Source organism: Hydrogenophaga sp. (assembly GCF_965657535.1).
Classification (GTDB): Bacteria; Pseudomonadota; Gammaproteobacteria; order Burkholderiales; family Burkholderiaceae_C; genus Hydrogenophaga.
This window is the reverse complement of record NZ_CBFHOP010000001.1, coordinates 275901-502008: the sequence shown is the minus strand read 5'-3', so window position 1 is coordinate 502008 and position 226108 is coordinate 275901. Positions and strand designations below refer to the sequence as shown.

The 226108-nt window shown below is 65.1% G+C and carries 200 protein-coding genes, 1 tRNA gene, 1 pseudogene and 1 riboswitch (2 of these 203 only partly in view); of the genes and pseudogenes, 90 read left to right on the top strand and 112 right to left on the bottom strand.

Annotated features, from left to right (window positions below):
* The 6 genes from ACTG4K_RS02440 to ACTG4K_RS02415 form a co-directional block, all read right to left on the bottom strand.
* Nucleotides 1-1402, bottom strand: partial view of a nitrate reductase subunit alpha gene (locus ACTG4K_RS02440; RefSeq protein ID WP_439112606.1) — the start only. 2426 nt of this gene lie to the left of the window's left edge; 1402 of the gene's 3828 nt are visible here — the first part of the coding sequence; it begins with the start codon at nucleotides 1400-1402; its stop codon lies off the left edge, out of view.
* Between the two features lie 45 nt (nucleotides 1403-1447).
* Complete coding sequence (locus ACTG4K_RS02435) at nucleotides 1448-3076, bottom strand: MFS transporter (RefSeq protein WP_439112605.1); 1629 nt, start codon at nucleotides 3074-3076, stop codon at nucleotides 1448-1450.
* A 24-nt stretch (nucleotides 3077-3100) separates the two neighbouring features.
* Nucleotides 3101-4369 carry an MFS transporter gene (locus ACTG4K_RS02430; protein ID WP_439112604.1) on the bottom strand — a complete coding sequence of 423 codons (1269 nt, stop codon included), beginning with the start codon at nucleotides 4367-4369 and terminating at the stop codon, nucleotides 3101-3103.
* A 298-nt stretch (nucleotides 4370-4667) separates the two neighbouring features.
* Nucleotides 4668-5354 (bottom strand): response regulator, encoded by a 687-nt coding sequence (locus ACTG4K_RS02425; protein WP_439112603.1) that lies wholly within the window; start codon nucleotides 5352-5354, stop codon nucleotides 4668-4670.
* Nucleotides 5351-7276 (bottom strand): type IV pili methyl-accepting chemotaxis transducer N-terminal domain-containing protein, encoded by a 1926-nt coding sequence (locus ACTG4K_RS02420; RefSeq protein WP_439112602.1) that lies wholly within the window; start codon nucleotides 7274-7276, stop codon nucleotides 5351-5353. Before ACTG4K_RS02420 ends, ACTG4K_RS02425 begins: the two co-directional genes overlap by 4 nt.
* A 3-nt stretch (nucleotides 7277-7279) precedes the next feature.
* Nucleotides 7280-7777 (bottom strand): RrF2 family transcriptional regulator, encoded by a 498-nt coding sequence (locus tag ACTG4K_RS02415; protein WP_439112601.1) that lies wholly within the window; start codon nucleotides 7775-7777, stop codon nucleotides 7280-7282.
* A 110-nt stretch (nucleotides 7778-7887) separates the two neighbouring features.
* On the opposite strand from ACTG4K_RS02415, the gene ytfE reads away from it, so the two are divergent.
* The 11 genes from ytfE to ACTG4K_RS02360 all read left to right on the top strand — a co-directional run bounded on the left by ytfE (nucleotide 7888) and on the right by ACTG4K_RS02360 (nucleotide 16715).
* On the top strand, nucleotides 7888-8595 hold the full coding sequence (ytfE, locus tag ACTG4K_RS02410) for an iron-sulfur cluster repair protein YtfE (RefSeq protein ID WP_439112600.1): 708 nt from the start codon (nucleotides 7888-7890) through the stop codon (nucleotides 8593-8595).
* Nucleotides 8596-8715: 120 nt separating this feature from the next.
* Entirely contained in the window at nucleotides 8716-9735 is a 1020-nt protein-coding gene (ubiU, locus tag ACTG4K_RS02405; RefSeq protein WP_439112599.1) for a ubiquinone anaerobic biosynthesis protein UbiU, read from the top strand.
* A gap of 203 nt (nucleotides 9736-9938) precedes the next feature.
* Nucleotides 9939-10847: a ubiquinone anaerobic biosynthesis protein UbiV gene (gene ubiV, locus ACTG4K_RS02400; RefSeq protein ID WP_439112598.1), complete on the top strand. Its 909-nt coding sequence runs from the start codon at nucleotides 9939-9941 to the stop codon at nucleotides 10845-10847.
* A 5-nt stretch (nucleotides 10848-10852) separates the two neighbouring features.
* A complete protein-coding gene (gene trhA, locus ACTG4K_RS02395) occupies nucleotides 10853-11470 on the top strand; it encodes a PAQR family membrane homeostasis protein TrhA (protein ID WP_439112597.1) in 618 nt (205 codons plus the stop codon).
* A 25-nt stretch (nucleotides 11471-11495) separates the two neighbouring features.
* The gene (gene ubiT / locus ACTG4K_RS02390) at nucleotides 11496-12011 is read left to right on the top strand and encodes a ubiquinone anaerobic biosynthesis accessory factor UbiT (RefSeq protein ID WP_439112596.1); all 516 of its coding nucleotides are present in this window, start codon (nucleotides 11496-11498) and stop codon (nucleotides 12009-12011) included.
* Complete coding sequence (locus ACTG4K_RS02385) at nucleotides 11998-12396, top strand: putative zinc-binding protein (protein ID WP_439112595.1); 399 nt, start codon at nucleotides 11998-12000, stop codon at nucleotides 12394-12396. Before ubiT ends, ACTG4K_RS02385 begins: the two co-directional genes overlap by 14 nt.
* Complete coding sequence (locus tag ACTG4K_RS02380) at nucleotides 12389-12988, top strand: UbiX family flavin prenyltransferase (RefSeq protein ID WP_439112594.1); 600 nt, start codon at nucleotides 12389-12391, stop codon at nucleotides 12986-12988. Before ACTG4K_RS02385 ends, ACTG4K_RS02380 begins: the two co-directional genes overlap by 8 nt.
* Nucleotides 12985-14469 carry a UbiD family decarboxylase gene (locus ACTG4K_RS02375; RefSeq protein WP_439112593.1) on the top strand — a complete coding sequence of 495 codons (1485 nt, stop codon included), beginning with the start codon at nucleotides 12985-12987 and terminating at the stop codon, nucleotides 14467-14469. Before ACTG4K_RS02380 ends, ACTG4K_RS02375 begins: the two co-directional genes overlap by 4 nt.
* Nucleotides 14470-14527: 58 nt before the next feature.
* A complete protein-coding gene (locus ACTG4K_RS02370) occupies nucleotides 14528-15826 on the top strand; it encodes an acyl-CoA dehydrogenase family protein (RefSeq protein WP_439112592.1) in 1299 nt (432 codons plus the stop codon).
* A gap of 77 nt (nucleotides 15827-15903) precedes the next feature.
* Nucleotides 15904-16311 (top strand): SirB2 family protein, encoded by a 408-nt coding sequence (locus tag ACTG4K_RS02365; RefSeq protein WP_439112591.1) that lies wholly within the window; start codon nucleotides 15904-15906, stop codon nucleotides 16309-16311.
* 8 nt (nucleotides 16312-16319) lie between these two features.
* Nucleotides 16320-16715 carry a YbaN family protein gene (locus tag ACTG4K_RS02360; RefSeq protein WP_439112590.1) on the top strand — a complete coding sequence of 132 codons (396 nt, stop codon included), beginning with the start codon at nucleotides 16320-16322 and terminating at the stop codon, nucleotides 16713-16715.
* Nucleotides 16716-16745: 30 nt separating this feature from the next.
* Here the strand turns inward: ACTG4K_RS02360 and ACTG4K_RS02355 are convergent, their stop codons facing one another.
* The 4 genes from ACTG4K_RS02355 to ACTG4K_RS02340 all read right to left on the bottom strand — a co-directional run bounded on the left by ACTG4K_RS02355 (nucleotide 16746) and on the right by ACTG4K_RS02340 (nucleotide 19768).
* A complete protein-coding gene (locus tag ACTG4K_RS02355; protein WP_439112589.1) occupies nucleotides 16746-17936 on the bottom strand; it encodes a phosphoglycerate kinase in 1191 nt (396 codons plus the stop codon).
* 97 nt (nucleotides 17937-18033) lie between these two features.
* Nucleotides 18034-18792: a cytochrome b/b6 domain-containing protein gene (locus ACTG4K_RS02350; RefSeq protein ID WP_439112588.1), complete on the bottom strand. Its 759-nt coding sequence runs from the start codon at nucleotides 18790-18792 to the stop codon at nucleotides 18034-18036.
* Between the two features lie 15 nt (nucleotides 18793-18807).
* On the bottom strand, nucleotides 18808-19323 hold the full coding sequence (locus ACTG4K_RS02345) for a diheme cytochrome c (protein WP_439112587.1): 516 nt from the start codon (nucleotides 19321-19323) through the stop codon (nucleotides 18808-18810).
* A 37-nt stretch (nucleotides 19324-19360) separates the two neighbouring features.
* Complete coding sequence (locus tag ACTG4K_RS02340; protein ID WP_439112586.1) at nucleotides 19361-19768, bottom strand: DUF1924 domain-containing protein; 408 nt, start codon at nucleotides 19766-19768, stop codon at nucleotides 19361-19363.
* 122 nt (nucleotides 19769-19890) lie between these two features.
* Here ACTG4K_RS02340 and ACTG4K_RS02335 point away from each other — a divergent pair, with 122 nt between their 5' ends.
* Genes ACTG4K_RS02335 through ACTG4K_RS02325 form a run of 3 tightly spaced genes read left to right on the top strand, consistent with a single transcriptional unit; the run spans nucleotide 19891 to nucleotide 22328 of the window.
* A complete protein-coding gene (locus tag ACTG4K_RS02335; protein ID WP_439112585.1) occupies nucleotides 19891-20232 on the top strand; it encodes a PepSY domain-containing protein in 342 nt (113 codons plus the stop codon).
* Nucleotides 20233-20243: 11 nt separating this feature from the next.
* A complete protein-coding gene (locus ACTG4K_RS02330; protein ID WP_439112584.1) occupies nucleotides 20244-20918 on the top strand; it encodes a response regulator transcription factor in 675 nt (224 codons plus the stop codon).
* 9 nt (nucleotides 20919-20927) lie between these two features.
* The gene (locus ACTG4K_RS02325; protein WP_439112583.1) at nucleotides 20928-22328 is read left to right on the top strand and encodes a sensor histidine kinase; all 1401 of its coding nucleotides are present in this window, start codon (nucleotides 20928-20930) and stop codon (nucleotides 22326-22328) included.
* Here ACTG4K_RS02325 and ACTG4K_RS02320 read toward each other — a convergent pair whose 3' ends face one another.
* From ACTG4K_RS02320 to ACTG4K_RS02310, 3 genes are all read right to left on the bottom strand, one after another.
* Nucleotides 22329-24044 carry a phosphoethanolamine transferase gene (locus ACTG4K_RS02320; RefSeq protein WP_439112582.1) on the bottom strand — a complete coding sequence of 572 codons (1716 nt, stop codon included), beginning with the start codon at nucleotides 24042-24044 and terminating at the stop codon, nucleotides 22329-22331.
* A 115-nt stretch (nucleotides 24045-24159) separates the two neighbouring features.
* Entirely contained in the window at nucleotides 24160-25548 is a 1389-nt protein-coding gene (locus ACTG4K_RS02315; RefSeq protein ID WP_439112581.1) for a sensor histidine kinase, read from the bottom strand.
* Nucleotides 25545-26261 carry a response regulator gene (locus ACTG4K_RS02310; RefSeq protein WP_439112580.1) on the bottom strand — a complete coding sequence of 239 codons (717 nt, stop codon included), beginning with the start codon at nucleotides 26259-26261 and terminating at the stop codon, nucleotides 25545-25547. Before ACTG4K_RS02310 ends, ACTG4K_RS02315 begins: the two co-directional genes overlap by 4 nt.
* A gap of 96 nt (nucleotides 26262-26357) precedes the next feature.
* On the opposite strand from ACTG4K_RS02310, the gene ACTG4K_RS02305 reads away from it, so the two are divergent.
* Nucleotides 26358-27095, top strand: a complete 738-nt coding sequence (locus ACTG4K_RS02305) for a phosphatase PAP2 family protein (RefSeq protein ID WP_439112579.1) — start codon at nucleotides 26358-26360, stop codon at nucleotides 27093-27095.
* Nucleotides 27096-27150: 55 nt separating this feature from the next.
* Here ACTG4K_RS02305 and ACTG4K_RS02300 read toward each other — a convergent pair whose 3' ends face one another.
* From ACTG4K_RS02300 to def, 4 genes are all read right to left on the bottom strand, one after another.
* Nucleotides 27151-27486, bottom strand: coding sequence for an AzlD domain-containing protein (locus tag ACTG4K_RS02300; RefSeq protein ID WP_439112578.1), 336 nt, complete (start codon nucleotides 27484-27486; stop codon nucleotides 27151-27153).
* A complete protein-coding gene (locus ACTG4K_RS02295) occupies nucleotides 27479-28222 on the bottom strand; it encodes an AzlC family ABC transporter permease (protein ID WP_439112577.1) in 744 nt (247 codons plus the stop codon). Before ACTG4K_RS02295 ends, ACTG4K_RS02300 begins: the two co-directional genes overlap by 8 nt.
* Complete coding sequence (fmt, locus tag ACTG4K_RS02290) at nucleotides 28222-29211, bottom strand: methionyl-tRNA formyltransferase (protein ID WP_439112576.1); 990 nt, start codon at nucleotides 29209-29211, stop codon at nucleotides 28222-28224. Before fmt ends, ACTG4K_RS02295 begins: the two co-directional genes overlap by 1 nt.
* A gap of 226 nt (nucleotides 29212-29437) precedes the next feature.
* The gene (gene def, locus ACTG4K_RS02285) at nucleotides 29438-29959 is read right to left on the bottom strand and encodes a peptide deformylase (protein ID WP_439112575.1); all 522 of its coding nucleotides are present in this window, start codon (nucleotides 29957-29959) and stop codon (nucleotides 29438-29440) included.
* A 270-nt stretch (nucleotides 29960-30229) separates the two neighbouring features.
* On the opposite strand from def, the gene ACTG4K_RS02280 reads away from it, so the two are divergent.
* Both ACTG4K_RS02280 and dprA read left to right on the top strand, forming a co-directional pair.
* Complete coding sequence (locus ACTG4K_RS02280) at nucleotides 30230-31468, top strand: LysM peptidoglycan-binding domain-containing protein (protein WP_439112574.1); 1239 nt, start codon at nucleotides 30230-30232, stop codon at nucleotides 31466-31468.
* A 21-nt stretch (nucleotides 31469-31489) separates the two neighbouring features.
* Complete coding sequence (gene dprA / locus ACTG4K_RS02275) at nucleotides 31490-32608, top strand: DNA-processing protein DprA (protein WP_439112573.1); 1119 nt, start codon at nucleotides 31490-31492, stop codon at nucleotides 32606-32608.
* A gap of 122 nt (nucleotides 32609-32730) precedes the next feature.
* Here dprA and ACTG4K_RS02270 read toward each other — a convergent pair whose 3' ends face one another.
* From ACTG4K_RS02270 to ACTG4K_RS02250, 5 genes are all read right to left on the bottom strand, one after another.
* A complete protein-coding gene (locus ACTG4K_RS02270; protein ID WP_439112572.1) occupies nucleotides 32731-35076 on the bottom strand; it encodes a DUF1631 family protein in 2346 nt (781 codons plus the stop codon).
* A gap of 83 nt (nucleotides 35077-35159) precedes the next feature.
* On the bottom strand, nucleotides 35160-36116 hold the full coding sequence (secF, locus tag ACTG4K_RS02265) for a protein translocase subunit SecF (RefSeq protein ID WP_439112571.1): 957 nt from the start codon (nucleotides 36114-36116) through the stop codon (nucleotides 35160-35162).
* Nucleotides 36117-36131: 15 nt separating this feature from the next.
* Nucleotides 36132-38015 carry a protein translocase subunit SecD gene (gene secD, locus ACTG4K_RS02260; RefSeq protein ID WP_439112570.1) on the bottom strand — a complete coding sequence of 628 codons (1884 nt, stop codon included), beginning with the start codon at nucleotides 38013-38015 and terminating at the stop codon, nucleotides 36132-36134.
* A gap of 123 nt (nucleotides 38016-38138) precedes the next feature.
* The gene (yajC, locus tag ACTG4K_RS02255; RefSeq protein ID WP_439112569.1) at nucleotides 38139-38459 is read right to left on the bottom strand and encodes a preprotein translocase subunit YajC; all 321 of its coding nucleotides are present in this window, start codon (nucleotides 38457-38459) and stop codon (nucleotides 38139-38141) included.
* Between the two features lie 146 nt (nucleotides 38460-38605).
* Nucleotides 38606-42202, bottom strand: a complete 3597-nt coding sequence (locus ACTG4K_RS02250) for an indolepyruvate ferredoxin oxidoreductase family protein (protein WP_439112568.1) — start codon at nucleotides 42200-42202, stop codon at nucleotides 38606-38608.
* 177 nt (nucleotides 42203-42379) lie between these two features.
* Here ACTG4K_RS02250 and ACTG4K_RS02245 point away from each other — a divergent pair, with 177 nt between their 5' ends.
* Entirely contained in the window at nucleotides 42380-42889 is a 510-nt protein-coding gene (locus tag ACTG4K_RS02245) for an Lrp/AsnC family transcriptional regulator (protein WP_439112567.1), read from the top strand.
* Nucleotides 42890-42995: 106 nt separating this feature from the next.
* Here ACTG4K_RS02245 and mltA read toward each other — a convergent pair whose 3' ends face one another.
* Nucleotides 42996-44297, bottom strand: coding sequence for a murein transglycosylase A (mltA, locus tag ACTG4K_RS02240; RefSeq protein WP_439112566.1), 1302 nt, complete (start codon nucleotides 44295-44297; stop codon nucleotides 42996-42998).
* Here mltA and ACTG4K_RS02235 point away from each other — a divergent pair.
* On the top strand, nucleotides 44230-44403 hold the full coding sequence (locus tag ACTG4K_RS02235; protein ID WP_439112565.1) for a hypothetical protein: 174 nt from the start codon (nucleotides 44230-44232) through the stop codon (nucleotides 44401-44403). The genes mltA and ACTG4K_RS02235 overlap by 68 nt on opposite strands.
* Before the next feature lie 12 nt (nucleotides 44404-44415).
* Here the strand turns inward: ACTG4K_RS02235 and ACTG4K_RS02230 are convergent, their stop codons facing one another.
* Nucleotides 44416-45057: a response regulator transcription factor gene (locus ACTG4K_RS02230; RefSeq protein WP_439112564.1), complete on the bottom strand. Its 642-nt coding sequence runs from the start codon at nucleotides 45055-45057 to the stop codon at nucleotides 44416-44418.
* Nucleotides 45058-45124: 67 nt separating this feature from the next.
* Here ACTG4K_RS02230 and ACTG4K_RS02225 point away from each other — a divergent pair, with 67 nt between their 5' ends.
* Entirely contained in the window at nucleotides 45125-46717 is a 1593-nt protein-coding gene (locus ACTG4K_RS02225; protein WP_439112563.1) for a class I adenylate-forming enzyme family protein, read from the top strand.
* Here the strand turns inward: ACTG4K_RS02225 and ACTG4K_RS02220 are convergent.
* Nucleotides 46687-48129, bottom strand: coding sequence for an AmpG family muropeptide MFS transporter (locus tag ACTG4K_RS02220; RefSeq protein WP_439112562.1), 1443 nt, complete (start codon nucleotides 48127-48129; stop codon nucleotides 46687-46689). The two genes, ACTG4K_RS02225 and ACTG4K_RS02220, sit on opposite strands and share 31 nt — an antisense overlap.
* A gap of 59 nt (nucleotides 48130-48188) precedes the next feature.
* Between ACTG4K_RS02220 and ACTG4K_RS02215 the strand changes: the two genes are divergently transcribed.
* Entirely contained in the window at nucleotides 48189-49067 is an 879-nt protein-coding gene (locus ACTG4K_RS02215) for a M48 family metallopeptidase (protein WP_439112561.1), read from the top strand.
* A gap of 31 nt (nucleotides 49068-49098) precedes the next feature.
* Here ACTG4K_RS02215 and ACTG4K_RS02210 read toward each other — a convergent pair whose 3' ends face one another.
* The gene (locus tag ACTG4K_RS02210; protein WP_439112560.1) at nucleotides 49099-49737 is read right to left on the bottom strand and encodes an MBL fold metallo-hydrolase; all 639 of its coding nucleotides are present in this window, start codon (nucleotides 49735-49737) and stop codon (nucleotides 49099-49101) included.
* Between the two features lie 7 nt (nucleotides 49738-49744).
* Complete coding sequence (locus ACTG4K_RS02205; protein ID WP_439112559.1) at nucleotides 49745-50536, bottom strand: exodeoxyribonuclease III; 792 nt, start codon at nucleotides 50534-50536, stop codon at nucleotides 49745-49747.
* A 10-nt stretch (nucleotides 50537-50546) separates the two neighbouring features.
* Here ACTG4K_RS02205 and pyrE point away from each other — a divergent pair, with 10 nt between their 5' ends.
* Entirely contained in the window at nucleotides 50547-51266 is a 720-nt protein-coding gene (gene pyrE / locus ACTG4K_RS02200) for an orotate phosphoribosyltransferase (RefSeq protein ID WP_439112558.1), read from the top strand.
* 9 nt (nucleotides 51267-51275) lie between these two features.
* On the top strand, nucleotides 51276-51932 hold the full coding sequence (locus ACTG4K_RS02195; RefSeq protein WP_439112557.1) for a DUF4124 domain-containing protein: 657 nt from the start codon (nucleotides 51276-51278) through the stop codon (nucleotides 51930-51932).
* Nucleotides 51933-52061: 129 nt separating this feature from the next.
* On the opposite strand, the gene gatB is transcribed toward ACTG4K_RS02195, so the two are convergent.
* The 3 genes from gatB to gatC are packed head-to-tail and all read right to left on the bottom strand — an operon-like array spanning nucleotide 52062 to nucleotide 55317.
* Complete coding sequence (gene gatB / locus ACTG4K_RS02190; RefSeq protein ID WP_439112556.1) at nucleotides 52062-53522, bottom strand: Asp-tRNA(Asn)/Glu-tRNA(Gln) amidotransferase subunit GatB; 1461 nt, start codon at nucleotides 53520-53522, stop codon at nucleotides 52062-52064.
* Nucleotides 53523-53524: 2 nt separating this feature from the next.
* The gene (gene gatA, locus ACTG4K_RS02185) at nucleotides 53525-55021 is read right to left on the bottom strand and encodes an Asp-tRNA(Asn)/Glu-tRNA(Gln) amidotransferase subunit GatA (RefSeq protein WP_439112555.1); all 1497 of its coding nucleotides are present in this window, start codon (nucleotides 55019-55021) and stop codon (nucleotides 53525-53527) included.
* Nucleotides 55018-55317 carry an Asp-tRNA(Asn)/Glu-tRNA(Gln) amidotransferase subunit GatC gene (gene gatC / locus ACTG4K_RS02180; RefSeq protein ID WP_439112554.1) on the bottom strand — a complete coding sequence of 100 codons (300 nt, stop codon included), beginning with the start codon at nucleotides 55315-55317 and terminating at the stop codon, nucleotides 55018-55020. Before gatC ends, gatA begins: the two co-directional genes overlap by 4 nt.
* A gap of 272 nt (nucleotides 55318-55589) precedes the next feature.
* Here gatC and ACTG4K_RS02175 point away from each other — a divergent pair, with 272 nt between their 5' ends.
* From ACTG4K_RS02175 to mrdA, 4 genes are all read left to right on the top strand, one after another.
* Nucleotides 55590-56633: a rod shape-determining protein gene (locus ACTG4K_RS02175; RefSeq protein WP_439112553.1), complete on the top strand. Its 1044-nt coding sequence runs from the start codon at nucleotides 55590-55592 to the stop codon at nucleotides 56631-56633.
* 45 nt (nucleotides 56634-56678) lie between these two features.
* On the top strand, nucleotides 56679-57626 hold the full coding sequence (gene mreC, locus ACTG4K_RS02170; RefSeq protein ID WP_439112552.1) for a rod shape-determining protein MreC: 948 nt from the start codon (nucleotides 56679-56681) through the stop codon (nucleotides 57624-57626).
* Complete coding sequence (gene mreD / locus ACTG4K_RS02165; RefSeq protein ID WP_439112551.1) at nucleotides 57623-58153, top strand: rod shape-determining protein MreD; 531 nt, start codon at nucleotides 57623-57625, stop codon at nucleotides 58151-58153. The genes mreC and mreD overlap by 4 nt, the downstream gene beginning before the upstream one ends.
* 257 nt (nucleotides 58154-58410) lie before the next feature.
* Complete coding sequence (mrdA, locus tag ACTG4K_RS02160; protein ID WP_439112550.1) at nucleotides 58411-60396, top strand: penicillin-binding protein 2; 1986 nt, start codon at nucleotides 58411-58413, stop codon at nucleotides 60394-60396.
* 29 nt (nucleotides 60397-60425) lie between these two features.
* Here the strand turns inward: mrdA and ACTG4K_RS02155 are convergent, their stop codons facing one another.
* The 3 genes from ACTG4K_RS02155 to ACTG4K_RS02145 form a co-directional block, all read right to left on the bottom strand.
* The gene (locus ACTG4K_RS02155) at nucleotides 60426-62471 is read right to left on the bottom strand and encodes a two-component system sensor histidine kinase NtrB (RefSeq protein ID WP_439112549.1); all 2046 of its coding nucleotides are present in this window, start codon (nucleotides 62469-62471) and stop codon (nucleotides 60426-60428) included.
* Between the two features lie 91 nt (nucleotides 62472-62562).
* Nucleotides 62563-63369 (bottom strand): carbon-nitrogen hydrolase family protein, encoded by an 807-nt coding sequence (locus ACTG4K_RS02150; RefSeq protein ID WP_439112548.1) that lies wholly within the window; start codon nucleotides 63367-63369, stop codon nucleotides 62563-62565.
* A gap of 59 nt (nucleotides 63370-63428) precedes the next feature.
* Nucleotides 63429-67631: a YhdP family protein gene (locus ACTG4K_RS02145; protein ID WP_439112547.1), complete on the bottom strand. Its 4203-nt coding sequence runs from the start codon at nucleotides 67629-67631 to the stop codon at nucleotides 63429-63431.
* Nucleotides 67632-67645: 14 nt separating this feature from the next.
* On the opposite strand from ACTG4K_RS02145, the gene glnE reads away from it, so the two are divergent.
* Nucleotides 67646-70573: a bifunctional [glutamate--ammonia ligase]-adenylyl-L-tyrosine phosphorylase/[glutamate--ammonia-ligase] adenylyltransferase gene (gene glnE, locus ACTG4K_RS02140; protein ID WP_439112546.1), complete on the top strand. Its 2928-nt coding sequence runs from the start codon at nucleotides 67646-67648 to the stop codon at nucleotides 70571-70573.
* Nucleotides 70570-71202 carry a rhomboid family intramembrane serine protease gene (locus ACTG4K_RS02135; RefSeq protein WP_439112545.1) on the top strand — a complete coding sequence of 211 codons (633 nt, stop codon included), beginning with the start codon at nucleotides 70570-70572 and terminating at the stop codon, nucleotides 71200-71202. Before glnE ends, ACTG4K_RS02135 begins: the two co-directional genes overlap by 4 nt.
* Nucleotides 71203-71280: 78 nt before the next feature.
* On the opposite strand, the gene ACTG4K_RS02130 is transcribed toward ACTG4K_RS02135, so the two are convergent.
* From ACTG4K_RS02130 to ACTG4K_RS02115, 4 genes are all read right to left on the bottom strand, one after another.
* Nucleotides 71281-72132: a ferritin-like domain-containing protein gene (locus ACTG4K_RS02130; protein WP_439112544.1), complete on the bottom strand. Its 852-nt coding sequence runs from the start codon at nucleotides 72130-72132 to the stop codon at nucleotides 71281-71283.
* Nucleotides 72133-72194: 62 nt separating this feature from the next.
* Nucleotides 72195-73760, bottom strand: a complete 1566-nt coding sequence (locus ACTG4K_RS02125; protein WP_439112543.1) for a cryptochrome/photolyase family protein — start codon at nucleotides 73758-73760, stop codon at nucleotides 72195-72197.
* On the bottom strand, nucleotides 73757-73849 hold the full coding sequence (locus tag ACTG4K_RS02120) for a DUF2256 domain-containing protein (protein ID WP_439112653.1): 93 nt from the start codon (nucleotides 73847-73849) through the stop codon (nucleotides 73757-73759). Before ACTG4K_RS02120 ends, ACTG4K_RS02125 begins: the two co-directional genes overlap by 4 nt.
* A gap of 62 nt (nucleotides 73850-73911) precedes the next feature.
* Nucleotides 73912-74964 carry a MerR family transcriptional regulator gene (locus ACTG4K_RS02115; RefSeq protein WP_439112542.1) on the bottom strand — a complete coding sequence of 351 codons (1053 nt, stop codon included), beginning with the start codon at nucleotides 74962-74964 and terminating at the stop codon, nucleotides 73912-73914.
* Nucleotides 74965-75007: 43 nt separating this feature from the next.
* Between ACTG4K_RS02115 and ACTG4K_RS02110 the strand changes: the two genes are divergently transcribed.
* The 9 genes from ACTG4K_RS02110 to ACTG4K_RS02070 all read left to right on the top strand — a co-directional run bounded on the left by ACTG4K_RS02110 (nucleotide 75008) and on the right by ACTG4K_RS02070 (nucleotide 83555).
* Nucleotides 75008-75658: a glutathione peroxidase gene (locus ACTG4K_RS02110; protein WP_439112541.1), complete on the top strand. Its 651-nt coding sequence runs from the start codon at nucleotides 75008-75010 to the stop codon at nucleotides 75656-75658.
* A 346-nt stretch (nucleotides 75659-76004) separates the two neighbouring features.
* Nucleotides 76005-77426 carry an NAD(P)/FAD-dependent oxidoreductase gene (locus ACTG4K_RS02105; protein WP_439112540.1) on the top strand — a complete coding sequence of 474 codons (1422 nt, stop codon included), beginning with the start codon at nucleotides 76005-76007 and terminating at the stop codon, nucleotides 77424-77426.
* Nucleotides 77423-78286 (top strand): DUF1365 domain-containing protein, encoded by an 864-nt coding sequence (locus ACTG4K_RS02100; RefSeq protein ID WP_439112539.1) that lies wholly within the window; start codon nucleotides 77423-77425, stop codon nucleotides 78284-78286. Before ACTG4K_RS02105 ends, ACTG4K_RS02100 begins: the two co-directional genes overlap by 4 nt.
* Before the next feature lie 14 nt (nucleotides 78287-78300).
* Nucleotides 78301-79530, top strand: coding sequence for a class I SAM-dependent methyltransferase (locus tag ACTG4K_RS02095; protein ID WP_439112538.1), 1230 nt, complete (start codon nucleotides 78301-78303; stop codon nucleotides 79528-79530).
* Between the two features lie 34 nt (nucleotides 79531-79564).
* Nucleotides 79565-80164 carry a chalcone isomerase family protein gene (locus ACTG4K_RS02090; protein WP_439112537.1) on the top strand — a complete coding sequence of 200 codons (600 nt, stop codon included), beginning with the start codon at nucleotides 79565-79567 and terminating at the stop codon, nucleotides 80162-80164.
* Nucleotides 80161-81516, top strand: a complete 1356-nt coding sequence (locus ACTG4K_RS02085) for an MFS transporter (RefSeq protein ID WP_439112536.1) — start codon at nucleotides 80161-80163, stop codon at nucleotides 81514-81516. Before ACTG4K_RS02090 ends, ACTG4K_RS02085 begins: the two co-directional genes overlap by 4 nt.
* A gap of 12 nt (nucleotides 81517-81528) precedes the next feature.
* Entirely contained in the window at nucleotides 81529-82062 is a 534-nt protein-coding gene (locus ACTG4K_RS02080) for a DUF3833 domain-containing protein (RefSeq protein WP_439112535.1), read from the top strand.
* Between the two features lie 155 nt (nucleotides 82063-82217).
* Nucleotides 82218-83093, top strand: coding sequence for an SDR family NAD(P)-dependent oxidoreductase (locus ACTG4K_RS02075; protein ID WP_439112534.1), 876 nt, complete (start codon nucleotides 82218-82220; stop codon nucleotides 83091-83093).
* 18 nt (nucleotides 83094-83111) lie between these two features.
* Nucleotides 83112-83555, top strand: a complete 444-nt coding sequence (locus ACTG4K_RS02070) for a nuclear transport factor 2 family protein (RefSeq protein WP_439112533.1) — start codon at nucleotides 83112-83114, stop codon at nucleotides 83553-83555.
* 10 nt (nucleotides 83556-83565) lie between these two features.
* Here the strand turns inward: ACTG4K_RS02070 and ACTG4K_RS02065 are convergent, their stop codons facing one another.
* Nucleotides 83566-84756 (bottom strand): Crp/Fnr family transcriptional regulator, encoded by a 1191-nt coding sequence (locus tag ACTG4K_RS02065; RefSeq protein ID WP_439112532.1) that lies wholly within the window; start codon nucleotides 84754-84756, stop codon nucleotides 83566-83568.
* Nucleotides 84757-84958: 202 nt separating this feature from the next.
* On the bottom strand, nucleotides 84959-85573 hold the full coding sequence (locus tag ACTG4K_RS02060) for a glutathione S-transferase N-terminal domain-containing protein (protein WP_439112531.1): 615 nt from the start codon (nucleotides 85571-85573) through the stop codon (nucleotides 84959-84961).
* A 146-nt stretch (nucleotides 85574-85719) separates the two neighbouring features.
* On the opposite strand from ACTG4K_RS02060, the gene purB reads away from it, so the two are divergent.
* Together purB and ACTG4K_RS02050 are read left to right on the top strand one after the other, a co-directional pair.
* Complete coding sequence (gene purB, locus ACTG4K_RS02055) at nucleotides 85720-87147, top strand: adenylosuccinate lyase (protein ID WP_439112530.1); 1428 nt, start codon at nucleotides 85720-85722, stop codon at nucleotides 87145-87147.
* Nucleotides 87148-87358: 211 nt separating this feature from the next.
* A complete protein-coding gene (locus ACTG4K_RS02050; protein ID WP_439112529.1) occupies nucleotides 87359-88126 on the top strand; it encodes an MBL fold metallo-hydrolase in 768 nt (255 codons plus the stop codon).
* 37 nt (nucleotides 88127-88163) lie between these two features.
* On the opposite strand, the gene ACTG4K_RS02045 is transcribed toward ACTG4K_RS02050, so the two are convergent.
* Nucleotides 88164-88565 (bottom strand): DUF3717 domain-containing protein, encoded by a 402-nt coding sequence (locus tag ACTG4K_RS02045; RefSeq protein WP_439112528.1) that lies wholly within the window; start codon nucleotides 88563-88565, stop codon nucleotides 88164-88166.
* Between the two features lie 139 nt (nucleotides 88566-88704).
* On the opposite strand from ACTG4K_RS02045, the gene ACTG4K_RS02040 reads away from it, so the two are divergent.
* Nucleotides 88705-89424 (top strand): TerC family protein, encoded by a 720-nt coding sequence (locus tag ACTG4K_RS02040; protein ID WP_439112527.1) that lies wholly within the window; start codon nucleotides 88705-88707, stop codon nucleotides 89422-89424.
* 834 nt (nucleotides 89425-90258) lie between these two features.
* Here the strand turns inward: ACTG4K_RS02040 and ACTG4K_RS02035 are convergent.
* The 3 genes from ACTG4K_RS02035 to ACTG4K_RS02025 form a co-directional block, all read right to left on the bottom strand.
* Nucleotides 90259-91224: a D-2-hydroxyacid dehydrogenase gene (locus tag ACTG4K_RS02035; RefSeq protein ID WP_439112526.1), complete on the bottom strand. Its 966-nt coding sequence runs from the start codon at nucleotides 91222-91224 to the stop codon at nucleotides 90259-90261.
* 21 nt (nucleotides 91225-91245) lie between these two features.
* A complete protein-coding gene (tkt, locus tag ACTG4K_RS02030) occupies nucleotides 91246-93228 on the bottom strand; it encodes a transketolase (protein ID WP_439112525.1) in 1983 nt (660 codons plus the stop codon).
* A 154-nt stretch (nucleotides 93229-93382) separates the two neighbouring features.
* Nucleotides 93383-94270: a LysR substrate-binding domain-containing protein gene (locus ACTG4K_RS02025; protein WP_439112524.1), complete on the bottom strand. Its 888-nt coding sequence runs from the start codon at nucleotides 94268-94270 to the stop codon at nucleotides 93383-93385.
* 144 nt (nucleotides 94271-94414) lie between these two features.
* Here ACTG4K_RS02025 and ACTG4K_RS02020 point away from each other — a divergent pair, with 144 nt between their 5' ends.
* The 9 genes from ACTG4K_RS02020 to ACTG4K_RS01980 all read left to right on the top strand — a co-directional run bounded on the left by ACTG4K_RS02020 (nucleotide 94415) and on the right by ACTG4K_RS01980 (nucleotide 102972).
* A complete protein-coding gene (locus ACTG4K_RS02020; RefSeq protein WP_439112523.1) occupies nucleotides 94415-95164 on the top strand; it encodes an SDR family NAD(P)-dependent oxidoreductase in 750 nt (249 codons plus the stop codon).
* An 82-nt stretch (nucleotides 95165-95246) separates the two neighbouring features.
* Nucleotides 95247-96245 (top strand): TRAP transporter substrate-binding protein, encoded by a 999-nt coding sequence (locus ACTG4K_RS02015; RefSeq protein ID WP_439112522.1) that lies wholly within the window; start codon nucleotides 95247-95249, stop codon nucleotides 96243-96245.
* A gap of 61 nt (nucleotides 96246-96306) precedes the next feature.
* The gene (locus ACTG4K_RS02010; RefSeq protein WP_439112521.1) at nucleotides 96307-96831 is read left to right on the top strand and encodes a TRAP transporter small permease; all 525 of its coding nucleotides are present in this window, start codon (nucleotides 96307-96309) and stop codon (nucleotides 96829-96831) included.
* A 28-nt stretch (nucleotides 96832-96859) separates the two neighbouring features.
* Nucleotides 96860-98119, top strand: a complete 1260-nt coding sequence (locus tag ACTG4K_RS02005) for a TRAP transporter large permease (protein WP_439112520.1) — start codon at nucleotides 96860-96862, stop codon at nucleotides 98117-98119.
* A gap of 32 nt (nucleotides 98120-98151) precedes the next feature.
* The gene (locus ACTG4K_RS02000) at nucleotides 98152-98982 is read left to right on the top strand and encodes a transketolase (RefSeq protein WP_439112519.1); all 831 of its coding nucleotides are present in this window, start codon (nucleotides 98152-98154) and stop codon (nucleotides 98980-98982) included.
* A gap of 18 nt (nucleotides 98983-99000) precedes the next feature.
* Nucleotides 99001-100005 (top strand): transketolase family protein, encoded by a 1005-nt coding sequence (locus ACTG4K_RS01995; RefSeq protein WP_439112518.1) that lies wholly within the window; start codon nucleotides 99001-99003, stop codon nucleotides 100003-100005.
* Between the two features lie 4 nt (nucleotides 100006-100009).
* On the top strand, nucleotides 100010-101383 hold the full coding sequence (locus tag ACTG4K_RS01990) for a glycerate kinase type-2 family protein (protein ID WP_439112517.1): 1374 nt from the start codon (nucleotides 100010-100012) through the stop codon (nucleotides 101381-101383).
* Between the two features lie 88 nt (nucleotides 101384-101471).
* Nucleotides 101472-101548, top strand: a tRNA-Arg gene (locus ACTG4K_RS01985).
* A 167-nt stretch (nucleotides 101549-101715) separates the two neighbouring features.
* A complete protein-coding gene (locus tag ACTG4K_RS01980; RefSeq protein WP_439112516.1) occupies nucleotides 101716-102972 on the top strand; it encodes an Hsp70 family protein in 1257 nt (418 codons plus the stop codon).
* 18 nt (nucleotides 102973-102990) lie between these two features.
* Here ACTG4K_RS01980 and ACTG4K_RS01975 read toward each other — a convergent pair whose 3' ends face one another.
* Entirely contained in the window at nucleotides 102991-105489 is a 2499-nt protein-coding gene (locus ACTG4K_RS01975; protein ID WP_439112515.1) for an AAA family ATPase, read from the bottom strand.
* Between the two features lie 197 nt (nucleotides 105490-105686).
* On the opposite strand from ACTG4K_RS01975, the gene ACTG4K_RS01970 reads away from it, so the two are divergent.
* A complete protein-coding gene (locus ACTG4K_RS01970) occupies nucleotides 105687-106406 on the top strand; it encodes a dienelactone hydrolase family protein (RefSeq protein ID WP_439112514.1) in 720 nt (239 codons plus the stop codon).
* A gap of 19 nt (nucleotides 106407-106425) precedes the next feature.
* Here ACTG4K_RS01970 and ACTG4K_RS01965 read toward each other — a convergent pair whose 3' ends face one another.
* From ACTG4K_RS01965 to ACTG4K_RS01955, 3 genes are read right to left on the bottom strand one after another with little or no spacing between them, the layout of a single operon-like run.
* Complete coding sequence (locus ACTG4K_RS01965; protein WP_439112513.1) at nucleotides 106426-107115, bottom strand: response regulator; 690 nt, start codon at nucleotides 107113-107115, stop codon at nucleotides 106426-106428.
* A complete protein-coding gene (locus ACTG4K_RS01960) occupies nucleotides 107112-108296 on the bottom strand; it encodes a PAS domain-containing sensor histidine kinase (RefSeq protein WP_439112512.1) in 1185 nt (394 codons plus the stop codon). The genes ACTG4K_RS01965 and ACTG4K_RS01960 overlap by 4 nt, the downstream gene beginning before the upstream one ends.
* Before the next feature lie 3 nt (nucleotides 108297-108299).
* Nucleotides 108300-109856, bottom strand: coding sequence for a PAS domain-containing sensor histidine kinase (locus ACTG4K_RS01955; protein WP_439112511.1), 1557 nt, complete (start codon nucleotides 109854-109856; stop codon nucleotides 108300-108302).
* Between the two features lie 349 nt (nucleotides 109857-110205).
* On the opposite strand from ACTG4K_RS01955, the gene ACTG4K_RS01950 reads away from it, so the two are divergent.
* Entirely contained in the window at nucleotides 110206-111060 is an 855-nt protein-coding gene (locus ACTG4K_RS01950; protein ID WP_439112510.1) for a Crp/Fnr family transcriptional regulator, read from the top strand.
* 37 nt (nucleotides 111061-111097) lie between these two features.
* Here ACTG4K_RS01950 and ACTG4K_RS01945 read toward each other — a convergent pair whose 3' ends face one another.
* From ACTG4K_RS01945 to ACTG4K_RS01930, 4 genes are all read right to left on the bottom strand, one after another.
* Nucleotides 111098-112792, bottom strand: a complete 1695-nt coding sequence (locus tag ACTG4K_RS01945) for a SulP family inorganic anion transporter (protein WP_439112509.1) — start codon at nucleotides 112790-112792, stop codon at nucleotides 111098-111100.
* A 38-nt stretch (nucleotides 112793-112830) separates the two neighbouring features.
* A complete protein-coding gene (locus ACTG4K_RS01940; RefSeq protein ID WP_439112508.1) occupies nucleotides 112831-114174 on the bottom strand; it encodes a sulfatase family protein in 1344 nt (447 codons plus the stop codon).
* A gap of 14 nt (nucleotides 114175-114188) precedes the next feature.
* Nucleotides 114189-115166 carry a Bug family tripartite tricarboxylate transporter substrate binding protein gene (locus ACTG4K_RS01935; RefSeq protein WP_439112507.1) on the bottom strand — a complete coding sequence of 326 codons (978 nt, stop codon included), beginning with the start codon at nucleotides 115164-115166 and terminating at the stop codon, nucleotides 114189-114191.
* Nucleotides 115167-115242: 76 nt separating this feature from the next.
* A complete protein-coding gene (locus ACTG4K_RS01930; RefSeq protein ID WP_439112506.1) occupies nucleotides 115243-116205 on the bottom strand; it encodes a Bug family tripartite tricarboxylate transporter substrate binding protein in 963 nt (320 codons plus the stop codon).
* A gap of 98 nt (nucleotides 116206-116303) precedes the next feature.
* Between ACTG4K_RS01930 and ACTG4K_RS01925 the strand changes: the two genes are divergently transcribed.
* The 3 genes from ACTG4K_RS01925 (at nucleotide 116304) to ACTG4K_RS01915 (ending at nucleotide 120741) form a co-directional block, all read left to right on the top strand.
* Nucleotides 116304-116852 carry a MarR family winged helix-turn-helix transcriptional regulator gene (locus ACTG4K_RS01925; RefSeq protein WP_439112505.1) on the top strand — a complete coding sequence of 183 codons (549 nt, stop codon included), beginning with the start codon at nucleotides 116304-116306 and terminating at the stop codon, nucleotides 116850-116852.
* Between the two features lie 325 nt (nucleotides 116853-117177).
* Nucleotides 117178-118725: a BCCT family transporter gene (locus tag ACTG4K_RS01920; RefSeq protein ID WP_439112504.1), complete on the top strand. Its 1548-nt coding sequence runs from the start codon at nucleotides 117178-117180 to the stop codon at nucleotides 118723-118725.
* Between the two features lie 114 nt (nucleotides 118726-118839).
* Nucleotides 118840-120741 (top strand): SLC13 family permease, encoded by a 1902-nt coding sequence (locus ACTG4K_RS01915; protein ID WP_439112503.1) that lies wholly within the window; start codon nucleotides 118840-118842, stop codon nucleotides 120739-120741.
* A 29-nt stretch (nucleotides 120742-120770) separates the two neighbouring features.
* Here ACTG4K_RS01915 and ACTG4K_RS01910 read toward each other — a convergent pair whose 3' ends face one another.
* A complete protein-coding gene (locus ACTG4K_RS01910) occupies nucleotides 120771-121709 on the bottom strand; it encodes an ornithine cyclodeaminase family protein (RefSeq protein WP_439112502.1) in 939 nt (312 codons plus the stop codon).
* A 313-nt stretch (nucleotides 121710-122022) separates the two neighbouring features.
* Between ACTG4K_RS01910 and ACTG4K_RS01905 the strand changes: the two genes are divergently transcribed.
* Both ACTG4K_RS01905 and ACTG4K_RS01900 read left to right on the top strand, forming a co-directional pair.
* On the top strand, nucleotides 122023-122382 hold the full coding sequence (locus ACTG4K_RS01905) for a BLUF domain-containing protein (RefSeq protein WP_439112501.1): 360 nt from the start codon (nucleotides 122023-122025) through the stop codon (nucleotides 122380-122382).
* A 331-nt stretch (nucleotides 122383-122713) separates the two neighbouring features.
* On the top strand, nucleotides 122714-125206 hold the full coding sequence (locus ACTG4K_RS01900) for an ATP-binding protein (RefSeq protein WP_439112500.1): 2493 nt from the start codon (nucleotides 122714-122716) through the stop codon (nucleotides 125204-125206).
* A gap of 12 nt (nucleotides 125207-125218) precedes the next feature.
* On the opposite strand, the gene ACTG4K_RS01895 is transcribed toward ACTG4K_RS01900, so the two are convergent.
* The 7 genes from ACTG4K_RS01895 to ACTG4K_RS01865 all read right to left on the bottom strand — a co-directional run bounded on the left by ACTG4K_RS01895 (nucleotide 125219) and on the right by ACTG4K_RS01865 (nucleotide 132080).
* Nucleotides 125219-126664, bottom strand: a complete 1446-nt coding sequence (locus tag ACTG4K_RS01895) for a GntP family permease (protein WP_439112499.1) — start codon at nucleotides 126662-126664, stop codon at nucleotides 125219-125221.
* Entirely contained in the window at nucleotides 126661-127761 is a 1101-nt protein-coding gene (locus ACTG4K_RS01890; RefSeq protein ID WP_439112498.1) for a patatin-like phospholipase family protein, read from the bottom strand. The genes ACTG4K_RS01895 and ACTG4K_RS01890 overlap by 4 nt, the downstream gene beginning before the upstream one ends.
* 173 nt (nucleotides 127762-127934) lie before the next feature.
* Nucleotides 127935-128315, bottom strand: coding sequence for a hypothetical protein (locus ACTG4K_RS01885; RefSeq protein ID WP_439112497.1), 381 nt, complete (start codon nucleotides 128313-128315; stop codon nucleotides 127935-127937).
* Between the two features lie 33 nt (nucleotides 128316-128348).
* Nucleotides 128349-129077, bottom strand: a complete 729-nt coding sequence (locus tag ACTG4K_RS01880) for an ABC transporter ATP-binding protein (protein ID WP_439112496.1) — start codon at nucleotides 129075-129077, stop codon at nucleotides 128349-128351.
* Nucleotides 129074-130264, bottom strand: a complete 1191-nt coding sequence (locus ACTG4K_RS01875) for an ABC transporter permease (protein WP_439112495.1) — start codon at nucleotides 130262-130264, stop codon at nucleotides 129074-129076. The genes ACTG4K_RS01880 and ACTG4K_RS01875 overlap by 4 nt, the downstream gene beginning before the upstream one ends.
* Nucleotides 130261-131457: an efflux RND transporter periplasmic adaptor subunit gene (locus ACTG4K_RS01870; RefSeq protein WP_439112494.1), complete on the bottom strand. Its 1197-nt coding sequence runs from the start codon at nucleotides 131455-131457 to the stop codon at nucleotides 130261-130263. Before ACTG4K_RS01870 ends, ACTG4K_RS01875 begins: the two co-directional genes overlap by 4 nt.
* Nucleotides 131454-132080, bottom strand: a complete 627-nt coding sequence (locus tag ACTG4K_RS01865) for a TetR/AcrR family transcriptional regulator (RefSeq protein WP_439112493.1) — start codon at nucleotides 132078-132080, stop codon at nucleotides 131454-131456. The genes ACTG4K_RS01870 and ACTG4K_RS01865 overlap by 4 nt, the downstream gene beginning before the upstream one ends.
* Nucleotides 132081-132439: 359 nt before the next feature.
* Between ACTG4K_RS01865 and ACTG4K_RS01860 the strand changes: the two genes are divergently transcribed.
* From ACTG4K_RS01860 to ACTG4K_RS01850, 3 genes are all read left to right on the top strand, one after another.
* Nucleotides 132440-133009, top strand: a complete 570-nt coding sequence (locus ACTG4K_RS01860; RefSeq protein WP_439112492.1) for an energy transducer TonB — start codon at nucleotides 132440-132442, stop codon at nucleotides 133007-133009.
* 53 nt (nucleotides 133010-133062) lie between these two features.
* A complete protein-coding gene (locus ACTG4K_RS01855) occupies nucleotides 133063-133281 on the top strand; it encodes an antitoxin (protein WP_439112491.1) in 219 nt (72 codons plus the stop codon).
* A gap of 133 nt (nucleotides 133282-133414) precedes the next feature.
* Complete coding sequence (locus ACTG4K_RS01850) at nucleotides 133415-133630, top strand: phage holin family protein (protein ID WP_439112490.1); 216 nt, start codon at nucleotides 133415-133417, stop codon at nucleotides 133628-133630.
* 16 nt (nucleotides 133631-133646) lie between these two features.
* Here the strand turns inward: ACTG4K_RS01850 and ACTG4K_RS01845 are convergent, their stop codons facing one another.
* Nucleotides 133647-135347 (bottom strand): M48 family metalloprotease, encoded by a 1701-nt coding sequence (locus tag ACTG4K_RS01845; protein ID WP_439112489.1) that lies wholly within the window; start codon nucleotides 135345-135347, stop codon nucleotides 133647-133649.
* A gap of 59 nt (nucleotides 135348-135406) precedes the next feature.
* Here ACTG4K_RS01845 and moaC point away from each other — a divergent pair, with 59 nt between their 5' ends.
* The 3 genes from moaC to ACTG4K_RS01830 all read left to right on the top strand — a co-directional run bounded on the left by moaC (nucleotide 135407) and on the right by ACTG4K_RS01830 (nucleotide 136500).
* Entirely contained in the window at nucleotides 135407-135937 is a 531-nt protein-coding gene (gene moaC, locus ACTG4K_RS01840) for a cyclic pyranopterin monophosphate synthase MoaC (protein WP_439112488.1), read from the top strand.
* 28 nt (nucleotides 135938-135965) lie between these two features.
* Nucleotides 135966-136136 (top strand): nucleotidyltransferase family protein, encoded by a 171-nt coding sequence (locus ACTG4K_RS01835; RefSeq protein WP_439112487.1) that lies wholly within the window; start codon nucleotides 135966-135968, stop codon nucleotides 136134-136136.
* Nucleotides 136137-136365: 229 nt separating this feature from the next.
* Complete coding sequence (locus ACTG4K_RS01830) at nucleotides 136366-136500, top strand: HepT-like ribonuclease domain-containing protein (RefSeq protein WP_439112486.1); 135 nt, start codon at nucleotides 136366-136368, stop codon at nucleotides 136498-136500.
* Nucleotides 136501-136890: 390 nt separating this feature from the next.
* Here the strand turns inward: ACTG4K_RS01830 and ACTG4K_RS01825 are convergent, their stop codons facing one another.
* The 12 genes from ACTG4K_RS01825 to sucC form a co-directional block, all read right to left on the bottom strand.
* A complete protein-coding gene (locus ACTG4K_RS01825) occupies nucleotides 136891-137703 on the bottom strand; it encodes a pilus assembly protein (protein ID WP_439112485.1) in 813 nt (270 codons plus the stop codon).
* 8 nt (nucleotides 137704-137711) lie between these two features.
* Nucleotides 137712-138278, bottom strand: a complete 567-nt coding sequence (locus tag ACTG4K_RS01820; RefSeq protein WP_439112484.1) for a pilin — start codon at nucleotides 138276-138278, stop codon at nucleotides 137712-137714.
* Between the two features lie 112 nt (nucleotides 138279-138390).
* Nucleotides 138391-138966, bottom strand: a complete 576-nt coding sequence (locus ACTG4K_RS01815; protein ID WP_439112483.1) for a pilin — start codon at nucleotides 138964-138966, stop codon at nucleotides 138391-138393.
* A 1007-nt stretch (nucleotides 138967-139973) separates the two neighbouring features.
* Nucleotides 139974-140549 (bottom strand): pilin, encoded by a 576-nt coding sequence (locus ACTG4K_RS01810; RefSeq protein WP_439112483.1) that lies wholly within the window; start codon nucleotides 140547-140549, stop codon nucleotides 139974-139976.
* A 435-nt stretch (nucleotides 140550-140984) separates the two neighbouring features.
* Nucleotides 140985-141464 (bottom strand): Fic family protein, encoded by a 480-nt coding sequence (locus ACTG4K_RS01805; protein ID WP_439112482.1) that lies wholly within the window; start codon nucleotides 141462-141464, stop codon nucleotides 140985-140987.
* A 314-nt stretch (nucleotides 141465-141778) separates the two neighbouring features.
* The gene (locus ACTG4K_RS01800; protein WP_439112481.1) at nucleotides 141779-142591 is read right to left on the bottom strand and encodes a 3',5'-cyclic-nucleotide phosphodiesterase; all 813 of its coding nucleotides are present in this window, start codon (nucleotides 142589-142591) and stop codon (nucleotides 141779-141781) included.
* Between the two features lie 37 nt (nucleotides 142592-142628).
* Nucleotides 142629-144890 carry a CHASE2 domain-containing protein gene (locus tag ACTG4K_RS01795; RefSeq protein ID WP_439112480.1) on the bottom strand — a complete coding sequence of 754 codons (2262 nt, stop codon included), beginning with the start codon at nucleotides 144888-144890 and terminating at the stop codon, nucleotides 142629-142631.
* A gap of 67 nt (nucleotides 144891-144957) precedes the next feature.
* On the bottom strand, nucleotides 144958-145590 hold the full coding sequence (locus ACTG4K_RS01790) for an FHA domain-containing protein (protein ID WP_439112479.1): 633 nt from the start codon (nucleotides 145588-145590) through the stop codon (nucleotides 144958-144960).
* A 44-nt stretch (nucleotides 145591-145634) separates the two neighbouring features.
* Nucleotides 145635-146420: a Stp1/IreP family PP2C-type Ser/Thr phosphatase gene (locus tag ACTG4K_RS01785; RefSeq protein WP_439112478.1), complete on the bottom strand. Its 786-nt coding sequence runs from the start codon at nucleotides 146418-146420 to the stop codon at nucleotides 145635-145637.
* Nucleotides 146417-149182 (bottom strand): CHASE2 domain-containing serine/threonine-protein kinase, encoded by a 2766-nt coding sequence (locus ACTG4K_RS01780; protein ID WP_439112477.1) that lies wholly within the window; start codon nucleotides 149180-149182, stop codon nucleotides 146417-146419. The genes ACTG4K_RS01785 and ACTG4K_RS01780 overlap by 4 nt, the downstream gene beginning before the upstream one ends.
* Nucleotides 149183-149420: 238 nt before the next feature.
* Nucleotides 149421-150314: a succinate--CoA ligase subunit alpha gene (sucD, locus tag ACTG4K_RS01775; protein ID WP_439112476.1), complete on the bottom strand. Its 894-nt coding sequence runs from the start codon at nucleotides 150312-150314 to the stop codon at nucleotides 149421-149423.
* A 33-nt stretch (nucleotides 150315-150347) separates the two neighbouring features.
* The gene (sucC, locus tag ACTG4K_RS01770; protein WP_439112475.1) at nucleotides 150348-151511 is read right to left on the bottom strand and encodes an ADP-forming succinate--CoA ligase subunit beta; all 1164 of its coding nucleotides are present in this window, start codon (nucleotides 151509-151511) and stop codon (nucleotides 150348-150350) included.
* A 189-nt stretch (nucleotides 151512-151700) separates the two neighbouring features.
* Between sucC and argC the strand changes: the two genes are divergently transcribed.
* On the top strand, nucleotides 151701-152624 hold the full coding sequence (argC, locus tag ACTG4K_RS01765; protein WP_439112474.1) for an N-acetyl-gamma-glutamyl-phosphate reductase: 924 nt from the start codon (nucleotides 151701-151703) through the stop codon (nucleotides 152622-152624).
* Between the two features lie 99 nt (nucleotides 152625-152723).
* On the opposite strand, the gene recX is transcribed toward argC, so the two are convergent.
* Nucleotides 152724-153173, bottom strand: coding sequence for a recombination regulator RecX (gene recX / locus ACTG4K_RS01760; RefSeq protein WP_439112473.1), 450 nt, complete (start codon nucleotides 153171-153173; stop codon nucleotides 152724-152726).
* Nucleotides 153174-153228: 55 nt separating this feature from the next.
* Nucleotides 153229-154392 (bottom strand): recombinase RecA, encoded by a 1164-nt coding sequence (gene recA, locus ACTG4K_RS01755; protein ID WP_439112472.1) that lies wholly within the window; start codon nucleotides 154390-154392, stop codon nucleotides 153229-153231.
* A 152-nt stretch (nucleotides 154393-154544) separates the two neighbouring features.
* On the opposite strand from recA, the gene ACTG4K_RS01750 reads away from it, so the two are divergent.
* The 3 genes from ACTG4K_RS01750 to ACTG4K_RS01740 all read left to right on the top strand — a co-directional run bounded on the left by ACTG4K_RS01750 (nucleotide 154545) and on the right by ACTG4K_RS01740 (nucleotide 157518).
* A complete protein-coding gene (locus ACTG4K_RS01750) occupies nucleotides 154545-155078 on the top strand; it encodes a MarR family winged helix-turn-helix transcriptional regulator (protein ID WP_439112471.1) in 534 nt (177 codons plus the stop codon).
* Nucleotides 155079-155230: 152 nt separating this feature from the next.
* Nucleotides 155231-155905: a response regulator gene (locus ACTG4K_RS01745; protein WP_439112470.1), complete on the top strand. Its 675-nt coding sequence runs from the start codon at nucleotides 155231-155233 to the stop codon at nucleotides 155903-155905.
* Between the two features lie 137 nt (nucleotides 155906-156042).
* Nucleotides 156043-157518 carry a sensor histidine kinase N-terminal domain-containing protein gene (locus ACTG4K_RS01740; protein ID WP_439112469.1) on the top strand — a complete coding sequence of 492 codons (1476 nt, stop codon included), beginning with the start codon at nucleotides 156043-156045 and terminating at the stop codon, nucleotides 157516-157518.
* Nucleotides 157519-157719: 201 nt separating this feature from the next.
* On the opposite strand, the gene ACTG4K_RS01735 is transcribed toward ACTG4K_RS01740, so the two are convergent.
* Nucleotides 157720-158364 (bottom strand): glutathione S-transferase family protein, encoded by a 645-nt coding sequence (locus ACTG4K_RS01735; RefSeq protein WP_439112468.1) that lies wholly within the window; start codon nucleotides 158362-158364, stop codon nucleotides 157720-157722.
* 38 nt (nucleotides 158365-158402) lie between these two features.
* The gene (locus tag ACTG4K_RS01730) at nucleotides 158403-161405 is read right to left on the bottom strand and encodes a DNA topoisomerase III (protein WP_439112467.1); all 3003 of its coding nucleotides are present in this window, start codon (nucleotides 161403-161405) and stop codon (nucleotides 158403-158405) included.
* 96 nt (nucleotides 161406-161501) lie between these two features.
* Between ACTG4K_RS01730 and ACTG4K_RS01725 the strand changes: the two genes are divergently transcribed.
* From ACTG4K_RS01725 to ACTG4K_RS01715, 3 genes are all read left to right on the top strand, one after another.
* A complete protein-coding gene (locus ACTG4K_RS01725) occupies nucleotides 161502-162014 on the top strand; it encodes an SET domain-containing protein (RefSeq protein WP_439112466.1) in 513 nt (170 codons plus the stop codon).
* Between the two features lie 135 nt (nucleotides 162015-162149).
* Complete coding sequence (locus ACTG4K_RS01720; RefSeq protein WP_439112465.1) at nucleotides 162150-162950, top strand: biotin--[acetyl-CoA-carboxylase] ligase; 801 nt, start codon at nucleotides 162150-162152, stop codon at nucleotides 162948-162950.
* Complete coding sequence (locus tag ACTG4K_RS01715; RefSeq protein ID WP_439112464.1) at nucleotides 162944-163792, top strand: SPOR domain-containing protein; 849 nt, start codon at nucleotides 162944-162946, stop codon at nucleotides 163790-163792. The genes ACTG4K_RS01720 and ACTG4K_RS01715 overlap by 7 nt, the downstream gene beginning before the upstream one ends.
* 24 nt (nucleotides 163793-163816) lie before the next feature.
* Here the strand turns inward: ACTG4K_RS01715 and ACTG4K_RS01710 are convergent, their stop codons facing one another.
* From ACTG4K_RS01710 to tkt (ACTG4K_RS01700), 3 genes are all read right to left on the bottom strand, one after another.
* Nucleotides 163817-165760 (bottom strand): S8 family serine peptidase, encoded by a 1944-nt coding sequence (locus ACTG4K_RS01710; RefSeq protein ID WP_439112463.1) that lies wholly within the window; start codon nucleotides 165758-165760, stop codon nucleotides 163817-163819.
* Between the two features lie 187 nt (nucleotides 165761-165947).
* The gene (gene gap, locus ACTG4K_RS01705; RefSeq protein ID WP_439112462.1) at nucleotides 165948-166946 is read right to left on the bottom strand and encodes a type I glyceraldehyde-3-phosphate dehydrogenase; all 999 of its coding nucleotides are present in this window, start codon (nucleotides 166944-166946) and stop codon (nucleotides 165948-165950) included.
* Nucleotides 166947-167094: 148 nt separating this feature from the next.
* Nucleotides 167095-169209, bottom strand: a complete 2115-nt coding sequence (tkt, locus tag ACTG4K_RS01700) for a transketolase (protein WP_439112461.1) — start codon at nucleotides 169207-169209, stop codon at nucleotides 167095-167097.
* Between the two features lie 172 nt (nucleotides 169210-169381).
* Between tkt (ACTG4K_RS01700) and ACTG4K_RS01695 the strand changes: the two genes are divergently transcribed.
* The 7 genes and pseudogenes from ACTG4K_RS01695 to ACTG4K_RS01665 all read left to right on the top strand — a co-directional run.
* Nucleotides 169382-170110, top strand: coding sequence for a nucleotidyltransferase family protein (locus tag ACTG4K_RS01695; protein WP_439112460.1), 729 nt, complete (start codon nucleotides 169382-169384; stop codon nucleotides 170108-170110).
* 113 nt (nucleotides 170111-170223) lie between these two features.
* Complete coding sequence (locus ACTG4K_RS01690) at nucleotides 170224-171630, top strand: aminopeptidase P N-terminal domain-containing protein (protein WP_439112459.1); 1407 nt, start codon at nucleotides 170224-170226, stop codon at nucleotides 171628-171630.
* Between the two features lie 4 nt (nucleotides 171631-171634).
* The gene (locus ACTG4K_RS01685; RefSeq protein ID WP_439112458.1) at nucleotides 171635-172210 is read left to right on the top strand and encodes an MOSC domain-containing protein; all 576 of its coding nucleotides are present in this window, start codon (nucleotides 171635-171637) and stop codon (nucleotides 172208-172210) included.
* A 40-nt stretch (nucleotides 172211-172250) separates the two neighbouring features.
* On the top strand, nucleotides 172251-173207 hold the full coding sequence (locus ACTG4K_RS01680) for a 1-phosphofructokinase family hexose kinase (RefSeq protein WP_439112457.1): 957 nt from the start codon (nucleotides 172251-172253) through the stop codon (nucleotides 173205-173207).
* Between the two features lie 170 nt (nucleotides 173208-173377).
* Entirely contained in the window at nucleotides 173378-175678 is a 2301-nt protein-coding gene (locus ACTG4K_RS01675) for an NADP-dependent malic enzyme (RefSeq protein ID WP_439112456.1), read from the top strand.
* A 220-nt stretch (nucleotides 175679-175898) separates the two neighbouring features.
* Nucleotides 175899-176333 carry a ribonuclease domain-containing protein gene (locus ACTG4K_RS01670; protein WP_439112455.1) on the top strand — a complete coding sequence of 145 codons (435 nt, stop codon included), beginning with the start codon at nucleotides 175899-175901 and terminating at the stop codon, nucleotides 176331-176333.
* Between the two features lie 51 nt (nucleotides 176334-176384).
* A pseudogene (locus ACTG4K_RS01665) lies at nucleotides 176385-176780 on the top strand (barstar family protein); the annotation flags it as partial.
* Between the two features lie 269 nt (nucleotides 176781-177049).
* On the opposite strand, the gene rsmA reads toward ACTG4K_RS01665, so the two are convergent.
* Genes rsmA through ACTG4K_RS01650 form a run of 3 tightly spaced genes read right to left on the bottom strand, consistent with a single transcriptional unit; the run spans nucleotide 177050 to nucleotide 181746 of the window.
* Nucleotides 177050-177844: a 16S rRNA (adenine(1518)-N(6)/adenine(1519)-N(6))-dimethyltransferase RsmA gene (gene rsmA / locus ACTG4K_RS01660; RefSeq protein ID WP_439112454.1), complete on the bottom strand. Its 795-nt coding sequence runs from the start codon at nucleotides 177842-177844 to the stop codon at nucleotides 177050-177052.
* 31 nt (nucleotides 177845-177875) lie between these two features.
* The gene (locus ACTG4K_RS01655) at nucleotides 177876-179261 is read right to left on the bottom strand and encodes a peptidylprolyl isomerase (protein ID WP_439112453.1); all 1386 of its coding nucleotides are present in this window, start codon (nucleotides 179259-179261) and stop codon (nucleotides 177876-177878) included.
* Nucleotides 179254-181746, bottom strand: a complete 2493-nt coding sequence (locus ACTG4K_RS01650; protein ID WP_439112452.1) for an LPS-assembly protein LptD — start codon at nucleotides 181744-181746, stop codon at nucleotides 179254-179256. Before ACTG4K_RS01650 ends, ACTG4K_RS01655 begins: the two co-directional genes overlap by 8 nt.
* A 213-nt stretch (nucleotides 181747-181959) precedes the next feature.
* Between ACTG4K_RS01650 and ACTG4K_RS01645 the strand changes: the two genes are divergently transcribed.
* The 4 genes from ACTG4K_RS01645 to ACTG4K_RS01630 all read left to right on the top strand — a co-directional run bounded on the left by ACTG4K_RS01645 (nucleotide 181960) and on the right by ACTG4K_RS01630 (nucleotide 185614).
* On the top strand, nucleotides 181960-183051 hold the full coding sequence (locus ACTG4K_RS01645; RefSeq protein WP_439112451.1) for an aminoglycoside phosphotransferase family protein: 1092 nt from the start codon (nucleotides 181960-181962) through the stop codon (nucleotides 183049-183051).
* Nucleotides 183052-183061: 10 nt separating this feature from the next.
* Entirely contained in the window at nucleotides 183062-183796 is a 735-nt protein-coding gene (locus ACTG4K_RS01640) for a 16S rRNA (uracil(1498)-N(3))-methyltransferase (protein ID WP_439112450.1), read from the top strand.
* A gap of 70 nt (nucleotides 183797-183866) precedes the next feature.
* On the top strand, nucleotides 183867-185042 hold the full coding sequence (locus ACTG4K_RS01635; RefSeq protein WP_439112449.1) for an MFS transporter: 1176 nt from the start codon (nucleotides 183867-183869) through the stop codon (nucleotides 185040-185042).
* A 71-nt stretch (nucleotides 185043-185113) separates the two neighbouring features.
* The gene (locus tag ACTG4K_RS01630; RefSeq protein WP_439112448.1) at nucleotides 185114-185614 is read left to right on the top strand and encodes a YidB family protein; all 501 of its coding nucleotides are present in this window, start codon (nucleotides 185114-185116) and stop codon (nucleotides 185612-185614) included.
* Nucleotides 185615-185714: 100 nt separating this feature from the next.
* On the opposite strand, the gene ACTG4K_RS01625 is transcribed toward ACTG4K_RS01630, so the two are convergent.
* From ACTG4K_RS01625 to ACTG4K_RS01565, 13 genes are all read right to left on the bottom strand, one after another.
* Nucleotides 185715-186566, bottom strand: coding sequence for an alpha/beta hydrolase (locus ACTG4K_RS01625; RefSeq protein ID WP_439112447.1), 852 nt, complete (start codon nucleotides 186564-186566; stop codon nucleotides 185715-185717).
* Nucleotides 186567-186627: 61 nt separating this feature from the next.
* Nucleotides 186628-188127 (bottom strand): M20 family metallopeptidase, encoded by a 1500-nt coding sequence (locus tag ACTG4K_RS01620; protein ID WP_439112446.1) that lies wholly within the window; start codon nucleotides 188125-188127, stop codon nucleotides 186628-186630.
* A 199-nt stretch (nucleotides 188128-188326) separates the two neighbouring features.
* A complete protein-coding gene (locus tag ACTG4K_RS01615; RefSeq protein ID WP_439112445.1) occupies nucleotides 188327-189913 on the bottom strand; it encodes a methyl-accepting chemotaxis protein in 1587 nt (528 codons plus the stop codon).
* Between the two features lie 62 nt (nucleotides 189914-189975).
* Nucleotides 189976-190383 carry a hypothetical protein gene (locus ACTG4K_RS01610; RefSeq protein ID WP_439112444.1) on the bottom strand — a complete coding sequence of 136 codons (408 nt, stop codon included), beginning with the start codon at nucleotides 190381-190383 and terminating at the stop codon, nucleotides 189976-189978.
* Nucleotides 190384-190449: 66 nt separating this feature from the next.
* Nucleotides 190450-192252: a methyl-accepting chemotaxis protein gene (locus ACTG4K_RS01605; protein ID WP_439112443.1), complete on the bottom strand. Its 1803-nt coding sequence runs from the start codon at nucleotides 192250-192252 to the stop codon at nucleotides 190450-190452.
* A gap of 45 nt (nucleotides 192253-192297) precedes the next feature.
* On the bottom strand, nucleotides 192298-192756 hold the full coding sequence (locus ACTG4K_RS01600; RefSeq protein ID WP_439112442.1) for a cache domain-containing protein: 459 nt from the start codon (nucleotides 192754-192756) through the stop codon (nucleotides 192298-192300).
* Nucleotides 192757-192815: 59 nt separating this feature from the next.
* Nucleotides 192816-194618 (bottom strand): methyl-accepting chemotaxis protein, encoded by a 1803-nt coding sequence (locus ACTG4K_RS01595; protein ID WP_439112441.1) that lies wholly within the window; start codon nucleotides 194616-194618, stop codon nucleotides 192816-192818.
* 221 nt (nucleotides 194619-194839) lie between these two features.
* Nucleotides 194840-195361, bottom strand: coding sequence for a chemotaxis protein CheW (locus ACTG4K_RS01590; RefSeq protein ID WP_439112440.1), 522 nt, complete (start codon nucleotides 195359-195361; stop codon nucleotides 194840-194842).
* 230 nt (nucleotides 195362-195591) lie between these two features.
* Entirely contained in the window at nucleotides 195592-197160 is a 1569-nt protein-coding gene (locus tag ACTG4K_RS01585; RefSeq protein WP_439112439.1) for a methyl-accepting chemotaxis protein, read from the bottom strand.
* Nucleotides 197161-197233: 73 nt separating this feature from the next.
* Complete coding sequence (locus ACTG4K_RS01580) at nucleotides 197234-197767, bottom strand: chemotaxis protein CheW (RefSeq protein ID WP_439112438.1); 534 nt, start codon at nucleotides 197765-197767, stop codon at nucleotides 197234-197236.
* Between the two features lie 142 nt (nucleotides 197768-197909).
* A complete protein-coding gene (locus ACTG4K_RS01575; RefSeq protein ID WP_439112437.1) occupies nucleotides 197910-199844 on the bottom strand; it encodes a methyl-accepting chemotaxis protein in 1935 nt (644 codons plus the stop codon).
* A gap of 20 nt (nucleotides 199845-199864) precedes the next feature.
* A complete protein-coding gene (locus ACTG4K_RS01570; protein ID WP_439112436.1) occupies nucleotides 199865-200389 on the bottom strand; it encodes a chemotaxis protein CheW in 525 nt (174 codons plus the stop codon).
* 21 nt (nucleotides 200390-200410) lie between these two features.
* The gene (locus ACTG4K_RS01565) at nucleotides 200411-202147 is read right to left on the bottom strand and encodes a methyl-accepting chemotaxis protein (protein ID WP_439112435.1); all 1737 of its coding nucleotides are present in this window, start codon (nucleotides 202145-202147) and stop codon (nucleotides 200411-200413) included.
* On the opposite strand from ACTG4K_RS01565, the gene ACTG4K_RS01560 reads away from it, so the two are divergent.
* Together ACTG4K_RS01560 and ACTG4K_RS01555 are read left to right on the top strand one after the other, a co-directional pair.
* Entirely contained in the window at nucleotides 202146-202298 is a 153-nt protein-coding gene (locus ACTG4K_RS01560) for a hypothetical protein (RefSeq protein WP_439112434.1), read from the top strand. The genes ACTG4K_RS01565 and ACTG4K_RS01560 overlap by 2 nt on opposite strands.
* 171 nt (nucleotides 202299-202469) lie before the next feature.
* Nucleotides 202470-203165 (top strand): transglutaminase domain-containing protein, encoded by a 696-nt coding sequence (locus ACTG4K_RS01555; RefSeq protein ID WP_439112433.1) that lies wholly within the window; start codon nucleotides 202470-202472, stop codon nucleotides 203163-203165.
* On the opposite strand, the gene metW is transcribed toward ACTG4K_RS01555, so the two are convergent.
* The gene (metW, locus tag ACTG4K_RS01550; RefSeq protein ID WP_439112432.1) at nucleotides 203157-203738 is read right to left on the bottom strand and encodes a methionine biosynthesis protein MetW; all 582 of its coding nucleotides are present in this window, start codon (nucleotides 203736-203738) and stop codon (nucleotides 203157-203159) included. The two genes, ACTG4K_RS01555 and metW, sit on opposite strands and share 9 nt — an antisense overlap.
* A 2-nt stretch (nucleotides 203739-203740) precedes the next feature.
* Entirely contained in the window at nucleotides 203741-204916 is a 1176-nt protein-coding gene (gene metX, locus ACTG4K_RS01545) for a homoserine O-succinyltransferase MetX (protein WP_439112652.1), read from the bottom strand.
* A gap of 72 nt (nucleotides 204917-204988) precedes the next feature.
* Nucleotides 204989-205061: riboswitch (SAM riboswitch) on the bottom strand.
* 831 nt (nucleotides 205062-205892) lie between these two features.
* Between metX and ACTG4K_RS01540 the strand changes: the two genes are divergently transcribed.
* Nucleotides 205893-206330, top strand: a complete 438-nt coding sequence (locus ACTG4K_RS01540; RefSeq protein ID WP_439112431.1) for an RNA recognition motif domain-containing protein — start codon at nucleotides 205893-205895, stop codon at nucleotides 206328-206330.
* A 164-nt stretch (nucleotides 206331-206494) separates the two neighbouring features.
* On the opposite strand, the gene ACTG4K_RS01535 is transcribed toward ACTG4K_RS01540, so the two are convergent.
* The 8 genes from ACTG4K_RS01535 to ACTG4K_RS01500 form a co-directional block, all read right to left on the bottom strand.
* The gene (locus tag ACTG4K_RS01535; protein ID WP_439112430.1) at nucleotides 206495-207757 is read right to left on the bottom strand and encodes an FCSD flavin-binding domain-containing protein; all 1263 of its coding nucleotides are present in this window, start codon (nucleotides 207755-207757) and stop codon (nucleotides 206495-206497) included.
* 7 nt (nucleotides 207758-207764) lie between these two features.
* On the bottom strand, nucleotides 207765-208058 hold the full coding sequence (locus ACTG4K_RS01530) for a c-type cytochrome (RefSeq protein ID WP_439112429.1): 294 nt from the start codon (nucleotides 208056-208058) through the stop codon (nucleotides 207765-207767).
* Nucleotides 208059-208255: 197 nt separating this feature from the next.
* A complete protein-coding gene (locus tag ACTG4K_RS01525) occupies nucleotides 208256-208558 on the bottom strand; it encodes a P-II family nitrogen regulator (RefSeq protein WP_439112428.1) in 303 nt (100 codons plus the stop codon).
* 14 nt (nucleotides 208559-208572) lie between these two features.
* Entirely contained in the window at nucleotides 208573-209535 is a 963-nt protein-coding gene (locus ACTG4K_RS01520) for a sodium-dependent bicarbonate transport family permease (RefSeq protein ID WP_439112427.1), read from the bottom strand.
* Nucleotides 209536-209660: 125 nt separating this feature from the next.
* Entirely contained in the window at nucleotides 209661-210470 is an 810-nt protein-coding gene (locus ACTG4K_RS01515) for an SDR family oxidoreductase (protein WP_439112426.1), read from the bottom strand.
* Nucleotides 210471-210499: 29 nt separating this feature from the next.
* Nucleotides 210500-211162, bottom strand: coding sequence for an LPS export ABC transporter periplasmic protein LptC (gene lptC, locus ACTG4K_RS01510; RefSeq protein WP_439112425.1), 663 nt, complete (start codon nucleotides 211160-211162; stop codon nucleotides 210500-210502).
* Nucleotides 211159-211725 carry a KdsC family phosphatase gene (locus ACTG4K_RS01505; RefSeq protein WP_439112424.1) on the bottom strand — a complete coding sequence of 189 codons (567 nt, stop codon included), beginning with the start codon at nucleotides 211723-211725 and terminating at the stop codon, nucleotides 211159-211161. Before ACTG4K_RS01505 ends, lptC begins: the two co-directional genes overlap by 4 nt.
* Before the next feature lie 106 nt (nucleotides 211726-211831).
* The gene (locus tag ACTG4K_RS01500) at nucleotides 211832-212830 is read right to left on the bottom strand and encodes a KpsF/GutQ family sugar-phosphate isomerase (RefSeq protein WP_439112423.1); all 999 of its coding nucleotides are present in this window, start codon (nucleotides 212828-212830) and stop codon (nucleotides 211832-211834) included.
* Between the two features lie 81 nt (nucleotides 212831-212911).
* Between ACTG4K_RS01500 and ACTG4K_RS01495 the strand changes: the two genes are divergently transcribed.
* From ACTG4K_RS01495 to ACTG4K_RS01485, 3 genes are all read left to right on the top strand, one after another.
* Nucleotides 212912-214897 (top strand): cation:proton antiporter domain-containing protein, encoded by a 1986-nt coding sequence (locus tag ACTG4K_RS01495; RefSeq protein ID WP_439112422.1) that lies wholly within the window; start codon nucleotides 212912-212914, stop codon nucleotides 214895-214897.
* 137 nt (nucleotides 214898-215034) lie between these two features.
* A complete protein-coding gene (locus ACTG4K_RS01490) occupies nucleotides 215035-215997 on the top strand; it encodes an MBL fold metallo-hydrolase (RefSeq protein ID WP_439112421.1) in 963 nt (320 codons plus the stop codon).
* Nucleotides 215998-216086: 89 nt separating this feature from the next.
* Nucleotides 216087-216632, top strand: coding sequence for an adenine phosphoribosyltransferase (locus ACTG4K_RS01485; RefSeq protein ID WP_439112420.1), 546 nt, complete (start codon nucleotides 216087-216089; stop codon nucleotides 216630-216632).
* 60 nt (nucleotides 216633-216692) lie between these two features.
* Here the strand turns inward: ACTG4K_RS01485 and ACTG4K_RS01480 are convergent, their stop codons facing one another.
* The 7 genes from ACTG4K_RS01480 to rpmH form a co-directional block, all read right to left on the bottom strand.
* Entirely contained in the window at nucleotides 216693-217358 is a 666-nt protein-coding gene (locus ACTG4K_RS01480) for a hypothetical protein (protein WP_439112419.1), read from the bottom strand.
* 90 nt (nucleotides 217359-217448) lie between these two features.
* Nucleotides 217449-217940, bottom strand: coding sequence for a Crp/Fnr family transcriptional regulator (locus ACTG4K_RS01475; RefSeq protein WP_439112418.1), 492 nt, complete (start codon nucleotides 217938-217940; stop codon nucleotides 217449-217451).
* 105 nt (nucleotides 217941-218045) lie between these two features.
* On the bottom strand, nucleotides 218046-219479 hold the full coding sequence (mnmE, locus tag ACTG4K_RS01470; protein ID WP_439112417.1) for a tRNA uridine-5-carboxymethylaminomethyl(34) synthesis GTPase MnmE: 1434 nt from the start codon (nucleotides 219477-219479) through the stop codon (nucleotides 218046-218048).
* 75 nt (nucleotides 219480-219554) lie between these two features.
* Nucleotides 219555-221264, bottom strand: a complete 1710-nt coding sequence (gene yidC, locus ACTG4K_RS01465) for a membrane protein insertase YidC (RefSeq protein WP_439112416.1) — start codon at nucleotides 221262-221264, stop codon at nucleotides 219555-219557.
* Nucleotides 221261-221548, bottom strand: coding sequence for a membrane protein insertion efficiency factor YidD (gene yidD / locus ACTG4K_RS01460; protein ID WP_439112415.1), 288 nt, complete (start codon nucleotides 221546-221548; stop codon nucleotides 221261-221263). The genes yidC and yidD overlap by 4 nt, the downstream gene beginning before the upstream one ends.
* The gene (gene rnpA, locus ACTG4K_RS01455; protein WP_439112651.1) at nucleotides 221538-221993 is read right to left on the bottom strand and encodes a ribonuclease P protein component; all 456 of its coding nucleotides are present in this window, start codon (nucleotides 221991-221993) and stop codon (nucleotides 221538-221540) included. Before rnpA ends, yidD begins: the two co-directional genes overlap by 11 nt.
* Before the next feature lie 70 nt (nucleotides 221994-222063).
* Nucleotides 222064-222198 carry a 50S ribosomal protein L34 gene (gene rpmH / locus ACTG4K_RS01450; protein ID WP_066096666.1) on the bottom strand — a complete coding sequence of 45 codons (135 nt, stop codon included), beginning with the start codon at nucleotides 222196-222198 and terminating at the stop codon, nucleotides 222064-222066.
* A 219-nt stretch (nucleotides 222199-222417) separates the two neighbouring features.
* On the opposite strand from rpmH, the gene dnaA reads away from it, so the two are divergent.
* From dnaA to gyrB, 3 genes are all read left to right on the top strand, one after another.
* On the top strand, nucleotides 222418-223824 hold the full coding sequence (gene dnaA, locus ACTG4K_RS01445) for a chromosomal replication initiator protein DnaA (protein WP_439112414.1): 1407 nt from the start codon (nucleotides 222418-222420) through the stop codon (nucleotides 223822-223824).
* A 184-nt stretch (nucleotides 223825-224008) separates the two neighbouring features.
* On the top strand, nucleotides 224009-225115 hold the full coding sequence (gene dnaN / locus ACTG4K_RS01440; RefSeq protein WP_439112413.1) for a DNA polymerase III subunit beta: 1107 nt from the start codon (nucleotides 224009-224011) through the stop codon (nucleotides 225113-225115).
* Nucleotides 225116-225287: 172 nt separating this feature from the next.
* A protein-coding gene (gene gyrB, locus ACTG4K_RS01435; protein WP_439112412.1) for a DNA topoisomerase (ATP-hydrolyzing) subunit B crosses the window boundary here: on the top strand, nucleotides 225288-226108 show its start. It continues 1807 nt past the right edge of the window; the window shows 821 of its 2628 coding nt (coding positions 1-821); its start codon is at nucleotides 225288-225290; its stop codon lies beyond the right edge, outside the window.

Below are 226108 nucleotides of genomic sequence, written 5' to 3'. Positions count from 1 at the left end.
CGCCGTTCTGTGCGTTGGCGGTGAAGTTGGGGGTGTCGCGGCCACCGAAGTAGGGGAAGCCGACGTCCACCACCTGGTGTTCCTGCTCGCCGTCCTCGATCACCGAGAGCTTGAGTTTCACGTCGGTATTGCCGCGTGCCTCTTTCGCCTCCAGGTTCCACTTGCCTTCGTCTTCCCGGCCGGGCTCACCCCAGCGGAAGCCAATGGAACCGTTGGGCAGCACCGCTTTGCCGGCCGTGTCGAAGGCCACCGTCTTCCACTCGGGGTTGCTCTTCTGGCCCATCTGGCCGTTGAAGTCGCTGGCGCGCAGGTAGCGGTCGGGCACCATGGTCACCGTGCCGTCGGGCAGGGTGTGTTCTTTCAACATCACCAGCAGCGGCAGGTCGGTGTAACGGCGGGCGTAGTCGTCGAAGTAGCTGGAACGCTGCTTGCCGCCACCGGGGAAGTAGAACTCCTTCAGCGCGACGTGACCCATGGCCATGGCGACGGCGGCATCGGTGCCCTGCTTGGGGTGCATCCAGATGTCGGACAGCTTGGCCACTTCCGAGTAGTCGGGCGTCACGGCCACGGTCTTCGCACCCTTGTAGCGCACCTCGGTGAAGAAGTGGGCGTCGGGCGTGCGGGTCTGGGGCACGTTGGAGCCCCAGGCAATGATGAACGAGCTGTTGTACCAGTCGGCCGACTCGGGCACGTCGGTCTGCTCACCCCACACCTGCGGGCTGGCCGGGGGCAGGTCGCAGTACCAGTCGTAAAAGCTCATGCACACGCCGCCGATGAGCGACAGGTAACGCGAGCCCGCAGCGTAGCTCACCATGGACATGGCGGGAATGGGCGAGAAGCCGATGATGCGGTCGGCGCCGTGCTGCTTGATGGTGTAGACGTTGGCCGCGGCGATCAGCTGGTTCACTTCGTCCCAGCTGCTGCGCACGAAGCCGCCCATGCCGCGCACCTGCTGGTAGTCGCGGCGGGCTTCGGGGTCTTGCTGAATCAGCGCCCAGGCGTCCACCGGGCTCTTGCTCACGGTGAGGGCGGTGCGCCAGCGTTCCAGCAGGCGGCCGCGCACCATGGGGTATTTCACGCGGTTGGCGGAATACAGGTACCAGCTGTACGAAGCCCCACGGGCGCAACCGCGCGGCTCGTGGTTGGGCATGTCCCAGCGGGTACGGGGGTAGTCGGTCTGCTGGGTTTCCCAGGTGACGATACCGCCCTTGACGTAGATCTTCCACGAGCAGGAACCCGTGCAGTTCACGCCGTGGGTGGAGCGCACGATCTTGTCGTGGGCCCAGCGGTTGCGGTAGCTGTCTTCCCAGGTGCGGTCTTCGTTCGTGGTCAGGCCGTGGTTGCCCGAGAAGGCTTCCTTGGGCAAGGTGAAGTGGGTGAGGCGGTCGAGAAAGTGACTCATGAAGGTCTCCGAAAAATAGGGGCTTGGCTTCTTGGATGCACGTGTTTAAGGGTTGCGGATTTCGGCACCTGCGCGCAGGTAGAACCACCAGTTCAGCACCAGACACAGGGCGTAGAAGATCGCGAAGCCGTACATGGCGTACTGCGGGGTGCCGGCCTTGATCTGTGCCCCGATCACCACCGGCGCAATGAAGGCGCCGTAGGCGGCGACGGCCGATGTCCAGCCGAGCACGGGGCCAGCCTGCTGGCGGTCGAAGATCACGCCGATGGTGCGGAAGGTGGAGCCGTTGCCCACGCCACTGGCGAAGAACAGCACGATGAACAAGCCGATGAAGGCCGGGAAGTACTGCTCGGGCGTGGCTGAGCTGTAGGCCTGCATCATCACGTAGCCCACCGCGCCAGACGCGGCCACCATCACCACCGAAATGATTTGGGTCACGATGGAGCCACCGACCTTGTCGGAGATCCAGCCGCCGAGGGGACGTACCGCGGCACCGACGAAGGGGCCGATCCAGGCGTAGGTCAGAGCCGAGGGCGCATTGGGATTCTTCAGCGTATGCGTCATGACGCCGGCGGCGTCGGGGATGTGCTGGAAGCCAAAGATCACCGTGATGGCCAGCGGCAACACCATCGAGAAGCCGATGAAGGAACCGAAGGTGACGATGTAGAGCGCCGTGAGCGACCAGGTGTGCTTGTTGCGGAAGATGGCGAACTGCTTGCTCACGCCCTCTTTCATGGGGCCGAAGGCTGCGAGCTTCATCATCAGCAACGCGAGGATGATGTCCAGCGGGATCGCGACCCACATGTTCAGGATACCCAGACCGGTGGGTGCCGGCAGGTACAGGTAGAGCATGAAGACGGCCGGGATGAAAGCCAGGGTGTAGAGGTAGGTGACCTTGGCGAACGCGACGATGGGGTTGCCCGCATCGGGCGACACGGTCTTCAGGTTGTTCATGCCGAACCAAGCCAGGATGGACAAGGGCACCAGCGAGATCACCCAGGCAAAACCGGCGTTCTGGATCCAGGTGGGTGTGCCAGCGGCGATCTTGCCGAAGATCCAGCCGCTGTCTTTCACCAGCGTCATGGACTCACCGCCGAAGGCCCCGAGCAGGGGCAGCGTCATGACCAGCGGAATGACGATCTGCATGGTGGTCACGCCGAAGTTGCCCAGGCCCGCGTTGAGGCCCAGCGCCGTGCCCTGCAGCCGCTTCGGGAAGAAGGTGCTGATGTTGGACATGGAGCTGGCGAAGTTGCCGCCGCCCACGCCCGACCACAGCGCCAGCAGCTGGAACACCCACAGCGGCCACTCGGGGTGCTGCAGCGCGAAGCCGGTGCCGATGGCCGGGGCCAGCAGCATGGCGGTGGTGAGGAAGATGGTGTTGCGGCCACCAGCCAGGCGCACCAGGAAGGAGGCCGGGATACGCATGGTGGCGCCAGCGATGCCCGAGATGGCGGTGAGCGTGAACAGCTCGGCCTGGGTGAAGGGAAAACCCAGGTTGAGCATCTGCACCGTGATGATGCCCCACATGCCCCAGACCGCGAAGCCGCAGAGCAGCGCGGGCACTGATATCCAGAGGTTGCGGTAGGCGATCTTTTTGCCGGTCTGCTCCCAGAACCGTTCGTCCTCGGGGCGCCAGTCGGCAATATCCGCCCCGGTGTTTTGTGTGTGTTTCATGGTGTGTGTCTGGCCGGATGGGGCTCAGTTCTGAAGGGAAAACGGTTTGGCGTCGGGGCCCATGATTTCGGTCTTGCGCACCTCGGTCCAATACATCCAGATCAGCGAGACCCAGACCACGCCGTACATCAGCATGAAGGCGCTGGAGCGAATGCCGGTGAGATCCATCAGCACGCCGAAGAGGATGGGCAGCACGAAGCCGCCGAGGCCACCGGCCAGGCCCACGATGCCGCTGATAGCACCGATGTTCTTCGGGTAGTCGTCGCTGATGTACTTGAAGACGCTGGCCTTGCCGAAGGCCCAGGCGATGCCCAGGATGAACATCAGGCCGGTGAACAGATAAACGTTGAGTCCAATGTGAAAGGTCTTCGGTCCGTCCACCGTGGCCACGGTGAAGTCGGTCTGCGGATACGACAACAGGAACAAGCAGATCCAGCTCACCCACAGCACCCACCAGGTGACCTTGTGTGCGCCGAACTTGTCGGACATGACGCCACCCATGGCGCGCAGCACACCGCCCGGCAGCGAGAAGCACGCCGCCAGCAGAGCAGCCACCCGGATGTCCAGGCCGAACTCGCCCACGTAGTACTGCACCATCCAGAGCGAGAGCGCCACGTAGCCACCGAACACGATGCTGTAGTACTGGCAGTACTTGAGCACCTTGGGATCTTTCAGCGCCTTGAGCTGGTCCATGAAGGACACATTGCTCGGCACCAGGTGGTCGGGGTTGGTGTAGGTGAACAGCCAGAACAGCACCAGCGTGCCCAGCATGATCGCGGCGTAGACCTGCGGCACCATGGTCCAGCCAAAGGCCACCAGCAGCACCGGCGCCACAAACTTGTTGACTGCGGCTCCCGAGTTGCCGGCGCCGTAAATGCCCATCGCCGTGCCCTGGCGGTTCTTCGGGAACCAACGCGCCACATAGGGCGTGCCGACCGAGAACGAACCGCCTGCCAGGCCAACGAACAGGCCGATGGTCAGGAAGTGCCAGTACGCGGTGGCGTAGCTCATCATCCAGATCGCAGGCACGGTGATCGCCATCAGGATGGCCATGACGATGCGGCCGCCGTAGCGGTCGGTCCAGATGCCCAGCGGCACGCGCACCAGCGAACCGGTGAGCACCGGGGTGGCCATCAGCAGACCAAATTGGGTGGAATTGAGGTCGAGCGCTTTTTTGATCGGGATGCCGATGACGCCAAACATCATCCACACCATGAAGCACACGGTGAAGGCCAGCGTGCTGACGATCAGCACGGACCATGCTTTCTTGTCGTTCTTGATTTCAGAGGCCATGTTCTTTCTCCAGAGACATGGCATGACTGTCCGTTTTTCGGGTGGTGCTGAACATCCACCGATGGGGCGCTTCGGCGCCACAGAAGAACGATGGGCCGACACCCTGGCATCGTTCCGAAGAACTACGCCAGCGCCAGAGTTACCTGCGCTTGATTTGTATCAATTGAATTTTTACCGCGCCCGGAGCGTGGTCTGCTGGCCGGTGGGTGGGTGGCACCGCCGGGCTGGCTTTGCCGGACGGCTGGTGCCGCCCACTTGAGGGGGTAGCGCCGAAGGCGGCGCGGCGGCGGGCCTTCTTCTAAACCAGCCCACGGCTGGTGGCGTACACCGCCGCCTGCACCCGCGAACTCAGGCCCAGTTTGCGCAAGATGTGCTGCACATGGATCTTGACCGTGGTCTCGGCGATGTCGAGCGCTCTGGCGATCAGCTTGTTGCTGTCGCCACGAGCGATGAGCAGCAAAATCTCGCGCTCGCGCGGCGAAAGCAGATCGGGAGACGGCCCAGTGGCGGGCTCCAGCGGCGCCGGGGCGGTCTCGGCCGGGCGGCTGCGAAACACAGAGACCAGCTTGGTCAGCATCTCTGGGCTGATCACCGATTCGCCCTGCAGTACCTTCACCAGGGTTTCGGCCAGTTGCTCGGATTCCACCGTTTTGAGCAGATAGCCATCGGCCCCAGCACGTAAAGCCGCCGCCAAGTCTTCTTCGTTTTCGCTCACGGTCAGCATCAGGATGCGGGCATTGCTTGCCGCGTCTTTCAGTGCGGGAATAGCCTCCACACCGCGCACGCCGGGCAGGTGGTTGTCAAGCAAGATCACATCGGGCTTCGGCGTCTGGGCCAGGCAACGCAAGGCCTCGCCCGCATCGCCGGCCTCGCCGATCACCTCGAAGCGGTCGTCTTGCGACAACAGGGCGCGCAGACCCCGGCGAAACAGGTGGTGATCGTCAACCAGCAGCAGGCGGATACGGGGAGTGGCACTGGAGGTCATGGGAGTGGTTGGATGTCGGTCAGGTTCAAACCCAGCGTGCCCACGCCCTGGGCACTCACCGGGTAGGGTGGCAGGGTCAGGGTCACGGTGGTGCCATCGCCAAGTCGGGACGCGAGCTCCACGCTGGCGCCAATGCGTTCGGCGCGTTCGCGCATGATCTTCATGCCCACGTGGTTCTCGCTGCGCTGCTGACCAGCGTCGAAACCGGCGCCGTTGTCGCGCACCTCAAAGCGCCAGCGCGCGGCCTTGTGCACCTCCAGGCTGACGTGGCTGGCGCCCGCATGTTTGCGCACATTGGACAAGGCTTCCTGCAGCACATGCAGCACCTGCACCTGCACGTCGGGCGGCAAGGGCAAACCGTCGCCATCCACTTGCAGCCGCGTCGGCAGGCCGGTCTGGTGCCGGAACTTCTGCAGGGTTTCTTGCAGCGCGGCTTCAATGTCGTCGGTGTTGGTGCGGGTGCGAAAGTGCACCAGCAACTCGCGCACATCGTTGATGCTTTCGCGCAGGCCCACATCGAGCTCGTCGAGTGTGGTCTGCACCTGTGCGGGCTGTTCTTTCTGGATGGCCGAGCGCAGCAGCTGCACCTGAATCTTGAGAAACGCCAGCGACTGGGCAATCGAGTCGTGCAGCTCGCGGGCGATCAGGGCGCGCTCTTCACCCACCGCCGCTTCGCGCTCCAGCGCTGCAGCGCGCAGGCCTTCCAGCGCGCTGGCGAGGTGGCTGGCCAGGGCGTCCAGCAGTTCGGTCTCGTCGGCGTTGAGCGCGATCTCACCGCGAAAAAACAAATCAATTTCACCAATGAGACGCTGCTGCAACCGCACCGGCACGCTCACCACATTCTGGTAGCCCGCCTTGGCGCAATGGCGCATGGGCGCCGCGTCGTGGCTGTGGATCGGAATCACGCGGGTGCGCGCGTCGGCCTTCAGGTTGCCGCAGGCGCAGGCTCCGGCCAGCAGGCTGCGCTCTTCGTCCATCATTTCTTGCGGAAAGCAGTCAGAAGCCAGCATCAGGTAGCGCTGGTTGGCTTCGTCGGACCAGCGCACCGCCACCGCGTCGGCCTTCATCACCTGCCGCACGCGCTGCGAGAACCCACGTGAAAGCTCTTCGATGGTGTTGGCGCTGGCCAGAAAGGCGCTCACCTCGTACAAGGCTTCGAGCCGGGCGCGCTGCGCTTCGATGCGGCGGGTTTTCAGCTCGACCTGGCTCTCCAGACCTCCGTACAGCGACTGCAGCGTGGCGGCCATGCGGTTGAAACCCGCCGCCACCTGGCCAAACTCATCGTTCGTGTTTGCCGCCACACGCACCGAAAAGTCGCCCGCTTCCAGCTGGCGCAAGCCCTGGCGCATGTTGCCCAGCGGGTTGATCACAAACCGATAGCCGGAGTAGAGCATGACCACCGCACCGCCGGTGGCCAGCGCCATCATGAGGAACTGAAACAGGTTGAGGATGGCGGTCAGCCCCGAGAGCTCTTCTTCGATCGCATGCACCAGGCGGTCAACGGCCGCGACAAAAACCTCTACCTCTTGCAGCGACGCCTGCGTCGAGACATTGCCCTGGAGCCACAGGCTGCGTTGCGCCTGCCAGAGCGTTTCAACCGCAGCAAACTCGCGGCTGACGCTCTCGTCCCAAGGCACAAACAGGGGTCGGGTCGGGTCGCCGCTGCGCAGCAGGCCCAGGCTTTCGTCGAATTGCGCCACCAGCGTGGCCACTTCGGGCGGCGGCCGCTGGGCCTGCACCGCGCTGGTGAGACGCCAGGTTTGCATGCGCATGCGCCCGGCCTCGTTGACGGCGGCCGCGCCGCCTTCGAGCTGCCAGGTGACCCAGAGCGTGAGCCCGATCGAAGCCAGCGCCACGATCAACAAACCAGCGCCAATACGGACCAGCTTGGTGGACAGGGAAGCGGTGGATGACATGCTCATAGGTTAGCGGCTTTCACCCTGCGCCGAAAGCAGTCGGGGCAACCCCGGCACCAGGCGCATGCGCTGGCTCGCGCGGGCGCCGGCGGGCATGGCCGCGGGCGCCACCAGGTCGGCCAACGTCACACCGTCGAGCACCTGCAGGTAGCTCGCCATGGCCTGCTGCAGCGCGCCCTTGAGCCGGCAATGGCCGTCAAGGCGGCAGCTGTTGTGGTCGGCGTCAAAGCATTCCACCAGCGTGAAGTCGGTTTCGGTCTGGCGCACCACGTCGCCCAGCACGATGTCTTGCGCGGGCTTGAGCAAACGCAGGCCACCGCCCCGCCCACGCGTAGTTTCCAGCAGGCCCATGCCCGAGAGCGTCATCACGATCTTGGTGAGATGGCTGCGCGAGATGCCATGGGCCTCGGCAATTTCACCAATGGTGGCTGGCTGCTCGCGCTGCGCGCAGGCGGCGCAATACATCAGCACGCGCAGGCTGTAGTCGGTCCAGTTCGTCAGGCGCATCGCGCATCCTCCCATTGACCGATGGTCTTTTGGTTGTTTTGAATATTCATGTTGTGTGAATTTTATGGGCTAATATATTCATACCAAATGAACATTTAAGGACCCAGACCATGAGCCACGCCACCGCCACCCTTGACCACCCCACCGACGACCGCGCCCAGCAAGCCATTGGCCAGATCGCCGTCAACCTGCCCGGCTCCACCGCCGTGTTTCGCCGCCTGAAGCTCGACTTTTGCTGCGGCGGCCAGGTGGCGCTGCAAACGGCCTGCGAAGCCAAGGGTCTGCCGCTGGACGCGGTGCTGGCCGAACTCGCCCAGCTCGACCGCCCGGCGGCACAAGCGGCCCCACAGGCACCCGGCGAAATGATCGATCACATTTTGGAGCGCTACCACGCGGTGCACCGCGAGCAACTGCCGGAGCTGATCCGCATGGCCCGCCGGGTGGAAGCCGTGCACCGAGACAGCCCCGACGTGCCGGTGGGCCTCGCCGCCCACCTGGAAGCCATGGAAGCCGAGTTGCTGGAACACATGGAAAAAGAAGAAACCGTGCTGTTCCCCATGCTCAAGGCCGGCGGCACGCCCATGGTGCGCCACCCGATTGGCGTGATGCGCGACGAGCACACCAGCCACGGTGAACAGCTGGAGCGCTTGATGGCCCTGAGCCACGACGCCACACCGCCCGCAGGCGCCTGCAACACCTGGCGCGCGCTCTACGCCGGCATTGCCCAGCTCTCAGACGACCTGATCAGCCACATCCACCTGGAAAACAACCTGCTGTTCCCGCAGTTTGAGCCCCAAGCGGCCGCTTGCTGCCCTTGACCGCAGGCTGTTTGTGCCAGGTCAAGCCATGAGCGGTTTGACCTGGGTCAACGGTTGCAGGCGGTTGCGCTGCTAACGTCGCGCCCGCTTCACATCCGAACCACCAAGGCTTCCCTACCGATGACGCCACCGACCGCCACCCTGGACCTCGTCTGCCCCGCCGGCAGTCTGCCCGCGCTCAAGACGGCGGTGGACAACGGCGCCAACTGCGTCTACCTCGGCCTGCGGGATGCGACCAACGCGCGCAATTTCGCTGGCTTAAATTTTGACGACGCAGCCATCGCCACGGGGGTGGCCTACGCCCACGCGCGCGGTTGCCAGGTGTTCATGGCGCTCAACACCTATCCCCAGGCAGCCCACCCGGAGCGGTGGCGCCAGGCGATGGACAAGGCGGTGCATCTGGGTGTGGACGCCGTGATCCTGGCCGACCCCGGCCTGATGCGATACGCCAACGAGCAGCACCCCAAGCTGCGCCTGCACCTGTCGGTGCAGGGCTCAGCCACCAACGCCGATGCCATCAACTTCTACCACCAGCAGTTTGGTATCTCGCGTGCGGTGCTGCCGCGCGTGCTGTCGCTAGAGCAGGTGCGCCAGGTGGTGCAAAAGACGCCGGTGGAGATCGAGGTGTTCGGCTTTGGCAGCCTGTGCGTGATGGTGGAAGGGCGCTGCGCGCTCTCGTCTTACGTCACCGGCGAATCACCCAACACGCACGGCGTGTGCTCGCCCGCCAAAGCGGTGCGCTGGCAAGAAACGCCGCAGGGGCTGGAGTCGCGGCTCAACGGCGTGCTGATCGACCGCTACACCCCGGGCGAAAGCGCGGGCTACCCCACCCTGTGCAAGGGCCGCTTTGACGTGGAAGCCGACACGAGCTACTACGCGATCGAAGAACCGACCAGCCTCAACACGCTTGCGCTGCTGCCGCAACTGCTGCAAATGGGCGTGCGCGCCATCAAGATCGAAGGGCGCCAGCGCAGCCCGGCCTATGTCGGGCAGGTCACCAAGGTCTGGCGCGAAGCGATCAACGATTGCCTGGCCCAGCCCCAGCACTACACGCCCAAGGGCAGCTGGATGGCCTCGCTCGACCAGGTGGCCGAGGGCCAGCAACACACGCTCGGGGCGTATCACCGCAAATGGAAGTAGCTGGTGGTTCCCCCCTGCGCCGCTGCGCGGCTTCCCCCCAGGGGGACGCACCCTGTGGTCCGGCGAAGCCGGTTCCACGGGTGCGCTGGGTTATCCGCGCGCTTCGGAGAGGGACGGGATCGCCGCTCCCCGGCTGTGACTCCCTCGCCCGGCTGTGGAGCGGGCTGGGGTGAGGGGCCGCCCCACACATGGACACCACTGAAATGAAACTGTCTCTCGGACCTTTGCAGTATTACTGGCCGCGCCAGACCGTGTTTGATTTCTATGAGGCCATGGCCGCGACGCCGGTGGACACGGTCTACCTCGGCGAGGTCACCTGTTCGCGGCGCCACGAGCTGCGTCTGTCCGACTGGCTGGACGTGGCGCAGCTGCTGGGCGATGCCGGCAAAACCGTGGTGCTGTCGACCATGGTGTTGTTGGAGTCGGGCTCCGACGCGAGCGCGATGCAGAAGATCGCAGCGAACACCGATTTCGGCATCGAAGCCAACGACATGGGCGCGGTGAGCGCCGTGGCGGGCCAGCGCCCGTTTGTGGCGGGCCCGCACCTCAACATCTACAACAGCCCCTCCCTCGTGTGGATGGCCTCGCTGGGTGCGGCGCGCTGGGTGGCACCGCTGGAAATGCCCCGCCAGGACCTCGCGCTTCTGCAGCACGACCGCCCGGCCGGCCTGCAGACCGAGGTGTTTGTGCACGGCCGCTTGCCGCTGGCTTTTTCGGCCCGCTGCTTCACGGCGCGCCACCGCAACCTGCCCAAGGACGACTGCCAGTTCAGCTGCCTCGACCACCCCGACGGTCTGATGCTCAAGACCCGTGAGCAGGCGGCGTTCCTGGTGCTCAACGGCATCCAGACGCAGTCGGCCCGGGTGCACAGCCTGATCGACGCCTGGGACGACCTGCTGGCCCTCGGCGTAGACATGGCGCGCATCAGCCCACAGTCGCAGCACACGGCAGCGGTGATCGGCCTGTACGACGCCGTTCGGCAGGGCGCGCTCTCGGGGCTTGAAGCCCGTGCTGCGTTGCTGCCCATGCTGCCGGACGCCGACTGCAACGGCTACTGGCACGGCCAGCCCGGCCAGGACCGCGTGGAACCCGCCGTGCGGGTGGCCGCCTGACACCCATGCACAGCGGCGAACGTTTCAACAGCATCACCCACCTGGTGGGTGCCGTGCTGGCCGTGGCCGGCGCTGCCACGCTCATCACCAGCGCCTCGCTCAAGGGCGACCCCTGGCGCATCGTCGGCTTCAGCGTCTACGGCGCCATGCTGGTGGCGCTCTACCTCGCCTCCACGCTGTACCACGCGCTGCGCGGGCGGGCCAAGAACGTATTTCAGAAGCTGGACCATTGCAGCATCTACCTGCTGATCGCCGGCAGCTACACGCCGTTTGCGCTGGTGTCGCTGCAAGGCGCGTGGGGCTGGTCGCTGCTGGGCGTGGTGTGGGCACTGGCCACGCTGGGCATCGTGCAAGAAATCTGGCTGGCGCGCGGGGACCGCGTGCTGTCGTTGGTGATCTACGTGCTCATGGGCTGGCTGGCGCTGGTGGCTGTGGTACCGCTGTGGCAGGCCCTGGGCCCGACCGGCTTTGCCTGGCTGGCCGCCGGTGGCGCGCTCTACACCCTGGGCATCGCCTTCTATGCCAACGACCACCGGCTGCGCCATGCCCACGGCATCTGGCACCTGTTCGTGCTGGGCGGCAGCGCCTGCCATTTCTTCACCTTGCTGATCTATGTGGCCTGAACGCCACCCCATTCATCTGATCCCCATGCCCGACACCACTGCCCAGGCCGAGCGCCGCACCCTTGCACCTCCGGTGGCCGCCGTGCTGTCGCGCCTGCCTGCTTACCCCGGCTCGCTGCTGCTGGTCGCCGGGCTCAACGGGGTGCTGGTGCGGCAACTACCGGGTGACGTGTGCGAACGCTTGCAAGGCCAGCGCATCCGCATCCATGTGCGCGACGCTGGACTGCGCTTCGACTTTGCGTGGCAGGGCGGCATGTTCCGCGCCCGCACACCACAGGCCAGCACCGAGCTCACCCTGAGCGCCAACGCCCACGACTTCCTGCGCCTGGCCCAGCGGCTGGACGACCCCGACACCTTGTTCTTCAACCGGCGCCTTTCGATGGAGGGCGACACCGAGCTGGGTCTGGTGGTGAAGAACGCGCTCGACGCGCTGGAGTTGCCGGTGTTTGAGCGGGGCTGGTGGACGCCCTCGGCGCTGCTGGCGCGACTGCAGCGGCTGCGCCCATCGGGCATGCCCGGGAGCCACCATGGCAGCCACTGACCACGCCCGCCCCTTGGTCTACGCCTGCTCGGGCTGCTCCAGCGCCGCGCAGCTGGCCAACTTTGTGGCCGTGCGGCTGGACCGCAGCGGCCTGGCCGAGATGTCGTGCATCGCCGGCGTGGGTGGCGACGTGCCCTCGCTGCTGAAGACGGCGCACTCGGGCAGGCCCATCGTGGCGCTCGACGGCTGCCCACTGGTGTGCGTGAAAAGCAGCCTGGCGCGCCACGGCATCACACCCACGCAGCACCACCAGCTGCAAACCTATGGCGTGCGCAAGCGCCAGCACGAAGACTTTGACCCCGCACAGGCCCAGCAGGTACTGCAGGCCGTGAGTGCCGCCCTGCCCCGCGCGCGCACCGCCGAAAAGGCCACGGCCGATGCCTGACGGTCCTCCCGCTCCACGGCGCCTGCTGGTGGCCATCTCCGGGGCCAGCGGGGCGGTGTATGGCTGGCGCCTGCTGCAGGTGATGGCCTCTGTGCCCGGCGTGCAGTTGCACGCGGTGGTGTCCGACGCGGGCTGGCTCACGCTGAAGCACGAACTCGACCTGGCGCCCAACGCGTTGCGCCCGCTGGTGCACACCCTGCACGATGCGGCCAACCTGGGCGCTGGCCCGGCCAGTGGTTCGTTCCGTTGCGATGGCATGGTGGTCGCGCCCTGCTCCATGCGCACGCTCGCGGCCATCGCCCACGGCCTCTCAGACAACCTGATCACCCGCGCCGCCGATGTGATGCTCAAGGAGCGCCGCCGCCTGGTGCTGATGGCGCGCGAAACACCGCTGCACCTGGGCCACCTGCGCAACATGTGCACCGTGACCGAAATGGGCGCCATCGTCTGCCCACCCATGCCCGCCTTTTACCTGCGCCCCCGGAGCATCGACGATCTGGTGGACGCCAGCGTGGCGCGTGTGCTCGATCTGCTGGACGTGCCGCACACCCTGAGCGAACGCTGGCAGGGCCTGGACATGGTGCGCGAATGACCTACAAAGACCTGCGCGATTTCATGGCGCAGCTGGAAGCCGCCGGTGAGCTTCGGCGCGTGGGCGAGCCGGTTTCGCCCCACCTGGAGATGACCGCGCTGTGCGACCGCGTGCTGCGCGCCGGCGGCCCGGCCCTGCTGTTCGAGCGGCCCACCGGCCACAGCATGCCTGTGCTGGGCAACCTGTTTGGTACCACCGACCGCGTGGCGCGCGCCATGGGCGTGGTCGGCCTGGGCGAGCTGCGTCAGTTTGGCGAAGTGCTCGCCGCGCTCAAAGAGCCGCAGGCGCCGGGCGGGCTGAAAGACATGGTCGGCCTGAGCGGTCTGCTCAAGACGCTGTGGCACATGAGCCCCAAAGAGCGCAGCTCGGCGCCCTGCCAGGACCGGGTGTTGGAAGGCGCCGACGTGGACCTGGGGCGCCTGCCGATCCAGCACTGCTGGCCCGACGACGTGGCACCGCTCATCACCTGGGGCCTGGTGATCACGCGCGGGCCACACAAGACGCGGCAAAACCTGGGCATCTACCGCCAGCAGGTGCTCTCGCGCAACCAGCTCATCGTGCGCTGGCTCGCGCACCGGGGCGGCGCGCTCGATTTCCGCGACCACGGCCGACAGCAACCGGGCCAGCCCTACCCGGTGGCGGTAGCGCTGGGTGCCGACCCAGCCACCATCCTGGGCGCGGTGACGCCGGTGCCCGACAGCCTGAGTGAATATCAGTTTGCCGGCCTGCTGCGCGGCGCGCGCACCGAGGTCGTGCGGGCGCTGGGCGTGCCGCTGCAGGTACCGGCCTCGGCCGAGATCGTGCTCGAAGGCCATATCCTCCCAGACGCATCGCACCCCAGCGGCTTTCAGCACGCGCTGGAAGGCCCCTACGGAGACCACACCGGCTACTACAACGAACGCGCCGAGTTCCCGGTGTTCACCGTTGAACGCATCACGATGCGGCGCGACCCCATCTACCACTCCACCTACACCGGCAAGCCGCCAGACGAACCCGCCATGCTGGCGCTGGCGATGAACGAGTTGTTCATCCCGTTGCTGCAACGCCAGTTCCCCGAGATCACCGACTTCCACCTGCCGTCCGAGGCCTGCAGCTATCGGCTAGCGGTGGTGCAGATCCGCAAGGCCTACGCCGGCCACGCACGGCGCGTGATGATGGGCGTGTGGAGCCACCTGCGCCAGTTCACGTACACCAAGTTCATCGTGGTCGTGGACGAGGACATCGACGTGCGCAACTGGGGCGAAGTCCTCTGGGCCATGAGCACGCGCATGGACCCGGCACGCGACAGCTTCACCATCGAGCACACCCCCATCGACTACCTCGACTTCGCATCGCCCGTGAGCGGCCTGGGCAGCAAGATGGGCCTGGACGCGACCAACAAATGGCCCGGCGAAACGCAGCGCGAATGGGGCCGGGTGATGCACATGGACCCGGCGGTGCGCGAGCGCATGGACCAGCTGTGCGCACAGCTGGGGCTGTGATCGGCACACTGTCGCCGGTGCGCTGACAAAGCCCCTTGAGCGACCCACAATGGACCGCATGGACTTTCAGCACAGCCCCCGGGCGCAGGCACTCCAGCAACAGCTGGAAGTTTTCATGCAACGCTACCTGCTGCCGTACAACGCCGCCTGGCACCAGGCGGTACAGCAAGGCGACTACCCGCCCCCATTCCTGGACGACCTCAAGACCCTCGCGCTTGAGGAAGGGCTGTGGAACCTGTTCCTGCCGAGCCTGCGCGACGGCGAGCCCGGCACCCGTCTGGACAACCTTGACTACGCGCCGCTGGCCGAGGCGATGGGAAAATTGCACTGGGCGGCCGAAGTGTTCAACTGCAGCGCACCCGACACCGGCAATATGGAGTTGCTGCACCGCTTCGCCTCAGCGGCACAGCGCGCGCAGTGGCTCACGCCGCTGCTGGAAGGCCGCATCCGCTCGGCCTTCGCCATGTCCGAGCCCGATGTGGCTTCATCCGACCCGACCAACCTGCAGACGACGGTGCGGCGCGAAGGCAATGAACTGGCGCTCAACGGTCGCAAGTGGTTCATCACCGGCGTGGCACATCCGGCCTGCAAGCTGCTGATCGTGATGGCACGCAACGCGGCCGACGAAGGTGCCGCGCCGGACACCAAACACCAGCAGCACAGCATGGTGCTGGTGCCGCTCGACTCGCCCGGCGTGGATGTGGTGCGCAACATCAGCGTGGTGCACCACCACGCACCCGAAGGGCATTGCGAGATCGTTTTCCGCAACGTACGGGTGCGATCGGATCAGTTGCTCGGCGGCTGGGGCGAAGGCTTTGCGATGGCGCAGGCGCGGCTGGGTCCGGGCCGCGTGCACCACTGCATGCGCACCATCGGCCAGTGCGAACTGGCGCTGTCGCTCGCCACCGAACGCGCGCTGGAGCGCCAGACCTTCGGCAAATACCTCGCGGACTTCGCCAACGTGCAGGAATGGATCGCGCTGTCGCGCATTGAGATTGACCAGGCGCGCCTGCTGGTACTGCGCTGCGCCTGGCTGCTCGACCACCCTGAACAGACCACACCTGCGGCCCTGCGCGCCCAGGTAGCGGCCATCAAGGTGGTGGCTGCGGGCTTGCAAACACGCGTGGTGGACCGCGCCATGCAGATCTTCGGCGCCATGGGCCTCTCGCCCGACACGCCCTTGGCGCAGTTCTGGACCTGGGGCCGCGCCCTGCACCTGCTGGACGGACCCGACGAGGTACACCTGCGCAGCGTGGCGCGGCACGAACTTGAGCGTGCGCGCGACCGCATGGGCGCTTCGTCGGCCTACTTCACCACGCCCGAACAGATGCGCGCAACGCCCCACATCGCAGCCTGATCCCTGGCACGCCAATGAGCGGTCCAAGGGGTGACGCACAATGCCGAGTCGCCAACATCCCAAGCCCCAAGCCGCCCATGCAAGCCTCCCTCATCGGCACGCTGTACCCCGCGCTGCTCCACACCCACATAGGTCTGGTCACGCTGAGCGCGGGCCTGTTTGTGTTGCGCTGGCTGGGTGTGCTGGGGGGTCTGCGCTGGCCCATGCAGCGCCTGTGGCGCACGCTGAGCGTGGTGATCGACACCGCGCTGCTGAGCGCGGGTGCCACGCTGTGGTGGCTGCTGCAATTGCACCCGCTGCACCAGCCCTGGCTGGGCACCAAGCTGGCCTTGTTGGTGGTGTACATCGTGCTCGGGTCGTTGGCCCTCAAGCGCGGGCGCACGTGGCGGCACAAGCTCGGTTTTGGTCTGCTGGCACTGGCGGTGCTGGCCTTCATGGTGTCGGTGGCGCTGACGCGGCACCCGCTGGGGTGGTGGCGCCTGTGAGCCAGCATGTGGCCGAAGCCCGCCAGCACCGCTCGCGCTGGGTGCGCGGCCTGCTGTGGCTAGGGGGTACGGTGTCGCTGGCGCTGGCAGCGCTGGGTGTGGTGTTGCCGGGCTTGCCCACCACGCCGTTCGTGTTGCTGGCCGCCGCCTGCTACGCCCAGGCCTCGCCGCGCTTGCACCAGTGGATGCTGAACCACCGCTGGATCGGACCGATGCTGCGCGACTGGGAGCGCGACCGCAGCCTGACCCGGCGCAGCAAGACGGTGGCCGTGCTGTCCATGGCGGTGATGGTCAGCTTGTCCATATGGAGTTTTCGCGGCCGCGTGGCGGTGCAGCTGGTGCTGCTGGCCACGGCCGCTGTGGGAGCCTGGGTGGTGCTGCGGCTACCCACCCGAAAGCGGTAGCCCCCAGCGCCCCGCCTGGCACGCTGCGTTTTACTCCGCGCGGCGCGCCAGCACCTCAAACGCCGGCAGCGTCTTGCCTTCCAGCACTTCCAGAAACGCGCCGCCGCCGGTGGAGATGTAGCCTACGTCCTTTTCAACGCCGTACTTGGCAATGGCGGCCAGGGTGTCGCCACCGCCAGCGATGCTGAACGCACTGCTGTCGGCAATGGCCTGCGCAATGACCTTGGTGCCGTTCTCAAAAGCCGCGAACTCGAACACGCCCACCGGACCGTTCCACACAATGGTGCCGGCCTTCTTCAGTTGCTCGGCCAGCAGCGCTGCGGTCTGTGGGCCAATGTCCAGAATCAGGTCGTCGTCGTCCACGTCGGTGGCGGCTTTCACCGTGGCCACGGCGTCGGGGCTGAAGGTCTTGGCGGTCACCACGTCGGTGGGGATCGGTACCGCAGCGCCACGCGCTTGCATGGCGTCGATCACGGCTTTGGCTTCACCCACCAGGTCGGGCTCGGCCAGGCTTTTGCCGATCTTCAAGCCGGCAGCGAGCATGAAGGTGTTGGCGATGCCGCCGCCGACGATGAGGCCGTCCACATTCTTGGCCAGCGCTTGCAGAATAGTGAGCTTGGTGCTGACCTTGCTGCCGGCGACGATGGCGATGAGTGGGCGGGCCGGTGCGGCCAGGGCTTTGCCGATGGCGTCCATTTCAGCCGCCAGCAGCGGGCCGGCGCAGGCAATGGGCGCGGTTTCGGCGATGCCGTAGGTGCTGCCTTCGGCGCGGTGCGCGGTGCCGAAGGCGTCGTGCACGAAGATGTCGCACAGCTGGCCCAGCTTGGCAGCCAGCTCGGGCTTGTTCTTCTTTTCGCCCACGTTCAGGCGGCAGTTTTCCAGCATGACGAGCTGGCCGGGTTCGACGCTGACGCCATCAACCCAGTTGGCCACCACGGGAATGCTGCGGCCCATGAGTTCGCCCATGCGTGCGGCCACGGGGGCCAGCGAGTCTTCGGGTTTGAATTCGCCCTCGGTCGGGCGGCCCAGGTGCGAGGTCACCATGACGGCGGCACCCGCGTCCAGCGCCATCTGGATGGCGGGGATGGACGCACGGATGCGGGTGTCTTCGGTGATGTGGCCGGCGTCGTCTTGCGGCACGTTCAGGTCGGCGCGGATGAACACACGTTGGCCAGCGGCTTGGCCGTTGGCGCAGAGGTCGGAAAAGCGGATGAATTGCATGGCGGTGGAATGTGTCGAAGTCAATGGAAGGGCAAACCCAACCATTGTAGGAAATGGCCACCCCCCGCCCTTCGGCGGCCCGGCGCGTGTCGGTGCGTCAGTCGTCGTGGTCGTGGTCGCCACCTGCGGTGAGGCTGCTCAGCGCCTGGGCCGTCACCAGCCCGTTGGGCGACTGCTGCCATTCCCACGCGCCATAGGCCAACACCGCCAGCAGCAGCCCGGCGGCGAGCCAGGCGCGGTTGTTTTGCACCAGGCTCGGCCCGGGGCCCGCCACGCGGCCGGTGAGCATCGGCAGCGCCTGGTTCTTGCGGCGCAGCAGGCTCAGGCCCGCAATCAGCGCCAGGTGCGCCAGCACCACAAACAGGAAGGCTTCGCCAATGAACTCGTGTACATCCTCCAGCCAGTCGCCACCCAGAAAGTCGCCCCAGTCGTTGTAAGTGCCGTAGCCACTCAAGGTGAGCGGCAACACCATGGCCAGCAGGGCTACCACGGCCAGTGCCATGAGCAGGTTTTGCGCCTGCCGCCAGTTGATGGACGAGAGCGATGGCGCGCTGCGCACCGACCGCAGCCAGGCCGGTGCGCCACTGAGTTTGCGCCACAGCAAGCCCAGCCCTGCCTGGCGCGGGCCAAACAGGCCATACAGCACGCGAAACACCAGCAGCCCGGCCATGGTGTAGCCCAGCGTGACGTGCAGCAGGCGGAAATGCTCGCCGTCGGCGCTGAGGTAAGCGCCCAGAAAACTCAGGGCAAACAGCGCGTGGAACATGCGCGTGGGCGCATCGGTAACGAGGCGGCGGGGGGCCGCAGCGTCGCGGGGTGCGTCCCCCGTGGAACAGCGGGTGGGTTGTGCGTTCATGGTGTGCTCCAAGGGTCAGTCGTTCCAGGCGCGGCGGTAGCGGGCGTCCAGCCCGGCCGGAAACTTCAGGTCATCGTCGTCGTAGTTGCCTTGGTCCGCGCCGGTGTGGCAGGCAGCGCAGTTGGCAGCGCTTTTCACGCTGGCGTGTTTCCAAACCGGGGGCTCGATGTCGCGGTGTTTGCGCTCAAACCACACCGAGCGGGTGATGCGGTCTTGCGGGGGCACCTCGGCCACGCGCTTGTAGGTGGCGGCATTGGCCTGCAGCCAGGTGCCGAGCTGCTGCACGGTCGCGGCGTCCAGCGCGGCGTCGGTGCCGTAATGCTGGTCCAGCCCGGTCATGATGCGTTGCCACGAGCGCGCGGGCAGCATGCCCGGTGGGTAGGCGGTGTGGCAGGCGGCGCATTCGGCGGTGTAGGCCGCGGGCATGTCGCGTGGCAGCAGGCGGGCGCTGTCGGCGTGGGCCACCGAGAGCGTAGCAAAGCCCAGACCAAAGGCGAGCAAAAGCGAACTGAAATGGCGCGTGTGTTGCATGGCGGACTGCGTAACGTTGGAGGTGGCTGGGGGCGCCTTATTTCAGGCTGTTCAGGTAGGCGAGCACGTCGGCCTTTTCGGTGGCGCTGCAGACGCGGCTGAGCACGTCGCTGCAGTTGCGCTTGAACCATTTATCCACCTTGGCGGTGTCGGTAAAAGCCTTGGGATTGAAGGCTGGGGCCAGCGGCGCAATGCGCTTGCCGGTGTTGGCGTGCTGGCCCTGGGCCGTGGGCGGTGTGCCGTGGCACGAGGCACACGACCATTCGCCGCCGTGTTTGGCGTTGAAAAAGGTCTGGCCCTTGGCGGCGTTGCCGGGGCTGCCAGCCTGGGCGCTCCAGTGTTGCAACTGGGCGGCGGGGTTGGTGTCGGCGGCGTGGGCCGCAGCGCACCCGAGCGAGGCCAGCAGCAGGCTGGACACCGCAAAAATGGAACGGATCGGTTGCATGGTGAAGGGCATTTGCGTGTGCTGAAAAAGGAGGGTTGGATGCAGTGTGCAAACCCGTGCTTGAACGGCACCTGAAGCCCGCGTTCATCGGGCGTTCAGCATCGGTACCCGACAATCGCGCCATGCCCAAGTTGTTCCCCCGCGTTTCAACCGCCGTGCTGATGGCTGGGGCGCTGCTGTGTGCGTTGGCCTGGCCCGTGGCCCAGGCTGGCGACGACCACGAGCAGGCGCACCGGGCGGTGCAGGCGGGCGAGGTGATGCCGCTGCGCGGCGTGCTGGAGCGGCTGGAACGCGAGCACCCCGGCCAGGTGCTGGACGTGGAACTGGAGCGCGACGGCGGCCGCTGGGTCTACGAGATCAAGCTGCTGCAGGCGGGTGGACAGCGGGTCAAGCTGAAGCTGGACGCACGCACCGCCGAGCTGATTCAGCGCAAAGAACGCCACCCCAAGCGCGGGGAGCGCTGAGACACGGCCCCATGCGCGTCCTACTGGTTGAAGACGAACCCACGCTGCGCGCGCAGTTGCGCTCGACGCTGGTCAATGCGGGCTACGCGGTGGACGAGACCGACAACGGCCGGGACGCGCACTTTCTGGGCGACACGGAAGCGTTTGACGCCGTGGTGCTCGACCTGGGTCTGCCGGTGCTCGACGGACTCTCGGTGCTCAAGCGCTGGCGCGGCGCTGGGCGCAACATGCCCGTGCTGATACTGACCGCGCGCGACAACTGGAGCGAAAAGGTGGCCGGCATTGACGCTGGCGCCGACGATTACCTGACCAAGCCTTTCCACGTTGAGGAACTGCTGGCGCGCCTGCGCGCGCTGATCCGCCGGGCCAACGGGCAGGCCTCGGCGGTGCTGCAGTGCGGCGCGCTGGCGCTGGACACGCGCAGTGGCCGCGTCACGCTGAACGGCCAGGCGGTGGCGCTCACCAGCCACGAACACAAGGTGCTGGACTACCTGATGCACCGGCCCGGCGCTGTGGTGTCGCGCACCGAACTCACCGAGCACATCTACGCCCAGGACTTTGACCGCGACTCCAACACCATTGAGGTGTTTGTGGGCCGCCTGCGCAAGAAACTGCCACCCGCGCTGATTGAAACCGTGCGCGGCATGGGTTACCGGCTGGCGCCACCGGGCGACTTGTCCGGTTAAGCTGGGCCCATGAACTGGTTTCCATGGCGCCACTCTTTGCGCTGGCGCTTGCTGGGCGCAACGCTGGCCGGGTTGGTGCTGGCACTGCTGCTGGCGGGCGTATGGCTCAGCGGCCTGTTTCGCACCCATGTGCTGCACCAATTTGAAGCCACGTTGACGCAACAACTGGAGCAGCTGACCGCGCAACTGGACATCGACGCCACCGGGCAACCGGTGATCGATGCACGCGCGCTGTCCGATCCTCGCTGGCAAAAGCCGTACTCCGGCCTCTACTGGCAGCTGGATCGGGTGAGCGCCGACGGCCAGACGCGCGTTGGCGCATTGCGCTCACGTTCGCTATGGGACAGCAGCCTGGCGCTGCAAGCCGATGCGCTGGCCGATGGTGCTTTGCACACGCACGAAGGCAGGGGCCCGCAAGGCGAGCTGCTGCTGATACGGGAGCGCACCGTTGGCCTGGGTGAGCCTGCCGGAGCACGCTGGCGGCTGATGGTGGCCGCCGACACCCGCGACACCCTGCTGGCAGTAGCTGAATTCCGGGGCATTCTCACCGCATCACTGCTGGTGCTGGGCACGTTGCTGGTGCTGGCGGCGCTGGCGCAAGTGGCCGTGGGGCTGGCGCCCTTGCGCGCGTTGCAGCGTGCCCTGGGCCGTGTGCGCGAGGGCCAGGAGGCTCGACTCCAGGGTCGGTTCCCCGCCGAAGTGCAGCCGCTCATTGACGACTTCAATGGTGTGCTCGACCGCAACGCAGAGGTTGTTGCGCGCGCCCGAACACAGGCCGGCAACCTGGCACACGCCATCAAAACACCACTGGCGGTGCTGGGGCAGGCCGCGGCGCAGTCGCTGCGGCAACCCCAAAGCGATCATCAATTGGCAGGGCTGGTGCAAGAGCAAGTCGACACCGCACGGCGCCAGGTGGACTGGCACCTGGCCCGCTCGCGCGCTGCGGCCGCGCACCGTCTGCCGGGCCAACGCACAGCGGTAGCGCCGGTGGCCACGGGCTTGGTGCGGGTGATGCAACGGGTGCATGCTGCGCGCTCAATCGATATGGACACCACCAACCTGCCTGAAGCGCTGGCGTTTGCAGGCGAAACGCAAGACCTGCAAGACATGCTGGGCAACCTGATCGACAACGCCTGCAAATGGGCCCTCAGCGCGGTGCGCGTGAGCGCCTCAGGCGCAGCCGGCGTGCTGAACGTGTGGGTGGAAGACGATGGGCCCGGCATCGACGACACAGCCCGCGCCACCGCACTGGCCCGCGGCACACGGCTGGACGAATCCGTGCCGGGCTCGGGCCTGGGGCTGGCCATCGTGGACGAACTGGCCCATTTGTATGGGGGGAAGCTGCGCCTGGGCACCTCGGCGCTGGGCGGGCTGCGGGCCGAACTCAGCTTGCCTGCACCGCAAGCTTGACTACCTGCGCGGGACTGCGCAGGGTTCAAACAGGTCCAAAGCGGGCTGGTAAGCCTGGGTGCGCACGTCCAGCAAGCCCAGCACAGAATGGAACAGATGGTCGTGCGACAGTGCTTGGTCGGCGCGTGCACGCAGGCAGTCCGAACGCAGCCCGGTGCGCTGCTGCAGCCCGGGCGATAACCAAGTGACCATGGGCACATGGGTTTGCTGCTGCGGCGCAAAAGCATACGGCACGCCGTGCAGGTACAGACCGTTTTCGCCCAGCGACTCGCCGTGGTCGGACAGGTAGATCAGGCCGGTGTCGTGCGTGCCGCTGGACGCGCGTTGCTGCAGCCAGTTCAGCGTCTGGTCCAGAAAGTGGTCGGTGTAGGCGACGGTGTTGTCGTAGGCGTTGACCAGCTGGTCGGGCGCGCAGTCCGACAGCGTGTTGCTGGCGCATTCGGGCATGAACGGTTTTCGGTTAGCGGGCGTGCGCTTGAAATACGCCGGGCCGTGGCTGCCCATCTGGTGCAGCACCAGCACCACGCCGCGCACGCGGCGTTGCGGGTCAAGGGCAGCGATGCGTTCGTCCAGTCCGTGCAGCATGGCTTCGTCATAGCACTCGCCACCTTCGCACAGGCCGGGCAGTTGCCGTTCGCGTGTGCTGGCGCTGGGCACGCGGTCACACACACCTTTGCAGCCCGACTGGTTGTCCAGCCAGAGTACGGCCAGGCCAGCGCGCTGCAACACATCGAGCAAGCTTTCGTGTTCGGCCGGTTTGTCGCCACCCTGGGCGCGCGTGAGCGGTGAAAACAGGCAAGGTACCGACACCTGGGTATTGGTGCCACACGAACGAACCTGGCTGAAGTTCACCAGATCGCCCTGCGCCTGCCAGCGCGCGAGCGCGGGTGTGGTGGGCCGCTCATAGCCGCTGAGCCCCCAGTTTTGCGCGCGCGCCGTTTCGCCCACCACCAGCAACAGCAGTGGGGGTTTTGCCTGCTGCGCATAGGTGGCACCGAGCTGCGCGTCTTCACCCACGGGCTGCAGGGCCCGCACCTGATGGGGCAGCTGGTCGGCCGCCAGGCGGGTGGCGGCGTACACGCTGTTGAGCGGGTTGATCATGTAGCGCAGGTCTTTGTGGTTGCGCATGAGCGAGGCCAGGCTTTGGTAGGTGAGCAGCGTGGCCACCAGCACCAGCAGCAAGCCCAACACAGCGCCACCGGCGTTGTGCCCCGTTTGCTTCAGCCAGCGGCGCGTGCGCAGGGGTCGGCGCCAGATCCACCACAGGGGCACACCCGCCACCAGCAGCACCGTAAACAACAACGCGGGCGACAGCAGGTCGCGCACTTCGCGGGCATCGGTTTGCAGCACGTTGGCCAGCATGGTGGGGTCGATCACGGCGCCGTACTGCAGCATGAAGTGGGTGTTGAAGGCCGTTACCACCACCAGTGCCGAGGCCAGCAGCCGGTAGGCAAAAGGCCAGACAATCAGGGACAGCAGGGCTACCGTGGCGCCCCCCACCAGCAGACCCAGACCGCTCAGCAACACCCACGCCTGCCCCTGCGAACCAGCAAGCGCAACCACCCGCTGCCACAGCGGCACGTTGCCTGCCAGCGCGAGCCACAGCGCCAGCGGCCACACCGCGCGCCATGGGGTTTGGACAGCGGCCGCAGGAGCGCGCGACACGCCGCCAACGCCCAAGCGCCGTGAGAAAAAAGCAGAAGAAAACCACCACACGCCAGCACCTCGCAGGCCAGAACAGCCTGGCCCCACCAGCGTAAAAAGCCCAGGTTAAGCCTGCCTTAAGAGCGGGTGGCCCATCGCACCGACACAGCGTTTGTGTGGGTGGCCTTCAGCGCGGCCAGCGCAGCGTGAAGCGCGTGGTCATGGGCTTTGTTCCGTCATCGCGCAAAAACCGGGCGCCCATCTGCTCGGCAATGCGTTCCACCAGGCGCAGCCCCAGACCCAGGCCCGCGGTATCGGCGGGCGCCACGGGCGCGCTGGCGGTGGTGCTCGGCTGGCGGGCGGCATCCCGCTGGCCATCGTCGCTCACCGACAGGCCCATGGCCTGCGGCGTTTGCCAGACCTCCACGCACACCTGCGTGCCAGCGGGCGTGTGGCGCAAGGCGTTTTCGATCAGGTTGCGCAGAGCCAGCTCCAGCAGCATGGGCTGGGCACGCACGCGCACGCCCCCGTCGGGTTGCAGCAGCGAAAGTTCATGGCCGGTCTCGTAGGCCTGTTGTGCATGGCGTGAGATCAACTCCGCAGCCAGCCCACCGAGCTCCAGGGTGGGCCAGGCCTCGCCAGGCGGGGCAGCCGCGTCGGTGCGCTGGGCACGTGCCAGGTCCAGCAGCTGGGTCAGAATGCGCCCGGCGCGCAACGCCTCATGCTCCAGCTGGGCCAGGTGTTCGGGCGAGGGTTCGCGCTGAGCGGCACCCGCCTGCAGGGCAATGGCCGACAGCGGTGTGCGCAACTCATGGGCCACGTCGGAGGCAAACGCGCGCTCGCGCTGTGCCCGCGTCTGCAGAGTGTCGACCAGTGTGTTGATGGCCTGCACCGTGCTGGAAAATTCGCGAAAACGGTGCGGGTTGCTCAACCGCTGGCCCGCAAACGTATCGAGTTCGGCCACTTCTTTGGACAAGCGGTCCAGCGGGCGCAAACCGCGCCGAATGGTCCACCACAGGCCCAGCGCCACCAAGGGCAACACCAGCAGCGCCGGGCGCGCCACATGCTCCGCCACATCGCGGCCCAGGTCCACCCGCTGGGCCATGTTCATGAGCACCGCCACACGGCGGCGGGGCTGCGTGGGCTCAGCAGTGGCCCCTGCCTCGGCCACCACCATGCGCCAAGGGCCGCTGCCCATCACGCCCTGGTAGTGCCGGGTGGATGCACCCGGTGCCGGCGCGGCGCCCAGACCCAGCCCGGCCACCAGGCGGTGCGTGTCGTTCACCACCTGGTCGCCGTGCCATTCGATCACCGCCACGTCCTGCACGTAGCTGCGCAAGCCTTGGCGCGCCAGCGGCTCGCTCAGCGCGCCCACATCGGCCGGCGACACGGCCAGCCACAAACGGGCCACGCCCATCATGTGGCCATCGCTCATTTCTTCGGTTTCGTGGTGCCCGGTGTACCAAGCCACCACCATCAGGGTGATCCAGACCAGCGTGAGCGCACCCAGCGTCAAGCCCCAGAGGTGACGCCACAGCAGCTTCTGGCGTGCACGGGTGGCGGTGGCGGGCGTCATGGCAAGGGCGCCGGCTTATCGGCTTCGCGCGGTATGAAGTACCCCACGCCCCGCACCGTCCTGATCAGCGATTCGCCAAGCTTGCGGCGCAGGTGGTGCACATGCACTTCAATGGCGTTGCTGTCCAACGCATCGCCAAACCCATACAGCGCCGACTCCAGCCGCGACTTGGACAACACCTGGGGCCGCGCCTGCAGCAGCGTGAGCAACAGCGCAAATTCTTTGGCGCCCAGCGCCACCGACACGCCGGCGCGCTGCACCGTGTGCGCGGCCGGGTCCAGCACCAGGTCACCGTGCTCAATCACCGGCTTGCTGCGCCCACTCGCGCGGCGCAGCATGGCGCGCAGGCGCGCCAGCAGCTCGTTGGCGTCAAACGGCTTGACGATGTAATCGTCGGCCCCGCCGTCGAGCCCGCTGATGCGGTCGCTCACGCCATCGCGGGCGGTCATGATCAGCACCGGCATATCGGCATGCGGCAAGCGCTCGCGCCCAGCCGGGCGCTCAGTCTGGCGGCGCAGCCGCGCCAGCAGGTCAAGCCCGTCGCCATCGGGCAGCCCCAGGTCGAGCAGCATCACGTCAAACGGCTCCACCGACAACGCAGCCCAGCCCGCCTGCAAGCTGGCACACACATCCACCGCGTAACCCGCCTGGCGCAGCGACGCCGCCAGCCCGCTGGCAATACCGGGATCGTCTTCCACCACCAAAGCGCGCATGTCAGAAACGGACGCAAGGCCCGCAAAAACAAAGAACTTTCATTATCCGGCGCCTTCTTAAGCGGCCCTTAACCCGGCCGCCGCACAGTGCGAACGATGCACAGCCCCAGCCTTCCTGCACACGGCACCCAAGCAAACCCCTGGCCACCGGTGGTCATTGGCCTTGCGCTGATCACCATGCTCACCGTGCTGTGGGATGTGGGCGCTGGCGACCTGGCCATCATGCAGTGGATCGGTACGCCGCAGGGTTTCCCGCTGCGCAGCGCCTGGCTGCTTGAATCCGTGTTGCACGACGGGCTCAGACAAGCCGGCACGCTGCTGTGGGTGCTGCTGGCCGCGTGGGCTTTGTGGCCCGCCCGTGGGCGGTCGCACCATGCACGGGTCTTTGCCATTTCGCGCAGCGAGCGCTTGTGGGTGCTGGCGCTGGTAAGCCTTTCGCTGCTGCTGGTGGGTCTCATCAAACTGGGCAGCAGCACCAGCTGCCCCTGGGATCTGGCGCTGTTTGGCGGCCAGGCGCGTTACGTGTCGCACTGGAGCCTTGCGCTGGCAGACGGCGGGCCGGGGCGCTGCTTTCCGGGCGGGCATGCGTCCAGCGGTTTTGGGTTTGTCGCCTTGTGCCTGCCGTGGCTGCTGCCACCCGCGGGCTCGGTGCGTGCACACGCACCAGGCTGGCGCTGGCTGGCCTTGATCGTCAGCACCGGCCTGATCGCGGGCTCCGTGCAAACCCTGCGCGGCGCCCACTACCCCAGCCACACGCTGTGGACGCTGGTGATCTGCAGCACGGTGTCCATCACCGGTTGGCGGTTGGCGCAGCGCTGGTGGCTCAGAGGCTGAGAGGCTGAAAAAACGCCGGCACAGAAACAAAGGGCTGTGGCTGCACGCACAGCCTTCACCAACCCAGCCCAATTTTCAAAGGCAGGTACACCACCATACCGGCCACGATGGTGCCCAGCACGCCGCGCTGCCAGGCAAACCAGCACAGCCCGGCCGCCACGGCAAACAAGCGGGCGTCTTGCCAGGTCTGGATCAGCTCGCCCTGCGTCATCACGATTTCGGGTACCACCACCGCTGACAGTGCCGCGATCGGCGCGTACTGCAGGCCGCGCTGGGCCCAGCCGGGCAGCGTCCAGGGCTTGCTGGACATGAAGAAAAACCCGCGGGTGACCACGGTGATGACGCCCAGCGCCAGGATGGTGAGCAAGGTCCAGGGATCGACGTCAAACATGGCGGACTCCGCCCGGCGGCGGGTTGCGGGGCATTTTTTCCAACACCAGGCAAATCGCCACAGCGCTGGCAATGGCCACCAGAATGTTGAGCTTGAGCGGCAGCGCAAACGCCACCACCGCCGCAGCGCCCGCCACGCCCGCCGACACCATGCGCAGCTGGGAACTGGCCAGCGAGCTCAGCACACCCAGCAGCGCCAGAATGCCCGCAAACCCCAGGCCCCACTCGGTGGGGATGGCGTTGGCCAGGGCAATACCCACCAGGCTGGCCAGCATCCAGGCGATGTAGTTCACCGCGCAATTGCCCATTAGGTAGGCCTGTTGGCGGGCCAGCTCGTCCGGCGTTTGGCCGGGCTTGGGGTAGCGGCGGGCAAAAAACACGTAGCTCAGGTCGCCGGTGACGTAGCCCGACACCATGCGCTGCCAGCGCGGCAGGTGCATCATGTAAGGGCGCAGGTGGGCCGAAAACACCACAAACCGCAGGTTGACGCAAAACGCGGCCGCCAAGATCACCCACAGCGGCGCGCCTGCGGCGATCATGGGCACGGCAGCGAGCTGCGCGCTACCGGCGTAGACGATCAGCGTCATCAGCACCGCCTCCAGCACCGACAAACCCGACTTCACCATGGCCACACCGGTCATCAACCCCCAGGCGCCAATGCCCATGGCCACGGTAGCCTGGTCGCGCACGCCTTCCCAAAACTCGGGCCGGCGGCGGTTTTCGGTCAGAAAAAACATCAGCTTGCCGCCTTCTGCGCGGGCGCGCTGTCCAGCACCTGGCCCGGCGCGAGCGCAAAGCCACGCAGAAAATCGGCCGCCGCCAGGCGCTTGCCGCCCGCACGCTGCAGCTCGGTCAGCACCAGCACGCCGTCTCCGGTCTGCACCCGAATGCCATCGGCCGCCACAGAAAGCACCTGACCGGGGACCGCCCCGGACGGGGCAGCACCGGAGGATTCGGCCTCGGCCATCCACAACTTGACCGCCTCGCCCGCCAGCGCCGTGGCAGCGCCTGGAAACGGGTTGAACGCGCGCACCCGCCGGGCCATCACCTGAGCGGGCAGTTGCCAGTCCATAGCGGCCTCGGCCTTCTCAATCTTGTGCGCGTAGGTCACGCCTTGAGAGGGCTGCTTCACCGGCTTGAGGCCGCCGCAGGCCGCCAGCTCCAGCGCCTCCACCATCAGGCGCCCGCCCAAGGTGGCCAGGCGATCATGCAGGTGGCCGGTGGTGTCGGTAGCGGCTATCGACAGACGCTCCACCAGCAGCATGTCGCCGGTGTCCAGCCCAGCGTCCATCTGCATGATGGTGACGCCAGTCTCCGCGTCACCGGCCTCGATGGCGCGGTGAATGGGCGCCGCACCCCGCCAGCGCGGCAACAGCGACGCATGGATGTTGAAGCACCCCAGCCGTGGTGCGTCCAGCACCCACTGCGGCAAGATCAGCCCGTAGGCGGCGACCACCATGGCATCGGCCTGGGCTGCGGCAATGGCGTCTCGTGCAGCAGCCGCTTCGTCGGGATATTTGCCGTCCAGGCGCAGGCTCTGGGGCTGCGCCACCGGTATCTGGTGGTCCAGCGCAAACTGCTTCACCGGCGAGGCCTGCAGCTTCATGCCCCGCCCAGCTGGCCGGTCGGGCTGCGTCAGCACCAGGGGTATGTCAAAACCGGCCGCTTGCAAACGCTCCAGGGCCACGCGGGCAAATTCTGGCGTACCGGCAAAAATAATTTTCATGGGTCTTCTTGAAGGGAAACGCCGGTGGCGATGGTGCAGGCAGCACCATGAGCCTCGGTCAATGTTCCAGGTCTGCGAAATCGTCGGGCAAGGGTTCGTCGGCACACATCACACGCCGCACCACGCCTGCCGGGTCTAGGAGCCTGGCAAATTCAGCCGTTTTTCAGGAAGCGGTAGGTTCACATGTCGCCATCAAAAAGGACCGCCCGTTCCACCAGGCCAGGCTTCACGAGCGCATCGCCTCGCGCTGGGCTTTCACCAGCTTGGACTTGATGCGTCCTTGTTTCAGTGAAGACAGGTATTCCACAAACACCTTGCCCATCAGGTGGTCCATTTCGTGTTGAATGCACACGGCCAACATGCCCTCGGCCTCGATCACCCGTGACCTTCCTTCAGCATCCAGCGCACGTACGCGAACCGCCAGCGAGCGCTCAACGCCGTCGTAAATACCCGGCACCGACAGACAACCCTCTTCGCCTTTTCGCTTTTCCGGGCTGGCCCATTCAATGTCCGGGTTGATCAACACCATCGGCTGGTTGCGCTCTTCGCTCACGTCAATCACCACCAGACGCTCATGCACATTCACCTGCGTGGCAGCCAGGCCAATGCCGCTGGCGTCGTACATGGTGGCAAACATGCGGTCGATCAGACCGCGAATCCGGTCGTCTACCGCCGCCACAGGGCGGGCCACGGTGTGCAGGCGGGGGTCCGGGTAACACAAGATATCGAGCAAGGTAGACGTATTCATGGTCAAGGTAGCCGCAGAAAAAACAATTGAATTGGGGGCAACTGGACGGTCCTAATGAGGCGCCGCAGTGACAAGCTTGCCCGTTTGTCGCTATTTTCGCCACTTTTGTCCACGGCCGTGCTTGCGCCTCCCCGTATACATTGCCTAATCAATGGCTTGGGCGCAAAATCAAATGCAAATTATCAAGAAAAAGCAGCGCTGCAATCCCGCCTCCGACCGCTGCGGTCAGGGGCTCCCGAAACCAGCCATGCCTGCCCCAGGGGCCCCTACATGCCATTGAAGACCTACAAGCCCACCGCTTCCTTCCCGCTGCGCCCACTGGCTTGTGCCGGTGCCATGCTCGCTGTGCTGATGGTCGGCAACGCCAGCGCGCAAAACTTTCCCATCACGCCAGAACAACGCGCCACGGCAGGCCAAGTGGCGCAGGCCGGCGTGGCCTTGTCCGAGCTGGCGCCCAACGCGCCTGACAGCTACACCGTGAAACGCGGCGACACACTGTGGGCCATTTCGGGGCTGTTCCTGAAAAGCCCGTGGCGCTGGCCCGAGCTGTGGGGCATGAACCTGCAAGACATCCGTAACCCACACCTGATCTTTCCCGGCCAGGTGCTCTACCTGGACAAATCGAACGGCCGCGCCCGCCTGAGCACGCGCGCGCCCGGCGCCCAAGGCGACGATCCCACCACCGTGCGGGTTTCACCGCGTACCCGCTTTGAAAGCCTGGGCGATTCCGGCATACCGCCCATTTCCCTACAGGCCATTGAAGCGTTTCTGACCGAACCCATGATCGTGGACGAAGCCACCTTTGAGCGGGCTCCGCGCATTGTGGCCACACAGGAAACCCGCGTACTTCTCAGCCGCGGTGACCGCGCCTACGCGCGCGGCCAGTACAGCTCGGGTGCAGCCGGTGAGGCGCTCTCCGAAGGCCCGGGCAAGTCGCGTGATTTCCGCGTGTTCCGCAACGCCGTGCCGCTGAAAGACCCCACCACCGGTGAGATCCTTGGTTTCGAAGCGCAGTACGTCGGCAAGGCGCTGCTGGAGCGCGGCGAAAGCACCCGCGAAGTCACCGATGCGAAAGGCAAGGTCCAGAGCGAACTGGTACCGGCCACCATCGACATCGTCGTGGCCAAAGAAGAAATGCGTGTGGGTGACCGCTTGCTACCCGAGCCGCCACGCGAGCTGCCCAACTACGTGCCCAGCGCGCCCAACAGCACCCAGGGCGGACAAATCGTTTCGGTGTACGGCAACGCCGTGAGCTTTGCGGCACAAAACCAGGTCGTGGCCATCAACCGGGGCACTGTTCACGGTGTGGAGCGCGGTCATGTGCTGGCGCTGCAGCGCGAGAGCCACCTCGTGACCGACAAAACAGACACTGCGCGCCCCCAGCTGCGCCTGCCCGGCGAGCGCAACGGCCTGATGATGGTGTTCCGCACCTTCGACAAAGTGTCTTACGCACTGGTGCTACAGATCACCGACAGCGTCAAGGTCGGTGACCGTTTCACCAACCCCTGACCGCTGCGGCCTCTTTTGCTGATGGCCAGCGACGAACTTGCCAGCTGGCTCAGGCTGCTGCTCACGCCCGGCGTGGGCAACGAGTCAGCCCGCAAATTGCTGGCTACTTTTGGCCTGCCCGAAGACGTTTTCAGGCAAAGTCCACCCGCACTGAGGGCGGTGGTGGGTCCCAAACCGGCGTTGGCACTGCTCACGCCACCTGACGACCTGGACGCATCGCTAGACAGGCTGCTGTCCTGGTTAGCCGAAGCGCCTGACCGCCATGTGCTCACCTTGGGTGATGCCCGCTTTCCTCCGGAGCTGCTGCAAATGGCCGACCCGCCCCTGATGCTCTATGTCATGGGGCAGCTACAGGTGCTGCACCACCCCCGCAGGCTGGCCATCGTGGGCAGCCGCAACCCCACCCCGCAAGGCGAGGCCAATGCCCGGCAATTTGCCCGCGCGCTCGGCCAAGCCGGCGTTTGCGTGGTCTCCGGGCTGGCGCTCGGGGTGGACGGCGCAGCCCACGAGGGCGCCTTGGATGCCGACGCGCCCACCATCGCGGTGGTGGGCACTGGTCTGGACCGTGTGTACCCCAAACGCCACCTGTCACTGGCCCACCGCATCGTGGTGCGCGGAGCCATCGTGAGCGAATACGCCTTGGGTACGCCTCCGCTGCCAGCCAATTTTCCACAACGCAACCGCATCATTGCCGGGCTGTCGCAGGGCACGCTGGTGGTAGAAGCTGCCGTGCAATCCGGCTCACTGATCACGGCGCGGCTTGCAGCCGAACAAGGTCGCGACGTATTCGCCATTCCGGGTTCCATTCACGCGCCGCAGTCCCGCGGCTGCCACGCCCTGATTCGGCAGGGCGCCAAGCTGGTGGAGTCGGCGCAAGACATTCTGGAAGAATTGCGTACCACGGCTGCACCGGCGTGCGCGAGCGCAGCGGCTGCATCATCAAAAGCCGCGTCAGGCCCACTTTCCGAACCCGACCACCTACTCGACGCCATGGGTTTCGACCCCGTGAGCCTGGACACCTTGCAAGCGCGCACCGGGCTGGACACCGCCCATTTGCAGGCCCGCCTGCTAGAGCTGGAGCTCAACGGCCAGGTGAGCCGCATGCCCGGCGGCTTGCTGCAACGACTCGGCCAAGGCTGAGCGAGATCAGGCGATAAGCGGGGCATCCGGAGCGAAGGGCCCATCCAGGGTGCGGTGGAACCGGCTTGGCCGGGCCACTCGCATCGCCCCTTTTCAAGGAGCCGCGCGGCGCGAGGCGGGGGTCACCCCAACAATCTCTCGGGGTTGGCGTCGAGCTTGGCCAGCGCGTCGCGCGTGGCGCGCACGGTCAGCGCCTCCTCTTCGCTTGGCACCAGCAAGCCGGCCTGCAAATACGAAGCAACACGGTTGGCCTGGATCAGGAAGCAACGCCCTGTATTGGACACAAACATGTAGAGCTGCCCACGGTCACTGCGCCAGGCAAACTGCACGCTGTTGAGTTTCCCGTTGTGGTCCAGACCGAACCAGGAACCAATCTGCAATTCAACAGCCCAGGCGCGCATGGCCTCGTTGGGCTGACTACCGCCCTGGTTGATCACCTCGATGTTGCTGGCGTCCACGCCCGTGATCATCTCGATGCTGTCGTTGTCCAGGTCCAGATCGCCAACACCACTCTCTGGCAGGTAGTCTTCCAGATGGGCCAGGCGCTCGGACAGGTTGTCCAGGCTCTCTTGCGAGATGGCCTCGGTGCGCGACATGAAGGCGTCGGCCAGGGTGTCGCTGACCGACTTGATGTGCTGGTCTTGCATGCCGGGTGGGTAGCCCAGCAGGCCCATGCCCTGGCGCAAGCGCTGCAGCAAGCCCGGTAGCTGCTGGATCACGCGCGCACGGTCATTGCGGTTGGGTTTGGCACTGGCCGCCCAGAGCAAATCCGAGGCGACCTGTTTCAGCGAGCCAGTTTCTTCGTGCTTCAGCCCATATTTGACGCTGGCTACCGCCAGCACATCGACCCAGACTTTAAACAGAAACTCACGCACCTCGTCGCGCACAGGCATGTCGTTGAGCAACTTGCGAAGCTCGATCGTGTACTGAACCGACAAGATTTCTTTTTGTTCCACCTGCTGGGCAACCGTGACAAAGCGGCTGGCGCTGCCCCGTTCGCTGAGGTAGGTGGACAAAAACTTCTGAAATTCGTCGAACACCAACTGAAACACGCGCCGGCCGGTCTCGGGGTATTGCTCGATCACTTGCACGACGCGTTTGATCTCGGCTTCCAGCGCAGCCGAGCTCACGCTGGACTCGAAGCCCAGAACGCATGAACCCATACGGTCGATCAGGCGGCGGGCGGGGTGCTGCAAGGCACTGAAAAACTCAGGCTCGGCCAACGCCACCCGCAACACCGGGATTTGCAGCCGGGCAAACCACACCCGCACACTGGGTGAAATGCGTTCCTCGGCCAAAATGCTCTGAAACATCAAGGCAACCACTTCAACCGTGGCTTTCTCGGTTGGCGTGGAGGCGGCCTGCTTGAGTTCAGCGGCTCGCTCGCGCAAGGCGGTAGCGGCCCGGTCGACATGCGAGGCATCCACATACACCGCCCCAGTGCCCGACCCACCCGACAGCGGCAATCCCGCATCGGTGCGAACCACTGCCATCGACTGCTGCATGGCCTGCTGCAGCGCGGGCGAAGGCGGCGACAACTGTGTGGCTTCAAAGTCACCGCCAACCTTGTCCAGGAGCATGCGTTTGAGACGCCCAACCACGCCCTGGGCGCGCATACGTGCGCGGGCCAACGGCGTCGAGCTGGTCATCAAGCGGGTTTCGTCGTTCACGCCCATGACGGATGACGGCATGCCGCTATGGCCTTGCTCAAAGCCGGTTCGCGAACCTACCGCAGCGCCACCGTCCAGACCAGCCGAACCCGAACCCGAATTTGGCTGACCCGGCTTGCGATCAGCGGCACGGCCGGTTTGGGTACCGGGCGTGCGCTTGACCAAGGCCTGCAGATCAATCTCCTTCATCACGCCGCTGGATACGAGAAACTCATTGGCAGCTTTGTAGGCACTTAGCATCTTGTCAGCCAGCACGGGCGCCAGGGCATCCTGAATCAGTGGCCAGGCTTCGCGGGGAATTTGAACATCAAGCCACTGATCGACCAAAATGCGCGCCATCACGTCTGGCAGCAACACATCGCCGCGTGGCAGTTCCTGGCGCTTTTCCAGGTGCTGAACGCGCAAACGCAATTCGTTGAGTTCGGTTGACGCCGCGTCGAGCACGCGCATGGCCAGACGCGACGCCAGAATCTGGTCATCTATAGCGCCTTCGGCGACCAGTTCGAGCCGCCCGGGCATGCTCAAGGTGCTGTTGCCGCTGCTGGAAAAGCGGGGCAACAGGGTCCGCTGCAAGGCCTTGCGGCTCTGATTGAGCCACGTGGTCTGGTTTTTCTGAAACGCGCTCCAGGCATCGCGGCGTGCCTGCATGTCGCGCGCAGGCCCCGGCTGGTCTAGGATCGCCGTCAGGCGTGTGTCGCAAGCCTTGACCAGTTCGGGAAGCGCACGACCCACGTGAACCACGAAGAGTTCACGCGCCTGTTTGGCCAGAGAGGAAACGTGCTGATCGGGTGACGACACAATGGATTCAGTATGACACGAAAGAACCTGATTCTAGGGATACCCGGACCGGTACCCAATGCCTTCAGCCCCGCTATTTCACTTCATACCATAGCGCCGGCGTTGGGATCGTCTGGATCGCCTTCTTCTTTCTTGGTCCCACCTTTGATCAGATCTTCGCGCTTGATTCCCAGCCACATGGCAATGGCCGCCGCCACAAAAACCGACGAATAAATGCCAAACAAAATACCAATCGTCAGGGCCAGCGCAAAATAATACAAAGTTGGCCCGCCAAACAACAGCATCGACAACACCATAATTTGGGTGGAGCCATGGGTAATGATGGTACGGCTGATGGTGGACGTGATCGCGTTGTCGATGATCTCAGGCGTGGTCTTCTTGCGGTAACGGCGAAAACTCTCACGAATCCGATCAAAAATCACCACAGACTCGTTGACCGAATAGCCCAGCACCGCCAACACAGCGGCCAACACGGCGAGCGAAAACTCCCACTGGAAGAAAGCAAAGAAGCCCAGAATGATCACCACGTCGTGCAGGTTGGCGATGATGGCTGACACGGCGTACTTCCACTCAAAGCGCATCGCCAGATAAATCATGATGCCGACGATTACCATGCCCAGGGCTTTCAGACCGTCTTCGACCAACTCGCGCCCGACCTGAGGACCCACAAACTCGGTGCGGCGCAGTTCCACCGCCGGGTTTTGCGCTTTCAGCGCCGCCAGCACCACCTCGCTTTGTTGCCCAGACGACTTGCCAGCCTGAACGGGCAGGCGCAGCAGGACGTCGCGCGAGGTGCCGAAGTTTTGCACCGGCACTTCGGCGTAACCCAATGACTCGACCACTTTGCGTACCGCAGACAGGTCGGCAGGCTGTTCGTAGGCCACCTCCATGACGGTGCCGCCCGTGAACTCAACCGACAAGTTAAGCCCGCGCGTGACGAGAAAAATGATGGCAGCGATGAAGGTGATGGCAGAGATCGCGTTCAGCACGATGGCGTGCTTCATGAACGGGATGTCGCGGCGAATGCGAAAGAATTCCATGGTGCGCTACTTTCTTCAGTCGGCCTTGACGGCAGGGACTTTGCCTTCTGGGCTCCAGATCGTGCCGATGGACACGTTCTTGAGTTTCTTCTGCCGGCCGTACCAGAAGTTCACCACGCCGCGCGAGAAGAACACCGACGAGAACATGCTGGTGAGAATGCCAATGCAGTGCACCACGGCAAAGCCACGTACCGGACCGGAGCCAAACGCCAGCAGCGCCACACCCGCAATCAGGGTTGTGATGTTGGAATCCAAAATCGTGCCCCAGGCGTGTTCATAGCCGGCGTTGATCGCCGACTGCGGCGAGGCACCGTTGCGCAACTCTTCGCGCACACGCTCGTTGATCAGCACGTTGGAGTCAATGGCCATGCCCAGCGCGAGCGCCATGGCGGCAATGCCCGGTAGCGTGAGTGTGGCCTGCAACATCGACAACACCGCCACCAGCAGCACCAGGTTGAAGCCCAGCGCCAGGCTGGAAAACACGCCGAACAGCATGTAATACACACACATGAACAGCACGATGACGGCAAAGCCCCAGATCACGCTGTTGAAGCCTTTGGCAATGTTTTCAGCGCCCAGGCTGGGGCCAATGGTGCGCTCTTCGATGATTTCCATGGGCGCGGCCAGCGAGCCGGCGCGCAGCAGCAGCGCGGTGTCGCTGGCTTCCATGGTGGTCATGGCGCCGGAAATCTGCACCCGGCCGCCACCAATTTCGGTGCGGATCACGGGAGCGGTCACCACCTCGCCACGGCCTTTTTCAAACAGGATGATGGCCATGCGCTTGCCCACGTTCTCGCGGGTCACGTCGCGGAAAATGCGCGATCCCTTGGCATCCAGCGTCAGGTGGACGGCGGCTTCCTGGCTCTGGCTGTCAAAGCCGGCCTGGGCATCGGTGAGGTTTTCACCGGTCAGCAGCACCTCACGCTTGACGATGACCACACGGCCGTCGCGCTCGGGGTAGCGTTCCGAGCCGAAGGGCACTGCGCCCGTGCCGCGCTCTGCCGCCTGACCCTCGGTACTTTCGTCCACCAGGCGCACTTCCAACGTGGCGGTACGGCCCAGAATGTCTTTGGCTTTGGCGGTGTCTTGCACGCCAGGCAGTTGCACCACGATGCGGTCAAGGCCCTGTTGCTGGATCACAGGTTCGGCCACGCCGAGTTCGTTGATGCGGTTGTGCAGGGTGGTGATGTTTTGCTTCAGCGCCTGATCCTGCACGCGGCGTGCAGCCTCGGGGCGGATGGTGGCGATAAGCCGGTATTCGGTGCCGTCGGGCGTATCGGTGGCTTCCAGATCGGCGAACTGGTCCTGGATCACGGCACGGGCAGCCTCCAGCGTCTGGGCGTCGCGGGCACGCACCTCAATGGTCTGCCCATTGCGGCTGACGCCACCGTGGCGTACGCTTTTTTCGCGCAGAGCGGTGCGCAGGTCGCCCGCGAGCACATCGGCGCGGCGCTGCAGCGCCGCAGGCATGTCTACCTGCAGCATGAAATGCACACCACCGCGCAGGTCCAGGCCCAGGTACATGGGCGATGCGCCCAGGCTGGCCAGCCAAGCTGGGGTGCGGGGCAGCAGATTGAGCGCCACCACATAGGTCGGGTCGGTCGCGTCGGGGTTGAGCGCGCGCTCCAGCGCGTCGCGCGCTTTGATCTGGTCGTCGGTGGTTTCAAACCGGGCCTTGACCGAGTTGCCCTCCAGCTGAATCATCGATGCGCTGACACCTTGCGCCGCCAGCGCCTGCTCCACCCGGGTCACTGTGGTGGTGTCGATGCGCACCGAAGCGCGGCCGGCCGACACCTGCACCGCCGGTGATTCACCAAACAGATTGGGCAGGGCATACAAGGCCCCGATCACCAGCGCGACTGAGATGATCAGGTACTTCCAGAGCGGATAACGGTTCATAACAGCAGGCCCTTGGGGCAGAGGTAACTTGTATCCAGAATGCGGTGGAACCGGCTCAACCGGGCCACTCGCATTGCCCCCTTGAGGAGGTGACGCGCCGCAGGCGCGACGCGGGGGTGGGCTTTACTTGATGGTGCCCTTGGGCAACACCTGCACCACGGCGGTACGCTGCATCTGAACTTCCATGCCGTCAGCAAGTTCCACGCCGACGTAGATTTCACCAATTTTGGACACTTTGCCCAGGAAACCGCCAGCGGTCACCACTTCGTCGCCCTTGGCCAGCGCTTCCACCATGGCCTTGTGCTCTTTTTGCCGCTTCATCTGCGGGCGAATCATCACGAAATACAGCACCACAAACATCAACACCAGCGGCAGCAGGCCCATGATGGTGGATTGGGTGTCGCCACCGGTAGCGGCCTGGGCGTAAGCAGAAGAAATGAACACAGAGGTCTCCAACAGGTTCGGGGTCACACAAGCGCCAGAGTCCCGAAGGCTCCCAAAGGGGAACCCCGGTCACTCTGGACCCAACCCGCCATTGTATGCGTCGGGTTGGCGCAGACGCGCCGGTGCACCTGCGGCCCCTGAGCCGTTCAGGCTACCTGCGCCACAGCAACCGGCGTTTGCGGCTGCTGCCACTGAGCCAGCAAAGCAGCCTGGCGGCTGCGAGCTGCCGCCAGATGGCGCTCTTTCACATGGCCAAAGCCCTTGATCTGCTCAGGAATGCGCGCCAGATCCACCGCCAGCGTATGGTTTCCCTGGCTCAAGTTGGGTAACAAGCCTTCGACCAGGCTGCGGTATTCAACGATCAGGGCACGCTCGGTGCGGCGCTCTTCTGTCTTGCCAAAAATGTCCCAAGCGGTCCCGCGCAGACCTTTCAGGCGGGCCAGCAGGCGAAAGGCCGTGAACATAAAAGGGCCAAACGGCTGTTTCAAAAGCTCGCCACGCGCATTCTTTTTGGCCACCAGCGGCGGCGCCAGGTGCACATTGAGCTTGAAGTCGCCTTCAAACTGACTGGCAATGCGGGCGTGAAAGGCGGTATCGCTGTGCAAGCGCGCCACCTCGTACTCGTCTTTGTAGGCCATCAGCTTGAACAGGCAACGCACCACGGCTTCGGTCAAGGCGGTTTTGCCCAGCGGCTGCTCGGCGGCGCGCACGCGCTCCACAAAGCGCTGGTAGTCGGCGGCGTAGGCGGCGTTTTGGTAGCCGGTGAGAAACTCGACCCGGCGCGCGAGCAGGGCATCCAGCGTCTCGCGCTTTTTGAACTGCACCACCTGCTCGCCACCCCCGCGCAGCTGCCACAGCGCCTCCACGGCCTGCGGCTTGTGCGCGGCGCGGCGGCCCCATTCAAAGGCCGCCTTGTTCTTGTCCACCTGCACGGCGTTGAGCTCCATGGCGCGCATCAGCGCCGCGTGGCCCAGGGGCACCCAGCCTTTTTGCCAGGCGTATCCCAGCATCATCGGGTTGGTGTAAATGCTATCGCCCATGAGCTGGGTCGCGGCGGCCTCCGCATCAAACACGCCCACCGCCTCGGCGCCCAGGCTGTGCAGCAAGGTGTCCACACAGGCCTGCGCCGGGTTTTGCCAGTCGGGGTTTTTCACAAACGCGGCTGTGGGCGTGGCGCTGGCGTTCAGTGCCACATGGCTGCGCCCGGCGCGCAGCCGCTGCCAGGTTTCCTTGTGCGCCGCCACGATCGGGTCGCAACCCAGCACCAGGTCGACTGAGGCGGCCGACACGCGGGTGGTGCGAATGCCGTCTTGCTGCGCGGCAATCAGCACATGGCTCCAGGTGGCGCCGCCTTTTTGTGCCAGACCCGCCGCGTCCTGCGTGACGATACCCTTGCCTTCAATGTGCGCGGCCATGCCCAACAGCTGGCCAATGGTGATGACGCCGGTACCACCCACGCCGGCCACGATGATGCCCCAGGCCTCGGCGCCCAACACCGGCAGCTTGGGCTCGGGCAGCGCGCCCCCGGTCCAGGCCTGGCTGACAGCTTTTTTATCCTTCTTGCGCAGCTGGCCGCCTTCCACCGTGACGAAGCTCGGGCAAAAGCCCTTGACGCACGAATAGTCCTTGTTGCAACTGCTCTGGTTGATGGTGCGCTTGCGGCCAAACTCGGTTTCCAGAGGCTCCACGCTCAGGCAGTTGCTCTGCACACCGCAGTCGCCGCAGCCTTCGCACACCAACTCGTTGATGACCACGCGCTTGGCCGGGTCCACCAGCGAGCCGCGCTTGCGGCGACGGCGCTTCTCGGTGGCGCAGGTCTGGTCGTAGATGATGACCGTGGTGCCTTTGATCTCGCGGAACGCGCGCTGCACGGCGTCCAGCGTGTCGCGGTGCTGGATGGCGATGCCCTCGGGCAGGCCTTTGACGCCCGCATATTTCTCCGGCTCGTCGGTCACGATGGTGATCTTCACCGCACCCTCGGCGCGCATGCTCTGCGCGATCTGGACGACCGAGTGGCCCTCGGGACGCTCGCCCACTTGCTGGCCACCGGTCATGGCGACCGCGTCGTTGTACAGAATCTTGTAGGTGATGTTCACCCCGGCGGCGATGCTCTGGCGGATCGCCAGGAGGCCGCTGTGGAAGTAGGTGCCGTCGCCCAGGTTGGCGAACATGTGCTGGTCGTGACTGAACGGCTGCTGGCCCACCCACGGCACGCCCTCGCCCCCCATCTGCGTGAAGCCCACGGTGGCGCGGTCCATCCAGATGGTCATGAAGTGACAACCGATACCGGCCATGGCGCGCGAGCCTTCGGGCACCTTGGTGCTGGTGTTGTGCGGGCAGCCCGAGCAGAACCAGGGCTGGCGCTCGGCGCCTTCTACGCCTTTCGTCAGCAGCGTCTGCATGGACTGCTCTTGTGCCGTCAGGATGGCCAGCTGCGCATCGATGCGCGCTTGCACGTCCTCGGGCAAACCCATCTTGCGCAGGCGCTTGGCCACGGCGCGGGCGATGATGCTCGGCGTCAGGTCGGCGTTGGCGCGCAGCAGCGTGTGTGCGCTCGGGTTCGGCATGCTCCATTCACCGCCGGTGAAGTCACCCTCGACCTCATCGAATTTGCCCAGCACGTGCGGGCGCACGTCGCCGCGCCAGTTGTACAACTCTTCTTTCAGCTGGTACTCGATGACCTGGCGCTTCTCTTCCACCACCAGGATCTCGCGCAGGCCTGTGGCAAATTCGCGCGTGGTCTGCGCCTCCAGCGGCCACACCACGTTGACCTTGTGCAGGCGCAGGCCGATACGCTGGCAGGTCGCGTCGTCCAGCCCCAGGTCCAGCAGCGCCTGGCGGGTGTCGTTGAAGGCCTTGCCGCTGGCGATGATGCCGAAGCGGTCGTTCGGGCCGGCGATCACGTTGTGGTTGAGCTTGTTGGCACGGATGTAGGCCAGCGCGGCGTACCACTTGAAGTCGAACAGGCGCGCCTCCTGGTCCAGCGCCGCGTCGGGCCAGCGGATGTGCAGGCCGCCGGGCGGCATGTCGAATTCGGGGATCACGATGTTGACCCGCTCCGGGTCGATCATCGCGGTGGCGCTGCTTTCCACAATTTCCTGGATCGTCTTCATCCCCGCCCAGACGCCGGAAAAACGGCTCATGGCGATGGCGTGGATGCCCAGGTCCAAGATGTCCTGCACGGTAGACGGGAAAAACACCGGCAGGCCGCAGGCCTTGAAGATGTGGTCGCTCTGGTGCGCGGCGGTGGAACTCTTGGCCACGTGGTCGTCGCCCGCCACCGCGATCACGCCGCCCCAGGGCGTGGTGCCCGCCATGTTGGCGTGCTTGAACACATCGGAGCAGCGGTCCACGCCCGGGCCCTTGCCGTACCAGATGCCGAACACGCCGTCGAACTTGTTGCTGCCGGGCGGTGCAAAACCCAGCTGCTGCGTGCCCCAGAGCGCGGTGGCCGCCAGCTCTTCGTTCACGCCGGGCTGGAACACGATGTTCTGCGCCTTCAGGTAAGGCGCCGCCTTCTGCAGCGCCTGGTCGTAGCCGCCCAGCGGCGAGCCCCGGTAACCGCTGATGAAACCCGCCGTGTTTTTGCCCTGCAGGGCGTCGCGCTGGCGCTGCAGCATGGGCAGCTTCACCAGGGCCTGTACGCCGCTCATGAAAGCGCGACCGTGGTCCAGCGAATACTTGTCGTCCAGGGTGACGGTCTCTAGAGCCTTGCGAATGTGCTCAGGCAGTGGGGCGTTCATGTTGTTGTCTCCTGCGTGGGTGGGGCCGCCTCGTGAGCGGTTTCATGGCACGGCAAACCCGCGGATCAGCAGGCTTCAGTGTGCCGCACAGTGTATGACCCGGACGCTGACAGGTGTTTGCTTTTCATGCCCACATTTGCCATCAAAAAGAAAGGTTCTTGCGACAAAATGCCGTTCATGGAAACACTTGACAAGTTTGATCTCGCGATCCTGAACGAACTGCAAAACGACGGCCGCCTGACCAACGCCGAACTTGCCAGCCGCGTCGGTCTGTCGGCCGCGCCGTGCTGGCGCCGCGTGCGGGCGCTGGAAGAGTCGGGCTTCATCACAGGCTACCGGGCCGAACTCAACCGCAGCAAGATTGGCCTGGGCGTGCTGGCCTTCGTGCGGCTGGACGCCGAGCGCAACAGCGGCGACGTGACGCGCCAGCTCGAAGCCGCGATCCAGAAGATCCCCGAAATCGTGTCCTGCCACTACATCAGCGGCTCGGGCACGTTTGAACTGCAGGTGGTATGCCCCGACCTGGCCGAGTTCAGCCGCTTTGCGCGCGAAGTGCTCATCAACCTGCCCAACGTGAAAGACCTGCACACCAGCTTCTCGCTGGGCGAGGTGAAGTCGGCCAGCGCTTTGCCGCTGGGCCACCTAACCCTCAAAGCCACCCTTGCGGCAACAAGCCGCAAAACGTGATTTTTCAGCGCCACGGCGCTAACGCCTTGGTACATCCATGCCAATTTCTGCCATCAAGCCCAGAAGGGATCGGGCTCAGGCGCAGCGCTGTACCCCATAGAAACGGCTAACGCGGCCACAGCACCCACAGCCGCAGCGGCTGCTTGAGCGCTGCGGCCACGGTGTAGGCGGGGTCGGTCCAGCTGCCCCAGCCGGTGAACAGGTCGGCGCGCACCGCGCCCACAATGGCACCACCGGTGTCTTGTGCCATCACCAGTTTTTGCAGGTTGAGCGTGGGGCCTTGGGTGGCCAGCCACACGGGGGTGCCGTAGGGAATGCTCTGGGGATCGACCGCAATGGAGCGGCCCGGCGTAAGCGGTACGCTCTGGGCGCCGCGTGGGCCAAAGCGGGCGTCGAATTCACTGAGCGGTTCTTCCCGGAAAAACACCGTGCGCGGGTTGCTCCAGAGCATCTCGTTCAGGCGCAGCGGGTTCTGCGCGGCCCACACCTTGATGGCGTCCCATGACGCTTCACGGATGGCGCGCTGATCAAGCAACCAGCGACCCACGCTTTTGTAGGGCTGGCCGTTGTGCGCCGCAAAGGCCACGCGCACCTGGCGCTGGCTGCCATCGGGCTCGGTCACGTTGAGCCGGCCCGAGCCCTGTATTTGCAAGATCAGCGCGTCGATCGGGTCGGCCAACCAGGCAATAGCGCGGCCCTGCAACGCGGCCTGGGCGGCGGGCAGGGTGTCGATGTCCTGGCGGCTGAACCAGGGCTGGCCCGCGCGCAGGCCGGCCGGCGGCGCGTACAGCGGCGTGCGGTGGGTGGCGGTGGCCACGCGGCTGGCGGGCATGATGGGCTCGTAATAGCCGGTGAGCAGGCCCTGGGGCTCGGTACCATCGGTCTCGACCACGCGGTAGGGCACAAAGCGCCGCACCACCCAGGCATGCTGTTCGGCGGGCGTGGCAATGGCGAGCTGACGCAATTCGGCGCACAGCGCCGCCTGACCGGGCGCGGGGCGCTCGCAACCTCGCACCCAGGCGTTCCAGACCTCGTGAAGGCTGTCCTGCCCCCAGCCAGGCACATCGGCCCAGCGCACCGGCGTCCAGCGGCTTTTGCCGCGTTGTATCGCGGGCGGCAAGGGTTCGTCTGCGGCCAGGGCCGGTGTGGGAGCGGGGGTAACCGGTGCGGGCGTGGGGTATGGCGCAGGCCCCGTGGCGCAGGCGGCCAGGCTTCCTACAATCAGCGCTGCCGCCACCCACCGAAGCGCGCGCCAGGTGGATGGTTGCAGCCCACGCCCATGCGGCGGTGCTGGCGCCGCTGTACCTATTTCTTGTTTGACCCAACCCCTCACACAATCCATGACTTTGTTGTTGCTTGAAGCGCTGGGCGCATTGGTGTTGCTGGTTTTCATCGTGTGGTGGACCATGTTTTCGGGTCGAAAAAATGGCGAGTTGCCCGACAGCGCCACGGGCGATGAGCAGGAGAAAAAAGAAAAAACCGAGCCGGCAAGCAGCACCCGCACGAAAGACTGAGGCCGCTTGGGCTCATGGCGTGCGCAAGGCGTTGGCCAGTTCCACCGCCGACTTCACACCCATTTTGTCGAACACACGAGAGCGGTGCACTTCCACGGTGCGCACGCTGATGTGGAGCTGATCGGCCACCAGCTTGTTGGGCAGGCCGGCCACCACCAGGTCCATCACATCTCGCTCGCGCTCGGTCAGGCTGTCCACCCGCTGCTGCACGCTGCGCTGCGCCTGGCGCTGTGCCAACACCTGAGCCGACTGGGCCAGCGCCTGCTCCACCCGGTCGACCAGCGCGTTGTCGGAAAACGGTTTTTCGCAAAAGTCAAAAGCACCGCGCTTGACCGCATCCACCGCAGTGGGCACATCGGCATGGCCGGACAAGAAAATGACGGGCATGGCCGCCTGCCAGGGCAGGGTGAGCAGGTGTTCAAACAAAGTCAGGCCGCTCATGCCAGGCATGCGCACGTCGAGCAGCACGCAGCACGGCACATCGGGTTCGCGCCGCCAGCTCTCCATTTCGGCCAGAAAAGCGTCGGCGCTGTCAAAGCTCTCGCTCAGCAGGCGGCGGGTACGCAGCAGCCACGCCAGCGCTTCGCGCACACTGGCGTCATCGTCCACCAGGAAAATTTTGGCGTCGGGGTGCTGGGTGGAGAGTGAAGCCATAGGTTTTCTACTATAGCGTCCTGTGCGCCCAGCCACGCCATACAACGGCTCGCGTAAAGTCGCCCGCATGTGGACCACACCGCCCGGGCCTGGCGCCCCACCACCCGATGCCCCCAACCCAGCGCCAGCGCTGCCTGCGGGGTCGCTTGACGCTTTGCTGCAGCAACAGGCGGCCCAACGGCCCGATGCGCTGGCGCTGAGCTGGCGCGACCCGACGGGCCCGGTGAGCGGGCCTTGGGCCCAGCTCACATACGCAGACCTGACCCAACGCGTGGACACCATCGCATCCCAGCTGACACCCAGCCTGCGCCGGGGTGACCGCGTGGCCTGGCTCGGCCTGAACCACCCAGCACAGCTCGCGCTGCTGTTTGCCCTGGCGCGCCTCGGCGCGGTGCTGGTACCGCTGAACCACCGCCTGTCACCGGCCGAATGGGGCGCCGTGCTGCAAGACTGCACGCCCGCCTTGCTGGTCCACGACGACACCCTGGCCACGGCCGCGCGCACACTGGTGCAACGGCTTGAGTCACCCTTGGCGCTGTGGTCCGTACAGGCGCTGAGCACCGTCAGCGAACCCGCACAGCCCGCTGCACCCGCCACCGATGCGCTGGACAGCCCGCTGCTGTTGGTCTACACATCGGGCACCACCGGGCTGCCCAAAGGCGCGGTACACACCCAGAGCAATGTGCTGGCCAACATGGCCATTGCCGCGCAGGTGCAAGGCATGAGGGCTGCCGACACCGTGCTCACGGTGCTGCCGCTGTTCCATGTGGGCGGGTTGGGCATCCAGACGCTGCCGGCGCTGTCGGTGGGGGCGCATGTGTTGCTGTTTGCGCGCTTTGACGCCAGCGCCACGCTGGCCTGCCTGCACCACGAGCGCCCCACGCTCACGCTGCAGGTGCCCGCCACCTTGCAGGCGCTCACCAGCCACAGCCAGTGGACGGCCACCGATGTGTCGGGCCTGCGCGCGGTGTGGGCAGGCTCCAGCCTGTTGCCACCCGAGCCGCTGCTGGCGTTCATGGCGCGCGGCGTGCCGGTGTGCAACGTGTACGGCAGCACCGAAACCGGGCCGTTTTCCATTGCCCTGCCGCCCGCCCAGGCACAAGACCATGTGGGCTCGTGCGGTTGGCCGGCGCCGGGGGTGGACGTGGTGCTGCGCGATGCGCAGGGCCTGCCGGTGGCACCCGGCGCCGTGGGTGAGCTGTGGGTGCGCGGGCCCAATGTGGTGCACCGCTACTGGCCGGACCGCGCCGCGCTGGACGGTGCGGGGTTTTTCCACACTGGCGACTTGGCACAACAGGCAGCCGATGGCAGCTACACCGTGGTGGGGCGGGCCAAAGACATGGTCATTTCGGGCGGTGAAAACATCTACCCAGCCGAGATCGAGAACCTGCTGGCGCAACACCCCAGCGTGGCCGAATGCGCGGCGCTGGGCCAGGCTGACGAGCGCTGGGGTGAGGTGCTGGTGGCCGTGGTGGTGCTGCGCGACAGCACCCCACCAGATGCAGACTGGGCACAACCCCTGCAGCACTTTCTGGACGGACGGCTGGCGCGCTACAAATGGCCGCGCCGCTGGCTCAAGGTGGATGCCCTGCCCAAGACCGCGCTGGGCAAGGTGCAAAAAGCAGCGCTTCAGGCGTTGTTGGCCGGGTCGGGCGGCTGACGCACCGCCATGGCGCCGGGCTGCAAGCGCGTGGCCAGCCACACCAGCAGCAGCACCGGCACACCCAAAAACGCAGTGGCGGTGAAAAAGGTGGCGTAGTCGTATGCGTCCACAAACGCGCCCGAATAACCGGCCAGCCACTTCGGCGCCAGCAGCATCATGGAGCTGAACAGCGCATATTGCGTGGCCGAGTAGGTCACGTTGGTCAGGCTCGACAGGTAAGCAATGAACGCCGCCGAAGCCACACCAGCGCTCAGGTTGTCGGCCGAGATCACGGCAATCAGCGCCGTCACGTCATGCCCGTGCCCAGCCAGCCAGGCAAACAGCAGGTTGCTCGCGGCAGACAACACGGCGCCCAGCATCAGCACCCGCATGACACCCAGCTTGAGCGACAGCGCCCCGCCAATGAAGGCGCCCACCAGCGTCATGATGATGCCGTAGACCTTGGTTACTGCCGCCACCTCGTCTTTGGTGTAACCCATGTCCACATAAAATGGGTTGGCCATGATGCCCATCACCACATCGCTGATGCGGTACACACCAATCAGCGCCAAGATCAGCAGCGCCTGCTTGCCGTAGCGTTTCAGAAAATCGGCAAACGGCTCCACCAGCGCGCTGCGCAACCACTCGGCCGCGTTTTTGGACGGCGCCAACGCCACGCGCACCGGCTCGCGGGTGAACAGCACGGTGAGCACCCCCACCAGCATGCTGGCCGCCATGACAAGGTAGGCCGACGTCCAGGCGGCCTGCTGGTACAGCACACCCGGCCCTGCCACTCCGGCGGTGGCCACGGCAGGCGCCACCTCGGCGCGGGCCGCCAGCCACAACACGCCGGCACCGGCCCAGATCATGGCCAGGCGGTAGCCGGTCTGGTAGGTGGCGGCCAGCGCACCCTGGTGGCGCGCGTCGGCTGATTCGATACGAAAGGCATCCAGCGCAATGTCCTGCGTGGCCGAGGCAAACGCCACCGCCAGCGCACACCACACCACCAGCGTGAGCTGGCTGCGCGGGTCGGCCAGCGCCATACCCACCAGCGCAGCCATGATGGCCAGCTGCGACAGCAGCAACCAGCTGCGCCGCCGGCCCATGAAGCGCGTGAGCAGCGGAATGGGCATGCGGTCCACCAGCGGTGCCCAGCACCACTTGAAACCATAGGCCAGCCCCACCCAGCTCAGGTAACCGATGGTGGTGCGGTCCAGCCCGGCTTCGCGCAGCCGAAAGCTCAGCGTGCCCAGCACCAGCAGCAACGGCAGGCCGGCTGAAAAACCCAGCGCAAACATGCGCAGGCTGGCGGGCTCCAGGTACACCCGCAAGGTGTCACCCCAGGTGGGCTTCAACTCGGCGGCGGGTGTCGCGGGCTCGGTGGCTGCAGGTGGCACGGTGGGCAAGGCAGAAGGCGGAGGCAGCGACATCGGTTGGAGCAGATTGGCTTGTGCAGGCGCACATGCGCCGCTTTGTCTATTATTGACCTATGTGCATCTTCTGCGACCTTCGATCGGCCTCGACCGCCACCCCGTCGTCCCCCGCGGCACCGCCGGGCGGGCAACCTGTGTGGTCGGCCCGGCGCGCCTTTGTGTTGGCGGGGGCGGCGGCCGCCACGTTGCCGGCGGCGGCACAGGTGGATGTGGGCAAATCGTCTGCCCTGCGCAAGCTGGTGCCCGCCGAAGAACTGGAAGGCGCCGCGCGGCAGCAATACGCCCAGATGATGGGCGAAGCCGGAGGCAAACAGGCCCTGCTGCCCACTAGCCACCCGCAGGTGCAACGCCTACGCCGCATTGCGCAGCGCATCATTCCGCACGCGCCCGCCTGGAACGCGCGCGCCACGCAATGGCAATGGGAAGTGAACCTGATCCAGAGCCCGCAGGTCAATGCGTTTTGCATGCCCGGCGGCAAAATCGCTTTTTACACCGGCATTCTGGACAAGCTCAAACTGAGCGACGACGAGGCCGCCATGATCATGGGCCATGAAATGGCCCATGCCCTGCGCGAGCACGCCCGCGAACGGGTAGCCAAAAGCAGCGCCACCAACCTCGGCCTGCGCCTGGGCGCGCAGTTGCTGGGCCTGGGCGAACTGGGCAACGTGGCCGCCGGCCTGGGCACCCAACTGCTGACCCTAAAGTTCAGCCGCGAAGACGAGTCAGAAGCCGACCTGGTGGGCCTGGAACTGGCCGCCCGCGCTGCCTACAAGCCCCAGGCCAGCGTGAGCCTGTGGGAAAAAATGACCGCGGCCTCGGGCGGTGCGGGGCCGGGCTTCTTGTCCACCCACCCCAGCGGACCCAACCGCATACGCGACCTGCAGGCCAATGTGCCCAAGGTGCAAGGGCTGTACGAGGCAGCACGGCGGGGTTGATGCCTGCGCCCGCAGGAGACGGTGCTGAAACTCAGCCCCGTCCTACATAGGGGTTGAAGCGGCGCTCTTCGCCCAAGGTGCTCTCTGGCCCATGGCCAGGAATGAACACCGTGTCGTCTCCCATGGGCCACAGGCGCTCCTGGATGCTGCTGATGAGCTGGGCGTGGTTGCCCTGTGGAAAATCGGTGCGCCCGATGCTGCCGGCAAACAGCACGTCACCCACAAACACACGCTTCGCCTCTGGGCTGTGAAACACCACATGGCCGGGCGTGTGGCCAGGGCAGTGGCGCACATTGAGCGTGCAGTGCCCGATGTGCACCGTGTCGCCGTCGGCCAGCCAGCGCGTGGGCGTGAAGTGGCCAGCGGGCGGGAAACCAAACATCTGACTTTGCTGGGGCAGCCCATCGATCCAGAACTGGTCGCCCGGGTGCGGGCCAATGATGGGCAAGCCCAGACGTTCGGCCAGCTCGGCGGTGCCGCCGGCGTGGTCAATGTGGGCGTGCGTGAGCCAGATGGCTTTGAGATGGACGCCCAGACGCTTCACCTCGGCCAGCAACCGGTCCAGGTCGCCACCGGGGTCGATGATGGCCGCGTCCAGGGTTTGGTCGCACCAGACGATGGAGCAGTTCTGGGCGAAGGCGGTGACGGGGACGGTGAAGTACTGAAACATGTCGGGCTCAAATCGAAAAGTCGTATTCGATGGTGATGGGCGCGTGGTCCGAGAACTTCTCGGTTTTGTAGATCGCCTCGGTGCGCGCTTGCGATGCCAGCGCGGGTGTGGCCAGGTGGTAGTCGAGTCGCCAGCCCACGTTGTTGGCGTAGGCCTGGCCGCGGTTGCTCCACCAGGTGTAGCAAGCGTCGGTGGTGTCGGGCTGCAGGTGGCGGTACACGTCCACCAGGCCGCCGTCGGTGAGCAACTGCGTCATCCAGGCGCGCTCTTCGGGTAGAAAGCCGCTGTTCTTCTGGTTGCTGCGCCAGTTCTTCAGGTCGGCTTGCTGATGGGCGATGTTGATGTCGCCGCACAAGACAAACTCGCGCTCGCCTTTGAGCGCCATCAGGTGGGGGTACATGAGGGCGAGGAAGCGGTATTTGGCTTCTTGCCGCTCAGGGCCAGACGAGCCGCTGGGAAAGTAGGCGCTGATCAGCGACAGCTTGCGCGAAGGCGTGTCAAAACGCAGTTCCACATAACGGCCTTCGGCGTCGAACTCACCGCCGTCAAAGCCCACCACCACGTCGCTGGGTTCGTGGCGGGTGTACACGCCAACGCCGGAATAACCTTTTTTCTCGGCGCAGTGAAAGTAACCATTCAAACCCGCCAGCGCTTCAAAGCGGCCGCTCAGGTCGGCGGCCTGCGCCTTGATTTCCTGCACACAAATACAATCGGGCTGGTGCCCCGCGAGCCATGCCTCCAGCCCTTTGGTGCTGGCAGAGCGTATGCCGTTGAGGTTGAGGCTGGTCAGTTTGAACAAGGAATTCCCCATGGTGTTGGATGTGGGCACGGCGGCTGCCGGTGCTGAAGGTGGCGGCGCTTTGGCGCAGGACTTTGTGCAGTTCTGCGTGGACTCGGGCGTGTTGCGCTTCGGCGAGTTCAAGACCAAGGCCGGGCGTCTGTCACCGTATTTTTTCAATGCGGGCCTGTTTGACGACGGCGCCAAGCTGGGTCGACTCGCGCAATTTTATGCAAAAGCCCTGGTCGACAGCGGCATCGAATTTGACATGATCTTTGGCCCGGCCTACAAAGGCATCCCGCTCGGGGCAGCGGTGTCCATCGAGCTGGCACGCATGGGGCGCAACGCGCCGTTTGCCTACAACCGCAAAGAAGCCAAAGACCACGGCGAGGGCGGCACGCTGGTGGGCGCACCACTCAAGGGCCGGGTGCTGATCGTGGACGATGTGATGAGCGCCGGCACCGCCGCGCGCGAATCCATCGCCTTGATACAAGCCGCTGGCGCCACACCACACGCGGTGGCGATTGCCCTGGACCGCCAGGAAAAAGCCACTGAAATGGGCCCGGACGGCCAGATTCGTGACGTGGAGCACAGTGCAGTGCAATATGTGCAGCACCAGCTGGGCTTGCAAGTCTGCGCCATTGCGAGGCTGGCCGATTTGCTGCAGTATCTAACGGATAACACCGGCGGTGAGCTCGGCGCTCATCTTGAGCGTGTGCAGGCCTACCGCCAGCGCTACGGCGTGGCCTGAGGAAACCTTGTGCATCGAAACTGCCTGTCTTTGTCGCGCACCCCGGCGGGTGCGTTGTGTGTCGCGCTGCTGGCGCTGAGCTGGGCGACGGGCCTGTCAGCCCAGAGCAACACACAGGGTATTTACACCTGCATCGACAGCAAGGGTCGCCGTATCACCTCGGACCGGCCCATTCACGAATGCCTGGACCGTGAACAACGCCAGCTGGGCAGCACCGGTGTGGTGCGCCGCGTGCTGCCACCGAGCTACACAGCCGAGGAACGCGCCCGGCTGGACGCGCAGCGCAAGGAAGAAGACGAGCAGCGTGCGCGGCTCGCCGAGGAAAAACGCCGCGACCGTGCGCTGCTGATCCGCTACCCCACACTGGCGTCCCACGAAAAAGAGCGTGGCGAGGCGCTGAACCAGGTTGACGAGGTGATTGGTGCGGTGAACAAGCGCGAACGGGCTCTGGAAGAGCAGCGCAAAAACATCGCCACCGAAATGGAATTTTATCAACGGGACCCCACCAAGATCCCGACTTGGCTGCGCCGAAAATCTGAAGACAACCAGCAGCAGGTGCTGGTGCAAAAGCGTTTTCTGGACGAACAAGCCCAGGAAAAAAAGCGCATCAACGCACGCTTTGATGAAGAGCTGGTCAAGCTGCGCCAGCTCTGGAGCGGTAGGTGAACGCCTCCCTGCGCCGCTGACGCGGCTCCCCCCTTGAGGGGGACAGCAGTTGTGGCCCGGCGAAGCTGGTTCCACGGTGCTTCTGGGTTAGGGCACGCGCGCAGGACAAGGCCCGCGCCCCTCGCTAGCTCACTGCAGTTTCTGCTTCAGCACGTCGTTGACCTGCTGCGGGTTGGCCTTGCCTCTGCTGGCTTTCATGACGAGACCCACCAGCGCGTTGAAGGCCTTGTCTTTGCCAGCGCGGAACTGCTCGACCATGGGCGCGTTGGCGGCCATCACCTCGTCGATGATTTTCTCCAGTGCGCCGCTGTCGTTCATCTGCTTGAGGCCTTTGGCTTCGATGACGGCGTCAACATCGGCAGACTCGCCAGTCCAGAGCGATTCAAACACCTGCTTGGCCGCGTTGTTGGACACGGTGCCGTCCGCAATGCGGCCAATGAGCGCAGCCAACTGCGCAGCGCTCACCGGCACGCCGGCCATGTCGCGCTCTTCTGCGTTCAGCCGGCGCGAGACCTCGCCCATGATCCAGTTGCTGGCCATCTTGGCCTGGCCGGATGCCTTCGCTGCCGTCTCAAAATACGCCGCCATGGCCGGACTCTGGGTGAGCGTGGTCGCGTCGTACTCGGGCAAGCCGTACTCAGCCACCAGACGCTCGGCCATCTGGCGCGGCAACTCAGGCATGTCGCCTTTCACACGCTCCACCCAGTCGCGGCCAATCACCAGCGGCGGCAGGTCGGGGTCGGGGAAGTAGCGGTAGTCGGCCGCGTCTTCCTTGGTGCGCATGGCGCGGGTTTCACCGGTGTCGGGGTCAAACAGCACGGTGGCCTGCTGAATGGTGTGGCCGTCTTCAATCTGGTCGATCTGCCAGCGCACCTCGTAGTCGATCGCTTGTTGCATGAACTTGAACGAGTTCAGGTTCTTGATCTCGCGGCGCGTCCCCAGCTCGCTACCGGGCTTGCGAACCGACACGTTGGCGTCGCAACGGAAGCTGCCTTCTTGCATGTTGCCGTCGCAAATGCCGATCCAGGTCACGATCTTGTGCAGCTCTTTCGCGTAGGCCACGGCCTCGGCGCTGCTGCGCATGTCGGGCTCTGTCACGATCTCCAGCAGTGGCGTGCCGGCGCGGTTCAGATCAATGCCCGACTGGCCAACGAAGTCTTCGTGCAGGCTCTTGCCCGCGTCTTCTTCCAGATGAGCGCGCACCAAGTGCACCGTCTTCTTCTCGTCCCCCAGGAAAAACGACACCTCGCCACCCTGCACCACCGGGATCTCAAACTGGCTGATCTGATAGCCCTTGGGCAGGTCGGGGTAGAAGTAATTTTTGCGGGCAAACACGCTTTGCTCCGCAATGTGCGAGCCCAGCGCCAGACCCAGGCGAATGGCTTTTTCGACCGCACCGCGGTTCATCACCGGCAGCGTGCCGGGCAGCGCCAAGTCCACCGCGCAGGCTTGCGTGTTGGGCTCGGCGCCAAAGGCCGTGGGCGCACGGCTGAAAATTTTGCTTTGCGTGGAGAGCTGGGCATGGGTTTCAAAGCCGATGACAACTTCGTAACCTTGCACCAAGAGGGAAGCTTGTTTCTTGTCACTCATGTTCAGTAGCCCTGTGGCGTTTTGAGATGCCAGTCGGTGGCTTGCTGAAAGGCGTGAGCTGTCTGCAGCAGCTCGCCTTCCTTGAAATAGTTACCCACGAGCTGCAGACCCACCGGCATGTTGGCAGCGCCAAAACCGGCTGGCACGCTCATGCCAGGCAAGCCAGCGAGGCTGGTGGACAAGGTGTAAATGTCGGCCAGGTAGTTGGCCATCGGGTCGGCACTTTTCTCGCCAATTTTCCACGCCACTGTGGGCGCCACCGGCCCGGCCATCACGTCGCACTGGGTGAAGGCCTGCTGAAAGTCTTGCGCGATCAGGCGGCGGATTTTTTGCGCCTGCAGGTAGTACGCGTCGTAGTACCCGTGGCTCAGGACATAGGTGCCAATCATGATGCGGCGCTGCACCTCGGGGCCAAAGCCTTCGCTGCGCGACTTCTTGTACATGTCGATCAGGTCGTCGTATTGCGCGGCGCGGTGACCGAACTTCACACCGTCAAAACGGCTGAGGTTGCTCGACGCCTCGGCCGGCGCAATGACGTAGTAGACCGGGATTGACAGCTCGGTGCGTGGCAGCGAAATGTCCACCAGCGTGGCGCCCAGTTTTTCGTATTCGGCCAGCGCTGCGCGCACGGCAGCCAGCACATCGGGCGCGCAACCCGCGCCGAAGAATTCGGTGGGCAAACCAATGCGCAGGCCTTTGAGCGGCTGCGCGGCGGTGGCACCGGCGCGAGGCTGAGCCAGAGCCGCGCTGTAGTTTTCGCCCGGGTGGTCCAGGCTGGTGGAATCGCGGTCGATGTCGGGGCCAGCCATGGCGCTCAGCAACACCGCGCAGTCGGCGGCGCTGCGGGCCATGGGCCCGGCCTGGTCGAGGCTGGAGGCAAACGCCACCATGCCATAGCGCGAGCAGCGGCCATAGGTGGGCTTGATGCCGGTGATGCCGCAAAACGCGGCGGGCTGGCGGATGGAGCCGCCGGTGTCGGTGCCGGTGGCGGCAGGCGCCAGGCGGGCCGCCACCGCAGCGGCCGAACCACCCGACGAGCCGCCGGGCACGCGCGACACGTCCCAGGGGTTGTGCGCCGGCCCAAAGGCCGAGTTGTCGTTGCCCGAGCCCATGGCGAACTCATCGCAGTTGAGCTTGCCCAGCGTCACGGCGCCCGCAGCGGCCAGCTGGGTCACCACGGTGGCATCAAACGGGCTTTGGTAGCCGGCCAGCATCTGGGAGCCGGCGGTGGTGGGGAAGTCGCGGGTAACGAAAATATCTTTGTGCGCCAGCGGTACTCCCAGCAGCGGCGTGCGCTCGCCGGCGGCCAAGCGGGCATCAGCGGCCTTGGCCTGGGTCAGGGTGGCTTCTTCGTTGAAGGCGAGGTAGGCGCCCAGGCTGGCATGCTGCTTGGCACGCGCCAGCAGCTGCTGCGCGGCTTCCACGCTGGACACCTTCTGGTGGGCCAGGGCTGAGGCCAGTTCGGCAACGCCCATCTGGTGGATGTCTTGGGCGTTCATTCGATCACCTTGGGTACGAGAAACAGGCCGCGCTCAACGGCGGGCGCGCTCTTTTGGTTGGCTTCGCGGTTGTTGGGCTCGCTGGCCACGTCGGGGCGCAAGCGCAAGCTCACATGGTCGATGACGGCCGTGGGGTGGGCGAGGGGCTCGACGCCGGTGGTGTCGACGGCGTTCATCTGCTCAACGGTCTCGAAAAAACCACTGAGCTGGGTCAGCATGCGTTCGCTCTGGGCGGCAGACAGCTCAAGCCGGGCGAGGTTGGCGATGCGCCCGATGTCGGACAGGGTCAGGGACATGACAGGACTCGGTTGCTGTGTAATACAAAAGAAACAACCCAAGGCGTGAAAAACGCCCCTGCAACGGGTTGTAAAGAGAAGAATTTGCCCCGCAATGCGCACAGTTATGCACAGGGGATACGGTATTATCCAAGGTTTAGCGGCAATACCCGTCCTGCGACGCTTTTTGCCCTTGAATCAAATACTTAGCCACACCTTTCGGCCTACAAGCCAACCCATACCCGGCGATGAGCACGCGAAGCCGTGCCCATGCCCCACAGGACTTTTGCACCATGTTTGAAGCGTTTCGTCGGCAGTTTTCGACCGACCTGGCCATTGACCTCGGCACAGCCAACACCCTGATTTACGTTCGCGGCAAAGGCATCGTCCTTGACGAACCCTCGGTGGTGTCCATTCGTCACGAAGGCGGTCCCCAGGGCAAGAAGACGATTCAGGCCGTGGGCAAAGAAGCCAAGGCGATGTTGGGCAAGGTACCCGGCAACATCGAAGCGATTCGCCCGATGAAAGACGGCGTCATTGCCGACTTCACCGTGACCGAGCAAATGCTCAAGCAGTTCATCAAGATGGTGCATCCGCGCTCGATGTTCAAGCCGAGCCCTCGCATCATCATCTGCGTGCCCTGCGGCTCCACCCAGGTGGAGCGCCGCGCTATCCGCGAGTCGGCCCTGGGCGCTGGCGCCTCCGAGGTTTACCTGATCGAAGAACCCATGGCCGCGGCCATTGGCGCCGGCCTGCCGGTGTCGGACGCTTCCGGCTCGATGGTGGTCGACATTGGTGGTGGCACCACCGAAGTGGGCGTCATCAGCCTGGGCGGCATGGTTTACAAGGGCAGCGTGCGCGTGGGCGGAGACCGCTTTGACGATGCCATCATTGCCTACATCCGCCGCAACTACGGCATGCTGATTGGCGAGCCCACGGCCGAAGCCATCAAGAAGCACATTGGCTCGGCCTTTCCGGGCTCCGAAGTCAAGGAAATGGAAGTCAAGGGCCGCAACCTGTCCGAAGGCGTGCCACGCAGCTTCACCATTTCCAGCAACGAAATTCTCGAAGCCCTGACCGACCCGCTGAACAACATCGTGTCGGCCGTGAAAATGGCGTTGGAGCACACGCCCCCCGAACTGGGCGCCGACATTGCCGAGCGCGGCATGATGTTGACCGGTGGCGGCGCCCTGCTGCGCGACCTGGACCGTCTGCTGGCCGAAGAAACCGGCCTGCCGGTGCTGGTGGCCGAAGAGCCGTTGACCTGCGTGGTGCGCGGCTGCGGCATGGCCCTGGAGCGCATGGAGCGCCTGGGCACCATTTTCACCAGCGAATAACCCCACGCCGCCCGGCGGCACAGCTCCAGCCCCCACCGACCATCCATGCCACTGGGCACCCTGGACCGCACCCCGCCACCGTTTTTTAAACAGGGGCCGTCGGCGCTGTCCAAACTGGTTGTATTCAGCGCACTGGCTTTGTTTGTGATGGTGGCCGACGTGCGTTTCAAGCTCACTGTGCCCATCCGCTCGGCCATGGCCACAGCGCTCTACCCGGTGCAATGGCTGGTGTTGCAACCGGTGCAGGCGGTGGGCCAGGCCGGAGGCTATTTCACGTCGCTGCATCAGGCGCAGCGCAGCGAGGGCGAAGCGCTGCAGCGCCTGGCCACTCAGGCGGGGCAGTCGCTGCAGCTCGAACAACTCAACCTGGAAAACCAGCGCCTGCGCGAACTGCTGGCCATGCGCGCGCGTATCACCACCCCGGCCACCGGCGCACAGGTGCTGTACGACGCAGCCGATCCGTTTTCGCGCAAGGTGGTGATTGACCGCGGGCAAACCCACGGCATAGAGCCAGGCTCGGCCGTGATCGACGAAAGCGGGGTCCTCGGCCAGGTGACCCGCGTGTACCCACTGGTGTCCGAGGTGACCTTGCTGGTGGACCGGGACCAGGCGATTCCCGTGCTCAATACCCGCACCGGTGTGCGCAATGTGGCCTATGGTCAGCCGTCGGCCACCGGCGACGGGCTGGAGCTGCGCTACACGCTGGCCAATGCCGACATCGCACAAGGCGACTTGCTGACCACCAGCGGGGTCGACGGCGTTTACCCGCCCGGCTTGCCGGTGGCGCGTGTGACGCTGGTCGAGCGGCGCGCCGAATCGTCGTTCACCCGCATCGGTTGTGAACCGCTGGCCCGCGTGCAAGGTGCGCTGCATGTGCTGGTGCTGGCGCCCGTGGGGCCCAGCCTGCCGCCATCGCCCCTGCCCGAACCGAGCGGCGCACCGGCGCGCAAAGCCCCCGGCAAAGCCGTGGCCAACCCCCGGAGTGCGCCATGATCATGCGCCGTGGCCAGCAGTTGCTGCTGCCTGTGAACCCGTTCTTCATCTGGTTCACACTGATCGGTGCGCTGCTGCTCAACATGACACTGAACATGGGCCTGTGGGGCCGTGCAGCCTGGGTGCCCGACCTGCTCGCCGTGGTGCTGGTGTTCTGGAGCGTGCACCAGCCGCTGCGCATCGGCGTGGGCGTGGCCTTTGCCTTTGGTCTGGCCATGGACGTGCAGCAGGGCGCGCTGCTGGGCCAGCACGCCCTGGCCTACACGGTGCTCGGCTACTTTGCCGTCTTCATGCACCGGCGCCTGCTCTGGTTTGCGGTGCCCACGCAGGCGGTGCAGCTGTTCCCGTTGTTTTTGGGGGTGCATCTGCTCGAATTGCTGGTGCGCATGGCCTCGGGTGGCACGTTTCCGGGCGGGCTGTTCTTTCTGGCGCCGTTCGTTGAGGCCTTGCTCTGGCCTGTGGCCAGTGTGCTGCTGCTGGCGCCCCAGCGCCGCGCGCCCAACCCCGACGACAACCGGCCACTGTAGATGAAACACCCCCGCGCCGCCTTTGGCGTCGCCCCCTCAAGGGGGCGATGCAAGTGGCCCGGCAAAGCCGGTTTCACCACATATTGGTGCCCCGACACCTCGCGCCGGGCCGACCCGCGCCGTGGTGCAGCCCCGGGTTCCTGCCAGCAGCTGGAGCCCGCTTGGGGGCCAGGTTGCGCCGCCGGGCCGCCCCAAGGCGAAACACCCCCCTTGGGGGGCAGCGACTCGCGCAGCGGCGGAGCATGGGGGCCACATCCATGACGGAGTTACGCAACGTCGAAGCCGACCTGGCGCAGTTCCGCACCCGGGTGGTGGTGGCGGGGCTGGGCGTGTTGCTTGCGTTTGGCCTGATCGCTGCGCGCATGCTGTACCTGCAGGTCGTGCGGCACGACGACCTGCTGGCACAGGCCGAGAGCAACCGCACGGCGGTGCTGCCGGTGGTGCCCAACCGGGGGCAGATTCTGGACCGCTACGGCCGCGTGCTGGCGACCAACTATTCCGCCTACACCTTGGAGATCACACCCTCCAAGGTGGCTGATCTGGACGGCACCATCGACGCCTTGGGTGCGATCGTCGACGTGCCGCCGCGCGACAAACGCCGCTTTCGCAAGCTGTTGGAAGAGTCGCACCGCTTCGACTCGCTGCCCCTGCGCACCCGCCTGAGCGACGAAGAGGTGGCGCGCTTCACGGCCCAGCGCTACCGTTTTCCGGGGGTTGATGTGCGGGCACGGCTGATCCGTCAGTACCCGCATGGCGACGTGGCAAGCCACGTCATAGGCTACATCGGCCGCATCAACCAGCGCGAGAAAGCCAGCATCGAGGAATGGCCCGAGGAAGAACAGGCCAACTACCGGGGCACCGAATACATCGGCAAGCTCGGCGCCGAACAAAGCTATGAACGCGAACTGCACGGCATCACGGGTTTTGAACGGGTGGAAACTTCGGCAGGCGGGCGCGCTGTGCGCTCGCTGGCCAACACGCCGGCCACCCCAGGCAACACGGTGGTGCTGGCGATCGACATTCAGCTGCAGAAGCTGGTGGAAGACATGTTTGGCGAGCGCCGCGGTGCGCTGGTGGCGATCGACCCGCGCAACGGCGAGGTGCTGGCCTTCGTCAGCAAACCCACCTTCGACCCCAACTTGTTCGTCGAAGGTATCGACGTGGAAAACTGGCGCGCACTCAACGAGTCGCTGGACAAACCGCTGTTGAACCGGGCACTGCGCGGCACCTACCCGCCGGGCTCGACCTACAAGCCGTTCATGGCGCTGGGCGCACTGGAAACCGGCACCCGCAGCGCGGGGACCACCATCAACGATCCCGGCTTCTGGATGTTTGGCAACCACCGCTTTCGCAGCCACGGCGACGGTGGGCTGGGCGCGGTCGACATGCGCCGCAGCATCATCAAGTCGAGCAACACTTACTACTACTCGCTGGCCAGCGAAATGGGCGTGGACCTGATGCACGATTTCATGAGGCCGCTGGGTTTTGGACAGATCACCGGCATTGACCTGCGCGGTGAGGTGCGCGGTGTGTTGCCAAGCCAGGAATGGAAGCGCAACGCCTACAAACGGCCCGAGCAAAAACGCTGGTACGCCGGTGAAACCATCTCACTGGGCATTGGCCAGGGCTACAACAATTTCACCATGCTGCAGCTGGCCCACGCCATGGCCACGCTGGCCAACGGCGGCGTGAAATACACACCGCACCTCACCCTGGCCACAGAAGACGTGGTCACCCGAGAACGCACACCGCCCAAGGTGCCCGCGGCCACCCACCTGGGCTACAAACCCGAGCATGTTCAAACCGTGTTGCGGGCCATGCAAGGTGTGACGACCGATGGCACGTCAGCCCGGGTGTTTGCCGGCGCAGGCTACGAAAGCGGTGGCAAAACCGGCACCGCCCAAGCGGTGACGATTGGCCAGAAAGACCGCTACGACGCGCGCAAGCTGGAAGAACACCAGCGCGACCACTCGCTCTACGTGGCCTTCGCCCCCATGGAGCAGCCGCGCGTGGCACTGGCGGTGGTGGTGGAAAACGCTGGGTTTGGTGCGGCACATGCGGCCCCCATTGCGCGCCGGGTGTTTGACTACCTGCTGCAAGACCAGTACCCCACCCCGCAGGACCTGGAGGCGGTACAAAAAGGTCTGGCCGCCAGCCCCATCGGCGCACCGCTAAAGGCCAGTGCGATGCCCTGGCCTCCAACAGAAAAAACGGCTGAAACCAGCCCCGCCACGGCCCCCTAAAACACAGCTGGCGCGGGCTGCAGGCGGCCTCAGGCGCCCGGCAGCGTGAACCTGAACACCGTGCCCCGTGGCAGGAACGGCTCGTGGGTGAGTGCGCCGCCATGCTGCTCGATCACAGTGCGGCACAAGCTCAGGCCCAGCCCCATGCCTTCGGCCTTGGTGGTGAAAAACGGCGTGAACAGTTTGGCCTGCACGTCGGCGCTTAGGCCGTGCCCCCGATCGGTCACCGCGAATTCGACCCAGGACTTCTGCGCCAGCCCGCCCACCAACACACCCGATTGCAAGCGCGACTGGCGCACCGACACCGTGAGCAAGCGCTCGGCAGAGCGGGACGGCGGGTCGCCCTCGGGCATGGCCTGCATGCCGTTGCGCGCGAGGTTCAGCAACACTTGCTCGACCATGGTGCGGTCGCACAGCACCGGCGGCACACCCGGCGCCAACTCGATCTGCACGCGGATGCCCTGTTTTTTGGCCTGCAAACCCAGCAGCGGTGCAATGGCGTCGATAAGGCTTTGCGGCGCCACCGCCTCGCGCACCTGCTCGCGCCGGCGCACGAAGTCGGCCACGCTCTTGATGACCCGGCCGGCGCGTTCGGCCTGTTCGCTGATGCGGCGCATAGCCAGCTGCAAGTCGGCCTGTGGCGCGGCCTGGGTGGTGTCTTGCAGCAGATTGAGCGTGCCGGTGGCGTAGCTGGCAATGGCGGCCAGCGGCTGGTTGAGTTCGTGGCTCAGCAGCGAGGCCATTTCGCCCACCGTGGCCAGCCGGGCAGTGGCCTGCAGGCGGTCTTGCGAAGCGCGGTTGATGTCTTCCACCCGGCGCTGCTCGGTGAGGTCGAGGATGGCGCTCATGTAGCCGGTCTGCACACCTTGGGCGTCGATCAGCGGAGCTTCGATGATGAGCACCGGAAACCGGGTGCCGTCGCTGCGCTGGAACACCGACTCGTAGCCTTCACGGGGCAGCGTCTGCCCGGCCAGGCGCACCGCCAGGCGCTGCTGGTATTCGTCTACCAGCTCGGGCGGCCACCAGGGGGCTGGCAAGCCGGTGCCAATGAGCTGCTCGGCGCTGTAGCCCACCATCTGGCAGAACGCCGGGTTGACGTAGGTGATCCGCCCGTCCATGGCCCTGGCGCGAAGGCCTGTCACCAAGGAATTCTCCATCGCCTTGCGAAAGGCCAGGGCGTCGGCCACGTCCAGCTCGGCGCGCTGGCGCCTTCGCATGTCGCGACCCAGCAAGGCCAGCACCGCCAGCAAAGCCAGCGACAGGGCGCCCACCACGGCGGTCAGCACGTTGGGAAACAGGCCCACAGCCTGGCGCGGACTCTCCATGCGCAGCATGAGGGTGTGACCGGGCAGGTCCAGCAGAATGCTGGCTTGGAGCAGGCGGCGGCTGCTGGTCACGGTGCTGTGCAGCGCCAGGCGCGTGCCGTCGGGCTCGGTAAATGCCAGCCCTCGACCTTGCAACATGGCTTTGTTGGTCAGCTCGGTGAGCACGCCGGGCAGGGTGTAGGTGACGACCAGGAAACCGTTGGGCGCGCCTGCGCGCACCACCGGCAGGCACATTTCCATCAGCTCCAGCCCCTGGCCACCGCTCAGGGGCCAGAAGTAGCTCGGCGAGAACGCCGGGCCGGAGAGTCGCCGCGCGTTTTCACAGGCCTGGCGCACATCGGGCAGGGCCTGATCGCGGTGCAGATAACCCGACAGGTTGGCGAGGTACGGCGTGTCGCGGTGCACCAGCAGCGCGTGGGTGTTGCTGCGCCACTCCAGCCGCACCATCTCGCGGTGGGCGGTGAGCAGTTCGGCCGCCGGTGTCGCCCATGAGTCGGTCGTTGGCGCCACGCTGTGCAGCGACTGCAAAGTCTGCACGTTGCGAATCAGCTCACCGCGGATGTCGCTGGCCACCTGGGCCGCATCGCGTTCCAGCGCGGCCTGGTCGCGGCCCTCTTCGTATTCGCCCGCCAGAAACACCAGCACGCCCAGCAGCGCCAGCACCAGCGCCAACAGCGCACCCCAGAGCAGCCAGCGGCGCGAGCGCAAGCTGGAGCGTGTGGACGCCTTTGACACGACCACGGAGGTCATGCCACCGCGAGATGGGGGCGCGGGCTGACCGGTGGCGCTCCCCGGTGAGGGGTGACGCGCCCTTGGACGCGGGGCAGGGAGCGTCCCCTTTTCATAGCCTGCGGTGCTGCAACGCTGGCAGCTGCATGCGCACGGCTTGCAGGCGCGACATGTCGATGTCGGCCAGCACCACGCCCGGGCCTTCGGCCTGCATGGCCATCACCTCACCCCAAGGGTCGATCACCATGCTGTGGCCCCAGGTGCGGCGGCCGTTTTCGTGCAGACCGCCCTGCGCGCTGGCGATCACGTAGGCCTGGTTTTCAATGGCACGGGCGCGCAGCAGCACCTCCCAGTGGGCCTGGCCAGTGGTGTGGGTGAAGGCAGACGGCACCAGTAACAGATCGGCGGCCAGGGTTCGGTACAGCTCGCCAAAGCGCAGGTCGTAGCACACGCTTTGCCCCACGCGCCAGCTTTCGCCGCTGCGGCTCTTGCAGTCAAACACGGTGGGCGTTTCGCCCGCTCGCAGCACGTTGGCTTCGTCGTAGCTTTCGCGGCCGTTGTCAAAACGGAACAGGTGGATCTTGTCGTAGCGGCTGGCGTTTTCGCCCCGCGGGGTGTAGACCAGCGACGCGTTGGCCGCGTGAAGCGGGTCGTCGGTGGCCATGGGCAGGGTACCGCCCACAACCCAGAGCTTGAGGTCGCGCGCGGCGTCAGACAAAAAGTCTTGCACCGTGCCCAGGCCAGGCGTTTCGGCCAGCAGCAGCTTGTCTTCGTCTTTGTGGCCCATGAAACAAAAATATTCAGGCAGCACGGCCAGCTCGGCACCGGCGCTGGCGGCCTGGCGCAGCAGGCGCAGGGCCTCGCTGAGGTTGGCGTCCAGGCTGATGCCCGAGACCATCTGAATGGCGGCAACTTTCATGGTGACTCCTTGTGGTGGGGTGTGGGCAGTGGCCCCGGGACACCCGGCGGTTCGACAGCTTACTGCAGCGCTGGGGCGGGCGATGCAGCGGGGGTGGCCGGCTGGCGCTGGATCTTTTCCACCTGGGGGTCGGCCCAGCCGCCGGTGATGTGAAATTCTTGGGTGGCCGCGCTTTGCAGTGGCTGGCGCAGCAGAAACTGCGCCAAAAAGGTGCCCAGCCCCACGGCGGGGTTGATGGCGGTCGCAATCAGCGAAGCGGTGCCGGCGTTGATCTCGGGCACCACCACCACCTTCAGGTCTTGCTGCTCGCGCGCCAGGTCGGCCGTGCCTTCCATCAGCACGGCCGCGTTGATGCCCTTCATCTGCAGGTTGTTGGTGAACAGCACCCCCTGGTCGATGCGGGCATCGCCGCGTACGAAATCGAAGGCAAAACCCTCGGAAAACACATCGCGAAAATCGAGTACCAGGCGCCGCGGCAGGGCCTGCAGGCTCAGCACCCCCAGCAGCTTGGCGGCTCCCGGGTCCACCTTCAGGAACTGGCCGCGCTCAATCTCGACCTGCAACTGGCCAGCGAGGCTGGGGTAGTCCAGCGCCAGCGGCGAACCCAGCCAGCCGACGCTGCCCTCCATGCGGCCCTTGCCGCCACGCACCACACCTTCGCGGTCAAAGCGCGACAGCAACTTGCCCGAGTCGTCGATGTCGAGCCTGAAATTCAGGGCGGTTCGCCGCTGCACGGCGGTGCCCGTACCGTTGGGTGATTCCTGCGCGGCCCAGTTGCCGGTGGCACTCAGCCGGGCCTCGGGCAGGCTGAGATTGAGCTTGGTCAAGCGCCATTCGCTGTTGCGCGCGGTGCCGCCGCGGTTGATGGCTTCAATTTCAACCCGCCCCAGGCTGCGGTTGGCCACCCGCAGCTCGTCCACCGCAATGTCCAGCGCAGGCACGCTGGCAGGTTGCTGCAACAACTGCTCCACCTCGGTCGCCACCGTGGGCGCTAGGCTCAGGCGCGCCAGGCGCGCAAACACACTGCCCGCCGTGCCCGCACCCGGCTGGCGGTAGGCCACGTAGCCGTTGAGTTCGTCGGCATCGACGTTGGCACGCCACTGCGTGCCCTCGCGTGCGCCACCCAGCACCACACCGTTGAACACGCGGCCCGCCACGGTGAGGCGGTCGGCACGCACCGCCAGGGTGGTGGGCAGGTAGGCCAGGCTGGTGCTCGAGGCCGCAGCAAGAGCGTCTGCACTGAGTCCAGCGCTGCGCACATCGATACCGGTGGTTGAAGCAAACGCCCGTTCCCAGGCGTCCAGGTTGAGTTGATCCAGCCGAATGTTGCCCAGCACGCCTTCTGTGGGCAGCGGTGCCGCCTCGTTGCCACCCAACCCCACCGCCACGCTGCCACGCAGCACCTGCGGCTCATCGCCACGGATGTCGCGCTCGTATTGCAGGCTGGCCAGCGGGCTCAGCGGCGCTCCGAGCTGCACCGCCAGTCGGTCGGTCTGCGCCACACCGTTCACCACGGACAGCACGCTCGAATCAAAGCGAAGCGGCAGGCTGGCGTCTGTGGCTTTGTTCAGCGGCGCCGGCAGGTTGATGGCCATGCCCTGCAAGTTGCTGTTGACCAGCAGCTCGGGCACGCCCGCGCGAAAACCCAGCTGGGCGGTGTAAGCCGCGCTGCCGCGAGCGTTTTGAAACAGGCGCGACACGAAGCCCAGGCCGGCGTCCCGCAAGCCGTCGGCACTGGCCATGCCCTGGCCCCGAAACTGGATGCGTGGCACGCCACTGGCGTCGGGCCGCATACCGCCTTCAAACCGGATGTCACCGCCATACAGCCGTGCCTGGGCTGCTGCCACACTGAAGCCTTTTTCGCTGAACTGAAGCGTGCCGGTGGCGCGCCCGAGCAGGGGCGATCCGGGGCTGATCTGCACGTCGTTGCCCACAAACTGCACCGTGCCCGCCACGGCGGTCGCGGGCATGTCGAAGAAAGGCAGGTTGAGCTGAAACTGCACGTTGGCCGGACCACCCATGCGCGCCTGTGCCAGGGCCTCGCCGGTCATGGCGTTGAGCGGGCTGTTGCGCACAAAGCCCAGCACCTCACCGGCCGGGCCTTGCGCTCGGGCATTCACCACCAGCGTGGAGGTCTGGGCCAGGTCATCGACGCGGATGTCGGCCTGGCTCAACCGCACATTGGGCGCGCCCTCCAGCCCGCCCTGCAGGCCGGTGAGCTTGAGCGCGGTGCGGTCCAGCACCAGCTCGCCGGCCATGCCGCGCAAGCCCGGCCAGGCCACGTCATCGGCTGTTTGCAAGTAGGTGGGCACGTAGGCAAAGTCCAGCCCCTGCAACTGGGCGCCAATGCGAAACACGCCAGTGGCACCGGGTGCGTCAAATGGCATGTCGTAAATGTCGCCTTGCAGGCGGAAGTCCACCCGGCTGGCCGAGCCGCCGCGAACGGCCTCGCGCACGTAGCGCCGGGCCTGCGTGCCAATGGTGAGCGGCAGGTAGCGGTGCACGCGTGTGGCGTCGGCACGGCTGAGCGTGGCGGTCAGGTCCAGCACGCCCGGAAACCGCGAGCCCGATGCGCTGCGTGCGGCATCGCTGGTGTGCCAGCGCAGCTGGGCTGTGCCCTCGGCGTCGGCGTTGGCCAGGCGCACCGTGTTCACATCCACCTCGATGCGCTCGCCCTCGATGCGCCAGGACGCGTCGGCGTCCAGCCGGGTGAGCGGCAATCGCGTCTCTTCGAAAACGCCGGGCAGGTCGATGGCACCATCATCAATGACCAGCTTGGCGCGGCCGCCGTCGCGGGTGAGGTCGAAGTCCACCGTGGCGCCGGCAATGCCGGGCCGTCCCGGGAGCGGGTACTGACCGGAAGCCGCCAGCCGGCCGCTGGGCTCGCCCGTCAGCGCCAGGCCCACGATGCGGCCTTTGGCCTGGTAATCGCCACCGCGCCAGTCGGGTGCGGGCCCATCGGGTGTCGACGGCAGCGGGTGGGCGCCCTGCCAGCTGGCCGACAAGCCCTCCACCCGGCCCACCGGCTGCAGCGTGGCCAGCAGACCGTGGGTCGCCGTGGTGAGCGGCAGGCGGGTGCCAATGGCGGTCAATGCGGCCAGATCGAGCCGATCGGCCGTCAGCGCCAGGCTGGCTGGGCGCTGGCCCGAGGCGGTGGTGTGCTTCAGGTGCACCACACCACCGGGCCACTCCACCCCCTCGCCGGTGCGAAAGCGCAGGTTGTGCGTGGTGAGGCCAAACCCCTGAGCGTCCCACTGCGCGGCCAGACGCCCATCCAGTGCGTCCAGCAACAGGTCGGGCAACCGCGGCCCCAGCTGTACCGCAACGCCCTGCAAGGCCAGGTCGGCGGTCGCGCCGGCGATCTGCCCACGCGCCACGTCGGCCCAGGCGCGCAAGGCACCCTGGCCCGCCCGCACCTCAACGCCCCATTCAGACAAGTCCAGGTAAGCGCGCAACTGCGCCACGTCCACCCGCTGGAAGTCGGCGTACAGCTCGCCGTCCCAGCGGTGCCAGGGCGCCTGGCCAGGTGCGCGGTTGCGTCCCAAGTTCAGCAGCGGTTCGCGCAGGCGGGCGCGCAGGCTGAAGCGGTCGCCCCAGTCGGGCGGCGGCGTGGCGTCCAGTTGCATGTGGTGCGTGCGCGCGGTGTTGCGCACCACCAGGTTGAGCGCGGCCAGCGCCAGCGGCGGCTGGCCGCGCAGGTCGTCGGTCCAGCGCACGGTGCCACCCTGAATGACAAACTCGTCTTGCGAAAAAAACCAGTCGGCGCCCGCGCTGTCGGCTTCGCCCGGGCCCGACAGGTCCAGGCCCGCCACCTCAATGCGCCCTTGCGCGGTGCGCCGCACGTCAAGCACCGGCTGCTCAACCACGACCTGCTCAAAACCGAGCCGCCAGAGCGAGCCCACCGAGACCGATGCGCGCACCAGCGGCAGCTCCAGCGCCGGTCGCCCCTGCGGGTCGAACAGCTGCACTCCGCGCAATTCGAAGCTGGGCATGAACGCCGGCAGCAAGCCCTGGGCGGCACTGCGGGGCTCGGCCCGGATTTCACCCACCCGCACCGGAACCCCTACAGCGGCGCCGGCCCAGCGTTCCAGCTCGGGGCGCCACTCGCCGATTCGGGGCACAATCAATAAATGCAAGGTCCCCCAGGTCAGTGCAAACAGCCCCCAAGCGGCCAAAATTACCCACAGCAGCAGCCGCGTCACGGCGGCAAGTGTTTTGAGGGTTCGCGTGGCTGATGCGATAGGTGCCGGGGTTTGATTCATGTCCAACGCAAATTATGACGGCCAGCCACACCACAGGTTCCGCAGCGAACGATGCCGCTTTGTCACCACATGTGAATCCCCCGCCGAACCCGTGTCCGCCGCTCACCGCCGCTGACCGCCGCGCCGACTATTCGCGCTTCGTGCAGCGCGTGCGCCGGCGCTACCCCCAGGAACTGGACTGCCTGCCACTGGGTGAACCGGTGCACGCCAGCATGCAGGTGTGCCTGGCCCGGCTGCGCGAACGCGGGCTGCCCATGCCGGCCGCGCTGCGCGTGCTGCGCCAGCTGGTGCTGGAACGGCTGGTGGTGCTCGACTGCGAGCAAGGCGCCTCGCTGGCCACCGTCACCCGCGCCGTGACCGAACTGGCCGAACTCGCGCTGGACGCCGCCTGCTCGCTGGCGTTTGCCGAGCTGGACGATCTGTACGGCGCGCCGCTGGCCGACGCGCCTGAGCCCTTGCCGGTGCGGCTCAGGTCCAACCTTGTGGAAAGCCAGGCAGCCGCCGTGGCGCAAGCCAGCAACGAGGCCAGCCCGAGAGCCCCGCTGCAGCCGCGTGCGCAGATGTGGGTCATCGGCATGGGCAAGCTGGGTGCGCGCGAACTCAATGTGTCGAGCGACATCGACCTGATCTACGTGTACGACGCCGACGGCGAGACCGCAGGCAATGCGCAAGGCCGCAACAAAATCAGCAACCACGAGTATTTCGGCAAAGCCGTCAAACACATTTACAACACGGTGGGGGAAACCACCGAACACGGCAATGTGTTCCGGGTGGACTTGGCGCTGCGGCCCAACGGCAATTCCGGGCCCAGCGCGGTGTCGCTGGGCGCACTGGAAGCGTATTTTCAGGTGCAGGGCCGCGAGTGGGAACGCTTTGCCTGGCTCAAAAGCCGGGTCATTGCGCCCGCCGCCTGCGTGCAAGACAAAAGCGCCAGCGCACTGCGCAGCGCGGTGCTGCCGTTCGTGTTTCGCAAGTACCTCGACTACAACGTGTTCGACGCACTTCGCACCTTGCACCGCCAGATCCGCGAGCACGCGGCCAAGCGCGCCGCCGGCAACCCGGGCCGAGCCAACGATGTGAAGCTCTCGCGCGGCGGTATCCGTGAAATTGAATTCACCGTGCAGCTGCTGCAGGTGGTGCGTGGTGGCCAGTTCCCCGAGCTGCGCACCCGCCCCACGCTGGACGCGCTGACCCGCCTGTGCCGCGCCAATCTCATGCCGCCCGCCACGGGGGAAGAACTGGCCGAGGCCTACGATTTTCTGCGCCGGGTGGAGCACCGCATCCAGTACCTGGACGACCAGCAGACCCACGTCATGCCCACGCGCGACGACGACCTGAACTGGATCGCCGCCAGCATGGGCTGCGCCAATGTGTGCGCGTTTCTGCATACGCTGGACGCCCACCGCGAGGTGGTGGCCCAGGAATTTGACACCCTGCTGGGTGGCCCAGGCAACGGCGGCTGCAACGGCAAGGGCTGCAACGGCAAAAACGGCAATGGCCGGGCACCCGCCGACGACTTGCAAGGCGTGCTATCGCAACTGCCCGAAGCCTTTGCCGCCAAGGTGCGTGACTGGAGCGAGCACCCACGTGTGCTGGCCCTGCGCGAAGACGCGCGCGCCCGCCTGGTGCGGCTGGTGGAGCGCACCGGCGCCTGGCTGGACGAAGGCCGCGTGAGCGAAACGGCGGCGCTGCGCATGGCCGAATGGATCGAGCCCCTGCTGCGCCGCGAAAGTTACCTGGCGCTGCTGCAGGAAAGACCGTCGGTGCACGAGCGCCTGCTGCGCCTGCTGGGCGCGGCCAAGTGGCCCGCGCGCTACTTGCTCAAACACCCCGGCGTGATCGACGAACTGGCCAGCCAGCAACTGCTGACCGACCGCTTCGACCCGGTGCAGTTTGAAGCCGAGCTGCAAGCCCGACGCGCGGCGCTGCAGTCCACCGGCGAGGACGACGAAGAAGAGCTGCTGAACATCTTGCGCCGCGCCCACCACGCCGAGGTGTTTCGCACCCTGGCACGCGACCTGGAGCAGGTGCTCAGCGTGGAACAGGTGGCCGACGATTTGTCGGCCCTGGCCGATGCGGTGCTGCGCACCACTGCGCGCTGGTGCTGGGCGCGGCTGAAAAATCGCCACCGCGAAGCGCCTGCGCTGGCCATCATTGGCTACGGCAAGCTCGGTGGCAAAGAGCTGGGCTACGGCAGCGACCTCGACATCGTGTTCGTGTACGAAGACGAGCACGAAAACGCGCCGGAGATCTACGCCGCGTTCATCCGCAAGATGATCAACTGGATGACGGTGAAAACCGGCGAAGGCGATCTGTTCGAGATCGACACCGCGCTGCGGCCCAACGGCAACTCGGGCCTGCTGGTGACCAGCTTCACCGCCTACGCCAACTACCAGGAACGCCGAGGCAGCAACACCGCCTGGACCTGGGAACACCAGGCCATGACGCGTGCGCGCTTCGTCATGGGCAGCCCAGCCCTGGCGAGCCGTTTCGACGCCGTGCGTGAAGCCGTCATCACGGCCGAGCGCGACCCGGTGGCCCTGTCGGCCGAGATCGTGGCCATGCGCGAAAAAGTGCGCGCGGCGCACCCGGTGCACGGCTCGCAGTTTGACGTCAAGCACAGCGTGGGCGGCATGGTGGACGTGGAGTTTGTGGTGCAGTACCTGGTGCTGTCGCAGTCGCAGGCGCACCCCGAACTGCGCGCCAACACCGGCAACATCAACCTGCTAGAACGCGCCGAGCGCGTTGGTCTGCTGCTGCCCGGCATGGGCGTTGCAGCCGCCAGCGCCTACCGCACGCTGCGACAGATACAGCACCGCGCCCGGCTCGACGAAGCGCCCACCCAGGTCGAGGCGGCGCTGGTCATGCAAGAAGCTGCAGCGGTACGCGCCCTGTGGCAATACGTGCTGGGCCAGCCGGCGGCCCCTGCATCGGGCGCATGAACCAGGCTTCTCGCACTTGGCTGGCGCTGTGTGCGCTGCACGGCGTGGCCAGCATGCTGATGTGGTGGGCCGGCGACCAGACGGTGGACGCGCTCACTTGGCGCGCGGACGGCTGGCTGCAACAACCCTGGACCGCGTGGACCAGCCCCTGGGTGCACATGAACACACCGCACCTGATCGGCAACCAGGTGGCCCTGGGCGCCCTGGCTGCGTTTGCCTGGACGGTTCGCCCCACGCGGGCCTGCGCCGTGGCTTGGCTGCTGGCCTGGCCCCTGACTCAGCTCTCGCTGCTGCTCTGGCCGCAGATTGGATATGCCGTGGGTCTGTCGGGCCTGCTGCACGCGGGCGCCATGGTGTTGGCGGTGCAACTGATCCTCAAACGCATCGCGGTGCCCAAAGCGCGGCGCTGGGGCGGCCTGCTGGCGCTGGGCCTGCTGGGCAAGCTGGCGCTGGAAAGCGGCTGGTCGTACCCGGTCGTGTGGGACGCGGGCAACGACATGTCGGTGGTGCAAGCCGCCCACCTGGCCGGGGCTTTCTGGGGCTTGGTGCTCGGGCTGGCGCTCGGCCGGCGCGACCGTAGCCAGCCCGTGGGCGTGCAGGTTGACAGCAACATAGCCACATTGCCCTGAAAAGGGCAGAAAAAGGGCAGACCAACCCCATGAAAAATGCCCGCAGCTGCGGGCATTTTTGTGGGCACCTCGGGCCGTTCAGGTCGGCAGGGGTTCGGCCGCAGCGGGCACCGCCAGCGACTTGCGGAAGCGGTTGAGCTCTTGCACGGTCTTGAAGGGCTGCTCCATCAGCAAGCTCATGTTGTGCAAGATGCGGTCGACCACCCGGGTTTCCCACACGGCATCAAAGTCGATCTGCTTGTCCAGCCAGTGCTCCAGCCACTCGGGGTTGGGCAGTTTGCTCTGGATGGTGTCGTTCGGGAACATGGCCTTGTTCACGTGCAGGTTGGTGGGGTGAAGGGCCTGCGCGGTGCGCCGGGCGCTGGCCATGAGCACGCCCACCTTGGCAAACGCCACCTTGGCTTCGCTGCCAAATTTGCCGATGGCGCGCTTCATGTAACGCAGGTAGGCGCCGCCGTGGCGGGCTTCGTCCTGGCTCAAGGTGGCGTAAATCTGCTTGATCACCGGCTCGGTGTGCCATTCGCTGGCGCGGCGGTACCAGTGGTTCAAACGGATCTCACCGCAGAAATGCAGCATCAACGTTTCCAGGGGCGGCGCGGGGTCAAATTCAAAGCGAATATCGTGCAGTTCTTGCTCGGTGGGCACCAGTTCGGGACGGAAGCGGCGCAGGTACTCCATCAACACCAGTGAGTGTTTCTGCTCTTCAAAAAACCAGATCGACATGAAGGCTGAGAAGTCCGAGTCGTCGCGGTTGTCGCGCAAAAACATTTCGGTGGCCGGCAGCGCCGCCCACTCGGTGATGGCATTCATCTTGATCGTCTGGGCCTGCTCGTCGGTGAGTGCGCTGGCGTCGAACTTGTCCCAGGGAATGTCCTTGTCCATGTCCCAGCGGACGGATTCGAGTTGCTTAAAAAGTTCGGGGTACAGCATGTCGGGCTTTCGGTCGGCTAGCAGGTGGCTTTTGATTTTAGGCGTCGGGTGTGAAACGGCGCTTACAAGCCATCGAGGTTGGCAAGGGTATGCGCGGCCTGCGTGCGCAGGGCTTCGCGCTCGGCGGGTGCCAGGCGCGTGAGGTTGCGCACCATCAGTGCGGTGCGGGGACTGGCTGCCAGTTCGGTCTCATGGCGGTCCAGAAAGTTCCAGTAGAGCGTGGTCATCGGGCAGGCATGCTCGCCGGTGCGCTGGTCGGGCTGGTAACGGCAGCCGCGGCAGTGGTCGCTCATGCGGGCTATGTATTGTCCGCTGGCCACATAGGGTTTGCTGGTGAAGCGCCCGCCGTTGGCAAACAGCGCCATGCCGGCCACGTTGGGCAGCTCCACCCATTCCACAGCGTCCACGTACACCGCCAGGTACCAGTCGGCCACCTGTTGCGGCTGCACTTCCGCCAACAGCGCAAACTGGCCTGTGACCATGAGGCGCTGGATGTGGTGCGCGTAGCCGTGCTTGAGCGTCTGGCCGATGGCGTCTTTCATGCAGGCCATGTGGGTCTGGCCGGTCCAGTACCAGCGCGGCAGCGCGCGCTGGTGGTCAAAGTGGTTGGCGGTTTTCATGCCCGGCATGTCCAGCCAGTACACGCCGCGAATGAACTCGCGCCAGCCCAGAATCTGGCGGATGAAGCCTTCCACGCTGGCCAGCGGCAGGCCGCGTTCGTGGTGGGCGGCTTCGGCCGCACGGATCACGTCGCGCGGGTCGATCAGGTGCAGGTTGAGCGCCACCGACAAGAGTGAATGCCAGCCAAACGGGGTGTTGCTCCACATGGCGTCCTGGAACGCACCGAAGCATTCGAGCCGGTCGTCCACAAACCGCTGCAGGGCTTGTTGTGCCTGCGCTGCGGTCACGGCCCACCCAAAGTGGTCGAGCTGGCCGGGGTGGTCGGGAAAGCGCGCTTGCACCAGCGCGATCACCTCGCGCGTGGTGGCATCGGGCTCAAAATGCGCGGGCTCGGGAATCCAGCCTGGCCCGGCCTTGGGGTAGCTTTTGCGGTTGTCGGCGTCAAAGTTCCACTGCCCGCCCACCGGCTCTTTGCCGTCCATGAGCACGCCGTGTTCGCGGCGCATCTCGCGGTAAAAGTACTCCATGCGCCACTCTTTGCGCCCGCTGGCCCAGCGCGCAAAGCGCGGGCGGCTGCACAAAAAATGGGTGTCTTCAAACCACTGCAGGGACACGCCAGCGGCCAGCGCTACGGCTTCTATGTCTTGCTGCAGCCGCCATTCGCCCGGCTCGCACACCCACAGCGATTGAGGCGCGAGCGATGCCAGCGTATGCGCCAGCCGGGCGGGCAGGCTGGGCAGGCTTTCCAGCGCCGGGGCGTCCCATGCCAGGTAGTGGCAGGGCAAAGCGGCCTCGGTCAGGGTCTGCTGGAAGTGCCGCATGGCCGACAAGAACAACACAATGCGCGCCTTGTGGTTCCAGACCTGGGTCGCTTCGCCGGGTGCTTCGATCATGAGCACGGCGTCTTGCGCCGGGTCGAAACCGGCCAGCGCCGGGTTGCCCAGCCAGAGCTGGTCGCCCAGCACCAGCACCAGACGGCGCAGCGGGTTAGGGATGGCGGGGATCATGCTGGGCGGTCTTTGGCGGCGGCGCGGCAGCGGTCGCTACAAAACTTCACCTGCTCCCAAGTGCGTGCCCATTTTTTGCGCCAGGTCATGGGGCGGCCGCAAGCGGCGCACGGTTTCTGGGGCAGGCTGGCTTTGTTGCCACGAAAGCCGCTCATATGGCCTCCGGTGCGGGCTGCGCTTGGGCTTCGGCAGCGCCTGCGCGCCAGCGCGCCACACCGGCGGTGATGTCGTCAAGCTGGCCCATGGGCCAAAAGGCGGGTGCTTGCGCAGCGCCCAAACCGCGGCGCTGGCGGTAAAGCGCAGGCGACTGGCCACCAGCCCAGATCTCCACCTTGGGCGGCAGGCGTTCGCGCAAACGGGCCAGCGCTGCCAGCACGTCGCGCGGGTTTTGTACGGCCGTGAAGCTCAGAGCCACCACGTCCGCGCGGTAGGCGCGGGCCGCCGCCACGATGTCGGGCAAGGGGGTTTGCACCCCCAGCGCCACGGTGTCACAACCTTCCAGCACCATGAAGCTTTCAGCCATGAGCAGGCCCAGGGCGTGGGGCTCGCCGGGCACCGTGGTCAGCAACACGCGGGGTGGGTGGCGCGGCTGGTTCGAAGCCACCTGGGCCATGGCGTGTCGCAGCAGGGCTTGCACCACCTCGGTGTACAGGTGTTCTTCAAACACCGCGAGCTGGCCTTCCAGCCAAGACTGGCCCACGCGCACGTTCATGGCGGTGACGCCGTCGCGGATCAGCGAGGCCAGGCCATGGGCCAACAGGTACTGGTTCATGGCCTGGCGCAGTTCGTGGGCCTGGTGCTGGCGCAGCAGCTGCATCCAGTGCTCCACCGGCACGCCGCGCGGGCCCTCCGTGGGCTGGGCGGCCGCTTGGGTGCGGGTTTTGCCCGGGCGAGCCGATGGCGGCTCGGCAGCGGGGGTTTGAATCCGTTCGTCGTTCGCTTGCGTACCCAGTTGCAGCAGCTGTTCCAAAGGCAACGCCACCACGCCACCCGGGCGGTGGCCGGCATCGAGCAGGCGGCGAATGTGGCGCAACCGCAGCAGCTGGGTGTCGTCGTATTGGCGCTCCCCCAGCGCGTCGCGCTCGGGGGTGGGAAAGCCATAGCGCCGCTCCCACACCCGCAGTGTGTCTTTGGACAGCCCGGTGTCGCGCTCGACATCGGCGATCGTGTGGCGAATCTCGGCGGTGAGGCTTGAACTTGTCATGGACAAATGATTCAATGGTTTACCGCATTATGGAGTTTTATATATGAACGAGCGAGTTGTCTATGGCAAGCCCGCACAAAGCGGATGGCGACCCAGGCCGGTGGCGGTTTTCTGTGGCTGGGCATTGGGCTTGGCCCTGGGCCTGGGCCTGGGCCTGACGGTTCAGGCCCAGCCGCTACCCGCCAAGGCGGCCAGCGCCAACACCACCTGCGCCCCCCTGCTGCAGCACCGCTTTGACCGGCTGCAGGATGAAAAACCCCAATCGCTCTGCCAGTACGCCGGCCAGGTGGTGCTGGTGGTCAACACCGCCAGCTTTTGCGGCTTTACCGGCCAATACGAGGGGCTGGAGGCGCTGCACGCGCGCTACCAGGCCCGCGGGCTGGTGGTGCTGGGCTTCCCGTCCAACAACTTCGGCCGCCAGGAACCCGGCAACAACCAGGCCATTGCCGATTTTTGCGAGAACACCTTTGGCGTGAAATTTCCGATGTTCAGCAAAACCACGGTGGTAGGCCGCGACGCCAACCCGCTGTACCAACAGCTCGCCAACCGCACCGGCCAGACGCCGCAGTGGAACTTCCACAAGTACCTGATCGGGCGCGACGGGCAGACAGTGCGCAGCTTTGGCAGCGCTGTGGAACCCAATAACCCTGATTTGATTAAGGATATTGAGCGATTGCTATCGACCAAATTGTGACTGTTCAGTCACAATAAAACCAATTAGTATATTTTTAAGCCTGCAGCACTTGAACACCAACCACAAGCAGACACCGACCACCGGTCTGGAGGGAACCATGGCCAACAACATTCAGCGGAACTTTTTTGATCCGCCAGCGCTCTCAACGAGGACCCTGCGGGTGCCGGCTGCAACAGCCCACCCGCAGCCCGTTTCTGCACTGCGAAGCCTTCCAGGCGCGTGTCTGGATGCAATCCCGAGGCGGTTCTCCTCCTCCTCCCTCCCTCCCTTGTTCGTCTCGGGGCGCTTCGCAGGCTTTTCTTCTTCTGCCGGTCGTGCGCCGCTTCACCGCACCGGCGTCTGACCCATGTATTCAGACCCCCGCGCACCCGCTGCCCAACCCTCCGCACACCATCCGCGCCAGCCCCGGGTAGCCATCATTGGCTCGGGTATCGCTGGCTTAGCCGCCGCCCACACCCTGCAAGGGCTGGCCGACATCACCCTGTTTGAAGCCGGCGACTACTTTGGTGGCCACACCCACACGGTCGACATGACCTTGCCCAACGCGCAAGGCGTGCCCACCACCTTCGGGGTGGACACCGGCTTTCTGGTGCTCAACGAACGCACCTACCCCAATTTGCTGGCGCTGTTTGCTGCGCTGGACGTGCCGATTGCCAAGTCGGACATGTCGTTTTCCGTGCAAGCCCCCGGCGCCGCGCCCGACGGCGGCACGCTGGAATGGAGCGGCTCCAGCCTGTCCACCGTGTTTGCGCAGCGTCGCAACCTGACCAACCCGCGCTTTTGGCGCATGCTGGCCGACATCGTGCGCTTCAACCGCATCACCACGAAGCTGGCAGAGCGTGGCGAAGACCTGCGGCCCAACAGCCCGCTGCTGCAGCCGTTGGGCGAGTTTCTGCGCGAACAACGCTTTTCCGACGAGTTCCGGGACTGGTACTTCCTGCCCATGATGGGCTGCATCTGGAGCTGCCCGACCGACCAGATGCTGGCCTTCCCGGTGGCCACCATGGTGCGCTTTTGCCACAACCACGGCCTGATCCAGATCACCAACCGGCCTCAGTGGTACACCGTGGCCGGCGGCGCGCGCCAGTATGTGGACAAGATCACCGCCCGCATTCCCGACCGCCGCCTGAACACCCCGGTGCACCAGGTGCTGCGCGACGAGCAAGGTGTGCGCGTGCTCACCCCGGGCCAGGTGGAACGGTTCGACGCGGTGGTGTTCGCCTGCCACAGCGACCAGACGCTGGCGCTGCTTGGCGACCAGGCGTCTGCCGAAGAAACCGCCGTGCTCGGCGCCATCCGCTACCAGCCCAACCACGCCGTGCTGCACACCGACACGGCCGTGTTGCCTCAGCACATAAAAGCCTGGGCGGCCTGGAACTACGAACGCTCGCCCAGCGCCGACACCGAATCGGCCCAGGTGTGCCTGCACTACCTGCTCAACCAGCTGCAACCGCTGCCGGTGCAGCAGCCGGTGGTGGTGTCGCTGAACCCGCAAAGCCCCATCGACCCGGCCAAAGTGGTGGGCGAATACACCTACGCCCACCCGGTTTTTGACCTCGCGGCCATTCGGGCGCAAGCCCGCGTGCCTGCCATGCAAGGCCAGCAACACAGCTTTTTTGCCGGCGCCTGGATGGGCTACGGCTTTCACGAAGACGGCCTGAAGGCTGGCCTGCAAGCGGCCCGAGCCCTGATGGACGCGCACGGCATCACCGCCACAAGCGACCCCGCCGACACCCGCCGCGCGGCACTGCCAGGGGTGTTTGCATGAATCGGGGAGGCGCCAGCGTAGAAGCAACGGACCCGAGCGCCGGGCAGCCCCAAGTCGGGCCATCCCAAGCAAACGCTGCTTTGATTGGCTTCGGGCAGGTGCGCCACGCGCGCCACCGCCCGCACCGCAACGCCTTCGTCTACCCCACCTATTTCTTGATGCTGCCCATGCGCAGCCTGCGTGCTCACGGACCCGGCGCGCTGGCCCGCAACCGCCGCGCTGCGCTCGCGTTTCACGACAGCGACCACGGCGACGGCGGCCCGGACAGCCTGGCCTGGCTCGACCAGCTGCTGCTGCAGCACGGCATCACCGACGCGCAGGGCGAGGTGTGGCTGCACACCTACCCGCGCGTGCTGGGCTACAGCTTCAAGCCAGTGAGCTTCTGGTATTGCCACCGCCCCGACGGCAGCCTGCGCGCCGTGCTGGCCGAGGTGAACAACACCTTTGGCGAACGGCACTGCTACCTGCTGGACGCACCGCGTCTGGGCGTACCCTGCACAGCCGACAAGGTGTTTCACGTGTCGCCGTTTTGCCCCGTGCGTGGACACTACCGTTTTGTGTTCATGCGCACCCAACACGCCGACACCGAGCGCACCGTGGCCCGCATCGACTACTTTGACGCCGCAGACGCCCCGGTGCTCATCAACACCAGTGTCAGCGGTGTGCTGGAGCCCCTGACCGCGCAAACCCTGCGCCGCGCCCTGTGGGCCCACCCAGCCATGACGCTGGGTGTGGTCGCCCGCATCCACTGGCAGGCCGTGCGCCTGTGGCTCAAGCAGACCCCGTTTTTTCGCCAGCCCGCCGCCCCGCGCGACTTCGTGACCGCAGGCGATGCGCCCGCGCACACGCGCCCCCGCTGAACCCTTCAACGCCCATGAACAGCACCACCGCCACCGACAACCCCGCCGGCTTCGCCCTGCCCCGCAACGCCCCTGCCGCTGCCCGCACCCTCATGCAGCTGCTGCAGCGCCTGCGCCACGGCAGCCTCACGCTGCAGCTGCCCGACGGCTCGGTACAGCGCTTTGGCAGCACCGACGGCCCCCACGTCACCCTGCACATGGCCAACTGGAACATGTGCCGTGCGGTGCTCAAGTCGGGCGATATTGGCTTTGCAGAAAGCTTCATTGCTGGCGACTGGAGCACCCCCAACCTGACCGCCTTGCTCGGCCTGATGGTGGCCAACCGACGCGAGGTGGAAGACGCCATTTACGGCTCTTGGGTGGGTCGCCTGGTCTACCGCGTGCGCCACCTGCTCAACCGCAATTCCAAAGCCAACAGCCGCAAAAACATCCACGCCCACTACGACCTGGGCAATGCCTTTTACGAACTCTGGCTCGACGGCACGATGAACTACTCGTCGGCCCTGTTCGAAGCGCCCGACCAGCCGATGGTGGACGCGCAACACGCCAAGGTGCGCCGCGCCTTGCGCATGGCGGGTGTACAGCCGGGCGACCGGGTGCTGGAAATTGGCTGCGGCTGGGGCGCGCTGGCCGAAAAAGCCACCACCGAATTCGGGGCGTCCGTCACCGGCGTAACGCTGTCCACCGAGCAGCTGGCGTTTGCGCAGCAACGCGTGGAAAAGCTCGGCGTTCAAGACCGCGCGGAACTGCGTTTGCAAGACTATCGCGACATTGCGGACGGTCCGTTCGACGCCATCTGCTCGATTGAAATGCTGGAGGCCGTGGGCCGTGAATACTGGCCCACCTACTTTCAGTCGCTGTCCAAGTTGCTCAAGCCCGGTGGGCGCGCCTGTATCCAGAGCATCGTGATCGACGACGCGCTGTTTGAACGCTACATCGCCGGCACCGACTTCATCCAGCAATACATCTTCCCCGGTGGCTGCCTGCCCTGCCCGCGCGAGTTGCGCGCGCAAGCGGCCCAAGCCGGTCTGGAAGTGGTGGACGAGTTTGCGTTTGGCCCCGACTACGCCCGCACCCTGCAGCTGTGGCGCGAGCAGTTTTTGCACGAACAAGAGCGCGTGCTCCAGCTCGGTTTTGACCAGCGCTTCCTGCGCATCTGGGAGTTCTATCTGGCCTACTGCGAAGCCGCTTTCACCGGCGCCAACATCGACGTGGTGCAGTACACCCTGCGCAAACCCGGCTGAAACCCAGCTGAAGCCAACCCACCGAAAGCCCGCCATGCCGTCCACCACCCGCCCCCTGCGCCTGCGCCGCGTCCACCCGGCGGCTGCGTTTTTGCTGGCTGTGACGGTCGCCGCGTGGTGGCCTGCCACGGTGCAGGCCACCACGCCCGAGCCCACCGCCCGCGCTGCGCTGCAAGACAAGCAGGTTCTGGGCAACTCGCGGCTGCGCGTGTGGGGCTTTGAGGTGTACGACGCCAGCCTGTGGGCCAGCCCCGGCTTTGACGCCAAGGGCTACGAGCAACACCGCTTTGGGCTGGAACTGAACTACCTGCGCAGCTTCAAGGGGCGCGACATTGCCGAACGCTCCATGGACGAAATGCGCGGCATTGCAGCCATCACACCCGAGCAGGCCACGCGCTGGCTGGCGGCCATGAGCGCACTGTTTCCCGACGTGCAGCGCGGCGACCGCATCACCGGTGTGCATGTGCCCGGCAGCGGCGCGCGCTTTTATTTGAACGGCCGGCTGCGCGGCGAGCTGGCCGACGAAGATTTCTCGCGCCTGTTTTTTGGCATCTGGCTATCGCCCAAAACCTCGCAACCCGCCATGCGCGCCACGCTGATTCAGGCGGCCGCTGCGGCGCCGCGCACACCATGAACCCCACCGCCGCAGCGGCCACAGACCCGGCGGCGCGCTTTATTGGCCCTGGCGCCTGGCGCCATGCCCTGGGCTACGGCCTGCTGGGCCTGCCTCTGGCGTTTGTGGCGCTGCCGCTGTATGTGATCTTGCCCAACCACTACGCCCGCGAATTTGGCGCACCGCTGGCCGCGCTGGGTGCGGTGCTGCTGGGCGCACGCCTGATCGACGCCGTGCTCGACCCCTGGATTGGCCGCTGGTGCGACCGCCTGTTTGCCCGCTCCACCCGCGCCGTGCTGGCGGTGGCGGCGGTGGCCGCCGTGGTGCTGGCCCTGGGTTTGTGGGGCCTGCTGTTTCCACCGCCCGCCGTGCGCAGCGCGGGCATGGCGGCCCTGCTGGGCTGGGCCGGCGCGGTGATGGCTGTGACCTACACCGCCTTCAGCGTGGTGAGCGTGGCGCACCAGGCCTGGGGCGCACGGCTGGGCGGCACCGAGGCACAGCGCAGCCGGGTGGTGGCCTGGCGCGAAGGTCTGGCCTTGGTGGGCGTGCTGCTCGCTGCGGTGTTGCCCGGCACGCTGGGCCTGGGCGCCACGGTGTCGGCCTTTGCGGTGCTGCTGGCCCTGGGCGGCTGGGCCTGGAGCCGTTCGCTGGTGCCCGCGCCCGCCGCACCGGCTGCCGCGCCACTGCCGGGTGCGCCGCCGGCCCTGTCACCGCTGCGCCAGCCGGCCTTTTTGCGGCTGCTCGCGGTGTTTGTGCTCAACGGCACCGCCAGCGCCGTGCCCGCCACGCTGGTGCTGTTTTTCGTGCAAGACCGCTTGCAAGCGCCGCCCGCCCTGGAGCCCGCGTTTTTGGCCACCTACTTTCTGTGCGCCGCGCTGTCCATGCCGCTGTGGGTGAAGCTGGTGGGCAGGCTGGGCCTGGCGCGCACCTGGCTCGCGGGCATGGGCCTGTCGGTGGCGGTGTTCATCTGGGCGGCCACGCTGGGCGCGGGCGACACCACCGCGTTTCTCATCGTATGTGCGCTCTCCGGCGTGGCACTGGGCACCGACCTGGCTTTGCCGGGCGCCCTGCTGGCGGGCCTCATTGGCCAGCTGGGCGAGCGCGGCCAGCGCGAAGGCGCCTACTTTGGCTGGTGGAGCTTTGCCGCCAAGCTCAACCTGGCGCTCGCCGCCGGGCTGGCGCTGCCGCTCCTGGCCTGGTTTGGCTACACCCCCGGCGCGCGCACGCCCGAAGCGCTGCAAACCCTCACCATCGCCTATTGCCTGCTGCCCTGCGCCCTGAAGCTGCTGGCCGGCGGCGCCCTGTACGGGCTGGTGATCCGGCCCGAGCGCCGGGCATCTGCCACCCGCGCCATTCCCCACCCCGTTTCCTGAGAAAGCCCCACCATGCAACGACGCCTTTTGCTCACCGCCGGCCTGGCCGGTGCGGCCACCCTGACCGGCTGCGCGGGCCCCCAGATCAGCAACTACGCGGGCGAAAAACCTGCGCTGGACCTGCGCACCTATTTCAACGGCACGCTGGACGCCTACGGTGTGTTCACCGACCGTTCGGGCCAGGTCGTCAAGCGTTTCACCGTGGTCATGCGCTGCACCTGGGACGGCGACAACGGCGTGCTTGATGAAGATTTTGTGTATTCCGACGGCACCACCGGCAAGCGCATCTGGCGCATGAAACACCTGGGTGAAGGCCGCTACAGCGGCACCGCCGACGACGTGGTGGGCGAAGCCCTGGGCGAGACCCGCGGCAACGCCTTTCGCTGGGGCTACACCCTGGCCCTGCCGGTCGATGGCCGCGTCTGGAACGTCACCTTTGACGACTGGATGTACCTCATGGACGAGCGCGTCATGCTCAACAAAGCGGTCATGAGCAAGTTCGGCGTGCGCCTGGGCGAAGTCACCTTGTCCTTTGTAAAGAGATGAAGCGCCGCTGCGCGTCACCCCCCAAGGGGGCGGCACTGGCCGACCGGCGAAGCCAGCCCGGCGGTGACCTTGGCGGCCACCGCTTCACGCTGTGCGGGTCGCACTCCGGCGCCAAAAACACCTGACACGAATCAATTGACCTACTGGCCCCACCCATGACACCCCAAAGCAGTTTTGTTGAACCCAGCCCCGCGCGCACAAACCGCCCCGCGCAACAGCGACGCGGCGGGCTCCTGCTGCGCCCCTTCAACCCGCCCCTCGCCGACTGGCAAGGCCTGCGCGTCTGGCTCGTTGGCGCGTCCAGCGGCATTGGCGCGGCCACGGCGGCGGCGCTGCAAGCGCGGGGTGCGCAGGTGCTGGTGTCGGCCCGCAGCGCCAGCGCGCTCGATGCGTTTGTGGCCCAACACGCCGTAGCCGACGGCAGCCGCCTCATGCCCCAGGCCTGGCCGCTGGACGTGACCGACGCGCAGGCGGTGACCCGCACCGCCCAGGCCATCTTGCAGCAAGGGCCGCTGGACCTGGTGCTTTACTGCGCCGGTCACTACCGCGAAATGCGCGCCACCGCCCTGGACATGACCGACCTGAAGCGCCACCTGGACATCAACTACACCGGCGCCCTGCACGTGCTTGACGCCGTGTTGCCCAGCCTCATCGCCCGGGGCCGGGGCCATGTGAGCCTGATCAGCAGCGTGGCCGGCTTTCGGGGCTTGCCCAAAAGCCTCGCCTACGGCCCCACCAAGGCCGCACTCACCAACCTGGCCGAAACGCTTTACCTCGACCTGGAGCCGCTGGGCGTGGGCGTGAGCGTGGTACACCCCGGCTTTGTGCAAACCCCGCTCACCGCCCAGAACGAGTTCACCATGCCAGCATTGATCACGCCCGACCAGGCCGCGCAGGCCATGGTTGCCGGCTGGGCCCACGGCGCGTTTGACATCCACTACCCCAAGCGCTTCACGCGCTGGATGAAACTGCTGCGCCTGCTGCCCTACCGTCTGTATTTTCCGGTCGTGCGCCGGTTCACCGGCCTTTGACACACCCATCAACCGCCCATGAACCCCACCGAATCCCGGGCCGCCGTGGCGCGCATCAGCGCTTTTTTTGAAGCCTTGTCACCGCAATCGCTCGCGGCCATGGACACGCTCTACACACCCGACGCGCGCTTCAAAGACCCGTTCAACACCGTGCAGGGCGTACCCGCCATCACAGGCATTTTTGAACACATGTTCCACAACCTGCACCAGCCGCGCTTTGTGGTCACGCAGCAAGTGGTGGAAGGCGTGCAGGCTTTTCTGGTGTGGGAATTCCGCTTTCGCTTCAAGCGCTTTGACACCACCACCGAACAAGTGATTCGGGGTGGCTCGCACCTGGTGCTGGCAGCGGATGGCCGCATCAGCGACCACCGTGATTACTGGGACGCCGCCGAAGAGTTGTACGAAAAACTGCCCGTGGTGGGTGGGCTGATGCGCTGGCTCAAGCGCCGCGCCAACAGCTGAACGGGGCGGCTCAGCGCTGGGTCATTTTGTGTTTGACCTGGCCGATGATGAGCTTGCCGATCTGCAACACCTCCACCGCGTCCACCTCGCCCACGGTGGCCAGATCGTGTTCCACCTCTTCGCGTTTGGCGCGTGACAGGCTCGCCAGAATCTTGCTCTTCACACTTTCTTCCGGGATGGTACTGAGCAGCTTGGCCAAGTCGTAGGTGTCGCAGCGCGACACCGCCTCAAAAACGGACTTCTGGTCGGCGAACTCGATGTCGCTGATGTCGGTGAATTCCTCGGGCGGCTTGATCTTGCGGTCTGAGAAAAATTTCTTGCCCTTGTCGTTCAGCAAACGCAGAATTTCGCTCTTGCGGAAGGTGAAAATATCTTCGGCAAATTCGCTGCCCGCCAGCTTCCTGAGCAGGGTGGAGCGGTCCACATCCACCAGCGCCGAGAACTCGTCCACGTTGACATATTCGTAATCGAGCTTGCCTTGGTCCTTGTGAGTGCTGGCGATTTTTCGGGCCTGCAGCACGATGTCTTTGGGCGAAAAAATGACGCGTTTGCCGTTGCCTTTTTCGTCTTCGATTCGAATCAGATGCAGCATCAGCAGCTTGCCAATGCTGTCCCGGATGTGCACATCGGAATGCCCCAGCAGCGCCCGGGCGTTAGCGAACACATCGGTCAGCGCTGGGCTGGCCAGCACGGGCTGCCCTTGCTGCCCCTTCAGGTCCGCCTTGTGCCTGCCCAGGTCGGCCATGCCCAGCAGGTTCAGCAACTGGGCGTACACCAGCACATCGGGCTGGTAGTTGACCCGGGTGGCAATCAGTTCGTGCGCCACGGCCAGGCGCTCGGCGAGCGTGCGCACCATACCGCGCGTGAACTTCGGCGTGGCATTCATTTCCTGGTCCAGCGTTTCAATGCCAATCAGGTACAACTCGCTGTAGGTGCGCGCAGCGGCGTTGTTGGTGCGCCGGCCGTTGAGCACCTGCGGCGTCATGCCAAAGCACTGGCCCTTGCCCAGCGACTCCACCACCACCCGTTTTTCCTCGCGCATCATGTAGATGTCGATCACGCCCTCCTTCACCACGTACATGTGGGTGCAGGGCATGCCTTCGGTGTAAAGCACATCGCCTGCGTAGGCGCGCTGCTGCGTGAAACCGTCGCTCTCGTCGATGGGCATCGGTGCAGCAACGTCTGGGGTGTTCTGGTTCATGTCGTCGGGGTGTCTAATGCGGTCGCCGGCAAACCAGGCGGCACAGCGGGATTCGATCGTTGTGCCGTTTGTATCGGCACGCAACAGCCAAACCTTAGCGCGTGTGACAGCCGCACAAGCTGCCGGGCCAACACCGGCAAAGCCACCTCAAGGCCTTGAAAACCACCTGCAACCCACCTCCAAACCGCAGGCGCAAAGAGGCTCAGTCGGGTTTGCTGTCGATGAAGCTCTGGCGCAGCGCCAGCTTGTCGCTGAGTTTGGCGAGGTTGGGGTAGGGCGTGCGCCACTCAACGGCGGGGAAGCGGAAGTCGAGGTAGCCCAGGGCACAGCCCACCGCCACGTCGGACAGGCTCAGATGCACGCCCGAGCAAAACGCCTTGTCGCCCAGTCCCTGGCTCATCGAGGTCAGCGCGGCGTGGATCTTGCCCATCTGGCGCTCAATCCACGCGTCGCTGCGCTGGGCATCGGTGCGCCCGGGCCAGGTGGCTTCCAGGCGGGCCAGGATGGCCGCGTCCAGCACGCCGTCGGCCAGCGCTTCCCAGGTTTTCACCTCGGCGCGTTCGCGCCCCTGCGTGGGGATGAGTTTGCCCACGGGTGAGAGCGTGTCGAGGTATTCCACGATGACGCGCGAGTCAAACACGGCTTCGCCGCCTTCCATGACCAGGCAAGGCACCTTGCCCAGCGGGTTGGAGGCGGTGATCTTGGTGTCGGCGGCCCACACGTCTTCAGGCACAAACTGGTAGTCGAGCTTTTTCTCGGCCATGACGACGCGCACTTTGCGCACGTAAGGGCTGGTGATGGCACCGATGAGTTTCATGGACGTGGGTTTTTGGTTTCAGGATTCCCTGGGGCTGGCCATTCTAGCGATGCTGCGATGCACCCGCGCTGACACCGCCCATACAACCCGCACCGCCCCGCCAAGCGGCACCGCAGGGCGCATGCAGCCCCTCCTACAATTGGCGGATGCGCCCGACCACCCCCACCCCCAACGCTTCATCCGCCCCGGCCTCTGCCGCCCTGTCTCCAGTTTCGGCCCTGTCGCCACTGGATGGCCGCTACGCCGGCCGCCTGGCCAACCTGCGCCCCTTCATGAGCGAACAGGGCTACATGCACCGCCGCGTGCAAGTTGAAGTGGCCTGGTTCATCGCCCTGTCCGATGCCGGGTTCGACGAGTTCAAGCCGCTCTCGCCTGGCGCCCGCACCTACCTGATGGGTCTGGTGAAAAACTTCGACGAAGCCGACGCATTGGCCATCAAAGACATTGAAAAGGTCACCAACCACGACGTGAAGGCGGTGGAGTATTGGATCAAGTCCAAATTTGACGCCCGCCCCGAGCTGGAAAAGGCCGCCGAATTTGTGCACTTCGCCTGCACCAGCGAAGACATCAACAACACCAGCCACGCCCTGCAGCTCAAGGGCGGGCGCGACGTGGTGCTGCTGCCGGCGCTGGACGGTTTGATTGCCAAGCTGCGCGACATGGCCCACGCCTTTGCGGCTGTACCCATGCTCAGCCGCACCCACGGCCAGACCGCCAGCCCCACCACCGTGGGCAAAGAACTGGCCAACGTGGTGATGCGCCTGAACACCGCCCGCGAGCGCATTGCGGGCGTGAAGCTCATGGCCAAAATGAACGGCGCCGTGGGCAACTACAACGCCCACCTGAGCGCCTGGCCCGACTTTGACTGGGAAGCCTTCAGCCGCGAGGTGGTGGAAACCGCCGAGCCACTGGGCCTGGGCCTCACGTTTCAGCCCTACAGCATCCAGATTGAGCCGCACGATTACATGGCCGAGCTGTTCGACGCGGTGGCCCGCACCAACACCATCCTGATCGACCTCTCGCGCGACATCTGGGGCTATGTGAGCGTGGGCTATTTCAAGCAGCGCCTGAAAGACGGCGAAATTGGCTCATCCACCATGCCGCACAAGGTCAACCCGATCGACTTTGAAAACGCCGAAGGCAACCTGGGCCTGGCCAACGCGCTGCTGCGCCACCTGTCTGAGAAGCTGCCCATTTCGCGCTGGCAGCGCGACCTGACCGACTCCACTGTGCTGCGCAACATGGGGGTGGCGCTGGGCTATGCGGTGCTGGCCTACCACTCACTCAGCGTGGGCCTGGGCAAGCTGGAACTGAACGAAGAAGCGCTGGCGGCCGACCTCGACGCCTCTTGGGAAGTGCTGGCCGAGCCTATTCAAACGGTGATGCGGCGTTTTGGCGTGCAAGGCGCCTACGAAAAGCTCAAGGAAGTCACCCGTGGCAAAACCGTGACGGCCGAAGCGCTGCACGCGCTGATTCGCAGCCTGGAGATTCCGCAAGCCGAAAAAGACCGCCTGCTGGCCATGACGCCGGGCAGTTACATCGGCAAGGCCACCGAACTGGCGCAACGCGTCTGATCGCCGGGCGCCGGCCCTGCCGGCGCCTGCGCAGCGGCCGAAAACGCACGCTTTCAAACCCCAAAAACCGGGCTGACCCGCAGCGTTTGCCAGCGGTTTGACATAGCGCAAGCAGCCGCTGCACGCGTGCCCCTACAGTCGCCAACTGCGCGGCCGCATCCCGTTGGTTCGCTTTGGTCGCTCACCTGCGACCAACACCGGAGCTACCGCCATGGCGATCGAACTGTTCAACCAAAACGGGCATGTGTGCCTCATGTTTGCCCACCTCAGCGACGAGGGCGGCGAAGCGGTGCAGGCCAACCAGTTTCTGGTGATCCATGGCGACACCGGCGCCATCATCGACCCCGGCGGCAACATGGCTTACAACGAGCTGCTGCTCACGGTGGGACGCTATTTTTCGCCGCAAAAGCTGTCCATGATCCTGGCCTCGCACGCCGACCCAGACATCATTGCCTCGCTCGACCGCTGGATGACCAGCACCCAGGCCACGCTCTACATTTCGCGCCTGTGGGAGCGCTTTGCCCCGCACTTTTGCAAGCCCGGCAAAACACAGGGCCGCATCGTCGGCATTCCCGACCCCGGCATGCGCATCCGCCTGGGCAACAGCGAAATCGTGGCGCTGCCGGCGCATTTCATGCATTCCGAGGGCAACTTCCAGTTTTGGGACCCGGTCAGCCGCATCCTGTTTTCAGGTGATCTGGGCGTCTCCATGGGCACCTCGGCCGACGCGGCCCAGCCCATCACCTCGCTGGCGGCCCACATTCCAAAAATGGAAGCCTTTCACCGCCGCTACATGGTGTCCAACAAGGTGCTGCGCCTGTGGGCCAACATGGCACGCACACTGCCCATCCACATGATCGTGCCGCAGCATGGCGCGCCCCTGGCCGGGCCTGCGGTGAAAGAATTTATTGACTGGATTGGGACCGTGGACTGCGGTGTGGACCACTTGACGCAGGCCAACTACACCATTCCTCTGTAACCTACCATGACGCCGCAGGCGCGCGGGGGGAATCCAGCTACAGCGCCCGCTCCGCGTAGCGGTTGAACCGCCAGGCGCTGCCTTCCAGCGTGATACGCCGCCAGCTCACGCGCTTTTCCCCGGGCGACATTTCGGTCCAGCGCTGCACTTCGTCAAACGTGCGGCCGCAGCCTTTGCACACCGCGTCGCCCTGGCTGGTGGAGCAAATGGCAATGCAGGGCGTGTCGGGCGTGCTGTCAAACCAGGCCAACCAGGCCTCGCGCGCAGCGGCGGGCAAGGTGGCTTCGTCGGCCTCGGTTTCATGAAAGTACACCAGCAGTGCATACACCTCGGCCAGCGCCCGCAAAGGCACCGCCAGCGACAGGCCATCTGGCGAGGGTGAGCGCTCACGCCAGAAGTTGATCGCGGCCTCGATGTCGGAGATGTGAATGCCTGCCATGGGGGCGGATGATACCGAGCACCACCGCGCCCCGCGCCGCGCCAGGCCTTTGCCGGTGTGGAAACTGCTTACCAGGCTGACAGCTGCCGACAGGTGACCGCCGATACACTTTGCGCACTCTCACGACACACAAGACTTTATGGATTTCCTCACCTCACCCGAATTCTGGGTTGCCCTGGGCCAGATCATCATCATCGACATCTTGCTGGGTGGCGACAACGCGGTGGTGATCGCCCTGGCGTGCCGCAAGCTGCCGCCCGCACAGCGCACCAAAGGCATCATCTGGGGCACGGCCGGTGCCATCGTGCTGCGCGTGATCCTGATCGCGTTTGCCATGACGCTGCTCAATGTGCCGTTCCTCAAGCTCGTGGGCGCGCTGCTGCTGGTGTGGATTGGTGTGAAGCTGCTCGCGCCCGACGAAGACGGCCACGGCGACGTGGCGGGCAGCGACAAGCTGTTTGCCGCCATCAAGACCATCATCGTGGCCGACTTGGTGATGAGCGTGGACAACGTGATTGCCATCGCCGGCGCCGCTCAAAATTCGGGCGAACACGCCATGCTGCTGGTGGTGCTGGGTCTGCTCATCTCCATTCCCATCATCGTCTGGGGCAGCCAGATGGTCATCAAGCTCATGGCGCGCTTCCCCGCCGTCATCACCGCCGGCGCCATGCTGCTGGGCTGGATTGCCGGCGGCATGCTGGTGTCTGACCCTGCCTTTGCCAACACCGAAAAATGGACCTGGATGCTCAAGCTGGAACAGACAGACGCTATCCACTACGGTGCCGCCGTGGCCGGCGCAATGCTGGTGTTGATCGTGGGCAAACGGCTGGCTGCGCGCAACACGCTGCAGCAGGCCTGACCCAGCCACCCGCAGGCTCCGGGGCGAGCCAAGGCGGCACCGTCAGGAGGCCGCCCTCGCTTTTCTTGCTCGGGCCACGGCCCCTGCGTTGCTATGCTGAGCCGCATGGTGCGACTCGACGTCGCTTCTGAAGCCGAACGCTCAAGAAACACCAGACAACCGATTGATTTTCATGGTGTTTTCAAGCGGCGTTGTCAGAGGGGACGAGCTGCCTGCCCATGGCTTTGGCCTTCTGGACAAGGTTGTGCAAGACCCGCTGGCGGCAGCGCTCCTCGGAGCAGTCCTGCCCCCCGGGCGGTGTATTCCTGACCATGGGTGAGCATGGCGTAGATCAGGAGGGCCAGCCGCATGAGCTGTTGCCGCCACGGGCATTCCAGCAATCGCTCTTGCGGCCCGCGACGTGCTTGCCATAGCGGGTGTTGACCAGCCGTGCCGCCAAGCCGCGCGCTCCGAGCAGTTCGTACAGGGGTATCCCGTGGACCCCGGTGGACCCCATGCGCCGCCAGTCCCGAAACACGCTGGCAACCCGAGCGTGAGCAAGGGCCATGACGCAGTGGGCAGAGGAAGTTACAAAAAGCGAATGGCTGTCTGCAATGGACGGCACAGGGGCATTGCCCTGAGGTCAAAGCCTGCTGACTTGCCGCAGGTGCGACGGCGCGAGCCGTGAGCGTCTTTTAAACCGCCCCTGGAGGGCATTCGTACCCTCGGGGACGAGTGCCTTCGACGGGTCTTAACCGAACCGGAAATGGCATGGAGCATCAAGGAACTCTTTGATGCTGCGCTTCGTGGCGGGTACAGCGCGCAGCATTCCATTGACTGGCATTCAATTGTTTGTCACATGGCTTTGGGGTGCACCTGGTTGGCGGGTTTCCCGTTCAAGAAAGCGTCCACGTTGTCGATCAACTGGTCGGCCAGGGTTTGAATGGCTTCGCTGCTGGCCCAGGCGACATGCGGCGTGAGGATGAAGTTGGGACGCGCCAGCAGCGGCATGAAGGGGTGGTTGTGTGGTGGGGGTTCGACCGAGGTGACATCGAACGCAGCGCCGGAAATGTGCCCTGCATCCAGCGCCGCACCGACGGCGCTTTCGTCCACCAGACCGCCGCGCGCGGTGTTGATGAGCAAGGGCTTTTGCGCCATCTGGGCAAATTCGGGGGTGGAAATCATGCCCCGGGTATGGGCATTGAGTGGGCAGTGCAGGGTCAAGATGTCGGCTTGGCGCAGCGTCTCCTCAAACGGGGTGTACAGCCTGCCCTGGCCTTGGCGGCCCTTGTGGCCCGACATCAGCACCCGCATGCCCAGGGCGCGCCCGATGTGGGCGACCGACTGGCCGAGCGCTCCATCGCCGATCACGCCCAGCGTGGACCCGGCCAGGTCTCGAATGGGGTGGTCGAAAAAGCAGAATTGCCCGGCTTCTTGCCACCGGCCAGCGCGCACCGCATCGCGGTAGGCGCAGATGCTGCGCCTGAGCGCGAAAATGAGCGCAAAGGTGTGCTCAGGCACGGTGTGCGTGGCGTAGTTGCGAATGTTGCTGACCACAATACCTCGCGCATGGCAGGCTGCCAGATCGACGTTGTCTGTGCCAGTGGCGGCCACGGCAACCAGGCGCAGTCTGGACGCTTGGGCCAACACGTCGGCGGGCAGCTTCACTTTGTTGACGATCACGATATCGGCATCGCGTATGCGTTCCACCACCTCGGTGGGGCGGGTGCTGGGGTACTCGGTCCATTCGTGGGCCAAGGCGGGTTGGCGCAACACCGTTTGGGGCGGTACCGTTGCACGGTCCAGAAACACGATTTTCATGGGTGATCTCCTCTCAAACGCTCAGGTGTTCAGCAGACGGCGGGCTTCGGCTGCCACCGCCTGCGGGGTGATGCCAAACAGGCGGTACAGGTCTTCGGCTGGCCCGGATGCGCCGAAGCCGGTCATGCCGACAAAGCCACCCCTGGCGCCCAGGTAGGCGTCCCACCCGAAGCGGCACGCCGCTTCGACGCCCACGCGCACACCCTCGCCCAGCACCTGCTGGCGGTAGGCGGCGTCTTGCGCGTCAAACAGTTCCCAGCACGGGATGGACACGACAGCGGTGCCGATGCCGGCTTGCTCCAGTTCGTCGAGTGCGCTGAGTGCCAGGGCCACTTCGGAGCCGGTGGACAAGAGCGTAACCCGGCGCACACCGGCAGTGGCCTCTTGCAGCACATAGCCGCCAAGGGCACAGAGGTTGTCGGCGGTGTGGTGGTGGCGCACCCGCGGCAGGTTTTGCCGGGCAAACACCAGGCTGACTGGCCCGCTGCGGTGGGCCAGGGCGAGCTCCCAGCATTCGGCCGCTTCCACCGCGTCGGCGGGCCGCATCACCAGCATGTTGGGCATGGCGCGCAGCGACGCCAGCACTTCCACCGGCTGGTGCGTGGGCCCGTTTTTACCAACGCCGATCGAGTCGTGGCTGAACACGTATTTGACCGGCAGGCCCATGAGCGCGGCCATGCGCATGGCCGGTCGCTCGTAGTCGGAAAACACCAGGTAGGTCACGCTCAAGGGCACCACGCCGCCGTGTGCGGCCATGCCATTGGCCATAGCGCCCATGACGTGCTCGCGCACGCCGCAGTGCACGTAGGCGCCTGAACGGTCGCTGGCCGTGAAGGCTTTCAGGCTGCGCTTGTGGCTGGTGGGGGCTTCCAGATCGGCGCAGCCGACCATGCGTTCGGGGAGCACCGAGGCCAGCAGGTCGTTGATCTCGGCCGACACAAGAATGCCGCTAGCGGCCTGCGGTGCCGCCAACGCCTGTTGTTTGTATTGCAGCAACACCTGCTGCCAGTTGTCGGGCAATTCGCCGTTCATCACGCGGGTGAATTCCTGGCGCTGCGCTTCGGGCAAGGCTTGCAGGCGCGCGGTCCAGGCCTGGTGGGCGCCCGCGCTGCGCTGCCCGGCGGCGAGCCATGCCTGGCGTATGCCATCCGGTATGGTGAAGGGCTCGTGAGGCCAGTTCAGCAGCGTGCGCGCTTCCTGCGCGTCCTGCTCATACAGCCGGGCGCTGTGACCGCCGCGCTGACCCTGAACCCGCGGAATGCCTTTGCCGATGATGGTGCGGCACGCGATCAGGGACGGGCGATCGTCTGTCCTGGCTGCCCCCAAGGCGGCCGACACGGCTTCGATATCGTGCCCGTCCACCGCCTGCACATGCCATTGCGCCACCCGGAAGCGCTCAGCCACGTCTTCACTGATGGACAGCGACGTCGCGCCATCGTCGGTGATCAGGTTGTCATCCCACAGCAACACCAGCTTGCCCAGGCGCAAGTGGCCGGCCAGCGAAATCATTTCCTGGCCAATGCCCTCCTGCAGGCAGCCATCGCCCACAAAGGCGTAGGTGAAATGGTTCACCAGGTCGGGGCCGAACTGGGCGCCCAGATACGCCTCAGCCACCGCCATGCCAAAGGCATTGGCGATGCCCTGGCCCAGGGGGCCGGTGGTCACTTCAATGCCGCCGGCCACATGGCGCTCGGGGTGGCCTTCGCAGTGCGAGCCCAGTTCCCGGAAGCGCTTGACTTGGTCGAGGCTGAAATGGGCATAGCCTGTGAGGTGGAGCAACGCATACAGCAGCATGGAGCCATGCCCGTTGGACAGCACCACGCGGTCCCGGTCCCACCAGGTGGGGTCGGCCGGGTTGAATTTCAGGTGCTGGGTGTACAGCGCGGTGGCGATGTCTGCCATGCCCAGCGGGACGCCCTGGTGGCCTTCGCCAGCCCGCACGATGGCGTCGATGGAAAGAAAGCGGATGGCGTGCGCCAGCGGTTGCAGTGGATGTGCGCTCATGGTGTGGTGCGTCAACCGGCGGTTGGGCACGTGTCTCCTGGGGTTGGAATGGGTGAAACGCGATTCTTTGGCGCCCACAGGATGAAAACAAGCGATGAAAATTCAGGGTTGCATGAAAGGCGTTCAACCATCGCGCGTCAGACCGCAGCCCGGATCAGCTGGGGCCCATCGCTCTGGCTTCCTCGTGGATCCATTCCAGAAAGAGCTTCACCTCGGGTCTCGCGGCGTGGCGTGCGGGGTACACGAGAAAATGCCCCCGCACTTCCAGGCTCATTTCGTCGCCAAACACCGCTTGCAGGCGCCCGCTGGCCATCAGCGCCTGGCCCAGGCTGGCGCTCTCAAGCGCCACGCCCAGGGACTGGACGGCGGCATCGAGGCTCATCATGGCGCGGTCAAATTTCAGGGCCATGCGGTCGGGGTGGTGTGCCGGGTCAAAGCGGGAAAACCACTCGGGCCATTGCGCCACGTTCACCATGGACTGGATCAGCGGCACGCGCAACAAGTCCTGCGGCGTGTGCAGGCTGTGTGTGCGGATGAATTCCGGGCTCGCCAGCGGCATCACTTTTTCGGCCAGCACGGGCTGCACTTCCAGGTTGGGCCAGTTGGGTAGGCCGTACCGGATGTCCATGTCCACCAGCCCCAGCTGAAAGTCCGAATGCACATGCGACGCTGACAGCACCAGCGAAATGTCGGGATAACGCTGGGTAAAGCGGGCAATGCGCGGCATCAGCCACAGGCTGGCAAAGCTGGGGCTGCAGTGCAGGTAGAGCGTGTCCTGCACGCCGTGGCGCAGGTCTTCGGTGGCCGTGTTGATGACGCCCAGTGCGTTGCCCACCCGTTGCAGGTAGTTGTGCCCGGCGGGGGTGAGTTCGACACCGCGCGCCGAGCGCTCGAACAGGCGAACGCCCAGCAAGCCTTCGAGCTTGGCCAGCTGGTGGCTGACCGCTGACGGGGTCAGGTGCAACTCGTTCGCCGCCAGTGAAAAGCTTCGGCGCCGGGCGATGGCTTCAAAGGCCTGCAACGCACTCAGGGGCGGGATCATGGTGGATGAAGTTTGTTCACATATTGCACTGCAACATGAGAAAAATTGAATTGAGCGTGAGTTTATATCGTTTGTTTTCAGGCACCGCCGCTTTCAGAATCCCGCCATCCCACAACGCAATTCAACCCAACAGGAGACACAAACATGCTGCTGAAAGACAAAGTGGCCGTCGTGACAGGCGGTGCCGGTATCAACGGTCTGGGCTTTGCCACGGCCCGCATGCTGGCCGAGCAGGGGGCCCGGGTCGTGATTCTGGATCTGGCCGTGGCCGATCCACAGGCCGCAGCGGCCCGGCTGGGTGCGGAGCACCTGGGCCTGGTGGCCGACGTCACCGACAAAGCCTCGTGCGAGGCCGCCGTAGCGGCCATTCAGGCGCGCTACGGTCGCCTTGATGTGTTGGTCAACAACGCCGGCATCACCCAGCCGGTGAAGTTTCTGGACCTCACGGGCGCGGACTACGACCGCATACTGGACGTGAACCTGCGCGGCACGCTGTACGCCTCGCAAGCCGTGTTGCCGGTGATGGTGGCCCAGAAGAGCGGCTCCATCGTCTGCATTTCCTCGGTCTCAGCCCAGCGCGGCGGCGGCATTCTGGGTGGCCCGCACTATTCGGCGGCCAAGGCCGGTGTGCTGGGGCTGGCCCGTGCCATGGCGCGGGAGTTCGGTGGCCATAACATCCGCGTGAATTGCTTGACGCCGGGCCTGATCGCCACCGACATCAACAAAGGAAAGATCCCCGAAGACAAGCGCCAGACGATCCTGGACGGCATCCCCCTGGCCCGCATTGGCGAACCCAACGACGTGGCCGGCTGTGTGGTGTTTCTAGCCAGCGACCTGTCCAAGTACTGCACCGGCGTCACGCTCGATGTGAACGGCGGCATGCTGATTCACTGACCGGCCCAAGGCTCGAAGAAGCCCGCCATTCATTTTTTTCACCCCCGGCAAATATTTGCCTTATGACAACCAGGAGACAAACATGAACCCCTTGAACACCCTTCGCCGCAGCTTGCTGGCCAGCGCCGTCCTGAGCCTGGGTCTGAGCGGCGCAGCGTTCGCACAAGCGACCGTCAAACTTACGCTTGGGCACGGCGCTGCTGCAGGCAACCCGCGCCACGAGGCTTCGGTGAAATTCGCCGAAACGGTGAAGGCGAAAAGCGGTGGCCGCATCGAGGTCACGGTGGCGCCGTCGGGCCAGCTGGGTGACGACGCGGCCATGGTCACTGCCCTGCGCACGGGCGCACTGGACATGTCGGCCAACTCGCAGGGCGCGCTGGCCAACACGGTGCCCGAGTACGCGGCCTTTGGCATGCCGTTTCTGTTTGCCGATCTGGCCCAGGCATGGAAGCTGATGGACGGTCCCGTAGGCAAAGACCTGGCGGCCAAGTCGGCCGAAAAGGGTCTGGTGGTGCTGGGCTATTGGGACAACGGCATCCGCCACATGAGCAACAGCAAGCGCCCCTTCCTCAAGGCCGAAGACCTCAAGGGCATGAAGATGCGCACACCGCCCGATTCCGTGACGGTGGACATCATGCAGAGCCTGGGTGCTGAGGCGCAGCAGATCAAGTTTGCCGAGCTGTACGTGGCCTTGCAGCAGGGTGTGGTGGACGGGCAGGAAAACCCGCTGATGAACATCCACGCCAGCAAGCTGTACGAGGTGCAGAAATACATCTCGCTGACCGGTCACAAATACGAAATGACCCCCTTCCTGATGGGCAAGCGCACCTGGGACCGCCTGTCTGACGCCGACCGCAAGGTGGTGCAAGAGGCCGCCGCCGAGGCCACCGCCTTGCAGCGCAAGTTGTCCAAGGAGAGTGACGACAAGCTGGTGGCCGACCTCAAGGCCAAGGGTGTCCAGATTGACAACGTGGACAAAGCGTCGTTCCAGAAAGCCACGGCCAGCGTGGTCGCCAAGTGGGAAGCCAGTCCCATCGGCCCGTTTGTCAAGCAAGTGGTGACCGCGGCCCGCGCGCAGTAAACCCTGGTGAACAACCCGGCAGACACCGCCCGCAGGAGGTGTCTGCTCTTGGAGGCTTCTCATGTCGCACGCTGCAAACGGGGTGGTGGAAAAGGCTGTGTCGGCCATCTGCCAGGCGGTGCTGTGGGTCACGTCCACGGTCATCTTTTTTATTTTGTCGGCCAACACCTTGCTGCGCTACAGCACCGGAACCAGCCTGCAATGGGCCAACGAGGTGCCCGAGTTGCTGTTCCCCTGGCTGGTGATGGCGGGTGTGGTGTTGGCGGCCCTGCATGGCTCGCACATTGCCACCACCTTCCTCATGGCTTCGCTCCCCCCTGTCTGGCGGCGCGTGCTGGGCGCGGTGGGCTGGTTGGCGGTGGCGGGTCTGTACCTGAGCCTGTCCTACGCCACCTACGGCTTGCTGGAGATCGTCCACGACGAAAAATCGCCCATCTTGCAGGTGCCAGCGTCGGTCACCTACGCCTGCGTGATGGGCGCCATGGCGATGCTGGCCTTGCTGGCGCTGAAGTCGGCCTGGCGCAGCGCCTGGCCTGACGCAGCCCGCGATGCCGACGACCGCGAGCCTTCGACGGCACAAGGCTGAGCCTCGTCAAATTACAACGGAGACGCCCATGAGTGCCTTGATCTTGTTTGTATTCATTGTGGGCGCCGTGGCTGCGGTGCCCATTGCCCACGCCCTGCTGCTGGCCGCGCTGGCCGCTGCCGCCAGTTCCGACCGCGTGCCCCTGGACTTGCTGGTGCAGCAAATGGTGGCGCAGGTGCAGAGCTTTCCTTTGATCGCCATTCCGTTTTTCATGCTCACGGGCGCGCTGATGATGGGTGGCAGGCTGGGCGCGGCCCTGATCGGCGTGCTGTCGGCCACCGTCGGGCGCTGGCATGGTGGGCCGGCACAGGTGAACGTGCTGTCGTCCACGCTGTTTGGCGGTGTGTCGGGTTCGGCCGTGGCCGACGCCGCCGCCATTGGCTCACTGGTGATGCCGTGGCACCGCCGGCTGCGCTACCCGATGCCGTTTTCTGCAGCCTCTCTGGCGTCTGCCGCCACCATCGACATCATCATCCCGCCATCCATTCCGCTGATCCTGTTCGCTCTGACGTCCAACACGTCCATTGCGGCCCTGTTTTTTGCCGGCATCCTGCCGGGTCTGATGCTGTGTGGCGGCTTCATGCTGGCTTGCTGGTGGGTCGGCAAGAGCCAAAACCTGCCTCGCGAAACCGCCATGGCCGCCGGCGCCGAGATGCGCAAGAACCTGCTGCTGGCGTCCCCCGCCGTGCTGCTGCCGGTCTTGATCGTGGTGTTTCTGCGCTTTGGCATTGCCACCCCGACCGAAGTGGCCGTGCTCTCCACGTTGTACGCGGGCGCCGTGTCGGCCCTGCTGTACCGCGATCTGTCCATCAAGCGCCTGCACGCCGCCATCGTCGAAGCCGGTGTGGCCTCGGGCGTGGTGCTGCTGGTCATCATGGCGTCGGCCTCCATCGGCTGGCTGCTCACGTTTGACCAGTTGCCCCAGGGCGTGGTGGCCTGGGTCACGGCCAATGTGGACGCCGACTGGGTGGTGATTTTGCTGATGAACGCCATTATGTTGTTCGTGGGCATGTTCATCGACCTGCCCGCCGCCGTGCTGCTGCTCACCCCGGTGTTTCTGCCGCTGGCGGTGAGTGTGGGCATGGACCCGATCCAGCTCGGGATCATGATGGTGGTCAACCTGGCCATTGGCCTCTACACGCCCCCCGTGGGCACCACCCTGTTCATCACCAGCTCCCTGGCCCAGGTCAAGGTGGGCGAGACCGTGCGCGCCATGGGCCCGTTCTACGTGGTGGCGTTTGCCGTGCTGATCCTTGTTTCCTACGTGCCCGCCGTGATCCTCAAGTGAGGCGCGCTTTCATTCATTCCAGGAGTATTCAAATGCAGGACAAATTGGCTGAAATCGCGCGCTGTGCCTGGCGCATCCGCCGCTACGCGCTGCGCATGGGCGAGGTGCAGGGCCAGGGTTATGTGGGCCAGGCTCTGGGGTATGCCGATGTGTTGGCCACGGCCTATGGCCACGCCCTGAACTTCCGTGCCGACGATCCGCTGTGGGAAGGTCGCGACCGGTTTTTGCTGTCGCACGGTCACTACGCCATCGCGTTGTATGCCGCCTTGATTGAAGCCGGCACCATTCCCGAGTCTGAGCTGGAAACCTATGGCAGCGACGACAGCCGCCTACCCATGTCCGGCATGGCCACCTACACCCCAGGCATGGAAATGTCGGGCGGCTCGCTCGGCCAGGGCCTGCCCATTGCGGTGGGCATGGCGCTGGGTTTGCAGCACCAGCGCAGCCCGGCGTTTGTCTACAACTCCATGTCGGACGGCGAGCTGGACGAAGGCTCCACTTGGGAGGCGGCCATGTCCGCCAGCCACCACGGACTGGGCAACCTGATCTGCATCGTCGACATCAACAACCAGCAGGCCGACGGCCCTTCCAGCCAGGTGATGGGGTTCGAGCCCCTGGCCGACAAATGGGCGGCGTTTGGCTGGCATGTGCAGCGGGTTGACGGCAACCACCTGCCCGCCGTGGTGCGCGCTTTTGACGCTGCTCGCAACCTGAGCGAGGCCAAGCCCCGCGTGATTCTGTGCGACACCTTGATGGGCAAAGGGGTGCCCTTTCTGGAAAGCCGTGACAAAAACCACTTCATCCGCGTGGACCCGCCCGAGTGGCAGCAGGCCCTGGACGTGCTGGATGCCAACCGTCCCTGAAAGCCAAGGAGCGACACCATGAATACAAGCACTGAAAAGAAACCCCGCCTGACCACCTCGGCCATGATCGCCTCCATTGCCAGCGAAGGGCAGCGCGTGAAGGCCGCTCCCTTTGGCAAGGCGCTGGTCGAGTACGCTGCACAACACCCCGAGGTGGTGGGCATGACGGCCGACCTGGCCAAGTACACCGATCTGCACCTCTTCGGGCAGGCCTATCCCGAGCGCTTTTTCCAGATGGGCATGGCCGAGCAATTGCTCATGGGCGCGGCCGGCGGCATGGCCAAGGTGGGGCTGGTGCCGTTTGCCACCACCTACGCGGTGTTCGGCACGCGCCGGGCCTACGACTTCATCCACCAGGTGATTGCCGAGGAAAACCTCAACGTCAAGATCTGCTGTGCGCTACCGGGGCTGACCACCGGCTACGGCCCCAGCCACCAGGCCACGGAAGACCTGGCCATGATGCGCGCCATCCCCGGACTCACCGTGGTGGACCCCTGCGATGCGCTGGACATCGAGCAGGCAGTGCCCCAGATCGCTGCCCACCAGGGACCGGTTTACATGCGCCTGCTGCGTGGCAACGTGCCGCTGGTGCTGGACGAATACAACTACCGCTTCGAGCTGGGCAAAGCCAAGCTGCTGCGCGACGGGGCCGATGTGCTGGTGATCTCCAGCGGTTTCATGACCATGCGCACGCTGGAAGTGGCCAAGCAGCTCGAAGCCGACAAGGTCAACGTGGCGGTGCTGCACTGCCCCACCATCAAGCCGCTGGACGAGGCCACCATCCTGGCCGAGGCGCGCAAACCCGGGCGGGTGGTGGTGGTGGCTGAAAACCACTCCATCGTGGGCGGTCTGGGCGAGTCGGTGGCCAGCCTGCTGATGCGCGAAGGCGTCACACCGGCGCGTTTTCGCATGCTGGCCTTGCCCGACGCCTTTCTGGACGCCGGTGCCCTACCCACCTTGCACGACCGCTACGGCATTTCGGCCGAAAAAATGATCGCGTCACTCAAGTCCTGGCTCGCCTGAAGCCGTGCGCAGCGTGCCACTGGACCAGCCGCTGGCCTTGTTGCGGCACCTGTACGACGTGGCGGTGCAGCGGGCCATGCCGCTGCACAACACCGGCGCCTGGCTGCCTGTGCCTCCAGACCCTGCCCTGGGGCGCACGCTGGTGCTGGGGGCCGGCAAAGCCGCAGGCGCCATGGCGCAGGCCGTCGAGGCTCTGTGGCCCGAGCACTGCCGCCGCCACGGCAAGCCGGGTGCGCCGCTGTCGGGCCTGGTCGTCACCCGCTACGGGCACAACCCGCCGCGCCCGCCGGGCGTGGTGCCGTGCATTGACGTGGTGGAAGCCGCACACCCCGTGCCCGACCCGGCGGGGCTGGACGCTGCCGAGCGCACCATGGCCCTGGCCAGCGGCGCACAAGGCCCGCAGCTCACCGAACACGATCTGGTGCTGTGCCTGATGTCGGGTGGCGGCTCGTCCTTGCTGAGCTTGCCCGCCGAGGGCTTGGCGCTGGCCGAGAAGCAACGGATCAACCAGCGCTTGCTGGACAGCGGTGCCGACATTGGCCAGATGAACACGGTGCGCAAGCACCTGTCGCGCATCAAGGGTGGCCGCCTGGCGGCGGCCTGTTACCCGGCCCGGGTGGTCACGCTGGCCATCAGCGATGTGCCCGGCGACGACGTCAGCGTCATCGCCAGTGGCCCCACGGTGGGCGACGCCAGCACCTGCGCTGAAGCCCTCCAAGTGTTGAGCCAATACCAGATTGAGGTGCCCGCACCCGTGCTGCAGCAGCTGCACGACGGCACACTGGAAACGCCCAAACCGGGTGACCTGCGCCTGCAGCACCAGGGCCTGCCCCACCCGGTGCACCTGATCGCCACGCCCCAGCAAAGCCTGGAGGCTGCTGCCGCTGCGGCACGGGCCGCCGGCCTGAATGCTTACATCCTCAGCGACGAGATCGAGGGCGAGTCGCGCGACGTGGGCAAGGTGCACGCTGCGCTGGCCCGCAGCACGGCCGCAGGGCGCAGCGCGTTCAAAACCCCTTGCGTCATCTTGAGCGGGGGCGAAACCACCGTCACCGTCAAAACCCGCGTGCCCGGTCTACCCCAAGGCAGAGGCGGCCGGGCTGGCGAATTTTGTATGGGCCTGGCCCAGGCGCTGCAAGGGCACCCGCGCATCTGGGCGCTGGCAGCCGACACGGATGGCATTGACGGGGTGCAAGACAATGCGGGTGCCCGGGTATCTGTAGACACACTGGCGCGCGCGGCACAACTGGGCCTGAAGTTGGAAGACCATCTGGCGCGCAACGATGCGTATCCGTTTTTCAAGGGTTTGGGCGATCTGGTCATCACCGGCCCAACGCACACGAACGTGAATGACTTTCGGGCCATGCTGGTGATCTGAACAGCCCAGCAGCCCCGTCGCTGTAAAAATGAACGAATGCAGATTTTTGGCCGCGGTCGCCAAATTCCTGTGTAGAATTGCGGGCTTCGCGGCTGTAGCTCAGTTGGATAGAGTACTTGGCTACGAACCAAGGGGTCGTGGGTTCAATTCCTGCCAGCCGCACCAAAAAAGAAAGCCCGCAGCTTGTAAAAGCTGCGGGCTTTTCTCTTGCTTACAGGGCTTGCGCCAAGCCGCCATCGTGTTGTTTTCGCCTTGCGGTGCGTCAGCACGGTCTGGGGCTTCGCGCCGGGGCCCAACGGCTTTTCGCCATTTCCGGCTTCTTTATTTTCTTCATGACGCTTTCGCTCAACGGTACGCTGGGTATCGATTTTGGCACCTCCAACTCGGCCATGGCCTGGGCCGATGTGCAGGACGTTGCACACCTGATTCCGCTGGAAGGCGATGCGGTGTCGATGCCCACGGCGGTGTTTTACAACGCCGAAGACCACCTGACGCACTTTGGACGCGACGCGGTGGCGCAGTACCTGAGCGGCACCGAAGGCCGGCTGATGCGATCGCTCAAAAGCTTGCTGGGCAGCCCGCTGCTGATGGAAAAAACCGAGGTGAACGGTCAGCAGGTGAGTTTTCTGGACATCGTGGCCACGTTTCTGGACGCGCTGCGCGAACGCGCCGCCCACACGCTGGGCGAGGCGCCCACCCGCGTGGTGATGGGCCGGCCGGTGCATTTTGTGGACGACGACCCCGAGCGCGATGCGCTGGCGCAGGCGTCTTTGCTGCAGGCGGCGCAGTCGGTCGGGTTTGACGAGGTGTCTTTTCAGCTGGAGCCGATTGCGGCGGCGCTGGACTACGAACGCCGCCTGAGCCGCGAAAGCCTGGTGCTGGTGGTCGACTTGGGCGGCGGCACCTCGGACTTCACCGTGGTGCGCCTGGGCCCACAGCGCATGGCGCTGGCCGACCGCGCCAGCGACGTGCTGGCCACCACCGGCGTGCACATTGGCGGCACCGACTTTGACCAGAAGCTCAGCCTGGAACGGATGATGCCCTTGCTGGGTTACCGCCACCTGGGGCCGCAGCAGCGCGAAGTGCCCAGCCGCACGTTTTTTGATCTGTCCACCTGGCACCTGATCCAGTGGCTGTACCTGCCGCGCGCGCTGAGCCAGGCCCAGGGCTTGCGCGTGAACTACGCCGACCCGCGTTTGCACGAGCGGCTGATGGCGGTGCTGAAAGAGCGCGCCGGCCACCATGTGGCGCACGAGGTGGAGCAGGCCAAGATCCGGTGTTCGCAAAGCGACGGCGCCACGCAGGTGGACCTGTCTTGTGTGGAACCCGACTTGGTGGCCGCGCTGGACACGGCCGACATGCGCGAACACCTGGGTGCGCTGCTGGCGCGCACCGTGGCCTGCGCCCGGGCCTGTGTGCAGCGCGCGGGGCTGACCGACGCTTCGCTCGACGCCATTTACCTCACCGGCGGTTCGTCGGCCTTGCGGCCTTTTCAGCGCGCCTTGCAGGCCGAATTTCCCAGCGTGCCGCTGGTGGAAGGCGATCTGTTTGGTGGCGTGGCCTCGGGCCTGGCGTACACCCGGGTGTGACGCGCAGCCCTCTGCGGTTCAGCCAGCAGCGGGGTTTTGGCCGGTGGCTTGCGCAGGGTCCAGCAGGGCTTCGTCTGGTGCGGCCTTTTTCAGTTGCGTGTGGGGCGCTGTGGCCGCTTCCTTGGGGTGGAGAAACGCTTGGCGCACCTGCGCCAGCTGGGCCAGCCCGGCCGCTACGCGGGCGTTGACCGAATCGGGCGCCGACCACCGGCCCTGAGCGTCCAGGGTACCGGCGTCCACACCAGTGAGCAGCGCCAGCGCTTCGTCCACCGTGTGCACCGGCCACACCTTGAACCGCCCGGCGCGCACCGCGTCCACCACGTCTTGGCGCAGCATCAGGTGGCACACGTTGCTGGCCGGTAGCAGCACGCCATGGGCGCCGCTCAGGCCCCGCGCCACGCAAATGTCAAAGAAGCCTTCGATCTTTTCGTTCACGCCGCCCACCGCCTGCACCTGGCCAAACTGGTTCACCGAGCCGGTGACACCCAGCGACTGGTTCAGCGGCAGTTCGGCCAACGCCGACAGCAGCGCGGTGAGCTCGGCCAGCGAGGCGCTGTCGCCCTCAACCCCGCCATACGACTGTTCGAACACCAGGCTGGCCTTGAGCGACAGCGGCGCCGCCCGGCCAAAGCGCGATGCCAGGAAGGACGACAGGATCAGCACCCCCTTGGAATGGATCGGCCCGCCCAGCTTCACCTCGCGCTCGATGTCCACCACTTCGCCGTCGCCCACGCGTGCGGTGGCGGTGATGCGGACCGGGTGGGCAAAGCTGCTCTCGCCCAGCGGCACCACGGCCAGCCCGTTGACCTGGCCCACATGGGTGCCGTCGGTGTCCACCAGCAGCTGGCCGCGCACAATGTCGTCGCGGTAGCGCAGCTGGATGCGCTCGTGGCGGTGGCGGTGCGCGTCAATGGCGGCTTGCACATGCGTGCGCTCGATCACTGGCGCCGGGTCGCGTGCGGCAAAGTGGTTGGCCTCGCGCATCAGGTCGTCCATGGGCTGGGTCTGGGTGGTGAGGCGCTGGGCGTCGCTGGCCAGGCGGGAGGCGTGTTCTACCACCCGCGCCACCGCCTCGGCCGACAGCGGGCGCAGCTGCTCGCGCCGGGCCAGGGTGGCAATAAGGCGTGCGTAGGCGGCGGTGTTGTCGGGGTTGCGCGCCATCTCGCTGTCCATGTCCGCGTTGATCTTGAACAGCGAGGCAAATTCGGGGTCGTACTGGCTGAGCAGGTAATACACCACCCGCTCGCCGATCAGCACGATCTTCAGGTCCAGCGGCATGGGCATGGGCTCCAGCTGCACGGTGCTGCTCAAGCCAATCAGATCGGACAGCGACTCGATGCGGACCACACCCGCTTTCAGGCAGCGCTTGAGCCCTTCCCAGGCATAAGGCTGCGACAGCACCTTCACCGCGTCGAGCACCAGAAAGCCGCCATTGGCCCGGTGCAACGCGCCGGCGCGGATCAGGGTGAAGTTGCTCATGAGCGTGCCCATGTGCATGTAGTGCTCGATGCGTCCCACCAGGTTTTGCAGCGTGGGGTGGTCTTCAAACACCACCGGTCGCTGCCCATCCGCCGGGTTGTCCACCAGCAGGTTGACCAGGTAGCGCTGCACAGAGATGGTGCCCGAGAGGGTGGTGGTTTCGGTGTCGCCCTCAGCGTGCGAGGTCTCGTGCAGCGCCTCGCCCGACTCGATGATGTCTTGCAGCGCCGCGTCCAGGTAGGCGCTCACGTCGGGCAGGTCGGCGTAGCGCGGGCGCAGCTCGTCCACCATGTGTGCAACCGTTTCGCGCAGCGCCTCGCTGCCGGCTTGCCTGAGCCGGTTTTGTGTGTCTCGGCGCCAGCGCGGGAACGTGTTGAAGAGCTGGTGCAGCGCCTCGCGCAGGTGCTTGATGTGCTCGGTCAGTTCGTCCTGGCGCGCCTTGGGCAGCTGTTCCACGTCCTCCGGCGTCATGGTGTTTTCAGCGTCTTTCAGCGGTACAAAGGCAAAGCCGGCGGGGGTGCGCATCAGGGCCACGCCGAGCTGGTTGGCCTCGTCGCCCAGGTTTTGAAGCGCGCTCACTTCGCGTTGTTTTTCTTCTTCCTGCATGGCTTGCACGCGGCTGCGGTATTCATCGCCCTGAAACACCGCGTTGATGGCGGGCGTGAGCTCTTGCACAAAGTGCTCCATGTCGTCGCGCAGCAGGGGCCCGCGCCCGCAGGGCAGGTGCAGCAGGTTGGGGCTGCTGGGGTTGTCAAAGTTGTAGACGCAGCACCAGTCGCTGGGCGGGTTCCCTTCACGGCGCTCGTCCTGCAGCAGCTGCTGCACGATGGCGTGGCGCCCGCTGCCGGTTTCGCCCAGCACAAACAGGTTGTAGCCAGGGTTGGGAATGTCCAGCCCCAGGTGCAGGGCTTGCAGCGCGCGCGGGTGTATTTGCGCGGCGTCCAGCTCACTCAACTCGCGGGTGGTGGCAAAGCCCAGCGCGGCCGGGTCGCAGGTGTTGTAGAGCTGGCTCGGTGTCAGTGGAACGGGGGCTTGCATAGGCCTGAAAGGTGGTGGTGGCACAACGGAATGGCGCTTCACACCGATACGGTAGCGGCACCACGCGCGGTCTGGGCCGCTATTTGGGAAAGACGTGCCCGCACGTTGCGCGCAATCAATGCACGGTTGGGGTCGAGGAGAAAAATGGCCGCTTGGGGTGGCTGCGCTGGTCTGTTTACCCTGGGAGTGAAACCGACATGACAGCAGAGTCCCTGTTTTTTTATGCAACCGATCAGGGGGACGGCATGGGCACGGGAGACGGTCCAGACAGCGAAACACCGGTGGAGTCGGTCAACCTGCAGGGTCCGCCTTTGCCGGGTGATTTGTCGGTACCGCCGCATGCCAAGGGCTTGGTGATGTTTGCCCACGGCAGTGGCAGCAGCCGCTTCAGCCCGCGCAACCGGTGGGTGGCGCGCGCGCTGCACCAGCACGGGCTGGCCACGCTGCTGTTTGACCTGCTCACCGTACGCGAAGCTGAAGACCGCCGCCTGGTGTTTGACATTCCCCTGCTGGGGCGCCGGGTGGTGGAGGCGGTGCGCTGGGTGGACCAGCGGCCCGACCTGGCGGGCTTGCGACTGGGCCTTTTTGGCGCCAGCACGGGGGCCGCAGCGGCGCTGCTGGCTGCGGCCGAGCTGCCGCAGCGCGTGGCGGCCGTGGTGTCGCGCGGAGGCCGCCCCGACCTGGTGATAGACCGTTTACCCGAGGTGCAAGCCCCCACCTTGCTGATCGTGGGCGGGCTGGACCAGGAGGTGCTCGAACTCAACCGCCAGGCATTGCGCCGCCTCCAGGCCACCAAGCGGCTGGAGGTGGTGCCGGGCGCCACGCACCTGTTTGCCGAGCCGGGGGCGCTGGGCAGCGTGGCGGCTTTTGCGGGCAGCTGGTTCGAGCAGCATTTTGCCCAGCGGGAGCGGGCTTGATGGCGCGCGCGGGGCGTGTTCAGTCGTGCGGGTGCGTGGTCATGCCCAGGTCGTTTTTGCCCAGGTTGTGCTCCAGGCCAAAACGGATCAGCGCCGCCGTGCTGTCCAGTTGCAGCTTCTCCAGAATACGGCGCTTGTGCGTGCTCACGGTCTTGATGGACAGGTGCAACGACTCGGCAATGTCCACCGGCCGCTGACCGGCCACGATGCGCTGCAAGATTTCCAGCTCGCGGTTGGACAACACGTTGATGCGCGGCGCCGTGCGCTGGTCATTGAGCTGCTGCACCACCCGTTCGGCCAGGTGGGCCGACACAAACACCCCGCCCATGGCGACCTTGCGCACCGCCGCCACCAGCTCGGTGGACGCGCTGTCTTTGGTCACATAGCCTTTGGCACCGGCCTGAAACGCGCGCATGGCGTATTGCTCTTCGCCGTGCATGGTGAGCACCAGCACCGCCACCGCGGAAAACTCGGCCTTGATGCGGGCGATCAAGTCCATGCCGCTCATGCCCGGCATCGACAGGTCGACGATGGCCAGGTCAAAAGACTGGCGGCGCAGGCATTCCAGCGCCTGAAAACCGGTGCCCGCCTCGGTGATGCTCCACTGCCGGGCCTGCGGGTCCAACAGGCGCTTGAGCCCTTCGCGCACCACCGTGTGGTCGTCCACCAGCAGCAGGCGCAGCGCGGGTTGCAACACGTCTTCGTTCATGCCAATGCCTCCGTGTGTTGGCACAGGCCCTGTGCGTTCAGCGTCAGCGGCAACGACAGGTACAGGCTCAGCCAGCCCGAGCGGTCGCGTGCCACATCGATCATCAGCCGCCCACCCAGCAAGCGGGCACGGTGCTGAAGAATCTGGCCGTCGTGGGACTGTGTTTCGGTGCGCGCGCTCAGCGGGCCCACCGTGCCGCACGCTTGCATCACCAGCTTCAGGGCGTCGGGCTGGCGCTGCATGTCCATGTGCACGTCGGTGCTGTCGGTGTGCTGCAGCAGGTGCGACAACGCCGCCTGCACAAAGCGGTACACCGCCAGTGCCGTGGCCGGTGCCAGCGGCGGGGCCTCTGGTCCCAGCGCCAGGCTCAGCTGCAGGCCCACGCGGCGCGCGGTATCGTTGGCCAGCCATTCCAGGGCGGCGTTCAGGCCCAGATCGTCCAGCATGGGCGGGTGCAGGTCGGCGGTGATGCGGCGCACGGTAGACACCGCTTCGTCCAGTGCCTCCAGCATGGTGCTGGCGCAACTGCGGCAGGTGGGCGACTCGCTCAGGCTGGCCATGTGGGCCACGTCCAGCTTCAGCGCGCTCAGTGTCTGGCCCAGGTTTTCGTGCAGCTCCAGCGCCACGCGGCGGCGCTCGGCCTCGCGCGCATCGTTGTCCAGTGCGGCAATGCGGCGTTCCATGTCCGCGCGCAGGCGCTCGGTGATGTCGGTCAGCGTCACACGCAGCGCGCGCACGCCGCCGCCCAGGGGGGTGCGCACGCTGTCGATCTGGCCGTACCAGTGGTGGCCGTCCTGGGCCGCCAGCGCCAGGTCCACGCGCTGCAGGCCATCGGTGCTCAGCACGTGTTGCAGGTACTGTTGCCAGCGGTCGATGTCGCCCGCCATCACAAACCGCCCCAGCCCGTTGCCCTTGAGCGTTCGCGGCTCCATGCCCAGCATGTTGGCACCGGTGCGGTTCACCTCCAGGATGCGGCCGTCGGTGTCCAGCGTGAAGTAGCCCACCGGGGCAAAGTCGTACAGGTCGAGGTAGCGGTCCCGCGCGGCGGCCAGGTCGCCCTGGGTGCGGCGCAGTTCGTCGTTCTGGTGCTCCAGTTCAATCTGGTGCTGCTGCAACGCCTGTTCCAAGTCGTGTGAAGGGCCAGGCGTTTGGGGGCTGGGGTGGGGGGAATGGCGTCGCATGGTTCAGCTCCGGGTCTCGCGCAGGGCACCCACCGGGGCGCCCAGCGCGGGGGGCTCATGATCGTCCAGCGGGGCTGACGGGTCCAACGCGCCGCTGGGCCGCACGGGCAGGCGCACCACCAGCCGGGCGCCGCCCGACGCGGCATTCTTCAGCGTGATCTGCCCCCCCAGCATGTGCACGCGCTCGCGCATACCGATCAGCCCAAACGAGCCGCGCGGCGGTGGTGGCTGGTCTTTTGGAAAGCCCTGGCCGTCGTCTTCCACCAACAACTGCAGGCGCTGGCCTTTGGTTTCAATGGAAATGACCGCCCGCGAAGCACGGGCGTGGCGCGCCATGTTGGTCAGCGCCTCTTGCACGATGCGGTAGACCGCCGTGGCCATGTTCTGCTGAATGGGCTCAGGGCCGTCCACCAGGCGCAGCGTGACCTGGATGCCCGAACGCCGTTCGAAGTCGTGCGTCAGCCACTCAATGGCCGCATGCAGTCCCAGGTCGTCCAGCATGGGCGGGCGCAGGTCCATGGCAATGCGGCGCACCGCAGCCACCGTGTCGTCCACCATGTCCATCATGGCCTGCAGGCGCTCGGCGGGTGCCTCGGTGCTGCAGTCTTGTTGCTGTGCGGCCAGCTCCAGTTTCAGGGCGGTCAGCCGTTGGCCCAGCTCGTCGTGCAGTTCGCGCGCAATGCGCCGGCGCTCCTCTTCGCGCGCTTCCACCAGGCTGGCTGAGAGCTCGCGCAGGGTGCGCCGCGAGTGCAGCAGGTCGCGCTTTTCCTGCAGGCGCGCGGTCACGTCGGTGATCACCATTTGCACAAAGGTGCGCTCGTGGTCGGGCAGGGTGGCCACCACCAGCTCAACCTCGCGCCGGCTGCCGTCGGGGCGCACGATTTCGCTGTGCACGGTCGACACCTCTTGCTGGCTGGCAAAGGCCAGCGCCACCTTTTCGCGCACACCAGGGTGCGATGGCGGGCTGAGCAGGTCGTAAATGGGTTTGCCGATCAGAGCGTCGCGGTTGTCCACGCCAAACAGCGCGGCGCACGCGTGGTTGGCAAACACCACCCGCTCGCCTTCGGTGATCCAGATGGCCACCGGCGCGCGGTCGAACAGCGCCCGGATGCGCTGGTTCAGTTGCTCGATGACGGCGGTGAGCTTGTGCTCTTCGCTCAGGTCGCGCAGCAGCGCGGTGTAGTGGTGCGTCTGGCTGCCGCCGTGTGCCAGTGCCACCTTGCAGATGGCCGCCTCCAGCGGAAACTCCTCACCGTTGGCACGCACGCCGAAGAGTTGGCCGCGCTTCCCCATGGGGCGCTCGATCAGGTCCGACTGGGCAAATTGCTGCACCTGCGCCGTGTGGGCCCCGCGCAGCCGCTCGGGGATCAGTGTGGACAGCTCACGGCCCAGGGCTGCGTCGGCCGTGAGGCCAAACATGCGCTGGGCAGCCGGGTTGATCATCACGATGCGCAGCGCCGCGTCAAAGGTGACGATGCCCTCCAGCGCTGCGTGAAAGGTGCTGAACTGCGCGCGCAAAGCCAGCTCGTGCAGCGTAGGGGGTGCAAAGAGGGCTTGCATGCGGGTTCGTCAGTGGCGTGGTGTCAAAGCGGTGCTGGCGGGCGTTGGTATCCAGCCAGGCACCGGTATCGGTGCAACAACGGCCGGGTGGCTGGCTACTAGGAGCCTGTCTGAAGCATTTTTCATCATAGATCGGACGGACCTACATGGGGGGATTCGCCGCCCCCGTGCGCCCGTTCTTGTTCAAAAAAGGGGGGCTCGGCTGTGGTGTTGTAGGAATAGTCTGACCCCCGGGCGGGCGCTTTTCTGGTGCTGCGCTGTGGGATGTTCCGATGGAGGACACGTGCGGTTTCACACATGCTAGAGGCTGTGTGTAGGGCTGTAGCCGCAAACCCATCGGAGAAATACCATGCCAGTCAATCTGCAGAACGGAACCACAAAGCGCTTGGGCGAGGAAGCGCTGTGCCGCATGCCTTTGAAGAACCACCACACCAGCTTTGCCGATTTGCTTCAGCTGCTGGGCGTAGAGGGCGCCGACCTGGCGGCCGCTGCCCAAATGCCCATGGTGCTGCGCCGGGTGCATGCGGGGGAAAGCCTGGCGCACGAGGGCACGCCGGCCGACGCCATCTTTTTCGTCTGCGCGGGCACTTTCAAAATCTTCCGCACCAACGAAGACGGCTATGAACAGGTGCTGGCCTTTGCCATTCGCGGCGAAGTACTGGGCTTTGACGCGCTGTGCATGGACAGCTACCCCACGGCCGTGTCAGCGCTGGAAGAGTCCAGCGTGTATGTGGTGCTCAAGCGCGACGTGTTTGCGCTCTCTCAGCTGATTGCGTCGTTTGGTTTGGCGTTGCAGCGTGCTGGCAGCATGACGCTGGCCCGCAGCCGCGAGCTGGTCGAGCTGCTGGCGGCGGTGGCGTCTGAAGTGAAGCTGGCCCGTTTTCTGATTCAGCTGTCGCGCCGCATGGCGGGTTGCGGGCAGTCGCCGCGCCGGTTCCATCTGCGCATGGGCCGCCGTGAAATCGCCAGCCTGCTGGGCGTGGCGCACGAAACCGTGAGCCGTTCGTTCAGCGCCTTGGCCGCACTCGGTATGGTCGAGGTGTCGGACCGCGAGGTCGAGATACTGGACATGGAGGGGCTCAAGCGCTTTGCCCGCAGCACCCGCCGCCACCTGGACGAGCCCGCCGTGTCGCGCGCACGCCGGCCTGCGGCCAAGCGCAGCGCCCCCGTGCGCCACGCCATGGCGCAGTCGCTCGCGGCCTGAAGGGATGTGATGGGCGCTGCCCCGGCGCCCTGGCCACTCAGGCCGGGGTGAGCGGTTGGGCCGCGCTGCCTTCGGGCGTTGGGTTCCAGGTGGGTGCCGCCCGCAGTGCTTCGGCCTCGGTGCGGTACAGGCGCAGCCGGGGGCCTTCGGCCAGGTGGCCTGCTGTGCGCAGCACGGTTTCTACGGGCAGCTTGATGCCCACCACATGCAGCGTCACGCCCTGCTCGTGCAGCACCGACTGCAGCCGCCCAAACCCCTCGGCGCCGGTGGCGTCGATCCAGTTGATGGGGTGCGCAATCAACACCACATGCCGCGTGCCCGGGTGCTCGGTGAGGTAGCGGGTCACGGCGTGTTCGAAGGCGCTGGCGGTGGCGAAGTCGAGGGCGGCGTCCATGCGCAGGGCGTAGGTGGCCGGCGCCAGCGGTGCCAGGTGCCAGAGGTGGCGGTCGCGCAGGCTGCCGTCGGGGTGCAACCCCACTTCAATGATGCGCGGGTGCAGCCGCAAGTACAAAAAGTGGCTCAGCGCCATCAGCACACCGGCCAGCACGCCCCAGTACAAGCGCGGCGCCGTCAGCACCGTAACGACAAAAGTGGTGCCCGCAATGACCGCCTCCACCCGGGAAAGCGCCCACAGCCGCACAAAGGCCACCGGCTGGATCAGCCCCATGACGGCCACCACCACCACCGCCGCCAGTACGGCCAGGGGCACATGCCTGAGCAGCGGCGTCAGCAGCACCAGCGCCACCCCCACCAGCGCCACCGAAAACACCGTGGCCCAGCCGGTTTGCGCACCGCTGTGCAGCAGCAGGGCCGAGCGTGAAAACGACGCGCTGGTGGGGAACGCGCCCGAAAACCCCGCCACCAGTTTGGCCAGCCCCTGGCCGATCAGGTCTTGGTCCTGGTTCCAGCGCTGGCCGCGCCGGCTGCTGTCCACCTTGGCGCTGGACGCGGTTTCCAGAAAACTCACCAGGCTGATCACCAGCGTGGGCAACAGCAGTTGGCCCAGCGTGGCCCAGCCCGGCCAGGCCGGCAGGTAAAAGTTGGGCAGCCCTTGCGGCAGTTGGCCAATGACCGCACCGCCGCCAGCCTCAAACCCGAGCCAGGCGCTCACACCCGCCGACACCACCACCAGCAGCAACACCGAAGGAAACGTGGCCCGCCAGCGCCGGGCCACCAGGAGAAACACCACCGAACCCAGCCCGAACGCGACCGCGGGCAGGTGCACCTGCTGCGGGTTGGCCAGCGCGGCCCAGCCGCCCGAAAGCCCCAGCAAAGACGGCAACTGCGACGCGATGATGAGCACCGCCGCCCCCTGGGTGAAGGCCATCAGCACCGGTGCGTTCACCAGGTTGAGCAGCCAGCCAAAGCGCACAAAACCCAGCACCACCTGCACCAGCCCCGACAGCAGCGCCAGCCACACCGCCAGCGCGATCCACTGCGCACTGCCCGGCTCGGCCAGGCCGGTGAGTGAAGCGCTGACCAGCAGGCAGGTGAGCGCGGTAGGCCCCACCGACAGCCGCACCGAGGCACTGAACAGCACCGCGATGAGCGCCGGCAGCATGGACGCATAAATGCCGGTGATGAGCGGCATGCCGGCCAGCGCCGCGTAGGCCACCCCTTGCGGAATCACCATCAGGCCGACCGTGATGCCGGCCAGTGCATCGCCCCGAAGCACGGCCCCGGTGGGGCGGGGCCAGGCCAGAAATGGGAGAAAACGGCGCAGTCGGTTCATGCGCTGATCGTAGCGTCCGGTCGGGCTATGTCGGCGTGTCAGCGTTGCGGCATGTTTTTGGTGGAATAGCCCAGGCTCACGCCGGCGTCTTCCGGAATGGGTGGCATGGTGCTGTTCCAGTCCAGCCATTGGGTCCGCATGCGGGCCAGGCGCTCGGGTTCGCGCAAGGCCAGGTTGGCGCGCTCGCGTTCGTCGGCGGGTATGTTGAACAGGTACTCGTGGCCGTCCACCATGAGGTATTTCCAGTCGCCGTCGCGCAGGGCACGCTGGCCGCGGTGGTTCATGCGCCAGTGCATGGGCCGCTCAAAACGGTGTGCCGTGTTGCGCAGCAGCGGTGCCACAGACACGCCGTCCAGCGGGTAGTCGGGGTGGGGCTGGCCGCCACCCAGCTCCAGCATGGTGGCCGACCAGTCCATCGTCATGCAGTGCTGCGCGCTGGTGCTGCCGGGCGCAACCACGGCGGGCCAGTGCGCGATCCACGGCACCCGGATGCCGCCTTCGGTCAGGTCCATCTTGCCGCCCACCAGCGGCCAGTTGTCGGAAAAGCGCTCGCCGCCGTTGTCGCTGGTGAAGACCACCAGCGTGTTCTCGTCCAGTCCGTGTTCGCGCAGGGCCGCCATGATCCAGCCAATGCCCTCGTCCATGTGGTGGATCATCTTGCGGTAACTGTTCACGTTGCCGCCGTCCAGGTGAAACAGGTTGCTGGCCACCTCGGGTGCCACATGGGCGTCGTCGCGCGTTTCCCACGGCCAGTGCGGCGCGGTGTAGTGCAGGCTCAAAAAGAAGGGCTGGCCGGCTTTCGCGTCGGCCGCCCGCTGGTGGATGTGCTCCACCGCACGCTTGGAAAACACGTCGGTCAGGTAGCCCACCTCCTTGTGCGTTTCCTCGCCCACGAACAGGTCGTGGTCACCGTTGTTGCTGCAGTGCGTGAAGTAGTCCACCCCGCCGGCCATGATGCCGAAGAATTCTTCGTAGCCCGAGCGCAGCGGGCCGAAATGCGGTGGGTAGCCCAGGTGCCATTTGCCGATGAGCGCGGTGCGGTAGCCCGCCTCTTTCAGCAGTGAGGGCAGGGTGGGCAGCTCGGGCGGCAGGCCCAGCGTGGCGCTGCCCTTGCTGCGGCTGTTGATGGGTTCTTCGAGCGCACCGCGCAGCCGGTATTGGTAGCGCATGCTCATGAGCGCGAAGCGTGTGGGCGAGCACACCGGCGAGTTGGCGTAGCCCTCGGTCAGGCGCAGGCCACCGGCGGCGAGCGCGTCGATGTGGGGCGACACCGCGCCAAAGGGCGCTTCGCGGCCGCCGTAGCAGCCAAGATCGGCGAAGCCCAGGTCGTCCGAGACGATGTAGATGATGTTGGGGCGTTGCGTGGGCATGGGGAGAGACATGGGCGGGTTGGGTTTCAGTTCGCTTGCATGCCGGTGTTGCGCACGATCTGGCCGTAGCGTGCCGACATGCTGGCCAGCCGCTGGGCGGCGGCGGCACCGGTGGTGCCCTCATAAAACAGGTCCAGGCTGTTCATGCGGGCCTGCAGCTCAGGGCGCTTGAGCGCGGCGTTGATGCTGGTGGCCAGCGTCTGCACCACCGCATCGGGCGTGGCGGCGGGCACCATCACCACGTAAAGCACCTCTTGTTCCAACGTTTTCAGACCCAGCTCGCCCACGGTGGGCAGCTGCGGCGCCAGCCGCGAGCGCTGGGCGCTGGTGACCGCCAGCGCGGTGATCTTGCCGGCTTGCACGTGAGGCAGCATGCCTGGTGTGGCCAGGATGCCGCCGTCCACCTCGCCGCTCAGCACGGCGGTGACCGCCGGTGTGTTGCCGCGGTAGGGAATGTGGGAAGTCTTCACCGGCGTGCTGGTGCCCAGTTGGGCCGCAGCCAGGTGGCCCGGGCTGCCGTTGCCGGCCGAGCTGAAGTTCAGGGTCTTGGTGCGCCCCTGGCTCAGCAGGTCCCCAAAGGTCTTGATGCCCGTGCGCGGGTTCACGCCCAGCAGCAGGCCCGACGAGGCCATGATCACCACCGGTTTGAAGTCGGTGCTCTTGAAGGGCATCGTCGGGTACAGGTGCGGGTTCACGGTGAACACGGTGTCGATGCCAAACAGCACGGTGTAGCCATCGGCGGGCGCCTTGGCCACCGTGGTAGCGCCCAGGTTGCCCGCCGCGCCCGCCTTGTTTTCCACCACAAAGGGCTGCTTCAACGTCTCTTGCAGCACCGCCGCCACCGAACGCGCCAGGATGTCTGACGGCCCGCCGGGTGGAAAGTTGTTGACGAACGTGACGGGCTGGGCCGGGTAAGCGGGCTGGGCCAGTGTCTGTGGCGCCAGCAGCGTCAGCGCCAGCGAAGCGGTCAGGGTGGCCAATGTGGTTCGGCGAAAACGGTTCATGTCAGGGGTTCCCTTGGGGGGTGAAAACAAGTTGGTTGGTGGGTTGGGCGGGTGTGCTGTCTGTGCCAGTGGGCGCTCAGTCCAACTGCACGCCGGTCGCCTTGATCGGCGCTTCCCAGCGCTTCAGGTCGGTCGCCTGGGCGCTGGCCAGTTCAGCCGGTGTGGAGCCCACCGGCTCGTAGCCCAGGCCCAGCAAGCGCTCACGCAGCGCTGGCTGCTTCAGGGCTTGGGCAAACGCCTGGCTCAGGCGGTTCTGGGTGGTCGGCTGCATGCCAGCCGGGCCGTACACCCCAAACCAGGCGGTGGCCTCCATGTCCATGCCCGATTCGCGCAACGTGGGCACGTCGGGCACCTGGGGGTCGCGCTGGCTGCCGGTGACGGCGATGATGCGGGCCTTGCCCGAGCGGTGGAATTCGGCGGTTTCCGACACCACGTCGAACTTGTAGTCGATGTGTCCACCCAGCAGCGCATTGTTGGCAGGCCCGCCGCCCTGGAACGGCACATGGTTCAGTTGTGCGCCGGCCTTTTGTTCGAACAGCACGCCCATGAAATGCGGCAGCGTGCCCAGGCCGGGTGTGCCGTAGCTGCTCTTGCCGGGTTCGGCCTTGGCGCGGGCAACCATGTCTTGCACCGACTTGGCCGGTGTGGACGGCCCAGCCACCACGCCAAACTGAAAGCGTGCCAGCAGCGACACCGGTGAGAAGTCGGTGACTGCGTTGTAGTCGAGCTTTTTATAAACATGGGGAAACAGCACCATGGGCCCACTGGGCAGCAAGATCACGGTCTGACCGTCGGGGTCGGCGCGCTTGACCTGGTTGAGCGCAATACGCCCACCCGCGCCGGGGCGGTTTTCCACCACCACGGGTGCATAGCGCTCGCGCAGGGCTTCGGCCACCAGCCGGGCCAGCGTGTCGGCAGAGCCACCGGGTGGGAAACCCACCACGATTTTCAATGGCGTCTTGTCCTGCGCCGTGGCGAGGGTGGGCGCGCCCAGTGCAGTCGATGCCAAGGCGGCGCAAAGTATCCAGTGTCGGTTCATGGGGGTGTCTCCTGTGGGGCTCGGACCAATCGGGTGTTACCCGGTGCAGTCCCCGATGCTATGCAGGGACAATCAATTGCAGAAATCAATCAAAGCAGGTGTTTTCCCTAGGGGGTGCCCAGACACCGATTCCCCAGCAGGAGCCGACCATTCCAGACCGCCTCACCGACCCCCAGGTTCAGACCGACCTGCTGCTGTACCGGCTCTACCGTGTGCACATCACCGCCAGCCGTCTGGTGGTTCAGGTGTGCGAACAGGACTATGGTTTAACGCGGCGCGAATGGCGGGTGCTGTCCTTTTTGTCCGAACACGAAGGCGCGCTCTCCAGCGAGCTGGCTGAACACGCCATGCTGGACCGCGCGCGCACCTCGCGCACGCTCACCCGCCTGGAAGAAAAAAAGCTCATCCGGCGGCAGCCCAAGCCGTCCGACCGGCGCGAGGTGCACGTGTTCCTGAGCGACGAGGGGCGGCGCGTGTACCAGTCGATCTTTCCACGGGTCGCGGCCATCAACAGCGAGCTCGCCAGCGCGCTGTCACCCGCCGAGCGCCGCCAGCTGGACCATGCCATCAACACACTGCAGGACCGCGTGCACGGCATGGTGGCCGCTTTCAAGCACCGGCTGCCCCCCATGGACAGCGGCGAGTGAGCCGTTGCGCCTTTTGGGCGCCCCTCCAAGGTCGCTGCATGGCCGGTTGAGTACGGTCAGTCTGCGGTACGCTTGAATCCGGTAAAGTGGGCCGCTGAGTAAAAGGCGCCACTTCAGCGTTTCGGCTGGCGTCCCCGGATGGCGCTGGCGCAGCGGCCTCTTGCTGGCCAATGTTCACCTGAGATGGCCATTGGGCCCGCGCCAGTCGGGCGCCCGAACGCCTCGGGCCGGGCGGCCCTCGGCTGCTCCCACCACCGCCGCCGTGCGCGCGAAAGTGCCGTGCAAGGCGCTTCACAGGCGGTATCTTTTCAGGAGAAACCATCCCATGCAACTTGTCACCTCGGCCGGACTCATTTTGGCCATCGTCCTGTGGGGCGTGATCGCGCCTGCGTCCTTGGGCATGGTGTTTGACACCGCGCTCACCGCCATCACCCGCGACTTCGGCTGGCTCTACCTTTGGGTGGTGCTGGGCCTGGTGATCATGGCCGTTGTGCTGGCCTTCAGCCGCTACGGCGACCTCAAGCTGGGTGGCGAGGACGACGAGCCCGAGTTTTCCATCGGCGCCTGGTTCGCCATGTTGTTTGCGGCGGGCATGGGCATCGGCCTGGTGTTCTGGGGGGTGGCCGAGCCGATCTCGCACTACGGCGCGCCGCCGCCCGGCATCGCCGCCAACACCCCTGAAGCGGCCACCGCCGCCATGCGCTACAGCTTTTTCCATTGGGGGCTGCACCCCTGGGCGGTCTACAGCATCGTGGCCCTGGCCATTGCCTTTTTCCAGTTTCGCCGGGGCGGCCCGGCGCTCGTCAGCACCGCGGTGCAGGCGCTGCCCTGGGCACCGCTGAAAAAACTGGGTCCGGTGGTGAATGTGCTGGCGGTCATCGCCACCGCCTTCGGCGTGGCGGCCTCGCTGGGCATGGGTGCTTTGCAAATCAACAGCGGCCTCCATGCCGTCTTTGGCCTGCCGATGGGTCAGGCCTCGCAGGTCGGCATCATCGTGGTCACCACGGTGCTGTTTCTGGCATCGGCTGTCACCGGCGTCACGAAGGGCATCAAGTGGCTGTCCAGCGCCAACCTGGCGCTCGCCGCCTTGCTGACCCTGGCCATTTTCGTGATGGGCCCCACGGTGGCCATCATCGACACCTTCACCAACACGCTGGGCAGTTACGTGAGCGAGTTTGTGCGCATGAGTCTGCGCATGACGCCGTTTCGCGACAGTGGCTGGATCAGCGGCTGGACCGTTTTCTACTGGGCCTGGTGGGTCAGCTGGTCGCCTTTTGTGGGGCTGTTCATCGCGCGGGTTTCGCGCGGGCGCACCATCCGCGCATTCATTCTGGGCACGGTGCTGGCACCCACGCTGGCCGCCTTTGTGTGGTTCTCGGTGTTTGGTGGCACCGCTCTGAACATGGAGATCATGCAAGGCCTGCCGATTGCCGAGGCTGTGGGCGCCGACGTGTCCACCGCCCTGTTTGCCATGTTCGACACACTGCCCTTGTCTGGCCTGCTGTCGGGCATTGCCACTGTGCTGGTCCTGGTGTTCTTCGTCACGTCGGGCGACTCCGCCACCCTGGTGCTGGGCATGATGAGCACCGGCGGCCAGTCCAATCCCAATGCACGGGTCAAAATCATCTGGGGCGTGCTGGTGTCGGGCATTGCCATCAGCTTGCTGCTGGCCGGCGGTCTGAAGGCGGTGCAGTCTGCCACCATCGTCTTTGCGCTGCCGTTCACGCTGGTGATCGTGCTCATGGCGGTGGCCCTGTGGCGCGGTGTGCGCGACGACTGGGACGAAGAACAGCGGCGCGACAAAGCCCTGCGCCGGCGCCTGCGGGAAATGGTCGGGCAGCAGGCCACCGCCAGCACTCCGCCGGACCGGTGATGAAGCCACCCGGTGGACGTCGGCACCGCGCTGGTTTGCGCCAGCCCAGGGTCCAACATCCATTGGTTGGTTATGTTCCATCCAGCGCGAAACGCCACACCAGACGGGAGCTTCATGCAGCAGGACCAGGTCGTCATTCTTGTCATCCTCGCCGCCACCATCGGCCTGTTCCTGTGGGGGCGCTGGCGCCACGACATGGTGGCCGTGGGCGGGCTGCTGGCTTGCGTGCTGGGCGGGCTGGTGCCCGCCGCAGACGCGTTTGCCGGTTTCGGTCACCCGGCGGTGATCACGGTGGCTTGTGTGCTGGTCCTCAGCCGGGGCTTGCAGACCTCAGGTGCGGTCGACGCGATGGCCCGATACGTGCTCCCGCGCCAGGCCGGCACCACACTCAGCCTGGCTGCGCTGGTGGCCCTGGGTGCTTCGCTCTCGGCCTTCATGAACAACGTGGGTGCCATGGCGCTGCTGATGCCGGTGGCCCTGCAACTGGCGCGGCGGCTGGACATGCCGCCCGGGCGCGTGCTGATGCCGCTGGCATTCGGCACCATTCTGGGCGGCATGACCACGCTGATTGGCACCCCATCCAACCTCATCGTGTCGGCCTTTCGGGCGCAGCACGGGGTGGGCAGCTTTGGCATGTTCGACTTCACCCCCGTGGGGCTGGCCGTGGCGTTGCTGGGGACCGGCTTTGTGGCGCTGGTGGGGTGGCGCCTGGTTCCAGCACGTCGGCGCGTGGCGCTGGAGGGCTTTGAAACCGGCGCCTACCTGAGCGAAGTGCGCGTGCCCGCCGAGAGCCCGTGTGTGGGCCTCACGCTGCATGCGATTGAACAGAAGCTCGACGACGCTGGCGCGCAGGTGGTGGGCCTGGTGCGAAACGAGGTGCGTGTGAACGCGCCCACGCCAAGCCGGCACATGCAGGCCGGCGACATCCTGATCGTGGAAGCCGAGGCAGATGCCCTGTCGTCCCTGCTGTCGAGCCTGGGCCTGCAGCTCGAAGAGTCCAAGCGCCCCGAAAAAGACGCAGCCGAGACTGCCGCACCCGAAGCCCAGGCTGACGCTCTTGCCGCCCCTGCGGCCAGGCCTGCTGGCAGCGCAGCAGAGGGCACCGCGGCCGAAGCGGCTGCGCCAGCCGAACCCGCTTTGGCCACGGCGGACGGCGCGCGCGACATTGTGTTGATGGAGCTTGCCGTGCTGCCCGGCGCCAGTCTGCAAGGCCAGTCTGCCAGCGACCTGCAACTGCGCACGCGTTACGGCATCAACCTGCTGGCGGTCTCGCGCCAGGACAGCCGGATTCGGCGCCGACTGCGCGAATGGCCATTTCGTGTGGGCGACCTGCTGCTGATGCAGGGCCCGGCCGACGCCATTCTGGCCTTTGCCGCCGACCGCGGCTGCGTGCCGCTGGCCGAGCGCGAGCTGCACATACCGAGCACCCGAAAAGCCCGGTTGGCAGTGGGTGTGATGGCGCTCGCGGTGTTGGGCGCGGCGCTGGGCTGGCTGCCGGCGGCGGTGTCGTTTGCGCTGGGGGTGCTGGCCTCGCTGGTGCTGCGCACTGTGCCGCCGCGCAGCATGTACGAGCACATTGACTGGCCGGTGATCACCTTGCTGGCGGCGCTGATTCCCGTGGCTGGCGCCATGACGACCACCGGCACCGCCGATCTGCTGGCCCACGCGCTCATGGACGGTGTGGCACAGGGTCAGCCGGTCATGGCGCTGGCCCTCGTGTTGGTGGTGACCATGACACTGTCCGACCTCATGAACAACGCGGCCACGGCGGCCGTGATGTGCCCGATTGCCATCGGCACCGCGAGCGCGCTGGGCGCCAACCCCGATGCCTTTTTGATGGCCGTGGCGATCGGTGCTTCGTGTGCGTTCCTCACCCCCATCGGTCACCAGAACAACACCCTCATCCTGGGGCCAGGCGGCTTTCGGTTTGGTGACTACTGGCGCCTGGGGCTACCGCTGGAACTGCTGGTGGTCGCGGTGAGCCTGCCGCTGTTGCTGATCGTCTGGCCACTCTGATCGGCCCGCAGGGGGGGCCGCGGGTGCTTTCAGCCGCGTGCCGCCTCGTACACCTGCACCGCTGCGGCCAGGTCTTCCAGCGCGGTGCCCACCGACTTGAACACCGTGCGCTCCGTGGCCGTCTTGCGGCCGGTCGCCATGCCCTTGCACAGCGTGGTCAGGGTGCCGCGCACGTCGTCGGCGCGCAGCACGCCGCGCGACAGCGGGCCAATGAGGTCGCCACTTTTTTGCAACGCTTCCTCGGTGTCCACAAACACGCGCGCGTCTTCAAAGCACACGTCGTCGGCCTCGCGCATGGCCGGTGTGAAGCTGCCGATCAGGTCCAGGTGCGAGCCCGGCGCCAGCCAGGCGCCGCGCACCACGGGCTCGGTGGCCAGCGTGGCGCAGCTCACCACATCGGCCTCGCCGCAGGCCGCCGGCAAATCGGTGGTGGCGCTGGCGTCAAAACCTTCTTGGCGCCAGCGCGCGGCCAGTGCCTGCGCCTCGTCGGCGCGGCGTGCCCACACCGTCACGCGTTCAATGGGGCGCACCGTGCGGTAGGCCTCGGGCAGCAAGGCCGCCACGGCGCCCGCGCCCACCACCAGCAGGTGGCGCGCATCGGCACGCGCCAGGTAAGAGGCGGCCAGCGCCGAAGCCGCCACCGTGCGGCGTGTGGTGATCTGGTCGCCGTCGATCTGTGCCAGCGGCACACCGGTGCGCGCGTCAAACAGCAGGTAGGCCGAATGCAGGCCCGGCAAGCCCTCGGCGGCATTGCCCGGCGCGATGTTGACGATCTTCACGCCGTAGTAACGGCCCGGCAACCAGGCCGGCATGATGAGCGAGGTGATCTTGCTGCCGCCGGGGCTGGCGATTTCATGCACATGGCGCAGCGGCACCTCGCAGGTGGTGGTGAAGTGTTCGCGCAACGCAGCGATCAGGCGGTCAAAAGGCAGGGCCGCCCGGGCGGCTTCAGAGGTCAAAGTGAGCATGCCTAGATGGTAGCCGGCCGGGCCTGCGGCTCCGGCTTGCGGCCCGATGGCCGATACAGCACCCATACGCATCCATAGGTACTCATTTGATGCTTTGGTGAGTTCAAAGGTATGCACCGATTGTCCGGGGGTCGAAGTTTTCCCCAGGGCACGCACACCCATTTGACCCGGCGCAAATCGGGCTGTTGCAGCCGATGCGCTTCTGCCGTGCAGGCTCCTTGGGCAGATGCCATGGTTCATCGCCCACCTTGCATGGGTGTGCAGAGCGCTCACCCACCAGGGCCCGGTGGTGCGTTTCAACGAAGGTCAAGCGATGGCGCTACACGAACCCATTGACGTCAGTCTGGCCACACACCCGATGGACACGGCGGTCCTCAGCGACCTGCAGGACAAGGCGCGCGTCCACAACGAACGCCATGACATCACCGGCAGGCTGAGTTACCACGGGCGAGCGTTTTTGCAGCTGATCAAGGGCGCAGAGGCCGACGTCATGGCGCTGTTCGAAGCCATCTGGCAAGCCCCCCGGCACCAGCAGATTGACAACATGTGGAACGCATCGATTGCCGAGCGCAGTTTTTGCGGCTGGGCGCCGGGCTTTGTGGCGCCCAACGAAGCGGCCTTGCAAGGCCACCCGGGCGACAACGCCTGGCTGCTGCCAGCCAAAGCGCCATAGGCAAAAAAATCTTGTGCAAGTTGCGCGGCGATTTTCTGGGTGCGTCGTCCTGACGCCTGCGCTGCGTTGGCAGGTCCTTGCTGCCAGTTGTGCCCAGGCGGCCACGCGCACCAGGCTGGCACCAACGGGCTTTCCAGGCATCAAAAAGGGCTGGTTTACCGGGGGTTATGGCGGCTTTAGTGGGCCGGGATTCTTGCGAGAATGACCCCACGCCCCGCTCAGGCCCCACCCGGGTCCCATGCAGGCATCCAAGCCAACACCACAACAAAACAATGGTCCTTGAGGCGCTCCCCTGGTTGGAAGCTGTCCGGTCTCGCAGGGGCTTGTGGTTGTGAAAAACCGCCTGCATTCTTTTGCGGTGCTGGTGGCTTTGTTCACTGGCCTGTCGGCGTCTGTGTTGTGGTGGCAGTCGGTGCGCTCGCAGACCCTGCTGCGCCAACAGGTGCTGCTGCAGGCCGAGCAGCGCAGCCTGCACCTGGCCGACGCCATGGCCGGCCAGGTGGACGGCCTGCTCAGCACCGTGGACCTGGCTTTGCAGGACCTGCGCCGCCAGTGGCTGCGCGGCAATGTGGACCGCTTCACCGACCAGACCCGCGACGTGATCAGCACCCTGCCTGGCGGACTGGTGTCACACGTTTCGGTGGTGAACGCTGCGGGCTATGTGGTCTACAACAGCCTGGGCCTGGAGGCCGGCACCTACGTGGGCGACCGCGAGCACTTCAGGGCCCAGCGCTCGGGGGCCGACCAGTTGCACATCGGGGTGCCAGTGGCCTCCCGGCTCACCGACCGCTGGCTGTTCATCGTCAGCCGCCCCCTTTTGCGCGACGGCCGTTTTGACGGCACCCTGCACATGCTGGTGTCGTCCGACTTCATGGCCAGCAAGCTCGCCGCGCTGCAGTTGTCGCCCCAGGACGTGGTGGCCCTGGTTCACCAAGACGGCCATTTTCTGGCGCGCAGCCGGGACAACCCGGGCGCCATGGGCAAGCGCCTGCCGGCAGAACGGCCGTTTCTGGTCAACAAGACCTTGGGCAGCGGCATCTTCAAGGTGCATGGCCTGGTAGACGGCGCGCCCCGCGCCTACGGCTGGCAGCGTTCCCCCGTGTCCAACCTGGTGGTCGTCATCGGCCTGGCCGATGAGGCGGTGCTGGGGCCGCTGGCGCCCGCTTTTCAGCGCAGCCAAAGTGTGGCGGCCACACTGAGTGTGCTGTTGCTCGCCTGTGGTGGCCTCATCATTGGCCTGCAACTGCGCCTGGCACGCAACCAGGCCGCCGTGGCCGCCAGCGAAACCCTGCGCATGCGCTTGTTTGACAGCTCACACATGCCCTCTGTGGTGATCGACCCCGTCACACGGCGCTTCATCGACTGCAACCCGGCCGCCGTCGCCATCTATGGCTTCCAAGACCGTGCCGACGTGCTGCGCGCCACGCCCGAGTCGGTTTCGGCCCCGGTGCAGCCCAACGGCCGGCCCTCCACCGAGCTGGTGCAAGCGCACCTTGCACAGGTCATGGCGTCCAAGTCCATCGTGTTGGAGTGGCGCCACCAGCGCCCCAGCGGCGAGCTGTGGGACGCCGAGGTGCACCTCATGCGCTTTGATGTCGAGGGCCAGCCTCTGGTGCAGTTCACCTTGCAGGACATCACCGAGAGCAAGCGCACGCAGGCCGCGCTGCAAGACAGCGAAGCCCGGTTGAAAGAAGCGCAACGGCTGGCGCGCCTGGGCAGCTGGGAAGGCGACCTGCTCAACGACCGGCTGATCTGGTCAGACGAGGTGTTCCGCATTTTTGAACTCGACCCTGCCACCTATGTGCCCACCTACAAAGGCTTCATGCAAGCCGTGCACCCGCAAGACCGGACGCAGGTGCATGCGGCTTACATGGCGTCCATGCAGACCCGCACGCCGTACGACGTGGTGCACCGTCTGGTGTTTCCCGACGGGCGCTGCAAGTACGTGCATGAGCTGTGCGTCATTCAATTTGGCGCCGACGACCGGCCGATGCGCAGCGTGGGCACGGTGCAAGACATCACCGAAATTCGCACCGCCCAGACCGCGCTGCAGCGCCTGAACGACGAGCTGGAGCAGCGCGTGGCCGACCGCACCCGCGAGCTCGCCACGCTCAACCGCGAACTCGAAGCGTTTGCCTACAGCGTGTCGCACGACCTGCGCACACCGCTGCGCAGCATCCATGGCTTTGCCAGCCTGCTGGCGGAAGAGGACGCCAACGCCTTCACGGCCGACGGCCGCTCTTACTTGCTGCGCATCCAGGACGCTGCCAAGCGCATGGGGCAGCTTATTTCCGACCTGCTTTCCATGGCCCACCTCAGCCGCGCGCACCTGCGCCAGGAACCCGTGAGCCTGAGCGACATGGCCAAGGCCATCGCCAGCGAGCTCGACCGCAGCGATCCCCAGCGCCTGGTGCAGTGGCACATCCAAGAAGGTCTGCAGGTGCAGGCCGACCCAGGCCTGATGCGTGTGGTGCTGCAAAACCTGCTGGGCAACGCATGGAAGTACACCGGCCTGGTGCCCGAGGCGCACATCTCGCTCGCGCAAACCCGCGCCGAGCGGGGCGTGCTGGAATTTTGCGTGCGCGACAACGGTGCCGGCTTTGACATGGCCTACGCCCCGCAGCTGTTCCAACCGTTCAAGCGCCTGCACGCACACCACGAGTTCGAGGGCTCCGGCGTGGGATTGGCCACGGTGCACCGGGTCGTTCAGCGCCACGGCGGCAACGTGCGCGGCGAAGGCGCTGTGGGCCACGGCGCCACGTTTTATGTCACGCTGCCGGTGCAGGCGGTCGAACCAGACACCACCACCTGGGGCAGCCGCTGAGCGCGGGGGCTTTCAGAACGAACCGAAGGCGCTGCCCAGCACCACCACGACCACCAGGGCCAGCACCGGAATGGCCACGGCCACGACAAAAATGTCGGTGTAGGCTTGGCGGTGGCTCAGCCCGCAAATGCCCAGCAGCGTAATGACGGCACCGTTGTGCGGCAGCGCGTCCAGCCCGCCGGTGGCGATGGCGGTCACGCGGTGCAGCAGGTCGGGCGCCATGCCGGCGGCCTGCCCCATGGCCAGCCAGGTCTCACCCAGGGTTTGCAGGGCAATGCTCATGCCGCCCGAGGCCGAGCCGGTGATGCCCGCCAGAATGTTCACCGCAATCGACACCGACACCAGCGGGTTGCCTGGCGCAATGGCCAGCACCGCGTCGCGGATGAGGGCAAAACCCGTCAGCAACGCGATGACCGCACCAAAACCCACCTGAGAAGCGGTGTTCAGCAAGGGCAGCACCGAGCCGCTGGCGCCTTGCTCCAGCGTGCGGCTCAGGTGCGGCAGGTGCGGGCGCTGCAGCACCACCAGCAACACAATGGCCGCCGCCAGCGCGGCGATCACGGCCCAGATGCCGCGCACGTTGCCAATGGCCGTGGCGCCAAAGCGCGGCTCGGCCAGGTAGGCGGTGTCCAGCGCCGGCAGCAGCCAGGTGGCCAGCAGGTAGTTCAGCGCAATCACCAGCACCACTGGCGCGATGGCGCGCGCCAAGGCGCGGCCGTTGAAGTCGGGGTGGGATGCGGTTATGGGCGTGGCTTGTGATCCCGCTTGTGGTGTGGCCAAAGCCGGGTCGCGCGGGGCGGCGGGTTCGTCGTGCTCGCCGTAGCCTTCACCGCGCGCTTTGGCGTTGGCTGCGCGGCGCACCAGCCACAGCGTGCCCAGCACCAGCATCACGGCCCCGCCAATCAGGCCCAGGCCGGGCGCGGCAAACGGCGTGGTGCCGAAGTAGGGCATGGGGATGGCGTTTTGAATCGCGGGCGTACCGGGCAGCGCCGTCATGGTGAAGGTGAAGGCGCCCAGCGCAACCGTGCCGGGAATGAGCCGCTTGGGCAGGTCGGCCTGGCGAAACAGCGCCGCCGCAATCGGGTACACCGCAAACGCCACCACGAACAAGGAAACCCCGCCGTAGGTGAGCACCGCACAGGCCAGCACAATGGCCAAAATGGCGCGCTGCGCGCCGAGCCAGGCCACGATGGCGTGCGCAATGACGCGCGCTGCGCCCGAAGCCTCCATGAGCTTGCCAAACACCGCGCCCAGCAGAAACAGCGGAAAGAACGCGATCACAAAACCACCCAGCGCTGGCATGAAAACCTGCGTGTAGCTGGCCAGCAGCGGGGCCTGCGGGCTGAACAGCGTGGCCAGCAGCGCCATCAGTGGCGCCAGCAGCAACACGCTCACGCCGCGGTAGGCCAGCGCCATCAGCAGCACCAGCGCCAACACAATGCCTGCGATGCTGGTCATGGCGCGAGCACCTGTGCCAGATTCAAGCTGCTGCGCCGGCCCATGTCGGCGCCGTGTTGTTCCAGCCACTGCCCGGCCGCCGCGCGGCCCAGCCCGTGCAGTTCCTGCAAAAAGCTCCACTGCGTGTTGTTCTTGCTTGCTGCGCCCAGCTTGCTCAGCGAAGCGCCGCCATCAATCAGGTGCACGCGCAAGGCCTCCACGCGCTGAAACAACGGGTTGCGGTACTGGTGTCCCGGCCGGCCTTCGTCTTCAATCAGTTGCTTGAGCAGCGCAATCGAGCGCATTTCTTTCAGCAGGCTGGCGTTGAACGTCACCTCGCTGATGCGATCCAGAATGTCGCTGGCGCGGGTGGGCAGATCGGCACGCTCGATCGGGTTGATCTGCACCAGCAGCAGGTCGTCGGCATCGCTCTGCGTGATGAGCGGCATGAGTGACGGGTTGCCCGCGTAGCCGCCGTCCCAGTAGGCTTCGCCGTCTATTTCCACCGCCTGAAACAGCAGCGGCAGGCAGGCCGAGGCCAGCACCATGTCGGGCGTGAGGCCGTGCTGGTCAAACACCTTCAGCGCACCGGTGCGCACCTGCGTAGCGGCAATGAACAGCTGCGTTTTGTCGCAGCGGCACACGCGCTCAAAGTCCACCGTGTCCAGCAAAATCTGGCGCAGCGGGTTCAGGTTGAGCGGGTTCAGCTGGTAGGGCGACAGCTGGCTGCCCAGCGCGCTGGCGGCCTGTTGCCAGGGCTCCACCCAAGGGGCCATCCAGGCGGTGGCAGAGCCCATCAGCCCACCCAGGGGGCTGCTTTGAATGTGGTGAAACGGTGAAAGCTCGGCCACGCGCTGCCAGAAGCGGCGCAGCGTGGCGCGTGCGCCCTCGCGCCCGCCGTCCATCAGGCCCGCCGCCAGTGCCACCGCGTTCATGGCGCCCGCGCTGGTGCCGCTCACCGCCGCGATTTCCAGCCCTTCTTCTTCCAGCAGGCGGTCGAGCACGCCCCAGGTAAAGGCGCCGTGCGAGCCGCCACCTTGCAAGGCCAGGTCCAGTTGCAGCTTGGTACCCGCCGGGCGGCTGGCGGCGGTTGGGCGTGGGCGGGCGGGGCGTGTCATGGGCGGTCCTGCTGAAAACAAAATCAAGTTCCATTGTGCACCGCACCATATTGCCGCGACAAGGCGCTTGCAACCCGCCCGCAGGCTGCCTTTTCAGCCTGCCCAGGCACCCGGGGCCAGACGCGTCTGCGGCTTTGTGCGCCCGTCAGCGGTGCGCGCCAGCAGGCAGTGGGTCAATCCACTTGACGGCGGGCCACCCACGCCAGCAGCACCCAGAAGCCCAGTCGCAGTGCCAGCGCGCCCACGGTGCGTGGCTCGTAGGCGCCGCCCGTGGCCACATGCACCGCAAAGGCCACGGCCACCAGCGCGGTGCTCAAGGCAATGCCGGTGGCCAGGTGGCGCGCCCAGGGCTGCGGTTTCCACAGTCCGAGCCCAGCCGCCACGTAGGCGAAACCCGCCACGAAGTTGAACCACAGCACAAAGCCCACCGTGTTGCCGAGTGCGGTGCGTGTTGCTTCGTTGCCGAACAGGCCTTGCCAGCCGCTGAACACGGTCAGGGCGCCAAAGACCACGGCCACGGCGGCCAGGGGTTTCAGGAATCGGTGGTTTCTCATGGCGGCTCCTGGGGGGCAAGTGGAGACAGGCGGCTATGCCAGCGCCCGGCCTTCGCCAGCTTCTTCTACCGTCTGCCCATCGCGTATGTGGTAAATCCGCTTGAAGGTGGGAATGATCTTTTCGTCGTGCGTCACCACGATGATGGCGGTTTGCGCGTGCTGCGCCATCTGGTTCAGGATGCGCATCACCGCCAGCGCGCGCTCGCTGTCCAGCGGTGCGGTGGGTTCGTCGGCCAAGATCACGGGGGGCTTGTTGGCCAGCGCCCGGGCGATGGACACGCGCTGCTGCTCGCCGCCCGAGAGCTGTGAGGGCTCGGCCTTGGCGCGGTGCTGCACGTCCAGTGCGGTCAGCAGTTCCAAGGCGCGCGCGCGGGCTTTCGCGTTGGGCATGCCGGCCAGCATGGGCAGCAGCGCCACGTTGTCGGTCACGTCCAGAAACGGAATGAGGTAGGGCGCCTGGAACACAAAGCCGATGCGGTCGCGCCGCAGCTCGCGCAGGTCTTTCACTTTCCAGCCGTTGTCGTAAATCACGTCGGCGCCCAGCGTCATCTTGCCGCTGGTGGGCTCGATGATGGCGCCCAGGCATTTCAGCAGCGTGCTCTTGCCCGAGCCCGACGGCCCCACGAGCCCCACCACCTCGCCCGGTGCCACCTGCATGTTGACGTGTTTGAGCGCTTCCACGGCGGTGTCGCCGCTGCCGTAGACCTTGCGCAGGCCTTCAATCAGGATGCCGCCTTGGGTGTGTGTGTTCATCGCGTTCATCCAATCGCTGCGCCAGGGTCCACCTTCAGCGCCACCCGTATCGCCAGCGTGCTCGCCAGCGCGCAAATGACCAGCGTGACCACCAGGCCGGTCACCGCGTCGCCCGGCAGCAGCAACACAAACTTCGGAAACGCTGGTGCCCAAAACGTGGCCGCCACCTTGCCCACCGCAAAGCCGATCAGGCCCAGGCCCAGCGCCTGCTGCAAGATCATGCCGGCGATGGTGCGGTCGCGCGTGCCAATGAGCTTCAAGACCGCAATCTCGCGCAGCTTGCCCATGGTCATGGTGTAGATGATGAAGGCCACAATGGCCGCGCTCACGATGGCCAGGATCACCAGAAACATGCCGATCTGCTTGGCCGAATTGGCGATCAGCTTCACCACCAGGATGTCTTCCATGCCGTCGCGCGTGTACACGCTCAGGTGCTTCCAGCGCCGTATCGGCTCGGCCACCTGCTCGGGCGTGAAGCCCGGCGCCATTTGTACCAGCACCGCGTTCACGCTGCGGCTGCTGGTCTGCAGGGCCTGCACCGCGTCCAGCAGGCCGGGGCTGCCCGGGCGGTTGAAAGCCGGGTTGGCGGCGGTGCGCGCGCGGTCGTTCAAGATGGCTTCGTTGTCTTTCAAAAACTGCGTTTCCTGCGCGTCCTTCAGCGGCACAAACAGCATCGGGTCGCCGCCGGAAGACACCATGCGCCGCGTCAGCCCCACCACCGTGTAATCGTGCCGGCGGATGCGCACTTTGTCGCCCAGTGCAAAGCCGGTTTTTACGTCGGCCACCGCCTCGTAGTGGCTGCGTGTGATGTGCCGGCCCGCCACCAGGTACCCAGGCGCACCGGGCATGCCCGGCTCCATGCCCACCACCATCACCCGCATGTCTTTGCCTTCGCGCTGCACCTGCATGGTGAGGTAGGTCACGTTGGCTGCGGCGGCCACGCCCGGCATGCCGCGCACGCTGCGCACCACGTCGTCCTTGATGCTCGACGACTCGGCATAAGGCCCCTGCGTGTCTTTTTGCACCACCCACAGGTCGGCGCGGCTGTTGCTCAGCAGCGCGTGCGCGTCGTCCACCATGCCGCGGTACACGCCCGCCATGGTCAGCGTCACGCCAATCAGCAGCCCCAGGCCCAGCCCGGTCAGCACGTACTTGCTCCAGCCGTGCAGGATGTCGCGGCCCGCCAGGCTGATCACTTGGCGCCTCCCGTGGGCACCAGTTGTTCCACCACCGCAATGCGCGCATCCGGCTTCAAGGCGCTCTGGCTGTACAGCACCACCGTGTCGCCCTCGGCCAGGCCACTCAGCACCTGCACCGAGCCGTCCAGCCCCTGCGCGCCCAGCGTCACCGGCACAAAGTTCAGCCCGCCATTGGCCCGCTGCCACACGCCGGTTTTCCCTTCGTGTTGCACCACCGCCGCGTTGGGCAGCAGCAGGCTCTCGGCGGTGGCCGGCAGGGCCAGCGTCACCTCGGCCATTTCACCCACAGAAACACCCGCTGGCAGCGCGTCAAACGCCACCATGGCCAGCCGCTCTTCGGTCACGCTGTCGGCCAGCAGCTCCACCCGCGCCACCCGGCCCGCCACCACGGCACCCGGGCGCGAGCGCAGCGCGATACGCGCCACCAGCCCCGGCGCCAGCCCGGCGCTTCGGCCCTGGTCCACCCGCAGTTTCACCCACAGGCTGGCCGGGTCCACCAGGCGCAGCACCGCCTGGCCCGCCACCACCGTGCTGCCCGCTTCGGCCTCGCGCGTGGCCACCACCGCCAGGGCCGGGGCCACCAGCTTCAGGTTGCCACGCTGCTGCACCAGGGCGGCGCGCTCGGCCTGCAGCCGCGCCGCATCTTGCGCGCTGCCGTTCAGGTTGGCCTCTGCCGCTTGCACACCTGCGTCGGCCGAAGCCACCTCTTGCACCCGTGCCTCCAGCGCACCCGCGCTGATGAAAGCTTGCCGTGCCAGGTCCTGGTTGCGCTGCAGGTTGTTGGCGGCCAGGGCGCGCCGGGCCCGCGCGTCGGCCAGCTGCGCTGCGGCGGCTTGCCGCGCGCTCTGCGCCCGCGCCGTTGCAGCGTCCAGCGCGGCCAGCCGTTGGTCCAGGTCCACCGGGTCCATTTCGGCCAGCGGCTGGCCGGGTTGCACCGTGTCGCCCACGTCCACCTGCACCGCGCGCACCCGCCCGGCCACCGTCGGTCCCACCATCCAGCTGCGCTGGGCTTCCACCTGGCCAATGCCAAAAATCTCGGGCGCCACGCTGCCTTTTTTCACCGTGGTCACCTGCACCTTGATGGGTGCCAGCGGCCCGGTGCGCAGCGCCACATAAGCCAGCGCGGCCACCAGCGCCAGCGCCAAGCCGCCCAGCAGCAGGCGGCGGGTGTTTTGGGGTTTCATCTTCATGGGGTCTCCTGGCACATCTTGGGTTGGCACGCTACAGCCACGGCCTGTTGCAAAAGTTCAAACACGGCGGGCGCCTGCGCCCGCATGGCGCCCACCTGGCCGCTCAGCAGCGACTGCATCACCAGCCCCTGCACCGAGCCAATAAACAACACCGCTGCGGCTTGCAGGTCGGTGCCGGGTTGCAGCGCTTGCTGGTCTTGCGCCTGCTGCAGCCAGTGCGTCAGCAGCAAGCGGTATTCGTGCATCAGCCGGCGCACGCGTGCCTTCAGCGGGGTGTCTTGCGGCTGCTGCAGCTCTTGAAAAATCAGGCGCGGCACGCCAGGGTGTTCCACCACAAAGTCCACATGCGCCATGAACACCGCGCGCAGCGCCTGCAACGGCTGGGCGTGCGCTGCGCCGGCGTCGCGCAGGCGCGTCAGCAGCGTCTCGCTGACGTGGTCCATCACCGCCAGCCAGACCGCCTCTTTGCTCTCGAAGTGGCGAAACACCGCGCCCTGCGTGATGCCCACCGCCTGCGCCAGCTCGGCCGTGGTCACGGTGGCCGGGCTGCGCTCGCCGGCCAGCGCCAGCGCCGCCGCCACCAGCTCGGCCTGGCGGGTGTGGGTGGGTTGTTTGGTGGACATGAGGTAATGTAATTCAGTAATTACTTATATTCAAGCAATCCACCACTTCTTGCTGATGAACCGCATCTGCGCGCGCAGGCACACTGGAGGGCATGTTTGATCGTCAGCAGCTCTGGGTCATTGTGGTTGTCATTGCGTTGCACCTTGTCGCGGCGGGCCTGATTCTTTCTGCCTCCAGCCAGGCCTTGCGAGAGCGCGCGCAGCCTCCCCAACACACCACCATCACCCTGGTGGCGGTGCTTCAGGCTGAGCCCCCACCTGAGCCACCCCCGGTTTTCAGTCCCCATTCCGCCCGACCCAAGCCGACCACCAGAAAGCCGGCGGTGGCGCAGCCCACCCCACGGCCTGCTGGCGTATTCATGGACGCACCGCCCGCGCCCACCGCGCAAGAGTGGGCGATGGCCGCCACCTACACCCTCAAAAACGCCAAGCGCTACCGCTACAACTGGGGCCAGCAAGTGCGCAGCCTGATGGGCACCGCCTTGGAGGGACCCGAGCAAGGCGCGGTGCGCTTTCGCATTGAAATCGCGCCCAGCGGCCACCTTGCCCAGCTCGACACCTTGTGGACTACCTCGCCCAGCGTGGAACAACGCGCCCGCCAAGCCGTGCAGGCCATGCCACCGCTGCCGCCCACGCCCAACGGCAAGCCCCTGGTGTTTGAGAAAACCATCGTCTTCAACGCCTACACGGCCGAAACCCCGCCGCTCTACAAATACGACTGTGAGCCCGACCCGCCCCAGCACGGCAACCGCTTCGTGTGGGACGGCCGCTCGCCCCAGGTGGCCGCCGCCCAACCTGAAACCGAAGCGCTCGACCCCGCCGCCTATGCCGAGTGTCTCAAGCAGCTGCCCCAGGACAGCATCGAAGCCGAAGCCGCCAGCGACGAGCGCCAACAAAAACAATGGGCCTCGCCCACCTTGGGGCGGTAGCGCTGCAGCTGGATGCGCGCGCGGGGGCTGAACGGGGTTCGCTCCAGCCTGGCATGTTCGGGTTCAAAAAGAACCCAGCCGCCGTGCTGCGCGGGTCGCGCAACCGGCCTGTGGCCGTGCTCAACCACAACCGCCTCGCCACTGACAGGATCGAACCGCAGGTGTTCGAAGCCATGATGAAAGAACCGGCCAACGACGATCGCCACCGCAAAGCCTCGGCCCGCCTGGCTGACCGATCGCGCGCGGTCGAGGTCAACCTGGACGAACTCTGAGGGTATCCGCCGCTACCCTCCAAACTCATCTTCAAATGGCTGTTTGCGGCTTGCGCCTTGCGGCTGGTGGCTTACACCCACCCCGGGGTTCAGATGCAACGCTTCGGCTCGGCGCGCATCGCTGCGGCCCGTCATGGTGGTGCTGGCGCTCCCGGTCACGGTGGTCACGGTGATCACGCTGGGCCTGTTTCTGTGCGTCATCAACGCCCAGATGGGCTGGGCGGCGGCCAGTTTGCTCGATGGTTTTCACGCCAACGGCTTGTGGGTCGCGCTGCGGGGCTCGCTGATTTATGCGGTGCTGATGCTGGTGGTGGACGCGGCGTTGAAGTCGCTGTTTCCCCGCTCTTAAAGCCAGGCTGCGCAGGCTACTCGTCCAGCACCGACTCGCGCAGCAGTGCCTCGGCCTGGCGCAAGCGGCTGTCCACAATCGCCAGTTCCATCGGGTCGGCGACCCGCTGCGCAGCGGGCAAAGCTTGTGCAGCCTTGAACCGCTCCACCGCACCCGCATAGTCCAGGTGCGCCACGCGCGACTCGGCTTCGGCCCGTATGGCGCGCAGCGTCTGGCCCTGCGCCTGGTAGGCCCGGGCCAGCGTTTGCCAGGCCAGCGCGTCCCGCGGGTGCTGCACCACCCAGGTCTGCAGGTGCGTGGCTGCGCGCTGCGGCTCACCGGTGGCCAGGGCCGCCTGGGCGCCCAGCAACGTCAGCGTGCGCCCACTGCCGGCCAGCGCGGCATCGCGCAGGGCAACCAGTCGCTCGGCCCGTGCGGCTGCAGCGGGGCCGGTGGCGGGCGGTGCGGTCAACAGCACCTCCAGCAGCAGCGCGTCCACCACCCAGTGCGCCGCCGGCACCGCCTGCAGGCGCAAGCGCTGCGCCAGTTCCAGCGCACGCTCAGGCTGCCCCAGCCGCAGGGCCGCCCAGGCGGCGGCATACAGCTCGCCCGGCCCGGCTTGCGGCCCTTGGCCGCTTTGCAGCCAGGCACGCAGGCGGTCGGGCCCGTTTTCGGCCAGCACACGCGCCCGCGCCGCCATGAGCGCATGCAGCTCGGGCGCCACCGGGGCCGTGCCCCGCAGCACCGACGCGCCGTTTAGAGCTGCGCCGCTGCCCGCGGGCAGGCTGAGTGTGAGCCCCGGGCCAGCCGGTGCCGGCGTATCGCGCAGCGGCCCCACCGCCGCCCGTGTGGTCTCCAGCGGCAGACGCGCGCGCATGTCGGCCATGCGCTCGCTGCTCAGCGGGTGGCTGCGCAGGTAGGGAAACGAGCCGTCGTCGCTCAGCCGGGAGGCTTGTTGCAGCTTGTCAAACATGTCCACAAAACCCTGGCCGTCAAAACCCGCTCCGGTGAGCACGCCAAAACCCACCCGGTCGGCCTCGCGCTCCATGTCGCGCGAAAAATTCAGTTGCGTTTGGGCCGCCACGGCCTGGCTGCCCAGCATGGCGGCGCTGGCCACTTCGGTGTTGGCGCGTGCGGCCAGCGCGCTCAAGATCATGGCGCCCATCATCCAGGGTGCCATGCGGTCTTGCCGCGCCACCAGCCGCGCAATGTGGCGCTGCGACACATGGCTCAGCTCGTGCGCCATCACCGAACCCAGCTCGGCCGCGCTGTCGGTGGCGGCTATCAGCCCCAGGTGCACGCCCAGGTAGCCACCAGGCAGGGCAAAGGCGTTCACGCGCCGGTCGCGCGAAATCATCAACTCCCAGGCCAGCCGCTCTGACAGCTCGGGCGGCACATCGCCCCGCGCCCGCGCGGCTGCCAGCAGCGGCTGCCAGATAGCCTGCAAATAATCGCCCAGCACCGGGTCGTCCAGGTAGTCCGGGTCGCGGTAAATGTCGCGGGCAATGCGGTCGCCCAGGCGGCGCTCGGCCGCAATCGACATACCTTGCACGTCGCCCAGGCCCGGCAAACCGCCCGAAACCAGCCCGCCCCCTTCGGCCGCAGGCGGCAGGTTTTGGGCCACGCTCAAAGACAAAGGCGCCACACCCAACGCAGCCAGCAGGGCCACGCCCAGCCACGAAGCCGCCCGCCGCGGGGCGCGGGCCGAAAGGAGCCAGTCGGTCAGGGAAAAACGCATCCCCGTATGATGCCGCCAACCCCACAAGGTTTCTGTAAAGCACGCGCAAAGCCACCGCCATGAACGAAACAACCGCCCCCACCGCCCAACCCACCAGCCCGCTCACCCACTTCGACGCCCAGGGACAAGCCCACATGGTGGACGTGGCCGCCAAAGCCAGCACCCACCGCGTGGCGGTGGCCCAAGGCCACATCAGCATGGAGCCCGCCACGCTCGCACTCATTCAGAGCGGCAACGCCAAAAAGGGCGACGTGCTGGGCATTGCCCGCATTGCCGGCATACAAGGCGCCAAAAAAACCAGCGACCTCATCCCCTTGTGCCACCCGCTGGCGCTCACACGCGTGGCGGTGGAATTTGAAGTGGACACAGCGGCCCACAGCGTGCTGTGCAAAGCCACCGCCGAATGCACTGGCCAGACCGGCGTAGAAATGGAAGCCCTCACCGCGTGCAGCGTCGCGCTGCTCACCATTTACGACATGTGCAAAGCCGTAGACAGGGGTATGACGATCAGCGGGTTGCGCTTGATGGAAAAGCGGGGCGGCAAGAGCGGGCATTTTGTGGCCACATCTCCAGCCAACGCGGCTCAATGAACAGTCCTCATCAAAGCAAAGAGCCCTCATGTTGCTCGACGAATTGCATGCGCAGCGCGAGGCCATCCACGCACTGAGCCGCCAGTACGGTGCTCGCCGCATCCGCGTGTTTGGCTCGGCGGCTCGGCGCGAGGAGCGTGCCGACAGCGATGTGGACTTCCTGGTGGACTTTCCGCGCGGCTACAACCTGTTTGCCTAACGCATGCCGCTGACTGATCGGCTGGCCCAGCTGCTCCAGCGCCTGGTGGAGCTGGTACCTGAACACGAACTGAATCGGCACATCCGAGAGCAAGTCCGGCGTGAAGTGGTGGAGCTGTGACCCAGCGCAGGCAACCTTAAGCCCTGCACATTCTGGATGCCATCGATCGCATCCACAACATACAGGCCAGAGGTGACCTGAGCCAAGACCAGATACTTTAGACGCGGCTTTGCGCAACTTGCAAACACTATCGGAAGCTACGCAACATCTGCCCGACGCGCTGAATGCCAAGCACCCCAACGTACCGCGGCGCGAAATCAGCGGGTTTCGCAATATCCTGGTACACAACTACCTGGGTGATTGAGGTGCTGAAACGGCCGCTACCGTTGCTCGTGAACGCTATGGCCCTCTGACCGCTGCAGCAAGGGCCATGCTGAACCCGGTGTGATGCCATTTGAGCGGCATGGAATCTATGCAGAACTGCACGAAATTTGATCCTAGCCGCTCCTATGAATGTGTCATACGCATCCCAGCTCATGAAGTTCAGACCAAGAGCGCACCTCGCATTAGGGTTTTCAACCCGTCTGAAGGGGAGCAGCACCCTTCAAAGCTGTGATCCATACCCACACCCAGCGCTGAAATCCAGAGCGCGATCTGTAGCGGGATGGACATGAACGCCGGAACAACCAGTGATCAAGGTTGGTGAAGGCATCAACTGGAGTTTGACCCCAATTGTTTTTGTTTCGCTAGACCATTAATTAAAATCCGACGCCGATTTTTCTGGAACTTCAAATCCGTCACCTGCGACAAACCCGATAATTTTTGCCGATGGGTCAAGAATGGCAATCCACTCTTGTTTATGCAAAACAGGTAGAAACACTGCATCGTTGATAGCCACATCATGCTTGCTAAGCAGTTTGATGACCTCGCCTGATTTACTTGGAAATTGTTTTACAAAGTCTTGCAATGGCTTCGCACGCGCCATGGCCTTAGGGCGGTAACCAAAGTCGTATGGGATGTAAAACTCCGGGCGCTGGGAGTAGTCGCGCCCCCCAAAAGCGGACTCCAGCATCACGTCTTGCCTCTCTATTAAAGTTATTGGATCGCGGATCCCTACAGTTACGGGCCGCTTCATCCATTGGGGTCTCAGTTCTGGATTTAGCAAATCGAACACCTCGCGCACATCCACATCCCCGTAATCCAACGATGTGATTACGCGAAATCTGTCCACTTCATGCACCAAGAACAAAGGGCGCGCTTGGTAAGCTGTATTCAATCCTAATCCGAGCGCTGTCAGTTGAATTGCGATCACCAAAAGCATGTCTATAATCAATTCGCGCTTTGACTTATTTGGATCGAAGAGAACAAGCGTCAGCAGAGGTCCACAAACTACGTCGACACCCACCAGCACCAGAAACAGCTTGAGGCCGCCAGACAACTGATCGTATGGAGGTGGATACCAAACAACAAATACTAGGATAGCAGCCAACGTTGCGACCAGCACTGAGCCTATTAAGTGAAGAAACGCGGCCTTAATGGCCGCTTTTAAACGATATTGGACGTACATAAATCAGCTTAACGACACTCTGCAGGAAGGTATTTGGCAGGCATAGTGCCCAGCGCGACATTGGTCATACCACGAGCGATCGCTGTTTGCGAGGTCACACCTGCACAAGCCCAGTCAATGGCCTCATTGGACGACGCCAGCGGTGCGGCACCGTTGACATTCGGCGACAGGGTAAACGTAAGGTTGTGCAAGCCTGTAGGAATGCCATTGTCAACCGTCGCTGCAACCGTCACATGAATCGCCCAGCGAGCGTCCAGCGCAAACGGAGCACAGGCCGCTCCAGACACTGCAGCGGTACCGACACACACATTACCCACATACTTGCTCTGTTTCTCCGCCACAGACGTTGAGTTTATTGCGCTAGCTGCGCCGTTCAGTCCCGTGATCCGATCTTGAGTGTAGCCTTCAGTCAACAAATTTTTAGCCGGTGAGGACGCAAGAAAGGCCTCACTGACTTTGGCTCGAACTGCAAAATCTTGGTACGCAGGCAGTGCAACTGCCGCCAAGATGCCGATAATAGCGACGACGATCATCAGCTCAATCAGGGTAAAGCCCCTGGTGCGCATAACAGGCATGACTCGCTCCCAACGCAAGTTCAGTCGTTGCAAATATAAAAAAGGCGCCCCGGGGCGCCTTTTTACTTTCAGGGTTACTTGGGGCAATGCACTGTGCATGACCCCATGCGGCTCAGCGGCATTCCGCAGGAGCGTACTTGGCCAGCAGTGTGCCCACAGTGCGGTTGGCCAGGCTGCGTGCCGTTGCAGTCTGGTTCGTCACCGAAGCACAAGCCCAGTCGATCGCACCGGTGGAGGTGGCAGTCGGGACAACTCCTTGCACGTTGGGCGAGAACACCAGCGTCTGGTTGTTGATGCCTGTCGGGATACCGTTGGCAGCCGTTGCCGCAATAGCCACAGTGATGTTCCAGTTGGCCAGAGTTTGGTCGGTTGCCGCACACAAGGCATTGGTCACGGCCAGCGCGCCGTTGCCCACACAATAGTTGGTCACGTATTTAGAAGCCTTTTCCGCGACAGGCGTCGCGTTCAGGGCAGTGGCAGAAGCAGACATGGCGCTAACGCCACCGGTTTGGAAGGCTTCCGACAACACGCCTTTGACAGAAGCCGCCGCAATGACGCCTTCACTGACCTTGGCACGGATGCTGTAGTCTTGATAAGCAGGCAGAGCCACAGCAGCCAAAATACCGATGATGGCCACCACGATCATCAGTTCGATCAGGGTGAAACCTTTTTGCATGGAACGCTTCATGAGAAAACTCCTTGGAAGGGGAAAACAGGACTGGGTCGGTTACAGGTACTACTCAGCAGGTACCGTGCCAGCCTACAAACTTCATTTTGTTGGGGCCTTTTCACGATTCAGCACCCGTAGGTAACGTTTTGTGTAATGCAGTGCAGTTTCAGGGTGACAAAAATTGTCACCTCATGCCGGACAGACAATTTTTGTCACAAGTCAAACGTCACACCCCTGCGCTGAGGCAACGGATGTTTTGTCTCAGAAACGGGCATGACTCAATCTCAACATAAGTTGAGTCGTTACAAATATAAAAATTTACCGCAGACGCAATACCAGTCCGTTAAAACCATAGGGAATCTAATGAAGTCAAAGGGGAACGTATTCCCCTTTTTACTGGATGAGTCTGCTATTGGCTTCCAGCGGCAAGGCCCCACCCTACGACTCAAGCTGCCTGAAGAGCACGCGGTGTGGCGAATCATCGGTCCGGGCCTACTCATGACCAGCCCCTACTGGGCAGGTGCTGGCCGCACTCAGCGTGATGGTGCAGGCCCGCCAGCGCCTGGGTTTAGAACCGCTGGACCAGCTGTTTGGCTTGCAGAGCCCAGCAGGCTGCAGAAATGCTGGTTTCGATTCCCAAAATCGATTGCCGAGAAGGTGGCCTGACTATTGGGGTCTCGAAAAAATCTCTTGTAGCTCGATTTGAGCGGTCGAAAATTTTGCGTCCTGGGCTGCTCGGAAGTATTTCAGCAGCCTGCAGCCACAGCAAACCAAGCACCAAGAAGCGGTAACCCTTTCGGGCGCGGGGCGTTGAAGCCTGCCCAAGCAGTTGGCGGTATTGCTAGCGCAGTCCTGACACTTCGTTCCACCGCCGGATGCAGCCTCCCACGAGTCGTCAAGAACCCCGCGCACAAGTTTCCAATTAAAATGCCAGTCAGGGTTTGACCGACTGGCATTACGCCCAAGGGCGACTTTTAACTTTCAGGGTTACTTGGGGCAACGCACCGTACATGACCCCGTGCGGCTCAGCGGCATTCCGCAGGAGCGTACTTGGCCAGCAGTGTGCCCACAGTGCGGTTGGCCAGGCTGCGTGCCGTTGCAGTCTGGTTCGTCACCGAAGCACAAGCCCAGTCGATCGCACCGGTGGAGGTGGCAGTCGGGACAACTCCTTGCACGTTGGGCGAGAACACCAGCGTCTGGTTGTTGATGCCTGTCGGGATACCGTTGGCAGCCGTTGCCGCAATAGCCACAGTGATGTTCCAGTTGGCCAGAGTTTGGTCGGTTGCCGCACACAAGGCATTGGTCACGGCCAGCGCGCCGTTGCCCACACAATAGTTGGTCACGTATTTAGAAGCCTTTTCTGCGACAGGCGTCGCGTTCAGGGCAGTGGCAGAAGCAGACATGGCGCTAACGCCACCGGTTTGGAAGGCTTCCGACAACACGCCTTTGACAGAAGCCGCCGCAATGACGCCTTCACTGACCTTGGCACGGATGCTGTAGTCTTGATAAGCAGGCAGAGCCACAGCAGCCAAAATACCGATGATGGCCACCACGATCATCAGTTCGATCAGGGTGAAACCTTTTTGCATGGAACGCTTCATGAGAAAACTCCTTGGAAGGGGAAAACAGGGCTGGGTCGGCTACAGGTACTACTCAGCAGGTACCGTGCCAGCCTGAAGTACCCTATTTTTCGCCTTCTTTTCTTTATTTAAAACCTAAGTGTGACATTTTGTGTTCGATGATACCTCTTAGAGGTGACAAAAATTGTCATTGGATGCCGAATAGACAAGTTTTGTCACAACTCAACCGCGATGCCGGCGTTGAGCCAGCGGATAAGGTGGTGCATGTATCGGGTGTGGTGTCGAAGCAGGGAACTTCTTCTACAGATCCGGCCCGGTGAAGTCTTGAATTCCGTTCGGGCTGAGCCTGTCGAAACCCTTCGACAGGCTCAACCCGAACGGTTGCTACTTCATTGGGCCGGAGCAATAGGATGAACCCTGTTGACCCTGGTTCGCCGCAGCCCGGGCTTGGGTCAATCACGCTTCAATGCCTTTACCGATGCATCGCTCAAAACTTGATTCCAGTGCGAGGTCGTCACAAAGCACAGGGTCCATGTTGGCTTGAACCCATTCACCGGGCTCTGCCGCCCACCAGCTGATCAGGTGGCTTGCGTTGATGATGATGTGCTCGAAGAGGACGCGCTGGGCGCGGCCATTGCCTTCGTGGAACGGGTGAATCACGTTGAGATCAACGAACAATTGCGCCACAAGCCCGACCCGCCCCACTCGCTCAAACCCCTCGTACCCCTGCGCCTTTCGCAGGCGCTCGAAGAGCTTCCCGGTTTCAGGCTCCATGCGAAGGATGTTGCAAAAGCGCGTTCCGCCCTTGGCGATGTCGATGCCACGCAGTTCACCTGCCAGCCATAGCGATCGGCCAACAACCGCTGATGGCTGCGTTTTAGAGAGCCAAGGTCGTAAGGATGAGGTGAGAAGTCGATTTCTTTGGCCGCGACGCACGAGATCTGTCGTTCGGCCTCACTCAACAATGCACCGTGGAGAAGACTGACGCGATTCTTCAGGGGCGAGGGTCGTGTACCCAGGACCAATAGGGGTACTGGCCTGTGCCGTACTTGTCAGCGGTCAAGTCCGTGCTTTTTGATAGGTCTTCAACACGGCTTGACGGGATTGGGCACAGTAGGCTGCTTTGGCTTGCAAGCTGGGCGTTTTCACGGTTGGGGACATCGTCGTTAAAACGACGTTACGTTTTACTGGCCACCCTGATTGGTTGGCATGTGTTTCGCCCAATGCAAAGCCCACGGGCCACAATCGAATCACAACTCAAACGCCATGCCGGCGCTGAGCCAGCGGATGTCATGGCGCAGGTCTTGGGCGTGGCTGGGGGTGGCGCCGAAGCGCTGGATTTCTTCCATGATCAAGCCGGTTTCGGCGGGCTTGGTGTGGGTGATGTAGATGGGGTAGCGCGGGTGGGGGCGCGCGGGGTTGATCTGGTCGAGTTCGTCGGCCAAGGTGGCAGGCGACAGGTGCAGGCTGCGGTGGGCCAGGTCTTTTTCGCGGTCGCTGAAGGCAGTTTCGATAACGAGCATGGCCACGGGCAGCTGGTTGATGCGCTGCCAGAAGGCGGGGTTGCGTTCTGTGTCGCCGCTGAACACCCAGTAACCTGTAGCCGCCGCTGCGGCGTAGCCCACGGCGGGCACGGTGTGCACGGCGGGCAGCACTTCAATGGCTTTTCCGCCTACGTGTAGCACGTCGCCCACGGCGATGGGCACGAAGCGCATGAGCGGTGTGGCGGCGCTGGGGATGCGGGAGAAGTCGGGCCAGATAAGGTTGTTAAAGATGTGGGCCTGCAGCGCGCTGATGGTGCCGGGCAGAGCGTGCACCTGCAGCGGCGGCGCGCCTGCGGCCAGGCGCAGGGCGGCCACGGCGTCGAGCATGAGGGGCAGGCTGGCTACGTGGTCCAGGTGGGAATGGGTGAGCAGCACGTGGTGGATGCGCGCCATTTCGTCCAGGGTGAGGTCGCCCACGCCGGTGCCGGCGTCGATGAGCACATCGTCGTCGAGCAAAAAAGACGTGGTGCGGCAACCGTGCGCGATGGCGCCTGAACAGCCCAGTACCCGTACCCTCATATGCAGCTTTGTGTGGCGATGTGCCGCGGAGACCGGCTCATTTGGTGTCAAAAGTGGTGGCGCCGTCCCACCCGGCAGGGGATGGCGTCAACCTGCCAGAGGCTACCCGCTCGGCATAGAGGCGGTAAAGGACTTTTTCCGCGTTTTGGCGCTGCAGGCTGAGCAGATGTAGGTCGCAAGCGTCCCAGTCTTGGGCGCGCCAGGCTTTGAGTGCCGGGCTCCACCCGCGCAGCTCTTCGGTTTGAGCGGGGCTGAGCGTGGCGAGGGTACCCACTGGGGTGTAGATGGTGACTGCGGTGGCCTTGCCTTTGACGCGCACGCGGTCGAGCTCTTGCCAGACAAACTGGCGCGCCTGGGCCTGGGTGGTTTCGCTCACGACCACGTCCACGCCATACACGCGCGAGAGGCCTTCAAGACGGGCGCCAAGGTTGACGGCGTCGCCCACGACGGTGTAGCTGCGGCGCATGTCAGAGCCCATGTCGCCCACGCACATGGCGCCGGTGTTGATGCCCATGCCCACGCCAATGGCGGGCAGGCCCTGGGCGGCGTGTTCGCGGTTGATCTGCTGCACGGTTTCGGCCATTTCCAGTGCGGTCTGCACGGCCAGGCTGGCGTGGTTGTGCGTGTCGACCGGGGCACCCCAGAAGGCCATGATGCAGTCGCCCATGTATTTGTCGATGGTGCCGCGGTGGCTGCGTATGACGACGGTGAGGCGGCTGAAAACGGTGTTGAGCAGGGCCTGGAGCTGGGTCGGCTCCATGGTTTCAGACAACTGGGTGAAGCCGCGCATGTCGCAAAACATGACCGTGAGCTCGCGGGTGGCGGCGGTCATGGTGTAGCTGTCGGGGTCTTTGACCATTTCGTCCACCAGCTCGGGCGGTACGTAGGTGCCAAACAGCTGGGCCAGCTCGCGTTTGGCGCGGCTTTCCACCAGGTAGCCGTAGCTCATGTTGAGCGCGAAGGCGAGCGCGGCCATGACGAGGGTGCAGGCCAGCGGGAGCACCAGGCCGTGGCCCAGGTAGAGCCAGAAGTTAAGGCCCACCACCACCGTCACCACGCCCAGGCTGAGCGCGACCGCGCGAGCGGCGCTGAGCAGTGGCAAGACCAGGGCCAGCACCAGGCCCGAGGCGACCAGCACCACGAGTTCGTAGCCCAGGGCGTAGTCGGGTTGGGTAATGATTTGGCCGTCCAGCAGGCCGGCAATGAGGTTGGCATGGGTTTCCACGCCGGGGTAGGTTGCGCCCACGGGGGTCACGCGCAGGTCAAGCAGGCCGGGCGCGGAGGTACCCACCAGCACGATTTTGTTGTGCAACTGGCCGGCGGGCACGCGACCAGCCAGAAGGTCGACCGCCGACACGTAGGTGAATGAGCCACCCTGCGGCCCGCCGGGGCCGCGAAACGGCACCAGCGTGGCCACCCGGTCGTCCACCGGAATGGCGAGCGACGTGGCAACCGACGGCGTGCCTTGCGTGAGCCGCACGCTTTCCAGCGCCTGGTAGTCGTGCGTCAAAAAGCGCTCGACCGGAAACCCGGGCTCCACCTGCGGCGAGCCCAGGAGCAGGCGAAACATGGCAAGCGACAGCGACTCGTAATAGCGGCCCTGGTGCTCGGCCAGCAGCGGCAGCGAGCGCACCACGCCGTCACGGGCGGTGATGGCGTTGAAAAACCCGGCCCGGGGCGCGGCTTGGGCCAGCGGGGCGATGTTGGCGCCAAATCCGTCCCAGCGGGTGGCCAGCACGGTGCGGCCACCCAGGGCCTCGGGCTGCATCACGGGGGCGGGCAGCACGCCGCTGGTGCGGCCGTCGCGGTCGCTGGTGAAGTAGTAGCCCAGCACCACGGGGCGGCCCTGCAGGGCACGGGCAAACTGGGCGTCGTAGTCCAGTTCGGGCTGCAGGCTTTGCACGCGTTCGGCAAAGCCGGGCTGGTTGGCCAGGGCGCCGCTGGCGAGCTGCTGCAGTTGGCGCAAGCCTGAGCTGTCGTCGGGCTCGGCAAACACGGTGTCGAAGCCGAGCAAGGCTATGCGCTGGTCTTCAAACAAGGTGTCCACCAGGCGGGCCATGTGGTGGCGCGACCAGGGCCAGCGGCCCACCTCGGCCAGGCTCTTTTCGTCAATGTCGACGATCACCACCCGGTCGTCCAGCGTGGCGGGCATGGTGGCGCGCAGCCGGGTGTCGTAAATGATGTCGTCCAGGCGCTGCAGCAAGCCCATGGGCACCATGCCCACCGCGTGCAAAATCGCAAAAATGAGCGGCAGCAGGGTGACGGCAACGCGCGGGCCGTGCTTGGTCAGGGCCTGCATGGTTGCCGGTTGGTGGGGGCGGACAACCGGCCGTGCACGCAGGGGCGCAGCCCCGCGTGTGCCAGCGTCACGGCTGGATGAACTGCATTTGCGTGCCCGCGAGCTCGATCAGGTCACCGTGGCGCAGGCTGACGGCTTCGGTACCGATGGGGTTGCCGTTGATGGTGGGCTTGATGGCGCCTTCAACCAGCGCAACCACATAGCCCTGGGGTCGGCGGGTAATGGCCGCCACCGCCACACCGGGCTTGCCAATGGTGGTGACCACTTTGACCAGTGGCACCTCGCGGCCGACCGCGGCACCCGACATCACCTTGATGGCGGCGTTGCCCATGGTCGGTGCTGCCACGGGCCCGTTCGGGGCAACCATGGCGCCCGAGTTGATGACCATGGTTTTTTCATAGCTGTCAGAGGCGCCGTCGTGCACAAACTTGATCTTGTATTTGCCAATCTCGACCGAGTCGCCGTTTTGCAGGTGCTGCTTTTTGATGGCTTTGCCGTTGACGTAGGTGCCGTTGGTGCTGTTGAGGTCCTCCAGGAACACGTCGGCACCCGACATTTGCATGACAGCATGCTCTCCGCTCACGGCAAGGTTGTCGATCACGATGTCGTTGTAGGGACGGCGACCGAGTGTGGTGCGGTCTTTGGTGAGTTGCACCTCCTTGATGACAACACCGTCGATGGAAACGATCATTTTCGGCATGGCCGACTCCTGTGGAACCTGAACAATTAATTCTAAAGTGCTGCTTAACGACCCAGCAACCGCGACAGCAATCCCCTGCGGACCGGCTTCGAACGTGCGCATGCCAGTATCACAGAAATATTATCGCGGCCACCGCTGTCGTTGGCTGCATCGATCAGGGCCCGGCCCTTCTCTTCCAGCGTACCGGCCGTCACGAGTATGGCGGCGATGCGCTCGTCGGTCATCATGTCGCTCAAGCCGTCCGAGCACAGCAGGTAAAGATCGCCGTCTTCTGCCCGGTATTCGTTGACTTCCAGCAACACCGTGTCTTCAACACCCAACGCGCGGGTGACGAGGTTTTTGTGGGTGGCGTACTGCGCCTGCTCAAGGGAAATGAGGCCAGCGTCGATCTGCTCTTGCAACAGGGAATGGTCGCGCGTGAGCTGCGTGAAGGCGCCAGCACGCAGCCTGTAGCAGCGGGAATCACCCACATGCCCAATGAGCGCGCGGCTGCCCTGAAACACACCCATGACCAGTGTGGTGCCCATGCCGGCGTACTGGGGGTTGGAGTTGGCCGCGTTAAAAATGGAACGGTTGGCGTTGTCGATGCAGATTTCCATGGCGCGCTTGAGCTCGCGCGCGCTCGCTTCCAAGCCGCCTTCGGACAACCAGCGGCCCAACTCGGTCTTGATGAAGGTGGTGGCCATGGCACTGGCCACTTCGCCCGCGTTGTAGCCGCCCATGCCGTCGGCCAGCACCGCCACCTGGTTGTCCGGGTCGAGCGTGACCGAGTCCTCGTTGTTCTCACGCAAGAGGCCGGGGTCAGTCAGACTGAAAAACTCGAAAATCATGGTGTGGTGGGTAATTGCCGGACATGGACCGCCGCCGAACCGGAGGTGTCAGCGTCATCCCTCCATTGTGTGGCAACTGTGGCGGCGAATGCATCGGCGTTTTCGTTCGCGCTCAAGGCTGCTGTGGTTTGCCTGGGCTGAATGTGGGTCTTTTCGAAGGGCGCCGAGTCGGGCGCAGCCTCAGGCTGTGCAACAGCGGTGGGTACCGTGGGGGGTGCGCTGGCATCCACGAGCTGCAGGTCGTTGGCCAGCTCGCGGCCGGTCTGATAGCGGTCTTGCGGCAGTTTGGACAGCAATTTTTCCAGAATGTCGGCCAGTCGTTCGGGCAGTTCGAGGCGCAGGCTGCGCACGTTGGGCGCGGCCTGGTTGGCTATCTGATACATCAGGGCGGCCATGGAGTCACCCCGCAGGGGCAAGGTGCCCGTGAGCAGCTGAAAGAGCATCACGCCAAGCGAATACAGATCGGAGCGCCCGTCGATGCGCTGGCCGGCGAGTTGTTCGGGCGACATGAAACTGGGGGTGCCGAGCACCATGCCGGTTTTGGTGCGGCTTGAATCGGTGATGCGCGCAATGCCAAAGTCGGTCACCTTCACGGTGCCCGTTGCGGGCGCGTACATGATATTGGCGGGCTTGATGTCGCGGTGCACCACCTGCTGGCTGTGCGCGTAGTCCAGCGCCAGTGCCACCTGGACCCCCATGTCCAGCACAGTGGCCACCGGCAACAGGTGGCCAGGGCGGGTGTACTCGGTGAGATCGCGGCCGTGCAGAAACTCCATGGCAATGAAGGCCAGGTCGTGCTCTTCGCCTGCGTCAAAAATGGTGACGATGTTGGGGTGTTGCAGACGCCCGGCGGTCTCTGCCTCGCGGAAGAACCGTTCCCGGGCGTCCTGCAGTTCGCTGCCTTCAAACTCGGCGCTCAGCGCCAGCGTTTTGATGGCGACCACCCGGCCGATCTTGGGGTCGCGGCCCTGGTACACCACGCCCATGGCGCCCTTGCCCAGTTCTTTGTCAATCTGATAGCGCCCGAGCATAGGTTTTTCGATACCGCCACTGCTCAACAGCAGGGTGCCGCCCAGGTGCGACGAAGCGCCACCGAGGACCACCGCTTCAGACAGGTTGCGCGCCCGCTTCAAGCGCACCTGCACATCGGCATCGCTGCGGTCCAGCTGGGCCATGTGTTCATAAACCGCCTCGGCCTTGTTGAACTGGCGCTTGCGCTCGAAGTCGAGCGCAAGGTGCTTGAGGTTGTCCATCAAGGCTGCGCTGTGGGGCACGCGCCGAAAGCGGTCAAACGCCATGTCGAGCTGCCCCTGGCCTTGCAGCGCAAGGCCCATCATGCGGTTGGTCTCGGCCGACTCTTCGTCCGAGCGTGTCTTGCCGGCTTCGGTCACCAGAAAACGCCTGGTCGTCAGCGCCAGGTGGCCGATCAGCAACAACGCAGCAGGCAACACCAGTTGCAGCCACGTGGAGGCCTTGGCGAGCAGGGTGTACTCCGCAGCGAGCAGGGCAGCAAACAGCACGGCGGTGATGGACGCGGCCATGCCTGCAGACAAACGCGGGATCACAACGACCACATAGGCCGACACCAGCAACAGCACGGCCAACATGGCCGCACCGCCCCACACCGGCTGGGCGATGAAATGGCCGCTCAAGATGCTGGAGGTGATGTGCGCCACTGTCTCGGCGGGCGACATGGCGGCTGATACCGGGGTGGTGAACAAGGTGCCGACACCGGCCGCTGTGGCACCAACGATGACGATTTTGTCGGCGTATTTGGTGGACGAAATCTTGCCCGATATCACATCGTAAAAAGAATCGACGGCAAAAGCCGGCCTGCCATCGCGTTCAGGATAGAACTGTGGCAAGACCGTTGCAGCCGGGTCGGTGGGGATGAAGTTGCGACCCAGCTCGATGCCTTCGCCAGCGCGCACGCGAATGTCCTGGACACCCAGATTCAGACTGTGTGCTGCCACCATCAGACCCATGGACGGCACACTGAAACCATCAAACCGGAGCAGCAAGGGCTCTTGGCGCACCACACCATCGCGGTCGTGTAACTGGTTGAGATGGGCCACGGCCAACGCAGATTGGCCAATGAGGGACATGGGCTGCTGCGACTTGAAGGCGGGGACGCCCATGCCCGCGTAGCCTGCGAGTGCGCTGCGCTGGGCGAATGCGGGCAAGGGGTCATCCGGTCGACCGGCGGATTCAACCAAACTGAAGACCGACGGCACGATCACCCGCCCCGCCTTGGCCAGACTGGAGGCCAGTTGCGCGTCTGAGTCGAGGGCTTCCTCTGCGGCGCCAATGAAGCCCAGCAGGCGCTGGCGAGCCGAGTCGCTCAGGTCGTCAAAAGCGGCTGCCTCAGGTCGGCTGTCGCTGAGCAGCTCGCGCAATGCCCGCAGGCTGTCCAGTCCCCTGTCGGTCTGTGGTTCAAAGAATAAGGCGGTGTGGGCCACGGTTTTGGCCTTGGCGCTGGCGAGCTGGTCGATCAGCTGTGCGTGCACTTCGCGCGGCCAGGGCCAGCGGCCAATATTGGCAATGCTCTGGTCATCGATGGCGATGATCGCAATGCGCTCGCTCGGTACCCGGTCGGTTTGGGAACTGGCAAAGTCGTAAAAGCGTCGCTCCAGCCCCGCAAACAGGTCGGTCGCGGCATGCAACAACAGCACAGCCAGCACCACCAACAAGCCCACCAAGGCGTCAGAGCGCCAGACCGACCTGCGGCCTGTGGACTTCCCGGTACGGCGGCGGTTGGACAAATGGGCCTCTGTGCTTGAACAAAACGGCGCGATGGCGTACACACACTCGGCTAGGAGCCTGTGCAACCTCTGCTCCTCATTGTCAACGGCAGCAAAGTTGTTGCATTTCGTTGCAAGACAAGCGGGCAGATCAAGGCGCTGTGTGGACTTGACGCGCCTTTTCAAGCGGCGCAAAAAAAGGGCAACGAAATCGTTGCCCTTTTTGGTTCGCCCGTCGGGCGTGTTCAGAAGCCGATGCTTACAGCATCGCCTTGAGCAGCTTGGCCATTTCTGATGGGTTGCGCGTGACCTTGAAGCCACACTCTTCCATGATGGCGAGCTTGGCATCGGCCGTATCGGCACCGCCAGAGATGAGCGCACCGGCGTGGCCCATGCGCTTGCCCGCGGGTGCGGTCACGCCGGCGATGAAGCCAACGATCGGCTTCTTCATATTGGCCTTGCACCACAGAGCGGCTTCGGCTTCGTCCGGGCCACCGATCTCGCCGATCATGATCACCGCGTCGGTGTCGGGATCGTCGTTGAAGGCGCGCATCACGTCGATGTGCTTCAGACCGTTGATCGGGTCGCCACCAATGCCGACAGCGCTGGACTGGCCCAGACCGATTTCGGTCAGTTGTGCCACGGCTTCATAGGTCAGCGTGCCCGAACGGGACACGACGCCGATGCGGCCTTTGCGGTGGATGTGACCGGGCATGATGCCGATCTTGATCTCGTCGGGCGTGATCAGGCCAGGGCAGTTGGGGCCCAGCAGCAGGGTGCGCTTGCCACCGGCAGCTTCCTTGGCCTTCATGCGGTTGCGCACTTCCAGCATGTCCTTGACCGGAATGCCCTCGGTGATACAGATGGCCAGGTCCAGGTCGGCTTCAACGGCTTCCCAGATGGCAGCGGCTGCTCCGGCTGGCGGCACATAGATCACCGACACGGTGGCGCCGGTTTCCGACGCAGCTTCCTTGACCGAGCTGTAGATCGGAATGTTGAAGATCGACTCGCCGGCCTTCTTCGGGTTTACGCCGGCCACGAAGCAGTTTTTGCCGTTCGCATATTCCTGGCACTTTTCCGTGTGGAACTGACCGGTCTTGCCGGTGATGCCCTGGGTGATGACCTTGGTGTCTTTGTTGATGTAGATCGACATGACTTGTTCTCGCTTTTCTGGTGAACCGGGCTATCAGGCGTTAACGGCGGCAACCACTTTTTGAGCGGCTTCGGCCATGGTGTCGGCGCTGATGATGGGCAGGCCGGACTCGGCGAGCATCTTCTTGCCCAGCTCTTCGTTGGTGCCCTTCATGCGAACCACCAATGGAACATTCAGATTCGTTGCCTTGCAGGCCGTGATCACACCGGTGGCAATGGTGTCGCACTTCATGATGCCGCCGAAGATGTTGACCAGGATCGCCTTGACCTTGTCGTTCTTCAACATGATCTTGAAGGCTTCCGTGACCTTCTCGGGGGTGGCGCCGCCGCCCACGTCCAGAAAGTTGGCCGGCTCGGCGCCGAACAGCTTGATGGTATCCATGGTGGCCATGGCCAGACCGGCACCGTTCACCAGACAGCCGATGTTGCCATCCAGGCTGATGTAGGCCAGGTCAAATTTCGACGCTTCGATTTCGGCCGGATCTTCTTCGTCCAGGTCGCGGTAGGCCACGATCTCGGGGTGGCGGAACAGCGCGTTGGCGTCAAAGTTGAACTTCGCGTCCAGGGCCATCAGGTTGCCCTTGGAGTCGCAGTTCAGCGGATTGATTTCCACCAGCGACGCGTCGGTGTCCATGTAGCACTTGTAGATCTTGGCGAAGATATCAACTGCCTGATCCACAGAAGCGCCGGTCAGGCCAATGGCTTCGGCCACCTTCTTGCTCTGCTCCGTGGTGATGCCCGTCAGGGGATCGATCATCTCGGTGATGATCTTCTCAGGCGTGGAGTGGGCCACTTCCTCGATATCCATGCCGCCTTCGCTCGACGCGATCAGGGCCACCTTCTGCGTGGCGCGGTCGGTGACGAGCGACACATACAGTTCGTTTTTGATGTCAGCGCCGTCTTCGATGTAGAGGCGACGCACCTTCTGGCCTTCGGGGCCGGTCTGGTGGGTCTTGAGCTGCATGCCCAGGATCTCGCCCGAAATGCGCTTGACGTCTTCAATGGTCTTGGCAACCTTGACGCCGCCACCCTTGCCACGGCCACCGGCGTGGATCTGCGCCTTCACGACCCACACGGGGCCGCCCAGCTTTTGAGCGGCTTCCACCGCCTCTTGCACCGTAAACGCCGCAATGCCGCGGGGTACTGGCACACCAAATTGGCGCAAGATTTCCTTGCCTTGGTACTCGTGAATCTTCATGAGGTCTCTCTCAGGAATGGATGAAAGGGTCAACGACCAACCAGAGGCGGCCGAAAATCGGGCGCTGGGAACAGCAACCGGGGAATGTATCATGCTGCATCGCACCAAAGGCATGCACTGCAGCGCGCTACGTAATGCATAATTATATTGATGCATCTCTGAACCCAAACTGACAAGGCAAACAGCGTCATGGCCAAAGTCTTCATTGATGGCGAAGCAGGCACCACCGGACTGCAAATTCGCGAGCGTTTGCACAACATGCCGGGTGTTGAAGTGGTCAGCATCGCGCCCGAGCGCCGCAAGGATCCAGCCGCCAAACGCGACCTGATGGCCCAAGTGGATCTGGTCATTCTGTGCCTGCACGACGATGCAGCCATCGAGTCGGTGGCCATGATCGACAGCCTGCCCGGCCACAAACCGCGCATCATTGATGCGTCGACCGCGCACCGCTGCGCACCCGACTGGGTGTTTGGCTTCCCCGAGCTGTGTGCAGGTCAGCGCGAAACCGTGGCCAACGCGGCGCGGGTGGCCAACCCCGGCTGCTACGCCACCGGTGCCATTGCCCTGATTCGCCCCTTGGTGGACGCCGGTCTGTTGCCCAAGGACTTCCCCGTCTCGCTGCCCTCGGTCAGCGGGTACTCGGGCGGTGGGCGCACCATGATTGAGGCCTATGAAAAAGGCGAAGCGCCTTTGCACGAGGCCTACGCGCTGGGCTTGGCGCACAAGCATATTCCCGAGATCTTGCGCTACACCGGTCTGGAGCGCCGCCCCATCTTCATTCCAGCGGTGGGCAACTTCCGCCAGGGCATGCTGGTGCAACTGCCGCTGCATCTGGATGCGCTGCCGGGCACACCCAAGGCCAGTGATCTGTTTGATGCGCTGGTGGCGCACTACGCGGCCAGTGCCGCAGCAGGTGGCTGGGTGAGCGTTGAGCCCGCCACCGAGAGCGGCAAGCTCGACGCCACCGCACTCAACGACACCAACAAGCTGGAGTTGCGCGTGTTTGGCAACGACAACCACCACCATGCCGTGCTGATTGCGCGCCTGGACAACCTGGGCAAGGGCGCCAGCGGTGCGGCGGTGCAAAACCTGCAGTTGATGCTCGGAATGTGATTCCCCTGCGCCACGGCGCATGCTGGGTTTCGTCATGAGCTCCCGGTACGTTTTGGGCCGGCACGTAGGCCTCAAGGCCCGCCTTTGCATCCGTCTGACTCAGTCGTCGTCACCCCCAGAGACCACGCGGCGGACGGCTTCGGCGCCGAAGCCGCGTGCCAGAAGAAAGCGCATGTGTTTGGCGCGGCCTGAGGCGTCGGTGGCGGGTTCGCCGAACTTCTTGCGCCAGACGTCGCGCGCCCGCTCCAGCTCTGTGTCTTTCAGCGCGGCCACGGCATCGGCTACTGCTGCCGGGTCCAGCCCCTTGGCCTGCAGCTCCTGCTTAACCCGGGCTGCACCCATTTTTGCAGCGCGGCGGTGCACCACCGATTCGAGCACGCGCTGCTCGTTGATGAAGCCTTTGGCCTCCAGCTCATCGAGTGCCCGCGCCAGCTCGCCGGTCTCGGTTTCGTGGGTGCGCAGCTTGCGTTCCAGTTCGGCTCGCGAATGCTCACGCCCGCTCAGCAGGCGCAGCGCCCGCCCTTTGAGGGAAATTTGATCGAATGCCATTGCTAGGACAGCCGCTGCCCAGGCCTTGGTGCGGGCAGCGGGTTGTCAAAGTGGGTTATTCGGCGGTTGGGGCTGCGCGCTCGGCCTTGTCCACCTTGTCCACCTTGTCCGCCTTGTCCGCCTTGTCGGTTTTCTCGGCTTTGTCTGCCTTGCCCGCTTTTGCACCCTTGGCTGCGGCAGCAGGCTCGTCCACAGGCAACAACGGCACACCCAGCGAAGCGCGCACCTTGTTTTCGATTTCGACACGCAGATCGGGGTTTTCGCGCAAGAATTCGCGCGAGTTGTCGCGACCCTGGCCAATCTTTTCGCCGTTGTAGGCGTACCAGGCACCCGACTTTTCGATCACCTTGTTGTTAGAACCGAGGTCCAGGATTTCACCTTCGCGGCTGATGCCCTCGCCAAAGAGGATGTCGAACTCAGCGGTTTTGAACGGTGGCGAGACCTTGTTTTTGACCACCTTGACCTTGGTTTCGTTGCCGATCGCTTCATCGCCCTTTTTGATGGTGCCCGTGCGGCGGATGTCCAACCGGACCGAGGCGTAGAACTTCAGCGCGTTGCCACCGGTGGTGGTTTCGGGGCTGCCGAACATCACGCCAATCTTCATGCGGATCTGGTTGATGAAGATGACCATGCAGTTGGTCTTCTTGATGTGCGCGGTGAGCTTGCGCAGCGCCTGGCTCATCAGACGGGCTTGCAGGCCAGGCAGGCTGTCGCCCATTTCGCCTTCGAGCTCGGCCTTGGGCGTGAGCGCCGCCACCGAGTCCACCACGATCAGGTCGACCGCGCCGGAGCGCACCAGGCTGTCCACGATTTCCAGGGCCTGCTCGCCGGTGTCGGGCTGGGAAATCAGCAGGTCTTGCAGGTTCACACCGAGCTTCTGCGCGTACTGGATGTCCAGTGCGTGTTCGGCGTCGACAAAGGCGCAGGTGCCAGCGAGCTTTTGCATTTCAGCAATGACCTGCAGCGTGAGCGTGGTCTTGCCGGAGGACTCCGGGCCGTAGATTTCGATCACCCGGCCGCGCGGCAGGCCGCCGACGCCCAGGGCGATGTCCAGCCCCAGCGAGCCAGTGGACACCACCTGGATGTCTTCAATGACTTCACCCTCGCCCAGCCGCATGATGGTGCCCTTGCCGAACTGCTTTTCGATCTGGGCCAGCGCGACCTGCAAGGCTTTGGCTTTTTCACTGTTGAGGGGATTGGGTTTGACGGCTGCGTCCATTTGAAGCTCCTGGGCGGGTAAGTGGGTGGTCGCTTCCTGCATGTGTTTTTGCGTACAGGCTGGATGCTTGAACAGCAGTCTACAGCCAAGTAAAACGTACAGCACGTCTTTTATGGTCAGTTTGACTTACCATTTACCCTACCATTGGCGACATGCCTGAAACCACCTTGTCAACAGACCCCGCCACAGGTGCGGACGACCGCTGGCGCGTGGGCCACCTGGGCCGCCTGATGGGGCAGGCTTTGCGCCGTTTTGACGAGCGGGTGTTGCACCTGATGGCGCACAACGCGGAAGTGCCGCTGGCCTTGTCGAACCTGGCGGCACGCGCGCAGATTGGCGCGGCGCACATCCACATCACGCGCCACCTGGGCCTGCAGGGCTCGCGCCTGACCGACCTGGCCCAGCAGGCCGGCATGAGCAAGCAGGCCATGGGCGACCTGGTGACGCAGTGCGACGCCTGGGGCCTGGTGCGGCGCGAACCCGACCCGCTGGACGCCCGGGCGCGCCGCATCGTTTTCACCGACACGGGGCTGCTGTGGCTGGAAGCCTTTCGGCAGGCGGTGGCGCAGACGGAGAGCGAATTTCGGGCGCAAGTAGGCACCGACGTGGCCACCGTGGTGGCCCTTGGCCTGGAAGCCTACGGCTCGGAGGCCGTAGACACGCGCCGGCACGGCGCTACCCGGTGAAACCCCGGGGGTCCAGAGGCGCCCAAGGACAGGCCCGCAGCCTAAAATGGACTCGGCGCGGATGTTGGTTGTGGCGGCGTTTGTGTGCCCCTGCACAGCCTGGTCCGTCCGTTTCAACAAAAAAACCGCTCGCCAGACCAGAGGAGACACCCATGCGCATCTTGATTGCCGAAGACGACCAGGTTCTGGCCGATGGCCTGTTGCGCAGTTTGCGCGCCGCCGGCGCCGCCGTGGACCATGTGGCCAGTGGCAGCGAGGCCGATGCCGCGCTGATGACGAACAACGAGTTCGACTTGCTGATTCTGGACCTGGGCCTGCCCAAGCTGCATGGGCTGGAGGTGCTCAAGCGTCTGCGCTCGCGCGGCTCGTCGTTGCCGGTGCTGATCCTGACCGCTGCGGACAGCGTGGAAGAGCGGGTGAAGGGGCTGGACTACGGTGCTGACGACTACATGGCCAAGCCGTTTTCGCTGCAGGAACTCGAAGCCCGCGTACGTGCGCTGTCCCGCCGGGGCATGGGTGGCAGCACCAACACCATCAAGCATGGCCCGCTGGAATACGACCAGGCCGGGCGCGTGGCCACCATTGAAGGGCGCATGGTGGAATTGTCGGCCCGCGAGCTGGGCCTGCTGGAAGTGCTGCTGCAGCGCGCCGGGCGACTGGTGAGCAAGGACCAACTGGTGGAGCGCCTGTGCGAGTGGGGCGAAGAGGTAAGCAACAACGCGATCGAGGTCTACATCCACCGCCTGCGCAAGAAGATTGAAAAGGGGCCGATCCGCATCGCTACGGTGCGTGGCCTGGGTTACTGCCTTGAAAAGATCCCTGGGTGAAGGCCCCCCCCGCGCCGGGCTTGCAGCCCGTCACCCCCCAGGGGGCAGCACTGGCGGCCCGGCAAAGCCGGTTCCACGGTGCTCTGGGCTGGAACCCGTCGCACCGGACGACTGTCCGCTGAGCCGTCGGTTCTGACATGTCCGCCCCCCAAAAACACGACAACGCCCAGATGTCGTTCGGGCTGTTCCAGCGCGAACAGCGCAGCCTGTTTGGTGAAATCCTGGACTGGATGCTCACGCCACTGCTGCTGCTGTGGCCGCTGTCGCTGGCGCTGACGTGGTTTGTGGCCCAGGGCATTGCCAGCAAGCCGTTTGACCGTGCGTTGGAATTCAACCTGCAAGCACTGACGCAGTTTGTGGAGAGCCAGGACGGCAAGGTGAGCTTCACGCTCACGCCACAGGCGCGCGACCTGCTGCGGGCCGACGACAGCGACCTGGTCTATTACCAAGTGGTGGACCCACGCGGCGAGCTGATCAGCGGCGAAAGCGACTTCCCGCTACCGCGCGACAACGAAACCCCCGAACCAGGCCGCGTGCTGATGCGCGACGACCTGGTGCGCGGTGACGAGGTGCGGGTGGCCTACACCTGGCTGTCGCGCGGCAACGGCACGCAGCGCCTGGTGCTGATGCAGATGGCCGAAACCAAGGGCAAGCGCTCGACCCTGGCGACCGAAATCATCAAGGGCGTGATGGTGCCGCAGTTCGTCATCTTGCCGCTGGCGGTGCTGCTGGTGTGGCTCGCACTGGTGCGCGGTATCCGGCCGCTGAACGAGCTGGAGCAGCGCATTCGTGCCCGCAAACCCGACGACTTGAGTCCGATTGAAGAGTCGTTCATCCCGCAAGAAGTCGCGCCGCTGGTATCGTCCATCAACGACTTGCTCGCCCGCTTGAAAACCTCGCTGACCACGCAAAAACGCTTTCTGGCGGATGCCGCGCACCAGCTGAAAACGCCGCTGGCCGGGCTGCGTATGCAAGCCGAACTGGCGCAGCGCGAGAACGATCCGGTCGAGATTCGCGGCTCGCTGCAACAGATTGCCCGCTCCAGCGCCCGCGCCACCCACACCGTGAACCAGCTGCTGGCGCTGGCGCGCGCCGAAACCACCGGGCGCACACTGCCCAGCGCCCGGATCGACCTGGCCAAACTGGTCACCAGCGTGGTGCAAGACTCGGTGCCACGGGCGCTGGAACACGGCAACGATTTGGGCTACGAGGGCCCAGACAGCGTGCCGGCCGACTGCATGATGGACGGCAACCCGACCTTGCTGCAGGAAATGGTGCGCAACCTGGTGGACAACGCCATCAACTACTCAGGCCGGGGTGGCGTGGTGACGGCGCGGGTGCTGTTGGACCGCTTCAGCGGCGTGCAGATTTTGCAGGTGGAAGACAACGGCCCCGGCATTCCTGAAAACGAGCGCGACCTGGTGCTGCAGCCGTTTTACAGAGCACTGGGCACCAACGTGGACGGCTCTGGCCTGGGCCTGGCCATCGTGCATGAAATCGCCCAGCAGCACGGCGCCAGTGTCTATATGGACGACGCGCACCCCGACCAAGCCAACCGCGGCCTGCTGGTGTCGGTGCGTTTCGCACCCGCCAAGCAGCCACCACAGGAATAAGCTGTTTCAGGCAGCGGAGCGTGGGGGCCAGCGGGCCAGCCGCCGGGCCGCCCCAAGGCAGGCCCAACCCCCTTGGGGGGCAGCGACCCGCGCAGCGGCGGAGCGTGGGGGCCAGCGGGCCAGCCGCCGGGCCGCCCCAAGGCAGGCCCAACCCCCTTGGGGGGCAGCGACCCGCGCAGCGGCGGAGCGTGGGGGCCGCTCTTACCCCTGGTAAACGTTGAGCTGCAGCTTCTCGCGCTCCACCGCACGCGCCACCGCTGGCAGAGCGGCAAAGCGCTGAGCCAGGTCCCAGGTGGCTGGAAAGTCGGTGGGGTTGATACCTGCGTAACCACCCCAGCGCAGCAGCGTTAGCGCATACGCGTCGAGCGCGCTGGGCTTTTCACCGGCCATCCAGGGAGCGGCTTGCGCGGCCAGCGCTTCAATCTCGCCGAGCAGTTCCCGGTAGCGCTCGACGGCAAAGCCACGAATGGCTTTTTGCGCGGCTTCGTCGTCGGTGAACTTCTGGGGCATGAACACATGGGTGAAGGTCGGGTGCACCGTGTTGTTCATCCAGGTGAGCGTCTGTAAGGCGCGCGTGCGCGCCATGCCGGTGGCAGGCAAGATACCGGCCTCGGGCAGCTTGGCGTCCAGGTGCAGCAAGATGGTCACGATCTGGGTGACGACCTCACCGCCGTCCACCAGCACAGGCACCTGGCCGCGCGGGTTGAGCGCCAGGTATTCGGCCGAGCGCTGCTCGCCTTTGTGCAGCTTGACGCTGGCGGGCTCGAATTCGGCACCAGCGAGTTCCAGCATGGCGTGCGGCACAAAAGAACAAGCGCCGGGGGCAAAGAAAAGTTTGAGGGCCATGAAAAGTCTCCTGTGGGTAGGGTTCAGCGTTTCGGTGTTCAGCTCAGGTGCTTGCCGACAATGCCGGCCAGTTCAAACATGGTGACCTGGGGCTTGCCAAACACCGGCGTGAGCTTGGCATCGGCATTGATGCTTCGCTTGTTGGTGGCGTCTTGCAGGCCATTGGCCTTGATGTAGTCCCACAGCTTTTTGATGACCTCGGTACGGGCCACCGGCTCGGCTCCGATCACGGCGGCCAGTGCCTCGCTGGGCTTGAGGCCGGCACCGGGTGTGGTTTTGCGCGGCGCCTTGGGCACCTTCACGGTGGCGGTTTTGGTGGCTGCCGTTTTTTTGGCGGCAGCCTTTTTAGCGGGTGCGGCCTTGGCCGCAGCAGCCTTTTTGGCAGGCGCTGCTTTCGCGGTTGCGCCAGCGGCTGTCTTGCGCGGTGGGAACTTGGACGGCGCAAACTCGAAATTCACCTTGCCCGCTTCTTTGTCCCAGGCCAGGAAGGCCTTGAACGCGCGGCGGGTGCGCATCGACACGAACTTGTCGAGCAGATCGGTCTTGCCGGTTTCCAGCAGCTTGTGCATCTGCTCGCGCGCCACGGGCTGCTGCAAGATGATCTTGCCGCTCTTGAAGTCGCAGATGGGCGTGGGCTGGGCTTCGGTGGGCACCGCCTTGCTGCAGACGTAGTTGGCACCGTGCTCGTGCACCGGGCTGCCGCACTTAGGGCAGGCGCCGAGTGACTCGCTGGCTGAGAAGTCCACCAGCTCGCCGGTTTCTTCGCCTTTTTTGTCGTCGCCAAAGTCGAATTCAAGCTTCCAGTTCTTGTCTTCCTCAACGAACTTGATCACGATCTCGGCCACGAAGGGCCAGCCGGCTTTGGAGCGGAAGCCTTCCAGTGGGCCAATCTTTTTGCTCGCCAGCAGCAACTCAGCCTCTTCCGGCTCAAAGGTGCGTCCGGCTGGCGATTTGCCAAACGAGAAACCGCAGCCATCGCTGCGCCCGTCGGCACCGGTACAGGTGTAGCGGCGGTAGTTTTCCTTCACCACGCCACCGCAGTTGGGGCAAGGCGTTTGCAGCGTGGCATAGTTGCCGGGGATGGTGTCTCGGTCGTATTCCTTGGCCTTTTTGACCATGTGCTCGGTCATCTGGGCAATCTCAGCCATGAAGGCGCTGCGGCTGAGCTGGCCTTTTTCCATCTGCGCCAGCTTGTATTCCCACTCGCCGGTGAGTTCGGCTTTGGACAACTCTTCCACGCCCAGGCCGCGCAGCAGCGTCATGAGCTGGAACGCTTTGGCTGTGGGAATAATTTCGCGGCCTTCACGGATGATGTATTTCTCGGTCAGCAAACCTTCGATGGTGGCAGCGCGCGTGGCGGGCGTGCCCAGGCCTTTTTCCTGCATCGCTTCGCGCAGCTCGTCGTCGTCGATGGTCTTGCCGGCACCTTCCATGGCGCCCAGCAACGTGGCTTCTGAATAGCGCGCGGGTGGCTTGGTTTTCAAGCCCTTGGGCTCGACGCTCTCGGTGCGCACGGTTTCGCCCGGCCGCACGGGCACCAGGTTCTGGCCCTTGTCGCCTTCCTTGGCGTCGGTCACGTCCTCGGCGGCTTCCTTGCCGTACACGGCCATCCAACCCGGTTTGACGAGCACTTTGCCTTCGGTTTTGAAGTTGTGACCAGCGGGCACGGCAGGCACCGCCACCGTGGTGATGCGGGTCGTCACCGTGAACTCGGCGCTGGGGAAGAACACCGCCAGGAAACGGCGCACCACCAGGTCGTACAGCTTCTGCTCGGCGTCGCTCAGACCGCTGGGCGCTTGCAGCGTGGGGATGATGGCAAAGTGATCCGACACCTTGCTGTTGTCAAAAATGCGCTTGGTGGGGCGGATATAGCCGTTGTTGAGTGCGGTGAGTGCGTGCGGCGCCAGGTGCTTCATGCCGCTGTCGGCCAGCATCTCGAAGGTCTGCTTGACGGTGGGCAGGTAGTCCTCTGGCAGGGCGCGCGAGTCGGTCCGCGGGTAGGTCAGGGCCTTGTGGCGCTCGTACAGGCTTTGTGCGAGCTGCAGCGTGGTCTTGGCTGAAAAGCCAAAACGGCCGTTGGCCTCGCGCTGCAGGCTGGTCAGGTCGTACAGCAGGCCGCTGGCTTGCGTGGTGGGCTTGCTTTCTTCCTTCACCGTGGCGCTCTGGCCGCGCACGGCGTCGGCAATGGCGGTGGCGTCGCGCTGGTTCCACACGCGGTCGGCCTTGAGCTCGGCGTCGGCGTCTTCACCGCTGGGTTTCTTGAAGGCAGGGTCGAACCACTTGCCGGGGTAAGCGCCGGCCTCGGCTTGGAAAGACGCGTGGATTTCCCAGTAATCGCGGCTGCGGTGGGCGCGGATTTTTTCTTCGCGCTCGACCACGATGGAGAGCGTGGGCGTCTGCACCCGGCCCACGGTGGTGAGGAAGAAGCCGCCGTCGCGCGAGTTGAACGCGGTCATGGCGCGCGTGCCGTTGATGCCAACCATCCAGTCGGCCTCGGAGCGGCTGCGGGCGGCGTCGGCCAGGCCCTGCATCTGCTCGTCGCTGCGCAGGTGCGCGAATCCGTCGCGGATGGCCGCTGGCGTCATCGACTGCAGCCACAGGCGCTGCACCGGCTTGCCCAGGCTCTGGTATTGGCCGTTTTTCTGGCCGCCGGCGTACTGCTCGATCAAGCGGAAGATCAGCTCACCCTCGCGGCCCGCGTCACAGGCGTTGATGAGGCGGCCCACGTCTTTGCGCTTGGCCAGCCTGACCACGGCGCTCAGCCGCGACTTGGTCTTGTCGATAGGCTTCAGGTCGAAGTACGGCGGCAGCACGGGAAGGTGAGCAAAGCTCCACTTGCCGCGTTTCACGTCGAACTGTTCGGGCGCGGCGATTTCCACCAGGTGGCCCACGGCAGACGTGACCACGTACCGATCGTTTTCAAAATGGTCGTCGTGTTTGTCGAACTTGCCCACGGTCGGGGTCAGTGCGCGCACGATGTCCTGGGCCACGGATGGCTTCTCCGCAATGACCAGCGTTTTGGCGAAACCTTCAGTTTTCATCTCTACAATCAGCTTTCGCGCGTACACACGCGCACACATGGGTACGCGCACACTCGCGCGCACCTGCATGAATCAACCTTACCAAAAATTTTGGCCGTGACGCAAAGCCCCCGCCCGACGCTCTCGCCCGCCCAAAATAAGCCATCGGCTGCCAGGCGCATCCAGACCCGCCGCTCGGGTGTGCACGGCAAAGGCGTCTACGCCATGGTGGATCTGGCCGAGGGCGAGACGCTGATTGAATACGTAGGCGAAGTCATCACCTGGGACGAAGCGCTCAAGCGCCACCCACACGACCCCACCGACCCCAACCACACGTTCTATTTCCACATTGACGAAGAACACGTGATCGACGCCAAGTTTGGCGGCAACTCGTCGCGCTGGATCAACCACAGCTGCGCCCCCAACTGCGAGGCCGAGATCGACGACAGCCGAGTGTTCATCCGGGCGCTGCGCAACATTGCAGCCGGCGAAGAGCTGTTTTATGACTACGGGCTGGTGATCGACGAGCCCTACACCCCCAAGCTCAAGGCGCAGTACCCGTGCTGGTGCGGTGCACCGACATGCCGGGGCACTTTACTGGCCCCCAAGCGCGCGGGCAAGCAGCGATGACCCCCCTGCGCCGCTTCGCGTCTTCTCCCCTGAAGGAGGGACGCAGCTGGTGGCCCGGCAAAGCCGGCTCCACGGCTGCCTTGGACAACGTTGTCGCTCTGGTCGGGCGTGCGCAAATGCAACCACTTCGCGCCCATGTCTGAACTGCTGGCCCACGTCGAAGCCGTCTGGCAGGCGGTCGTGCCCGATCTGCCGGGTTTCACGGTCGAGGTGCTGCCCAGCATCGACTCGACCAACACCGAGCTCATGCGCCGCGCTCGCGCGGGCCTCATGGAGCCGTTGCTGCTGGCCGCCGACGAGCAAACCGCCGGCCGTGGGCGCCTGGGCAAAGGCTGGCACAGCCGGGCCGGGCAGTCGCTGACGTTTTCGCTGGCCCTGCCCATGGCCCCGGCCGACTGGTCGGGACTGTCGCTGGCGGTGGGTGTGAGCCTGGCCCACAGCCTGCACCCCGACGTGCGCCTGAAATGGCCCAACGACCTCTGGCTGCACCAACGCAAGCTGGGCGGCATTCTGGTGGAAACGGCCGGCACTGGCGACCCAGCGGTGCGCCAGCGGCTGGTGGTCGTGGGTGTGGGTATCAACATCGCCCGGCCGGACGCTAGCGCCGTGGCCGCCCAGGCACCCACCACCACCCAAGTGGCCGCCATGGCGCCCGCCGGGCTGTCTGAAGTGCTGGTGGGCATGACGGCGGGCGAGGTGCTGGCGCGCGTGGCCCCGGCGCTGGTACGCGACCTGCTGGCGTTTGAATCCCAAGGCTTTGCAGCGTTTTCGCAGCGCTTTGCCCAGCTGGATGCGCTGCAAGGCCTGGCGGTGCAGCTGACCGACGGCACCCAGGGAACCGCCTGCGGCGTAGACACGGCTGGCGCCCTGCAAGTACTCACCCCCCAGGGCATGCGGGCCATCCACAGCGCAGAAGTGAGCGTGCGACCATGCTGAGGTGGGTGATCTGGCTGCTGGTGCTGGCCAATGCGGGCTATTTCGTCTGGACGCAGGGCTATCTGACCCCGTTGGGCCTGATGCCCCACGAAGAGCGCGAGCCGCAGCGGCTGCAAGGCCAGATACAACCCGATACGCTGCGTCTGCTGAACGCGCCCCGCGTGGAGACCGCGCCACCCATGACCAGCCTGGCCACACTGCCCAGCGCAGACAGCCCACCCAGGCCAGCGGCTCAAACCGCCCCGAAAGCCGCCGGCTCCAGCCCACCGCAAGCCGCAGAGCTGGCCACCGAAGCAGCTCCGCCCAAAGTGCAGGCCGCGCCACCACCACCCACGGCAGCGCCAGCCCCTTCACCGGCACCGGCACCGGCACCGTCCGTGGCAGACGCCCGCGCCTGCTGGCTGGCCAGTGGATTCAACGAACCCCAAGCCGACGCCCTGCGCGCAGCACTGACGCTGCTGGATCTGCCGCGCGGCACCTGGCAGCTGAACGAAACCCGCAGCGGCGGCCGCTGGATCGTCTACATGGGCCGCTACGACAACGCCGTGCAACTCGATCGCAAAAAAGCCGAGCTACAGGAACTGAACGTGGCGTACCGCGACGTGTCAGCGCCGGGACTGAGTCCCGGGCTGTCTCTGGGCACCTATTCCAGCGAGGTTGCCGCGCAGCAAGCGCTTCAAAACGTGGCGCGTTCAGGCGTGCGCACCGCCCGCGTGGCCCAGGAAAGGGCCGAGTCCACCAGCTTCAGCCTGCGCCTGCCCGACGCGACACCCGCCCAGCGCAATGCGGTGGCGGGTGTGGGCGCGGCACTGGCCGGCAAGCCATTGCGTCCCTGCAACTGAACGGCGGCCGTCTTGTACACGGCGTCAGGCCGCTGCGCGGCGGCGCACGGCCCTGGCTGTGGCGAGCACCCAGGCCCACAGCGCCAGGCCCCAAAGCCAGCCGCTGGCGCCACCTCCGCCCGATGCCACCGGAACCGCGGCCACCACCTGCACACGGTCGGTGCCCGTTCGGCCCAGGCTGTCGGTCACGGCCAACTGGAACACATAGGTTGCAGCGTCAGCCGCAAGCGCCACGCTAGCGAGTGCGGTGTTGGCAGACGCGATCTGAACGGAGGGGCCTTCCAGCTGCTGCCAGACGAAGCCGGTGATGGTGGCGTCGGGAACGGCCACGCTTTGGCGCCCGTCGAGCGCCAGCGTTGTGCCGGGCCGGGCCGTGGCCAGCGGGGCGATCACCACGGCTGGGCCCAGGGCCAGCTGCATGGCGCGCTCGGCGTCCAGCAAACCGGGGCCACAGGTGTCGGTGGTGCAGTTGCACACGGACTGGGACACGGGGGTGTTGCTGCAAAAAGCATACATCGGCACCTTGGCGATCGAGGACCAGGGACGCACACCCGCGCGCATGCGGTCGACCAACTGGCTTGGCGACAGATCGGGGTTGAGTGACAGCATCAGCGTGGCAACGCCTGCGGCCAGGGGCGCAGAGAAGCTGGTGCCCTGCAAGTAACCGTAGGCATCTTCTGCAGGCACCGCCGTGGTGAGCCCTGAATTGCTGGTGGAATAGAGCCCCATCCGTTCACGCACCGAGCCACCAGGCGCCATCAGCCCGAGCTGGGGGCCGTAGCTCGAGTAGTCGGTTTTCAGACCATCTTGCCGGACAGCCCCCACGGAGAGCACCCGCTGGCAATCGGCCGGGCGCAACAACTGGCGACTGAGGTTGCCGCCCGCCACCACCACCAGCGCACCCCGGGCGGTCACGTCGTCAATGGCGGACTGGTAGAGCGCGTTGGTGGTACAGGGCACGTCGCCGCCAAAGCTCAGGTTGATGACACGCGCCGGGTTGGGGTTGGGCGGCACGCCGGCCACCGGCAAGCCCGCCGCCCAGCGCATGCCGTCGAGCACATCGCTCAGAAACGCTCCGCATTGGCCCGACACGCGCACCGGCAACACTTTGTTGGCCCAGTTGATGCCGGCAATGCCCAGGTGGTTGTTCGACGCTGCCGCCAGCTGACCGGCGATAAACGTGCCGTGCCAGGAACTCGGTGCCACGTCACAGAACCCGGCATTCACGAGCTGCTGCACGGGGACGGAGTTCCCGGTGGGCGTGACCCAGTCGCCAGGGTCGGTGGGGTCGGCATCGCGACCATCGCCATCACCGGCAAACTCCACTTCGCTCACAAAGTCGTAGCCTGGCCAAGTGCGGCCCGCCAGATCGGGGTGCGGCAAGGTGCCGGTGTCCAGCACGGCGACCGTGACGGCTGCACTGCCCGTGGTGAGCGCCCAGGCTGGGGGCATGTTAATGGCCGAGACTCGGCCTGTATCGCTTGTCTGGAGATGCCATTGAAAAGCATAGCCGGGATCGTTCGGGGCGGTTTGCAGCCGTTTGAGCAACACATTGGGCTCCACCCACGCCACATCGGGGTGCAAGCGAGCGCGGCGCACAGCATCTTGCAGGGCCTGCCCGCGCAGTGGCCGTTCAAAACGCAGCAGCTGGGCGTTGCCTGCATCGCCTGCACTGTGCAGCTGCAAACCGGCTTCGCGGGCCAGGCGGGCCACGCGTTCGCGCCCATGGCGGGACTTCTGGTCCCACGCTTGCTGAGCGGGCGCAAAGCCACCACGCCGCACAGACTGCGGGGCTTCAGGTGCCAGCGGCCTTTCTTCGGTGGCGCGAAAGCCGATGATCAACCCAAACGCCACCGAATCGGCCACCGGGACCGGCGGGATCGGTTGGGCAAACAGGGGCCCGGCCGCAGCAATGCCTGCGCACAGCAGCGCAGGGGCGATGAACGCTCGCCAGTGAAAAGAATGCATAGAGCTTTTGTAGCATGAAGGCTGTGGTTGGTCTCGCGTCCAGACCATCTCCCCCGCACAGGCTCACGACCAAGCGCCGGGTTTTGCCGATCAACGGCGCCGGCCTTGCCCAGGTAGCGTGAGCACAAACTCTCAACACAACAAAAAAGCGCCCGAAGGCGCTTTTTTGAACGGGTCCAACGGCGGCTTACTGGGCCACCACGCGAACCATTTCCAGGCACTTGTTGGAATAGCCCCACTCGTTGTCGTACCAGGCCACCACCTTCACAAAGGTGCTGTCCAGCGCAATGCCGGCGTCGGCGTCGAACACGCTGGTGCAGGTTTCGCCACGGAAGTCGGTGGCCACCACTTTGTCGGTGGTGTAGGCCAGCACACCCTTCAGGGCGCCTTCGCTCTGGGCCTTCATCTCGGCGCAGATTTCAGCGTAGGTCGCTTCGCTGTTCAGCTCCACGGTCAGGTCGATCACGGACACGTCGGAGGTAGGCACGCGAAAGCTCATGCCGGTGAGCTTTTTGTTCAGCTCGGGAATGACCACGCCCACAGCCTTGGCGGCGCCGGTGCTGCTGGGAATGATGTTTTCCAGGATGCCGCGGCCGCCGCGCCAGTCTTTGTTGCTCGGGCCGTCCACGGTTTTCTGCGTGGCGGTGGCGGCGTGCACCGTGGTCATCAGGCCGCGCTTGATGCCCCACTTGTCGTTCAGCACCTTGGCCACGGGGGCCAGGCAGTTGGTGGTGCACGAAGCGTTGGAGATGATGGCCTGGCCGGCGTAGGTCTTGTCGTTCACACCGTAAACGAACATGGGGGTGTCGTCTTTGGACGGCGCGGACAGGATGACCTTCTTGGCGCCGGCGTCCAGGTGCTTCTGGGCGGTGACCTTGTCCAGGAACAGGCCGGTGGACTCGATGACGATGTCGGCACCGACTTCGTTCCACTTCAGGTTGGCGGGGTCGCGCTCTTGCGTGAGGCGAATGGTTTTGCCGTTGACGACGATGTTGCCGCCTTCGACCTTGACGGTGCCCTTGAAGCGGCCGTGCACGCTGTCGTATTGCAGCATGTAGGCGAGGTAGTCGGGCTCAAGCAGGTCGTTGATGGCAACGACTTCGATGTCCGCGAAGTTCTGAATGGCGCTGCGCAGCACGTTGCGCCCGATGCGGCCGAAACCGTTGATACCGATCTTGATGGTCATGTCCATCTACTCCTTCAGTTGGAAAAGTTGCAAGTCAGGGAAAACAGTTCAGCGCAAGAGAGCCACCCCAGGGGCACCGCCGGGCCGGCTTTGCCGGACGGCCAGTGCCGCCCCCTTGAGGGGGTAGCGCGGAGCGCTGCGGGAGTGGTCACTTCGCCACCACCGTGCGCACCGTGTCGGCCACGTTCTGGGCTGTGAAACCGAAGTGCTCGAACAGCACCGGCGCCGGGGCCGACTCGCCATAGGTGTCCAAACCCACGACTGCGGCCACGCCGTATTTCCACCAGCCGTCGGTCGAGCCCATTTCCACCGCGATACGCGGCAGGCCTTTGGGCAGCACGTCGGCCTTGTAGGTGGCATCCTGGCGGTCAAACGTGGTGGTGCTGGGCATGGAGACCACGCGCACCGCGATGTTGTAGGCACGGGCCAGCAGGTCCTGTGCCTTGAGTGCCAACTGCACCTCGGAGCCGGTGGCGATGATGACCGCCTGGGCCTTCTTCTTCAGGCCCACTTCGCTGGGCTCGGCCAGTACATAGGCACCACGGCTGATGTCGCCGAGCTCGTGCTTGGGTGCGTAAGGCAGGTTCTGGCGGCTCAGCAGCAGCGCGGTGGGCTTGTTGCTGTTTTGCAAGGCCACGGCCCAGGCCACGGCGGTCTCCGCCGTGTCGCCCGGACGCCAGACGTCCAGGTTGGGAATCAGACGCAGGCTGGCGGCGTGTTCGACCGACTGGTGGGTCGGGCCGTCTTCGCCCAGACCGATGGAGTCGTGCGTGAACACGTGGATCACGCGCTGCTTCATCAGCGCGGCCATGCGGATGGCGTTGCGGCTGTAGTCCGAGAACGTGAGGAAGGTGCCGCCGTAGGGGATGAAACCGCCGTGCAAGGCCACACCGTTCATGATGGCGGCCATGCCGAATTCGCGCACGCCGTAGTTGATGTGGCGGCCACCCTGGCCAGCTTCGTTCTTGACCACGTTGCCCGCCAGATCAAAGCGCAGGTTGGGCGTGGACTTGGTGTTGGTGAGGTTGGAGCCGGTCAGGTCGGCGCTGCCACCCAGCAACTCGGGCAGTGCCGCCGTGAAAGCTTCCAGCGCGATCTGGCTGGCCTTGCGGCTCGCCACAGTCTCGGCCTTGGTGTGGGCCGCGAGCACGGCGTCCACGGCGACCTGGTGGAACTGCTTGGGCAGCTCGCCCTTCATGCGGCGCACAAACTCTTTGGCCAGGGCGGGGAAGGCGGCCTTGTAGGCGGCGAACTGGGTGTTCCAGGCGGCTTCCGCGGCCTTGCCAGCGGCTTTGGCGTCCCAGGCGGCGACCACGTTTTTCGGGATCACGAACGGGGCGTGGGGCCAATCCAGCGCTTCGCGGGTGAGCTTGATTTCTTCAGCACCCAGCGGCTCGCCGTGGGCCTTGGCGGTGTTGGCGCGATTCGGGCTGCCCTTGCCGATGGCGGTCTTGCAGCAGATCAGGGTCGGCTTGTCGGCGCTGTTCTTGGCGGCGGCAATCGCTTTGTCCACAGCATCGGCGTCGTGGCCGTCGACAGCGCGGATCACGTTCCAGCCGCAGGCTTCAAAGCGCTTGGGTGTGTCGTCAATGAACCAGGGTGCGACCTGGCCGTCGATAGAGATGCCGTTGTCGTCGTACAGCGCGATCAGCTTGTTGAGCTTCCAGGCGCCGGCCAGGGCCACGGCCTCGTGGCTGATGCCTTCCATCAGGCAGCCGTCGCCCATGAAGACGTAGGTGTGGTGGTCGACGATGGCGTGGCCGTCGCGGTTGAACTCGGACGCCAGCAGCTTCTCAGCCAGCGCCATGCCCACCGCGTTGGTGATGCCCTGGCCCAGCGGGCCGGTGGTGGTTTCCACGCCGGGCGTGTGGCCGACTTCGGGGTGGCCGGCCGTCTTGCTGCCAAGCTGGCGGAAGTTTTTCAGTTCACCGATGGGCAGCTTGTAGCCGGTCAGGTGCAGCAGCGCATAGATCAGCATCGAGCCGTGGCCGTTGGACAGCACGAAGCGGTCGCGGTTGGCCCAGGCGGGGTTGGTCGGGTTGTGGCGCAGGTGGCGGCCCCACAGCGCGACGGCCATGTCAGCCATGCCCATGGGCGCGCCGGGGTGGCCGGAGTTGGCGGCCTGCACCGCGTCCATGGCGAGCGCACGGATGGCGTTGGCCTGGGTCTGGGCCGACACGCTGGGTGCCGCTGCGACCACGGGGGCGGCAATTGGTGCTTCAACAGGGGCGGTGCTGGTTGGGGTGCTGGCTGCGTCGGACATGGGGAGGACCAATGGGTAGTGGGATGGCGGCGCAAATGCGCCAAACCACTGATTTTATCGGGCCGTTGAGCGGCATCACCCAAACGGTGACCGGGCATGCCGGCAAAATGCAGCGCTCGCAGATAATCCAACCGTTCCAGTTCAACTGGATCACTTCACCGCTGGACTGTTTATGTTGCGCACCTCTCCCCCTTCCGTTCCCGCCATGCTGCTGGCCGCCGGACGCGGTATGCGCATGCGCCCGCTGACCGATCACACCCCCAAACCTTTGCTGCCCGTGCAGGGCAAACCACTGATGCAGTGGCCCATGGAAGCGCTGCTGCGCGGCGGTTTTTCACGCGTGGTGGTGAACACCGAATGGCTGGGTGAACAGATTGAACAGCGGTATGCCGACTGGCCGCAGCAAGCGCCGGGCGCCGACATCGCGTTTTCACACGAAGGCCAGGACTTTGGCTACGCCCTGGAAACCGCCGGCGGCATTTCGCGCGCACTGCCGCTGCTGGGTGACGTGTTCTGGGTGCTGGCCGGTGACGTGTTTGCGCCCGACTTTGCGTTCACCGAAGGCAGCGTGAAGCGTTTCGTTGACAACGGCCACCTGGCCCACATCTGGCTGGTGCCCAACCCGCCACACAACCCGCGTGGCGACTTTGGCCTGAGCGCCACCGGCCTGGCGCTGAACCAGGCCGAAGAAAAATTCACCTACAGCACCATCGGCCTGTACCGGCGCGCGCTGTTTGAAGCCCCATGGTGCGACACCATTCCGGGCAACCCGCAGGGCAAGGCCGAGCCGCTGGCGCCGCTGCTGCGCAAGGCCATGGACGCCGGGCAGGTGAGCGCCGAGCTTTACACCGGTGCGTGGACCGATGTGGGCACACCCGAACGCCTGAAAGCGCTGGGATAACCCCCCCGCACCGCCTGCGGTGTCTCCCCAAGGAGGTGCCACTGGCTGCCCGGCAAGCCGGCTCTGCAGGCGCTCTGGGGCAGACCACGCAGGGCTTCGGCAAAAGTCAGACAATGGCGTCCATGGACACCACCACCCACTTCCATCTGTACGCCGAGCGCCGCGCCCGCGTGGCCGCCCAACTGGGTGCCGGCGGCATTGCCATCGTGCCCACTGCGCCCGAGCGCTCGCGCAACCGGGACAGCGAGTTCCTGTTCCGGCACGACAGCTACTTTTGTTACCTGACCGGTTTCACCGAGCCCAACGCCTGGCTGGTGATCACCGCCGACGGCGAAACCACGCTGTTTTGCCAGCCCAAAGACCTGGAGCGCGAAATCTGGGACGGCATCCGAATGGGACCCGAAGCCGCGCCCAGCCACCTGGGCGTGAGCCAAGCGTTTTCGGTCACCGAACTGGACCAGCGCCTGCCTCGGCTGCTGGAAAACCGCCACACCGTGTGGTACCCATTTGCCACCCACAAAGGCCTGGAAGGCCGGGTTGACGGCTGGCTGCAGGGGGTGCGTGCCCGCGTGCGCTACGGTGCGCTGTGCCCCGAGGTGCAGCGCGATCTGTGCGGTGTGCTCGATGAAATGCGGCTGATCAAGGACGCGCACGAGCAGGGCATCATGCGCCGCGCCGCGCAGATCAGCGCGCGCGCCCACATCCGCGCCATGCAGCGCAGCGCCGCCATGCTGCGCGCCGGGCAAGACGTGCGCGAATACCACCTGGACGCCGAGCTGCTGCACGAATTTCGCCAGCACGGCTCGCAATACCCGGCCTACAGCAGCATCGTGGCCGCAGGCGCCAACGCCTGCGTGCTGCACTACCGGGCCGACAACGCGCCGATTCGCGACGGCGAGCTGGTGCTGATAGACGCCGGCTGCGAGCTCGACGGCTATGCCTCGGACATCACCCGCACCTTCCCGGCCAACGGCCGCTTCAGCGGCCCGCAGCGCGCGCTGTACGACCTGGTGCTGGCTTCGCAAGAGGCGGCCATTGCGGCAACAAAACCCGGCGCCCGCTTTGTGGACCCGCATGAAGCCACCGTGAAAGTACTCACGCAAGGCATGCTCGACCTGGGCTTGCTGGACAAACACCAGGTGGGTACGCTGGAAGACGCCATAGAACACCGCCACTATTTCGCCCACTACATGCACCGCACTGGCCACTGGCTGGGCATGGACGTGCACGATTGCGGCAGCTACGTGGAGCCCTCCGAGCTGGGCACGGTGAGCGAACGCAAAGACCCGCTGAGTGGTGAAACCATCAAGGATCGGCCCAGCCGCATCTTGCGCCCCGGCATGGCACTCACCATCGAGCCTGGCCTGTATGTGCGCCCCAGCGACCGCATCCCGCGCGGGTTCTGGAACATCGGCATCCGCATTGAAGACGATGCCATCGTGACCGAAACCGGCTGCGAACTCATCAGCCGCGGCGTGCCGGTGCAGGCCGACGAAATTGAAGCGCTGATGCGCGGCTGAAACGGTGCGCGTTCTCAGCGTCAACACCGGTACCGCCCGCCCGCTGCGGGTGGGCCACCGCAACGTTCTGTCGGCCATGGGCAAAACCGCGGTGCCAGGCCCAGTCAGCGTAGGCCGGCTGGGGCTGCAGGGCGACGAGCAGGCCGATCCCAGCGTGCACGGTGGCCTGGACAAGGCGGTGTACGCCTACCCCACCGAACACGGAGCCTTTTGGCAGGCACAGCGGCTTGAACAGGGCGCCAGTCTGTTCCATGAGGCCCTGCCGCCCGGCTTCATGGGCGAAAACCTGAGCCTGGCCGGGCTGATGGAACGCGAGGTGTGGATCGGCGACACCCTGCATTTCCCCAACTGCGTGCTGCGCGTAACGGCCCCGCGCGAGCCCTGCTACAAGCTCAACGCCGTGATGGGCCTGCCACAGGCCGGGCGGCTGATGATGGAACACGCCTGCCCCGGTTTTTACCTAGCGGTGGTGCAAACGGGCCCTATTGAAGCTGGCCAGCCTTTCACGCTGGCGCCCGGCGTGCGTGGCCTGAGCGTGCTAGACGCCTTTGCGGCCAAGCGCCTCAAACACCTGCGCTGAATCCGCTCGCCAGCAGGGTGTTTTGCGGTAGAAACACCGCATGTCCAAGCCAACAGCCCCCCTGCGCGTCCTGTGCCTCACCATGAACCCTTCGGTTGACCTGTCAACCGAGACCGAGCGCGTGGTGCCCACCCACAAGCTGCGCTGCACCGACACGCTGCATGACGCGGGCGGGGGCGGCATCAACGTGGCGCGTGTGCTCGAGCGCATGGGCGGTCAGTGCACCGCGCTGTGCCCCACCGGTGGCTCGTCGGGCCAGTGGCTGCAGGCCCGCATGGCGCAAGAAGGCATGCACGGCGTGTTCCTGCCGATTGCCGGTGAAACCCGCGTCAGCTTCACGGTGCACGAACACACCACGGGCGCCGAATACCGGTTCGTGATGCCCGGCCCCACGTTGAGCGAAGCCGAGTGGCAGGCCTGCCTGAGCCAGCTGGAAGCCATGCCCGACTTCCCCGACCTGCTGGTGGCCAGCGGCAGCCTGCCTCCCGGCGTGCCCACCGACTTTTTCGCCCGGCTGGCGCGCCTGTGCCGCAAGCGCGGCGCGCGGCTGGTGCTCGACACCGCCGGCCCAGCGCTGGCCGCAGCGCTCACCGAGGGCGTGTACCTCGTCAAGCCCAACCTGCGCGAACTGGCCGAGCTGTGCGGCCAAACGCTGGACACGCCCGACCAGTGGCATGCCGCCGCGCGTGTCCTGGTGGAAAGTGGCCAAGCCCAGGTGGTGGCGCTCACACTGGGGCATCTGGGTGCCCTGCTGGTCACGCGCGACGGCGCCTGGAACGCACCGCCACTGCCCATCCAAGTGGCCAGCGCCGTGGGGGCGGGCGACAGCTTCGTGGGCGGCATGGTCTGGGCGATGCAACACCACCGCCCGCTGACCGAGGCCTTTGCCTGGGGCGTGGCAGCGGGCTCGGCGGCACTGCTCAGCGTCAGCACGGGCTTGTGCTGCAAAGAAGACGCCCAACAGCTGTTTGCCCAGGTACAAACAACCCCCTTGTGAACGGTCCCGAATCCCGCACCGTTTCCACCGGGAGGGCGATTCCCACTGAAAATGTCATGGCCGCATGAACTGCTACGCACTTCTACGGACTGGGGTTTTCCCACCCGAAGATTTAGAATGCGCAACACGCTTTCACATTGCAATAAATTGATTCGTCAGGAGACAAGCCCATGACCCCGGAAAACAAAGAGAACAAGCGCGCCGAACTCAAGCGGGCCGCGCTCGAATACCACGAGTTCCCCACGCCCGGCAAACTGGCGATTGCCGCCACCAAGCAGCTCACCAACCAGCGCGACCTGGCGCTGGCCTACTCGCCCGGCGTGGCCGCGCCCTGCGAAGAGATCGTGGCCGACCCCAACAACGCCTTCAAATACACCAGCCGGGGCAACCTGGTGGCCGTCATCACCAACGGCACCGCCGTGCTGGGCCTGGGTGACATTGGCCCGCTGGCGGCCAAGCCGGTGATGGAAGGCAAGGCGGTGCTGTTCAAGAAGTTCTCGGGCATTGACGTGTTCGACATCGAAATCAACGAAAAAGACCCCGACAAACTGGTCGACATCATTGCCTCGCTCGAACCCACCTTCGGCGGCATCAACCTGGAAGACATCAAGGCACCCGACTGCTTCTATGTGGAGCGCAAGCTGCGCGAGCGCATGAAGATTCCGGTCTTTCACGACGACCAGCACGGCACCGCCATCGTGGTGGGCGCGGCCATTTTCAACGGCCTGAAAGTGGCCGGCAAAGACCCCAAAACCATCAAGCTCGTCACCTCCGGCGCTGGCGCTGCCGCGCTCGCCTGCCTGGGCCTGTTGGTCAAGCTGGGCATTCCGCGTGAAAACATCTGGGTCACCGACCTGGCCGGCGTCGTGTATGAGGGCCGCACCGAGCTGATGGACGAGGACAAGATCGTTTTTGCCCAGAAGACCGACCAGCGAACCCTGAGCGAAGCGATTGAAGGTGCTGACGTGTTCTTGGGCCTGTCGGCCGGCGGCGTGCTGAAGAAAGACATGGTGGCCAAAATGGCAGCGCGCCCGCTGATCTTTGCGCTGGCCAACCCCAACCCGGAAATCCAGCCCGAAGACGTGAAGGCCGTGCGCGACGACGCCATCATGGCCACTGGCCGCTCTGACTACCCGAACCAGGTCAACAACGTCCTGTGCTTCCCCTACATCTTCCGCGGCGCGCTGGACGCAGGTGCGTCCACCATCACCGACGAGATGGAGATTGCCGCGGTGCACGCCATTGCCGAGCTGGCGCAGGCCGAGCAAAGCGAAGTGGTGGCCGCTGCCTACGCCGGTGAAAAGCTGGCCTTTGGCCCCGAATACCTCATCCCCAAACCGTTTGACCCGCGCTTGATGATGAAGATCGCCCCCGCCGTGGCCCAGGCTGCGGCCGACAGCGGCGTGGCGCTGCGCCCCATCACCGACATGGCGGCCTACCGCGAAAAGCTGCAGAGCTTCGTGTTTGCCTCGGGCACCATCATGAAGCCCATCTATGCGGCGGCCAAAACCGCGACCCGCAAGCGCGTGGCCTACGCAGAGGGCGAAGAAGAGCGCGTGCTGCGCGCCTGCCAGATCGTGGTGGACGAAAACCTCGCCCGCCCCACGCTGATCGGCCGCCCGGCCGTCATCGCCGAGCGCATCGAAAAATTTGGCCTGCGCCTGAAAGAAGAGCTGGACTACGACGTGGTCAACGTCGAACAAGACCACCGCTACCGCGAACTCTGGCAGAACTACCACCAGATCATGGAACGCCGTGGCGTGACCGAGCAGCTGGCCAAGATCGAAATGCGCCGCCGGCTCACGCTCATCAGTTCCATGCTGCTGCGCCGCGGCGACGTGGATGGCGTGATCTGCGGCACCTGGGGCAACACCCAGCTGCACCTGGACTACGTCGACCAGGTGATTGGCAAACGCGAAAACGCCAACTGCTACGCCGCCATGAACGCGCTGATGCTGCCCGGGCGCCAGGTGTTCCTGGTGGACACCCACATCAACTACGACCCCACCGCCGAGCAGCTGGCCGAAATCACGCAGATGGCCGCACGCAAAATGATGCGCTTTGGCATCACACCCAAGGCTGCCCTGCTGTCGCACTCCAACTTTGGTTCGAGCAACCAGCCCAGCGCGGTCAAAATGCGCCAGACCCTGGCCATCCTCCAAAAAGATGCACCGTGGCTGGAAGTGGACGGCGAAATGCACGGTGATGTGGCACTGGATGCCGAAGCCCGGCTGGCCATGATGCCGCGCTCTGCCCTCAAGGGCGACGCCAACCTGCTGGTCTGCCCCAACATCGACGCAGCCAACATCGCCTACAACCTGCTCAAAACGGCGGCTGGCGGCAATATCGCCATTGGCCCGATGTTGCTCGGCGTGGCCAAGCCTGTGCACATTCTCACGGCCAGCGCCACCGTGCGCCGCATCGTGAACATGACCGCCTTGACCGTGGCCGAAGCCAACGTGGCCCGCTGATCGCTTTAGAAAAAGCAAGCGCTAACTTTTCAACACATTTCTCACCGGCGCCCTGCCTGTTTATTCAGCATCAGCTTGCATTTTTGTAACGACTCAGGCACACTAGCACACTTGAATTTCAGGGTTAACCCGCCCATCCGGCACGGGGTCAAAAGGCGCTTTTTAGCGACTTTTGGCTGGTATCGGTGGCGGGTTGATTGCATCAGGAGCAGGGAATTTCATGGGTCTGAAACAGATCCGGACACACAGCTGGCGCGTCAAACGGGTTCTTGGACTCGTGGTGGCCGTGGCGTTGACGGGAACGCTGAGCACCTTGTTGGTGCAAGCTCGGGCACCAGTGCCCCCGTCACCGCTCGACACGTCGACCGCTGTGCTGACGTGGTCCGGTTTGCCCCCGCAAGGTCGGCAGGTGATGGAACAGATCCGCGAAGGTGGGCCGTTCCGGTACGAGAAAGACGGCACCGTGTTTGGTAACCGCGAGCGTTTGCTGCCAAGCCAAAAGCGGGGTTTTTACCGTGAATACACCGTACCCACGCCGGGCCTGAGCCATCGGGGTGCCCGGCGAATTGTGTGCGGCGGGCTGAAGCCCCGGGTTCCTGATGCGTGTTATTACACCGAAGACCACTACAGCAGCTTCAGGCTGATCGTGCAGTGAGCTTAGGTGGTGAGTGGATTTTTAACTTTGACCTTTGAAAGAGACGCGGAGATGGACACGCCACTTCGTAACGTACGCCCCAATATCGTTCAGTCGATTCGCGCCTATGGCGTGAAAGACCTGCAGGCTTCGGCCGAGCAATTGGGCCATCACTTCCTGTATGCCAACCTGGCGAAAGCCCAAAGCAAACAGGACGTGCTGGAGTTGATCGCAGCTCAATACACCTTGCCCGCACACTTCGGCAAAAACTTCGACGCGCTGTACGACTGTATGACCGACATGGTCCACAAGTCGGGGCCGCAGACGGGTTTTATCGTGGTGCTGGAGCATATTCCCGCCCACACCAAGTTCGACAAGGAAGCACGCGAGCAACTGCTCGATATCTTCCGCGACGCCGCCGACTACTGGAGCGACCGCAAGATTCCGTTCCGCTGCTTCTACTCGTTCTCGGTGGCCCGCACGCCCAAGGGCGAAGAACCGATTGAAGTGCAAAGCGAAGAGCCGATGCCCACCGACAAGCTGCTTGACGTGAGCCCTATGGCACTGCGCATGAGCAGCCCGTTCAACGCCGGGTACTGGCTGGCCGCAGCTTAAAGGCTACACCCCCAGCGCTGCCTTTGGCGTCACCCCCACAGAGGGTCGGCACTGGCGGCCGGGCAAAGCCAGTTCCGAGGTGCCCTGGTTGGAATTCAGCCGCTGCTGTCGCAGCGGCTTTTTCACGCCTGCATGTTTGCGGGTATCTGCTGAACGGCCAAGGCCAGAGCAACGTATTCGTGCACCGGAACTTCTTCAGCGCGGCGCTGGACATCGAACTGGCCAGAAAAGCCGCGGGCTTCCAGCCATTTGCCCAGCGTGTTGCGCAGGATCTTGCGGCGCTGGCTGAAGGCGGTCTGCACCAGTTCGCCATACAGACGGATATCCACGGCCGGCGGCTCGGCGAGCGGCACCATGCGCACGATGGCACTGTCGACCCGGGGTGGTGGGTCGAAGCTCTCCGGCGGCACAAACAGCACGTTGTCCATGGCGTAGCGCCATTGCAGCATGACCGACAGGCGGCTGTAATCGGACGAGGCCGGGCTGGCCACCATGCGGTCGATCACTTCCTTTTGCAGCATGAAGTGCTGGTCTTGGACCACCGCCACGTGGTCGAGCAGGTGAAACAGAATGGGCGTGGAAATGTTGTAGGGCAAGTTGCCCACCACACGCAGCTTCTGACCATCCGCAGGGTTCAGGCGGTTGGCCAGGGCGGTGAAGTCGACCTTGAGCACGTCCGACTCGATCACTTCCAGCTGCGCGTGGCTGCGCAAGCGGGCGGCGAGGTCGCGATCGAGTTCGATGACAGTGAGGTGCCCCAGGCGCTCAACCAGGGGCTGCGTCATGGCGGCCAGGCCGGGACCAATTTCAACCATGGCATCGCCGGGCTGCGGGCCAATGGCGTCCACGATGGCGCCGATGATGGCGCGATCGGTCAGGAAGTGCTGGCCAAAGCGTTTGCGGGCAATGTGCTTCATGTGGTGCGCCCGAGGCTGGCGGCGGCTGGCATCACGGTTTGGGTGCTTCGCGGTATTCGACAAAAGCGCGGCTGCGCACGTCCTGGGCCCAGCTTTGCAACGCCTCTTCGGCCTTTTGCTCACGCACCAGGCTGCGGACCACTTCGCGCTGTTCGCGCTGGCTCAGGGTGTTGTCTCGCCGCTCATCCACCCGGATCAGGTGCGCGCCAAAGCGCGACACGAGGGGCTGCGAAACCTCTCCTGGGCGCAGGGCGTTCATCGCTTCTTCGAACTCGGGCACAAACTGCCCTGGGTTGGCCCAGCCGAGATCGCCACCTTCGCGGGCCGATCCGTCCTGGCTGTGTTCGCGGGCCAGCGCCGGAAAGCTGGCCTGCCCGCTGACGACTTGCCCGCGGAACTGGCTGAGCCTTGCCACGGCAGCGTCTTGGCTGAGTTGCGGGCTGATGCGCAACAAGATGTGCCGTGCACGGGTCTGGGTGACCACCACATCGGGCAAACCGGCCTGGCTCTTTTCCAGCACCTTTAGCACATGAAAACCGGCGGGGCTGCGAAACGGCCCGGCGATGCCACCCGCAGGCACCCGCTGAACCGCTTCGACAAACAGCGTGGGCAGGCGGTCGGCCGGGCGCATGCCGAACACCCCCCCGTTGGCGCGCTCGGGCGCGTCCGAGTACTCGCGGGCCAGGGCAGCAAAGTCAAATCCGCTGCGGGCGCGGTCGGCCAAGGCCTGGGCACGTGCTTGCAGTTCACGCACGCGCGCTTCGCTGGCGCCTTCGGGCACCAGCACCAACACATGCGCGAGGTTCAGCGTGAGCTGGCCGGGGTCGACGTTGTTCTGCTTTTCCCGGATGAAATCGTCGATGTCGGACTCGGTGACGCGCACGCGGGACTCGACCTCGCGTTCGCGCACCCGCTGCAGCAGGATCTGGTTGCGCAGGTCGTTGCGCAGGCGGTTGAGGTCCGTGCCCTGCGCCGCGACACGGCGGCGGAAGTCTTCTAGGCTCAGCTGGTTTTGCTCGGCAATGGATTGCTCGGCTTGCAGCAGCGTGGCCTCGTCCACGCGCAACCCCATTTCAGTGGCCTGTTGCAGTTGTGCGCGCTCACTCACCAGTTGCTCTAGCACCTGGCGAGCCAACTCGTCGCGCGCCGGCATGGCAGCACCTTGCTGCGTCAGTTGCTGTTCCACGCGCAACATGCGCTGGCGCACCTCGTTGTTGGTCACCGGCTCCGAGTTAACCAGCGCGACGATGAAGTCGGCGGTCTGTGGCCCGGTGGGCAACACGCTGCGCAAAGAGCTGAGCTGGGTTGAGGAGCGCAAGGTCTGCGCTGTGGCCACACCGCCCCATACCAGGGGCGCGCACAGCAGCAAGACGGCCAGGCGGGACGGGCGGGCTGCAAACAGGAGGTGATCAGTCATATTGTTGGAACCGGCTCGGCGGGTTGATTTCTTCTCGCAGGTACTGGTAGCGGGGCACGTTTTCCTTGAGCGTCTTCAGCGGATTGGACCCGATGCGGGAGAAGCCTGAGAATTCGAGTTGAAACAGGATGCGTTGGTTCGCACTGGCGCTGCTGCGCTGCAGCCGCTCAAGCACCACACGGCCCAGCCAACAACCCGCATCGTACTCAAAGCCGGCGACCAGATCGACGATCTTGCGGTCGGGCACGCTGTAGTTGATACGGCCCACGCTGTACCACTGCCCGGCACCCAGGGCCTGGCCAGGTACACCGTTGCGCACGGGGGTCGCCCACAGGTCGTTCAGCGGCCACTGCCAGCCCATGTCGAACTGCTCGCTGCTGCCGCGCTGCAGGCGGTAGGCGGTGCTTAGCACGCGGTATTTGCTGGGCGTGTAGCGCGCGCTCAGGGTGGTGCGCACCGACTCGCGCTCTTTGGGGTTGAACTGCACGTTGGCGTCCATGGACCAGCTCGGATTCCACTGAATGCGCCCGCCCACCAGCACGTCGCTCAGGCGCTCCAGCAGCGGGTCGCCGCCTGGCAGACCCACAGCATTGGGCAGCACCACGGCCTGGTCGCGCAGCAAAAAGCGCTGCGCAATGCCCAGACGCACCACCTCGGCACCGGTGTTGGGGTCCAGCAGGCGCGAACTGGCGCCCACGGTGAGGGCGCGCGTGTCCGAAATGCGGTCGTTGCCGCCAAAGGCGTTTTCGGTGTAAATCGATGCGAAGTTGAAATCGTTGGCGGCTGAGTCGTAGTTCGGCAGCAGTGCCTGATCGCGGTAAGGCGTCCAGGTGAAAAAAGCCCTTGGCTCCAGCGTCTGGGTGAAGGTGCGCCCGAAGTAGCTGGCGTTGCGCTCAAACACGAGCCCGCTGTCCACGCTGACGGTGGGCACCACGCGCGAGGCGCTCCGGCTGCCTGTCATGAGCGCATCGTCCAGCCGGTAGTGGGCAGCGTGCAACTGCACGCGCGGTTTCACGTAACCGCCGGGCGACTGCCAGTTGCGGCTGATCTCGCCCAAGGCGAGGCTGCGGGTGCCGTTTTGCCGGTCCGGTGCCGCCACCACCGCGTCGGCCCTGAAGCGGGTCATCTCGGTGCGCACCGACCAGTCCCAGCCTCCCAGCCCGCCAATGGTGGCGTCGTTGCGCGCATAACGCACGGCCAGCGAAGGCAGGCGGTCGTAAGGCGGTGTGATGGGCGCTTCCAGGTCTTGCAGGGTTTGCCACTGGTAGGCGCCCGCCTCGACCGACCAGGGCCCACGCCCCCAGTTCAACACCGCTTCGCTCGCCAGCAGGCGCGAGGTCAGCGAGGTGCTGGAACGTGGAAAATCGCGCCAGTAATCGTCGTCGCTCACGCGGTTGAGGTTCAGGCGCAGGCCCACCGGGTTGTCCAGCCCCAGCAGGCGCACACCGGCCTGCTCTTGCAGCCGGTGGTTGTGCTGCACCGAATAGCCCCAGCGGTTGCTGTTGCGCAAGCGGTCAGACGGCATGAACGCGGCGCGCACCTCACCGCTGTAGCTGGGCTCCAGGTAACGAAACTCGCCGCCCAGGTCCACGCCCCGCTTGCTCATGAAGGTGGGGTAGAGCGTGGCGTCGAGGTTGGGCGCCAGGTTCAGGTAATACGGCAGCGTCAGTTCCAGGCCGCTGATGTTGTCGATGTTGATGGTGGGCGGCAACACACCGGACTTGCGCTTGTCGGTGAGCGGAAAGCTCAGGTACGGCGCGCCCAGAATGGGAACACCCTTGAATTCGAGCACGCCAGCGGTGGCCGTGCCAACTTCTTCGGCGTTGTCCAGGTCGATGCGGCTGGCGCGCACCAGCCAGTCGGGCATCCATTTCTGGCCCGGTGTGCGCGGGCAGGTGGAATAGCGGGCGTCGTGCGCCGCCATCTGGTCTTCGTCCAAAAATTCGATGCGGCTGGCATCGCCCTGCCCGCCGTTTTTCAGCAGCGAAAAGGCTGGTTGCACAAAGGTGCCCCGGCTGGTTTCCACGTTGATCTGCAGCTCAGGGCCCTCAAACCGGTTGCCGCTGCGGTTGATAAGCACATGGCCTGCGGCACGCGCATCGTTGGTGGTCTGATCAAATTCCAGCCGGTCGGCGCGGATCACGGTGCCGTGGCGGCGCAGCTCGGCACCGCCTTCAATGACCACCAGCCCATCGGTCTGGCCCGACAGTCGATCACCCGACACGAAGGTGGGCAACTGGCCTTGCACCGCTTTGGGCAAGTTTTCTTGCAGCAGCGGGCTGGACTGCAATTGCGCCCCAGGGGGCAAGGCTTCGTCGCCGTCGCCCGACTGGGCCCACAGCAGGCCCGGCGCAGCCAGGGCACCCAGCGCCAGCCAGGCGAGCAAGCCCCGCACGGCGCGCGCCACCGGCGCCTGCACAAAGCAGGTTTCAAGGGATTTCCCGGCCACAAGGGCAGGGACCGGCGGTGCGGTGCGGCGGTTCAAGGCGTTGGACTCAGAGGGTGAGTGGGGCGGACCCGCGGCAGCAGAGCCTGAAAAGTTCAAAGGTCAGCGGTAGGCTGGCGGGACAGACGCAGGGTGAAAGCGGCTTGCGGAGCCCATTGTGGCGCCCACGGACCGCCCGACACGGGTTTGTAGAATCTGCGGCGATTATCCTATGCCCACACAGCGGCTGTCGCTGTGCACTTGCCCACTCCCATGACCCCGATCCAACCCCTTGTTGCGTGGGCCGACCCCCAGCGCGAAACCGCCTTCAACGCCTGGCTGCACCGCCTGGCCGGCGCCCAGGGCCTGCTGCCCGCCACACTGCGCCCGGCCTCGGCCGACGCCAGCTTTCGCCGCTACCTGCGGGTGGACACGGCCGACGGCGCCAGCCGCATCGTCATGGATGCACCGCCCGACAAAGAAAACTGCCGGCCCTTCGTGCACGTGGCCGGCCTGATGCAGGACGCCGGCCTGCTGGTGCCTCAGATTTTGGCCTGGGACGAGCCGCTGGGCTTCATGCTTCTGCCCGACCTGGGCACGCAGACCATGATGGAGCAAATACAGCCGGACAGCCCTGCCGCCAACCACGCGCGCTACATGCAGGCGCTGGACGCGCTGCTGGCCTGGCAGCTGGCGTCCAAGCCCGGCGTGCTGCCAGCCTACGACGAGCCGCTGCTGCGCCGCGAGCTGCAGCTGTTCCCCGACTGGTACCTGGCCCAACACCGCCAGACCGCGCTGCAAGGCAAAGACGCCGAAACGCTGGCCAAGGCGTTCGACAGCATCGTCAAGCGCAATCTGGCCGCACCCAGCGTCTACGTGCACCGCGACTTCATGCCGCGCAACTTGATGATCCCCGCCCAGCCCGGCAGCACCCCGGCCCAGCAACTCGGCGTGCTCGATTTCCAGGACGCGGTGTATGGCCCCATCACCTACGACATCGCCAGTCTCATGCGCGATGCCTTCCTGACCTGGGACGAAGACTTCGTAATCGACATCACCATCCGTTACTGGGAAAAGGCGCGCAAGGCCGGGCTGATGGACTTTGAAGACTGGCACAGCGACTTCGGCGCCTTCTACCGCGCCGTGGAGTGGATGGGCTTGCAGCGCCATTTGAAAGTGGCCGGCATCTTCGCGCGGCTCACGCTGCGCGACGGCAAGCCCAAATACCTGGCCGACACGCCCCGCTTCATCCACTACATACGGAACACCACGCACCGCTACCGCGAGCTGGGTCCGTTTCTGAAAGTGATCGACCAGGTGGAAGGCTTTGAGGCCGCCTCGGGCTACGCCTTCGGCCGCGTCTGAGCACACCAACATGCCGCGCTTTCACTGCCCCGTCCCGCTGGTCATCGGTACCGAACTGGAGCTGCCTGCTGCGGCAGCCCGCCATGTGCAGGTGCTGCGCCTGCAGCCCGGTGGCGTCATCACGCTGTTCAACGGCGAGGGCGGCGAACACAGCGCCACCATCCTGCGCATGGGCCGCTCGGACGTGGCGGTGCGCGTGGACAGCCACCAGCCCCGTGAATGCGAACCCGCGCGCCGCGTGCACCTGGCCATGGGCATGCCCGCCAACGACCGCATGGACTGGCTGGTGGAAAAAGCCACCGAGCTGGGCGTGGCCAGCCTGCAACCCCTGCACACCGCGCACAGCGTGCTGCGCCTGAGCGGCGAGCGCGCCACCAAAAAGCAAGCGCACTGGCAAGCCGTGGCCACCGCCGCGTGCGAACAGTGCGGCGGCAACCGGGTGCCCAGCGTGCTGCCGGTGGCCGAGCTGGCCGCATGGCTCAAGAGCACACCCAGCACCGACCCCGCAGCGCCGGTGTTGCGTTGCGTGCTGTCACTGGCTGAAGGCTCGCAGCCGCTGGCCACGGTGCTGGCGAGCCAGCCGGCGAACGCACCGGTGGTGTTTCTCAGCGGACCCGAAGGGGGCTTGAGCCCCAGCGAAGATGCTGCAGCCCGGTCGGCCGGGTTTGTGCCGGTCACGCTGGGCCCACGCGTGCTGCGCGCCGAAACCGCTGCGCTGGCGGCCTTGGTGCTCGCCGCCCACTGAAGCGGTCCCACCGGCCGCAGACCCGCACCGGACACCTTGCCACAGCGGGTGGTTGTATAAACACCCGCTTATGAATAAAAACCTCTGGCTGCTGGCCGCCGCGCAAGGCCTGTTTCTCACCAACAACGTGGTGTTCATCGCCATCAACGGGCTGGTGGGCTTGTCGCTGGCGCCGCTGGGCTGGATGGCCACCTTGCCGGTGATGGGCTATGTGGTGGGCGGTGCCTTGTCCACACCGCTGGTGGCGCGCACCCAAAGCGCCTATGGTCGCAAGGCTTCGTTCCAGATCGGCCTGCTGGTGGCATTTGCGTCGGCCTTGCTGTGCTTCTGGGCCGCGATCGACAAAAACTTCTGGCTGCTGGTAAGCGCCACTGTGATCGCGGGGTACTACAGCGCCAACGGCCAGCTGTACCGCTTTGCCGCGGCCGAACTGAGCGCGCCGGACTTCCGTGAAAAAGCGGTGTCGCTGGTGCTGGCTGGCGGCCTGGTGGGCGCGGTGCTGGGGCCCAACCTGGCCAGCCGCACCCGCAGCCTGTTTGACGTGCCGTTTGCCGGCGCCTACCTGGCGCTGGCCGTGGTGGCCTTGCTGTCGATGGCGGTCATGGCGTTTCTGAAATTTCCACCGCTGCCGCCCAAGAAGGCCAACGCCGACCCGGGTCGCCCGCTGTCGGTCATCATGCGTCAGCCCGTGTTCATGGTGGCCACCGCCGGGGCCGCGCTGGGCTACGGCGTGATGAACCTGCTGATGGCGGCCACGCCGCTGGCCATGCAGGTGTGCGGCTTTGAATTTGACGACGCCGCGCTGGTGCTGGAGTGGCATGTGATCGGCATGTTTGCGCCGGGCTTCTTCACCGGCCACCTGATCAAGCGCTTCGGGGTCCTGACCATCATGGGCGTGGGCGTGGTGCTCAACATCGCCTGCATTGCCATTGCGCTCTCGGGCGTGGACCTGCACCAGTTCCTGATCGCGCTGTTTTTGCTGGGGGTGGGCTGGAACTTCCTGTTCACGGGCAGCACCACGCTGTCGCTTCAAGCCTACAGGCCTGAGGAAAAAGACCGCGCACAGGCTGCCATCAACTTTTTTGTTTTTGCCACCATGGCGGTCACGTCTTTCGCCTCGGGCGCCCTCGTCACCACCCAGGGCTGGCAGTGGCTGAACGTGGGTTCGCTGGTGCCGGTGGCCCTCACGGGCATGGCCCTGGCGTGGCTTGCGTGGCTGCGGCGCCAAGCCCACAATGCGGCCTGACCCGGGGCACACCGCCTGACCGGGGCCTGGGCTGCAACCGCTGCGCGCCCACTTCACACAAGGGATACGACATGGGCTTGATGGACTCTTTGATTGGCGCCGCCACCAACGCGGCGATGGGCTCGCTGCAAGGCAACCAGGCGGCGGCAGGCCCCACGGGCGCAGCCGGTGGGCTCGACCCCCAGATGCTCATGGGCATCGTGGGTGCACTGATGAACAACGCAGGCGGCCTGCAAGGCATCTTGGCCAAGCTGCAACAAGGCGGCCTGGGCGAAGCCGCCCAGTCGTGGGTGGGCACGGGTGCCAACCAGCCGGTGTCGGCCGACCAGCTCGGTGGTGCTCTGGGCCCCGACCTGATGGGCATGCTCGCCCAGCAAATGGGTGGCAACCCGCAGCAAGCCGCCGGCACCATGGCCGACCTGCTGCCGGGCCTGATCGACCAACTCACACCGCAAGGCCAGATGCCAGCCGACAACGGCATGGGTGCGCTGGGTGCGCTGCTGGGAGGCCAAAGTGGCGGCAACGCCGGCGACTTGATGGGCATGCTGGGCGGCCTGCTGCAAAAGCGCTGATGGGCTGTGTGCGCTGGGCCATCGGGCGCAGCGTTTCGGCGGACAAAAAAACAGCCCCTTTTGGGGCTGTTTTTTTAGATGCATGGTTTGCCTGGGTCGTTCAGGCGGGTGCGCGCTGATCCAGCCAGGCCTTGAGCGCGACGTACACGGCCGACGGGTCTTGTTCGTTGAAGATCTCGTGGTACAGCCCTTCAAAGCAATGGCTGGTCACCTTGTCGCGCGGGGCCATGGCAGCAAAGGCGCGGCTGCCTTCGGGGCGCACCAAGCGGTCGGCCCCGGCATACAGGAGCAAGGTGGGCACACGCCAGCGCGGTGCGCCCGCCACCACGCGGGGGCCGTTGCTGTCGATGAAGTGGGCCAGCCGCGCCGAAATGCGGTCGTGCACCAGACGGTCTTTTTTGTAGGCTTCCACCACCATGGGGCTGTGTGAGATTTTGCTGGCGTCCAGACCGTTACCCAGCGCCAGGTTGGGCGCCCAGCGGCACAGCAGGTGCATGAGCTTTTTCTGCACCGGGCCAATACCCGCATCCAGCGCGGGCGACGACAGCACCAGCCCGTCCACGGACGCGATGTTGCGATAAACAAAGGTCGATGCCACCAGCCCCCCCATGCTGTGACCCAAAAGAATCAGCGGGCATTCCCAAGGTTGGGCAATATGGCGCCGCGTGTCGTCCACGACCTCGGCCAGATCGTCCAGCAAGGCGGTGTCTGACGGGATCACCCCACGGGCACCGCCCGACTCGCCGTGGCCGCGCTGGTCGTAGGCGCGCACGCAAAAGCCCCATTCGTTGAGGCGCTGGGCCAGCGGGTCGTAGCGCCAGGCGTGTTCACCCAGACCGTGCACCACCAGCACCACGCCGCGCGGGCGCCAGCGCATGGGCAGCGGCCAGTCGTACAGGGCCAGGTTCAGGCCGTCTTCGAGCGTGAAAGGGGCCTGGGTGGTGTCGGACATGGCGGGAGCAAGCGGCAGCTGTGGGGCTGGGTGGGCGGTCAGAGGTTCAACCGGTGCACCCTCAAGGCATGCGGGCGATCACCTGGGCCACCGAAGCGGTGAGGCGCTGCGCATAGTCCAGGTGCAGGAATTCGTTGGGCCCGTGTGCGTTGCTTTTGGGGCCGAGCACGCCGCACACCATCATCTGCGCCTTGGGAAAGCCTTTGCTGAGCATGTTCATGAGCGGAATGGTACCGCCCTGACCAATGGTGCCGCAGCCCGCGCCAAAGTGGGCTTGCGAGGCGCCTTGCAGCGCGGCGTCAAACCACGGTGTGGTGGTGGGCGCGTTCCAGCCGCTGGCTGCGCCTTCGCCCTCAAACGTCACGCGGGCCTGGTACGGCGCGTTGTCTTCCAGCAAGGCTTTGAGTTCTTGCACGGCTTGCGGCGCGTCCACCAGCGGCGGCAAGCGCAGGCTGAGCTTGAAAGCGGTGTAGGGCCGCAACACATTGCCAGCGTTGCGCAGCTCCGGGAAACCGTCGGCGCCGGTCACGCTGAGCGTGGGCCGCCAGGTGCGGTTGAGCAGGGCGTCCACCGGGTCGGTGGTGGTGGGCAAGGCAAACACGGTGGCGCCACCGCAGTCGTGGTGCGCCCAGGGAAAACGCTTGTAAATTTCGTCGCCCAGAATGGCCGCCGTGGCCTTGGCCTGCGCCACACGTTCGGCGGGCACTTCGCAGTGGAAACTGGCCGGCAGCAGGCGGCCGGTGGCGCTGTCTTCCAGCCGGTCCAGCACCTGGCGCATGATGCGAAAGCTCGATGGCACCAGGCCCGAAGCATCGCCCGAATGGATGCCCTCGGTCAGTACCTCCACCTTCAGCACGCCGCTGGCCATGCCGCGCAGGCTGGTGGTCAGCCACAGCTGGTCGTAGTTGCCGGCGCCACTGTCCAGACAGATCACCAGGCCCACGTCGCCCAGGCGGGTGCGCAGCGCGTCTACATATGGCAACAGGTCGCTCGAGCCGCTTTCTTCGCAGGTTTCGATCAGGCCGACGATGCGCGGATGCGCCACGCCCTGGGCTTTCAGGGCTTGAATGGCGGCGATGCTGGCATACACCGCGTAGCCATCGTCCGCGCCGCCACGGCCATAGAGCTTGCCGTCCACAATCTTCGGCGTCCAGGGACCCAGGTCGCTGCGCCAGCCGGTGAATTCGGGTTGCTTGTCGAGGTGGCCGTACATCAGCACGGTCTGGGCAGAGGCGGGGGCCGGCGTGCCGTCTTGACCTGCGCTCGCGGGCACTTCAAAAAACAGCACTGGCGTGCGCGGCACACCTTGGGCGTCGTTGAGTCGAATCACGTCGAATGTAAGGCCGGGCACCTGCTGGGCTTGCACCCAGTCGGCGGCGCTTTGCAACACGCGGTCTAGCAGGCCGTGGGCGGCCCAGTCGGCATCAAACGCGGGCGACTTGGCCGGCACTTCGATGTAGCGCTGCAGCTCGGGCACGATGGTGCGCGACCAGGCTGCGTTCACATGGCTTTGCAGCGCGGTGGGTTCGAGCGGCAACGGCTGGGGCAGGCGGGCGTTCATGGCAACGGTCTCCAAGGGAGGTCAAAGCCCAGCGCGCACCGGGCAAGCGGGGACCCGGTGCATCAGCCATCGGGCCAGTCTTCAGAAAACTGGCTCAAGTATAGGCACGATGCACCCGCGCTGGCACGTGTGCACGCACCGCCAACAGGTCAACGCAGGTTTTGCCGCGCCTTGGGCGGGGTTCATAGCGCGCTGACGCTCAGGCTGCGGCCAGGTCTGTGCGGCCGCTCAAGCGAAACACGCGCACCACGTCTGCCAGCCGGGCAGCCTGGTCTTTCAAGCTCTCGGCCGCCGCCGCGCTTTCCTCCACCAGCGCGGCGTTTTGCTGCGTCATCTGGTCGAGCTGGCTGACCGCGCCGCTCACCTGGCCCATGCCGCTGGACTGCTCGGTGGCGGCGGTCGTGATGTCGCTGATGAAGGCGGACACCTTGTCGGCGTTGGCCACAATTTCGCTGATGGTGCTGCCCGCTTCGGCCACCAGGCGCGAACCCATGTCCACCTTGTCCACGCTGTTGCCAATGAGCGTCTTGATTTCTTTGGCCGCTTCAGCGCTGCGTTGCGCCAGGTTGCGCACCTCGGCGGCCACCACGGCAAAGCCCCGGCCTTGCTCGCCCGCGCGTGCCGCTTCCACCGCCGCGTTCAGCGCCAGGATGTTGGTCTGGAAGGCAATACCGTCGATCACGCCAATGATGTCGCCAATCTTGCGGCTGCTTTGGTTGATCTCTTCCATGGTGGTCACGACCTGGCCCACCACCTGGCCACCGCGCGCAGCCACCTCGGCGTTCGCCACCGCCATCTGGCTGGCCTGGCGGGCTGCGTCGGCGCTCTGGCGCACGGTGCTGTTGATTTGCTCCATACTGCTGGCCGTTTGCTGCAGACTGCTGGCCGCTTGCTCGGTTCGGGTAGAAAGGTCCTGGTTGCCCGAAGCAATCTGCGCGCTGGCGGTACCAATGCCGTCGGAGCTTCTGCGCACCTCGCCCACAATGCGCGCCAGGGCTTCCTGCATGCCGCCCAGCGCCTGCATGAGGCGCGAGAGTTCATCCTTGCCGTTGATGGCAATGGTCTGGGTGAGATCGCCCTGCGTGATCGCTGTGGCCAAGCGCTGCGCTTGGTCCAACGGACGGCAAATGCTCTGCATGTTGGCCAGCGTGGTGGGCACCACCACCAGCCCCGCCAGCGCAACCGCCAGGCCAAACAGCCAGAGCGTCTGGCCGGTCGTGGTCTGCTCCCTGGCCTGCAGGCTGGCCGCTTCGCTCAAGATGATTTTTTCAATCTGGGCCATGTCGGCCAGCAACGCAGCGTACTGCTCATGGGCGCGGGCCAGCACGCGGTTGGCCACGGTGGCGCTTTCATAGCCACCGTCCCTGATCTGCACCACCACCGGCTCCACCGCCGCCACATACGCGCCCAGCCGTTGCTGCATTTCACGCAGCAAGATGTTGTCTTCATCGTCCTCGCCTTCCAGCATGTGGCCAATTTGCTTGTCCACCTCGGTGCGGGCTTTTTCCCACCGCATATTGGCCAGTGACAACTGCTCGGGCGATTCGTAGTGGATCACCATGTCCTTCTCGTAGCGGCTCAGGTCGGCCATGGCCACGCGAAGGCGCGAGAGGATGAGCGTTTCTTCGAACGCGTGGTTCACAAACTCCTGGCTGAGATGGTGCAAGCGCTGCATGCCCCATAGGCCGGCACCGCCCACCACCAGCAGCAGCGCCAGCACCACGCCAATGGCGCCGAGCATGCGGGTGCGGATTGAAAACTGACGCATCAAGTTGTTGAGTCCCATGGGAATGTCCCGATCAAAAAGTGGGGGATGCAGATGCACCGGGTATCAGAACGGGTGTCAGGTCAGCGGCGCAGCGCGGTGCTGTGCCTGAACACCCCAATGGCTTGCGCCAGGCACTGCGCTTGCTCTTTCAGGCTTTCGGTGGCCGCGCTGTTTGCTTGCGCCAGCGCGGCGTTTTGCCGCGTCATCGGGTCGAGCTGGTTCACGGTGGTGTGTCCCTGGCCAATGCCGCCCGACGGCTCGCAAGACACCGCCATGATTCCGCCCTTGGTGCCGCGAGTCTTTGGGCTGCTGCGGTTCACCTCGAACATCCTGGCAACCGCCAGGTGGCGGGCCGCGTCGGCGCTCTGGCGCCCGGTGCCGTTGACCGGCTGCAGGTTGGCAGCGGTTGCTTGCAGGTTGCAGTCAGCTGGCTCAGCGCAAGTGGGAAGGTCGTTGCCGACCCGCATGCTTGGGGGTGCACAGCTCATTGTGAAAACCTTGAAAACATCTTTGTGCTTGACGGGGTCGCCGGGTCACGGTGCGGGATGGGCCAGTCAAAAACTTTCCCAATCGCCCTCGTGACCAGCCACCACTGGGGCTTTGGTTGGCTTGGCTGCGGTTGCGCTTGCGCTTGCGGTCAACGTGGGCAGCTTGTCCAGCTGGGGCCGCTTGAGCTCGGGCGAGGCCGGGCGAGCAGGGCCACGGGCCAACGCCGGACCCGCCAGTTTTTTGAGCGGCTGGGTGTGTACCAGCCGAGCAGCACTGGGCGGCGACACGGCACGCAGCGCCCGCGGTGTGGCGGGGTCTGTCACAGCCGCGCTGCCGTCGGTGCGGAAGATGGCGATCACCTGTGACAGGCGCGCAGCCTGCTCTTTCAGGCTCTCGGCTGCCGCCGCGCTCTCTTCCACCAGTGCCGCGTTTTGTTGCGTCATCTGGTCGAGCTGGTTCACCGCCGTGTTCACCTGACCAATGCCGTCGCTTTGCTCGCCTGCAGCCGCCGTGATCTCGCCAATGATGTCGCTCACACGCTGCACCGAGCCCACAATCTCGCTCATGGTCTGGCCCGCATCGGCCACCAGGCGGCTGCCGGTTTCAACCTTGTCCACGCTGGTGCCAATGAGGCCTTTGATTTCTTTGGCCGCCTCGGCGCTGCGCTGCGCCAGGTTGCGCACCTCACCGGCCACCACCGCAAAGCCCCGGCCTTGTTCGCCCGCGCGAGCGGCTTCCACCGCCGCGTTCAGCGCCAAGATGTTGGTCTGGAACGCAATGCCGTCGATCACGCCAATGATGTCGCTGATCTTCTTGCTGCTGTGGTTGATCTCGTTCATGGTGGTGACCACCTGGCCCACCACCTGGCCACCGCGCACCGCAATCTCGGAGGCGCTGGCCGCGAGCTGGTTGGCCTGGCGAGCCGCATCGGCGCTTTGGCGCACGGTGCTGGTGAGCTCTTCCATGCTGGCGGCGGTCTCTTCCAGGTTGCTGGCGGCTTGTTCGGTGCGGGCGCTCAGGTCTTGGTTGCCGCTGGCAATCTCGGCCGACGCGGTGTTGATGCTGTCGGCCGCGCTGCGCACTTGGCCCACCGTGTTCACCAGCGACGCTTTCATGGCGCCCAGCGCGTTGAGCAGATCGCCCAGCTCGTCGGTGCGGTTCGTCTGCAACGACACCGTCAGGTTACCGCTGGCCACTTCGCGGGCAGCATGGGACGCATCGGCCAGGGCGTCGGCCACCCGGCGCAGGACCACCCAAAAAATAGCCACCACACCCATCGCCACCGCCAACGACAGCAGCGTCAGCAGCCAGTGGGTGCGGCTGGACGTCTGTGTCGCAGCTTCGGCTGCGGCCACTGTTGCCGCCTCCATTTTTTCTGCAGCACCCGACAACGACTGCGCCAGCTTGCTGTAGGCCTCGTCGGCGGTCTGCATGGCGGCCACGCCGGTGTTCGGGTCTACAGAAGCGAGGTCGATCGCGCTGTCGGTTCGTTTGACGAATTCGCCAATCTGCTGACCCGACACCGCGATGTCGGCACGCAGGCCCTCGTCTGCCGTGGGGCTGGCCGCGAGCTCGCCCAGCACCGCCTGCATGCTGGCGGCCTGTTGGGCCAGGTCGGCACGCACCGCGTTGGTTTTGGCGTCGTCAACCGAGCCAATGATGGTCATCAACCGGTACACATCCACATGCATGCGGCCGATCTGTTCCTGCACCCGCGTGAGCGACTGCAATTGGTTGATGTCCGCCGTGAAACGGGCCGTAGAGGCTTCGCCCGCGCGACTGAGCAGCATCGAGTCAAGCTGCCCGGTGGCCAGCACGGCCAGTGCCGTGATGACCGGAGCGAGGATCAGTTTTTGGCCCAGTTTCATATCGACTCCCAAGTATTGCAGTGGTGGCTCGTGCGGTTCAGCGGCTTATTTGTAGACGCCGCCGCACACCACTGCGTCGTCCAGCTTTTCGCAGTACATCGCCTTGGGTTCGATCTTTTTCGTCACCGGGTTGGTGAACTTGTAGTCTTGCCAGAACGTGCCTTTGCTGTTGGCCAGGTCCACGCGCTCTTTCACAAACAGCTTGCCATCGATGTCTTTCAGATCGATCAGGTTCTTGCCAATCATCTTTTCGTTGGCGCCATGGGCGCGCACGGTGCCATCCAGGCCATAGACCACCAGGTACAGGTCGTCTTTCTTGAACTGGCTTTCCTTGCTGCTGATCTCGGCGTGGCCTTTGTCTTTGCCGCTGGACTTCATAAAAGCAACACCTTTTTTGACCATAGCGGTGGCGTCGTCGGTCGTGGCGGCGGCGTGGGCGCCGAACGAAACGACCAACAAAACAGCAGCGGTGCAAGCACCCAGAGCGTGGCGAACGGTTTTCATAAGAATCTCCTGAAAGGGTTGGGAGGGACGGGGGAAACAGTCAACGGGAAAATGGCGGCTTAAAAGCTTTCCCAGTCGCCTTCAGCACCCGCAGCCGCAGTGGACTGCGCGGGCTTGCTGGCGGCCGGCTGGGGCCGCTTGAGGGCAACCGGTGCGGGAGCGGGAGCATTGGCCGATGCAGACGCCGATGACGCAATACGCGGCGCGGCCGGCCTGGCCAGCGATGCGGCGGGCTTGAATGGGGTCGCCTTGCGCTGTAGAGGTGTGACGCTGGTGTAAGCGCTGGCTGCTCGCGCGGGCACCATGGCCATGGCGCTGCCGTCGGTGCGGAAGATGGCGATCACCTGTGACAGGCGCGTAGCCTGCTCTTTCAGGCTCTCAGCTGCCGCCGCGCTCTCTTCCACCAGCGCCGCGTTTTGTTGCGTCATCTGGTCGAGCTGGTTCACCGCCGTGTTCACCTGACCAATGCCGTCGCTTTGCTCGCCTGCAGCCGCCGTGATCTCGCCAATGATGTCGCTCACACGCTGCACCGAGCCCACAATCTCGCTCATGGTCTGGCCCGCATCGGCCACCAGGCGGCTGCCGGTTTCAACCTTGTCCACGCTGGTGCCAATGAGGCCTTTGATTTCTTTGGCCGCCTCGGCGCTGCGCTGCGCCAGGTTGCGCACCTCACCGGCCACCACCGCAAAGCCCCGGCCTTGTTCGCCCGCGCGAGCGGCTTCCACCGCCGCGTTCAGCGCCAAGATGTTGGTCTGGAACGCAATGCCGTCGATCACGCCAATGATGTCGCTGATCTTCTTGCTGCTGTGGTTGATCTCGTTCATGGTGGTGACCACCTGGCCCACCACCTGGCCACCGCGCACCGCAATCTCGGAGGCACTGGCCGCGAGCTGGTTGGCCTGGCGAGCCGCATCGGCGCTTTGGCGCACGGTGCTGGTGAGCTCTTCCATGCTGGCTGCGGTCTCTTCCAGGTTGCTGGCGGCTTGCTCGGTGCGGGCGCTCAGGTCTTGGTTGCCGCTGGCAATCTCGGCCGACGCGGTGTTGATGCTGTCGGCCGCGCTGCGCACTTGGCCCACCGTGTTCACCAGCGAGGCTTTCATGGCGCCCAGCGCGTTGAGCAGATCGCCCAGCTCGTCGGTGCGGTTCGTCTTCACTTCACGGGTCAGGTCGCCATTGGCCACGGCCTGGGCAATGCTCACCGCCTCTTGCACCGGTGCGGTCACCGAGCGCGTCATGCGCCAGGACACCACAACGCCAAGCACAACAGCGAGGGCCGCGAGGCCAAGCAACACCATGATCTGCTGCTGGAGCACAGCGTCCGAAGCCGCCACCGCTTCAGCCACCACCTGGTGCTCCAGCTTCTGCAGCTCACCCATGGCACCGGTGTAGCGCTCAACAGCAGGCATGAGTGCAGACAGCAACTGCTGGTTGGCGCCCTCCACATCGCCGGCTTTGAGCGTGTCGAAATAGGTCTTGCGCACCGCTATGTATTCGGCACGGCGCGCGGCAATTTCCTTGAGCAGCGCCTTGCCTTTTTCGCTGTCAATTTCGTCGTCCAACCCCTTTTGCAACTCGTTGATGCGCTGCGTGGTCTGCGCAATCAGCGGCTTGAAGTAGGCGTCCACCTCGGCATCGTTGCGGGACTTGGCCAAGGCCATCACCCGGTTGATGTTGAGCTGGGTGCTGGCCAGCCAGTCATTGGCCATGGAGGCGCGCCGCTCCATGGCCACCACGTCTATGGTGCCTTGGCGGGCCGCCTGCAGGCTGTTCCAGGCCACGGTGGTCAGCGCCACCAGCAGCACCAGCACAGCAGCGAAACCGAGCGTCAGGCGCTGGCCAATTTTGAGTCGATTGAATGTCATGAAAAGTCTCCGAAAAACTGAGGGAACCGCTTCAATGCGTTTCCCATTGCCTTTGGCGGTGCGGCGGGCTGCGGCTGGCAGCGGCTGAGCGGGCAGCCGGTGCGCGGGTCAGCGCGCCAACCAGCTGCAGCGCGAGGCACCGTGCCACCGTGCCGTTGCAGGACCAGGAACAGGTTGTGCTCATGCGGATCGCCTTGTGGGTGCGGCGCAATGCAACCCGCTTACTGCAGGCTCTGCGAACTCTCCATGAGGCCCATGTCGGCGCTGCTCATGAGGGCGTCGATGTCCATCAAAATCAACATGCGCTCACCTACGCTGGCAATGCCGGTGATGAAGCTGGTGTCCACCGTGGTGTTCATCTCGGGTGCGGGCTTGATCAGGTCGTCGGCCAACTCCAGCACGTCCGACACTGAGTCCACCACCGCGCCCACCACGCGGCCATGCACGTTGAGCACAATCACCACGGTGAAGCCGTTGTATTCCACCTTGTCGCAACCGAGCTTGATGCGCAGGTCCACCACCGGCACGATCACGCCACGCAGGTTGACCACGCCTTTGATGAAGCTCGGGGCATTGGCTATGCGGGTGGGCTCTTCAAAGGAACGGATCTCCTGTACACGCAAGATGTCGATGCCGTACTCCTCGCCGCCCAGGCGGAAGGTCAGGAATTCGGCCTTTTTGGCGGCAGCAGCGCGTGCGCTGTGGTGGTTGGCGTGCAGGGTGGCTTCGTTGCGCATGTCCATGAAATGGGTCCTCGATTAACGGGTTGGTCTATGGACTATCGGCTTGACGCGCTCGGGCTGAAGGCCTAATCAAAACAACAAAGCCCAGGCTTACCCGGGCTTTGCATGAAAAACGAATTCCTAAGCATTCAAAATGTACCCATGGGCAGCACCTGGTCGGTTGCAGGCACCGCACCGCACCGCACCGCGCGGCGGTGGGCCGACCAACGGTGCCCGGGCACGCGGCCATCTCAGGCCAGGAGGCCCTGCACAGGACTCAAGCGAAACACCGCCACAGCCTGCACCAACTGCTGGGCCTGCGTGCGCAAGCTGGCTGCGGCGGCCGCACCCTCTTCCACCAGAGAGGCATTTTGCTGGGTGACCTGGTCCATTTGACTCACCGCCTCGCTGACCTGGGCGATCCCCATGCTCTGTTCTTTGCTGGCGCTGCTGATCTCGCCCACGACACCGGTCACCCGACCGATGGAGCTCACCACCTCCTGCATCGTGGTGCCCGCGCGGTCCACCAAGGCCGTGCCCTGCTCTACACGGTCCACACTGGTGTTGATCAAGCCTTTGATCTCTTTGGCCGCCTCGGCACTGCGCTGCGCGAGGTTGCGCACCTCACCGGCCACCACCGCAAAGCCCCGGCCTTGTTCGCCCGCGCGAGCGGCTTCCACTGCCGCGTTCAGCGCCAAGATGTTGGTCTGGAACGCAATGCCGTCGATCACACCAATGATGTCGCTGATCTTTTTGCTGCTGTCGTTGATGGCCTTCATGGTCTGCACCACTTCGCTGACCACCTCGCCGCCTTGGCGGGCCACGCGCGCCGCCGTTTGCGCCAGCTGACTGGCTTCATTGGCATGGGATGCGTTTTGCTCCACCGTGGAACCCACTTGCTCCATGGAGGCGGCGGTCTGCTCCAACGCGCTGGCCTGCTCTTCGGTGCGCTGGCTCAGGTCCAGATTGCCTTGTGCAATCTGGGCACTGGCTGCGGCCACGCCCTCGGCGCCTTCACGCACGCCCACCACAATCTGGCGCAGCTGGATGGTCATGTGCTTCATGGCGGCCATCACGCTGGGATGTCCGCCGTCCACGAACAGGAAGTCCTGGCTGAGATCGCCCCGCGCCACCGCTTCAGCCGCCTCACGCACCTCATGCGGCTCCGCGCCCAGCGCACGCACAAGATGCCGAATCACCCACCACCCCACCGCAGCGCCCAGCACGATGGCCAGCGTGATGAGCCCGGCGATCATGAGCAAGGCGTCGCGGATCTGCACCACACTGACCTCGTAGGTTTGCTTCGACACATCCAGCTGCACCTGAATCAAGGCGGCAATCACCTCCTGCAGCGGATCAAAGGCCGGATACAAGTCACGCCGTGAAAAAGCCAGCAAACCCTCCACATCGCCCGCTTTGAGCAGCTCTTCCATACGCGCCACAGCCCGACCCGCGACCAGCTGCAAGGGTTCGATACGGGCAATGAGCGCCGTTTCCTCGGACACCAGCTCGGTCGCCACATAAGCCTTCCACTCTGTGTCGATCCCCGCTTTGGCCTTCACCACTTCAGCCAGCGCCTCCTGCATCGTCATGCTGCCGGCAACGGCCTTGTGCACCGCATCCACCATGCTGACCGCATACAAATCTGCCACCTTTTTCAACCCACTGAGTGGAACCACTCGGTCCTGGTATATCGCCAAAATGGCACTGCTTTGCTGCCGGGCCACGAGCGCGCCCACGGTGCCAACGGCCACCATCATGGCGACGAACAACGCGCACAGCAGGATCAACTGGGTGCGTACACGCATAGGCGTTTTCATGGTTCACTCCTTGAAATCGTTATAGGGTGTTTGCCTGACCGGCAAACGGGTTTTCAGAAAATGGGCAGCGGTGTCAATGCAAGCTGGTGCCGGCGCTGTCCATGAGGCCCATGTCGGCGCTGCTCATGAGCGCGTCGATGTCCATCAAAATCAACATGCGCTCACCCACGCTGGCAATGCCGGTGATGAAGCTGGTGTCCACCGTGGTGTTCATCTCGGGTGCGGGCTTGATCAGGTCGTGGCTGAGTTGCAACACATCCGACACCGAATCCACCACCGCACCCACCACCCGCCCGCGCACGTTGAGCACCACCACCACGGTGAGGCTGTTGTATTCCACGGAATCGCAACCGAGCTTGATGCGCAGGTCCACCACCGGCACGATCACACCGCGCAGGTTGACCACGCCTTTGATGAACGGGGGCGCATTGGCGATGCGGGTGGGCTCTTCGTAAGAGCGGATTTCCTGTACACGCAGGATGTCGATGCCGTACGCCTCGCTGCCCAGGCGCAAGGTGAGGAATTCGGCCTTTTGGGCGTTGGCAGCGGCCGCCTTGCGCGCGCTGTCTTGTTGGGCCAGGTGGGTGGCTTCGTGGCGAATGTCCATGGTGCAGGTCCTCAAATAAGCGATAGGCTTAAAAACTATCGGACTACAACACCAATACTTTAGGACTCATACAAAAAGAATCGCTGCTGAAGATGGCGCGCGCTGTCAAGCGGCCCCCTCAGCCCTTCAGGCACTCAGGCACTCAGGCCGAAGCACCCATTCGAAACACGCTCACCAACTCGGCCAACCGGGTGGCCTGTTGCTTCAGGCTGTCGGCAGCGGCCGCACTTTCTTCCACCAGGGCCGCGTTTTGCTGGGTCACCTGGTCGAGCTGGGCCACGGCATCGCCCACCTGCGAAATGCCGCTGGACTGTTCGGCGCTGGCCGAGGTGATTTCACCAATAAGATCGCTCACGCGCTTGACCTGGCTCACGATGTTGCCCACGCGCTGCCCGGCTTGTTCCACCAAAACGGTGCCGGCGTCGACGCGCTCCACGCTCTCGCCAATGAGCGTCTTGATTTCCTTGGCGGCTTGCGCGCTGCGCTGCGCCAGGTTGCGCACCTCAGCGGCCACCACCGCAAAGCCCCGGCCTTGCTCGCCGGCGCGGGCCGCTTCCACCGCCGCGTTCAAGGCCAGGATGTTGGTCTGGAACGCAATGCCGTCGATCACGCCAATGATGTCGTTGATGCGGCGCGAGCTGGTGGCAATGTCTTGCATGGTGTGCACCACTTGGCCCACCACCTCGCCGCCTGCCACGGCGGCGGCGCTGGCGCCGTGGGCCAGCTCGCTGGCCTGGCGGGCGGTTTCGGCGTTTTGCTGCACCGTGGCAGTAAGCTGCTCCATGCTGGCGGCGGTCTCTTCCAGGTTGCTGGCCTGTTCTTCGGTGCGCTGCGACAGATCGGCATTGCCGGTGGCAATCTGGCTGCTGCCGGTGACGATGTTGTCGCTGCCCTGGCGCACCTCGGAGACGATGCGCACCAGGCTGTCGTTCATGGCCTTGAGCGCCAGCAGCAGCTGGCCGGTTTCGTCCCGAGCGCTGGTGTCGATGGACGACGTCAGGTCGCCATTGGCCACGGCCTGGGCCACGCGCACAGCCTGCCCGATGGAGCGGGTGGTGGTGCGCGCCACCAGCAACATGACCCACGCACCCAGCACACCGAGTGCAACCAACGCAAACACCACCGCCCAGAGCGTCTGGCTGGAGGTACTTTCGCGCTCACGCAGTTCGCTAGCCAGCACGTTGAACGCGCTGTCGATCAACGCAAACTGCATGTCGATGTGGCGGGTCGTGGCCGCGAAATAGTCTGCCGAGGGATAGGTGAGTGTTTCGGCCAGAACGATCTGCTGATCGATCAGCGCAAAGGCTTCGTCAGCGGCTTTCCAGGCAGTGGCCACCGGGGCTTGCAGCGCTTGCTGCAGATGGGGAGCTGCGGCAAACACTTTTTCCATGTCTTTCTGGGCGTTGCGCATGTGCATGCGCGAGAGGTTGTTGAGCGCCCCCAGGCGGGCGCGTTGCTCGGGTGTGGCCTCACCCCGCGCCAGCACCAAGGCGCCCTGCGCGCGGGCCTGGCCCAGGCTCTCGGTGAGTTGCGGCAAATAGGACAGCGCCGCCTGGATCAGAAAATAGGTTTCGCCCACGGGGTCCAGCGTCATACCGGACACATCGGTCACGTCTTCCAGCAGGTCCAGTTGCCGCGCAATCAGCGCCGTGTGGCGCGCAAAGCTCTGCGGTCCGTCCAGCGCGCGGCTGCCCACGGCGTCGGCCAAAGTGGCCCAGTCGCTGCGGATGCTTTGGGCACGCGCATTGGCCGGGCTCGAAGCCAGACTGGCCACCGACAGCAGGGCCGCGTTCAGCGCGGCATCTACCTCGCCGCGCTTGGCTTCACGCGCTGCTTTCACGCTTTCGTTGCCCCCCAGGTAACCGGCCGACATGCCCCTGTGCTGCTGCGACAACTGCAGCAGCTTGAGCACATCACCAGCCGGCGCGATGCCACTGGCCTCGCTGCGGGCCGCCTGAAAGTAGCCCATCTCACCGCGAACCGCCATCGTCGCGGGCGCGATCACCATAAACAGAGCCACAGCGCCGATGAGGAAGAACTTGTGGACGAAACGAAGGTTTGCGATGAAGCGTTGCATACCAGTGATCCTGAAAAAAATCAGACGTTGTGGGTGTCTATGAGCCCCATGTCAGCGCTGCTCATGAGCGCGTCGATGTCCATCAAAATCAACATGCGCTCACCCACGCTGGCAATGCCGGTGATGAAGCTGGTGTCCACCGTGGTGTTCATCTCGGGTGCAGGCTTGATCAGGTCGTGGCTGAGTTGCAACACGTCCGACACCGAATCCACCACCGCACCCACCACCCGCCCGCGCACGTTGAGCACCACCACCACGGTGAGGCTGTTGTATTCCACGGAATCGCAACCGAGCTTGATGCGCAGGTCCACCACCGGCACGATCACACCGCGCAGGTTGACCACGCCTTTGATGAACGGGGGCGCATTGGCGATGCGGGTGGGCTCTTCGTAAGAGCGGATTTCCTGTACACGCAAGATGTCGATGCCGTACGCCTCGCTGCCCAGGCGCAAGGTGAGGAATTCGGCCTTTTGGGCGTTGGCAGCGGCCGCCTTGCGCGCGCTGTCTTGTTGGGCCAGGTGGGTGGCTTCGTGGCGCATGTCCATGGTGTGCTCCGGGCTGGGGGTTTAGAAACTTTCCCACTCGTCCGTTTCGCGGCGGCTGCTGGCCGGTGCGCGTGCGAACGCGATGGCTTTCGTGGCGGGTGCCCGGGCTGGCCCGGCGTGCGCCAAAGCCGGTGCGCGGGCCACAGGCTGGGTGGCCAACGGCTTGGGCGCCAGCGGTGCAGCGCGCACCATGGCCATGCTGCCTGGTGTACCCGACAGCTTGAACACACTGACAGCCTGCACCAGCTGCTGGGCCTGGCTTTGCAAGCTGGCGGCGGCGGCGGCGCTTTCCTCCACCAGCGCTGCGTTTTGCTGGGTGGCCTGGTCCATCTGGGTCACGGCTTCACTGACCTGGCCCACACCCGCGTTTTGCTCGCGGCTGGCGCTGCTGATCTCGCCCACGATGTCGGTCACGCGCTGGATCGAGCCCACAATTTCCTGCATGGTGGCGCCGGCGCGGTCCACCAATGCCGTGCCTTGTTCCACGCGCTCCACGCTGGCGTTGATCAGCCCTTTGATTTCCTTGGCCGCCTCGGCACTGCGCTGCGCCAGGTTGCGCACTTCGGCCGCCACCACGGCAAAGCCACGGCCTTGTTCACCCGCGCGAGCGGCTTCCACCGCCGCGTTCAAGGCCAAGATGTTGGTCTGGAACGCAATGCCGTCGATCACGCCAATGATGTCGCTGATCTTCTTGCTGCTGTCGTTGATGTCCTTCATGGTCTGCACCACTTCGCTGACCACCTCGCCACCTTGCACGGCAACATGGCTGGCGCTGGAGGCCAGCTGGTTGGCCTGTTGGGCGTTGTCGGCGTTTTGGCGTGCGGTGGAGCCCATTTCTTCCATAGAGGCCGAGGTTTCTTCCAGCGCGCTGGCCTGCTGCTCGGTGCGGCTGGAAAGGTCGGCGTTGCCCTGGGCAATCTGGGCGCTGGCGGTGGCCACACCGTCAGCGCTCTGGCGCACGCCAGACACCACACGGGTCAACGCGCCCTGCATGTCGCGCAGGGCGCTTAGCAGGGGCGTGAATTCGTCGCGCGCGCCGTCGTGCACATCGGTGCTCAGGTCGCCATCGCGCACCCGCTCGGCCACCGCTTGTGACAAGGCCACCCGGCGGCGCAGCAAGCCCGCCACGTAGGCAGAAAAGGCCAGCAGTGCCACGGCAATGGCCAGCGCCGCCGCCGTGATGAGGTTGGAGGTGCTCAACATGCTGCGCTCGATGCGGTTCATGTCCTGCGTCAAGCCTGCGGCCTGGATCGACTTGCCTTCGGCAACAACCTTCAGCAACGCGTTGCGGGCGGGAATCGTCACATCGACCAAATAGGCAAAGGCTTCGTCTTTCTGGCCTTGCTGGATCAGGGCCATGTTGGCCTCGCCGGCCTTCCAGAACCCCGCAACCAACGGCGGCAAGCTGCCGAAATGCGCCTTGCCCTCAGGCGAAAACAGGCGCTGCTCAAAACTTGCCAGCACCGCGTCCATGTTCTGGCGCTTGCTGGCAATGTAGGCCAGCGTTTCTTGCTGTTCTTGCGGGTTGCGCGCCAATATGGCATGGCGCACTTGCAGCGATACCTGGGTCACATTGAGCTCCAGCTCGGCCATGGCATTGAGCTGGGCCACGCGGTTTTCTTCTGTGAAGGCCGCGAGTTCAGCGGCGTTGTGCAGCGTGCCGTAAGCGTAAGCGCCCAAAGCGGCCAAGGCCACGGCAATCCCAATGCTCACCGCATACAAGCGCTTGGCGATGCCAAAAGTTGAACCGTTTCCCATGTTTTCCCTGTTCGAAGCTGCCGCAAAGTGGATGTGTGTGCAGCGGGCAGGCACCAGGCCCGACACACAACGCACCGGCATGCACAGGAACCTGGGCGATCTGGATTCCGGTTTGTCTGGAAAAAATATCGGCGCCAACCCAGCAGACTGAAATGAGAAAAATAGGAAAGAAGCACGCTTTGCCCAGGCATTTCTAAAACTTTGATGCAGATCAAATGGCGCTCTGGAAGCACACAGGGGGTAATCGGGGGGAGGCGTGTGGCCCACGTCAGCAGTCGCGCGGGCGTCGCCACGCGGGCGCGGTTCTGGTACCTTGCGGCCTATGCCAAGCACCCCCCACACCGAGCCCTGTGCCCCCCACCTAGCGGCCACGCCCTGCATCGACAGCGAACACCCCGCCGTGGTGGCGTTTGCTCAAGCCCACGCCCAGGGCGACACGGCGCGTGAGCAGGCGGTATCGCTCTACCGGGCTGTGCGCGACCGGCTGCGCTACGACCCCTACCGCATCGACCTGTCAGCCCACGGCATGCGCGCCAGCACGGCACTGCAACAGGGCCACGGCTGGTGCGTGCCCAAGGCCGTGGTGCTGGCCGCAGTGGCGCGGGCGGCGGGCCTGCCGGCGCGGCTGGGCTTTGCCGATGTGCGCAACCACCTGTCCACCCAGCGACTGCGCGACACCATGAAGACCGATGTGTTTGCCTGGCACGGCTACACCGAGCTGTGGCTGGACGGCGCCTGGCGCAAGGCCACGCCGGCGTTCAACGTGGAGCTGTGTGACAAGTTTGGGTTGCTGCCGCTGGAGTTTGACGGCGTGCACGACTCGCTCTACCACCCGTTTGACCGCGCAGGCCAGCGGCACATGGAATACGTGGCCGAGCGCGGCCCTTTTGACGACCTGCCGTTGGCCCAGATTGCGGCCACGTTTGCCGAGATCTACCCCGGCCTGCTGGCAGGCCCGGCGGTGGCGGGCGATTTCGCGGCCGATGCCGCACGCGAAACCGGCCACGCTTCAGCTTGAGAAACGGAACACCGCCGTGCTGGCCAGCAGGTTGGGCAGGCTGCGCACTTCACGGCCTTCGTGCAGGCCAAAGCTGTCTTCAATGGTGAGACCGTTGCGCCGGGCCAGCACCTCGAAGTCGCGGTAGGTGCCCACGCGGATGTTGGGCGTGTCGTACCACTGGTAGGGCAGACGCTTGGTCACGGGCATGTGGCCCTGCAGCACCGCCAGGCGGTTGGGCCAGTGGGCAAAGTTGGGAAACGCCACGATACCCAGGCGCCCCACGCGGGCGGTTTCCAGCAGCATGGTCTGGGCGTTGCGCAGGTGTTGCAGGGTGTCGATCTGCAGCACCACGTCAAAGGCGTCGTCGCCAAACATGGTGAGCCCGCCTTCCAGGTTGAGCTGCAACACATTCACGCCGCGCTTCACACAAGCGAGCACCTTGGTGTCGTCAATTTCCACGCCGTAGCCGGTGCAGGCGCGGGTGGCCTGCAAGTGGGCCAGCAGAGCGCCGTCGCCGCAACCGAGGTCCAGCACGCGGGAACCGGGCGGCACCAGGCGGGCAATGGATTCCATCACGCTGTGTTCGGCCATGGTCATTTCCCTCCCACGCTGGCGCGCACGGTGTGCTGAAAGTAGGCGCGAACGGCCTGGTGGTAGCGCAGGTCGTCGAGCAAAAAGGCGTCGTGCCCGTGGGGCGCGTCAATTTCGGCGTAGCTCACATCGCGACCGTTTTCCAGCAGCGCTTTCACCATCTCGCGGCTGCGAGCGGGTGAAAAACGCCAGTCGGTGGTGAAGCTGATCAGCAAAAACTTGGCCCGGGCGCGGGCCAGCGCGGTGCTGAGTGAGCCGCCGTGTTCGCGCGCGGGGTCAAAGTAGTCGAGCGCGCGGGTGATCAGCAGGTAGGTGTTGGCGTCAAAGTACTCGCTGAACTTGTCGCCCTGGTAGCGCAGGTAGCTCTCGATCTGGAATTCAACGTCCTGGGTGCTGTAACGGTAGGCCAGCTCGGCCACCGCGACAGGGTCTTCGCCGTCCACCGCCCGCAGCTTGCGGCCAAACTTTTCGTTCATCACGTCGTCGCTCAAATACGTGATGTGCCCGATCATGCGGGCGATGCGCAGACCGCGCCGGGGCAGGGTGCCTTCGCGCAGGTAGTGGCCACCGCAGAAGTCGGGATCGGTCACGATGGCGCGGCGCGCCACCTCGTTGAACGCGATGTTTTCCGCCGTGAGGTTGGGCGCACTGGCCACCACCACGGCGTGGCGCACGCGCTCGGGGTATTGCAGCGTCCAGCTCAGCGTCTGCATGCCGCCCAGGCTGCCACCCATCACGGCGGCCAGCGTCTGGATGCCCATCACATCGAGCAGGCGGGCTTGCGCGTCCACCCAGTCTTCCACCGTGACCACCGGAAAGTCGGCGCCCCAGGGCTGGCCCGTGGCCGGGTTGGTGTGGGTGGGGCCGGTGGAGCCAAAGCAGGAACCGAGGTTGTTCACGCCGATGACGAAGTAGCTGTCGGTGTCCAGCGGCTTGCCGGGGCCGATCATGTTGTGCCACCAGCCTTCGCTGCGCGCCAGCGGCTGGCCCTGCGCGTCGGCATGCAGGCCGGCCACATGGTGTGAGGCATTGAGCGCGTGGCACACCAGCACCGCGTTGGATCGATCGGCGTTGAGCGTGCCGTAAGTTTCCACCACCAGCTCGTAGGCGGGCAGCACGGCGCCGCTGCGCAGGGGCAGCGGTTGGTCAAATCGGAACGTTTGGGGCGTGACGATCACTGGGCATTCCCCGCTGGGCAGGGTCCAAAAAAACAAAACCCGACGCCGCCCAACACAAGTGTTTCAAAGGCGAGGCCGGGAATCCCCCCTTTAGCGGCATTTCTAAAGCGCCCGCAATCTGGATCAAATCGGCGCTGGGGCAAGTATAAATTGAAGCGCTGTGCGCCGCACAGTCCCACCCACGCCGCCCACAGGCACAGTCGGTGAGAGCGCCCTGGCGGACAACCTGCAGGCAGGCGTTGGCGCTTGATCGCGCAGGCTACTGGGTAAAAGCAACCACCACTCAAGCTTGCAAGACGGCCCAACCCAAGAAACCGTGCGCGCGCGGTACCACCGGCCCATCAGCAAAAAAGCGCCAAATAACACCAAACAGCGTGCCTGCCAGCGCGCCACTGGCTTGCACGCAGACACCCAGGGACCTGCGCCTGACCGCTCATCAACACCGCCACCGTGAGCGGTTTACAGGCACCCTAAGCCGACCGGACCCCGGCCAACAACACCTGCAACACGCTCAGTTGCGATGCCCCTCTGAGCGTGCCCAGGACCAACGGAAGCCTCACGGTGGCGACGTGCACCAGCGACGACAGCATCGTGCTCAGCAACGGCGGCCCGCCCGCGCCCACGGTAGCGCCACTCAGGCGTCTGGTGCGATGCACGGCGATGGCCCGCGGCATATAAACAATAAGCAGACAGCGCGCCCGCCGGGTGCGTTGCCCTGGGCCGACCACAGACCAGGCCCTGTGCGGGCGACCTACCAGGCTGTGGTGTGCAGGTGTTGTTATTGCGCATCGCCCCAACAAGGCGCCCATCGCCACTGAAAAATTGTCACTGTCTATGCGGCATTGCGCGCATAATCTTCCCGCGAGCGTCTGAAACGCTCGTTTGACAAGTGATCGGTTGGTTTCGCGTGCTACAGGTTTTGTTTGCTAACGGGGCTCCATCGCTATTTTTATCAGTGTTATTAGGAGTCCCAACCATGGGCAACAAACTGTACGTGGGCAACCTGCCCTACACCGTCCGCGACGAAGACCTGCAGCAAGCTTTCAGCGCCTACGGCTCTGTCAACAGCGCCAAGGTCATGATGGAACGTGACACCGGCCGCTCCAAAGGTTTCGGCTTTGTCGAAATGGGCAACGACGCCGAAGCGCAAGCTGCTGTTGAAGGCATGAACGGCCAGTCTCTGGGCGGTCGCAGCCTGGTGGTGAACGAAGCCCGTCCAATGGAAGCCCGTCCTCCTCGCACCGGCGGCTTCGGCGGCCCCCGTGGTGGTGGCGGCGGCTTTGGTGGCGGCGGCGACCGTTCCGGCGGTGGCGGCTTTGGTGGCGGCGGTGGCGGTGACGGCGGTTTCCGCAGCCCCTACGGCGGCGGTGGCCGTCGTGACGGCGGTGGCGGCGGTGGCCGTGGCGGTTATTGATCGCTCAGTCCCACAGTCCTGAACACCACTGAACCGGCTCCCGAAGACGGTCAGCGCAGGAAGAAAAAAGCCCCTTGGCACGCCACGGGGCTTTTTTCATGGTCAGTCAAACGTCTGCGGAGCACAGGCGGCCACGCCGCCCGCTCGTCGCCACCGCAGCGGGCTCAGCCCAATGTGTCGTTCATGATGTTGGTGGCCCAAGCCATGGCGTAAAGGCCTTCCATGGTGCTGGGTTGGGCAGACACCCCGCCAGCACCCGGAGCCGGCACCATGATCTTCTTGCCTGCGTCATAGCGGTACACGGCGGCCACATGGATCACCTCGCTCTGGGACACAAAGCTGTAGCAGGTGTTGGCAATAATGGGCTCCGAAGGCACGCCCATGCCGTACGACTGCGCGGCAATGGCGCCTGCACAGACCTTGGCCTCTTGGTTGGCCATGTGACCCGACTTCGGCATGCCTGGCGCGCCCGCAATCGAATCGCCCAACACGTACACACCTTGGGCCACCGTCGATTCGTAGCTGAGAAAATCGACACCGCACCACCGGTTGCCCACATTGGCTAGCCCGCTGCTGCGGGCGATGGCACCGGCCCGCTGGGGTGGGATGACATTGATGACTTGGGCCTTGACCTTGCCCTGCACCTCAAACTCCAGAATGCCTGCCTGGGTATCCACTGCTTTGAGATCGGCGTTGGGGACGTATTCGATGCGGTCGCCGTAACGGGTTTTCCAGACCGCCTCAAACAGGCCCTTCTTGGCCTGAATCTCGGGATTGGCGTCAAACACCAGCAGCTTGGCCTTGGGTTTGCGGGTCTGAAGGTAGTGCGCAATCAGACTGGCCCGTTCGTAAGGGCCCGGAGGGCAGCGGTAGGGCACCTTGGGAATGGTCATGACTACCACACCATCGTCGGGCAGTGCCTGCAACATGTTGCGCAGCTGCTGGGTTTGCTCACCGGCTTTCCAGGCGTGTGGCACGCGAGCCTGCTGGGCGGGCGTGCCCATGCCCTCGATGCCGTCGTACACATAGTCCACACCGGGCGAGACGATCAGCCGGTCGTACGGCAGTCGCTCGGCACCAGCGCGGACTTCGCGCGCCGACAGGTCGATGCCGTCGGCCCGTGCACGCACCCAGCGCAGCCCGTTGTTGGCCACAAAACGGCTGTACGGGCGCGAAATGTCGCGCAGTTGCAGGCCACCGTGAATGACACGGTTGCTCATAGGGCACATGACGAATTCGCTGGCGGGCTCCACCAGGGTCACCTGCAAAGCCGGGTTGAGGCGGCGCAAATACCGGGCAGCTGTGGCGCCACCGAACCCACCGCCAATCACCACCACCCGCTCACCGGTCTGAGCCGCTACGTGGGGTGCTGCCAAGGCGGCCGTGGCCACCAGACCGGTCTTGAGGAAAGCACGTCTTTGGGTCATGGGGGGCTCACTTCAGGCTGGAGAAATAGTCTGCGATGCGCGACAGCTCGTCGTCGCTGTACCCCTTGGCATGCTGGTGCATGATGGTCGCGGGCAATTTTCCCGTCTTGTAACCCAACAGCTTGGTCAAAAGATCGGGCGCCGGGCGCCCACCGATCGTGAGGCCGGTGCCTTCGGCGCGGCCGTCGGTGCCATGGCAAGCCATGCAGCTGGCGGCCCACAGCTTCACCTGAAACGCGGCCGGGTCTGGCGCTTGGGCCCATGTGCCCCATGGCCATGCCACTGCGGCCAACAGCGCCATGCATCTGGCATTCTTTGCCCACATAGGCGGGTGATCGATCAGGCGCTTGTGATTCTTGACCATGTGAAATCTGGGTGTGCTCGGGAGGTGCGCCCATGTTGCAACACCCGGGCCGGAAGTCAAGCGAGCCGCGCAAAGCAGCCCGACAAACCTCGCGAATCAGGCGACCAGTGGCTGGCGCTGGACGGCCTGCACGCTCAGAATTTTTCGGCCCGGACCACGTCCACGCCAGAGAAAAACAAGGTCAGGCTGTAGTGGGGCGCGTAGGTGGCGAGCACATGGCGTGCGATGGCGTCGGCCACCTCGGCGGTGCAGATCAGCTTCATTTCAATGCTGCGGTCGGCCTCCCACAGGGCTTCACGCGTGCTCAGGCGGCTGCCGCCGCGCACGTCGTGCACGGTGTAGCCCTGCGCGCCGAGCCGCTGGCTGTCGGCCACCAACCGTTTCTCAATGGCCGCTTCGGTGATGATGACCAGCAGGGTTCGGGTGTGTTTTTCCATGGCGGGTGCAAAGGTCAGGCGAACAGATTTTGAAGCCAGCGCGCCAGCTCAAGGTACAGCGGCACACCCAGCACAATGTTGAACGGAAAGGTGAGGCCGAGCGCGGCGGTGATGGACAGGGCTGCGTTGGCTTCGGGCACGGCCATGCGCATGGCTGTGGGCGCGGCGATGTAGCTTGCGCTGGCCGCCAGCGTGGCCATGATCGCCACGCCGCCGGTGCTCAGGCCCAGCATCACCCCGGTGAGTGCGCCACCCACCGCCAGCAGCGGCGGTGCGATGAGCGCAAAGCCAATGATGCGCACGCCATAACGGCGCAAATCGCCCAGGCGCCCGCCAGCCACCAAACCGAGCTCCAGCAGGAACAGCGCCAGCACGCCTTTGAAAGGTGCCATGAACACGGGGGCAATGGGTGCGGTGCCCGCTTCGCCCATGACGGTGCCAATGAGCAGCCCGCCCGCCAGCAACAGCACCGATTTGCCAAAAAACACGTCGTGCCCCAGCTCGGCCCAGTTGATGCTGGGCTTGCTGGCCCCGGGTGCAGCGGGCGCGCCCAGACGGGCCAGCAAAATGCCGGCCACGATGCCGGGCGCTTCCATGATGGCCACCCACAGGGCCGCGTGGGCTTCGGTTTCGACGCCTTGGGCAGCCAGATACGCGCTGGCCACAGCGAAGGTGACGACGCTGACCGAGCCGTAATGTGCGGCCATGGAGGCGGCGTCTACCCGGCTCAGGCCCAGCGCCCGCAACACCGGCGTGAGCACAAAAGGAATGGCGAACCCCAGCGCCATGCAGGCCAGCATTTGGGGCAGCAGGTCCAGCAGAGGTTGCTTGCTCAGCTCAATGCCGCCCTTCAGGCCAATGGCCAGCAGCAGGTAAATGGAGAGCGTCTCGTACAGGGCTTCGGGCAAGCGCAGGTCGCTCTTGACCAGACGGGCAAACACGCCCAGTAGAAAGAAAAGCACCACGACATCCATCATGACAGGCACTCCACGGAAGACGCGGGAAAGGGATGCGTGGCCTGCGCAGGCGGATGGCCGTGGTCCAAGGAGGTGTCAGGGATCATGGACACCGATTGTGCGCGATACGGCTGCACCGCAGCCGGCTAGGGCGCGGCTTGGGAACCTTGCCGGTGCTTGCGCGGGCGCCCCGACAACAGGCGGTCAAACAGCGGGTTGGGCAGCAGGCGCAGCAGCTTGGCGACCACGCCCATTTGCCAGGGAATCACCCGGTAACTGGTGCGGGACTGGATGGCATCGAATGCGCGGTCTGCGAAGGCTTCGGCGCTCATCAAAAACGGCATGCTGTAGCGGTTTTTCTGGGTCAGCGGCGTGTCCACATACCCCGGCAGCAAAGTGACGACCGCCACACCGCTGCCACGCAGTTCGCCACGCAGGCTTTCGCAGTAGGCCACCACCGCAGCCTTGCTGGCGCAATAGGCGCCGTGGCCGGGCAGTCCGCGAATGGCGGCCACGCTGGCAATGCCGACCAGAGCGCCGCGACCTTGCGCGGTCATGGTGGTCACAAAGGGGTGAAAGGTGGCGGCCAACCCGGTGTTGTTGACGGCGAAGGTGCGGGCCTTGACGTGGATGTCCTCCGGCTCGGCCGTGTCCATGCCAATACTCACGCCGGCGTTGGCGATGACCACATCGGGCACGCCCTGCGCAGCCAGGCAGGCCTGGCCCACGGCGACGATGCTGTCCACATCGGCGACGTCGGCACCGTAGACACGGCAGCGCTCAGGGCCCAGACCCTGCGCATCGGCCCAGGCCTGCATGTCGGCGGTGCGCCGGGCCACCAGCGCCAGCCGGTAGCCGGCGCGGGCAAATCGGGCGGCCAGCGCTTGGCCAATGCCGCTGGAAGCACCGGTGATGAACACCATAGGGGCTGGGGTGAGCGCTGGGGTGTCAGGCATAAAAGCGGCGTTGGGTGGAGGGCACTGGCTCAGCGCGGGGAGAGCTGGGCCTTGACCCGGCCCTTGAACAAGACCACCTGCTCATCGCCCTGGTAATTGAGCGAGTCCGCGTTGATGCGGTCGTTGCCGCGCACCACGGTCACCGGGCGGTCGGACACCAGCCGCTGCGGCTCGGTGAACACCTGCAGCAGATCGCCACGAAACTCCAGCCGGGGCAGCACCGATCCGTCGGCCTTGCGGCCGGCCTCACGCACCACCACGGCATCACCCTCCAGCACAAACTCGGTCTGTGCGCCGTTGCTGGTGACACGTTGTGCGGTGGCGGTGGTGAGCAGGCCACCGGCCTGCAGCGAACGGATGCGGGCCTGGTCAATCTCCACCGAGTCGGTGTCGGGACGGTGGCGCGCTTCGGCACCATAAATCTCGCTCTTCAACACGCCGTCGGCGTCGAATACTTTGACGGAAAAGCGGCGCATGAAATAGTCGGGCTCGTGTGTGACCGGACGTGCCGCCGCCGGCAAAGCGGCTTCGGGCGTGGCGCGAAGCAGCCAGTAAGAGGCCAGCGCCATCAGGCCCATGAGCAACACGGGCAGGTAAATGGACACCTGGTCCCAGACGCGCCCGGGCCGCCAGGCCACAGACCGGCTGGGTGCTGCAGGGCCGAGTGGTTGCAGTGGCGCGGTGTTGCTCACCGGGCAGCAGCCTCAAGTTCGTCGGCGTAGGCGCCACGGGCCACCAAGAGAAGGTCGCACAACTCGCGCACCGCACCTGCGCCGGGCAAACGCTGAGTGACCACGTGGGCCAGCGCCAGCACTTCAGCCTGGGCGGTGGGCGGCGCGCAGGCCAGCGCGGCTCGACGCAACATGGGCAAATCGGGCCAGTCATCTCCCATGGCCGCTGCGGCCGACCAGTCCAGCCCCAATTCGGCCAAGATGGCCTCGGCCGCCGGTCGCTTGTCTTCCATGCCGTAGCGCACATGCACCACACCCAGCGCCTCCAAGCGCTTGCGCAGGGCGGCCGAGTCGCGCCCGGTCACCACAGCCGGCGTGATGCCAGCGCGCTGGAGCAACTTCAGGCCATGGCCGTCCAGCGTGTGAAAGCGCTTGAGGGTCTCGCCCGTTTCGGTGAAATACAGGCCGCCATCGGTGAGCACACCGTCCACGTCAAAAAACACCACGCGCACCGGCTGCGCACGCAACAGCAGCACGGGGTCGAAGTTCAAGGTGGGGCGCAGCGGCGGCAGATCAAGGGACATGGAGCAATGCTAACCGGGGAGGACAAAAGCACCGAGTGAAGAAACACCAACCCAGGCCACCAGCGCCGTCCCCCTGGGGGGAAGCCGCGCAACGGCGCACGGGGGGTCAAATCACCTTCGCGCGCATCAAATCGTTGCTGTTCAGGGCACCACACAGTTGGCCCGCCTCGTCCACCACCAGCACGCTGGTGATGCGGCTGGACTCCATGAGGCCGGCGGCTTCCACCGCCAGCGCGTCGGACCGCACGGTGCGGGGATTGGCGTGCATCACGTCGCGCGCGGTGAGGGTGCGCAAGTCGGCGCTGCTGCCGGTTTTTTCGATCAGGCGGCGCAAATCGCCGTCGGTGAAGATGCCCAGCACGCGATCATCCGCGTCCACCACGGCGCTCATGCCCAGGCCTTTGGCGCTGATTTCGCGCATCAGCGTCATCAGGTCGGCATCCAGCGGCACGCGCGGCACGTCGGCGCTGGCGCGCATCACGTCGCTCACATGCGTGAGCAGCTTGCGCCCGAGTGCGCCGCCCGGGTGCGAGCGGGCAAAATCGTCGGCCTTGAAACCGCGCGCATCCAGCAGGGCCACAGCCAGCGCGTCACCCATGGCGAGCTGGGCGGTGGTGCTGGCGGTGGGGGCCAGGTTGTGCGGGCAGGCTTCTTTTTCCACCGAGGCGTCGAGCACCACGTCGGCGTGGCGGCCCAGGGTGGACTGCGGGCGCCCGGTGAGTGCCACCAGTGGCACACCCATGCGTTTGATGAGCGGCAGCAGCACGGTGAGCTCTTCGCTTTCACCGCTGTTGCTGATGCCCAGCACCACGTCGGCCGCGGTGATCATGCCCAGGTCGCCGTGGCTCGCCTCGGCCGGGTGCACAAACATGGCGGGCGTGCCGGTGGACGCCAGCGTGGCGGCAATCTTGCGGCCGATATGGCCGCTTTTGCCCATGCCCATCACCACCACGCGGCCCTGGCTGTTGAGCACCAGCTCGGTAGCCTGGGCAAACGCCTCGCCCAGCCGCGCGGCCATGGCGGTGACGGCCAGTGCCTCAATGGTCAGGGTCTCAATGGCCAGCGCCTGGGCGCGCAGGGGGTCAAACGGGGTGGGTGAACGCATGGCGCGATTATCGCCGCCGCACCGCCCAGGCGCCCGGCGGCACGGGGAAATGACCGCCATCGCCCGTTAACATTCAAAGGTATGAATTCGCTCGACATCACGCTCTTGTACCTGCTGGCCGCCGTGCTGGGCGTGGTGGCCTGCCGCCAGCTGAAGCTGCCGCCGATGCTGGGCTACCTGGTGGTGGGTGTGATCATTGGCCCCAACGCCCTGGCGCTGGCACAAAACTCCAGCGGCGTGCGCTACTTGGCCGAGTTTGGCGTGGTGTTCCTCATGTTTGTGATTGGCCTGGAATTCAGCCTGCCCAAGCTGCGCAGCATGAAGCGCCATGTGTTCGGGCTGGGCATGTCGCAGGTGTTGCTGACGGTGCTGATCACCACCGGCGCTTCGCTGGGCCTGGCGCTGCTGCTGCCCACCTGGTGGAACGTGTCCTGGCAGATCGCGCTGGCGCTGGGCGGTGTCATGGCCATGAGCAGCACCGCCATCGTCATCAAGCTGCTGGCCGAGCGGCTGGAACTGGAGTCCGAACACGGCAAGCGCGTGGTGGGTATTTTGCTGTTTCAAGACTTGGCCGTGGTGCCCTTGCTGGTGCTCATTCCGGCCCTGGCAGCGGCACCCGAGGACCTACTGCCAGCGCTGGGTTGGGCCTTGGTCAAGGCGGTGGTGCTGCTGGGTGTGCTGCTCACCGGTGGCCAGCGGGTCATGCGCTGGTGGCTGACGCTGGTGGCGCGGCAAAAGAGCGACGAGCTGTTCATGCTCAACCTGTTGCTGATCACCCTGGGCCTGGCCTGGCTGACCGAGCACGCCGGCCTGTCGCTGGCGCTGGGTGCGTTTGTGGCGGGCATGCTGATCTCTGAAACCGAATACAAGCACCAGGTGGAAACCGACATCCGTCCGTTTCACGACGTGCTGCTGGGCCTGTTTTTCATCACCATCGGCATGATGCTGGACTGGTGGCTGGTGATTGAACGCTGGCCGCTGGTGCTGCTGCTGCTCACGCTGTCGCTCGCCTTCAAGCTCGCACTTATCACCGGGCTGACCCGCCTGTTTGGCGCCAGCGCCGGTGTGTCGCTGCGCGTCGGCCTGTATCTGGCACAAGGCGGTGAATTCGGCCTGGTGCTGCTGACGCTGGCCGGGCAAAACAACCTGGTCCCACCCGCGCTGTTCAACCCGATCCTGGCGTCCATGGTGATCTCCATGCTGGCCACGCCCTTCATCATTCTGTACACCAACGCCATCGTGACCCGGCTGGTGGGCAGCGACTGGCTGATGCAGTCGGTGCAGATGACGAGCATTGCGCGCAAGGCCATCAACGCCGACAAGCACGTCATCATTTGCGGCTATGGCCGCTGTGGCCAAAACCTGGCGCGCTTGCTGGAAGCCGAAGGCATTCCGTACATGGCGCTCGACCTTGACCCCGACCGTGTGCGCCAGGCCGCCGCTGCCGGGCATTCGGTGGTGTATGGCGACGCCGCGCGGCTGCAGGCGCTGATGGCGGCCGGCCTTCACCGCGCCAGCGCTGTGGTGGTGACCTACCTCGACACGCCCAGCGCACTCAAGGTGCTGCACCACACCCACGAGCAGGCAGTGAACGCGCCGGTGGTGGTGCGCACCGTGGATGACACCGACCTGGAGAAACTGCGCCAGGCCGGCGCCACCGAAGTGGTGCCCGAAGCCATTGAAGCCAGTCTGATGCTGGCCAGCCATGCGCTGGCGCTGGTGGGGGTACCCATGCGCCGTGTGATCCGCGTGGTGCAAGACCAGCGCGACGCGCGCTACAACCTGCTGCGCGGCTATTTCCATGGTGCGGGCGACGACAGCCTGGACGACATCGACCACGAGCGCCTGCACACCGTGACCCTGCCCACCGCCGGGCGCACCGTGGGCAAAACACTGGGCGGGCTGGCGCTGGAGGCGGTGGGTGTGCGGCTGGTGAGCCTGCGCCGGGCCAGCGGCCTGCCCTGCGCGTTCAGTGACGACTCGGTGCTGGAAGGCGGCGACACGCTGGTGCTCAGTGGCAAAGCGCCAGCGCTGGCGCTGGCCGAGGGCAAATTGCTGTCAGGCTGAGTAGACGACTGCGCAGCAGGGGGCTTCCGACCACGCGCAAATTCCATGCGATCACCATGGTTAAAGAGACCAATTGGTATACATGATGACCAATCAGTCTGTATGCTTTCGGCTCCTTACCAATCTGGAGCAGCATCATGATGGACCGCCGACTTTTCCTGGGTGCCGGTATCGCTGGCGCCTCTGCACTCACCTTCTCGTCCGTGTGGTCTCAGAGCACGCCCAACTTCGGCGCACCTGTGCTGCCCGAGGTCGGTTTTCGCCGCATGAAACTCGGCGCCATGGAAATCATTGCGCTGAACGACGGCGCCCTGCGCCGCCCACTGGGTGAAGAGTTTGTGCGCAATGCACCACTCGAGCAGGTGAAAGCCCTGCTGGCCTCGCAAAACCTGCCCACCGACTATGTGGACATTCCGTTCACCGCCTTCCTGGTGGTCAGCGGCGACACCAAGCTCCTGATCGACACCGGCTTTGCCGACAATGGCCCGCCCACCACGGGCAAGCTGCGCGCCAACCTGGCCGCTGCCGGTTACAAGCCGGAAGACATCAACCACGTCATCCTGAGCCATTACCACGGTGACCACATCAACGGCCTGCGTGCCAAGGACGGCTCGCTGGTCTATCCCAACGCCAAGGTGCATGTACCCGCACCCGAGCACGCGTACTGGATGGACGATGCGCGCATGGAAGCCGCGCCCCCGGCCATGAAAGGTGCATTCCAGGCGGTGCGTCGAACCGTTGGCAGCCTGCCCGCCAGCCAGTTGGTCCTGTTTGAACCCGGCGCAGCAATCGCCCCCGGCATCACCTCGTCAGCGGCCTTCGGCCACACCCCTGGCATGAGCATCTTCACCGTCCGTTCCGAAGGCCAGTCGTTCACGTACGTGGCCGATGTGGTGAACGTACCCTCGCTGTTTGCACGCAGCCCCGAGTGGGCCGTGGCCTTCGACATGGACGCGGAGATGGCCAGGCAAACCCGACGCCGCGTGTTTGACATGTTGGTGAAAGACAAGGCCGTGGCTGGTGGCTTCCACTTCCCGTTTCCGGCGTTTGGCACCCTCGAGGCCGCCGGCAATGGCTACCAGTTCAAGCCCATGGCCTGACCCAGCGCCTCGCCCAGAACCCCGGCTTCAAAACCGGGGTTTTTTTGTGTGCGGGGCGATAATGAAAGCCGCTCAACGGACCCGACCCCATGGACACCTCTGCCTATTTGAAAGCTCACATCCGCACCGTGCCGGACTGGCCTGCGCCCGGCGTGCAGTTCCGCGACATCACGCCGCTGCTACAAGACCCCAAGGTGTTCCGCGTGCTGATCGACGTGTTTGTGCACCGCTACATGGACCCGGCCCTGCGGCCTACCGTCGTGGCCGGTCTGGACGCGCGCGGCTTCATCATCGGCTCGGTGCTCGCCTACGAGCTGGGCGTGGGTTTTGTGCCCATTCGCAAAAAGGGCAAGCTGCCGTTCACCACGGTGCAGGAAACCTACGAACTCGAATACGGCAGCGCCACCGTGGAGCTGCACACCGATGCGGTGAAGCCGGGCGACCGCGTGGTGCTGATTGACGACCTGATTGCCACCGGTGGCACCATGATGGCGGGTGCCCGGTTGCTGGAAAAGCTGGGGGCTGAGGTGATGGAGGGCGCCGCCATTGTGGACCTGCCCGAACTGGGCGGCTCTGAAAAACTGCGCGCTTCTGGCCTGAAACTGTTCACGCTGCTGGACTTCACCGGACATTGACCAGCGCTTGGATCAGGCCGTTTATCGGATTGGTGACCTGACCGGGCCGTTCAGCGCATCTCAGAGCTTCCCGTGTTGCGTCTCGCTCAACGCAGAGAAGTCGCTGTGCGACTCGGGCACGGGCAAATACACATCGGCCCCAGATGGCTCACGGCGCACCGGCGTGGCGGCGCTCTGCAGCGCACGCCGAAAAGCCTCCACCTCATCAGGCGCGACGGGCTGCGGCCGGTTGTGCGCCGATGGCTTGCGCGGTGGCGGCATGGCGGTGGCGCTGGGCGCGCGCTCCTCGCGCCGGGTCTGGGCGGCCACTGCGGCTTTGAGCGCCATGCCGCGCTGGTCGTGCACCGACTTGCGCCGCCAATACACCGAACGCACAGCCATGCTGTGGCGCGACTGGGCGCTCGACTGAATCCAGCGCTCAATCTCCAGCAGGTACTCGTCGGGCATCACCTCAGCGGGCAAAGCCAGGTCAATCAACACCAGAAAACTGTCGCCGTTGGCGTCCAGCGTCAGCACCTTGAACTCGTAGCTGGTGGACAACACGCCGCCTCGGATCATCGACTCGCGCACCACCGAAAACAGCTGCTCGCGCCGCAAGATGCGCCGGCCACGGCGCGGCGAAATCAGAGGAAGGTTGGTTTGGACAAACGAACGGCGCGCCACCGAAGCGCCCGGTTTGCGTACCGGAGCGGGTTTTTTGGCTTGCAGCCAGCTGAACAAGGACATGGGCGAAGTATGGGCAAAACTGCGCGGAGCAGTGGGCGGATAAAGGGCAGAAATCCCGGGCTGATGCACCCTTGAACCCGCGCTCAGCGCTCAGGTCACCGCCACCCGCCTGGGCTTGTTGTACATGCGGCGGGCCAGCACGGCCGACATGGCCACGGCCAGGTCCAGGGCCACATCAGGGTGGCGCACGGACAACTCGCGAAAGCGCAGTGGCGTCATGCACCAGAGCCGACAGTCAGACCCGGCTTGCACGTTAGCGCTGCGGGGCAGATGGCTGAAAAAAGCGCCCTCGCCCAGCAACGAACCGGCGCCCACCATGGCAATGCAGATGCGCTCCCGGTCGTCTTCATAGTGCACGGTGAGGCTGCCGCTTTCAACGAAATACACGGTGCGGTCTTTAACCCCTTGCTCAATCAGCACCTGCCCTTGAGACAGGCTGACGGGCTGCAGGTAGTTGGCCAACGCCGTCCACTGGGCTTCGTTCAGGCTCAGCGGCACCCCGTCCAGCGCTTGGCAATGGCGCATGGACTGCGCCAGGCCCTGGATGCCGTGGCGCAACGTGGCCGCAGAAGAAGCGTTCATGCCGCAAGATAACCGCAGGCGGTGCCTGTGGGCAAGGCGTTTTTACGGCTGCTTACCGTTTCACTCCCAACGGTGCGCGGGCAGCGCCGGGCGGCGCACGGGGCCTCACTTTCCGATGCAAAAACGCGAAAAAATCTCCCCCAGCAAATCGTCGGCGGTGAATTCGCCGGTGATCTCACCCAGCGCGTGCTGCCCCAGGCGCAGCTCTTCGGCCAGCAATTCCAGGTGCTCGGCGCCCACGGCCAACAGAACGTGGGCGCTGTCCAGGTGCACGCCCACGCGCTGCAGCGCTTGCAAGTGCCGCTCACGCGCCATAAACAGGCCGTCGCCCGCGTGTTGCCAACCCGCCAAAGCCAGCAGGCGCTGGCGCAAGGCTTCCAGCCCGTCACCACTTTTGGCCGACAAGGCCAGGTCGCCAGCCTGCAGGCGTTCTGCCAAAACCGAATCGGCACCGATCGGGCACTGATCCAGCTTGTTCCACACCTGCAACACCGTCACACCGGCGGGCAGCGCAGCGCCCAGGTGGGCGGCAATGGCTGCGTCTGCGGCCTGGTAGTCGGCGCTGTCGCTGCGGGTCAGATCGTGCAAAAACAGCACCGCATCGGCCCGCTCAATCTGACCCCAGGCGCGCTGAATGCCAATTTTTTCGACCTCATCCACGTCCGGGCTGTCGCGCAAGCCGGCGGTATCGATGACATGCAGCGGCACGCCCTCGATCTGAATGGTTTGCTGCACCACGTCACGGGTGGTGCCCGCGATGGACGTCACGATGGCCAGTTCGGCACCGGCCAGGGCGTTGAGCAGGGAGCTTTTTCCTGCGTTGGGCTGGCCCGCAATGACCACCTTCAGGCCGTCGCGCAGCAAGGCGCCCTGACGGGCCTCGCCTTGCACATCGGCCAGCGCGCTGCGCAGGCGTTGGAGTTGGCCCATGGCGTCGGCCTTATGCAGAAAGTCAATGTCTTCCTCGGGAAAATCCAGCGTCGCTTCAACCAGCATACGCAGGTGAATCAAAGCGTCGCGCAGCGTGTGGATACGCTCCGAAAACACCCCGGCCAGCGAGCGCGACGCGCTGCGTGCCGCCGCCTCGGTGCTGGCGTCAATCAGATCGGCCACGGCCTCGGCCTGCGCCAGGTCGAGCTTGTCGTTCAGAAACGCGCGCTCGGTGAACTCGCCTGGGCGGGCTGGGCGCAGCCCGCCCAGCAGCGGCTGCCCAGCGGCGGCGGCCGACTGCGCCACCGCCAGGCAACGTGCCAACAGCAGCTGCAGCACCACCGGCCCGCCGTGGCCCTGCAGTTCCAGCACGTCTTCGCCGGTGTACGAGTGCGGGCCTGGAAACCACAGTGCCAGGCCATGGTCGATCGGCTGCCCCTGTGCGTCGGGCAGCGGCAAGTAGGTGGCTTCGCGGGGCTTGAGATCGCGGCCCAAGAGCGCCTGCACAAACGGTTTCAACCCTCGGCCGGATACGCGCACGATGCCCACAGCACCCCGCCCGGGCGCGGTGGCTATGGCGGCAATAGGGTCGGTTTGTGCGCTGAGCATGGTGGGGGGGCTTTGCGAGCAGTGGATCAGAAACACCAAGGGCCGCTTGCGCGGCCCTAGGCGGGAGCTTGTGCCTTATTTGGCAGCCGGCTTGCCTTTGAACAAGTCAAAAGGCAACGTGAATTTCAGCGGTACGCCCATGCGGTTGTTGATGAACGATTGCTGCGCAATGGTCAACACGTTGTTGGTGATCCAGTAGAGCACCAAGCCTGACGGGAAGAAGAAGAACATGACCGAGAACATCAGCGGCATCATCCACATCAGCTTGGCCTGCAGCGGATCGGGTGGCAGCGGGTTCAGTGCGGTCTGGATCATGGTGGTCACGGCCATCACCACCGGCAAGATGAAGTAGGGATCGGGCGACGACAAGTCGGTGATCCAGCCCAGCCAGGGCGCATTGCGCATTTCCACGCTGGACAGCAGTACCCAGTACAGCGCAATGAACACCGGGATCTGGATCAGGATGGGGAAGCAGCCACCGAGCGGGTTGACCTTCTCTTCCCGGTACATCTTCATCATTTCCTGCTGCATCTGCTGCGGGTTGCCCTTGAGACGCTCGCGCATTTCCATGATGCGCGGGTTGATCGCCTTCATCTTGGCCATGCTCTTGTAGGCGCTGGCGTTGAGCCAGTAGAAAGCGGCCTTGATCAGCACCACCAGCAGCACGATGGCCCAGCCCCAGTTCTGCACGAAGCCGTGGATCTTCTCCAGCAACCAGTACAAAGGCTTGGCCAAAATGGTGAGCCAGCCGTAGTCTTTCACCAGCTCCAGGCCGGGCGTGATGGTTTCCAGCACCTTCTCGGCTTGCGGGCCCACAAACAGGCGGGCCTGCACGCTCTGGGTCTGGCCCGGCGCCACGGCGGGCAGTGCCGTGATGGCGCCTACCGCGTACAGGTTGTTGTCGATCTTGCGGGCAAAGTTGTCGCGCGCCACGCCATCACCCAACACCCAGGCCGTGGCAAAGTAGTGCTGCACCATGGCCACGTAGCCATTGGTTGCGGTCTTCTCGAAATCGGCCTTGTTCTTTTCGATGTCGGCGAATTCGACCTTCTGGTATTTCTGCGCCTCGGTGTAGATGGCCGGGCCGGTGAAGGTGGAATAAAACGGCGTTTCGCTGCTGAGCTTGTTGCCGTCGCGCACCAGTTGCAGGTACAGCTGCGGGCTCACCGGCTGGCCGCTGTTGTTCACCACATCGTGCTGCACCGTCATGTCGTAGCGACCGCGCGTCAGGGTGTAGGTCTTGACCAGCTTCACACCACCCACCTCGGCCGACTCAAAGCGCACCTGCAGCTCGTTCTGGCCATCTGCCAGTGACGTGGCACCAGGCACCAGCGTCATCGGGGTTTTGTGGGTCGGGAAACTGCCGCCGATCAAACCGCTCTGCGCCACATAGGTGCTGTTGGCGCTCTGTGTCAACAGGGTGAACGGCTTGTCTTCCTGGTCTTCGCTGGAGCGGGTGGCTTCCGCGTGTTTGAACAGCTGGGCGTCAATGAGCGAGCCGCCTTCGCTGTTGAACACCAGCTTGAGCACGTCGGTGCTGACCTCGTGGCGCATCGCCGCAACCGCTGGCGCACCAGCAGGCGCTTCACCGCCCACCGCGGCCGAACCCACCGCCGCCGGCAGACTGCCACCGGCGGCAGGTGCCTGGCCGGCTGCTGGCGCAGTGACGGCGGACCCCGGGAAAAAGGTGGGTTTCTGGCCGTTGTGGATCTGCCACTTGTCCCAGATCAGGACCATCGAAAGACCAAAAACCACCCACAGGATGGATCGACGGATGTCATTCATGACGGGTTCTTCTTTTCTGAGGGGGGTGAAATCAGACGGGAAAACAGGGCGGGGGTGGCTTCAGGCACCGCGTCAAAGCCACCGTCACACCACGGGTGGCAACGGCCCAGGCGTTTGAGCGTGAGGTAACTGCCCGCCAGCGCGCCGTGGCGCTCCAGCGCGCCCAAGGCATACACCGAACACGAGGGCTCGAAACGGCAACTGCTGCCCAGCGCAGGGCTGAGCAGCAAACGATAACCTTTGACCAAGCCGATCAGGACTTGGCGTGGCCAGTCAGACAGCATGGGGCAACTCCGGCGAGACGGGTGTGCAGGCGCTCGGCGCTTGCGCAGCAGGCACCTTTGGAGCCACCCGGTCCAGCAGCTGGTTCAGCTCGGCCCGCACCGCGCGCTTCAAGGCATCGGACGTGGCGCTCACAAACTGCTTGCGGCTGAATTCGGTGCGCAGACGAACAACCAAAGCCGCCTGAGGCAGCTGGTGGGCTTTCTCGCGGGCAGCTTCGTAAATCTGGCGCCGAATGGCGTTGCGGGTGACGGCACGACGCGCCCAACGCTTGGGCAGGAGTACACCCAACCAAGTGTCGGCCACAGGGAAAAGCGCCCGACCTGCGTGGGCGCTCTCGTGTGCGGCGTCCAACGCCACACGGTGCAAGGCGAAGTGGGGGGTTTTGGCCACAAGGGCACCCGCCATAACGGCTTGAAATTGCTGCCTGGACTTGAGCCGCTGCACCACTGCTGAACCCTCAGGCGCGTTCAGTGGTTGCGCCGGGCCAGCCGACAGCGGCACAGCACGCGCGGGCTCAGACGGCCAGACGCTTGCGGCCCTTGGCGCGGCGAGCGTTGATCACTGCACGGCCACCACGGGTTTTCATGCGGACGAGGAAGCCGTGGGTGCGGGCGCGTTTGATCTTGGAAGGCTGGTAAGTGCGTTTCATGGTGCTCAGTAAAAATCGGGGAAACCCGCAATTATCGCAAAGAAACCCGATGCCGGGCAAGCACTTGCAGGTATATCTGGTGCCAATACGTCAACAAGACGGTTTTTCGCATGCCCAGGCCGGCAACCCAAGCTTGTGGATAAGTGTCCACGCGCACTACAATTCGCGGTTCACCCCGAGCCATTTGTCCACAATAACAGCGTAGCAGCCACCTCCAGCATGACCGAGGGCATCACCCCAGACTTTCCGCCCACTGACGCCCAGTCTTTATGGCTCACCTGCCTGGACCGCCTGTCCCAGGAAATCCCCGAACAGCAGTTCAACACCTGGATCCGACCCTTGTCGGCCACCGTCGCAGCCGACCGCAGCAAGGTCGTGGTGTCGGTCGCGAACCGGTTCAAACTCGACTGGATTCGCGCTCAATACGCTGCCCGCATCACGGTGCTGATGGAAGCCGTGAACGGTTCTCCAGTCAACCTGGAGTTGGTGCTCGCTGCGCGCGAAGGCCCCAGCCGCACGTCACCCGCACCACGCACGGTACAAGAACAGGTGCTGGCCGAACTGCCCGACCTGGCGCCCGTGGAGGCGGTCAGCCCCAGTGCACCCAAGACCCGGCTGAACCCGGCGCTCACGTTTTCGACGCTGGTGGAAGGCTCGGCCAACCGCATGGCCCGCGCCGCTGCCATGCACGTGGCCGGCAGCCTCGGCCAGCTGTACAACCCGCTGTTCATTTACGGTGGCGTGGGCCTGGGCAAAACCCACCTGGTGCACGCTATTGGCAACCATCTGTTGGCCGATCGTCCACAGGCCAAGGTGTTGTACATCCACGCCGAGCAATTTGTCTCGGACGTGGTGAAGGCCTACCAGCGCAAAACGTTTGACGAATTCAAAGAGCGTTACCACTCGCTCGACCTGCTGCTGATCGACGATGTGCAGTTTTTCGCCAACAAAGAGCGCACGCAAGAAGAGTTCTTCAACGCCTTTGAGGCCCTGCTGGCGCGCAAATCACACATTGTGCTGACCAGCGACACCTATCCCAAGGGCCTGGCCGACATCCACGAGCGGCTGGTTTCGCGCTTCGATTCAGGCTTAACGGTGGCCATAGAGCCGCCCGAACTGGAGATGCGGGTGGCGATTCTGATCAACAAAGCGGCGGTGGAGCACGCGGTGATGCCCGAAGAAGTGGCGTTCTTCGTGGCGAAAAACGTGCGCTCCAACGTGCGCGAGCTGGAAGGTGCGCTGCGCAAAATCCTGGCGTATTCGCGTTTCAACCAGAAGGAAATTTCCATTCAATTGGCGCGCGATGCATTGAAAGACCTGCTGTCGATTCAAAACCGGCAAATTTCGGTGGAAAACATTCAGAAAACCGTAGCCGACTATTACAAGATCAAGGTTGCGGACATGTACAGCAAGAAGCGCCCGGCCAGCATTGCCCGTCCGCGCCAGATTGCCATGTTTCTGGCCAAAGAACTGACCCAGAAAAGTCTGCCCGAAATTGGCGAGCTGTTTGGCGGGCGCGACCACACCACGGTGTTGCACGCGGTGCGCAAAATTGGCGCCGAGCGCCAGCAAAACACCGAGCTCAACCAGCAACTGCACGTGCTGGAACAGACCCTCAAAGGATGAGCGGCGTGACACGGTGCACACCCTTGGGCGGGCTCGGCGACACGTTGGCCGTTCCGCTTGGGCCCATTTCAGGTTCGGCGCTGCAAAAAGGCGAAAATAGCGCAAGTTTGGCCTGTGCCTAGGCCCATGCGAGCGGGGCAACAGAACCCGGCCATCGAGTTAACCAGAGACGAAAGAGTCAGACATGATCGTTTTGAAATCGACCCAGGACAAGGTTTTGGCTGCACTGCAGTCGGTGGCTGGCATCGTCGAGCGCCGCCACACCTTGCCCATTCTGGCCAACGTGCTGCTGCGCAAAACCGGCTCGGCGGTGCAGCTGACCACCAGCGATCTGGAAATTCAGATCCGTACCACCGCCGAACTCAGTGGCGACGAAGGCAGCTTTGCCACGACCTTGGGCGCACGCAAGCTGATCGACATTTTGCGCACCATGCCGGGCGACCAGTCGGTCAGCCTGGAGTCGAGCGCCGGCAAACTCATTCTGAAAGGCGGCAAAAGCCGCTTCACGCTGCAGAGTATGCCGCCTGAAGACTTTCCACTGGTGCAAGAGTCGGCCAGCTTCGGCCCGGCGTTCAGCGTGCCGCAGAAAACGCTGAAAAGCCTGCTCGGCCAGGTGTCGTTTGCCATGGCGGTGCACGACATTCGTTACTACTTGAACGGTATCTTGTTTGTCGCAGAAGGCCAACAGCTGAGCCTGGTGGCCACCGACGGGCACCGCCTGGCTTTTGCCAGCGCCACGCTGGACGTGGAAGTGCCCAAGCAAGAAGTGATCTTGCCGCGCAAGACGGTGCTGGAACTGCAGCGCCTGTTGAGCGACAAAGAAGGCGCCATTGAAATGCAGTTTGCGGCCAACCAGGCCAAGTTCAGCTTTGATGGCATGGAATTCGTCACCAAGCTGGTAGAAGGCAAGTTCCCCGACTACAACCGTGTGATTCCGCGCAACCACAAGAACATCATCACCCTGGGCCGCGTACCGCTGCTGGCTTCGCTGCAGCGCACCGCCATCATGACGAGCGAAAAGTTCAAGGGCGTGCGCCTGAACATTGAGCCGGGCGTACTGCGTGTGGCGTCGAGCAACGCCGAGCAAGAAGAAGCGGTGGACGAACTCGACATTGATTACGGTGGCGACACCATCGAGATCGGTTTCAATGTGACCTACCTGATCGACGCGTTGCAAAACATGTCTCAGGAAATGGTTCGCATCGAACTGTCCGATGGCAACAGCTCCGCGCTGTTGACCAACCCCGATGACAACGCCTTCAAATACGTTGTCATGCCGATGCGGATATGACGACGCCCCCCCCCCGCGCAGCCTTCGGCGTCACCCCCCACTGGGAGGCGCCAGTAGCGGCCCGGCAAAGCCGGTTCCGCGATGGCCTTGACGAAGACACGCGCACCGGTACCTTTTGCTCAACCCGCTACTTTGCGGGTTTGGCGTTTCTAGAAGTCAGAGAAATTTCACCATGTCCGAAGCCAACAAGCCCGCCGAACCCGGAACAGATGCCGTCAACACTGGCGAGGTCAGCACGGAAAGCTCCAACTTTCAGCCCACCATCAACGCCCACCAGGCTGGCGCGAGCGAAGGGTATGGCGAGGGCGCCATCCAAATCCTGGAAGGCCTGGAAGCGGTGCGCAAGCGCCCGGGCATGTACATCGGCGACACGTCGGATGGCACCGGCCTGCACCATCTTGTATTTGAAGTCGTGGACAACTCGATCGACGAAGCGCTGGCCGGCCACTGCGACGACATCATGGTCACCATCCACACCGACAACTCGATTTCGGTGGTGGACAACGGCCGCGGCATTCCGACCGGCGTGAAGATGGACGACAAGCACGAGCCCAAGCGCAGTGCCGCCGAGATTGCGCTGACCGAACTGCACGCCGGTGGCAAATTCAACCAGAACAGCTACAAGGTCTCGGGCGGCCTGCACGGCGTGGGCGTGAGTTGCGTGAACGCGCTGAGCCAGTGGCTGCGCCTGACGGTGCGCCGCGAAGGCAAGATGCACCAGATCGATTTTGCCCGCGGCTTCGTGCAAAACCGCATCGTGGAAACGCAAAACGGCGTTGAGATTTCACCCATGAAGGTGACCGGTGACACCGAAAAACGCGGCACCGAGGTGCACTTTCTGCCCGACTACGACATCTTCAAAGAGAACGCCGACTTCCACTACGAAATTTTGTCCAAGCGCCTGCGCGAGCTGAGCTTTTTGAACAACGGCGTGCGCATTCGCCTGAAAGACGAACGCAGCGGCAAGGAAGACGACTTTTCAGGCGCTGGTGG

Excerpts from the sequence above, each read along its gene's own strand:
- ACTG4K_RS02435 (WP_439112605.1), bottom strand. The coding sequence starts at position 3,076 with ATGAAACACACACAAAACACCGGGGCGGATATTGCCGACTGGCGCCCC.
- ACTG4K_RS02430 (WP_439112604.1), bottom strand. The coding sequence starts at position 4,369 with ATGGCCTCTGAAATCAAGAACGACAAGAAAGCATGGTCCGTGCTGATC.
- ACTG4K_RS02425 (WP_439112603.1), bottom strand. The coding sequence starts at position 5,354 with ATGACCTCCAGTGCCACTCCCCGTATCCGCCTGCTGCTGGTTGACGAT.
- ACTG4K_RS02420 (WP_439112602.1), bottom strand. The coding sequence starts at position 7,276 with ATGAGCATGTCATCCACCGCTTCCCTGTCCACCAAGCTGGTCCGTATT.
- ACTG4K_RS02415 (WP_439112601.1), bottom strand. The coding sequence starts at position 7,777 with ATGCGCCTGACGAACTGGACCGACTACAGCCTGCGCGTGCTGATGTAT.
- ytfE (WP_439112600.1), top strand. The coding sequence starts at position 7,888 with ATGAGCCACGCCACCGCCACCCTTGACCACCCCACCGACGACCGCGCC.
- ubiU (WP_439112599.1), top strand. The coding sequence starts at position 8,716 with ATGACGCCACCGACCGCCACCCTGGACCTCGTCTGCCCCGCCGGCAGT.
- ubiV (WP_439112598.1), top strand. The coding sequence starts at position 9,939 with ATGAAACTGTCTCTCGGACCTTTGCAGTATTACTGGCCGCGCCAGACC.
- trhA (WP_439112597.1), top strand. The coding sequence starts at position 10,853 with ATGCACAGCGGCGAACGTTTCAACAGCATCACCCACCTGGTGGGTGCC.
- ubiT (WP_439112596.1), top strand. The coding sequence starts at position 11,496 with ATGCCCGACACCACTGCCCAGGCCGAGCGCCGCACCCTTGCACCTCCG.
- ACTG4K_RS02385 (WP_439112595.1), top strand. The coding sequence starts at position 11,998 with ATGGCAGCCACTGACCACGCCCGCCCCTTGGTCTACGCCTGCTCGGGC.
- ACTG4K_RS02380 (WP_439112594.1), top strand. The coding sequence starts at position 12,389 with ATGCCTGACGGTCCTCCCGCTCCACGGCGCCTGCTGGTGGCCATCTCC.
- ACTG4K_RS02375 (WP_439112593.1), top strand. The coding sequence starts at position 12,985 with ATGACCTACAAAGACCTGCGCGATTTCATGGCGCAGCTGGAAGCCGCC.
- ACTG4K_RS02370 (WP_439112592.1), top strand. The coding sequence starts at position 14,528 with ATGGACTTTCAGCACAGCCCCCGGGCGCAGGCACTCCAGCAACAGCTG.
- ACTG4K_RS02365 (WP_439112591.1), top strand. The coding sequence starts at position 15,904 with ATGCAAGCCTCCCTCATCGGCACGCTGTACCCCGCGCTGCTCCACACC.
- ACTG4K_RS02355 (WP_439112589.1), bottom strand. The coding sequence starts at position 17,936 with ATGCAATTCATCCGCTTTTCCGACCTCTGCGCCAACGGCCAAGCCGCT.
- ACTG4K_RS02350 (WP_439112588.1), bottom strand. The coding sequence starts at position 18,792 with ATGAACGCACAACCCACCCGCTGTTCCACGGGGGACGCACCCCGCGAC.
- ACTG4K_RS02345 (WP_439112587.1), bottom strand. The coding sequence starts at position 19,323 with ATGCAACACACGCGCCATTTCAGTTCGCTTTTGCTCGCCTTTGGTCTG.
- ACTG4K_RS02340 (WP_439112586.1), bottom strand. The coding sequence starts at position 19,768 with ATGCAACCGATCCGTTCCATTTTTGCGGTGTCCAGCCTGCTGCTGGCC.
- ACTG4K_RS02335 (WP_439112585.1), top strand. The coding sequence starts at position 19,891 with ATGCCCAAGTTGTTCCCCCGCGTTTCAACCGCCGTGCTGATGGCTGGG.
- ACTG4K_RS02330 (WP_439112584.1), top strand. The coding sequence starts at position 20,244 with ATGCGCGTCCTACTGGTTGAAGACGAACCCACGCTGCGCGCGCAGTTG.
- ACTG4K_RS02325 (WP_439112583.1), top strand. The coding sequence starts at position 20,928 with ATGAACTGGTTTCCATGGCGCCACTCTTTGCGCTGGCGCTTGCTGGGC.
- ACTG4K_RS02315 (WP_439112581.1), bottom strand. The coding sequence starts at position 25,548 with ATGACGCCCGCCACCGCCACCCGTGCACGCCAGAAGCTGCTGTGGCGT.
- ACTG4K_RS02310 (WP_439112580.1), bottom strand. The coding sequence starts at position 26,261 with ATGCGCGCTTTGGTGGTGGAAGACGATCCCGGTATTGCCAGCGGGCTG.
- ACTG4K_RS02305 (WP_439112579.1), top strand. The coding sequence starts at position 26,358 with ATGCACAGCCCCAGCCTTCCTGCACACGGCACCCAAGCAAACCCCTGG.
- ACTG4K_RS02300 (WP_439112578.1), bottom strand. The coding sequence starts at position 27,486 with ATGTTTGACGTCGATCCCTGGACCTTGCTCACCATCCTGGCGCTGGGC.
- ACTG4K_RS02295 (WP_439112577.1), bottom strand. The coding sequence starts at position 28,222 with ATGTTTTTTCTGACCGAAAACCGCCGCCGGCCCGAGTTTTGGGAAGGC.
- fmt (WP_439112576.1), bottom strand. The coding sequence starts at position 29,211 with ATGAAAATTATTTTTGCCGGTACGCCAGAATTTGCCCGCGTGGCCCTG.
- def (WP_439112575.1), bottom strand. The coding sequence starts at position 29,959 with ATGAATACGTCTACCTTGCTCGATATCTTGTGTTACCCGGACCCCCGC.
- ACTG4K_RS02280 (WP_439112574.1), top strand. The coding sequence starts at position 30,230 with ATGCCATTGAAGACCTACAAGCCCACCGCTTCCTTCCCGCTGCGCCCA.
- dprA (WP_439112573.1), top strand. The coding sequence starts at position 31,490 with ATGGCCAGCGACGAACTTGCCAGCTGGCTCAGGCTGCTGCTCACGCCC.
- secF (WP_439112571.1), bottom strand. The coding sequence starts at position 36,116 with ATGGAATTCTTTCGCATTCGCCGCGACATCCCGTTCATGAAGCACGCC.
- secD (WP_439112570.1), bottom strand. The coding sequence starts at position 38,015 with ATGAACCGTTATCCGCTCTGGAAGTACCTGATCATCTCAGTCGCGCTG.
- ACTG4K_RS02250 (WP_439112568.1), bottom strand. The coding sequence starts at position 42,202 with ATGAACGCCCCACTGCCTGAGCACATTCGCAAGGCTCTAGAGACCGTC.
- ACTG4K_RS02245 (WP_439112567.1), top strand. The coding sequence starts at position 42,380 with ATGGAAACACTTGACAAGTTTGATCTCGCGATCCTGAACGAACTGCAA.
- ACTG4K_RS02235 (WP_439112565.1), top strand. The coding sequence starts at position 44,230 with ATGACTTTGTTGTTGCTTGAAGCGCTGGGCGCATTGGTGTTGCTGGTT.
- mltA (WP_439112566.1), bottom strand. The coding sequence starts at position 44,297 with ATGGTCCACCACACGATGAAAACCAGCAACACCAATGCGCCCAGCGCT.
- ACTG4K_RS02230 (WP_439112564.1), bottom strand. The coding sequence starts at position 45,057 with ATGGCTTCACTCTCCACCCAGCACCCCGACGCCAAAATTTTCCTGGTG.
- ACTG4K_RS02225 (WP_439112563.1), top strand. The coding sequence starts at position 45,125 with ATGTGGACCACACCGCCCGGGCCTGGCGCCCCACCACCCGATGCCCCC.
- ACTG4K_RS02220 (WP_439112562.1), bottom strand. The coding sequence starts at position 48,129 with ATGTCGCTGCCTCCGCCTTCTGCCTTGCCCACCGTGCCACCTGCAGCC.
- ACTG4K_RS02215 (WP_439112561.1), top strand. The coding sequence starts at position 48,189 with ATGTGCATCTTCTGCGACCTTCGATCGGCCTCGACCGCCACCCCGTCG.
- ACTG4K_RS02210 (WP_439112560.1), bottom strand. The coding sequence starts at position 49,737 with ATGTTTCAGTACTTCACCGTCCCCGTCACCGCCTTCGCCCAGAACTGC.
- pyrE (WP_439112558.1), top strand. The coding sequence starts at position 50,547 with ATGGTGTTGGATGTGGGCACGGCGGCTGCCGGTGCTGAAGGTGGCGGC.
- gatB (WP_439112556.1), bottom strand. The coding sequence starts at position 53,522 with ATGAGTGACAAGAAACAAGCTTCCCTCTTGGTGCAAGGTTACGAAGTT.
- gatA (WP_439112555.1), bottom strand. The coding sequence starts at position 55,021 with ATGAACGCCCAAGACATCCACCAGATGGGCGTTGCCGAACTGGCCTCA.
- gatC (WP_439112554.1), bottom strand. The coding sequence starts at position 55,317 with ATGTCCCTGACCCTGTCCGACATCGGGCGCATCGCCAACCTCGCCCGG.
- ACTG4K_RS02175 (WP_439112553.1), top strand. The coding sequence starts at position 55,590 with ATGTTTGAAGCGTTTCGTCGGCAGTTTTCGACCGACCTGGCCATTGAC.
- mreC (WP_439112552.1), top strand. The coding sequence starts at position 56,679 with ATGCCACTGGGCACCCTGGACCGCACCCCGCCACCGTTTTTTAAACAG.
- mreD (WP_439112551.1), top strand. The coding sequence starts at position 57,623 with ATGATCATGCGCCGTGGCCAGCAGTTGCTGCTGCCTGTGAACCCGTTC.
- mrdA (WP_439112550.1), top strand. The coding sequence starts at position 58,411 with ATGACGGAGTTACGCAACGTCGAAGCCGACCTGGCGCAGTTCCGCACC.
- ACTG4K_RS02155 (WP_439112549.1), bottom strand. The coding sequence starts at position 62,471 with ATGACCTCCGTGGTCGTGTCAAAGGCGTCCACACGCTCCAGCTTGCGC.
- ACTG4K_RS02150 (WP_439112548.1), bottom strand. The coding sequence starts at position 63,369 with ATGAAAGTTGCCGCCATTCAGATGGTCTCGGGCATCAGCCTGGACGCC.
- ACTG4K_RS02145 (WP_439112547.1), bottom strand. The coding sequence starts at position 67,631 with ATGAATCAAACCCCGGCACCTATCGCATCAGCCACGCGAACCCTCAAA.
- glnE (WP_439112546.1), top strand. The coding sequence starts at position 67,646 with ATGACGGCCAGCCACACCACAGGTTCCGCAGCGAACGATGCCGCTTTG.
- ACTG4K_RS02135 (WP_439112545.1), top strand. The coding sequence starts at position 70,570 with ATGAACCAGGCTTCTCGCACTTGGCTGGCGCTGTGTGCGCTGCACGGC.
- ACTG4K_RS02130 (WP_439112544.1), bottom strand. The coding sequence starts at position 72,132 with ATGCTGTACCCCGAACTTTTTAAGCAACTCGAATCCGTCCGCTGGGAC.
- ACTG4K_RS02125 (WP_439112543.1), bottom strand. The coding sequence starts at position 73,760 with ATGATCCCCGCCATCCCTAACCCGCTGCGCCGTCTGGTGCTGGTGCTG.
- ACTG4K_RS02120 (WP_439112653.1), bottom strand. The coding sequence starts at position 73,849 with ATGACCTGGCGCAAAAAATGGGCACGCACTTGGGAGCAGGTGAAGTTT.
- ACTG4K_RS02115 (WP_439112542.1), bottom strand. The coding sequence starts at position 74,964 with ATGACAAGTTCAAGCCTCACCGCCGAGATTCGCCACACGATCGCCGAT.
- ACTG4K_RS02110 (WP_439112541.1), top strand. The coding sequence starts at position 75,008 with ATGAACGAGCGAGTTGTCTATGGCAAGCCCGCACAAAGCGGATGGCGA.
- ACTG4K_RS02105 (WP_439112540.1), top strand. The coding sequence starts at position 76,005 with ATGTATTCAGACCCCCGCGCACCCGCTGCCCAACCCTCCGCACACCAT.
- ACTG4K_RS02100 (WP_439112539.1), top strand. The coding sequence starts at position 77,423 with ATGAATCGGGGAGGCGCCAGCGTAGAAGCAACGGACCCGAGCGCCGGG.
- ACTG4K_RS02095 (WP_439112538.1), top strand. The coding sequence starts at position 78,301 with ATGAACAGCACCACCGCCACCGACAACCCCGCCGGCTTCGCCCTGCCC.
- ACTG4K_RS02090 (WP_439112537.1), top strand. The coding sequence starts at position 79,565 with ATGCCGTCCACCACCCGCCCCCTGCGCCTGCGCCGCGTCCACCCGGCG.
- ACTG4K_RS02085 (WP_439112536.1), top strand. The coding sequence starts at position 80,161 with ATGAACCCCACCGCCGCAGCGGCCACAGACCCGGCGGCGCGCTTTATT.
- ACTG4K_RS02080 (WP_439112535.1), top strand. The coding sequence starts at position 81,529 with ATGCAACGACGCCTTTTGCTCACCGCCGGCCTGGCCGGTGCGGCCACC.
- ACTG4K_RS02075 (WP_439112534.1), top strand. The coding sequence starts at position 82,218 with ATGACACCCCAAAGCAGTTTTGTTGAACCCAGCCCCGCGCGCACAAAC.
- ACTG4K_RS02070 (WP_439112533.1), top strand. The coding sequence starts at position 83,112 with ATGAACCCCACCGAATCCCGGGCCGCCGTGGCGCGCATCAGCGCTTTT.
- ACTG4K_RS02065 (WP_439112532.1), bottom strand. The coding sequence starts at position 84,756 with ATGAACCAGAACACCCCAGACGTTGCTGCACCGATGCCCATCGACGAG.
- ACTG4K_RS02060 (WP_439112531.1), bottom strand. The coding sequence starts at position 85,573 with ATGAAACTCATCGGTGCCATCACCAGCCCTTACGTGCGCAAAGTGCGC.
- purB (WP_439112530.1), top strand. The coding sequence starts at position 85,720 with ATGCGCCCGACCACCCCCACCCCCAACGCTTCATCCGCCCCGGCCTCT.
- ACTG4K_RS02050 (WP_439112529.1), top strand. The coding sequence starts at position 87,359 with ATGGCGATCGAACTGTTCAACCAAAACGGGCATGTGTGCCTCATGTTT.
- ACTG4K_RS02045 (WP_439112528.1), bottom strand. The coding sequence starts at position 88,565 with ATGGCAGGCATTCACATCTCCGACATCGAGGCCGCGATCAACTTCTGG.
- ACTG4K_RS02040 (WP_439112527.1), top strand. The coding sequence starts at position 88,705 with ATGGATTTCCTCACCTCACCCGAATTCTGGGTTGCCCTGGGCCAGATC.
- ACTG4K_RS02035 (WP_439112526.1), bottom strand. The coding sequence starts at position 91,224 with ATGAAAATCGTGTTTCTGGACCGTGCAACGGTACCGCCCCAAACGGTG.
- tkt (WP_439112525.1), bottom strand. The coding sequence starts at position 93,228 with ATGAGCGCACATCCACTGCAACCGCTGGCGCACGCCATCCGCTTTCTT.
- ACTG4K_RS02025 (WP_439112524.1), bottom strand. The coding sequence starts at position 94,270 with ATGATCCCGCCCCTGAGTGCGTTGCAGGCCTTTGAAGCCATCGCCCGG.
- ACTG4K_RS02020 (WP_439112523.1), top strand. The coding sequence starts at position 94,415 with ATGCTGCTGAAAGACAAAGTGGCCGTCGTGACAGGCGGTGCCGGTATC.
- ACTG4K_RS02015 (WP_439112522.1), top strand. The coding sequence starts at position 95,247 with ATGAACCCCTTGAACACCCTTCGCCGCAGCTTGCTGGCCAGCGCCGTC.
- ACTG4K_RS02010 (WP_439112521.1), top strand. The coding sequence starts at position 96,307 with ATGTCGCACGCTGCAAACGGGGTGGTGGAAAAGGCTGTGTCGGCCATC.
- ACTG4K_RS02005 (WP_439112520.1), top strand. The coding sequence starts at position 96,860 with ATGAGTGCCTTGATCTTGTTTGTATTCATTGTGGGCGCCGTGGCTGCG.
- ACTG4K_RS02000 (WP_439112519.1), top strand. The coding sequence starts at position 98,152 with ATGCAGGACAAATTGGCTGAAATCGCGCGCTGTGCCTGGCGCATCCGC.
- ACTG4K_RS01995 (WP_439112518.1), top strand. The coding sequence starts at position 99,001 with ATGAATACAAGCACTGAAAAGAAACCCCGCCTGACCACCTCGGCCATG.
- ACTG4K_RS01980 (WP_439112516.1), top strand. The coding sequence starts at position 101,716 with ATGACGCTTTCGCTCAACGGTACGCTGGGTATCGATTTTGGCACCTCC.
- ACTG4K_RS01975 (WP_439112515.1), bottom strand. The coding sequence starts at position 105,489 with ATGCAAGCCCCCGTTCCACTGACACCGAGCCAGCTCTACAACACCTGC.
- ACTG4K_RS01970 (WP_439112514.1), top strand. The coding sequence starts at position 105,687 with ATGACAGCAGAGTCCCTGTTTTTTTATGCAACCGATCAGGGGGACGGC.
- ACTG4K_RS01965 (WP_439112513.1), bottom strand. The coding sequence starts at position 107,115 with ATGAACGAAGACGTGTTGCAACCCGCGCTGCGCCTGCTGCTGGTGGAC.
- ACTG4K_RS01960 (WP_439112512.1), bottom strand. The coding sequence starts at position 108,296 with ATGCGACGCCATTCCCCCCACCCCAGCCCCCAAACGCCTGGCCCTTCA.
- ACTG4K_RS01955 (WP_439112511.1), bottom strand. The coding sequence starts at position 109,856 with ATGCAAGCCCTCTTTGCACCCCCTACGCTGCACGAGCTGGCTTTGCGC.
- ACTG4K_RS01950 (WP_439112510.1), top strand. The coding sequence starts at position 110,206 with ATGCCAGTCAATCTGCAGAACGGAACCACAAAGCGCTTGGGCGAGGAA.
- ACTG4K_RS01945 (WP_439112509.1), bottom strand. The coding sequence starts at position 112,792 with ATGAACCGACTGCGCCGTTTTCTCCCATTTCTGGCCTGGCCCCGCCCC.
- ACTG4K_RS01940 (WP_439112508.1), bottom strand. The coding sequence starts at position 114,174 with ATGTCTCTCCCCATGCCCACGCAACGCCCCAACATCATCTACATCGTC.
- ACTG4K_RS01935 (WP_439112507.1), bottom strand. The coding sequence starts at position 115,166 with ATGAACCGTTTTCGCCGAACCACATTGGCCACCCTGACCGCTTCGCTG.
- ACTG4K_RS01930 (WP_439112506.1), bottom strand. The coding sequence starts at position 116,205 with ATGAACCGACACTGGATACTTTGCGCCGCCTTGGCATCGACTGCACTG.
- ACTG4K_RS01920 (WP_439112504.1), top strand. The coding sequence starts at position 117,178 with ATGCAACTTGTCACCTCGGCCGGACTCATTTTGGCCATCGTCCTGTGG.
- ACTG4K_RS01915 (WP_439112503.1), top strand. The coding sequence starts at position 118,840 with ATGCAGCAGGACCAGGTCGTCATTCTTGTCATCCTCGCCGCCACCATC.
- ACTG4K_RS01910 (WP_439112502.1), bottom strand. The coding sequence starts at position 121,709 with ATGCTCACTTTGACCTCTGAAGCCGCCCGGGCGGCCCTGCCTTTTGAC.
- ACTG4K_RS01905 (WP_439112501.1), top strand. The coding sequence starts at position 122,023 with ATGGCGCTACACGAACCCATTGACGTCAGTCTGGCCACACACCCGATG.
- ACTG4K_RS01895 (WP_439112499.1), bottom strand. The coding sequence starts at position 126,664 with ATGACCAGCATCGCAGGCATTGTGTTGGCGCTGGTGCTGCTGATGGCG.
- ACTG4K_RS01890 (WP_439112498.1), bottom strand. The coding sequence starts at position 127,761 with ATGACACGCCCCGCCCGCCCACGCCCAACCGCCGCCAGCCGCCCGGCG.
- ACTG4K_RS01885 (WP_439112497.1), bottom strand. The coding sequence starts at position 128,315 with ATGAGAAACCACCGATTCCTGAAACCCCTGGCCGCCGTGGCCGTGGTC.
- ACTG4K_RS01880 (WP_439112496.1), bottom strand. The coding sequence starts at position 129,077 with ATGAACGCGATGAACACACACACCCAAGGCGGCATCCTGATTGAAGGC.
- ACTG4K_RS01870 (WP_439112494.1), bottom strand. The coding sequence starts at position 131,457 with ATGAAGATGAAACCCCAAAACACCCGCCGCCTGCTGCTGGGCGGCTTG.
- ACTG4K_RS01865 (WP_439112493.1), bottom strand. The coding sequence starts at position 132,080 with ATGTCCACCAAACAACCCACCCACACCCGCCAGGCCGAGCTGGTGGCG.
- ACTG4K_RS01860 (WP_439112492.1), top strand. The coding sequence starts at position 132,440 with ATGGACGCACCGCCCGCGCCCACCGCGCAAGAGTGGGCGATGGCCGCC.
- ACTG4K_RS01855 (WP_439112491.1), top strand. The coding sequence starts at position 133,063 with ATGTTCGGGTTCAAAAAGAACCCAGCCGCCGTGCTGCGCGGGTCGCGC.
- ACTG4K_RS01850 (WP_439112490.1), top strand. The coding sequence starts at position 133,415 with ATGGTGGTGCTGGCGCTCCCGGTCACGGTGGTCACGGTGATCACGCTG.
- ACTG4K_RS01845 (WP_439112489.1), bottom strand. The coding sequence starts at position 135,347 with ATGCGTTTTTCCCTGACCGACTGGCTCCTTTCGGCCCGCGCCCCGCGG.
- moaC (WP_439112488.1), top strand. The coding sequence starts at position 135,407 with ATGAACGAAACAACCGCCCCCACCGCCCAACCCACCAGCCCGCTCACC.
- ACTG4K_RS01835 (WP_439112487.1), top strand. The coding sequence starts at position 135,966 with ATGTTGCTCGACGAATTGCATGCGCAGCGCGAGGCCATCCACGCACTG.
- ACTG4K_RS01825 (WP_439112485.1), bottom strand. The coding sequence starts at position 137,703 with ATGTACGTCCAATATCGTTTAAAAGCGGCCATTAAGGCCGCGTTTCTT.
- ACTG4K_RS01820 (WP_439112484.1), bottom strand. The coding sequence starts at position 138,278 with ATGCCTGTTATGCGCACCAGGGGCTTTACCCTGATTGAGCTGATGATC.
- ACTG4K_RS01815 (WP_439112483.1), bottom strand. The coding sequence starts at position 138,966 with ATGAAGCGTTCCATGCAAAAAGGTTTCACCCTGATCGAACTGATGATC.
- ACTG4K_RS01810 (WP_439112483.1), bottom strand. The coding sequence starts at position 140,549 with ATGAAGCGTTCCATGCAAAAAGGTTTCACCCTGATCGAACTGATGATC.
- ACTG4K_RS01800 (WP_439112481.1), bottom strand. The coding sequence starts at position 142,591 with ATGAGGGTACGGGTACTGGGCTGTTCAGGCGCCATCGCGCACGGTTGC.
- ACTG4K_RS01795 (WP_439112480.1), bottom strand. The coding sequence starts at position 144,890 with ATGCAGGCCCTGACCAAGCACGGCCCGCGCGTTGCCGTCACCCTGCTG.
- ACTG4K_RS01790 (WP_439112479.1), bottom strand. The coding sequence starts at position 145,590 with ATGCCGAAAATGATCGTTTCCATCGACGGTGTTGTCATCAAGGAGGTG.
- ACTG4K_RS01785 (WP_439112478.1), bottom strand. The coding sequence starts at position 146,420 with ATGATTTTCGAGTTTTTCAGTCTGACTGACCCCGGCCTCTTGCGTGAG.
- sucD (WP_439112476.1), bottom strand. The coding sequence starts at position 150,314 with ATGTCGATCTACATCAACAAAGACACCAAGGTCATCACCCAGGGCATC.
- sucC (WP_439112475.1), bottom strand. The coding sequence starts at position 151,511 with ATGAAGATTCACGAGTACCAAGGCAAGGAAATCTTGCGCCAATTTGGT.
- argC (WP_439112474.1), top strand. The coding sequence starts at position 151,701 with ATGGCCAAAGTCTTCATTGATGGCGAAGCAGGCACCACCGGACTGCAA.
- recX (WP_439112473.1), bottom strand. The coding sequence starts at position 153,173 with ATGGCATTCGATCAAATTTCCCTCAAAGGGCGGGCGCTGCGCCTGCTG.
- recA (WP_439112472.1), bottom strand. The coding sequence starts at position 154,392 with ATGGACGCAGCCGTCAAACCCAATCCCCTCAACAGTGAAAAAGCCAAA.
- ACTG4K_RS01750 (WP_439112471.1), top strand. The coding sequence starts at position 154,545 with ATGCCTGAAACCACCTTGTCAACAGACCCCGCCACAGGTGCGGACGAC.
- ACTG4K_RS01745 (WP_439112470.1), top strand. The coding sequence starts at position 155,231 with ATGCGCATCTTGATTGCCGAAGACGACCAGGTTCTGGCCGATGGCCTG.
- ACTG4K_RS01740 (WP_439112469.1), top strand. The coding sequence starts at position 156,043 with ATGTCCGCCCCCCAAAAACACGACAACGCCCAGATGTCGTTCGGGCTG.
- ACTG4K_RS01735 (WP_439112468.1), bottom strand. The coding sequence starts at position 158,364 with ATGGCCCTCAAACTTTTCTTTGCCCCCGGCGCTTGTTCTTTTGTGCCG.
- ACTG4K_RS01730 (WP_439112467.1), bottom strand. The coding sequence starts at position 161,405 with ATGAAAACTGAAGGTTTCGCCAAAACGCTGGTCATTGCGGAGAAGCCA.
- ACTG4K_RS01720 (WP_439112465.1), top strand. The coding sequence starts at position 162,150 with ATGTCTGAACTGCTGGCCCACGTCGAAGCCGTCTGGCAGGCGGTCGTG.
- ACTG4K_RS01715 (WP_439112464.1), top strand. The coding sequence starts at position 162,944 with ATGCTGAGGTGGGTGATCTGGCTGCTGGTGCTGGCCAATGCGGGCTAT.
- ACTG4K_RS01710 (WP_439112463.1), bottom strand. The coding sequence starts at position 165,760 with ATGCATTCTTTTCACTGGCGAGCGTTCATCGCCCCTGCGCTGCTGTGC.
- gap (WP_439112462.1), bottom strand. The coding sequence starts at position 166,946 with ATGACCATCAAGATCGGTATCAACGGTTTCGGCCGCATCGGGCGCAAC.
- tkt (WP_439112461.1), bottom strand. The coding sequence starts at position 169,209 with ATGTCCGACGCAGCCAGCACCCCAACCAGCACCGCCCCTGTTGAAGCA.
- ACTG4K_RS01695 (WP_439112460.1), top strand. The coding sequence starts at position 169,382 with ATGTTGCGCACCTCTCCCCCTTCCGTTCCCGCCATGCTGCTGGCCGCC.
- ACTG4K_RS01690 (WP_439112459.1), top strand. The coding sequence starts at position 170,224 with ATGGCGTCCATGGACACCACCACCCACTTCCATCTGTACGCCGAGCGC.
- ACTG4K_RS01680 (WP_439112457.1), top strand. The coding sequence starts at position 172,251 with ATGTCCAAGCCAACAGCCCCCCTGCGCGTCCTGTGCCTCACCATGAAC.
- ACTG4K_RS01675 (WP_439112456.1), top strand. The coding sequence starts at position 173,378 with ATGACCCCGGAAAACAAAGAGAACAAGCGCGCCGAACTCAAGCGGGCC.
- ACTG4K_RS01670 (WP_439112455.1), top strand. The coding sequence starts at position 175,899 with ATGGGTCTGAAACAGATCCGGACACACAGCTGGCGCGTCAAACGGGTT.
- rsmA (WP_439112454.1), bottom strand. The coding sequence starts at position 177,844 with ATGAAGCACATTGCCCGCAAACGCTTTGGCCAGCACTTCCTGACCGAT.
- ACTG4K_RS01655 (WP_439112453.1), bottom strand. The coding sequence starts at position 179,261 with ATGACTGATCACCTCCTGTTTGCAGCCCGCCCGTCCCGCCTGGCCGTC.
- ACTG4K_RS01645 (WP_439112451.1), top strand. The coding sequence starts at position 181,960 with ATGACCCCGATCCAACCCCTTGTTGCGTGGGCCGACCCCCAGCGCGAA.
- ACTG4K_RS01640 (WP_439112450.1), top strand. The coding sequence starts at position 183,062 with ATGCCGCGCTTTCACTGCCCCGTCCCGCTGGTCATCGGTACCGAACTG.
- ACTG4K_RS01635 (WP_439112449.1), top strand. The coding sequence starts at position 183,867 with ATGAATAAAAACCTCTGGCTGCTGGCCGCCGCGCAAGGCCTGTTTCTC.
- ACTG4K_RS01630 (WP_439112448.1), top strand. The coding sequence starts at position 185,114 with ATGGGCTTGATGGACTCTTTGATTGGCGCCGCCACCAACGCGGCGATG.
- ACTG4K_RS01625 (WP_439112447.1), bottom strand. The coding sequence starts at position 186,566 with ATGTCCGACACCACCCAGGCCCCTTTCACGCTCGAAGACGGCCTGAAC.
- ACTG4K_RS01620 (WP_439112446.1), bottom strand. The coding sequence starts at position 188,127 with ATGAACGCCCGCCTGCCCCAGCCGTTGCCGCTCGAACCCACCGCGCTG.
- ACTG4K_RS01615 (WP_439112445.1), bottom strand. The coding sequence starts at position 189,913 with ATGGGACTCAACAACTTGATGCGTCAGTTTTCAATCCGCACCCGCATG.
- ACTG4K_RS01610 (WP_439112444.1), bottom strand. The coding sequence starts at position 190,383 with ATGAGCTGTGCACCCCCAAGCATGCGGGTCGGCAACGACCTTCCCACT.
- ACTG4K_RS01605 (WP_439112443.1), bottom strand. The coding sequence starts at position 192,252 with ATGAAACTGGGCCAAAAACTGATCCTCGCTCCGGTCATCACGGCACTG.
- ACTG4K_RS01600 (WP_439112442.1), bottom strand. The coding sequence starts at position 192,756 with ATGAAAACCGTTCGCCACGCTCTGGGTGCTTGCACCGCTGCTGTTTTG.
- ACTG4K_RS01595 (WP_439112441.1), bottom strand. The coding sequence starts at position 194,618 with ATGACATTCAATCGACTCAAAATTGGCCAGCGCCTGACGCTCGGTTTC.
- ACTG4K_RS01590 (WP_439112440.1), bottom strand. The coding sequence starts at position 195,361 with ATGGACATGCGCAACGAAGCCACCCTGCACGCCAACCACCACAGCGCA.
- ACTG4K_RS01585 (WP_439112439.1), bottom strand. The coding sequence starts at position 197,160 with ATGAAAACGCCTATGCGTGTACGCACCCAGTTGATCCTGCTGTGCGCG.
- ACTG4K_RS01580 (WP_439112438.1), bottom strand. The coding sequence starts at position 197,767 with ATGGACATTCGCCACGAAGCCACCCACCTGGCCCAACAAGACAGCGCG.
- ACTG4K_RS01575 (WP_439112437.1), bottom strand. The coding sequence starts at position 199,844 with ATGCAACGCTTCATCGCAAACCTTCGTTTCGTCCACAAGTTCTTCCTC.
- ACTG4K_RS01570 (WP_439112436.1), bottom strand. The coding sequence starts at position 200,389 with ATGGACATGCGCCACGAAGCCACCCACCTGGCCCAACAAGACAGCGCG.
- ACTG4K_RS01560 (WP_439112434.1), top strand. The coding sequence starts at position 202,146 with ATGTTTTCCCTGTTCGAAGCTGCCGCAAAGTGGATGTGTGTGCAGCGG.
- ACTG4K_RS01565 (WP_439112435.1), bottom strand. The coding sequence starts at position 202,147 with ATGGGAAACGGTTCAACTTTTGGCATCGCCAAGCGCTTGTATGCGGTG.
- ACTG4K_RS01555 (WP_439112433.1), top strand. The coding sequence starts at position 202,470 with ATGCCAAGCACCCCCCACACCGAGCCCTGTGCCCCCCACCTAGCGGCC.
- metW (WP_439112432.1), bottom strand. The coding sequence starts at position 203,738 with ATGGCCGAACACAGCGTGATGGAATCCATTGCCCGCCTGGTGCCGCCC.
- ACTG4K_RS01540 (WP_439112431.1), top strand. The coding sequence starts at position 205,893 with ATGGGCAACAAACTGTACGTGGGCAACCTGCCCTACACCGTCCGCGAC.
- ACTG4K_RS01535 (WP_439112430.1), bottom strand. The coding sequence starts at position 207,757 with ATGACCCAAAGACGTGCTTTCCTCAAGACCGGTCTGGTGGCCACGGCC.
- ACTG4K_RS01530 (WP_439112429.1), bottom strand. The coding sequence starts at position 208,058 with ATGGCGCTGTTGGCCGCAGTGGCATGGCCATGGGGCACATGGGCCCAA.
- ACTG4K_RS01525 (WP_439112428.1), bottom strand. The coding sequence starts at position 208,558 with ATGGAAAAACACACCCGAACCCTGCTGGTCATCATCACCGAAGCGGCC.
- ACTG4K_RS01520 (WP_439112427.1), bottom strand. The coding sequence starts at position 209,535 with ATGATGGATGTCGTGGTGCTTTTCTTTCTACTGGGCGTGTTTGCCCGT.
- ACTG4K_RS01515 (WP_439112426.1), bottom strand. The coding sequence starts at position 210,470 with ATGCCTGACACCCCAGCGCTCACCCCAGCCCCTATGGTGTTCATCACC.
- ACTG4K_RS01505 (WP_439112424.1), bottom strand. The coding sequence starts at position 211,725 with ATGTCCCTTGATCTGCCGCCGCTGCGCCCCACCTTGAACTTCGACCCC.
- ACTG4K_RS01500 (WP_439112423.1), bottom strand. The coding sequence starts at position 212,830 with ATGCGTTCACCCACCCCGTTTGACCCCCTGCGCGCCCAGGCGCTGGCC.
- ACTG4K_RS01495 (WP_439112422.1), top strand. The coding sequence starts at position 212,912 with ATGAATTCGCTCGACATCACGCTCTTGTACCTGCTGGCCGCCGTGCTG.
- ACTG4K_RS01490 (WP_439112421.1), top strand. The coding sequence starts at position 215,035 with ATGATGGACCGCCGACTTTTCCTGGGTGCCGGTATCGCTGGCGCCTCT.
- ACTG4K_RS01485 (WP_439112420.1), top strand. The coding sequence starts at position 216,087 with ATGGACACCTCTGCCTATTTGAAAGCTCACATCCGCACCGTGCCGGAC.
- ACTG4K_RS01480 (WP_439112419.1), bottom strand. The coding sequence starts at position 217,358 with ATGTCCTTGTTCAGCTGGCTGCAAGCCAAAAAACCCGCTCCGGTACGC.
- ACTG4K_RS01475 (WP_439112418.1), bottom strand. The coding sequence starts at position 217,940 with ATGAACGCTTCTTCTGCGGCCACGTTGCGCCACGGCATCCAGGGCCTG.
- mnmE (WP_439112417.1), bottom strand. The coding sequence starts at position 219,479 with ATGCTCAGCGCACAAACCGACCCTATTGCCGCCATAGCCACCGCGCCC.
- yidC (WP_439112416.1), bottom strand. The coding sequence starts at position 221,264 with ATGAATGACATCCGTCGATCCATCCTGTGGGTGGTTTTTGGTCTTTCG.
- yidD (WP_439112415.1), bottom strand. The coding sequence starts at position 221,548 with ATGCTGTCTGACTGGCCACGCCAAGTCCTGATCGGCTTGGTCAAAGGT.
- rpmH (WP_066096666.1), bottom strand. The coding sequence starts at position 222,198 with ATGAAACGCACTTACCAGCCTTCCAAGATCAAACGCGCCCGCACCCAC.
- dnaA (WP_439112414.1), top strand. The coding sequence starts at position 222,418 with ATGACCGAGGGCATCACCCCAGACTTTCCGCCCACTGACGCCCAGTCT.
- dnaN (WP_439112413.1), top strand. The coding sequence starts at position 224,009 with ATGATCGTTTTGAAATCGACCCAGGACAAGGTTTTGGCTGCACTGCAG.